Here is a 230,686-nt window from a genome sequence, read left to right as displayed (position 1 = left end):
CCTATTTCTGGCCGCATTTTATGCCGATGAGGTTTACCACTGACGAAAGCGGGCACGCCGCCGTTCAGGCCGCCAGCCATACGCTAGGCCCCGCCTTGTTTTCGAAACAGGTGAACCTTGAACTGCTGTTGGGAGCTGGGACTAGGGTCGGATCCAGCTCAGGCGAAAAACTTTTGAATGTTCTGTACCATGTCAGATGAATGCATAAACTTTAGCCTGCGGTTCACGCCCTCCCGGGGGCAGCAACGGAACCGCCAACCGGGATGTCCTGGATGAGAAAAGTCTCGACCGCGTTCAGGTTTCCCGATCACATCGGCGAAATTGTCGGGTGCATAGATGGGCTGGTAAATGCCCATATACAAAACTCACCGATCGTCATCGCAATTGACGGCAAAAGCGGGTCCGGCAAGTCGACCATCGCCAAAACCCTTGGCCCAGAAGTTGATGCGGTGATTGTTGAAGGGGACGACTTTTTTGCCGGCGGTATTGGAATCAGAAGCGACCCGCCTCAGATCCTTGCAGACAAGTGTATCGACTGGCGCTTCCAATCCCGAGTGATCAAGGCGCTCAAAGAACAAGGTGCCTGTGATTTTACACGGTTTGATTGGGAGAAATTCGATGGCTCGCGCATTCCCCACAGAATTTCTCTGCAAAACAAATCGGTTGTCATTCTGGAGGGCGTATACTCGGCGCGTCCCGTATTGGGTGATCTTATAGATTTGTCGGTGCTCGTGCGGCTTAGCAGAACCGAAAGACTGAGGCGGCTGACAGTGCGCGAAAGCAAGCTGGGTTCATGGGAAAAGCAGTGGCACGAGGCCGAGGATTGGTATTTTGCCAATCGGGTTGCCGCCGACGACTTTGATTTGATCATCGAGAATTAGGTTTATTGCAGATCGTATGATTGCCCGCCGCCATGAGTTTTCGTTGAACTCACTTCTTCCAATGGAACGAGCGGGCAAAAAACGCGATGATCCAGGGACCTTCGGCTGTCATTTCGCGCGGTCGATTTCACCGGCGGTCAACCACTATACCGTTATGAAGGTTTGACTAACCTACCTCCTTCTGCCCTTCGGTGGTTTGCGAGGCCACCATCAACCAAAATGCGTGCGATGGCTTACAGAAATCAGACAAACCTGTTCACATAATTCTCCAGAATTTCCTGGCGCCCCGATTGCGGAGCCGGGTTGATGTTCTGCGACAGGACGCGCGCGGTGATGTCTTCCAGGCCCGAGGACAGCATGGACTGTGCTTCCGCTGAGGTCCAACCCGCGTACCGGTTTGTCAACGCAGCATCCAGTCCACCGTCTTCGATCATTGCCGCTGCGGCTTTCAGACCTCTGGCACAGACATCCATGCCGCCGACATGCGCGGCAACCAGATCCTCGGCATCAATCGACTGGCGGCGTATTTTGGCGTCGAAATTCGTTCCGCCAGTGGTAAACCCGCCCGATTTGAGGATGTGGTAATACGCCAGCGCAACCTCGGGCGTGTTGTTCGGGAACTGATCTGTATCCCACCCTGACTGATAGTCGTTGCGGTTCATGTCAATCGAACCCAGCATTCCTTCGGACGTCGCCACGGCAATTTCATGCTCGAAACTATGGCCGGCAAGGATGGCGTGACCCTGTTCTAGGTTCAGCTTCACCTCATCTTCCAGTCCATATTTTCTGAGGAACCCGATGCAGGTGGCGGCATCGTAATCATACTGGTGTTTCGAAGGTTCCTGCGGCTTGGGTTCGACCAAAATGGTGCCCCTGAACCCGATCTTGTGCTTGTACTCGACCACCATGTTCAAAAAGCGACCCATGTGATCAAGTTCGGATTTCATGTCCGTGTTGAGCAGGGTTTCGTACCCTTCGCGGCCACCCCACAGCACATAGTTCTCGCCGCCCAGTTTGTGGGTCGCGTCGATGCAGGATTTCACGGTCGCGGCCGCAAAGGCGAAAACCTCGGGATCGGGGTTTGTGCTGGCACCGGACATCCAGCGGCGGTGGCTGAACAAATTGGCCGTACCCCACAGAAGCTTTGTTCCTGCCGCCTGCATCTTTTCACCGATATAGTCGGTGATTTCCTCCAGCGTTCTCAGATTGTCGGCGAAATTGCCCTGCTCGGGCCTGATATCTGCGTCATGCCAGCAAAAATAGGGTTGGCCGAGAAGTTCAAACATCTCAAAGGCGATGTCGGCCTTCAGCCGGGCACGGCCCATGTCGTCCTGCGGATGCCAGGGGCGTTCGAACGTGGGCCCGCCGAAGGGGTCGCCGCCTTCCCAGGCAAACGAATGCCACCAGGCAACGGCAAACCGAAGGTGGTCTTCCATCCGTTTGCCCATGACGACCTCGTCCGGGTTGTAATGGCGAAAGGCCATCGGGTTGCTGCTGTCCACGCCTTCATACCGGACCTTTTCGATCCCTTCGAAGAAACCGCTTGTCATTCCTGCCCCCTACTCTGCTTTCTGACCCGGTTGTTTGCCGAGAATGATCATCGACAACAGGTCGTCGTCTGTTACGTCGGCGATATCGACCGTTCCCACCTGTTTGCCGTTCTTCATCACTGATGCGCGGTCGCACAGTTCCATGACCGCGTGAACGTCATGGTCGATCAGGAAGATCCCGATACCCTGCGCCTTGAGCTGGTGGATCAGGTCGGCCACCATTTGCGTTTCATGCGGTCCCAGGGCCGCGGTGGGCTCATCCATGATCAGGATGCGCGCGTTGAAATAAACAGCCCGGGCGATGGCGACGGATTGCCTCTGCCCGCCGGACAGGGCCGAGACGGGGTCGTTGAACTTTTGAAAATTCGGGTTCAGCTGCGCCATGATCTTGCGGCATTCGGCCTCCATCGCGGCGTCGTTGACCAGGCCGAAGGGTGTCGTCATCTCGCGCCCCAGGAACAGGTTTGACGTCGCATCCAGATTGTCGGCCAAAGCCAGCGTCTGGTAGATCGTCTCGATATTGTTGGCCCGCGCGTCGCGGGGATTGCCGATCTCAACCGGTTTGCCGTCGATCAGAATCTCGCCGTGGTCCATCTGATAGGCACCGGACAGAACCTTGATCAGGGTGGATTTCCCCGCCCCGTTATGCCCCAGAAGGCCAACAACCTCACCGGGGTAGAGATCGACAGAGACATGATCGACCGCCTTGATACCGCCGAATGAGATCGAAATGTCGCGCATTTCGACCAGGGGTGCGGCACCTGAACCGCGACCCGTGTTCGAAGGCGTTTTTTGCGTGTCCTGAACCTGCATCACTTAGCCCCCAGTCGCTTGCGGTAGACGATGTCGATAAAGACGGCCAGCACCAGAACGCTGCCGACGACGATGTTCTGGAACGGTGCATCGACCCCCACCATGGCCATCCCGGATTGCAGCGCCTGCATGATCAGTGCACCGAGGATCGCGCCATAGATGGTGCCGATGCCACCTGACAATGCCGTTCCGCCGATAACCGCAGCGGCAATCACCCTCAACTCGTCCAGCGTGCCGATATCATTGGAGTGGTTGGCCAGCCGGGCCGAGGCGACAACGGCTGAAACGGCGCAGAGAAACCCCATGAGGGCGAAGATTTTGACCGTCAAAAGGCGGGTATTGATACCTGAAAGCTCGGCCGCATCCGGGTTGCCGCCGGTGGCAAAGATATATCGGCCAAACCGGGTTTTCCGGGCCACAACTGTCAGGGTCACCGCGACAATGATCAGGATCAGGACCGAGATTGGAATGCCGTATCCAACGACCAACCCCTCCGGCATCGTTTCGCCGCGGGCTTCGAACATGCGTTGCAACCTGCGGGTCGGGATAGAGTAACTATTGACGATAAAGACATATCCCAGGATCGCGATCGCGATAACGCCCGCCAATGTGGATTCCGCCCAGACGGGTTTGACGGGGAAGCCATGCGCGGCTTTCGCACGCCGGCCGCTCCACAAGGCCCAAATGGCGACGGCCGTGGCGAACAATCCGAACAGCCAGCTTGTCGTTGCACCCAATGTTCCGTTGGTGCCGCCGAACATCAGAAATGTGCTGTCCAACGGCCCGATCGTTTGCCCGCTGGTCAGGTACCAGGCGACGTTCCGCCAGACCAGAAACCCGCCAAGCGTCACGATGAAGGCGGGGATCGTCAGGTAACCTACCATCCAGCCGTGAAACGCGCCGATCAGGGTGCCGACAAACAATCCGACGACTATGGTGATCGCCCATGTCGCCGGGTTGTTCAGCCCCAGCCCCAACATATGCGGCAGCAGTTCGGTTTGCGTCATTGCCATCACCGCCGAAGTCGTCGCCAGCAGCGCGCCGACCGACAGGTCGATATGGCGGGTGACGATGATAAACACCATTCCGCAGGCCATGATGGCCACAGATACCGTCTGGATCGACAGGTTGAACAGGTTGCGGGGCGTCAGGAACCGCCCGTCCGTGACGATGTTGAACCCGATGCATAGGATGACAAACGCGCCGATCATGCCCAAAAGCCGCATATCCAGTTCCAATTGCTGGAACAGGCTGGGTTTGGCTTTCTGAGGTACCGGCTGAGACGAAGTTTCGGTCATTTCCGATCTTTCAAATTCAGCAAATATCCCCGGCCCGTCGTTGCGGGCCAGGGATGATGGGTTCAGTTACAGGGGGCGGGTCCGTTTTCAACGCCCTGACACAGGTCCTCCAGCGGAATCCATCCTGCATCCACAACAACCGACAGGTTGTCCTTGGTGATCGGGACCGGCGCCAGGAAGACCGAGTTCATCTCGGTCCCGCCGGGCGATGTCCAGCTTACCGCACCATCAACGTCGGACGGGCTGGTGCCGCTGCTCAGGGCGACGGCGATTTCACCCGCTGCCTTGCCAAGCTCGCGGGCATCCTTCCAGACCGACACGGTTTGCGTGCCAAGCGCAACCCGGTTCAGCGCCGCGTGGTCGCCATCCTGACCCGAGACCGGAATACCTTCCATACCCTGCGCCGTCAGCGCAGCAACGACGCCGCCGGCTGTCCCGTCATTCGAGGCAACAACCGCATCGACGTTGTTTTCGTTCGCGGTCAGGATCTGTTCCATGTTCCGCTGGGCGTTGGCCGGAAGCCAGCCATCGGTATAGGCCTCTCCCACGATCACGATATCACCGCTGTCGACCGCGCCCCCGATGATCTCTTGCTGACCACCGCGCAGGAAATCAGCGTTGGGGTCAGTGGGCGATCCCTTGATCATCACGTAATTGCCCTTGGGCATCGCCTCGAACACAGCGCGAGCCTGCATCCGCCCAACTTCGACATTGTCAAAGGTCAGATAGAACGCGCGATCATCTTCGATAAGGCGGTCATAAGCGATAACCGGAATCCCCTCGTCCGCAGCGGCCTGAACAGCCGGTCCGATCGCCTGCGCATCCTGCGCCAGAATGATCAGGGCGTCCACGCCCTGCGCGATCAGGCTTTCGATGTCCGACAACTGTTTTGCGGATGACGACTGTGCGTCCGCCGAAATGTACTCGGCGCCACCGGCTTCCAGTGCGGATTTTATCGCGGCTTCATCCGTTTTCCAGCGTTCCTCCTGGAAATTTGACCAGCTGACGCCGACGACCGGCTCTGCGAACGCTGTCGAGCCCAACAATGCAACCACAGCCGAAAAGCTGAGAATTCTTTTCATGACTTCCTCCCGTTTGCCGAGCCATCGTATCTCGATTCGTGACTCTCAGAATTTTGAATATCATATTTATTTTAGCTAGTAAAATATTTACTCTATCAGAACCTGCGGAAACCCAATAAATTGGGGCGAATACCAGAATCAGGGGAACAAGATGCTGAAAAGCAAAGATTCTCAAAACTCCATGGACCAGCGAAACGTGACCCGGCTGAGGGTTCTGGAACACATCCGGACCAGGGGTTCGACATCGCGGATCGACATCGCCAGCGCGTTGCAGACAAGTCCGGCGACGGTCACGGCAGCCACGGCTGATCTTATCTCGGCCGGCCTGATCAAAGAGATCGAAGGTGAACAGCAATCGAAAACCGCGAAAAGGGGACGACCCCGCGTCCTGCTTCAACTGGACGGCGGAACCCACCTAGTCGCGGGTCTGAAGGTTGCGCGTCACGTCTTGTCTGTGATCCTGGTGGATTTTGAAGGCACCTCTGTTACCTCGTACAAACATCAGCTGCCCGACGCCCAGATGACACCGGAAGTATTCGTAAAGACCATTCGAACTGTGCTGGAAGAAGCCTGCGCCCAAATCGACGGGACGCTTGAAAACCTGTCAGGCGTCTCAATCGGCGTCGCCGGCCTTGTCGACGCCAACCGGAATTTTGTGCACTGGTCGTCATCCCTGACGGAAAGAAATGTTGATTTCAGCCAGCTGCTGTCCACCGCCCTGCCCTGCCCGGCCTTTATCGAGAATGACGCCAACCTCGTGGCCAAGGCAGAACAGCATTTCGGCTTTGGTAAGGGTCTCAGAAACTTTCTGGTGGTTACGATCGAACATGGTGTCGGCCTTGGCATCGTGCTGGACGGCAAGCTGTTTCGGGGGGAACGGGGCTGCGGAGCCGAATTCGGGCACGCCAAAGTTCAGCTGGACGGTGCGCTGTGCCAATGCGGCCAGCGTGGATGTCTGGAAGCGTATGTCGGAGACTATGCGCTGATCCGGGAAATGACGGTCGGTGATCAGAGCAAGAACACCAGCACGGTCGCCGATATCCACGACCGGGCCGGCGCCGGAGACGAAATGGCAATCTCTGTCCTTGCACGAGCGGGCCAGATGTTTGGTCTGGGAATCTCGAACCTGATCAACCTGTTTGACCCCGAGTGCATTATTCTTTCCGGGGCGCAGATGGGGTTGGAACACCTGTATTCCGAAGACGTGATGAACCGTATCCGCAGCGGCGTGGTGAATGTTGATACCCCGCTGCCGGAAATAAAGGTTCATCACTGGGGCGACCTGATGTGGGCCAAGGGCGCAGCGGCTTACGGCATCGAACAGGTCTCGATCCTCAAGGTGAAAGAACTGGCCAAAAATGCGTCCTGAGCTTTTTATCCTCATTGCCTTTGCCTCAGCATCCAGCGCCGAGGTCCGGACCCCCCAATTCACGCTGGTTGACATAGAGGAACATGTCTATGACGGCGGCTGGGAGCATTTTGTGGGCGGCGGCGTGGCCGTTTTCGATTGCGACGGGGATGGCCTGCCCGAGCTTTTTGCGGCAGGCGGTGCCAATCCATCCAAACTGTTCCGGAACATATCGGGCGACAGCGTCGCATTTCGCGCGGACACCCCGGATCAATTGGCCCTGACCGGTGTCACCGGTGTCTACCCGCTGGATATCGACGGGGATGGCCTGATGGATCTGGCCGTTCTGCGCGTCGGTGCCGATCTGCTTTTGAAGGGCGCACCGGATTGCGCATTCAGCCCCTTTGACGCTCTCGGCTTTCAGTCAGGCGATTATTGGACAACCGGGTTCTCAGCAACCTGGGAGGCGGATCAGACCCTGCCCACGCTGGCCTTCGGTACATATGTGGACCGCAGCAACCCCGACGGACCGTTCGAAGCCTGCGGGCCAACGGTTTTGTATCGGCCGGATGGGGACAAATATCGCCAACCGGAACACCTTGAACCGGGCCATTGCTCTTTGTCTCTTCTGTTCTCCGACTGGTCGCGGACCGGCCGGGCGGACCTGCGTGTCAGCAATGACCGCCACTATTATGTGCGGAACGGACAGGAACAGCTTTGGGCGATGGAGCAGATTCCCGTACTTTACGCGCCCGCGGACGGATGGCTGCCCTATTCGATCTGGGGCATGGGAATTGCCTCTCGGGATCTGACCGGCGACGGCTTCCCCGAGGTCTATTTGACATCGATGGGCGACCAGAAACTGCAGGTGTTCGATCCTGAAGCCGGCGGCCCGACCTGGCGCGATGCGACTTATGACAAGGGCACCACGGCGCACCGGCCGCATGTCGGTGAAGATGGCCGCCCATCGACCGGCTGGCATGCACAGTTTGGCGACGTCAACAATGACGGGCTAGACGATATCTTCGTGGCCAAGGGAAATGTCGAGCAGATGCCGGACGCGGCGTTGAGCGACCCCAACAACCTGCTTTTGCAGAACACGGATGGGCGGTTCGTCGAAACCTCGGTTCAATCAGGTGTTGCGTCGATGGCAAAGTCGCGGGGCGCGGCTTTGGCCGATCTCAACAATGACGGATGGCTGGATCTGGTGGTCGTCAATCGCGGCGCGCCCTTTGAGGTTTCTCAGAACCAGCCCGGGGACGGACGTTGGCTGTTGGTGGATGTTGCGCAGCACCATCCGAACCGGTTCGCCGTCGGCGGCTTTATCGAGGTCAGAACCGCATCGGGCGTCCAGACCCGCGAAATCACAGTCGGCGGCGGGCATGCCAGTGGCATCGCGGGGTCTCATCATTTCGGGCTGGGGGACGCAGAAACAGCCCAGCTACGGATTATCTGGCCCGACGGCGAAGCCGGTGAATGGCAGGAATATAGCCTCAACCAGACCCTTCGGATTGAGCGATGATCAACGCTCGACCGGCAAACCGCTCGGAACGCTGTCCGGAACGCCCAGCCGCACTGCCGGGTCTTCCAGACTGCCCAGAAAGCTGAGGATCGCGTCAACTTCCCGATCCGTCAGGCTGATCTCGGTCAGGTCCCCGGTTCTGGCGATTGCTGCTACATGCTCGGCATCCAGCAGGGGCCGTTGATCATCCGAGCCCGGAAAATCCGGCAACAGCGCCATGTCCATAGAATAGCTGCGTAGCGTATCCGCGGGGTTCAGATGATGACGCACAATGTCTTCAAGCCGCGCATATGCACCGTTATGCCCGTAAGGCGCGGTAAGGGTCACATTTCGCAGGGAAGGTGTGCGGAAAGTAAAGGCGTCCTCTGTGTTGCCGGTCACCCGCAGGCGGCCGTCATCCCGGACATGGTTTTCAAATCTGGCCGCCTTCCCGGGGCCGATCTGTGGCAGCGCGATGGAATGAAAACTGTGATCCGTTTGAAACCAGCCCGAATGGCAGACGCTGCACCCGGCCTTACCATAGAATAGCTCCATCCCGATCCGGGCATCTTCCGGCAACGTCGCCTCGCCCCGCATCGCACGATCAAACGGGCTGTTGTCGGCGCGCCATTCGAAGGCGATGAAATCCGCGATTACATTGGCGATGGCTGTGAACGTGATCTTTTCCCCGGGGGACACCCGCGCAAAACGATCCCGATACTCGAGGACCGCCGCGACGCGCGCCGCTATCAGATCCCACGCACCCCCCTCCTGCGTGAACAGACCAAGCCTTACCGCCTTGCTCACGTCATTTTCAGAATAATGGCCCGCCATCTCATCAGGCGACAGAACCGGAAACATCGCCTGAGCGGCCAGAGCAGATTGAAAACCGGGTCTCATATGTTGGCCGAGCGGTGTGCGGATACCGTTGGGTTTTGTCGGGTCGGCCTCAAGCCGCCCGTCATGGAAAAAGGTTTTGAACTCGGTGGCACCCAGATTCCACAGTCCCGGGGAATTGCGCGGGATGCGCTGTTCCGGCGGATTGCCCGGGTCAAACCTGCGCTTTGCCCCTAGCCCGACCCCGCCCTCGCCGATGCCAAGCGAAAGGCCGTCTGACGTGCCCAAATTGGGGTGATGACAGGTTGCACAGCTGATGTTTCTGTTTCCCGACAAGATCGGGTCGTAGAAAAGCAACTGCCCCAACTCTACGGCCTCAAAGTCGGGCTCGGCAAATTCCGGGCGCGGTCCCAATTCCTGGGCAGCGACGCCGGAGCAAGTCGCAAGAATTAGACCCCAAACCATAACTCTTGCCGCGAACCGCATATCTCTCCCTCAGTGGACTTCGGACTCTGTGTTGGACTTTAGAGTAATTCCGGTGAGCACGTCATCGGCGGAAACGTTGGGAAAATTGGATTCAGTGCGGTTTGCGCGACATCCCCATCTGTCAGGGCTTGTCAAGCCTAGTGCGCAAAAATGATTCTTTTTGCGCACTAGTTAGCGAAGTCAATTTTCACGATGACCAAACCACTCTAAAGACGCGGGCGAAGGATTCGCGCAGACAGTGGCGGGATACCCTGTTTTCCTTTCGCTCTATCCCGCAACCAACCCGGTTTCGCCGCGAAACTACTCGATATGTTCGGCGATCTGTTCCAGAAGCGATTGAGCATCTTCGGCTGAAATCTCCCAGCCGCGAATGCGAATTCGCAATTCGCCTGCAGAAACTTCACCCGAGATTTTTCCTCCGCCCGGCAACGTTACCGGCGCCAGACGCTGCACCTGTTGCGGGCGGCCTCCGCGTGACGTGTCTTTTTCCGGCGCGGGCGCATCCTTCAATGCAGTCTCAAGCAAAGCCCATTCCGATTTCGGGTCAATTACCCCTGCCCCGGCCAGCGCTTGGCGAAGCTTGGATTGCGCGCCGTCGCGCAACGCCGCGGCCAGCTTCAATCCGGCCTTTTCGGACAGCGCTACGGGATGTTGTAGCAAGTCGCCAAGGGCCTCGTGCACGACCGCAAAGCTGCGAACCTTGGACCGTTTTGCCTTGGATGCGGCCGCAAACAGCACATCGACCGCCGCCTCGGTCGTGGCAAATACCCCCTGCCCCGCCGCCAGAACAGCTATCCTCCCTCGCTCATACGGGCTGAGATTGGCGCGCAGTTCATTCTCTTCAACCATGGAGACATAGGCACCCTGCCCCGACCCGGCATCGCGGATGAATGCCGGAATCTCGGAGAACCGTGCGTCCGTTTCCACCAGCCGCCGGAATGCATTCAATCGACGGAACCCCGAGATCAACCCAAAACCGTCCCCATCGCGTGTGACCTCGATCGGGGTGCGCAAGCCGTGAACCCGCAACGAGTCCAGAAGCTCAGCCATGGCCTCCTCATCCTCGACCATGCGATCCCGGCGAATGAAATCGGCGTCGATCCGATCAAGGGGCAGCATCTCGGCCACCAACCCGGCGTCCTGCGCATCACGCCAACGCGCGGCGTCACCCTGATCCTGCGCCAGCGCCAGTCGATCAGTCACGGCGGTCATGCCATTCAGGGCCGCCGCCTCTGCTGCAACCTGCGCTATGGGCGGGGTCGACGATTTCCCCTCGAACGGGCTGATCGAGGGTTTCGCGGCGAAACCGGCTTCAAGCTGTTCAAGCTCGGCTGTGTCCGGTGCGGTCAGTCTTCTGCGTTTAGCCATTTGCCTCTTCTCCCATCTGTGCGTCGCGCCACCAGCATCCGATCAGAACCTCTTTGAATTCCGCATAGGTCCGATCAAAGGTTTCACGGCCCCGCACATAAGTATCCCGGTTGAAGTCCCGGTAATCCGCTTCGTAAATTCCGTTGACCTGCTCACCCGCCTGACCGACCAGCGCGGTATAGTCCTGTCGGTAGGCATTCATGAAATCCCCGAAATAGGCCTGGATCACATTGGCCATGTCTGTTTGCTGACTGGCATCAAACCGGGTCACGATCGCCCTCACGACGTCCCACTCGAACTTCAGCTCCGGCAATCCGGCTGCCCTCTGGGCTGCATTCTCACCATCCTCAATGCTGGCAAAGGTGGTGTAGAGCATGTCGAAAAACCGCCCCGTCGAGTCGAACTCAAGGAAAGACGCCCCCAACGGCACCAGCAGGATATCGGCGGCGGCCAGCGCGTTGATCGTTAGGTACCCAAGTGCAGGAGGGGTATCGAGGAAGACGATGTCATAGTCATTCAACACAGCTTCATCGTTCAGAAAGTTGGTCAGCCCGTCCCATAACGGCCAGCTGCGCAATCCCATGCGCCAGACCGGTATCTGAAACTCGGCCCAATACAGGTTCAGCTGTGCGCCGATCAGATCGATATTCGGCCAGTGGGTTTTTTGAATCACGTCGAGGGGCAGGGTGTTCAACGCCTCCTGCAGGGTTTCATCCAGCGGAATTTCCGGCTGCGCCGCGGCGGCCCGCACCCGGTTTTCCTCTTGCACCGCACGGGCATAGTCCTTGGCGATCAGCGGAAATACCGTTTGCCACTCATCAGCGACATTGCCGCCGAGAATGGACGTCATCGAGCCCTGGCTGTCGAGATCGATGACCAGAACCTTGTACCCGTCCAGCGCGGCAGACATGGCCAGATGCGCGGCGGTCGAGGTTTTGCCGACACCGCCCTTGAAATTCGCAACAGCGACCACCTTTGCCGGAAGTCCCTCCGGCCGGTACGGCAGGTATTCCTTGGTGCTGACACCTTCGGCGGCAAAGTGCTTTCTGAGCGTCAGAACCTCTTCCAGCGTAAACCATTTGGAACCGGCCTCGCCTTCGCCCTGCGGCAGTTCGGGATGTGCTTTCAGAACTCGTCGGAGATGGGCAGGAGCAATGGGGATCAGGTACTTGGTAATTTCCCAGATCGAAAAGCGGCGCAGGCGCTTTTCACCATCGGGTGCATAACCGCGACGGGCCAGGTCTTCACGCCCCTTGGCGCAGAATGCCGCCGCTTTTGCGAATCGTGAGGTTCCGATAGGATCGGGCAACTTTGCCGCCGCGAGTTCGGGATCCAGATTCAGGTAAGGGGGCAGGGGAGGTTGGTTAGATTTATTCACTGTCGATGCCTCAGGTAATGTTCGCCTTACCGGCGTATATTGCTCAATATAGCGAACATCAGCATTCAAAGCTATCCTCTGTAAGTGGGTTTTCCACAGAATTCGCTACAGAAGCCCGGTTTCGCCACGAAACCCAAAGAAAGAAGCACACCAGGAAGAACAAAGAGTTTATTCTTTTTAGAGGGTTTGGATTCTTTACTCCCAAAAAAGCAATATATTTCAAACACTAAAATACAAATGGGTACCCGATTCCGGTGCGAAAGGCACCAGAATACAGGACTGAAGGTACCCGCTTACAGGAGAGATAGCGCCCGAATCCGGGAAGAAGGGCTCCGATTCGCAGGATGCTGATTTTCTGTGACATTTAGACCCTAATCCGCCATCGAACTGTACGCGATCCGAAGTGTTGGGACTCGGCATCCGGGATTGTCCCCGATGTGTCTGGGGATAACTCGACTGCACTCGCGTTCAGGTACCCAAACACGGGATTCATGTGCCCCCGTATTTGGGTACCCAAAGAAGATTGATCCACAGGTACTTTTCATGCCACAAATACCAAAACGAGCAGCCAGGCAGAATCATGCCGGATACAGACCTGAACATGGATCACCTGACCGGGGCATTGCGCCGGGAGACGGTGAAAAAAAATGTCGCCGCGATTCATATCAGCGGCAAGCTCACGCTATTGCAGCGCAAGCTGTCCAATGTGCTTTTGCTGAACGCCTATGACGCCCTGACATCCGCCGCAACGCACACAATCGACGCGCGCACTCTGGCGATGATGGTGGGGTACAATTCCAACGACTTCGACACGCTGCGTGCCAGCTTGCGGGCGCTGGCAGAAACCGTGGCCGAGTGGGACATGCTGGACGAGCAGGGGCGGCAGGAATGGGGGGTGTCATCGCTGCTGAGTTTTGCCAAGCTGAAGAACGGCGTGTGTGAGTATGCCTATTCCCCGGCATTGGCGCAGAAGCTGTACGACCCGAAAATCTATGCTTTGATCAATGTCCAGATCCAGAGGAATTTCAGCTCTGGTCATGGGCTGGCGCTTTATGAAAACTGCTATCGCTTTGTGCGGACCGGTTCGACCGGGTGGTGGGCGCTGGAGGTCTTTCGGAAGCTCATGGGCGTGGATGGCAGCGATTACTACAGCAGCTTCAAACATCTGAACGCTAAGATCATCAAGCCGGCCGTCGCCGAAGTGAACAAAAGCTCGGACATCCTGATCGAGCCCGAGTTTCAAAAAAAAGGACGCACCGTCACCGAGATTCGGTTTCTGATCAAGGGAAACCCGCAAAAGGCGATGTTCGAGATCGATGACAGCGATGGCGTCCGCAATTTGCAGGTATACAAAACGCTACGCAAGCAGGGGGTTTCGGACCGACTGGCCCGTCAATGGATTTCGGAACACGGTGAAGATTACGTTCAGCAGAAGCTGGACTATGTCACCGGGCAGGATGGGGTGAAGTCCACGGTCGGGTATCTGTCTGCAGCTTTGCGCGACAACTATCAGCAGCCGGAAAAGGAGGCGCCCCTGGAACCCAGCCCCGAAGCGGTTGAAGCTGCGCGGCAGAGAGACGCTGAAAAGGCGCTGGAGGACCAGGCCTATGCCGCGCGTGCGGCGGATCGGGCAGAGCGGTCCCGTAAATTCAAAGTCGTGGAAGAGCTGGTTTCGCGGCGAAACCCTACGCAGCGCGATGCGGATAAACGGCTGTTCCTTGCCGGTCTGGACAATGATCTGGACCGCGAACATTTCCGCGCGCATGGGTGGCGTTCGGGACTGAATGCCGCCGCCATCTTTGAATTCTGGCAGGAACTCGAACCCGACGCCTTTGAACCCATCCATTAACCATCGCACATGAGGCGCCTGAAGCAGCCCCTCATTCCGTCACCGGTTCTTCATCGCGGAACGCAGCGCATCGCCAATTGCGCTGTTCTGCTCATTTTGCCCGGATTTTGCGCGTTGCGATCCGTTGCGTTTTGAATGACCTGTGCTCTTCTTTGGGCCCTGACTGGCACGATCTTCACGGGCTGAGACCCCGCCATCCTTGCGCATGGTCAACCCGATCCGCTTGCGCGGCACATCCACATCGACCACGGTGACTTTGACAACCTGGCCGGTTTTGACCACCTCATGCGGGTCCTTGACAAAACGATCGGCCAGTTGACTGACATGCACGAGACCGTCCTGATGCACCCCGATATCCACAAACGCTCCGAAAGCGGCGACATTGGTAACAGTGCCTTCCAGCACCATTCCGGGTTTGAGATCGGTTATGTCCTCGACGCCATCGGTGAAGGTTGCGGTCACGAAACTGGGGCGGGGGTCGCGGCCGGGCTTTTCAAGTTCGGCAAAGATGTCCTGCACGGTAGGCAGGCCAAAGGTGCCGTCGGCGAATTGCTCGGCCCGCAAACCTCTGAGCGCACCCTCGTGGCCCATGATCTGGCGAATATCCCGGCCACAGGCGGCAACGACCCGCCGGGCGACCTCATAAGCTTCGGGGTGGACAGAAGAGGCGTCCAGCGGTTCCGAACCGTCCCGAATGCGCAGAAACCCGGCGCTTTGTTCGAAGGCCCGAGGTCCGAGGCGCGCAACCTTCAACAGATCGTGGCGCGACTGAAACGCGCCGTGCTGATCGCGGTGCAGGACGATGGCTTCGGCCAGACCGGGGCCCAGACCCGACACATGAGAGAGCAGGGGCGCAGATGCCGTGTTCAGGTCGACGCCTACCGCGTTGACCACATCCTCGATTACCGATTCCAACGATTGCGACAGACGATGCTGATCCACGTCATGCTGGTACTGACCGACGCCGATGGACTTCGGCTCGATCTTGACCAGTTCGGCCAGCGGGTCCTGCAGCCGGCGAGCAATCGAAACAGCCCCGCGCAGCGAGACGTCGAGGTCGGGAAACTCGCGGGCGGCCAGTTCAGAGGCGGAATAGACCGACGCGCCGGCCTCGGACACAACGACTTTGGTGGGCGTGGCGACAGATTTTGGCAGCAGTTTCAGGGTATCCGCAACCAACTTCTCGGTTTCCCGGCTGGCCGTACCGTTGCCGATGGCGATCAGTTCTATCTTGTGGCTGGCGATCAGGTTCAGAAGTGTGGCCTGCGCGCCGCGCAGGTCATTTTTAGGCTGAAATGGGTACAGGGTGTCCGTTGCAACCACTTTTCCTGTTGCGTCGACGACCGCAGCCTTGACGCCGGTGCGAATGCCAGGGTCCAGACCCAGGGTCGCCCATGCACCGGCAGGTGCTGCAAACAATAAGTCTTTGAGATTTCGCGAAAAAACCTGAATTGCGTCATCCTGCGCCCGGCTCCGCAGGTCAGCCATCAGTTCGACCATCATCGACAGCGACAGCTTTACCCGCCAGGTCCATCCCGCCACCTTGCGCAGCCAGACATCGCCGGGACCGTCGCCGCGTGTTTGCAGTTGGGCCGCCACAATGGCTTCGGCCCGGGCAGCGCCGGCCTCGGGTTCGGGCGCAATGTCAAGTGTGACAATGCCTTCCTTCGAAGCGCGCAGCATGGCCAGTGCCCGGTGCGACGGGGTTTTGGCCCACAGTTCGGTGTGATCGAAATAGTCGCTGAACTTCGCCCCTTCCTGTTCCTTTCCGTCGATCACCTTCGAATTCAGCAGGGCCTCGCGCTGCATGAAATTGCGCAGCTCGCCCAGCAGGGTGGCGTTCTCTGTCAGCCGTTCGGCGACAATATCGCGGGCCCCGTTCAGGGCGTCGCGGACCGAGGGCGCCGCTTCGGTGACGTAACCCTGCGCCGTAACCTCGGGATCGGTGGCGCGATCCGCCAGGATCGCATCGGCCAGCGGCTCCAAACCGTTTTCCCGCGCGATCATCGCCTTGGTGCGGCGCTTGGGTTTGTAGGGCAGGTAGATATCTTCCAGTTGCGCTTTGGTGTCCGCCCGCGCGATGGATTTGGCCAGATCGTCGGTCAGCTTGCCCTGTTCCCTGATCGAGTTCAGGATCGTGTCGCGCCGCGCTTCCAGCTCGCGCAGATAGGTCAGGCGGTCGGACAGCGTGCGCAGTTGCGTGTCGTCCAGCCCGCCGGTCACCTCTTTCCGATAGCGGGCGACGAATGGCACAGTCGCCCCTTCGTCCAGCAGCCTCACCGCGGCACCGACCTGTTCAGGCCGGGCATTGATCTCGGTGGCGATGGTGCGGGCAATTCGGTCCAAGGGGGCCTCCTGACTTTGGGTTGGAGGAACTTCTTAGCCAGCGCCGGGAACAAGGGGAAGGGGTCTTGGCGCTGCTAAGCCTGATCAGCCAAAGCCCGCAGATCATCGTGCAGGGTCTTCGCAATCTCGACATATCCGCGGGCGGTGTTTCGGGCGCGGGCGGCAAAGCGCCGTTGCGAGGGCAGGCGGGCCCCCTGATCTGTGATATCGGCAAACAGGCGCTCGGCCCGGGCATCGTTTTCGGCAACGCGGCCCCCGCTGAACTGTTCCGGGTCAAAGGCGAGGATGATCTCGCCGTGATAGGGCGCGCCACCTGCACCTTCCGCGAATGCCATGCTTTCCAGGCTGGTCAGGTCGTCGATCAGCGGCCCGGCCATCAGCTCAACCATGATCGACAGGGCCGAGCCCTTGTAACTGCCGAAGGTCAGCATCGCGCCGTCCATAGCGGCTTGCGGATCTGTGGTCGGGTTGCCTTGCTTGTCGATGGCGACGCCTTCGGGCAGGGGCTTTCCGGCGCGGCGATACAGTTCTATCTCGCCCCGGGCAAAGGCGCTGGTGGCGAAATCGAAGGTGAACGGGTCCTGACCCTGACGCGGCCAGCTGAAGGCCAGCGGGTTTGTACCCAGACTGCCGCGTGTGCCTCCGGCAGGCGCCACCCAGGCGTGGCTGGGCACCATCGCCATCGCCGCCAGACCGGCTGCGGACAGGCGCTCTGCCTCGGGCCAGAGCGCGGAAAAGTGGAAACAGCGGTTGATGGCCATGGCCGCGATTCCGTGTGTGCGGGTTTTCTCGATCAGCTCGGGCAATGCCTTCTCGAAGGCCAGTAATGACATTCCGCCCTGCGCATTCACCCGGACCAGGGCGTTGTCCGAAGGCGCAAGGACGGGTTCCGCGTGCCCGTCAATTTTTCCGGCCTTGATTGTGTCGACGCACATGAACAGGCGAAACAGGCCGTGCGACTGACAGTCGTCGATCTGGCAGGTGGTCAACGTGTTGGCGATCGCAGACGCATGATCCGGACCGAACCCGGATTTGGTCAGGATGGACAGGCTGAGATCCTGGATGTCATCCAATGTCAGTTTGACCGTATCGCCCATGCCCCGCTTCTCCCTTGTCTGAGGTGGGACAAGGGATAGCGTGGCAATGCAGGGATTGGAAAGCCCGGTTTCCGCCGGGACCCGGATCAGCTCTGTGTTTCGGCGCGCAGATAGGCGATGAGATTGGTGATGTCCTCGTTCTTCTTCAGGCCGGGGAACTGCATCTTGTTGCCGGGGACGGTGCCGCGCGGGTCGGACAGGAAGGCGGTCAGGGCTTCGGCCGTCCAGACGATGCCGGAGGATTGCAGCGGCTCTGAGAACCGGAACCCGTCGGCTTGCCCGGCCGTTGCTCCGATAATGCCATGCGACGAGGGGCCAACGGTATGGCGCTCCGGGTCCAGCTTGTGGCAGGCGCTGCATTTGCGGAATACTTTCTTGCCCGCTTTGACGTCGCCTGCGATATCAGCAACGGCAACCGGTGCAGCGGGTGCCGCTGCGGCCTGCGCGCCATCCAGGTTGAAGATCAACCGCGCGGTCACGGGCACGGTTCGGGTGATGCCGGGCAGGTCGGCCAGTTCCATCAGCTTATCGACACCTGCGTTCACACCTGCATCCCCGGTGCCGAGGAACGCCATATCGTTGGTTGATACCATCACCGAGGTCTCGGACAGGCGCGCCACGAACATCTCGGCATCGAATGCGATATCCGTCCCGGCCAGCGACAACACGGCCTCGGCATCGACCGTGGTGGTCTCGCCGGTGCCAAGGCCGGAAAGGTCAGCCATTTCAAAGGCGGCAGTCAGCAAGGCGGTGCCACTCCCGCGGAACACATGCTCGATCATCCGCTCATTTCGAATGTCGATATTGGTCTCGACCGAAGACAGGTCGATCCGGATCTCGGCCTTGCCGTCCGGCGTGACATGACCGCTGAGACCGGTGAAAGAATTGACCTCACCCACAGTGTTCTTCTTGATGGTGCCATAGGCCAGATGCGACCCCTCGGGCGACAGGGTCCAGCTGTCGGCAAGTATCGGGGTTGCAACAATTGACGACGCAATCGTGACCACCTTCAACAGAAGTTTCATTTCTTTCCTCCTCGGGTTATGTCAGTCCTGACCCCGCGGGCCCGGTCCGTGACAGACAAACACACACAGGTCGCGAATTATTCGATGGGTGGTGAGATAACTTCCGAACAGGCCGTGCGTGCCGCGATCCAGACGCATTCGAAACGCGTCTGGCGGTTCGGGCTTGCGCTGTCGGGGGCCTCGGACGTGGCGGATGACCTGCTGCAATCCACCTGCCTGCGTGCGCTTGAGCGTCACCATCAGGTAACCTCCTATGAACGGCTGGACAGTTGGCTGATGACGATCTGCCGGTCGATCTGGCTGAATGAGGTGCGGTCGCGCTCGGTGCGCAAGGCGCAGGCGCTGTCGGTTACTCCGGAAGCGGAATTAATTTCGTCCGGACCGGACCCGGAAACGAATATTTTCGCCGCCGAAGTGTTTACGAAAGTGATGCAGCTGCCGGAAGCGCAGCGGGAAACGGTGGTGCTTGTATTCGTCGAAGGCTACAGCTACCGCGAAGCCGCTGCGCTGCTGGAGGTGCCGATAGGAACCATCATGAGCCGGTTGTCCAATGCCCGGCAAAAACTGAAGAACCTGATGCAGCATGACGCGGCGGACGCCGTTCGACGGAGTGGCAAATGAAGTTTTCCGACGAAACGCTACTGGCGTATCTGGAAGGCAATCTGGATGAGGCCGAGGCCGGCGCGATCGAAGCCGCGGTCGAGGCCGATCCGGAACTTGAACGCCGCCTGATGGCGCTGGATCCGATTGCGCCGGTGGTCGGGGCCGTGTTCAGCCGCATACCCGCTGAAACACCCCAGCCCGATCTGCCCAAAACCGCACCTGCCAGCCCGGCGCAGCCTGCCGGAGGGCCGTTGCGGTTGCTGGCCGTTGCGGCCTCGGTCGCGGTTATCGCGGTCTCGGCGACCTATTGGGTGATGCGTCCCGAGCCGATGGGCTGGGCCGAACAAGCGGCCATTTACCAGTCGCTCTACGCGCCGCACACGATAGCCGAGCTGGACAGTTCGCCCAAAGCTCTGGACGCGCAGTTTGCGCAGGCCGAAGAACAGCTTGGCCGCTCGCTCAACCGCGCGGCGCTTGAGGCGCTGCCCGGCATGAAACTGAAGCGGGCGCAGACGCTTTCCTTCAGGGGCAAACCGCTGGTTCAGGTGGTATTTGCAGACGAACAGGGGCGACCCTTTGCCTTTTGCGTGATCCGTCAGGGAGAAGGCGCGCCGAGCCGGGATGTGAAACACGCGGTTCTCAGCGGGCTGGCTACCGCGACCTGGGCGCAGGACGGCTACGGCTTTATGCTGATCGGCAGCGATGATCAGACGGATCTGGGCGGAGAGTTGGACATGCTGTCCGCAACTTTCGCCGGCTGATGCCCGGGAAGTGCCGAAAACGCCTTGTGAACAGGTGGAAATGTCCGAAATATACCGGGTATGACGTCGAACCCTGTCTCGCCTGATCCTGATGAGGACGCCGAAGCGATCGGCCCTCCGAGCATTTATGATGCTGACCCGGCCGAAGAGGACGATCTCTGGTTTCTTCCATCCGACGAAGGCGAACCTTCCGAAGATTTCCTGCCTCCGGGGCCAAGGACCGACCAGCGCCTGCTGTTCGATCCCCGAGACTGGCGCGCGGCGCAGTCGGATCTGTCGTTCGAGCTTGCCGATCTGGCGGTGACCTTCGGCGCATTGGATGAACGCCTGCGCGCCGGTCCCAAAGGGTGGGCACATCGTCTGGCGTTGATGGACGTCTCGGACCTTGGCTGGTGGACCGGGGATCGGATCAGCGTGGATCGGCTGGCGTTGTGGACCGGCCTGCGGATCGGGGCAACCGGCGATGACGTTCAGGCGCTGTTTCGCGCCGGTTGGGCGGTGCGGCGACTGACATCGGGTCCGGGCCCGTCGGAAGGCGGTTGGGAATCCGGGCTGACCGCGTTTCTGGACCGGATGGCGCAGGGAATCGAGGAGATTCCCGATGCGGTCGCTGATCTGGCCGAGGTTATGCGCAATGCCGAAGGGTTGCATCCGGTCACCCAGGCCGCGATGGGGTTTCATGCGTGGCGGGCTTTATCTCCGGGGATCGGGCAGGACACCGAAGCGGCCATTATCGCCGCGCGCCACGCGGCGACGATGGGGCGGGGCGGGGCGATGTTCATGCCGCTGGCGCTGTCCGGTCCGGGCGCTCTGCGCGGTGTGGGAGAGCCGGCAGAGAAACTGTCTGCGTGGATCAGAGGGGTGGGGCAGGCCGCGCTGGCCGCGTTGCTGCATCTCGACCGGGTCAGCGCCTGGGAACGGCGCGCGCGCGAAGCCACGGCCGAACTCAGCGGACGAACGCCGCCCCTGCTTGTCGATGTTCTGACGGCATGGCCCATGGTTTCAGCCCCGCTTGCCCAGGAAAAGACGCAGGCATCGCGCGCGGCGGTCCAACGCAATATCGACCGGTTCACCCGGCGCGGCCTGATCCGCGAAGTGACGGGGCAGGGGCGTTACCGGGTTTGGACAGCGGCGCTGTAGTCCAGCAGCCAGTCGCGAAAGACGCGGGCGGAGGGGCGCAGCGCGGTGCGTGACGGGTAGATCAGGTGATAGGCTTCCTGCCCCGCGACCTCAATCCCGGGCAGGCAGGGGACAAGCCCCGACAGTGTCATGATCCGGTCCGAGGCAGGGGCGCGGGCCAGTGCAATTCCACCGCCACTTGCGGAAAGTTCCGCCGCCATCAGGGAATTGTCGGCAAAAAAGTATCGCGCCTGACCGGCCGGCAGTCGAAGGGACTCGAACAGATGTGGCCAACTGGCCCGGTGGGTCGAAACTTCGATCAGTGGAAACCCGAACAGGTCTTGCGGGTGCGTGATCTGCTCTGCGATTTCTTGCGGGGCGACGGGATACAGGCGTTCGCGCAACAACTCGTCGCCTTCAGTGCCGAACAGGGACGGGTTGCCGAACACGATTTGCAGATCGGTGAAGCGGTTGGCGAAGTCTGATATCAGATTTCCTGTCGAAAGGGACAGGTTGATCTGGGTATGGTCGGATTGGAAAGCCGGCAAACCACCAGCCAGAATCCCGTGCGCGTAGAGCAGAACGGATTGAACATATAGTCGCTGCGCACGCGTTTCGCCGAACAGACCGGCGGTGGCGGTTTCCAGCATCAGCAGGGATTGCTGGACCGATGGCAGGTAGGCGCGTCCGGCTTCCGTCAACGTCACCGCATGCGCATGACGATGGAACAGCGGGGTTCCCAGCCGGGTTTCCAGCGCCTTGACCTGCTGGCTGACCGCCGCGGCCGACATGTTCAGTTGCGCGGCGGCGCGCGCGAAGCTTTCGGTTCGGGCTGCGGCCTCGAACACACGCAGCCAGTTGAGCGAGGGGATACGCGACGACATAGAAGTAGGCTAAGCAAATCTTAGCCTGACCGGCAAGACAATACGTTCTGAGCTTTGACGCCGCACCCATACACTTGCCAGCAGCAAGCAAACACGATGAGCCCCGCCATGTCAGACCCGGCCCTGCCACCGCGCCCCAAACGCAAGATCTGGAATTATACTCCGCACCTGCCAATTCAGACATCGCCCTATTGGGACTGGCCGATGAAACCGCTGGCCGCGCTGAAGTACCTGCTGCAAAGCTGGAATCCGCTGGCCTTGCGCGCGTTTCTTCTGATTTTTGCGGCCATCACCTGGACGTTCCTGACGCCGTCACTGGCAAGGATCGAAACGTTCAGCTGGGATTGGGTGGCCGAGATTTGGTTCTGCAATTTCTGCATCCTGATGGTGGTCGCCGGCGGGTTGCATCTGGCGCTTTGGAAGTTCCGCACGCAGCAGGACGAGTACCGCTATGACATGCGCCCGATGATGAAAGGGGCCAAGGTCTTTACTTTCAAAAACCAGGTCTGGGACAACATGTTCTGGACGCTTGGCCCGGCGCTGACCTTCTGGACATTTTGGGAGTGTTTCATCCTGTACGCCTATGCCAATGGCTGGGTCACGATGATCACATTAGGGTCAAACCCGGTCTGGTTTGTTGTGATGGTGATCTTTGTGCCGATCTGGGCAGGGTTTCACTTCTACTGGCTGCACCGCCTGCTGCATGTCGGCCCGCTTTATACAAGGGTGCATGCCTGGCATCACCGGAACATCAACACCGGCCCGTGGTCCGGACTTGCCATGCACCCGGTCGAAAGCTTTTTCCTGATGTTCGACACGATGATCTTCTTCCTGCTGCCGTCGCACCCGGTCCATGCGATTTTCCTGCTGTTTCACCATGGCATCGGCGCGCCGACCTCACATGCCGGGTTCGAGCATGTGAAGCTTGGAAACAAGGCCAGGTTTCAGGTCGGGGATTTCTTTCATCAACTGCACCACAGGTTCTTCGATTGCAACTATGGCACGTGGGAAACCCCGTGGGACGAGTGGTTCAATACCTTCCACGACGGCACCGAAGACGGCAATGAACTGGTCAAGGAACGTCGCCGCAAAATCTGGCTGGCGGAATAATGGGGCAGGGCGGTCAGCGCCCGACCCCGACATAGGCGTCAAAGCCCGATTGCAGGGCTTTGCGTTTGGAATAGATGTTGCGCAGATCGACCATGCGGGGGCTTTGCATCGCCCCGGCCAGGTCCGTCAGGTTCAGCGCACGGAACTCGTTCCACTCGGTCAGCAGCACCACAGCGTCGGCACCTTTCGCGGCATCGTATGGATCGCTAAGCCATTCGACCCCCGGCAAAAGCGCCTCGCCCTCGGACTTGCCCTGCGGATCGACGACGCGCACCTTTGCCCCGCCGCCAATCAGTGCCGGAACGATCGTCAGCGACGGCGCATCACGCATGTCGTCCGTATTCGGTTTGAAAGTGACGCCGAGGATGGCAATTGTCTTGCCATTGAAACTGTCGCCGCAGGCTTCCCGGATCTTTTCGATCATCCGTTTCTTGACCTCGTCATTCACACGCATGACGGTTTCGGTGATCTGCATCGGATGGGCATGTTCCTGACCGATCCGGGCCAGCGCCGCAGTGTCCTTGGGAAAGCACGACCCGCCATAGCCGGGGCCGGCATGCAGAAACTTGTTGCCAATGCGGCCATCCAGACCGATCCCGCGGGCCACCTCCTTGACGTCACCGCCGACGCGTTCGCACAGGCCCGCGATTTCGTTGATGAAGGTAATCTTGGTCGCCAGAAACGCATTGGCGGCGTATTTGATCATCTCGGCGCTTTCCAGATCGGTGGTCAGGATCGGAAAGTCGCGCAGGTAGAGCGGCCGGTAGATCTCGGCCATGACATCAGCCGCGCGATCGCTTTCAACCCCGACAACCACCCGGTCCGGGCGCATGAAGTCGTCAATGGCCGCGCCCTCGCGCAGGAATTCGGGGTTCGAGGCCACGTCGAACTCGGCATCGGGGTTGGCGGCGGCGACAACCTTCTGAACCTGTCGGTTGGTCCCGACCGGGACGGTCGATTTGGTCACGATCACGGTATAGCCTGTCACCGCCTGCGCGATTTCTTCGGCCGCCGCCATTACGTAAGTGAGGTCGGCGTGGCCGTCGCCGCGCCGGGTGGGAGTGCCAACGGCGATGAACACCGCGTCGGCCCCGTCGACAGCTGAGGCTAGATCGGTGGTAAAACTCAGGCGGCCGGCGGCGACGTTTTTCGCCATCAGCACGTCCAGGCCGGGCTCATAGATCGGAACTTCGCCCGTCTGCAGCGTCTGGATTTTCTGTTCGGCTTTGTCGACACAGATCACGTCATGACCGAAATCGGAGAAACACACACCAGAGACAAGCCCAACATACCCGGTGCCGATCATCGCAATACGCATACCTGAAAACCCTTTTTCGCGATCGTTGCCTTAGAAATGCATTCATTCAGGAAAGTTCCGCCTGTTTCAATGGCCTCGCCGTGCCTTGGGTTGCAATTCGGAACTTCTTGCTGTTTTTGAGGCCACAAATAGGAACACAAGAATCCGTGGGAAAATACTATGACTAAAAAGGCATTGATTACCGGTATTACCGGGCAAGACGGATCATATCTGGCAGAATTTTTGCTGGAAAAAGGTTATGAAGTTCATGGGATTAAGCGCCGGGCATCGTCTTTTAACACCCAGCGGATCGACCATATCTATCAAGACCCGCACGTGCCCAACCCCAAGCTGCATCTGCACTATGGGGATCTGAGCGACACTTCGAATCTGACGCGAATCATTCAGGAAGTTCAGCCTGACGAGGTTTACAATCTGGGCGCGCAGTCCCATGTGGCGGTCAGTTTCGAGTCGCCGGAATACACTGCGGATGTGGATGCAATCGGTACTCTGCGTCTGCTCGAAGCGATCCGTTTCCTGGGGCTGGAAAAGAAGACCCGCTTTTATCAGGCTTCGACATCGGAACTTTATGGTCTGGTGCAGGAAATCCCGCAACGCGAGACGACCCCGTTCCACCCGCGTTCGCCTTACGCGGTGGCTAAGCTGTATTCCTACTGGATCACCGTGAATTACCGCGAAGCTTATGGCATGTATGCCTGCAACGGCATCCTCTTCAATCACGAAAGCCCGCGCCGCGGCGAAACCTTTGTGACGCGCAAGATCACGCGCGGTCTGGCAAACATCGCGCAGGGTCTGGAAGACTGCTTGTACATGGGCAATATCGACAGCCTGCGGGATTGGGGCCACGCGAAGGATTATGTGCGGATGCAGTGGCTGATGCTGCAACAGGACAATCCCGAGGATTTCGTGATCGCCACCGGCGTACAGTATTCGGTGCGCCAGTTCATCGAATGGTCTGCAGCGGAATTGGGCGTCTCGCTTGAATTTTCAGGCGAGGGCGTCGACGAGATCGCGACCGTCAAATCCGTCGAAGGCGACAACGCGCCGGCCCTGAAGCCCGGAGATGTGATCATGCGCATCGACCCGCAATATTTCCGCCCGGCCGAGGTGGAAACCCTGCTGGGCGATCCGTCCAACGCAAAGACCAAGCTGGGCTGGGAACCGGAACTGACCGTGCAGGAAATGTGCGCCGAGATGGTTGTCGAGGACCTCAGGACCGCGAAACGTCATGCCCTGTTGAAAGAGCATGGCTATGAACTGCCGGTAAGTCTGGAAAACGGCTGAGGAGAGCGACATGCGCAAGATCTACGTGGCAGGTCACCGCGGCATGGTGGGTGGTGCGATCCTGCGCCGCCTGCGGGATCGTCAGGGGGCCGGCGAGCCGCTTGAGCTGATCACCCGCACGCATTCCGAGCTGGACCTGACCGATCAGACCGCCGTGCGCGACTTCATGCAGGCCGAGCGCCCCGATGTGGTCATTCTGGCCGCTGCGAAAGTTGGCGGCATCCATGCGAACGATACCTACCCGGCAGAGTTCATTTACGAAAACCTGATGATCGAGTGCAACGTGATCCATCAGGCCTTTGCCGCCGGGGTCAAACACCTGCTGCAACTTGGCAGTTCCTGCATCTATCCGCGCGCCGTCCCGCAGCCGATGCGGGAAGACGCGTTGCTGACCGGCGTTCTGGAGCCCACTAACGAGCCTTACGCCGTGGCCAAGATTGCCGGGATCAAACTGTGCGAAAGCTACAACCGGCAGCACGGCGTCGATTACCGCTCGGTTATGCCGACCAACCTCTATGGTCCGGGCGACAATTTCCACCCGGAGAACAGCCATGTTCTGCCTGCCCTGATCCGCCGTTTCCACGAGGCGCGGCGCGACGGTTTGGACGAGGTGGTGATCTGGGGCACAGGTAAGCCGCGCCGCGAATTCCTGCATGTGGACGATATGGCCGAGGCATCGCTATTTGTGCTCGACCTGCCGCGCGACGTCTATGAGGCGAACACCCAACCGATGCTGAGCCATATCAATGTGGGTTGCGGTCAGGATGTCTCGATCGCAGAGCTTGCCGCTCTGGTGGCCGAAACAATCGGGTTCACCGGGCGCATCACGCAGGATACCAGCAAACCGGATGGCACCATGCGCAAGCTGATGGATGTTTCCCGTCTGGCGGATATGGGCTGGCGCGCACGGGTCGGTCTCGCAGATGGTATCCGCGAAACCTATGCCTGGTTTCTGGAACAGGCCGACGCGGACCTGCGCGCCAGTTAACCGCCCGAACGCAGAGCCGGACGGTAGCAAAGCTCAGAACCAGCGGCCGATTGCCGTGGCCGTTGGTTGCAAGGCCGTTGCATCCGACGCAGCCGCCAACACTTTGAAGGTCACCGCAGTTTCGGTCGGTGCATCGAAGCCGACGAACCGGGTTGCCGAGCCGCCGCTGCCACTGACGGCGACCTCGGTGCCGGAGGCAAAGGCAATCGGAAAATCCCAGGACGCCGCGTCGCTGGCGTACATCGCCCCCTCTGCGATCGTGCAGCCTATTGCCGGCAACGCGACCGTGCAGATCTGTGTTCCGTCGGCAAACCGGACATAAGAACCGTTTGCCGTACTCCCCCGTTCGATCACTGCGCCAGTTGGCGTGCCCGCGTTTTCAGTGACCGGTCCCAGCACGTTGCCTGGTCCGTATCCGTAATCCGCCCGCATCAGGCGACCGGTGGTTGTATCGCCGGCGCTTTCCTGAATCGCCGAACCACTCGCGGTTCCGGTAGCTGGATCAAAGCTCAGCGCCTCTGTCCAGCTACCGCCATCTGGCGAGACCTTGATGGAAAAGCCGGCGCCACCGGACAAACCCATTTCGGCATGTCCGGTCCAGTTGGACTGGAACAACAGCGAGGCCGTGTCGCCCACGCTGGCCTTGTTGATCTTCAGCTGGTGCCCGCCGCCATCATGGCTGAGCAAGGTTGCCGGGGACCGGACCGACAGGCGGTTTGTACTGTCATGGCCTGTGGCAATCCCCACGCCTTCCAGATTTTGTGTCGCCACCGGGGGGGCGATCCAGGTATTTCCATCCCAGATCTTCATTTGCCCGGCACCTTCGTCCCATACGCGCCAGCCCGTGTCCGGTGTGACAAAGTGCCAGGCATTGTCCAGCCACGCCGCAAGCATTCGTCCATGTCCCGCCCAGTCACCGGTTGGCGTGTCGCCAAGAGCATAAACCTCACCCTGATCCGGGACAGCGGGCGGGGTGGATGCGTTCGTCGCGGAAACGCTCATCTGAACGATCAGGTCCAGCTGGCGCAGCGCCTCGTTATGCGTGACGTGTTTCTGAGCTTGCGAGGGTTGCAGAAAGGGCAGGTTCAAACGGGGCGAGTTCTGTGACACGGGGCGTCCTCCTGTGGCTGTGGGTCCGACACTTGCATTGCGCGCCACATTGCCGTGATGCCTATGAATCCGGTCTGACCGGGCCGAACTCCCGTGAAACTATTTCCTAACGTGCTTTCCGCACGTCACAAATGGGCACTCGCCAGCGGGCTGCCCGGTTTGATGTGTCACAGGTTGGGATGTGAGGAAACCCGCTGCCTACTGGGCCGCCTGGCCTGTGGCGACGATGTCGTGCAGGTAGGTGTTCAGATCGTCGCGCAGGTCGGGCCGAGCAAGGGCAAACGCAACAGTGGCCTGCAGGAACCCGGACTTGGATCCGCAATCAAAGCGCTGACCGTCGAACTTGTAGCCGAATACCGGAACGCCGTTGCCGATATCTTCGGCGATGGCGTCGGTCAGCTGGATTTCACCGCCGCTGCCCTTCTTCAACTGATTGAGATTGTACAGCACCGAGGGACCCAGCACGTAACGGCCGATGACGGCCAGATTTGACGGCGCTTCATTGGGCTCGGGTTTTTCGACCATGCCGCGTGCGCGGACCACCGGGCCGATGTTCTCGCCCACATCCAAAACCCCGTACGAGCTGGTTTTGTCTGCGGGTACTTCCATCGCGGCAACCATGTTGCCGCCGGTGTCTTCATAGGCTTCGACCATCTGCTGAAGGCAGGGTTTATCCGCTGCAATGACATCGTCGGGCAGCATCACCGCAAAGGGTTCGTCACCGATCAGGCGGCGCGCGCACCAGACCGCGTGGCCCAGACCCAGCGCCTTGTGCTGACGGATATAGGCAATGGCACCGCTTTCCATATTGGTCGCGTTCAGCGTTTCCAGCAGCGCGTCTTTACCCTTGGCCTTCAGTTCCTGCTCAAGAACGAGGTTGTGGTCAAAATAGTCTTCCAGCGCGGATTTCCCGCGGGATGTCACGAAGATGAACTCGGTAATGCCGGCCGCGCGGGCTTCGTCGATGGCGTATTGAACCAACGGGCGGTCGACCAGGGTCATGATCTCTTTCGGGACCGATTTCGTTGCAGGCAGAAACCGGGTGCCCAGCCCCGCGACGGGGAAGATCGCCTTTGTGACCTTGCGTGCCATTTTACCTCTCATGTCTCAAACTACGCGGGGTGGTCCTCGTGTACACTGGACCATCTCATAAGCCCTGCGGACCAAACAATCAACGGCGACAGACATTCGGATGTCGAACCGCAGGGATGGTGCCACTGGGGGGCAAAGAAGTCAAAAGACCCGCTGTGCCGTGTTTTTTTATCCGGATTTTCGGAGTGCGTTTAGATGCCAATGAAGAACCCCGAAGCCGGGTGGCGGCTTCGGGGCGCGAGCCTCAGGTCCGGGCCATGATCGCCTCAAGCGGGTCATGTTCGGCCACGAAATGATCGGGCTTAACTTCGCTCAGTTGTGGCACATAGTCCGTTTCACCAACGGACAGACGGCTAGGCAGGAACCGCAGGGCTGCCTTGGGATCCAAAGGCGAAGGCAGCTCGCCCGGCAGCTTTAGCCTCTGGCGGGTGCGTTCGACATCCGGATCGGGGATCGGCACGGCCGAGATCAGCGATTTTGTGTAAGGGTGGATCGGTTCGGAACAGATCACCTCACCATCGCCCAGTTCGACGATCCGGCCCAGATACAGCACCATGATCCGGTTCGAAACCGCGCGCACAACCGACAGATCGTGGCTGATGAAAATCATCGACAGGCCAAACTCCTGTTGCAGTTCGCGCAACAATTCCACGATTTGCGCCTGAATGGACACGTCCAGCGCCGACACCGCTTCGTCGCAGATGATCAGCTTGGGTTTGTTGATCATCGCACGCGCGATGCCCACCCTCTGGTTCTGCCCGCCGGACAATTCGTGCGGATAACGGTTTATCATGTTGGCCTTCAGACCGACCCGCTCCATCATCTCGGCGACCAGTTTCTTGCGTTCCCGCTCGGTCAGGTCCGGGCGGTAGGTCTTGAGCGGTTCGGCAATCGAGGCCGAAATCGTCATCCGCGGGTCAAGGCTGGCCAGCGGATCCTGGAACACGATCTGCAGGTCCTTGCGGTACTTGTTCAGCTCGGCCCGTCTCAGGCCAACGATGGGATGGCCCAGCCAGCTGACATTGCCCGCGCTGGGTTCGATCAGCTGCAAAACGGCCCGCGCCAGTGTGGACTTGCCGCAGCCGGATTCGCCCACGACCCCCAGCGTTTCGCCCTTACGGATGTCAAAGCTGACACCGTCGACCGCCTTCAGGGGCACCTTGCGCCCGAACAATCCGCCCGAAACATGGATCGGGAAGTGCACCTTGACATCATCGACCCGCAGCAGCGGATCGTCGACCTTGTCCAGCGCTTTGGGCGCGTCGCCGGCGTCGATGCGCGGCATCGCTTCCAGCAGGGTGCGGGTGTATTCGTGCTTCGGCGTGCGGAAGATTTCGCGCGTGTCTCCGGCCTCGACGAACTGACCCAGACGCATGACCTGAATCCGGTCGCACATCCGCGCGACGACACCCATGTCATGAGTAATCAGCGCGATCGCCGTGCCTTCATCCTTTTGCAGGCGCACCATCAGGTCCAGAATGTCGGCCTGAACGGTCACGTCCAGCGCGGTGGTGGGTTCGTCCGCGATCAGCAGCTTGGGGTTACACAGCATCGACATGGCAATCATGACGCGTTGGCGCATCCCGCCGGACAGTTCGTGCGGGTACTGATCCAGACGCCGCTTGGCTTCGGGGATACGCACACGATCCAGCCACTCAAGGCAGCGCGCCCGCGCGGCGGACCCCTGCAGCCCTTCGTGAACCTGCAGAACTTCGCGCATCTGCTGCCCGATCCGCAGATGCGGGGTCAGAGCCGTCAGCGGGTCCTGAAAGATCATGCCGACATCGTCGCCGCGGATCTGGTTCAGCTTGTTGACCGGCAGGTTCAGAATTTCCTTGCCGTTCAGCATGGCCGAGCCCGCGGCCCGCCCGGCCGGCGGCAACAGTCCCATCGCGGCCATGAAGGTCTGGCTTTTGCCCGACCCGCTTTCGCCCACGATGCCCAGGCATTCACCCGGGTTGATGTCAAAGCTGATGCCTTTGACGGCATCGACGACACCATCGGGGGTATTGAACTGGACGCTCAGGTCCTTGACGGAAAACAGACTCATATCAGCGATCCTTCGGGTCCAGAGCGTCGCGCAGGCCATCGCCGATGAAGAACATCGTGATGATGATGGCGACGTAGAATGTCAGGGGGAACAGCAGTTGCCACAGGGTCCCGTAGCCCATCGTGCCGGCACCCTCGGCGATCAGCCGCCCCAACGAGGTATAGGGTTCGGAAATCCCGAGACCGAGGAACGAGATGAAGCTTTCGGTCAGGATCATCTCGGGCACCAGAAGCGAGGCGTAGACGATCACCACGCCCAGCAGGTTGGGCAGGATGTGGCGGTACATGATCGTAAACTCGCTGACACCGGCAGCGCGTGCGGCTTCGATGAATTCCCGGTTCTTCAGCGCCAGTGTCTGCCCTCTCACGATCCGGGACATTGTCAGCCAGCCAACGGCGCCCAGAGCAATGAAGAGCATAAAGAAGGACCGCCCCGCCACGACAAGAAGAAGGATGATGATCAGCGTCGCGGGGATCGCCAGCAGGATGTCGACAAAGCGCATCATCACGCTGTCGGTCCGGCCGCCGATATACCCGGCCGCGATTCCATAGCAGGTCCCGACGATCAGCGCCGTTGCGGCCCCGATCAGACCAACCAGCAGCGAGGTCGTGGTGGCCTGGATGACGCGGCTGTAAAGGTCGCGCCCAAGGTCATCGACACCGAAAAAGTGCCCGGATTCGACGGATGGCATCCCCATGCCGCGCACGTCGCCCATAACGTTCCAGTCGATCTCTTCGTTGGTCCAGACTGCGAAATACGGGCCAAAGATCGTGAACAGAACGATCAGACCCAGAACCAAGACGCTGGCCATTGCGGCCTTGTTGCGGACGAACCGCATCCGCGCGTCCTGCCAGAGTGAACGCCCCTGAACGGCCGTGAAGTCGGTGACGTCTTCGGCCAGTTGGGCGGCTTTTTGTGATTTACCAAGCATTGCCAGCCCCTCAGTAACGGATTTTCGGATCGAACCAGGCATAAGCCAGGTCGGTCAGCAGGTTCACGAGAACGGTCAGAACGCCGTAGAGGATCGTAACCCCCAGCAAAACGGCATAGTCACGCGACAGGGCAGAGCCCACATAGGCCTGACCCAGACCGCCGGTCGAGAAATAGATGTCCACGAAAACCGATCCGGTCAGGACGTAGACAAAGACCGGACCCAGATAAGATACGACGGGCAAAAGCGTCGGCTTTAGCGCGTGCCGCCAGATCACGGTTCTGGTCGGCAGCCCCTTGGCGCGCGCCGTGCGGATGAAGTTCGAGTTCAGAACCTCCAGCATCGACGAGCGCGTGATGCGCGCGATCGATCCCATATAGGACGTCGCCAGCGCAATCACCGGCATGATCAGATATTGCCACTGACCGCCGTTCCAGCCACCGCCGGGCAGCCATCCCAGCCACAGCGTGAAGGTCAGGATCAGGATCGGGCCCATGATGAAGTTCGGCAGCGCCTGCGCCGCGATCCCCAGACCCACGGCAAAATAGTCGATCCAGCTGTTGTGCTTGATCGCCGCGGCAATACCGAGCGCCACACCGACACCGGTTGCGACCAGGAAGGACAGCGAACCGTAAGTCAGCGAGATCGGGAAACCCTGCGCGATGATGTCATTTACATCCCGGTCCTTGAATTTGAAGGACGGGCCAAAGTCGAAATGCACGACGATGTTGTACAGGTAGTCCCAAAGCTGCTTCCAAAGCGGCTGGTCTAGCCCATAGCGCGCCTCGATATTGGCCAGAACCGCGGGCGGCAAGGGCCGTTCCGAGGTGAACGGGCCACCGGGTGCGAAGTGCATTAAAAAGAAACTTGCAACGATCAGCAAAAGGATCGTTGGGACGGCGATCAGCAGTCGCCGGATGATATAGGCAAGCATTCCATGCCCCCAATTATTGACTTTGCCCCGGAGAGAGCTCCGGGGCAAAGCGTGATCAAAGGAAGATTACTCGGCGATTTTGTAGAGGTTTTTGGAGTACCAGTTCTGCTCTACGTTATTGACCGGCCAGTTCCCGACATCGCTGTCCATCATGTAGACGCCAGCATAGTGGTAGATCGGGATAACGGGGGTCTCTTGCGCGATGATGCGCTCAACCTCTGTGTACAGAGGTGCGGCGTCATCCGCAGTCTTGGCCTGGGCCAGCAATTCATCAACCTTGGCATTGTTGTACTTGCCGTCGTTATAGCCGGAATCCGATTGCAGCAGGTCCAGGAAGGTCGAGGCTTCGTTATAGTCGCCACACCATGCGCCACGGGCCAGATCGAAGTTCTGATTGCCGCGCTCTTCCAGGAAGATCTTCCACTCCATGTTTGCCAGTTCGGCATTCACGCCCAGTTTCTGCTTCCACATCTGGCTCAGCGCCACGGCCACCTTCTTGTGCGCTTCCGAGGTGTTGTAGACCATCTCGAAGCTCAGCGGGTTGTCGGGGCCGTAACCGGCACCAGCCAGCAGTTCCTTGGCCAGTTCGTCGCGTTCCTGCTGCGACATCGAGGCCATTTCAACTTCGGGAACGGTGAACCCGGCCGTTGCTTCAGGCGCGAACGTGTAAGCCTGCGGCTGACCACCTGCCATGATGTTCTCGGTGATGATCTTGCGGTCTACAGCCAGCGACAGCGCCTGACGGACGTTCGGGTCCTTGAAGGCCTCGGGGCCGCTGTCGGACATGTTGAACGTATAGTAATAGTTGCACAGACGCGGGAAGCTGATGGCCTCTTCGGGGTGCTCGGCCTGAAGACGCGGGAACTGGCCTGCGGGTACTTCGGTACGGTCCAGCTCACCGGCCAGATAGCGGGTCAGGGCGACGTTTTCATCGTTGATGACCAGCGCCACGACCTTTTCAATGATGGTGTTGTCGTTGTCCCAGTACATCTCGTTGCGCTCGCGGACCGAGCGTTCCTGCGGCAGATGCTCGGTCAGAACATAAGCGCCGTTCGAGACGATGTTTTCAGGCTTGGTCCAGGCGTCGCCGAACTCTTCGATTACTTTTTGCGGGGCAGGGAAGGTGGTGGAGTGCGTGGTCATCTGCGCGAAATACGGCAGCGGCGCGCTAAGCTTGACCTCAAGCGTACGGTCGTCGATGGCGGTCACACCCAGATCGTCGGTCGGCTTGTCGCCCGCGATGATTTCCGAGGCGTTCTCGATCGACATCAGCTCCATGAACCACGCATAGGGCGAGGAAAGGGCGGGATCGACGGCACGTTTCCAGGCAAAGACGAAATCACCTGCGGTGACCGGATCACCATTCGACCACTTGGCATCTTCACGCAGAGTGAAGGTGTAGACGTCCTTGGTGTCGTTGGTGGTGAATCCGGTGGCGACGCCCGGAATCAGGTTGCCGTCCTCGTCCTGGTTCATCAGGCCTTCGAACAGGTCACGGACGATTTCTGCGCCGGATACGTCCTCAACAACCTGCGGGTCGACCGAGCTGTGTTCGTCCAGGATGCGGTAGGTAAAGGTCTGGTCATCCGCCAGCGCTTCGCCGGTTTCTGGATGGGTGCCAGCGGCAAAAGCGGCGCCGGTGATCATGGTCGAGGTCAACAGACCCGCCAGAGACGTCCGAATGTACTTGTTCATATCTTTCTACTCCCGTTTTTTGAAGCGGCACAACACGCGCATCCCTACAGGATGGCGCGTTGCCACCATGTTTGTCCGACCCTGTACAAGAACAGGACTGGTTCGAATTTTGCTTTGTCAGATCGCAATGAACACCGCGTCGCAGTCTTTCGGTTTGCAGTCGGAAACGTGTTTGCGAAAGTCGCCTTTCACTGACGCAGAAGGTGGCACTATTTCAAAAAAGGTTAAAGCCTTTGGCTGCAAATTGAGCAACCGGAGGTGGATTGCGAATGAAACGAGGTCTGCGACAGAAATATTATGATGAAACTCTGGGACTTCGTGACATTTTCGTGAAAGCGGAACACTGATTGTTGACCGCCTTTTTTCGAGACCGTGTGCAGATTGCCTTAACGTCAGGGCGAATCGCTAACGAATCAGTTCCGCTTTCATGCGGGCTTCGGGGAAACAGGTCGCGGCGCGGCCGGACGCCTGTTGCCAGCGTCCGATCGAGCGGCGGGTCTTGAACCCGGGCAACCCGTCGGCACCGCCGACATCATGCCCCTGCTGCTCCAGGGCGCGCTGCATCGCGGCCACATCCGAGCGGTACAGATTGCCGACCTTGCCCCAGCGTCCGTTAAAATTGCCGACACCATATTGTATCCGATCCCCGACATGGCCCACGAACAGGGCGTACAGGTCGCTTTTGTTGTAATCTTTGAGCACGTAGAAATTGGTCGTCACCACAAAGGCCGGGCCGTGTCGCCCGGCAGGCATCATCAGGTACCCTTCGCCCGTCAATTCGTGTGCCGGAAAAGGCCTGCCGGAAACCCGGGTGATCCCCATCGCCGCCCAGTCCTGAACGGGCCTGCCCTGATCCGGCCCCTCCAGGGCACAAGAGACACTGGCCGGGACGTTCACTTCAAACCCCCAGTCCCGCCCCGTGATCCAGCCATGTTGCGCAAGGAAATTCCCGATCGAGGCGATAGTGTCGTCGGCCGAGGTCCAGATATCCGCCCGCCCGTCGCCGTTTCCATCGGCGGCATAGGCCAAAAAGTTCGACGGCATGAATTGCGGCTGACCCAGCGCCCCGGCCCAGCTGCTTTTCAAAGCTCCGGGCGGGGCATGCCCGGCTTCGGCGATTTGCAGCGCGGCGATCAGCTCATCGGTGAAATACGCGGCGCGGGTGCTCATGAAACCTTTGGTCCCCAGCACCTGAAACGCATTATGGCGAATGGGAACTTGCCCATACCCGCTTTCGCGGCCCCAGATAGCCAGAATGATCCGGGCCGGAACCCCGGTTTCCGCTTCCACGCGGCTCAGCGTGCGCGCATGGCGGTCCGCCATCTGACGGCCAACAGACGCCGCCCCATGAACCGAACCTGCTTTGAAATAGCGCCCCGGCGCTCCGAACTCGGCCTGCTTCTGCTGCTTCGGGGTCTGTTTGGCCTGCCCCGGCGGGACCAGATCCGGCAACTTCCAGTTGAGGCTAACACCCTCAAAAGCCTGCTGAAACGTGCGGCGGGATACACCTCGTGTCTTGGCGCGCGGCCAGACAGTTTCCTGCAACCATGTCTGAAACTGCCGCTCGACAGCTACGCGGTTCTGCGCGGTTGCGCTTGTTGACAGCCACATCAGGCCAAAGGCGAGAATGATCCAACGCATTTGAAAAATGTCTCACCTGTCCCGGACCCCAAGTCAACCACAGGCCGTCTGCCTGATGCACAAAAGGTTGTTCGGATTCGGCACCGGACAATCACCGGTTTTGGAAAAACCCTTGAGAAATCTTATGACTCTGCCGATAGTTGGCCGAAAGCGATGGCATGAGAGGACGATCAGGCGTGGCCCCATACAGACGCTCAACTGTGTCACCGGTAATTCTGGTGGCCGCTGTGATCGTTGCCGCGTCAGCCCAGATGGCAGGGGCCAGCGACAGCTTCATGGAACCGCAGGGCCCGATAGCGGCGATCCAGAAGACCCATCTTTTGCGTGCCACGTTTCTGATCCTGATAGCCGTGGTTCCTGTCCTGGTTTTGGTGCCCCTGATCGCCCTGCGATACCGAAGACGCAAAGACGGACACGCCGCCTACGAACCCAAATGGGATTTCTCGGCGAAGCTGGAATTTGTCATGTGGGGCGTGCCGGTTCTGATCGTCGCCATCCTGTCGTTCTATCTGTGGAAGGCAACGCATCGGCTGGACCCGTACGCGGCCACATTCGGCGAAATGCCGGCACTTCAGGTTCAGGTCGTCGGGCTGGATTGGAAATGGCTGTTCATATATCCCGATCTGGGCATCGCAAGTGTGGGTGAACTGGGGATTCCGGTCAAACAGCAGGTGGCGCTGACTCTGACGACCGATACCGTCATGCAGTCTTTCATGATCCCGGCACTGGCCGGTCAGATTTACGCCATGCCGGGCATGACCACGCAATTGCATGTTGTCGCCGACCGGCCCGAGACGATGCAGGGCGAAAACACGCAATACAATGGCCGGGGTTTCACCAAGCAGAAGTTCGAAACGCTGGCAATGCAGACCGAGGATTTTGATGCCTGGGTGGCGACGGTTCGCGCCAATGGCATTCCCCTGGATTCCGAGACTTATCGCACATTGGCAATGCGAACGGATCGGGATGAGGTACAGGCGGCGTTGGGAACGGCGCAGATGCCGGAAAACGCGCTGTACTTTACCTTACAGGGCGGTGATCTGTTCCAATCTATCTTGCATCGGTATCACGGCGACCAACCTTTGCCGGCAGACCAACAGCCGGGTACCACCGAATTCGGGCAGGAGGGCGCACAATGACCACCGCCGATTCCGATTTTTTCGGGCGATTGAACTGGGATGCCTTCCCGATCGCCGGGCTGATCCAGACGCCAAACACCAATGAGATCGTTGCCAATGCCGCGGCGGCGGTTGTCATTATTGGCGTCATTGCCGTGGTGGGGGTGCTGACCTGGTTCCGGCTGTGGGGGCCGCTGTGGCGCGATTGGCTGACCAGCGCGGATCACAAGAAAATCGGCATCATGTATATCGTCTTTGCCATCGTCATGCTTGCACGCGGTGTGTTGGAAGGCGTCGTCATGCGCGCCCAACAGGCGGCCGGGCCCGGCGACGGTTTCCTTGAGGCCGAGCATTTTGCCGAGCTGTTCAGCACCCACGGTACGATCATGGTGTTCTTTGTCGCGGTGCCCTTTGTGTTCGGCGTGGCGAATTTCCTGATCCCGCTGATGATCGGCGCCCGCGATGTGGCGTTTCCGGTGATGAACCAGATCAGCCTCGGGCTGACAGTTTCGGCCGGGATGATGCTGATGGTGTCTTTGGTCGTCGGAGAGTTTTCGACCGGCGGCTGGACTGCCTACCCGCCATATACCGGTGCGGCGTTCAATCCCGGTGTGGGGCCGGACTACTGGATTTGGGCCATTGTCGTATCAGGTATCGGCACGACGCTGACGGGGATCAACTTTGCCGTCACGATCTACAAGCTGCGCGCGCCCGGCATGAAGTTCATGCGGCTGCCGATGTATTGCTGGACAATCATCTGCAGCTCGATCCTGATCGTCTTTGCAATGCCGCCGCTTGGGGTCGCGGCGCTGATGCTGGCGGCAGACCGGTACCTGGATTTCCACTTTTTCACCAATGACCTGGGCGGCAACATGATGAACTATGCCAACCTGTTCTGGCTGTTCGGCCACCCCGAGGTCTACCTGCTGGTTCTGCCCGCCTATGGCATCTATTCCGAAGTGTTCGCCACGTTCTCGGCCAAGCGGCTATACGGTTACAATTCGCTGGTCATTGCGACGATGTCGATCGCGGTCCTGTCCTTTACCGTCTGGCTGCACCATTTCTTCACCATGGGCCAAAGCGCCCTGATCAACGCGGTATTCGGCATTGCCACCATGCTGATCGCCATCCCCACCGGGGTAAAGGTCTATGACTGGATGGCAACGCTGTTTCGCGGGCGCATCCGGTTCTCGGTGCCGATGCTGTATGGCCTGGCCTTTCTGATGCTGTTTGTCATCGGCGGCCTGTCCGGCGTGATCCTTGCCAACCCGACGGTCGATTACCAGGTGCATAACACGCTGTTTCTGGTTGCCCATTTCCACAACGTATTGCTGCCCGGGGTGCTGTTTGGCCTGCTGGCCGGGTACAATTACTGGTTCCCCAAGGCTTTCGGCTTTCGCCTGAACGAGTTTTGGGGGCGGGTGACGGTCGTGTTGTGGACCGTCGGGTTCATGCTGACCTTCCTGCCGCTGTATTTCGTGGGGCTGATGGGGATGCCCCGCCGATCCTTCAGTTGGGAAGACCCAAGCTTCCACCCATATATGATCGTCGCGGTGTTGGGCGCACTGGTCATCCTTGCGGCGCTGTTGTCGGTCATTGTCCAACTGTGGGTCAGCATCCGTGAGCGTGACAAGACCCGCGTTCCGGTCGGCGATCCCTGGGACGCGCGCACGTTGGAATGGTCGATCCCCGCGCCGCCACCGCCCTACAACTTCGCGGTCATCCCAAACGTGACGGACCGGGACAACTTTGCCGCTGCCAAGGAACGCGGAGACGCCTATCCAAAGCCGGACGCCTATGAAGACATCGCAATGCCCCGCAATACGGGGATCGGGTTCATCCTCTGTGTACTCAGCGGTGTCTGGATGTTCGCGCTGGTCTGGTGGATCTGGTGGCTGGCGGCGCTGATGACTGTCGCGATGCTCCTGTCCTTCATACTCTGGACCTTCAAAACCGACACAGAAGAGGTCATTCCGGCCGAAGAAGTGCGCAGACAGCACGAGGCCTGGCTTGATCTGGTCCACACATCCACGCCCGTTGACCGCGATCACGAAACCGCGCCCGAAAACCGCGGGCTGGCCCGCCCGGATTTGGAGGCCGTGACATGAAACGCGCCCCCACGCACAGCTATCCGGGGCTGAACCTCGGGCGGCGTCACGCCAGCGCCCACAAGGCCACCGAGGTCGTCACCTTTGGGTTCTGGGTCTTTTTGATGAGCGATCTGGTCTATTTCGGCCTGATGTTCGCCATATACATCACCATGATCGACGCGCAGGCGGGCGGGCCCGGCCCGCACGAGTTGTTCGACCTGACAAGCATCTTCGCGCAGACAATGATCCTGCTGACCAGCAGCCTGACGGTCGGGCTGGCGATGCTGGCGTTGAAATATAACCTGCCGAGGGCCCGGATCGTGCTGTGGTTCTGTGTAACGCTGGTGCTGGGGCTCAGTTTTCTGTTTCTGGAAATCCGGGACTTCATGGCGATGGCGGAAAAAGGCGGTGTACCGCAGCGCAGCGGGTTCCTGTCCGCCTTTTACGGGCTGGTGCCTCTGCATGGCCTGCACGTGGCGGCGGGCTGTGTGTGGCTGATCGTGCTGGGCATTCAATTGCGCATGTTTGGTCTGACCGATCTGCTGATGTCGCGTGTGGTGCGGCTGGCTCTGTTCTGGCACTTCCTTGATCTGATCTGGATCGGCATCATAACCATCGTTTATTTCGGAGGGCTGACCTATGGATAAGCGCAGCGAAATGCACCGCCGCGAAAGGCGCCGCTATGTGATCGGCTATGGCGGATCGCTGCTGCTGACGCTGGCGGTGTTTGCCATCGCGCACAGGTTCGGGATCGAAACCAGAGGCGTCTACCTGTCCATCGGCCTCCTTGGACTGGCACAGCTGGTTGTTCAACTGGTCTATTTCCTGCATATCGACCGCCGTCGCAGCAGCCGCGAGGATCTGGACCTTGTTCTGTTTTCGACACTCGTCCTGCTGATCATCATACTGGGGACGGTTTGGATCATGGGCAACCTTGCGGTGCGGATGCATACCTACCCGATGTGAAGACGGACCCTACGAGCAGCGAAAAGCCCAGACATTGGAATCCGTGAAATCGGTCATCGTTGCAGCTAAGGCCCGGTGCCATCGCCTCAGCGCATCAGGGCAAGACCCAGCCACAGCGCTGCCCAACACAGGATCAGGCTTAACAGGATATTTCCGGCAGCCAGTGCAATCGTGCGTTCGCGCCTCAGTTCCAGCGATTGATAGGCAAAGCTGGAAAACGTGGTGAACCCGCCGCAAAACCCAAAAACCAGCCGCCTTTCTTCCTCGCCCATGTCCACCGGTCCGCCGAGGTAACCAATCCACAAACCCAGCAGCAGACTGCCCAAAACATTCACGATCAAGGTCGACAAGGGCAGGTCATGACGGACCCGCAGTGCCATCCAGTGACGCAACACGGCACCAAGGCCGCCGCCCAGCCCAAACATGGCGTGCAGGTAAAGCTCGTTCATTCCCGGGACTCCGGGGAATGAACCCGCCGCCCGATTGTTTCGCCCAGAATTGCGGCGGCGAGGCCAAAGGCGATTTCCAATGTGGCAGCAGAAACTGCGGCCCAAGGGCTGGACATGGCCATACGCTCAAGCTCGGCAACAAAGGACGAAAAGGTAGACAATCCGCCGCAGAACCCCACGGCCCCGAGGTGCAGAACATGGGCATTAACTCGGTGCCGGATGGAATACAGCCAGCCGAGGATAAAGCACGCGACGACGTTGATGCCGAATGTCGCTGTGAATATTGCGGTGCCGGGAATACCCGTCGAAAACACCTCGCGCAGCAGCGAACCGGCTGCACCGCCGACGAAAACGGCCAGGAACATAACGGCAGTGGTCCGGACTGCGGATCGGGTCTGTGTCACGGCCAATGGTCCTGCCCAAATTCACTTCTGACCGGGGATACCGATTGACGCCGCGGGGATCAACCGCCGCCAAAAGCTCTGCATGTTTCACAAAACCGCCCGAACGCGTGAGGCAAGGCACAAACGCTTGCAATCAAAAGTCAACTTGTACCACGGTTGGCCTTGGGCAACCCTGTCTGAACAAACCGGGCCGGGGCCACTTTGGGAGAGCACGAATGATTGTACGCAGACTCTATTACATCCTGAGTTACGTTTGCCTGCCGCTGACCCTGCTTTGGGGGTTCTTCTGGCCGCCCGCCCATTGGCTGCTGGTATTTCTGATCCCGTACGCCATAGTCGGCCTGTATGACATGTTGACGACCAAACATAACGTACTGAACAACTATCCGGTGCTGGGTCACTTCCGCTATATGCTGGAATTCGTCAGCCCGGAAATCCGGCAGTATTTCGTGGAAACCAATGAAAGCGGCCGCCCGTTCAACCGGATCATTCGCGGGCTGGTTTACTCCCGCGCCAAAGGGCAGGTGGACACGCAGGCCTTTGGAACACAATACGACATCATGACGGTTGGCTATCACCGCGCCAATCATTCGCTTGCGCCAAAGGATGTGCCGGAAAGCGAAGAGCGGGTCATGTTGGGCGGTCCGCAATGTTCCAAACCCTACAACGCCTCGCGCCTGAACGTGTCGGCGATGAGTTTCGGCGCGCTCAGCGCCAACGCGATCCGGGCGCTGAACGGCGGTGCCAAGGATGGGGGATTTGCGCATAACACCGGCGAAGGAGGTCTGTCGCCGCACCATCTGGCCGAAGGCGGCGACATCATCTGGCAGATCGGCACCGGCTATTTTGGCTGCCGCACGCCCGAGGGCGGGTTTGACACGGAAACGTTCGCCGAAAAGGCAAAAAAGGACGTGGTCAAAGCGATCGAGATCAAGCTGTCACAGGGTGCCAAACCCTCGCACGGAGGGGTGCTGCCCGCGGCCAAGGTGGACAAGGAAATCGCAGAGATCCGCGGCGTCCCGGAACATCAGGACGTGATTTCCCCGCCCATTCATTCGGCCTTTGAAGGTCCGACGGGATTGATGCATTTCGTGCAGCATCTGCGGGAGATGTCGGATGGTAAACCCGTCGGCTTCAAACTGTGCATCGGCAGACCGTCGGAATTCATGGCAATCTGCAAAGCAATGCTGGAGACGGAAATCCTGCCGGACTTCATCACCATCGATGGGTCCGAAGGGGGCACGGGCGCGGCCCCGGTGGAATTTACGAACCGGCTGGGGATGCCGCTGAACGAGGCTTTGATATTCGTCAATAATTGTCTGCGCGGCGTGGGTTTGCGGGACAAGATCCGGATCATCTGTTCGGGTAAGGTTGCCACCGGGTATGACATGGTTGAGAAATTCGCCCTTGGGGCCGATATGTGCAACGCAGCGCGGGCAATGATGTTTGCGGTGGGCTGCATTCAGGCGTTGCACTGCAACACCAACCGATGCCCGTCTGGCGTGGCTACACAGGATCCGATCCGGGGGCGGGCCGTTAACATTCCACAAAAACGTCAGCGGGTGCACCGTTTCCACGACGCCACGCTGGAAAGCTTTCGCGAGCTTCTGGGCGCCATGGGCAAAGAAAGGGTGGCAGACCTGCGCCCCGCCGATATCCGTCGCCGCACGGCGGACGAACGCGAAAGATCTTATGCCGAGCTCTACACTTTCATAGACGATGGCGCTCTGCTGTCCAAGGCGATCCCGGACGACTTTGCGGCAGACTGGAAAATGGCATCGGCCGCGCATTTCTGAATTTTTTTGTGCCGCCGCCAAGGATTGACCGTTTTGATCCGTCTTACCCATCGTGATGCGCATGACTACATCGGATGAGGATTTGGCAAAGGCCGCCGCGAAAGGGGACGCTGATGCGTTTGCCGCCCTGTTGGCACGGCATTATGACCGCGTCTTTCGCCTGTCTTTCCGTCTGACAGGACGGGCGGATCAGGCCGAGGACCTGACGCAGGACATTTGTGCCGCCCTGCCCGCGAAAATTGCCGGGTTTCGGGCACAGGCCCGGTTTACCACCTGGCTGTACCGTGTGGTCGTGAATGCCGCCGAAGACGCACGCCGTCGTCAGGCCAGTCACAGCCGCGCAGCGGCAGGGTGGGGCGACATCGAACAGATGCGCCGGGCCGAAGCAGCCGAAACCGCGGAAGCCGTCGATTGGCTGCAGCGCGCCATGCGGTCCCTTCCGCAAGAATTGCAGGACACGCTGGCGCTGACACTGGAAGACGAGATGACCCATGCCCAGGCCGCCGAGGTGTTGGGCGTGTCCGAGGGCACGGTGTCGTGGCGCATGTCGGACATCCGCAAGCGCCTGCGCGCCCTTCGGCAGGAGGAACTGGCAGAATGACAGACGATCTTGAACACCTCAAAAGGCTGATGGAGGATGCAACCCCACCTCCGAACGCGCAGCGCCGGGCCGAAAATCTGGAACGGGCGCAGAAAAATTTCTCGCGCAGCCAAGGATCGCCGCACGCCATGCGTCCGACTGTCAAGCGAGGCCCGTTGGCCCGCCTGACAGAAGGAGCGAAATCCATGTTGAATGCCCTCTCACACCGCGGTGCCCTGACCGCGACAACTGCAATCGCCGCCGTGGCGCTGGTGATGATCGTACCACAGACACGCGATTATGTGATGGACCCGACGCAGATAAGTGACAGTCAGCGGCAAACGCAGATCGCCGAACTGGACGATGAGGCTGCCTCAGAGAAACCATATGAAGGGAATCTGGAGGAGCCGGTCGTCAAAGCTCCGGTTGTCGTGGAAGAACAGGCGGTGCCCGAACTTAAACGCCGTCTCGGGTTTGCGGCACAAAGTCAAAGTTCCGACCTGTTTGGATTGACAGAAAGCGCGCCACTTGCCCCGTCCCCGGCAACCGAACCTGCGATCAGCAATCTTCTTACTCGGGAGTCCGGTGATCGCCAGGAAATTCAAACTGAGACCGAGGATTTCGCCAACGCGGACACCAATCCGCTAAAGGTCACAAGCGAAGACCCGGTTTCGACCTTCTCGATCGACGTCGACACGGCTTCGTATTCGATTGTCCGGTCGTCACTGATGCGCGGTCAACTGCCGCCGAAAGACGCGGTGCGAGTTGAAGAGATGGTGAACTATTTCCCCTATTCCTATCCCGCGCCCGACGGGGCCGCGCCCTTCCGCCCTTCGATCACCGTGACGCCCACTCCGTGGAACGAAGGCACGCAGCTTCTCCATATTGGGGTTCAGGGTTCGCTGCCGCAGATCGAAGACCGCCCGCCGCTGAACCTGGTCTTTCTGATTGACACGTCCGGGTCCATGCAGGATGCGAACAAATTGCCCCTGCTGAAGCAGTCCTTCCGCCTGCTGCTGTCGGAGTTGCGACCCGAAGATCAGGTCTCGATCGTGACCTATGCGGGCAGCGCCGGGCAGGTGCTGGAGCCGACGTCGGCTTCGGAGCGGAGCAAGATCCTGTCATCTCTGGACCAGTTGGAAGCAGGTGGCTCGACAGCGGGGCAGGCCGGGTTGCAGCAGGCTTATCAGGTTGCCGAAGGGATGGCCGGGGACGGAGAGGTGACGCGTGTGATCCTGGCCACGGATGGCGATTTCAACGTCGGATTGTCCGACCCCGAAGCGCTGAAAGACTTCATCGCAGGAAAGCGCGACAGTGGCACGTTTCTGAGCGTCCTGGGCTTTGGCCGGGGCAATCTGGACGACGCGACCATGCAGGCGCTGGCGCAGAACGGCAACGGGCAGGCCGCCTATATCGACACGCTGAGCGAGGCGCGCAAGGTGCTGGCCGATCAACTGACCGGGGCGCTGTTTCCGATTGCCAATGACGTCAAAATTCAGATCGAATTCAATCCGGCGCGGATCGCCGAATATCGCCTGATCGGGTATGAGACCCGGGCCCTTCGGCGAGAAGATTTTGCGAATGACAAGGTGGATGCCGGTGATATCGGGGCCGGCCACTCGGTGACGGCGATCTACGAAGTTTCCCCGGTGGGATCGGATGCGATCCGAAATGGTCCGCTGCGCTATGCCGAACAGGCGGTATCCGAGGGAACGGATGAGATTGGCTTCTTCAAGCTGCGCTACAAGATGCCCGGCGCGTCCGAAAGCCAGTTGATAGAACAGCCGATTTTACCCGGGCAGGGGCGCGTTACCGGAGACGTCCAATTTTCCTATGCCATTGCCGGGTTCGGTCAGTTGCTGCGCGGCGGTGATTACCTGGGTTCGTGGTCTTATGCAGACGCAATAGAACTCGCCAATTCTTCAAAGGGCGACGACCCGTTTGGATATCGGGCCGAAGCGGTCACGCTGATGAGGCTGGCCGAAACGCTGACCCGCTGACAGGTTCGCGGCTTCAGAATTGCCTGGGGTTGTTGGCAGCGTGGGCATTGATCCTGCGCACGCTCCATTCTACCGCGTCGCGCATGGTTTTGCCCAGGGCTTCATCAAATGCGGTGACCAGATCCGGGGTCTGGTCACTGGCGGCAACTACAAATTCCTGAAAGGAATCCGAGGCGATGATCTTGTCTTCGAACTCATCAATGATCTTGATGTTCATGCGCACCTCGACCCGAATGGTGGGCGAGTCTTCGGTTTGGCCGACCACGATCCCCTGAAACTCACGCAGGTCCGGCACGATGACGTAATCCGCCCGAAGGCCAACTGTGGATCGGCCGACAGCGGCCACCTTGCCGCTGTTTTCGTAGCTTTCGACAAGCAGCGCCTGGACGATAAGCGGGGCCCGATCAACCCAGCGCGCGCGCGGCAGGTACTGGACCTGCAACGGAGAGGGCTGAACCGCGATCTGATCTGTATTGACGGCCGCCGTCGCGGTTGGTTCCTGCACGACGATTTGCTTTTGGATGCGCGGCAGAGAAGAGGAAAACGTACTTTTCGGCGTCAACAAGTACAAATCGTTTGGCTTGGATGCCTGTCGCAAAGTGCCCAGCCCGGTGCACCCGCCAAGCGACACAAGCGCCAGAGCCACAAGAATATGCCTGATCATTGGCGAAACTCCGATGCTTGGGTCCCCAGCAGGAACCGCGCAGGATCACGTTCGACCTTATCCACCAAACGGTCCATGCTGATCACCAGACGCTGTGACTCTTCGATGAAACGTGTGAACTGCGGCAGGCCGACGCGCAGGAAATCGGACAGCTGACGGCGGTTGTCCTGCACGATACCGTCGATGGTGCCCAGCAGTTCCGAGGCTGATTTTGACGCGCTGAGGATATCGGCCGAGATGTCATCCAGCCGCTTGGTCACGTTTTGTACAGTGGCGGCCACTTCGTTTGCGGCATAGCGGACATCGTCCATTACCGACCCGATATCTTCATTGATTACCTTGTTGGCCGAGTCAAATGCGCGTTCAGCCGAGGTTAGCGTACCCTTGGCGCTGTCCATTGCAGCGGTGATGGACCCCAAGGTCTTGTTGGCATTCAGGAAAGTTTCGGTAACCGTCGCCAAGGCGACGCTGCCTTCATCCGACAAACCCGACAGACGTTCGGCGAGGGCCGATGCCTGTTCGATGAATGGTTTGAGGTCCTGCTGGATCACCCGGTCGGCCGTTTCGATTGTACCTTTGGCGCTGTTCAGCGCGGCGGTCGCGGATTCCGAGGCGGTTTTCACGCTTTTCAACGTGTCCGTGCCGGTGGTCAGCGTCGTTTCCGCGGTATCGGCCAGCTTGTCCAGCCGATCCGTAAAGTCGCCCAGCTTTTTCGCCGCACCACCCAGATCGGTGGACAGATTTTCGAAATCGGACAATGTCTTGTCCAGCCTGCCGGACGCGGATGCCAGGTTCTCCAAAATGTCGCTGACCGATTTACGGTTCTTGTCGTCGACCACCGCATTGAGGTTTTCCAGCAGGGTCACCGCCTCGTCCAGCACTTTCGGGGCCCCCTCAAACAGTGATTGAATGGTGCTGCGTTTGCTTTGGATCACACTGTTCTGCGGCAGCTTTTCACCGCCCGGGGACCCGCCGGACAATTCGACATAACTCACGCCGGTCACGCCAAGCGACTGCAATTGTGCAATCGTGTCTTTGGTCACCGGGATGTCTGCATCGACCTCAAGTTTCACCCGTACTTTCGACGGATCGTCGTCGTCCAGCTGCAGTGAAATGACCTGACCGACCGGCAGGCCGTTAAAGCTGACGCCGCCCGCAGCCGACAGGCCAGACACGTTGTCAAACAGAACATCGTAATAAGCGTATTGCCGCGAAACCTCGAATTTCGCGAGCCACAGGAAGAAGCCGAACGCGCCAAGAATACCCGCAAGGGTGAATGCTCCGATCAGGATATAGTTCGCTCGGGTTTCCATCGCCTTTACCTGTCCTGCCCCTTCTCTTGCGCTGCGCGCGCCCGGGGGCCGGTGAAGTATTCCTGCACCCAAGGATGGTCGACTTTGGTCATTTCTTCAATCGGCCCTTCAACCAGCACGCGTTTTTCTGCAAGAACTGCGACCCGATCGCAAATGGCGTACAGGCTGTCGAGGTCATGCGTGACCATAAACACCGTCAAGCCCAGAGCATGCTGCAACTCACCGATCAATTCGTCATAGGCGGCGGCCCCGATCGGATCCAGTCCGGCGGTCGGCTCGTCCAGGAACACGATCTCGGGGTCCAGCGACAGGGCGCGGGCCAGAGCCGCGCGTTTGCGCATGCCCCCGGACAGTTCCGACGGAAACTTGCCGCAACTCAGCTGTGGCAGTCCGACCAGGCTGATCTTCAGACTGCCAAGCGCCTGCATCAGGTGTTCACTGATGCCTGTGTGCTCGCGCAGCGGTGCCATTACATTCTGAAGGACGGTCAGCGATGAAAACAGCGCCCCGTCCTGGAACGCAACACCCCAGCGTTTTTCTATACGACGCCGTTCCTGTTCCGGGCCGTTCAGCACATCGACCCCCAGCACCTCGATGCTGCCGGCGGCGGGTTTGTTCAACCCCACGATAGTGCGCAGCAAGACCGACTTGCCCGTGCCAGAGCCGCCAACGATGCCCAGAACCTCGCCGCGCCAGACGTCAAGATTGAGGTCCTTGTGCACCACCTGCGGCCCGAACTGGTTGGTCAGATTGCGCACGCGGATCACAGCCTCGCGCTGCGCATCGGTCTTAGCGGTCTGTTCCAGCACGGTTCCGTCCATGTCAGACCCCAAGCACCGAGAAGAAAATCGAGAACAGGGCATCCAGCGCGATGACCATGAAAATGGATTGTACAACCGACGCCGTTGTTCTTTCACCGACGCTTTGAGCCGATCCCTTGACCTGCATCGCCTGCCAGCAGGCGATGACACCGATAACCAGCGCAAAGAACGGGGCTTTGATCATGCCGATCGCCAATTGCCAGACGCCGGTGTTTTCCTTCAGTCGCGTGGCGAACATGCCGGGGCTGACGCCAAGGTCGATCCAGCTCATCAGCCCGCCGCCGATCAGGGCTGCAATGTCGGCGATAAAACCAAGGATCGGCAGGGTGATCAAAAGGGCCACGACGCGCGGGATGACCAGTACTTCGATGGGGTCCAGACCCAATGTGCGCATGGCGTCAATCTCTTCCTGCACCTTCATCGAGCCGATGGACGCGGTGAAGGCCGACCCCGACCGGCCCGCAACGATGATGGCTGTCAGCAGAATGCCCAATTCCCGCAGAACCGAGATCGAGATCAGTTCGACGACAAAAATCTCGGCCCCGAACTGTTTCAACTGGGTGGCCCCCTGAAAGGCCAGCACAACGCCGATCAGAAACCCCATCAGGGCCACAATCGGTATCGCCTTGAACCCGGTCTGCTCCATTTGCGAAACCAGAGCCGCACGGCGCAGTCGCCACGGCATCACGATCGTTCGGCCAAGCCGATGCAACGTCAGGCCCAGAAACCCGATCATCGAAAGCGTGTCTTTCCACGCCCCCGCCGTACGGGCACCCACGCTGGCCACCCAATCGACAAAGCTGCGTTGACCGGCCTCGGTTCCGGGTTCGTCCGGTATGCTGTGCGATACGGTGTCGAGCAGCATGGAATGCGCCGGGTTCAGTCCCTTAAACGTGACCCGCGCGCCAACGGCCCGCGCGCGGCGCGCCAGATCGGCAACCAGCCATGCGCCGCCGGTATCCAGCGCCTCAACTTCCGAGAGATCAACGGTGACGTTGCCGCCTTCGGGCTGGAAGGACGCAAATGCTGTTTCAACCCTGTCCAGCGATTGCGTCAGCAACTCACCTGAAATGCGCAGGCAGACACCATTGGCATCGCGGTCCGATTGTATCGTTGGCTGCGTCATGGGCGTATGTGATGTGAAACCGCCTTGTGCTGCAACGCATTTCTGCCAAGGGCACGGGAATTGCTGCGATGCAATTGCGTGCAGGTGACAGTTTCAAAAGCTCGGGACAGACATCGCGTGCGGGTTGCGTGCCAGACTAACGAGTGTCCGCAGCTGACAGACGTTTTTCATTGGTCCCGGGCTGGTGCGGTGTTCTGTCCACCTTGCACGCCATGGGCTGACAATCCTGTTGCCGGAATTGCCGAACCACGACAGAGTTCGCGGAAAACCACGACTGTGGAATCAGGGGTAGCAATATGCGGCAAGCCGGAAATGTCCTGTTCATCATCATTGACCAACTGCGGGCCGACTGCCTGAACGGTGCACTGGCGGCGCATGTCGATTTGCCGAACCTGCGTGCGTTCATGAATGAGGCGGTTACGTTCGAGCGGCATTTCTCGGTAACCAACCCGTGTGGCCCGTCACGCGCTTCGATCCTGACCGGGCAATATGCGATGAACCATCGCTCGGTTCGCAATGGCACGCCTCTGCGGCACGACTCGCCCAATATCGCGACCGAGATGCGCAAGGCCGGTTACCTGCCGATGTTGTTCGGCTACACGGACACTTCGGCGGATCCGCGGGTCCACGACCCGAACGATCCCATTCTGAAGTCATACGAACAGCCCATGGCCGGATTCAACGAGGTCATCGAAATGCGGCTTGAGGAGTCGTTTCCGTGGCGGTCGCATCTAATGCAAAAGGGATATGTGTTCGATGACTACTGGGACGTGCACAAGCCGGTTTCACCGGATGGCGGCGCGCCGCGGTTGAACGACCCTGCGCTCTACCGCGCAGAAGACAGCGATACGGCCTTTCTGACCGATGCCTTTCTTGACGGAATTACTCCGCTTGCCGGTCAGAATTGGTTTGCGCATCTGACATATATCAGACCACACCCGCCCTTGGTCGCCCCGGCACCCTATAACGATATGTACGACCCGTCCGCGCTGCCCCAACCGGCTGGCTTTCCCACAGTTTCCGAGGAACTGGCCCTGCACCCGTTCTTTGGTCCGACAATCGAAAAGCAAAAACCCGTGGATTTTGTGATGGGTTTCGACACTGTCGAGCCGACGATCGAGAACATTCAGACCTTGCGTGCGATCTATCTGGGCCTTGCGACCGAGGTGGACCACCATATCGGCCGCGTCATCCGGCACCTCAAAGACAGCGGTCAATACGATGACACCTTGCTGGTGATCACCGCCGATCACGGAGAGATGCTGGGGGACCGGCACAGCTGGGGCAAAATGACGGTTTATGATGTGGCTTACCACACGCCGCTGATGATCCGGGTGCCGGGCAATCAGGCGCAGGCGGGCAGGATGGTGTCGGCGCCCACGGAATCCATCGACATCACACCGACAATACTCGACTGGGTCGGCCAGCCGATCCCGAACTCGATGGACGGGCGCTCCTTGATGCCGCTGCTGCAAGGTCAGACACCGGATGACTGGCGCGCCTATTCTTTCAGCGAGCTGGATTTCGCGGACCCGGAAAGCCCGACGCTGTGGCAGCGCAATCTGGGGACGGGCAACAGCGACTCGTGCCTTGGTATCCTGCGGGACGACAGGTTCACTTTGGCCGAATTTGCCGCCGACCTGCCGCCGATCCTGTTTGACCACGCGGGCCGGGGAGAGTTGGAGAATGTCGCCGCAAACCCGGACTACGCGGCGGATCTGGCCCGTCTGGGGCGTCAGATGTTGCGGCACCGGATGCGCAACATGGATCACACGTTGTCGCTGCACTCGATCACGGCCGAAGGACCAAAATCAAAGCTGCGATATTAACCATATGCCTTAGCGGGCTGGCCCAAAGTGTCGCGTCCAAGACCCCTACACCTGCGACAGATCGGATGTTACGCATATGTCGCAGGGGGATGACGTTGGACATAACCGAACGGCATATCAAGGAAATGACGACCGCGGGCCTGAATCTGATCGGTCAGGCCCTGTCGATCTATGACAGCCAGTTGCGGCTGGTGGTCAGCAACCGACCCTTTCAGGTCATGTTCGATCTGCCGGACGAACTGGTGCAGCCGGGGGCCCTGTTCCGCGACACAATCCGCTTTCTTGCCGCCATAGGCGAATATGGCGAGGATGCCGATGTCGAGGAAATGGTGGAATTGCGGGTCACGCAGGCGCTGGCCTTCGAACCCCATTATCTGGAACGTGTCCGCGCCAACGGACAGGTCATCTCGGTCGAGGGCGCGCCGCTGCCCAAAGGGGGTTGGGTTGCAGTCTATACCGATATCACCAACACCAAACAGGCCGAGGCCCTGCTGCGCGCCCGGTCCGAGGAACTGTCTGGGCAGCTGCTGGATCGGGCCGAGGAATTGTCGGCCGCAAACCGGAAACTTGCCGCCACAAACGCTGCACTGGTCGAAGCCAAACGGCAACTGACCGAGATCGAAGCCCGGACACGGATGACAACCGAAATGATGCCCGCCCATATCGCGCATCTCGACGAGGACGGGCGGTATGATTATTCGAACCGGCGCCTCAGTTCCGTGATGCCGGGGCGCCCGTCGGAAATCCTAAAGATGCATATCTCTGACGCCCTTGGTGCCACGGCGTTCGGGCGGGTCGAACCCTATCTGAATAAGGCGTATGCTGGCGAAACATCCGTTTTTGAATTTACCGAAGACCAGGATTCCCGTCGCATTCGCGTGTCGTTCACGCCGGACGGTGAAGGGGGCGTATATGTGATGTCCGTGGATATCACCGAAGAAACGCAGGCCCGTGTGGCGCTGCAACAGACACGACGCCGGGCGATGGCAGCACAGATGACCAGCGGGTTGGCGCATGATTTTTCAAACCTGCTGACCATCATTCTGGGGATGCAATCCCGGCTTGAAAAGATGGATCTGTCCGAAAACGCGCGCGAACTGGTGGCGGCGACGCAGCAGACCGCGCGCCGGGGCGGGCAGTTGCTGAACCGGATCGCGGATATGACCGGGAACAGGACACCCCAGCCGAAGGCGACCGATATGCACGGTCTGTTGGAGGATTTGCGCGTTCTGGCGTCGCCATCGCTGCCGCGCGGGGTTGGCCTGTCGGTCGTCAATACCCTGCCGGACGAAGCGCTGATGCTGGATCCGGGCATGGTTCAGGACGCCTTGCTGAACCTTGTGCTGAACGCGCGCGACGCCTGTGGCGGGTTCGGGCAGATCACCATCAGCGCGCACACGATCGGTGCGATCTGGGTTGAGATCACGGTGTCCGACACGGGCCCGGGGTTTTCTGAGGAGGCGTTGGAAAAAGCCCTGAACCCGTTTTTCACCACAAAGGGCAGCAAGGGTTCCGGGCTGGGTCTACCGATGGTTTACGACACGGTCAAGCTTGCCGGTGGGGACCTGAGCCTTCGCAACACGCCCTACGGCGCGTCCGTAATTCTGCGCTTGCCCTACCGACCCACGCCGCCGGTACAGGAAGGTCTGGTTCTTCTGGTTGAGGACAATGACGACCTGCGTGGTCAGTTCCGCGAAATGCTCGTGGATCTTGGATTCACGGTGATCGAAGCCACATCTTCTGATGAGGCGCTGGCTTTGACGGCGGATATCAGGGATATCGCGCTGGTCCTGTCCGACATTCGCCTGGAAGGGGCGGGAACCGGGCTTGATCTGCTGGCCCAGCTTCGGCCGGCATTGCCCTGCATCCTGATGACATCGCTTCCTTATTCCGACCCGTTGCACCGGCAGGCGCTGACACAGGCACCGGTCCTGCGCAAACCGTTCACCCGGGCACAGCTGTCCGCCCTGATCCGCACCGAGGCCGCCTGATGACGCAACCGCTGGTAACCATTGTCGATGACGAGCCTGAAATCCGGCGCATCCTGACCGAAGCGCTGGAGGATGCCGGTTTCCGGACGCACAGCTTTTCGCGCGCGCGGGAATTCGAGGCATCGCTAAAGCGCGTGACCCCGGATGTGTGCCTGGTAGATCTGTCTTTGCCGGATACAGATGGGTTGGCTCTGGTCCACAGGCTGGCATTGGAACAGGGGGCGGCGGTTATCATCATTTCGGGACGGGCGCAGGTACAGGATCGTGTGACCGGCTTGGAACTTGGGGCGGATGACTATATCACCAAACCCTTTGATCCTGCCGAGGTCGTGGCGCGGATACGCGCCAGATTGCGCTCTCCGCGAACGCAGATGACTCAGTCAGACATTGCGGAATTCAATGGCTGGACCGCGCATTTCGACCGCTACGTGCTTGAGGATGGAAGCGGCGCGGAAACGCCTTTCAGTCACGCGGAAGGCGAGGTACTGCGGCTGTTTCTCGAAAGCCCGAAACGCCTGATCAGCCGAGCCCAGATGCAAGAGGCGTTCGGTGGTGCCGCTGGCGACAGTTTCGACCGCGCCATGGACGTTCGTATTTCACGCCTGCGCACAAAACTGGGCGAAGATCCGAAAAATCCCCGATTAATCAAAACGATCTATGGGGCCGGATATATTTTTCTTGGGGATGTCGAGTGGCGGTAATACGCTGATCCAGATTGTGATCCGCACGATCTGTTATTGGTAATCTGGTGAATTAAGTGTGTGCAAACAATGTATTGAGCGAGGGTCGGGGTATTCACACCGGCGCATGGTTTGAAATGAATGACACCCGTATTCATTATCTGAGCGGTAACTATGGATTCTTGGACCGGTCGCGCATAACTAACAACATCCCGATCTTCCGGCAGTTTCCACGCATCTATGCCGCCGGATCAACAGTCTGACCATGTCGCGGCCAGGCATCGAAGCTACAAAAGGTTTTGGAGTTTAGAATGTTCAAAGAAGCCTGGGCTAAATGGCGAACGGGTCATATTGGCCGTCTTCTGGGCGAAAGCCTCCGAAGCCAGGGGTGGCTGTACGGGATTGCCATGATCGCAATGGTCATCGTGGCGGCAACAACGGCCGGTACGGCCTGGATGATGGAAAATATCGTCAACGCAATGACCGAGCCGGAAATGCGGTCGCAAGTGTATCTGGTGGCTGGCGCGGTCGTGGCGCTGTTTTTCGGCAAGGCTGCTGCCTCATACGTTCAGGCGGTGTTTCTGGCCCGCGCCGGGAACCGGATCATCGCTGTTCAGCAAGAGCGGCTTTATGGAAAGCTGATCAAGCGCGGTGTCGGTTTTTTTGCGAAAACGGAATCCTCCAGCCTTCTGATGCGCGTGACGCAGGGTGCACAGGCCGCCCGACGCCTGGTTGATGTAATCGTCACCAGTTTTGTTCGCGACGCGCTGACCTTGGTTGGGTTGGTTTTTGTCATGGTCTACCAGCAACCGCTGTTGTCGGTGTTGTTCTTCGTCGTTGGCCCGGTTGCGCTTTTTTGTGTGCGATACCTTCTGAAAAGCGTCCGTGCGATCATGCAATCCGAGATGCGGGCGCTGTCTGAGATCATCAAGGTTCTTCAGGAAACCTCCGGCGGCATTACAATCATCAAAGTCTTCGCACTTGAAGACCACATGACCCAGCGCATGAACGGTGCAATCAGATCAGTAGAAAACCGCGCCAATTCCATCTCAAAACTCCAGTCGGTCGCAAGCCCGCTGATGGAGTTTCTGGCCGGGCTCGCCGTCGCGGGTGTTTTGATTATCAGTACTATGGGCATCGCGGGAAGCGAGCCGACAACCGCAGGCCAGCTGATGTCCTTCATCACCGCGTTGCTGATGGCTTATGAACCCGCAAAACGCTTGTCGAAGATGCGAGTTGTCATTGAAACGACGCTGGTTCCGATCGGCATGATGTTCGACTTGCTGGATCAGGAAGAGCCGATGCGGGAAATTCCCGATGCCAAGGAGCTGAGCACCGGACCCGGCAAAATTAGGCTGAGAAACGTGACCTTTGGCTACAAGGGAAAGCCGAGGGTCATCAACAAGATGAACGTGACTTTCGAGGCGGGGAAAACGACCGCGCTTGTTGGGCAATCTGGCGGTGGTAAGTCGACGATCTTCGGTCTGATCATGCGGTTTTACGACCCTGACCGTGGTAAAGTCGAAATTGATGATCAGGACCTGCAGGATGTCACATTCGCGTCCCTGCGCCGGAAAATATCCTACGTGGGGCAGGACACATTCCTGTTCTCGGCAACTGTTATGGAGAACCTTCGCTTTGCCCGTCCCGACGCAACCGACGAAGAGGTGATGGAAGCCGCCCGTGCCGCCCACGCGCACGATTTCATTACCAAGTTGCGCAAGGGCTATGACACTCAGGTCGGGGAGAACGGGGCGTTTTTGTCCGGTGGTCAAAAACAGCGACTGGCGATTGCCCGTGCTATTCTTCGCAAGTCTGAGATCCTGCTGCTGGACGAAGCAACCAGTGCTCTGGATGCCGAGTCTGAAGCGCTGGTGAAAACGGCATTGGACAAGCTGACGAAAAACGTGACCACGATTGTCATCGCACATCGCTTGTCCACAGTACTAGAAGCAGACAAAATCATGGTCGTTCAGGACGGTGAAGTTATTGAGGAAGGCAATCTTGATACCTTGATCGAAAAGGACGGGACGTTCCGGCAATTGTTCGACCAGCAGTTCAAGCAACCGGTTTCAGATCACGGCTAGCGGGTCCGGCTTAAGGAGAGCGACCCCGATCCGGCAGGGTTTTCCGCGAAACAGGCATGATTCCGGCGTCGTGCCGATTTCTTCGGCTGCCCTGGGCAGCCGACCCGCAGCGAGAATCGACAGTTTACTCTCGCAACGCGCGGTCCTTTAATTTGACAACGGGCTGCAGCAAATAGTCCATAACTGTTTTCCTGCCGGACAGGATGTCCACTTCGGCAATCATTCCCGGGATGATTTCCACAGCGACGCCGCTGCCGTCCAGCATGGAGTTGCTGGTTTCGATTTCGACGACGAAGACTTCTTCATAATTACGATCGGATCGTGTGATCGTATCCGCGCCGATGCGTGTGATCCGGCCGCTGAGTGCACCGTATCGGGCAAAGTCGTATGCGGTGATTTTGACCTTAACCGCCTGACCTGCATGCAGAAAGGCGATATCTTCCGGCCGGACGTAAGCCTCAACGAGCAAGGTATCATTCAGCGGCACAATCTCGACCAGTTCTTCGCCGCTGCGCGCAAGCCCTCCGATCGTGCTGCGGTGAACCCGATTTACGATGCCCCGCACGGGCGATCGGACCAGAGCGCGATCCGCCCGATCCTGCAGCGCGGGTAATGCTGGTTGCAACGCTGCCAATTCGGTCGTGGCTAGCGCCAGGTCTGTCAACGCGGCAGTCCTGAACCGGCTGCGCGCAGCGCGAATCCGGTCATCCACCTCATCCAGCCCGGTTTTCAATCTGTTGGTCGCGGCCTTGGCGCGTGTCTTGTGGCCTTGCCATTCCGCCTCGCTCCGGCGCAATGTCAGGAGGGTCGTTGCCGGTTCCATTTTCTTTTCGACCAACGGTTCCATCATCTCGCGTTCTTCCGCCAGCAGGCGAAGTGTTTCGTCGGCGGTTACCTGGTCCACCAAACCTTCCTCATATTCCTTTTTTCGCTGTTCCCGCTGACGTTCGAGTATGGCAATTTCCGCTTGCAATTCTGACCGGCGCCCCTGGTATAGCGCCGACTCCGATCTGACGACGTCAGGCGCGCCTTTGATCAGTCTCTTCGGAAAGCTGAGGTCTGTGCCGTCGATTTCGGCCTGCAGCCTGTGGGCGCGGGCCATCAATCCGAAGGCTCGCTGTTGTTCCTGGCTGAGTTGGCTGTCGATCTGGGTGGTGTCGAATTCCATCAGCAACATCCCTTTTTCAACGACTTGTCCTTCGCGGATGTTCAGCGATCGCAGGACGCCGGGGTCTGTCGCCTCGATGACCTGGATATCCGCCGAGGGGACGATTCTGCCGTCAACGCGTGTGACATCGTCCAATTCTGTGAATCTTGCCCACAGGCCCAAGGCGATTAGGCAGGCGAAGATCGCCAGCAAAAGCAAGGACCCGCGTACTGGAGAACGGCCGCGCATTTCGCGCGCGAGGGCGGCGAGATCAGGATGCCGCGACATTCAAGTGGTTCCTTGTTTTCTGGGCATGCCGTGCTAGCAGGCTTTTTGGTCCATCGGTGCTGACGCGCCCACCCTCGATCACGATCACCCGGTCCACCAGGTCCAGCAGGCTTGTGCGGTGAGTGATGATCACCATCGTCATGTCCCGCGTCTCGTCTTTGAGACGGCGAATAACCTCGGCTTCGGTTTGGATGTCCATAGCGCTGGTCGGTTCATCCAAAAGCAGCACCGGAGGGCGACCTATCAAAGCCCGGGCCAGCGCAATGGACTGGCGCTGCCCGCCCGACAACCCTTCGCCGCGTTCCGCCAGTTTCAGGTCATAACCGTTGGGATGGTGGGCGATGAAGTCTTCGACACCCGCCACCTTGCCCGCGCGCACTAAATCGGCGTCACTCGGACGGATGGCTCCGCTGTTTATGTTGTCGCGGATAGTGCCTGAAAACAGCCAGACATCCTGCAACACGGACCCGACATTTCCGCGAAGATCGCCCGGATCAATCTGGCGAATATCCACACCGTCTAGCATGACCGACCCGGCCCGGGGCTCGTAGAGGCCCAGAATGAGACGCGCGACAGTGCTTTTCCCAGAACCGATCGGCCCCAGAATTGCGACTTTCTCACCGGGTTCAATTAAAAACGAAACGCCCTTCAATGTATCTTCGGACTGATCAGGATAGGCGAATTTGACATTGCGAAACGAGATGCGCCCGTTGTACCCGGGTCGACTGATCCAGTTGCGCCCGTCCGGGCGTTCGCTTTCGGCCTGCATCAGTGCATTCAGGTTTCGGTAGGCACTGCGCGCTTGGTTCACGCGGGTCAGTGTCTGCGCCAGTTGCCCCAGCGGTGCCAGCGCCCGGCCTGTCAGCATGACAGAGGCAACCAGCGCGCCCATGCTTGCCTGGCCGTCCGTGATCAGAAAAACGCCATAAAAAACGATCAATACCTGCGCCGCCTGCTGCGTGAACCCGGTCAGGTTCAGCGCAAACTGCGTGATTGCCCGGCTGCGGGCACCGTGCATCGACTGCCGTTCGATCGCGCTTTCCCAACGGTTGCGCATTTGTCTGGCCGCGCCGGTCGTTTTGATTGTCTCAAGGCCAGAGACGGCTTCGACCAAAACCGATTGTTTGGACTGACCATCGGAAAAACTGCGTTCAGCAAGGCGGGACAACAGCGGTTGCACGGCCAGCCCGGTCAGCAGAACGACGGGTACGGCGAGGGCGGGGATGATGGCCAGTGGACCACCGACCAGATGGATCACAAAGACAAACAGGGCAATGAACGGCAGATCGACCATCGCGACCAGTGTCGCAGACGTAAAAAACTCTCGCAGTGTTTCAAATTCGCGCACCGTGCTGGCCATGGCACCAGTGGATCCCGTGCGCGACTTCATCCGAATGTTCAGAACCTGATCGAATACGCGCCGCCCCATCTGCATGTCAGCCTTCTGGCCGGCACGATCAATGAATCCGGCGCGCAGTAACTTCAGGACAAAGTCAAAGCCGAGTGCCAGACCAACGCCCATGGTCAGCGCGATAAGAGATTCCGTGGCTTCGTTCGGCAATACCCGGTCGTAAACCACCATTATGAATATGGACGTGGACAGACCCAGCAGGTTTGCAAGTGCAGCAGCCAGCGCCACCTGCAAATAGGACCATCGATTTGCGGCCATCGCCGACCAGAACCAGTGGCTCATAGGCGAGGCGTCACCGGTTGAAACCTCTGCTTCGTGGTTTCGTCGAAACAAAATGGCATAGCCGGTGTAAACGTTGCGCAGCGTTTCTTCCGCAATTTCGCCAACTCCGTCACCCAGATCCGGATCGAATATCAACAGCGAATTGTTGCGGGCGCGTCCATGGAGAACGACCGCTCTGCCATCTTTCAGCAACAAAAGCGCGGGTGCCAGGCTTGCGTCAAACGCCGACAGCCTGCGTTTGCCGTAGCCGACCTGCAATCCTGCCCGCCGCGTCACTTCGATCGCGTCGCGCAAGGTCAACTCCCCCGAGGGCCCGGACTTAACCGCGTGCAGCGCGGCCGCTGTCAGTGGCCGGTCCAAATAAGCAGCGACGTGCAGAATGCAGGATTCCAAGGCGGACATGACGGTTTTCGCCGCAGCAGAATTTGGCTTTGTCATGGTCCCTCACTCTGTCTGATCATGGAAACCCCGAGCAGGTCCAGAATGTCGCCCGTCAGGCTCAGCACCGCATAGTTGGTCAGGAAATAGCTTTGTTCGGCCAGAATCAGCCTTTCCTGCGCGTTGACGTAATCGCGCTGCGCATCCAGAATTTCGATCAGACTGCGCCGCCCGATGGTGAATTGCGCCCGCGCGGCGGTAACACTTTCGGCATTGGCCTGAACGGCTATCCTAGCCGCCTGCAGACGTTCCGCGCCCGCCAATTGGTCTGAGCGGATGAATTCCAGTTCTCGCTTGATGTCCCGTATCACGGATTCCCGCGCGAATTTAGCCTCTTTCACCTGAGCTTCTGCCGCAGCTATAGCGGCGCGGCGCTGGCCAGTGCTGTCCAACTCGTAGTTAAAGGACAGATCGACGCCAAAATTGGCGTCATTGGCAGCATCCCGATCCGCGAAAGCTGCAATCTGTACGTTGGGTCGGCGCCGGGCAAGCGCGGCTGCCTGATCCGCTTTGGCCGCCAGCAGAGCAGCGTCAGCCCGCCTGACCAAAGGGCTGTCCATCACGATCTGAGTGTCAGCTCGGGACAGCGTCGGGGCGGGGACCGGGGACGGCAGGTTTCCCGGTGGAACCGCGAAAACGTCCCGAAATTGCGCGTCCGCCCGGTCCAGCCGCGCTCTGGCATCGGCAAGACGTGTGCGGGCATCCGCCATTCGCGAACGGGCAGCCAGGACATCCGCATTGGAGCCGACGCCCTGTGCAGATCGTTCAGTGATCTGAAGCACCAGCTCTTCGTGGACGGCGAGGTTCCGGGACGAAATGTCCATAATTTTTCGCCTGTCCACCACAACCACATAGGCTTCGATCGCGGCAAGCGCGGCTGCCGCGGCAGTCTGCAATTGATCGCCCCGGCTTTGCAGAACACGCGCCTTTGCTGCGGCTAGGTCACCCGAAACGGCGCCACCGTCATAGACCAGTTGCGAAACGCGCAGATAGGGTGTGACATCCGCTATGTCCGAGTCGATACGCTCGGTTCGGGCGTTCAATCCAACCGACATCTGCGGCAGAAACGCGCCCTTTGCGGCGTCTTCGTTGGCCGCAGCAACATCCAGCCGTGTGGCGCTTTGCGCCAGATCCGGACTTGTCTCGACAGCCGACCGGATACGTTGGCCAAACGCACTTTGTACCAACCGAGGTGACGGCGCGCTTGCACCTGCACCTACCGATCCGGGTGAAAACGACACCTCGGCGCCGGTCAGATCAGGTGCGGGGGCACAGGCGGAATTGGCTGCGGCGAGAAGAAGGAAAGCGAAACTCTTTAATGAGCGGTTGCGATTGAGCATAGGTGTTTCACACCCCACAGATTCCATGAATGGCGCCATTCTGAGCATTGGCTATGGCATCAAGAAAATCGGAAAAGTCTGAATTTTCAGTATATTTTTTGTGTATATCCTGCTGTCGCGACTGGTTTTGGATCTTACTCAGCCACTCAATATGCGACAGCGATATTTGGTGGGCGTGTATCAGCCAAAGGGTGTCCGATTCCGCCAATTGCAGTTTCTGATCCCGCGACAGGTCATTCAGGCGCGACGGCGCAACACCCAGAGAGCCGGGTGGAAGCAAGGTTTTTTTGTGCGAAGACAGGGGTTCAAACAGGCCCATCTGGCCTATCAATTGGCACAATTCGAGTGTCGCAGTCCTGGCCCTAATACAGGCCTGCAGAAACGCCGTGACTTTTAGCAACTCAGCCGACGGTTCGTCTTTGGTATCAAAAAACGGTACATCATCAGGGTTGGTCGACACCAACCCGGACAATTCGTCCACAAGCAGTTGAAAATTCGAACATCCGTGCGCATTTCGGCCTTCTGCCGCACTCGCCTGAAATGGGTGGCATCGCAGTGCGGACGGCACATAGGAGGCCAGCCATCTACCATCCTGCGATACAAACGGCGTGTCTGCTTCTTCCGTCAGGGACAAAAGGGCACGCGGTTCCATGCCCCGTTCGGCTTCACGGAAAACTATTGGAAAGGCCGCAGCGATCTGCGAAACCTCGTGCAGAACAATGGCACAATCCGTCCGGTGTGAAGCAAATTTGTAGGAGGTGAAGCGCCTCCAAAACTGCTGTCCGTGACGTGCAAAGCTCACTGGATACAGGCCATTCTGTGCCATCTATTTCCTCTTGCAAAGGGCGTGGCCGCCGATTGAAACCAGCGGCCATTGGAGGGATCAGGCGGTCGCCCCGGTTGGGTCGGTGTGGAGGATGTTGTCCGCACTCAGGGTGCTCAGATCGTCCAGACCCGTGAATTGCGCAACCGTTTCGACAGCCGCCGAGTTCGGAGCCGAATAGTCGACCTTGACCAGAACACTGTCTGAGCCGTCCGTTGCCATCACATAGATTTCGTCGCCGGCCTGAACTCCGGCAAAGCTTTCGACTGCGGCTTCGATCGTTCCTGCGGACAGGTCGCCCAATACCGTCGTCAGACCCACGACGCCGGTGTCCGCCCCAATGGTATCCCCGACGGACAGTGTTTCCACGTCCTGCCCATCCCCGCGCAGTGTCGCGAAGTCCAAACCGCTGAACATCAGCGCATCTGTCACTTCGGCTGCCGGGCCAACGGAGAAGCCGGTGATGGTATCCACGCCGTTCACCGTCGGATCTGCCTCGAACACAATCACGTCGCGTCCGGCATCAGAGACGTCGATCGCGTCGTCCCCTTCCTGGCCGCGCAGGATATTGTCGGTTTCGGTTGCAATCAAAGCGTCGTCGCCGCTGGTGCCAAGTTGCAGGACAGAAGGACCGCCATCAGGCGTCGTGATCGTCAGTTCGATGGGTTGGCTCGGGTCCTGAACGGTCATGGTGAAGGTCACCAAGGGCTGCGACAGGTCAGTAAACGTGGTCGCAATACCACCGAAATTTATGGCGGAGCCCCCGACCGGGTTCGGCAGGAAGAGGTCAAAGGCCCCATTTTCTATGCTGGACCCGGTATCGAAGGTGACAACAGAAGGATCAAACCCCAGTTCTGCGGTCATAGCCAGCCCGCTTGAGATATCGCGATCCGCATCGGCGTAGATCTCGAATGTCACGGTTGACCCGCTGATACCCGCTTGGGTGATGATGTAAGCCGCGGGCACATGCGCTGCGTTTTGGTCGGTTGCCGGCAATGGATCCGGCCCGCCCGAAACCGTTGCCTGCGCCGAGAAGATCAAGTCATCCCCTGCGGTTACCCCGGTGAAATCCGATGCCGGAACGTTCAGCGACCAACTGCCATCAGCGCCCACTGTGGCCGTGCCGATGGAAACGCTGTTCAGCGTCACATCCACGGCCTGCCCTGCGCCAAGCCCCACAGACGTCCCTGAAATCGTCACGCCCGAGGACTGGGCATCCGACAGCGAGACGGCGTTATTTGTGCCCACCGGGTTTAGGGTCAGAACAGGTCGAAGGTCGGTGGTCAGTGTGGTCGTCGCGGGCGTCGCCGCGTTGCCTGCCGCGTCTGCAACTGCAGCTGTTACCGAATAGCCCGTGCTGTCCGACAGCGCTGCCAGGTCGCTGGCGGGAACGGTGGCGGACCATATCCCTCCAGATGCTGAGCTCGTATAGGTCTGACCAATCAGAGTGACGGAAACGGTTTGACCATCCTCGGCGTTTGTCGTGCCGGAAATCGTCAGGTCGCTTCCCTGTTCGATCACGTCCAGTTCAGTTCCGGTCGGCAGTGGATCAAGCGTAATGGATGGTGCCGAGAAGTCCGTGCCGAACCCGGCCGATGCGCTGGCACCGTTACCCGCGGTATCCGAAATGGATGCGGTGACATCGTATGAAACGCCGTCCTGCAATGCTCCCAGATCTGCTGCCGGGGCCGTAAAACTCCAGTTTCCGCCGGTGACGGTCGCAGTGCCGCTGACATCGACCGTGCCGTCTGGCCTGGCAATTTCAACCGTTACCTGCGTGCCGTCTGCCGCGTCCGAGGTGCCCGTGACCGTCAGGTCCGTGGCCTGTTCGGCGGCATTCATGATCGCGCCATCGGACATTCCGGTGATCGCGACAGCCGGTGCGGTGAAATCCGTATCAAAGCTGTTGCTGGCCTGGACCGCAGGGTTTCCGGCGGCGTCGGTCACATCTGCTGTCACATTCACGGTTGAACCGTCCGGCAAAGATGAAAGGTCCGCCGCCGGCACAGTTACGGACCATGCGCCACCGGCTGCGGTGCCAGAATAGGTTTGACCGTTCACTGAAACGGACACGCTCTGCCCGTCTTCTGCGGTTGTCGTGCCGGAGATCATCAAATCCGTGCCCTGTTCGGCGGCGTTCATGACCGCGCCGTCCGAGAAGGTGTCGATACTCACCAGAGGTGCCGTGACATCCTTTGCCAGCGAAACGCTAGCTTGCGGGGCCGGGATCGCGTCGGAATCCGACACATCCGCTGTGACGGAAAAGGTCCCACCATCCGCCAATGTGGCCAGATCCACGGCGGGGACAGTCACACTCCAACTGCCGCCGGCGACCGTTCCGGTGTAGGTCTGCCCGTTCAGAGAAACGGTAACCTGCTGCCCATCCGGCACATTTCCCGTTATGCCCGTTATCGCCAGATCCGAGGCCACTTCGGCCGCATTAAGAACTGTGCCGACAGAAAGCGGCGCGATGCTGACCGACGGTCCTGTCAAATCCACCGGAACCGACGCCGAAGCGGGAACCGATGTGTTGCCGGAAGCGTCGCGGACCGTGACGCTGAACTCGGCCGGGACGCCAGTGGACAGCCCGGCCAGATCGGCGCTTGGAATGGTGATGCTCCAACCACCTGCCGAGGCGGTACCGGAATAGGTTTGCCCGTCGAACACCACCGAAACCGGACGACCGTCAGCGGCGGTGGTTGTCCCAGTCAGAATCAGATCACCACCAATATCGGCCAATCCGATCGACCCACCGGAAATCTGGTCCAGCGAGATTGTCGGAGCGGTGAAGTCCGTATCAAAACTGGCGCTGACCTGAGCCGCCGAATTGCCTGCCTGGTCGCTGACATTTGCGGTGACGGCAATTGTCGAGGCGTCTGGCAGCGAGTTTAGGTCCGTCGCGGGGACACTCACGCTCCACTTCCCGTCGGAAACGGTGCCGGAATAATCCTGCCCGTTGATCGTGACCGTTACGGTCTGGCCGTCTTCCGCATTCGTCGTTCCGGTCACCCTAAGATCGCTGTCCTGTTCCGACGCATTCAAGACCGCGCCGCCGGAAAACCCCGATATCGACAGGGTGGGGGGAACGGTGTCGACATCGAACCTGACGGTTTCGACCGAAAGTTCCTCTCCGTCGCTGTCCAGGTTGCGGATTGTGACCGTCCTGACCCCTTGCGGCAGGTTGGCGGCCTCGTCAGCCGTCAGCGATACGCTCCAAGTCCCGTCCGCTTTCGGAGTCACGGTTTTGGTCAGAGACCCGATCGAGATTTCCACGGTCTCCGTTCCGTCCGGGGCAAGTATCTTTGTGCTTGCACTGCTCAGGGCGTTTGCCTGTGATCCGGTAAGGTTGAGGCTGGGATAGCGGGGTTCGTGCGTGGGGGCGGTTTCTTCATCATCGCCACCCCCACCGCCGCCGCCAGCAGCAGCCGCGCCGGCAAGGCCAAGGCCGCCCAATACTGCGCCGGTGCCGCTGATGCCGCCGGCCGCCGCGGCGCCGCCAGCTTCGGCGGCAAGGCTGAACTGGGCGATTTCGGCCACGGCCTCTTCGGCGATCATGATCGCGCCACTTTCCAGCACCTGAACGTTTTCGGCGGCGACGATCATCGTACGCCCATCCGCAAGTTTCAGCAGAGCATCGCCATTTTTAAGCAGCTTGACCGAACGCACTCCGGGAATCGTTTCCGCAAACTGATAGGCATACAGTTCCTCGATGGTCGCCTGTGCCAGTGCCGGCAAGGCCAAAAACGTGGAACCAAGCCCGCCGGCAATTCCACGCCCGGCCCAGCGACGCATTTTTCCGTCGATCCACCGGCGGATGCCCTGCTTACGCTCTGCGTCCGGCAGAAGATCGGCTGGATTGAACTTGCGATCAGGTTCTTTGGTCATCTTGCCCTCACATGTGGTTTCCGCGCCCGCCCGACGGGTCCAGGTTTTGTTCATCTGTCTTCCCCATCGGTGACTCATGCGGCCGGACCAGAAAAATTGAGTTAAACTGAAGCCGAACTCCTCGTTTTCACCACAATCCCGCTCGGGTTTCGGACCTTGCATCGGATCATCCTGCATTTGGTGCCAGGTGTGGCGTGGGGTGATTTGGTATGATGCTTCAGTTCGAAGGCGTGGTTGCAACAGGAAGCGCAGCGCTCGATTCAGGTATCGGCGATACGGCTTTAAAAACGTTTAACGGGGAAACTTACCTGTACAGCGTGACGGGTCCCGGTGGCGGCGTTGCGGTCTGGAAGCTGGTCGAAGGCGCGGTACCTCAATTGCAGGACACCGAGTATTTCAGCGGAACTATCACGTTTCAGGTTGGCCGCAGCAGCACACCAGTTTCCCTCGCCGGAGAAGATCAGTTGGTGCTGGACGTGAATTCAGCAACGGGGCTGGTCGGGTACGCACTTAATCCCGATGGGACGGTAGGCACTCTTCAGGAGACCGGGACTCTGGTGGGCGGCGGCGACATCTCGGCGCTGGTTCAGATCGGCAATCTCCTGACTGTCGCGCATGACGCAACCAGTCAGATCGCGACTTATATTGTAAACGGTGACGGGACGCTGAGCCTTGCGGCATCTGTTTCAGGTGAGGCCGATTCGATGCAGGTGGTGCAAGTCAGCGGTGACTTTTTTGCGGTCGCGTCGGATGCGGCCACAAACACAGTCAGCACCTTCGGTATCGACGGGGCCACTGGCGCGCTGAGCATGATCGACAACAGTGATGCGCTGTCGACACTGGGCATTGCAACACCGACGGCGGTTGAGGTGGTGCTGGCGCAAGGGCAAACCTGGGTCATTGTGGCGGGGGCGGACAGCAACTCCCTCAGCGTGATGGAACTGGCGGGTGACGGTCGCCTGATCCCAACCGATCATGTACTGGATTCGCTGGATACGCGTTTCGAGTCGGTTCAGGACATGGCCGTCATCGAAGCGGACGGGCATGTGTTTGTTGTGGCCGGTGGCGGTGACGACGGGGTCAGCCTGTTCACACTCACTCCCGATGGTCAGTTGGTGCATCTGGACAGTTTTGCGGACACCCTTCAAAGCGGATTGCAGAATGTAGAAACGCTCAGCATTGCCCATGTGGGGGACGGGTTGCAGATCATCGCCGGATCACAGCAGGAGGCGGGGCTGACGCAGCTGAGCGTGTCGATTGCCGATCTGGGCATTGTGCGCGACGGATTTGGCGCGGTGGCCGGAACCGCGCAGGACGACATGCTGAGCGGCAGCATTTTGGAGTCGACCTTATATGGCGGGTCCGGCGCCGATATCCTGATCGCAGGTATGGGTGCCACGACGATAAATGGCGGGCCGGGTGCCGATATCTTTGTCATGCAATATGGCAGCGATCCGACCACCATCAACGACTTTCAGGCCGGCACGGATCGGCTGGATCTTTTCGACTATCCGATGCTGCGAGGCCCCGGGCAACTCACCTTTACGTCCACGGCGCAGGGGGCGCAGATCGAATACCTCAACGAATTGATCGAGATCATCTCGGCCTCGGGCGGCCCGTTGACCAGCGCCGACGTCTTCGGTGCGGGCTTTGGGGGCCCCGATCATATTCCCGTGGATTTCAGGGATTTCGGAGGGTTGGACCCCGACAGCTCAAGCGGGGTGCAGGGGAACATTCTGATCAGCTCCGATACGGCAAACGCCGGTCTGACGGACGCGGAAATCCGGTTCACACCCGAAGGTGGCGGAACCGTCAGTGTCCGAGCGGATGCAGAAGGCCGCTTTGATCTGGATTTGCCAGCGGGAACCTTTGCGGGCGAACTTGACATCATCAAGACCTATTCGACGGCCAGCATAGAGATTACCGCACTGGACGCCTTGCAGGTTCTGCGCATCTCGGTCGGGTTAGACCCGACCTGGGGCCCGGCGTCGCCCGAAAACCTGATCGCTGCCGATATTACCCAGGACGGAAATGTAAGCGCGCTTGATGCGCTGGCCATCTTGCAGGTCGCCGTTGGGCAACCGGCCGCGCATGACGCGGAATGGGTGTTTCTGGACAGCGCGGCGGACCTGTCGGCAATCACTAAGACCAATGTCACCTACCAGACGGGCGTCAATGTGGTTGCGGTGGACAACGTGATATCCACCGACATGACATCAATTCTGCTGGGCAATCTGGAACCGTTCTGACCGGCAGGCTAAGTTACTCCCGGAACGCCCGGTTGAAATAGTCGGCCATCGGTTTGACCAGATAAGACAGCGGCGTTCTTTCGTCGGTCTTGATCATGGTTTCAACCGGCATCCCCGGCAACAGCGCCTGCCCGTTCAGGCGTTCCAGCTGATCATCCTCGGGCACAACTTCGGCGCGATAGAACGTCTGGCCCGAGTTTTCATCGGTAAACGTATCGGCCGACACCGTGATGACGCGCCCGTCAATCTCTGGTGTCTCGCGCTGGTTGAACGCGGGAAAGCGCAGGGCCACCGGTTGCCCGATATGCAACTGATCAACATGGATCGCATCCACGCGGGCAGCCACCAGCAGGGGCGTGTCCTGCGGCACGACATACATCATCGGCTCGGCCGGCTGGATCACCGATTGCAGCGCAAAGACCTGGCTGCCGTAAACTGTTCCGGTGACGGGTGCGCGAATGTCCAGACGGGACAGCCGCACATCCAGCGAGAGGCGGCGTTCAGCCAGTTCAGAAATCTGAGTCTGAACATCGCGCAGCTCGGTGATCGCCTCTTCCCGCCGAGTGGCGGTCAGTTCGACGATTTCGATCTCTGTCGCGGCGATCTGACCTTTCAGACGCGCAACCGCGGATTCAAGCCGGCCAATTTCGCCGGTCAGGCTGGCTTCTTCCCGTTGCAGGGCAGATACCCGGCTGGCCTGTGTCAGACCGCGCACAAGCAGGTTTTGCTGGTCCTTCAGTTCCACCTGAATCAGCTCCACCTGACGGCGCAGGGACACAAGCTGCGCATCGGTGCCTTCAATCTCGCTTTCGATCTGAACCAGTTGCTTGCCCAGTTGTTCGGTCTGCTGCGTCAGCGTCTCCAAGCGCGCCTCGAACAGGCTTTTCTGGCCATCTACCAGTTCAGGATCGATGCCTTCCTGTTCCTGAATGGCCTGCATCTGTGTCGCCAGAGTTTCGGCGTCCACCCCATCGCGTTCCGCCTCCAGCCGGGTTCTGCGAGCCAGCAACTCGAACAGCTGAGATTCGACGATCGTTTTTTCCGACGTCAGAAAGGTATCGTCCAGACGCACCAGCAGGTCGCCTTCGGAAACCGCGTCACCGTCGCGCACGTAAATCTCGCCCACGACGCCACCATCCGGGTGTTCGACCACCTGCCGGTTGCTCTGAACCTCAATGGCGCCCTGAGAAATAATGGCACCGGCCAGGCGCGTCTTGACGGACCAGACGCCCAGACCGCCGACGAGAATGATCAGGGCCAGAAAGCCGACAAAAGCGGGGACCGTAATTTGCCAGACTGGGCGATTCCTATTTGCTGCCTTGTTCTTCATCATTCGCCCACCTGGCTGAGACCGCGTTTGATGGCGCCGGCGTTTTGCACCATGGCACCCAGCACTTCGTCGCGGCTGCCAAACTTCACAACCTGCCCGCGTTCGACAACGGCCAGATCGTCGCATTCTGATATCGCCTGCGGGCGATGGGTCATGATAATCGCTGATTTGCCCGCGGTTTTGAGCTCTCTGACAGCGGCATTCAGCGCCTCGGTGCCATCGGCGTCCAGTGCCGAGTTAGGCTCATCCAGGATCAGCAGGACCGGGTCGCCATAGAGCGCGCGGGCCAGAGCGATACGTTGCTTCTGACCGCCGGACAACTGACTGTCATTGCCTTCCAAGAACGTGTCATAGCCCTTTTCAAGGGACAGGATCAGCTCGTGCGCCTTGGCTTTCTTGGCGGCCGCGACGATTGCCTGCGGGTCCGGTTCTTCGGACATCCGGGCAATGTTTTCGGCCACGGTACCGTTGAACAAGGTGACCTCTTGCGGCAAGTAGCCGATATGCTGACCCAGATCATTCGGATCGTACTGATCCAGAGCGGCACCGCCCAAGCGGATTTCACCGGCGGCGGGCCGCCACAATCCCAGCAACGCTTTGGCCAGGGTCGACTTGCCCGACCCGCTTTTGCCAATGACGCCAAGGGCTTTACCCGGTTCCAGACGCAGTTTGACATTGCGAAGCGTTGGCGTATCCGCGCCGGGCGGAATTACAGTCAGCCCCTTGGCGATCAGCCGCGCCTCGGGGACCGGCAATTTGGTGCGCTTGGGTTCCGGTGGGGTCGCGTCCAGATACATGTTCAGCGATGTCCACGCCGTGCGCGCCCGTTCAATCAGCCCCCACTGACCCACGGCCTGTTCGACAGGTGCCAGCGCCCGTCCCAGCAGGATCGAACCGGCGATCATTGCGCCGGGCGTCAGTTCGTTGCGCAGAACCAGCCACGCGCCAAGCGCCAACATGGCGGATTGCAGAAACAGTCGCAGCGACTTGGTCAGTGACGTAAAGCTACCGGTCCAGTCGCTGGCTGCAATTGTTTGGCGCAGGGCGTTGGTCCGCTGCTTTTGCCACCGCATGGTGATGTCTTCCTGCATTCCCTGAGACCGCACCACTTCGGCAGCCTGTCTGGCATGTTCGGAAAAGGCGTTGGCCTGCGCCGAGGCGCGCTGTGCCTCGGCAACTTTGCTTTGGGTCAGAAACTGGTTCAGCAGGGCAATGACGACCAACAATGTCCCGCCGGCCACGGCCAGCCAGCCCAGAAGGGGATGGAACAGGAAGATTGCCGCCAAAAAGACAGGGGTCCACGGGATGTCCATCACCGCCAGCAGAACTGGCGAAGAACAGAGGTTTTGAATGGTTTCCAGATCCCGCAGGGCTGTGGCCGGGGCCGACCGCGCCTTGGGGAACAGCGACCGCCGCAAGGTTGCATCGAAAACACGCTCGTCCAGCTGCGATTGAAACCGTGCGCCGAAGCGCGCCACGATCCTGCCGCGGGCGTAATCCAGCATTGCCATCAGGCCGTAAAGCAGCGCCACCAGCAGAAACAGCGCGGTCAGGGTCTCGACGGCGCGCGATCCCAGAACGCGGTCATAGACCTGAAGCATAAACAATGGTCCGGTCAGCATCAGCAGGTTGACGAAAACGCTGAACAGAAACGCCAGCGCCAGAAATACAACGCCCTGATTGCGTACTTTGCGCAGCTCATAGCGGGGCGGTACGGACATGTGTCTTCCGATGTTCACGAAGCGGACCTTTGCAGCAGGTAATTGTGGCACAGGCAGGCCTGCGATGCGTGCCACCTTATTTTATTGTCGCAGGGCTGAAAACGAAGAAGTCGGTGTATCGGCGAAATGCCCCAGCCTGTCAACAACGGGACCCCGGCGCAGGCGGACCTGCGCCACATCACATGCCGCCAAGACTGGTTTCCATCGCTGTTTCGCAAAACGACCGCACCAGCCGAGACTCGGCGCGGTCGTTGAGATGCGCGAGATAATATCTGGTTTCCACACGTGCATCCTTGATGGGGATCGCGCGCAGATTGGGGTGGGGCACGAATTCAAAATCTGCAACAAATCCAATGCCGATCCCCTGTTCGACAGCTTTCCAGATCGCCTCGCGGCTGCCAAGTTCCAGTATCGGTTCCATTTCGATTCCGCGTTTTCCGGTTTCGGTCTCGATGGCTGCTCTGGTTGTTGACCCGGCTTCGCGGCGGACGACCTTTTGCCGGTGCAGGTCGGACATCAGGATACCGTCCTTTTGAAAGAACGGGTGGTCTGAATTGACAAAAGCGACCACCTCATGCGTGCTGTAGAGCCGAGTCGTGACGCGCGGGTCGGATTGCACCTCGGCCAGAATCGCAACGTCGGCTTCGTAGGAAAGAACCCGCTCAAAGCATCGCTGCGAGTTTCCGAACCAGACCTCAAGATCAATGGCCGGATATCTGGACTTGAAGGCAACAATCATGTCGGTCGCATGAAAGGGTCCGACGGCTGCAATGCTGAGACGACCGGCGTGGAACCCGCGAAATGAATCCAGCAAGGTTTCGGCATCGACCTCGGCCTGATGCAGCCGGGATGTGATCGCCAGCAATTCCTGCCCCGCGTGGGTCAGGCGAACGTCGCGCCCGACGCGGTTGAACAACTGAACGTCATAGCGCCTCTCCAGGTCGCGCACCTGAGTAGATAGAGTAGGCTGGCTGATATTCAGCTCATTGGCGGCGGCGGAAAACCCGCGAAACGTAGCCACGGCGTGAAAGGATCTGAGCTCGGATTTTAACATAGGCTCAGAATATGGAACGGGCGGATGAAATCAATTGGGTCGATGGGTTTGCCAGCGATATCAGAGCGGATTTGCCTGCACCGCGTGCCGCGAATGCACTCGGGTCTCACTGTTGTCCTGCTTGAGTTACTGCACGAACTTCACGTGGAAACCCGGGCAAACCTTGGGTGTTGGCCGCATGGCGAACCGTCCCTTCCGGGACGGAACAGGCACGAATGAAAAGAATCCGGCGGTCTTCGGCCACTTCGCAAGCGGATACCGCGCCCCGGTGACAGAAGCAGAGCGCCTCAGAAACGGGTGCGGTGAAATCCAGCGCCGAAACGCCAGGTTATTTCCCTTTCCAGACCGGATCACGTTTCTCTGCAAATGCCCGTGCGCCTTCCAACTGATCCTCGCTGGCGTAAAGAACGTCCACTGAACGCAGCTGGCGTTTGGTGATGCGGTTCATTGTATCCTGAAAGTTGCTGTCCTCGGCCTCGCGCACGATTTCCTTGATTGCCGCGTAAACAAGCGGCGGACCCGATGCCAACAGGCGGGCAAGCTCCCGCGCACGGTTCATCAGTTGATCTCCCGGAACAATTTCGTTCACCAGACCCCAGCGGTTGGCTTCTTCGGCATCGAACCAGCGGCCTGTCAGCAGCAGTTCCATCGCGATGTGATAGGGGATGCGTTTGGGCAGCTTGACGCTGGCGGCGTCTGCCACGGTGCCGGACCGGATTTCCGGCAACGCGAATGTGGCGTGGTCGGCGGCAAGGATCATGTCGGCGGACAGCGCCAGCTCCAGCCCACCGCCGCAGGCGATGCCGTTGACGGCGGCGACCACAGGTTTGTTCAGATCGCGCAGTTCCTGCAACCCGCCGAAACCGCCAACACCGTAATCGCCATCCACGGCATCTCCGTCGGCAGCGGCCTTCAGGTCCCAGCCGGGGCAAAAGAACTTCTCACCTGCACCTGTCAGGATGGCCACGCGCAGATCCGGATCGTCACGGAAATCGGCAAACACGTCGCCCATGATCCGGCTGGTGGCCAGATCGATGGCATTGGCCTTGGGCCGGTCCAGCGTCACCTCAAGGATTGCACCGTCGCGTCGGGTTCTGATCGGGTCCATGGCTCAGGCCTTTCTGATAAGAGCGTCCACCGCGACGGCCTTGTCCGGCGTGCAGAGGAGCGGGTTGATTTCGACCTCGCCAAGCGAGTCGGCGTTTCGAATGACATAGTCCTGAACGGCCTCGACCGCGGCAATAACCGCACCCATATCAGCTGCCGGCTGGCCACGATAGCCTGCCAGCAGCGGCGCGATACTAAGTTTCTGAAACGCGGCACGGATGTCCTGGGACGTGCTGGGCACAAGCAGAGAGACGGCATCGCGCAGCACTTCGGTCAGCACCCCGCCCGCGCCCAGAGTCAGAACGAAACCATGCGCCGGGTCGCGAACTACCCCGACCAACACTTCGGCCACAGCGCCGGTAATCATCTCTTCGATCAGAATGTCCTGGGTGCCAATCTCTGCCGCGACATCTGCCACCTCCGCGGTCTCGACACTCAATCGCACCGCTGCATGTTCGGTTTTATGCGCCAGACCCACGCCCTTCACAGCAAACGGGGCGTTCAGAGCCTGTGCCGCGGCGTGTGCCTGGGTTGGGCTGCGCACCGTGCGGTTCTGCGGAACTTGTATGCCGCAATCGGCCAGTGCTTGCTTGGAGTCAGCCTCGGACAGGGTACGCATTGCCCCGGCCGAGCCCGGCATGCACACCGGGTCCGCAGCCGGGGTCTTGATCTGACCGGCCGCGCGAATGGCGGACAGCGCTTCGCGCAGCCCCATGAACGGCACCACGTCGCCTGCGATCAGCTCGCGTGCGATCTCTTCCGGCAAAAGCTCTGGCAATGTCGCGGCAATGGCAAAACGCGCTCCGGTCTCGGCCCGCACATTCAGCGCAGCGCGGGTTGCATGGGCCCAGTCCGTCGGATCTGTGGTCGGGTAATCCACGATCGAGAGGGTCAGGTCGATATCCTCGCCGGTCATGCCGGACCACGCCTGCGTCATCGCGGCCTCGTCGCGCCAGATATAGGTGTGGTAGTCCAGCGGGTTGTTCAGGGCGACCATGGTCCCGAGGGCCGCACGCAATCGGGTCTTCTTGTCCTCTGTAAGACAAGGGAAAGTCAGACCGGTTCCAACAGCCATATCTGCGATCAGGCTTGCCTCGCCACCCGAACAGCTGATTGAGGCAATATTGCTGCCGGGCATCGGGCCATAGCAATGAAGCAGTTTCAGCGTTTCAAGAAAATCGGGCAGAGCCGTCAGGCGCGGGACACCCAGCCGTTCCAGCAGGGCCTGCGCGCCGGCATCGCTGCCGGCCAGGGACGCGGTGTGGGAAACCGTGGCGGCCTGCGCCTGTTCCGACGCCCCGACCTTGAGCGCGATCAGCGGGACGCCCTTGTCATGCGCCTTCGCCGCCAGCGCCTCCCATTCGCGGATATCCTTGAACCCTTCAACATGCAGGCCCACGGCCGTCACGCGCGGATCGTCGATCAGGCAGGCGGCGATTTCCGCCTGACTGGTTTGCGCCATATTCCCGCAGGCCACCATATAGGCAATCGGCAATCCGCGTTTCTGCATGGTCAGGTTGATCGAGATGTTCGAACTTTGCGTCAGGATCGCCACCCCCTTGTCAACCGGCGCAGCCCCATGCTGATCCGGCCACAACAAGGCCCCGTCCAGAGCATTGATAAAGCCATAGCAGTTCGGGCCCAGTATCGGCATCTGACCGGCGGCAGTAATCAGTTTTTCCTGCAAGCCGTCGCCGCTGTCATCCTCGGCTAAGGCTTCGGAAAAGCCCGAGGCGAAGCAGACCGCACCCCCGGCACCCATGTCGGACAAGGCCCTTACTGCTTCGATCGTGGCGTGCCGGTTTATGCCGATAAACACGGCATCCGGCGCAGCGGGCAGGTCTTCGAGCCGGGCGTAGGCCCGGCGCCCCGCAACCTCATCAGATTTGGGATGCACCGGCCAGATTTCACCGGAATATCCCATGCGTTCCGATTGCAGAATAACCTGCTTGCACCAGGCGCCGCCGCCAATGACGGCGATGGAGTTCGGGCGCAGCAGGCGGGTCAAATCTTTGGTCATGACCGGATTAAGCGCCCAAGGGGCGCAGCAAGTCGCGACTGATGATGTGGCGCTGAATTTCGCTGGTCCCGTCCCAGATGCGTTCAACGCGCGCATCGCGCCAGAACCGTTCGATCGGGAAGTCATCCATCAGACCCATGCCGCCAAAGATTTGCAGCGTGCTGTCGGTCACTCGCGCCAGCATCTCGGACGCATATAGCTTGGCCGAGGCGATTTCGCGGTTTGCGGGCAGGTTCTGATCCAGACGCCAGGCGGCGGACAGGGTCAGCCAGTCTGCCGCATCGATCTCGGTGATCATGTCGGCGATCTGAAAGCCGACACCCTGGAACTTGCCGATGGGCTGCCCGAATTGCTTGCGCTCGGCGGCGTAGTTCAGCGCATAGTCAAAGCAACGGCGCGCGCGGCCAACTGAAAAAGCGGCAACCGTCAGACGCGTCGCATAAAGCCATTCGTTCATCACGGCAAAACCGCCATCGACCTCGCCCAGAACCTGTGCGTCGGGCAGGCGGCAATTGTCGAAATAGAGGATGTAGTTCTTGTACCCTTTATGGCTGACCGAGTTATAGCCTTCGCGCACTTCAAAACCGGGCGTGCCGCGATCCACCAGAAACGTAGTGATGCGCTTTTTCGGTCCCTTCGGGGTTTCGTCCACGCCGGTGGCGATGAAAACGATGAAGAAATCCGCGTGCTCCGCGCCCGAGATAAAATGCTTCGAGCCGTTGACGACCCAATCGCCGCCGTCCCGCGCAGCCTGACATTTCATGCCGCGCACATCCGATCCCGCATCCGGTTCGGTCATTGCCAGCGCGTCCATCTTTTCGCCGCGCACCGCAGGCAGCAGGTAGCGCGTGCGCTGGTCGTCATTGCAGGCCATCAGAATATTCTGCGGCCGGCCAAAGAAATGGGTCAGCGCCATGGATCCTCGCCCAAGTTCACGCTCGACCAGTGTGAAATCCAGATGGGACAGTCCGGCACCGCCGACCTCTTCCGGGAAGTTGCAGGCATAAAACCCCAGATCGATGCATTTCTGCTTGATCTCAGCGCCCAGTTCCAGCGGTACAGAGCCGTTGCGTTCGACAGCCGCCTCATGGGGATAGATTTCGTTTTCGACGAAACTGCGAACCGTGGAAACGATCATTTCCTGTTCGTCTGACAGACCAAACTGCATGTCACGCCTTCCTTGGCTGGGTGATTGACGAATGAAACGGTACAAGACATGTTGACGGCATGCAGAGTTGGAACATGAACATGCAGAGTTGGTAAATTTTGGCCCAGCGTTTTAATATTCTGCTGTTCGATGGCTTTTCGAACCACTGCCTTGCCAACATGGTCGAACCGTTGCGTGCCGCCAATACGCTGGCGCGGCAGGCGCTCTATGCGTGGCAGTTCTGTTCTCTGGACGGACACCCCATCCGCAGTTCCAGCGGTCTTGTCGTCACACCCGATGCGGCGCTGAGCGATCAGACCGGTGATGTGCTGGTTGTCATGCCGTCCTATGGCTACCTGAAGCTTGACACGCACCCAACCATTCGCGCCCTTCTGGCGGCGGCCAGACAGCATTCGCAATTGGCCGGGCTGGATACCGGAAGCTGGCTGCTGGCCCGCGCGGGGTTGCTGGATGATCACCGCGCAACCATCCATTGGGATGAGCTGTCGCGGTTCGAAGAGAGCTTTCCTGCGGTTAACGCAGTTCGGGAGCGTTTCGTCATAGATGGCAATCGGATGACCTGTTCCGGAGCGATGGCGGCATTTGATCTTGCCTCAACCCTGATCCGGCGCGATCACGGCCCGTTTCTGTCGATGGAGGTGGCTCATCTGCTGATGAGCCGCGGCGCTGCCGATCACTACGCGCTGCCGCTGAAATCCGAAGACACTCTGGTCAATCGTGCGCTGTCGGTCATGCAGGCCAACCTGGAAACCCCGCTGACGATCAGCGATCTCGCCCGCAGGATCGGATGCTCGCAAAAGCGGATCGAAATGCGGGTTCAGGCCCAGCTCGGAACCACCCCACAGGCATTGTACCGGCGGCTGCGCCTAATTCTTGCGCGCCGACTGGCAGAAGAGACAGAACAATCCATCGCGGAAATCGCCGCTCGGTGCGGGTATGAAAACGCCAGTGCCATGACCCGGGCATTCAGGGCTGAATTCGGTCAAACCCCGACATCGTTTCGCGGCCAGTGACATCCGGCTAGACGGTTCAGACCGTAGCACCCTTGATGCGGATCAACGATCCCAGCGTGCCCGCGCAAAGGCCGATGATCACCGCGATCAGAAGTTCGAAGGTTTCGACAGAGGCGAATTTCCAATGTGCAAAGATCATCGTTTCGACAACACCCACCAAGCCGCCCATTGCGGCACCCAGCCAGAGGCGGCGCGTCATCATTCCCAGCGTCAGGCCAAGGATACCCGGCAGGCTGATGATGTTTGCGCCGATGGTTCCAAGCAGTTCCAGCATATCGCGCCCCTTTTCAGTCTGCCCGTGTGGTCAGATATGACCGGATTTCTTGACTGCTATCCGCCAGTTGTTGCGGGTCCGCCCCTGCGGCATTTCCGGCAAGTGTTTCCGTAACTTCCTGATAGCGCTCAAGATATCCCGGTGGCAGGTTGTGGGCGATGCCCTGGTGGCAGTCGATGCAGGTCATGTCATTGTCGATCGCGCGCTGGTGTTCTGACGCGGCGCGGGCTTCCTGAATGGTGAAGTCCATGTAATCGAAATTGTGACAGTTCCGGCATTCGCGGCTGTCCGAGGCTTTCATCTTTTTCCAGACGGCCGCAGCCATGCTCAGCCGGTGCTCCTCGTATTTCTCGGTGGTGCTGATGGTGCCGGCCACTTCATGATAGACGTCTTTGACGGCCATGATCTTGGCCTTGATCTTGTGGTTCCATTCATGCGGCACGTGACAATCGGAGCAGATCGCCCGCACGCCGGAATGGTTGTTGTAGTGTATTGTTTCGCGGTATTCGCCCAGATTGGTTTCCATCGTGTGGCAAGAGGTGCAGAACTCTTCGGTATTGGTCAGCTCCAGCGTCCAGTGGAAACCGCCCCAGAACAAGATCCCTGCCAGAAAGCCCGCCAGAATTAGAAAACCGGAACTGAACAGGGCGGTGGGTGTCCAGATCGCGTTCCACACCCGTCCAATCCAACCGCGTTTTTCAGGGGAGTCGGCCATTTCGGTGCTCCTTTCAGATCAGCGTCGGATCAGTCGACGGACGATGGTTGAAACACGTTTTCAACCAGCGGCGACGTATCGGCCTGCGGGACATGGCACTGGTTGCAGAAATACCGCGTGCCGGCGATGTAATCCAATTCGTTGCCGTCGCGATCCAGATAATGCGTCATCGACAGCGTCGGGGCGTTGCGCTCGCCCGCCTTGGTCCAGTCGTGGCAGGAAAGGCACTGGTTGGTCCGCAGGTCGATCTGGTACTGGGTCACAGAATGCGGGATCAGCGGCGGTTGCTGACGATAGTTCCGGACCATTCGCCCTTCGCGGGTGTCCCACTGAAGGTTCATGTTCACGACACTTGGGCTATTGGCCGGGGCGCCACGCAAATCCTGAAGTTCTTGTGCGACGGCAAAACCGCCTATTGCGGTCAGAAGGGCGGCTGCCAGTGCGATTAATTTTCTCATCTTGCATGTTCCTTCTTGTTTGGCCGGGCGGCAAATCTTTCGATCTGTGTCCCGGCGTCAGGCACGCTCGACCTTGCAGGCGCATTTCTTGAAATCGGTCTGTTTGGAAAGCGGACAGGTTGCATCGAGTGTCAGCTTGTTGGTCAGTTGCCCCTCGTCGAACCAGGGCATGAACACCAGCCCGCGCGGCATCTTGTTGCGGCCCTTGGTCATCACCCGGCTGGTAACCTCGCCGCGGCGGGTCGTGATTTTGATTTCCTGACCGTGCCGCAAACCGCGATCCTCAACATCGTCGGGATGCATGTACAGAACCGCAAGCGGGAAGGACCGGTGCAATTCGGGGACACGGCGGGTCATCGAGCCCGAATGCCAGTGTTCCAGCACCCGACCGGTGCAGAGCCACAGGTCAAATTCGTCATCCGGCGCTTCGGGTGGCGCTTCGTATGGTGCAAAGATGATCCGGGCCTTCTTGTCCGAGAACCCATAGAACTGAACTTCGGAACCCGCCTCGACATATGGGTCGTGACCTTCGCGATACCGCCACAGCGTTTCTTTTCCGTCCACCACGGGCCAGCGCAGGCCGCGTGTCTCGTGATAGCGTTCAAACGGCGCAAGGTCATGCCCGTGCCCGCGACCAAATTCGGCGTATTCCTCGAACAGACCCTTTTGAATGTAGAAGCCAAAGTGATTGGCATCATCGTTCGGGTGTCCGGGCTGGATCTCGCTGAGGGGGAACTTGTCGACGTTGCCGTTCTGGAAAAGCACCTCGAACAGGGTCTTGCCGGCCATCTCTGGTACTGTGGCCAGAAACTCTTCACCCCAGGCTTCTTCAACCGTGAACCGCTTGGAAAACTCCATGACTTGCCAAAGGTCGGATTTCGCCTCGCCCGGGGCATGTACCTGCTGGCGCCACATCTGGGTGCGGCGCTCGGCATTGCCGTAACAGCCTTCCTTTTCAACCCACATTGCCGTCGGCAGTATCAGGTCCGCGGACAGGGCCGTGACGGTCGGGTAGGGGTCGGAGACCGTGATGAAATTGTCGGGGTTACGGTAGCCCGGCCAGCCTTCCTCGTTCATGTTTGGCGCGGCCTGCATGTTGTTGTTGCACTGAACCCAATAGGCGTTCAGCATCCCGTCGTTGAGCATGCGGTGCTGCAGAACGGCATGAAAACCGACTTTGTCGGGGATCGTGCCGTCGGGCAGTTTCCAGATTTTCTCGGCCTTGGCGCGATGTTCCGGGTTGGTCACCACGTAATCGGCCGGAAGACGATGGGCAAAGGTGCCCACTTCGCGGGCCGTGCCGCAGGCCGATGGCTGGCCGGTCAGCGAGAAGGGCGAATTGCCCGGTTCAGAGATTTTGCCCGTCAGCAGATGCACGTTGTAGCACAGCGAATTCACCCAGGACCCGCGCGTGTGCTGATTGAAACCCATGGTCCAAAGGCTCATGACCTTGCGGTTCGGGTCGGCGTATTGCTGCGCCAGACGTTCCAGCTTTTCTGCGGGCACGCCCGAAAGTTCGGCGGTGTAGTCCAGCGTATAGGGTTTTACGGATTCTGCGTATTCGTCAAAGCTGATCGGTGTCAGCTCTCCGGAATTGGGGTTGCCGGCGGCTTGTTGCAACGGGATCTCATCCCTGAGACCAAAGCCGATATCCGTGGCTGTCCGTGTGATGTTCACGTGTTTGGACAGGAATTCCTCGTTGACCGACCCGGTTTCTATGATGTGATTGGCGATATAGTTGAGGATCGCTAGATCGGTCTGGGGATGGAATACAATTCCGTTGTCTGCCAGTTCGAATGAGCGGTGCTCGAACGTGGATAGAACGTGGACCTCACAGCCTTCTTTGGTCAGGCGCGTGTCGGTCAGCCGCGACCACAGGATGGGGTGCATCTCGGCCATGTTCGACCCCCAGAGGACAAACGTATCAGCAGCTTCAAAATCGTCATAGCATCCCATGGGCTCGTCAATGCCGAAGGTGCGCATGAATCCCACCACGGCCGAAGCCATGCAGTGACGCGCATTGGGGTCAATATTGTTGGACCGGAAGCCGGCCTTCATCAGCTTGGACGCGGCATATCCTTCCCACACGGTCCATTGCCCCGAACCAAACATGCCGACACCGTCGGGGCCTTTGTTCTTCAGGGTCTCCTTCCATTTTTCGGCCATGATGTCGAAGGCTTCGTCCCACGAGACAGGTTCGAACTCGCCGTCCTTGGCGAATTTGCCGTCCCGTTTACGCAGCATGGGCTGGGTCAGACGGTCTTCGCCATACATGATCTTGGACAGGAAATAGCCCTTGATGCAGTTGAGCCCCCGGTTCACCTCGGCATGCGGGTCACCCTGCGTGGCAACCACGCGGCCGTTCTTTGTGCCGACCAGAACCGTGCATCCCGTTCCGCAGAACCGGCAGGGTGCCTTGTCCCATCGGATATCCGGGATACCGATCTGAGCATCGGCTTCCCCTGTCGCAAAAGGCAGCCCGGCAGCAGAAGCGGTTGCCGCCGCAGCGGTCGATTTCAGAAAGGTCCGGCGCGATTCAGACATGGTCATTTCAAGCCTCCTGCTTGTCGGTTGGCGTGGGGCGTTGGGGCGCGGCCGGGGCCGCGAGATCTTCGAAATGGTGATAGGTCAGGCTCACCGAGATCACTCCTGGGATCTGGTGCAGATCCATGATGGTCTCAGAGGCCAGGCGTGTCGGGGTGTCTTCGATGACGACCACGAAACGGCCGTCTTCGGCGCGGGCGTGTATTTCGACGCCCGGTGTCTCTGTCATCGTTTTTGCAACGGCTTCTGCCTTTTCCGGCAGAACATGGGCGAGGCATCCGCAGATATTCATTGGATCGCCTCCGTCTGGGACAGGTTCATGCGTTCAAGCGCAATGGCGCTGGCCGGGCAAAGCGACGTGCAGGCGCCGCATCCGGTGCAGGCGTCGGGGTCCAGAACGGGTTCGGCGCGGCCGCCCAGTTGCAATTTGAACCCGATGGCGCGCTGGTCGCAATTGTCCTGACAAAGGCGGCAGCTAACGCCGCGCATCGACAGACAGGCGTCGCCCTTGATGGCGGCGCGCCAGGGCCAATCTGACAGGCGTTCGATATCCAGCGCTTCGGTCGGACAGGACAGGGCGCATACGCCGCAAAAGGTGCAGGGTCTCGTGCTGAGCTGCAAGACCGGGTAGCCATTCGCCCCGATGTCGATCACAGCCTCGGGGCAGGCCTCGACACAGTCGCCGCATTTGGTGCACTGATCGACAAACCCCGGCACAATCGATCCGGGGGGCCGGACAATGCTGCGGTCCTCCATCAGCGGTTTGGCGCTGAGAAAAGCGCGCCGGCTGGTCAGTTCGCTCATATCGCTGTGACCTGGCTAAGCTTGATTCCCTGTTCCAGCCTATCCCAAATCGCCTGAATTACCGACGCTTTTTCATTAATTTTGTGCCCCAAGCCTCGCGCGCTTCATGTTCTCGGGACTTGTCCGGGCGTTGGCGAGGCGCAGGTGATCCGGTGCACCAGAAGATGCAGCTGTTACATTTGACTGTTATGCGGCGGCGCGGCATAGAACGTGCTAAACCACAAGGCGGTAAACGCTACAGAACAGCGCGGGATCTTGCTGTTCGCAAACCAAATACCGGCTGTGGCCCAAAGGTTGCGACCAAATCACAGGCGTGCAAGGGGACCACGCTGAACAGGATCAGTTTGCTATGAAGATACATGAAAACCGCACGTTCTCGCAGCTTGAGGTCGGCGACGAAGCACAACTGACGCGGTTATGCACGGTGGATGATCTTTATGCCTTTGCGTCGGCGTCGGGCGATCACAACCCCTTGCATCTGGCTGGATATGACGGTGACGGCGACGGACGCCCCGAGGCCGTGGCACCTGCGCTATGGCCCGCGGGTCTGGTCGCGGCCGTTCTCGGCAACATTCTTCCGGGGGCCGGGACGCAGACGCGACAGGCAAGCCTGACCTTTCATGTTCCCGTATTGGCCGGGGATGAGTTGACGGCTGTTGTGTCAATTCTTGAGAAGCGAGACGATGGTGATCTGCTCTGCGCGGCCGAAGTGCGCCGGGTCGGTGACAATGCCTTGATCATGAGCGGTGAAGTGCAGGTCACGCCGCCGGCGCAACATCTGGAATTTGAATCCATCGAAGTACCGGGTCTGATCGTGCAGCGTCATCGCCATTTTGACGCCTTGCTGGAAAAAGCCAGACCGCTGGACCCGATGCCAACTGCAGTGGTTGCCCCGGAGGAACCGAATTCGCTGGGCGGGGCTTTGCTGGGCCAGTCCAACAGCATAATCACACCGATCCTGATCGGAAATCCCGACAAGATCGCGGCCGCGGCGGCCGAATTGAATGCGGATATTTCCGGCATCGAGATCATCGAGGCCCGCAGCCACGAACAAGCTGCTCATCGCGCCGTCGATCTTGTGGTTGAGGGCCGGGCACAGACGCTGATGAAGGGGCATCTGCATACAGATGTCCTGCTGCACGCGGTTTTGCGCCGCGACAAGGGCCTGCGGACCGGGCGACGGTTGTCACATGTGTTTGTGATGGATGTGCCGGGCATGTCCCGGCCGATCATGGTCACGGATGCCGCGGTCAACATCGCCCCTGATCTGGAGACCAAGGCCGATATCGTTCAGAACGCAATCCACCTCGCGCATTCCATCGGAATCGATACCCCCAAGGTCGGCGTGCTGTCGGCTGTTGAGACGATCAACCCGCATATGCCGTCTTCGGTCGATGCCGCGCTGTTGTCCAAGATGGCCGAACGCGGCCAGATCACCGGCGGCATCGTTGACGGGCCACTGGCCATGGACAACGCGGTGGACCTGAATGCAGCCCGCACCAAGGGCCTTACATCCGAGGTCGCCGGTGCCGCCGATATCCTGGTGGCGCCGAATATCGAGGCAGGCAACATGGTGGCGAAACAGCTGACCTACATCTCTCATGCCGAAGCCGCCGGGATTGTTGTTGGTGCTGCTGCGCCAATTATCCTGACATCGCGCGCGGATGATGACGCGTCGCGTCTGGCGTCCTGCGCGGTGGCGGCTTTGCATGCGATTGCGAGCAAGGGGAAATTCCATGGCTGATCATGTGGTGGCGCTGAACGCCGGGTCCTCGTCGCTGAAATTCGCACTGTATGAGCTGGTGGAAGCCAATCGGCCCAGCATGCGGTGGCGCGGACAGGTCGAACGTCTGGGCGATGCGCCCCGGCTGCTGGCAGAATCTGCCGGCGGCAGGTCGATCGACCGGCCACTGACCAACACAAATAGCCATGATGAGGCCATTCACGCCTTTCTGGAAATGGCCCGCGAAAACCTGCCGGATATTCACGTGCGCGCAATTGGTCATCGCGTCGTGCATGGCGGCACAGTTTATTCCGAGCCCGTGAAGATTGATGACAGCGTCATCGACACATTGCAGGGCTTCATCCCCTTTGCGCCATTGCACCAACCCTACAGCCTTGCCGGAATTCGCGCCGCCAGTGCTGCGTTTCCGGGAACGGCCCAGGTCGCGTGTTTCGACACTGCGTTTCACCGCAAGCACCCCTGGGTGAACGACACATTCGCTTTGCCACAGAGCTATTATGATAAGGGTGTGCGCCGGTACGGCTTTCACGGGCTGAGCTATGACTATGTCTCTCAGAAGCTGAAGGAAATTGCACCGGGGCTTTATGACGGCCGCGTGGTCATCGCGCATCTGGGCAACGGGGCTTCGATGTGTGCGGTGTCCGGCGGGCGGGCCGTTGCATCCACCATGGGGTTTTCTGCTCTGGACGGCTTGCCGATGGGGACACGCAGCGGTCAGCTGGACCCGGGCGTCGTGCTTTACATGATGCAGCAGGACGGGATGACCGCGGAAGAAATCGCCGAGGTCCTTTATCGCAAATCCGGGCTGCTGGGTCTGTCGGGGATCTCGTCTGACATGCGCACGCTGCTGGCGGCTGCCACGCCCGAGGCGCGCAAGGCCATCGACTATTACGTCTTCCGTATCCGGCGCGAACTTGGCGCGCTCTCCGCCGCGCTGGAAGGGATCGATGCATTGGTCTTTACCGGTGGTGTCGGGGAAAACTCGGCCCGGATCCGTCAGATGGTGTGTGACGGTATGCGTTGGATCGGAATTGAGATGGACCACAACCGCAATGCCGACGGAGGCACGGTTTTGTCGACAGATTTCAGCCGTGTCCGCATTCTGGCGATCCCCACAAACGAAGAAATGGTGATCGCGCGGGCCGCCGCGCAAATGATCTGAAACTCGTCAATTCGCCTAGTCTTTGCGTCTGCGCGCGTATTTGATCAGGGTGCTGAGGATCGCGCTGACGACATCAGGTGTCAGTGCGCCAATCGGGTCGCGCCGGATACCCTGAACCGTATTGCGGGCATCAGACAGGCTGTCCTTTATTTCCGTTTCGATATCTTGCAGAGCCATGTCGCGCAGTTCGACGGCCGCCGTGGTATCGGCCTGCGCGTTCTGAGTGTTTGCCACCAAGGCGAGCAAAAGTGCCAGCAGCAGGTTTCCGGCGGCCAGGATCAGGGCCGACAACGGCTTCGACAGTGTCGCAGACAGCCAGAAAAAACCCGCCACATTCAGCATGACAACGGCCAGCCCCACCGCCAGCCCTGCCGCGGCATAAAAGCCGGTGCGCTTCGCTGCGATGGTCAGATGCCGTTGCGCAATCAGCCGTTCGGCACGCAGAATGATTGAGATGTTGCGGGAAATGCGGCTCATGATTGGGCTCCTACCGGGAACGGCCTAGCAGATAGCCAAGCGTGAAGATGCCAAGGGCAAACAGGATCGGCTTTTTATGCGGCAGGTCTTCCAGTTCTGTCAGCGCCTCTTCCAACTGGACTGACCACGTCTCAAGGCTATCGGCAATGCGCTCTGTAACCGTTTCTTCCGGGTCGGCGGCGCCATGGTTCGCATCCGCCTGTGCAGGACCACTGCCGGATCGCTCGGCCAGCTGACGGCGGAGTTCCGCGACCTGCGCTTCCAGTTCAGCTTTTGTTACCATGACACCGGTCCTTGCATGATCGCCCGCAAACGGGTCTGCGGCATTCAACCTTGTTTCGACGTTCATGTTAATGCGCTTTTCCGGTTCAGGAAAAGGGACTTATCCAGAGCCGATGGAAATTGCGCGGCTAGCTGGGTAATTGCTGATGACCCGCACGTCGACCAGGCGCAGGCGTGACCCTACAGCGGAGAGCTGGTGGCGCAATGCAGCAAGATCGGCGTTTTGACGATCTCTTCCGGCCGGATTGTCGACGCCAAGGGAGTCGACAATGTTTGTTGTTGGAACGCGGAAGGGACGCGGCTTGCCGCGCGGGACGCACTAAGCGCCCGGGGTTTCACGCGAAATAATCTGCGACAAGCAAAAAGTCGGGCTCGGCATCTTCTTCGATAGTTGCGAAACGCGGAATCGGTTCTTCGAACACGTTGTCGGTGCGATCGTCATTGACGGTCGATACTTCTCCGATCAGGCAATCGCCTTTTTCCGCCCAGAAGGCATGCCAGATGCCGGGCATCAGGGTCACGCTCTGACCGGGTTTCAGGCGCAGCAGTTCACCGGGACGGATCGTCACGGGACAGCCATCGCTGGGCACGGTCACAGACGTATCCCGGTCAATGCCGCCCTGCCGGTCCGAGGCATAGATTTCCATCACCAGATCGCCGCCGCCGCGGTTGATGATGTCTTCGGCTTTGACAACATGACGGTGCATCGGGGACAGTTGCCGGTCGCGCGAAACCAGCAGCTTTTCCGCGTAAAGCATGCCGCGACCCTGGCTCAGATCGCCAACGTCCCCATTGCGTAGGGTGAACAGGAACAAGCCCAGTTCGTCAAAACGACCCTGCCCATAGTCGGTGATGTCCCAGCCCAGCCCCCGTTCGCGAATGCCTGCCGCCTCATCGCTGCGCATCCGGTCCGGGGACCAGTTGGCGAAAGGCGGCAAAACCGCCCCGAAGGATTGAATGAAAGCCTCGGCCTCGGTCTTGATGGCGTTGATGTCTGAGCGTTTCATGGGCGTTCCCTCATGGGTCAAAGCTCGTGGGCCCAGGGCGGGTTCGCCCCGGCGCGGGAAACGGTGACGGCGGCAACTTCCGCACCTTTGGCAAGGGCGGCGCGCAAAGTATCGGGTGTCAGCGCACGCACGCGGGCCTTGGTCAGATGGCCCGACCTGTCCAACTCTGCCAGTACGCCAGCGTTGAACGTGTCACCGGCACCTACCGTATCGACCACTTGGACCGGTTGAACCGGCACCGACGTTTCGGTGCCGTCGGCCAGAAATCCGGAGGCACCCTGACTGCCCCGGGTCACGATGACAACAGCAGGGCCAGCCTGCAGCAACAGCCGGACTTTGTCGGAAACGCTTTCCGGTCCGGGGATGATCCAGTCCAGATCCTCATCTGAAACCTTGATGATATCGGCCTGTCCGATCATCCGGTTCAGGCGTGTACGATATCGGGTCTGGTCAGAGATGAACCCGGGCCGGATATTGGGGTCAAGCATGACGGCCCGGTCCGACCCATGACGATCCAGCAACGCGGCATAAGCGTCGGCACAGGGTTCGCAGGCCAGGCTGATACCGCCAAAATAGAGCGCCGACACCGCAGGGAGCTGAGCGGGCATGTCTTCGGGCGTCAGCATGCGACCGGCCGAGTTTTCATCCATAAAGCTGTAGGATGCGTGCCCGTCCTTCAACTGCACGAAGGCCAGCGTCGTCGGGCGCTCCGAGCGAATGACATGGCTTGCATCGACATGGCTGGTTTGCAGGGCATCGCCCAGTTGCAGACCGAACATGTCAGAGGACAGGCCGGTCAGCATACCAACCGGCGCCCCCAACCTCCCTAACGCAATGGCCGTGTTGAAAACAGCGCCGCCAGAGTGAGGCACGAATCCTTCGCCTCCGGAAATGGTCGGGGCGGCGATCATGTCGATCAGGGCTTCACCGCAGCACAGGATCATGCCCGGTCCTTTCTGTTTGCGTCGTCAGGCGGTCAGTTTACCGCGCAAGCGCACTTTTGCAGAAGTTGTTAGCGCCAACAATGCCAAATTCATCCTGTTCCGACACATAAAGGTTCATGGAACGCCGCAACCCGCTGAACCGTCCGCCGGCATTGAAGGCGTCGCGGAAGGCATCCTTGAACAGCCATCGGTTTTTCTCGGCAACGCCGCCCACAAGGAACACGCCGCCTACGGGCATGAGGACCACAGAAAGGTCGCCCATAACGGCCCCCAGATGGGTGGTGAACATTTGAGCGGTTTTTTCGGCAATCGGATCAGACCCGGTGCGCGCATCCACCAGAATGTCGCGGGCGTTGCGCATCGGCGTATCCGCTTGCCCCGCGGCCATTCCCGCCGCCCGGTACAGAACCGGCAGCCCCGTCCCGCTGAGGAACATTTCGGCCTCAAGCGTCAGGCTGTCATCAAAGAAACTATCCGGCGCGATGTGGCGGGCAGCCCTGAAAATCTCAACCTCATCGGCGTGGCGCGGCGACAGCCCGACGTGACCACCTTCGCCCGAGGCGGTGTGATAGCGGCCGCTGGAATAGATTAACGCTCCGACGCCAAGCCCGGTGCCCGGGCCAACCACCAGCCGCGTTCCCTGCGGCGGGGTCGCGGTCCCCTGCAGAACCTCGACATCAGCAGCGGTGACTTCGGCCACGGACCAAGCCGCGGCGGTAAAGTCGTTGATCACGAACGTGTGCTGCGCCCCGGTTGCCTTGCCGATATCGCTTTCAGACAGGTCGAGATGCGCGTTGGTCAGACGGATCGTACCGTCCCGCACCGGACCGGCCCCGGCGGCGACAACGGCGCGCGGGTCAGTGCCGATCTCGTCGCGCAGGCTGTGAAACGCCTCCAGCAATTCGGGCAGGGTGCCGGTGGGGTATTTGCGCAGATCGGTCAGCGTACCGTTCGAGATCACGCCCAGTCGTGTGTTGGTGCCGCCGATATCGGCGACCAGATTCCAATGCTCGTGCATCGCTCCGGCAGGTTGGGCCAATGGAACGGATACCGTGCTGCCGGCCAGTGCGGTTTTCAGCGCGTGATATGAGGCTTTCGGCCTGCGCTTGAGCGTTTCAAAATCCACGTCGACAAGGCCAAAGCGTTTTTCATAGCCAAAAGCCCACTCATAATTGTCCAGTAGCGACCAGATGAAATAACCCTGCACCGGCACGCCCTGTTGCAGTGCATCCTGAACCGCTGTCAGGTGTTGGTTGAGATAGTCGATCCGGTCGTCATCCTGCACCCGCTCGGGGCTGGCCATACCGTTTTCGGTGACATAGATCGGCAGATCACCTGTGTAATCCTGCCGGGTGCGGGTCAAAAAGCGGGTGAGGGCGGTGGGTTCAATCTCCCACTCCATCTGCGTTTTTGGCAGCGGTCCGGGAACCTCTTTCAGGCCGGGCCATGCGGTGTCGGCAGGGGCGATGAGTTTGCGGGTATAGTAATTCAGCCCGCACCAGTCGACCGGAGCGCCAATCGTGTCGAAATCGTCCCGCCAGCCCTCGGGCAGGTGGGGTTCCAGGCCCTCAAGCACGTTTTCGGGATAGGTCTTGTTGAATACGCCGCCCAGGAAGAACCGATTGTAGATGCCGTCGTACAGGTCGGCAACGCGGCGGGCTTCGGGGGTGTCGTCGGCGGGCTCGGCCCATTCCAGATTGAACACCGCACCCAGATTGGTCATTCCTAAACCGCGCATCGCCTCGATGGCGCGGCCATGGGCCAGCAGAACGTGGTGCATAGCGCGGGCCGCTGCGCGAATGTCGCGCAGGCCCGGGGCGTGATGGCCCTCGAAATGGCTGAGCCAGCTGACACACCAGGGCTCGTTGATGGGGGCGACGCTGTACATGCGGTCACCGATGCGGCCCATGATAACCTCGGTGAAATCCGCGAACCAACCGGCAATGTCTCGGTTGCGCCAGCCCCCAAGATCCGCCAGCGGCGACGGTAGTTCCCAATGATAAAGCGTGGCGCAGGGGCGTATGCCGCGCTCTAACAGCGCATCGGCCAGCCGGTCATAATAATCCAGCCCTGCCTGATTCACCGTGCCGCGTCCTTCGGGCAGCACCCGTGCCCAGCTTGTGGAAAACCTGTAACAGTCGAATCCTGCGTCCCGAACAAGATCGAAATCCTGCTGAAAGCGGTTCAGATGGTCACAGGCCAGATCGCCGTTTTCGTTGCGCACCACATTGCCCGGAGACGCCGCAAACGTATCCCAATGGGTTTGCCCCGCGCCGCCCTGCGCATGGCCTTCGATCTGATAAGCTGATGTGGCAACGCCAAAAAGGAAATCCTTGGGGAAATCAGAACGGGTGTACTTCATGGTCAGAACCTGTTGGGGGTAGGGCCGGTCGAGCCACCAAGTAGCAGGTCGATCACCGGCAATCTAGTTTTAACCGGATCGGCCGGTGAATTGACCCGTCGCGTCGACGGTTCAGCCGACCGGTGGCAACGATATCTTTTGCTTCCTGGGCGCAGTTTCACGTCAAAATACCCGTCCACTCGCAGCGCTTGACAAGAGCTGTGCCGCTGCTTCAACTTAATTGAAACGTTTCAATTAACGGTGGAACCCCGGAGATGCGTGCATCGGCGCAGCCTAATACCGTCAGGCAGGAGGGAAATCAGGCGACCCAGCCTGATCAGGTTGCGACTTGTGGCTTTACCGATGGCGAGGCGGTCGGGGAACATTGGGACTGGCGCTGTTTTCTGCTGGATCAGGTGTCCGGAGGGGTCGGGTAATGGCCCGCGCGACCATCAAATCCATCGCTCGGGCAACCGGTTACTCGGTCGGAACCGTGTCAAATGCTCTGCGGGGTGTTGCCTCGGTCAAGGATGAGACACGACAGGAGGTTCAGGCGGCGGCCAAAAAGCTCGGGTATCGCGTGAACATGGACGGGCTAAAGCTGCGCACCAACAAATCCTATCGCATCGCCGTTCTGGTCAGCGTTTCTGCTGAGGCTGCGGAAGAATGGGAGGGGGTTGAATTCACCCGCATTCTCGGCGGGATTTCGAAGGCGTTGCAGAATTCAAAGTATGAGTTGAGCGTTTTCAACGTCGCCGACATTTCGGATGCAATGACCGTGTCGGCAAGGATCGTCCATGACGGTCTGGCCGATGGGGTGATATTCTCGGGCACGCGGCATGATGACCCGCGCATCGCCTTCCTGCAACAACATGGCTTCCCTTTTGTGACCATGGGGATGAGCGACAGCGCAACGCCCCATGCCTATGTTGATTTCGACAGTCAGGCCGCGGCCTTTGACGCGACCGCGCGCCTTGTACGGCTGGGTCACCGGCGGATTGCCCTGATCAATCCTCCGGCCGATCTGATTTATGCGACCCAGCGCCAGCGCGGATATTCCAGCGCCCTGAACGCTGCGGGCCTTGCGACGGATTCAGCGTTGATTTTCAACGGCCCGACCACCGCATCCATGGGCCGAAAGTCCTTTGAGGCACTGATGCAAATGACGGAGCGTCCCACGGCATGTATCTGCGCCAACGAAGCCATGACATTGGGTGTGCTGTCGGCTGCTCATGAGGCCGGAATTCGGGTTGGTCGCGATCTCGTTGTGATTTCGACCGATGATCTGCAACTGAGCCGTTATTTCGTGCCGCCACCCAGCACCTATTACGTCCCCATCGAAGACACCAGCCGCCTGCTGGGCGAATACATGCTGAAGGTGCTGGACGGCGCCGAGCCGACGGAAACCCAAAAAAAGATCAGGGCCACCCTTATCGAGCGGCAACCTGACACCCCTGCGCCGCAACGTGCGCATGCCAACTAAACCAACAGAGGAGTAACCGGAGATGTTCAAAAACCTGATTGCTGCAGCAGCGCTGACAGCGCTTGCTACACCGGCAGTATTTGCCGCAGATCTGGAAGGGCGGGTTCTGAAAATCGGAACCGACGCGACCTATCCGCCCATGGAAACCGTGGATGAGACCACTGGTGAGATCGTGGGGTTTGACGTCGATGTGATGAACGCAATCTGCGAAAAGGTGAATTGCGTCCCGAACTTCGTCAATACCGCGTGGGACGGCATCTTTGCAGCGCTACAGCAGGGCGAATTCGATCTGGTGATCTCGGGCGTGTCGATCACGCCGGAACGCGAAGAGACTATGGACTTCTCGGAACCCTATATCGTAGTCAGCCAGGCCATCCTGTTGCAGGTCGACAATGCCGACATGACGCTGGACGATTTCAAAGCTGGCGGCCAGAAGCTCGCGGCGCAGACCGGCACCACCAACGCCCAACTGGCCGAAGACCTGGTCGGGCGCGAGAATGTCAGCCTCTATGACAACTTTTCGGCTGCAATTCTGGCCCTGCAGAATGCCGACGTGCAGGGCGTCATCATCGACGGCACCTCGGCTGCGGCCTATGAGCAGGAGTTTGCGGGCGAGTTGACGGTCGGGATCACCGGGCTGCAATCCGATCCGCTGGGCATCGTGTTTCAGGAAGGTGACGCCACAGTCGACGCCATCAACGAAGGGCTTGAGGCAATCAAGGCCGACGGCACTTTGGACAAGCTGGTCACAAAGTACTGGGGCACCGAATAAGCCCAACCGGCACGTAACGGCCCGGCACCCTGAGGTGCCGGGCCGCATTTCAGCAGAGAGGTTTCATGTCGCGTCTAAGCTCGATCCGCCCGAGCAATCTTGTTCTGCTCGCCGCCGCCCCGTTCATCATCTACCTGTTCGCAACCTCTTCGAAATACCTGCGGTCGCTAACTGCCATCCTTGGGATCGGCAACAATGCCGGGCCGATTTTTGTCGGGTTTCTTCTGGTTCTTGTGGTGGCGGTTCTGGGATATCTCTGCGCCCGCTACACCCGGTTTCAGGCCGGGGCACCCGGTTGGCTGCGCCTGTCCGCGCTGGCGGCGTTGCCGGCTGCACTGGCACTGGCTGCCCTCAGCTATGCATCGCCGCAGGTGCTGATGCCTTTTGCCGAATCCGTGTTCTTTCACGCGCTCAGCGAAAACACCTCGCCACTGATCGACCGGTCATCACAGACCTGGGTGCTATTGCCCGAAGTTATTGGGCAGGTACGCGCCGGGCTTCAGGTGCTGCTTTTGTCCTACGCGGTGATGGTTGCGATCATCCTGCTGACTGTGCTTCTGCCCGAAACGGTGCGGGGGAAGGTTCGGCTCGGGTTGGAAATACTGACCGGAGCCGCGCTGTTTTACCTTATGTTTATGGCGCATTGGCAATTTGCAACCGGTGTGGCCATCACGTTCCGCGCGGCCATTTTCGCCTATATCTTCGCGGCGATCCTGGGTTTGATCTGGGTTGGGTTGCAATCGTTCAAACCCAGGGCGCGGACAACGGTTGTCTACGGGTCCGTCAGTCTGGCCCTGCTTGCGGTGTCTACGTTCTTCTTCATGCAGCCGAAGGTGGAATATCAACTTGTCGGCAGCCTTGATGCACGGGTCGCGATTGTGCGCGGCACGCCACAGGCGCAGGCGGACATCATCCGGTTTGGCGAGTTCGACGGCGGCGGGGATCAGCAATACCGCATCCGCAGCGCCCCGGACGCGGCCAGCGCGCTGGCGCAGATCGACACCGTCGACAGCGTGTCCGGCGCCTTTGTTCCGGTTGACATGGACACCAAAGGCCATCCGGTTATCTGGCGGACCAGCTTTCTGCCAGACACCATTCGCAACGCCGCGCTGGCCTTTGCGGTTTTTGGATTTCTGCTGCTGACCCTCACGGTTGGCGGAGCCCAGCACAAACTGCACCCTCTGGCTGTCGGATCCGAGTTCTTTGTCGATACCATTCGCGGAATTCCGATGCTGGTGATCATCCTCTATATCGGTCTGCCGCTGGCGGGCGCAGTCAAGGATGCGACCGGAGGCGGCATCGATATGACGAACATGACCCGTGGCATCATCGCCATTTCGGTTGGATACTCGGCCTACATGGCGGAAATCTTCCGGTCCGGGATCGAGGCGATTCCAAGGGGTCAGATCGAAGCCGGCGGCTCATTGGGATTGTCGCGCTGGCAGACGGCGCGGCTGATCATTCTGCCCCAGGCCCTGCGCATCGTCACGCCGCCTCTGGGCAATGAATTCATCGCCATGATCAAGGACACCTCGTTGCTGTCGATCCTGTCGGTGCGCGACATGACCCAGCGGATGCGAGAGTTTCAGGCCGCCAGCTTCCTGCCATTTGCGCCGTTCAATACGGCCGCCATTCTTTACGTCGTCATCACGCTGGGCTGCGCCAGCTTCCTGAAATGGATCGAAAGACGTACCGCCAGGGAAGACCGATGAGCAAGCTGGAGCTTGGGGTCTGCTATTACCCCGAACAATGGGACCGGTCGCTTTGGCCCGAAGATGCCCGGCGGATGGTCGAGATGGGGATCGACTGGGTCCGCATTGCGGAGTTCACCTGGTCTCTGGTCGAGCCGCAACGCGGGCAGTTTCGATGGGACTGGCTGGACGAAGCAATAGGAATACTGGGTGAGGCCGGGTTGCGCGTGATGATGTGCACGCCCACCGCCGCACCGCCGAAATGGTTGGTCGATGCGCATCCGGAAATTCTGCCTTTCGGGTCGGACGGGCGGGTCCGCGGGTTCGGCTCGCGCAGGCACTACTGTTTTTCAAGTGAGATCTATCTGGCCGAGGCGCGCCGGATCGCTGCCGAATACGCCCGCCGCTATGGTGCGAACCCTCATGTTCACGCGTGGCAGATCGACAATGAATATAACGATCATGACACGGTGCTCAGCTATTCAGACGCGGCACGGGATGGGTTCAGGCAGTGGCTGGCGGATCGCTACGGCTCGATCGACAAGCTGAACCAGACATGGGGCACTGTCTTTTGGGGCTCTGCCTATTCCGGTTTTGGCCAGATCGAATTGCCCAACGGGCTGGTTGCCAGCCCCAATCCGACCCACGCGCTGGACTTTGCACGCTATTCCTCGGATCGGGTGCGCCTGTTCAACCGGGCGCAGGTCGACATTCTGCGAGAGTATGCGCCGGGCCGCGACATCACCCATAATTTCATGGCGGGCAGTTTCGAATTCGACCACCACACCGTGGCGGCCGATCTGGATATCGTGGGCTTTGACAGCTATCCGCTGGGCAACCTGCTGGCATCCACCTTGTCGGTGGAGGAAAAGCAAAAGTACCTCAGGACCGGCGCGCCAGATTATCAGGGTTTTCACTGCGATCTCTACCGGTCGCAGGGCAAAGGCCGCATGTGGGTTCTGGAACAACAGCCCGGGCCGGTCGACTGGGCCGAGAAGAACCCTTCTCCTGCCGACGGAATGGTCAGGCTCTGGACCTGGGCTGCCTATGCGCACGGGGCGCAGGCGGTGATGTTCTTTCGCTGGCGTCAGGCCAAATTTGCGCAAGAGCAGTATCATACAGCCCTGCTGCGGTCCGATGGCACGCCGGATCAGGCAGCGCTGGAAGTGGCGCAGGTGGCGCGCGAACGTGAAACCCTGCCCGCGGCGCACCGCACGCCGGCAAAGGTGGCAATCCTGCTGGATTACCAGTCCGTCTGGGCCGCCGATATCCTGCCTCATGATGATGGGTTTCCGAATACTCAGATCATCCGGGAATGGTATGCTGGGCTGCGGTCTCTGGGGGTTGATCTGGACTTCATAGGGCCAGATGACGACCTGTCCGGCTATCACCTGATTGCTATCCCTCAATGCATGATCATCCCGCCGGAACTGGCGGTCAGATTGAAGGCCAGTCCGGGCAAGTTTCTGATCGGAGCGCGTGCGGGCAGCAAGACGCCCGACATGCACACTCCGCCTAACCTGTCGCCGGGAGAGTTGGCCGATATGACCGGCGTCCGTGTCCTGCGGGTCGAATCACTGCCGGAACTGGCAGGGGAATCGGTTCGGTTGTGGGACGGGACCGCCCATTCGTTCACCGGATGGCGCGAGATCGTCGAGACGGAGCAGGATGTATTGGGCTGGTTTTCAAGCGCTTACAGGGATGGAAGCCCGGCAGTCATACGGTCGGAACGGGCGATGTATCTGGCGATGGTTCCGCGTGGGACACTGTTGCAGGCTGTGTTGTCAGGGGCTTTGAGCTGGGCCGACATCCCTGTAAAGGACTGCGGCGCCGACCTGCGGATCACGCATCGCGGGCCTTTGGGGTTTGCTTTCAATTTCGGGCGCGAGGAACAGGTTTTGGCGCAGGACGACGGGCGCAAGTATGTTGTTGGTAGTTCCGCCATCCCACCCTATGGTGTCTCAGTCTGGCTGGAACCGGGATCTGATCGCGGTTTCACTCGGGCTGGTCGTAAACTGGACTTATGAAATCCGTCAACTGTCACTTTTGGACTGACAGCTCTGACGCAAAGGTCTAGCGTGCAATCACAAAACAAAAACAACACAGTCCAATATCGGGAGAAACAATTATGGCTGAACGGAAAAACCTTTCCAGACGTTCTGTTCTGAAAGGCGCAGGTGCGGCAGCTTTGGCTGCGCCACTATACAGCAAATCTGCACTGGCATCCTCGGGTGAGATCAACATTCTGATGTGGTCGGATTATTTGCCGCCCACTTTCCTGCAGGAGTTCGAAACGCTCACCGGCATCAAGGTGAACTACACCGGGATCGGGTCGAACGAAGAAATCATCAACAAGATGAAGGCCACCAAAGGCCAGGGTTTCGACATTGTCTCGCCCACCAACAACCGTTCGCTCCAGTGGGAACCGCTTGAGCTGTTGCAGCCCTTCGACATGAACAAGGTTCCGATTGATCTGGTGAACCCGGCGATGGCGCAGATCGGCACCGAGGCCTGGAACTTTGGCGACAGCGGCGCGCATTGGCTGCCGCATATCTGGGGAACGGAAGGCATTGCGTATCGCACGGACCTGTGGCTGCCGGAAGGCGACGCCCCGTCCTACGGCGATGTCTGGTCGGAAGAGAATGCCGGCAAAACCATGGGCCGGGCGCATTCGATGATGCTGGGTGCCGGTCTCTACATGGAACGCGCCGGTGAGATGGAGCCGGGCTCGGTCTGGGCTGCTTATGGCGACGAAGAAACCATGCGCAAGGTCTGGGGTCAGATCACCGACTGGTGCATCGCGCGCAAGAACCGGATCAAGCTGATCTGGAACGACGCCGATACCCAGAAGAACGGCCTGCTGAACGAAGGCGTCGTTGTCGGTCAAACCTGGGACGGTCCGCCGCTGGCGCTGAAATCGGCCGGCGAGCCGGTGCACTATCAGGCTCCGGTCGAAGGTGCGATGGCCTGGGTCGACGGCATGGCCATGCCGACAGGTGCCACCAATATCGATCAGGTCTACGCCTTCATCGACTTTGCCTATCAGGCCAAGCCGGCCGGCGTCGCGATTGACAGCCACGGCTACAACTCGCCTGTTCTGGGCGCCGATCAGTATTCCGGCGACACCTACAAGAAGAACTTTGCCGAAGCCTATCCGGGCGACTCGCTGGCCAACCTCAACCCATGGCCGGCCGAGGCACCGTGGTATGCGGAAACCCGGACCGAGTTCGTCAACAAGTTCAAAAGCGCCTGATCGCTTTGAATTTATGCCCCCCGCCGGCAAGCGGGGGGCCATTTGCCCGTGCGCCCATCCGGCGTGACGGACCCTATTTCGGTGCGGTCTGGAACCGCACCAGACGGAGATACCTAAAATGAGTGCAGGGGTCGGTGTAGATCTGGAAAACCTGTGGATCCGGTTCGGTGATTTTGTCGCCGTGCGTGATGCGAATGTTAACATCAACGGGGGCGACTTCTTTTCGTTCCTCGGCCCCTCGGGCTGTGGCAAGACGACGATCCTGCGCGCTGTATCGGGGTTTCTGGACCCATCCGAGGGCAAAGTCCTGATCGGCGGCAATGACATGCGCGGTATCGGTCCGAACAAACGCCCGACCGCGCTGATCTTTCAGAACCTCGCGTTGTTCCCGCTGATGAAAGTGTGGGAAAACATTACATTCTCAATGGAGATCAAGGGCGCCAGCAGTGCCGAGCGCCGCAAGCGGGCGGATGAACTTCTGGACATGATCGCGCTGCCGGGGCAGGGCGACAAGCTGCCCAGCGAATTGTCCGGTGGTCAGCGTCAGCGGGTTGCCATCGCACGCGCCCTGTGTGCAGAACCCGATGTGTTGCTGCTGGACGAACCATTGTCTGCGCTGGACCTGAAACTGCGCCAGCATATGCGGACCGAACTGCGCGAAATTCAGCAGCGGGTTGGCATCACCTTCATCTACATCACCCACGACCAGGGTGAGGCGCTGACCATGTCCGACAGCATCGCCGTGATGCGGGCCGGGGTGATCGACCAGATCGCGGATGGCAAGACAATCTACAATGATCCCTCGACGGCTTTCGCGGCCTCGTTCGTGGGTGAAAACAACGTGTTCCGCGGCAAGATCAAGCAGGTCATAGGGTCCGAGGCACTGATCTCCACAAACCGCTCGGGCGATCTGGTGGCGCGGGTCTCGACCGCCAATCAGGGCAGGGTGAAGGAAGGGGATGACGCCATGATGTTCATCCGTCCCGAAGCCTTTGCCGTTGCACCGGATGGCGCCACTGGCGACCATTTTGTCACCGCACGCGTGAACCACGAGGAATTCGAGGGCAACGTCTTCAACATCTTCACCGAAGGTGAGGGCGGCAAGGAAATCAAGGTATCGATCCCGAACCACGGTCAGTCGTTCAAGGACCATACCGGGCAGAACATCACGCTGGAATACGAACCCCACAACGCGGTTCTGGTTCCTGCGGGTGAACTGGCAGCGGAATAAGAGGGTCTGACACATGCCCGGATTTCTAAAAGACTTCTTCACCCGCAACGGCACCGGCATGGGGCTGGCGATCCTGGGTCTGGTCCTGTTCTGGACCATCGGCCTGATCATCCTGCCGCAGCTGTCGATGCTGGACTTTTCTTTCCGCCCGAACCTGCCGCCGCCGGAAATTGGCGGACCCAAAGACGTCTATACGCTGGAAAACTATAAATACCTGATCTACGGGCCGGAAGGCGGCAGCCAGGATTATAACGTCGTCGATCTGCGGGTGTTCTTCCGCACGCTGCTCGCAGCGGTCTGCGTGACGATCTTCAACCTGATCCTCTGCTATCCGATTGCCTATTATCTGGGTCAGTCCAAGGGCAGCCATATTCGCATCTTTGCGATCATGCTGATTATCCCTTACTGGATCAACGAGATCCTGCGCGCCTTTGCCCTGCGGATCATCTTTGGCGAAACCGGGGTTCTGAACACCCTGTTCATGGGGCTGGGCATCTGGGATACGCCCTTTGATTTTATCCGCAACGACATCGCGCTCTATGCGGGTCTGGGATATGCCTATATCCTGCTGATGATCTTCCCGATGTACAACGTGATCGAAAGTCTGGACAAAAACCAGATCGAGGCTGCGCGGGATCTTGGCGCGCCCTGGTGGCGGATTCACTGGCGGGTGGTCATTCCTTATGCCAAGCCGGGGATCAGCTCGGGCTGCACCATGGTGTTCATGCTGAGCGCCGGCGCACTGGCCGCACCGCAGATTCTGGGCGGACCGTCGTCGCTGTGGTTCACGCAGCTGATCTATCAGCAGTTCAATGACAATAACGACTGGCCGCAGGGGGCCGCCTACGCCATCGTGCTGCTGGTGACCTGTATCCTGTTCGTTCTGGCGGTGATGCGCCTGTTCAAGGTGAACATGGGGGATATCGGGAAATGAACAATTCCTTCCTTCGTGTAAGCATCTGGGTCTATCTGGTCATCTTCTTCCTGTACCTGCTGGGCCCGCTGGTGATCATGTCGGTCACTGCGTTCAACTCGTCGGCCTTCCCGCGGATGACGCCCTGGGAATGCCTGACCTTCCAGTGGTTCGGAGAACTGTTTCAGGATCAGCGCATTCTGAACGGCATCAAGAACTCGCTGATCATCGGGGCCGGGACGGTGGTCCTGTCGGTGGCGATGGGTCTGGCCGGCGCGCTGATGCTGACGCAGATCTGGCCCAAGCTGCGGGCGACCTACTACACCATCATCATCGCGCCGATCCTGATTCCGGGCGTGGTTCTGGGTATCTCAACCCTGGTGTTCTGGGACCGGATCAACCGGATGCTGGGGCTGGGCGCGGACAGCGTTCTGTCGAACGGGATTTTCCTGACGGTGATTGGCCAGTCCACCTTTATCGCCAGCTATTGCATGCTGGTGCTGGTAGCCCGGCTGCAGCGCTATGACGTCGCGTTGACCGAGGCCGCACTGGATCTGGGTGCCAGCCATGCGCAGGCGTTCCGCAAAATCCTGCTGCCGTTCATGCGACCGGCAATTGCAAGCGCCGCGGTGCTGGCGTTCCTCGCCTCTTTCGAGAACTACAACACCACCACCTTCACCTTTGGCGAATACCCGACGCTGACGATCGAACTGGCGCAGAAGGTGCGCTATGGCATCACGCCGTCGATCTCGGCGCTGGCATTCATCATCGTGGCGCTGACGGTGTTCTTCGCCCTGATGAACGAAGCCAAGCTCAGGCGCCAGGAACTGGTGGCCGCGGCGCGTAAGAATGCCACGGTCGAGGAACTGGCAGGCAAGATCAGGCTGCCCAGCTTCTTTGCCGGAAACACGGCGGCGGTTCTGCTGGTGGTGTTCGCAGTTGCGACGATCACCGTTGTCGGCACCGCGACCGCCTACAATCCGGGTCAGTGCATCGCCAACGTGAAAGAGCAGAAACGGCTTGAGGCGGAACAGCGCATTCAGGAGCTGCGCCAGCAGCGCGAGGAACGTCGCCAGCAGCGCTTTGAAGGCGTGTTCGACCCCGACGAACTGCAACCCGGTTCCGAGGACGAAGAATCTCAGTCCGGGACTGGTTCGAACAATTCGGGCTTTGGCAACGTGTTTGCGCCGAATTCGCTTGGCGGAGATTCTGACGGCGAGAGTTCCGACACAGAAGAAACGCCGCCCTCGAACAATGGTGGCTTCGGCGGGGCATTTGATCCCAACAGTCTGCAAAGCGACTGACGCCACCTGACACACGCACCGGATGCGCCCGAAAAGTTTATACCGTTTCGGGCGCATCCTTTCTCAGGACCGAGACATCACAGGCTCCGATTTCGTGGCCGTTCCAAGAAACCGGTGCGCCGTTGTAGTTGATCAGGAAATCATGGTCCGCAGTTTCTCTGCGCCGCAAACCCACTGGCATCGGATGCAGGTCCAGACCAGCATTCTGTGCAGCCAGTTCCATGACCCGATCCCACAGCGCCTCATCGGGAAAACCGGTCAGATACCAAAGACCTTTATCGCCCTTCAGCGCCGGTGTTCCGTCGTCAAAGGTCAGCAGGTCCGGAGCGGAGCCGGACAGCCGGTCGATCCAATGCTGTGCGGCACCCCCGCCGATCACCGTGCGATTGACCGTGGGGGGCAGGGTTTCCACCAGATCGACCGCGCAATCCAGCCCGGTCAGGCCGGGTCGTCCGGTTTCCGGTATCTGAAAGTCACGCGTGATGGCACCACTGCGGGGCCCGAGAATGACCAGATCACTACTGTCGGTCACCTGGCGCTCAAGACCTTGGGTCATCGTGGCCAGCCCGGGTGCCAGGATCATCTTGTAGTGACCCTTGGGGCCGTCCTCCGCCGAAACAAAATCCACCGACAACCCCGCCCGGCGCAGAGCCTGATAGGCGGCAAACACCAGACCGAAATAGTCGAAACCCGCGCCCTGTGGCTGGGTTGTCCAGGCCCAGTCCGAAGCGTAATCGAACAAAATGGCGACATCCGCCTGCATTTGTGTGACCGCGCCCAGTTGCATCAGTGTGTCCGCGGTCTGTCGCGCTTCGGTCAGTGCCGGGGCAGGGCAGTTGTTCGGGGTCAGCAGGCCAGCGTGCATCTGTTCCTGCGCGAACGGGGCCTGCCGCCAGCGGAAGTAACTGACGACTTCGGCCCCGTGGGCGACGGCCTCAAGCGACCACAGCCGGACCATGCCCGGCAGGGGTGCCGGGTTATAGGGTGCCCAGTTCACAGGGCCGGGCTGTTGTTCCATCACCCACCAGCGCCCGCGCCCGACGGCGCGATACAGGTCATGGTGAAAGGCCTGCATGTCGGGATCGCCCTGTTGCAGAAAGGCTGTCTTATGTTCCGGATCAGCCTCCAGCCGGTCGGACAGAAAGCCGATCGGATAGCTGTCCCATGTCGCGATATCCAGATCCGCGCCGACTTTGAAATGGTCGAAATCCAGCACCCGCCCCATGTAATTGTGCAGCAGAGGCGCATCGGTCAGCGGCCTTAAAACGTCGACCTGTGCCTTGTTGAACGCCACCACCTGATCCGAGCTGAAGCGGCGGAAGGCCAGAACATGCGCCGGGTTGGCCTCGGTCACGGTCAGGTTGGGCAGGTCAATCTGGCTGAAGTCGTCATATTCCATCGACCAGAAGATATTGCCCCAGGCCGCGTTCAGCGCTTTGATTGTCCCATATTGTCGTTTCAGCCAGACGCGAAATGCACGCAGGGCTGATGCGCTGTAACTGACAGTAGTGTCGTGACATCCATATTCATTGTCGACCTGCCACGCCGCGACCTGTGGATGACGCCCGTAGCGTTCGCCCATGATCCGGGCAATACGCGCGCTTTCCTCGACATAACCCTGATGGCTAAAGCAATAATGCCTGCGGGACCCGAATTTGCGCGGCTGCCCCTGCACGTCCACAGCCAGCATATCCGGGTGTTTATCCAGCATCCAGCGCGGGGGGGTCGCGGTGGGCGTCCCGAGAATGATCTTCAGGCCGGCATCCGCCAGTGTTTCGATAGCACGATCCAGCCAGCCGAATTGCAGATCACCGGGTTTAGGTTCCATCCGGCTCCAAGCGAACTCACCGATCCGGACCCAGGTCAGGCCGGTTTTGACCATATCGGCCGCGTCCTGTGCCCACATCTCTTCGGGCCAGTGTTCCGGGTAGTAGCAGACGCCTAGTTCGGGCTTCATAGAATGACTCTGTGTTCCGCCTGACCCTTGCCTGCGCCGATGGCGGCAAAGGTCATGCCATTGGTAGGTTGGGTTTCAAGTGTTTCTGCACTCAGACCTTCACGGGCCGTGGTGCAGAACAACGTTGTAAGATCGCTGCCGCCAAAGGCGGGGCAGGACGTGTGCGCGGCCTGAAAACTCTGCGCCCTGAGAAACTGCCCGGCGGGGTCATAGGCCGCAACGCGGCTGGCGCCCCATTGTGCAATCCAGATATTGCCTTCGGCGTCGACGACGGCCCCGTCGGGGTTCAGGCCGTCCACCCGGAAGTCCAGAAAAACCGTGCTATCACCCTCGGGCCAGCCGGTGTTGGCGTCCAGCGACCAGCGCATGACTTGTTTTGTCGCCGTGTCCGCGTAATAGGCACAGGCCCGGTCCGGCGCGAAACAGATGGCGTTCGAGATCGTGATATCTGGCACCAGTCGCCGGACCTCACCCCGCCAGAACCGATAGATCGACCCTGCGCCCGGTTCGGCATTCTTTCCCATCGTTCCGATCCAGAAACCACCCCACGGATCCGCGCGACCGTCATTGGAACGGGTGACGGGGTTGTCGGCCTCAAGCGGGGCGACCAATTCCTTCTTTTCGGTGTCCGGTTCGAATCGCCAAAGACCTGTTTCCGAGGCGATCAGCAGCGTTTCCCGGTCCACCCAGCCTGCGGCAGAGACATGTTCCGGGAACTGCCAGCCAAGCCGCATGTGGTCTTGCCGAGACATCAACCGGTTGCCCACGATGTCGAACCAGAACAGCTGTTGCCGTTCCGGGTGCCACAACGGCCCCTCGCCCAACTCGCACGGGCGATCGTCGAAGACGGTGCTCATCCGGCAGCCTCGTCATAGGCCGCGACGATCTGCCGGGCGCGGTCCGCGATTTCCTGGACGGTCAGGCCGGGCTTGAACAGCGCCGATCCGATCCCGAACCCATCAGCGCCAGCGGCGATCCAGTCGCCGAAATTCTCGGGACCAGCGCCGCCCACCGCATAGACCAGCGTTCCTTTGGGCAGGATCGGTCGCATTGCCGCCAGCCCGGTTGGGCCGGCCATCACGCCGGGAAACAGCTTTATTCCCGTGGCCCCCGCGTCAAGCGCGCCAAATGCCTCGGTTGGGGTGTAGACGCCCGGCCAGCTCTGCAGATCCAGAGCGACGGAACGGCGGATCACGTCACCGTTGAAATTTGGCGAAACGATCAGCTTGCCGCCTACACCGGCGACGGCATCGACTTCGTCAACTGTCAGAACGGTTCCCGCGCCAATCAGCGCCTGTGCGCCGAAACGATCAGCCAGAATGCCGATGCTTTCCAACGGGTCGGGTGAGTTCAGCGGGACTTCAATGCGGTCGATACCGGCATCAATCACGGCATGACCAACGTCGGCGGCCTCGGTCGGCTGCAGGCCGCGCAGGATGGCGATAATGGGACGGCTCATGCGGTTTGCCTCGTCAGTTTGCGGGCCTGCAACAGGCCTGCCAGTGTGGATTGCGTGCCGTTGACGGTTTCGACAAAGGCACCCTGTTGTCGCAGCGCAGCGGCATACACCTCGGAAACGCCTTCGGCGCCGACGATTGCCAGCTGCTGACCCAGCCAATAGGGGCGGGTTGCGGCCAATTCCGCGCCGATCAGGTACCCCGAAAGACGGGCCCGAGCAACGCCGCTGTCCTGTTCATGCAGCAGATCGGCGGCGCGCAGCCCAAACAGCCTTGCGGCCATCTGTTCGGGCTTCGTCAGGGCATCCGCCACGCCCTCGGCAAAGGCGTCTTCGTTCCAGCCGTCACCGACCGAGTGTTTCAGGACCGATTGCCGGCGCAGCAGTTCGAACATCTCTCCGGTCATGAAGGTGCGGAAACTGACGACTTCGCCGGCGCTGATCTGCGACCATTTCGTGTGGGTTCCCGGCAGGCAGATCACCCCGTCCCAGTTCTGGCGGTCGGCCAGAAACCCTGCGATCTGGGTTTCTTCGCCGCGCATGACGTCGGGTGGTGAATTCTGTTTCAGGCCCGGCACCACGAAGGCCCGGATGCGGGGGTCGGTATCGGGGACACGGATCGGGGCGACCGGTACCGGTACTGACGGAACCGCCGAATAGGGGGCTTCGACCCAGCCCTGCCGCGCGCCGACCATCCCGCAGGCCAGAACGTCAAGTGGCGCATCGCCCAACCAGCCTTCGATCAGGTCCAGCAATACGGTCTGAAACTCGCCCTTGACGACGCGCGCCATGCCGCGATCCGACTGGGCCTGATCCAGCACGGTGTCGCCCCGCATGGCCCAGACCCGAAGATGAGATGTTCCCCAGTCGACAGCGATCCATTCTGTGTTCATGGTTCTACCCCGTTACGACGACGCCGCCATCGACCGCCATGCACTGGCCGGTCATTGCCCGGCTGGCCTCAGACGCCAGAAACAGGGTCGGCGCGATCATGTCCTCGGGCGTCAAATGTTCCTTGAGGCACTGGCGATCCATATGCGCGGCCAGGTCTTCGGGCGTGGCCCACATATCCAGCTGCTTCTGCGTCAGAACCCAGCCCGGGGCCAGCGCGTTGACGCGTATGTTCTGCGGACCCAGTTCCCGCGCCAGCGACCGTGTCATGCCGGTGATCCCGGCATTTGATGTCGTGTAGATCGGATAGCCGGCATTGCCCATCATGTAGCTGATGGAGCTGAAATTCACGATTGATCCACCCCCGTCCTTCATCTGTCGGGCGGCTTCCTGACAAGCGAAGTAATAGGCTTTCAGGTTGACCTCGATCATCCAGTCCCAGAAATCCGAGGTTGTTTCTTCAAGCGAATGCCGCTTGTCGTTGGCGGCGTTGTTGATCAGCACCTTGATGGGGCCGTGGGCCTCTGCGGCCTTGGTCATGGTGGCATGCAGCAATTCGGTGTCGGTCATGTCGCCCTGCAGAAACAGCGGTGCACGCCCGTGCTTGTCCCGCATCTCTTCAACAAAGGCGCTGGCGTCCGAGCGGCCGATGAAGGCGACATTTGCGCCCTGGGCGAGGAACCCGTCCGTCAGTGCCGCGCCGACACCGGACCCTCCGCCGGTAATATAGACAGAGGCTCCGTTCAAATCGTGAAATGTGGCTGTCTGTTCCATCAGTGGCTCTCTCTCGTCACCAGGCGGGTGTCGTTGCCGACAAGGAAATCAAGGTCTGCGCCGCGATCGGCCTGCAGAACGTGGTCGATATACAATTTTGCGTATCCGCGCGTGTAATGCGGCGCGTCCGGTTGCCACGCAGCGCGGCGGTTGTCCAATTCCTGTTCGTCCACCAACAGTTCCAATGCGCCCTTGCTGGCCGAAACACGGATGCGGTCACCGGTCCGGACCAGCGCCAGCGGGCCGCCGGCCTGCGCCTCGGGGCTGACATGCAGGATCACGGTGCCAAACGCGGTGCCCGACATGCGCGCATCCGAGATGCGGATCATGTCACGCACGCCTTCTTTCACCAGCTTGGCCGGTATCGGCATATTGCCGACCTCGGGCATGCCGGGGTATCCCTTGGGGCCGCAGCCTTTGAGGACCAGGATCGTCTCGGGCGTAACCGGCAGATCGTCACGGTCGATATTGGCTTTCAGGTCTTCGATACTTTCAAAGACGAAAGCCTCGGCCTCGGTCTCCAGCAACGCATCGGTCGCGGCCGAGGGTTTGACGATTGCCCCATTCGGCGCAAGGTTGCCACGCAGCACCCGCAGCCCTGCCGCGGGTTTGACCGGATCATCGAAAGCGTGGATGACATCGCGTTTGAAACACTCCGCGCCTTCGTAATGGGCCGAGATATCCTTGTTCAGCACCGTTTTGGCCGGGCGCAGAAACGGTTTCAGTTCCGACAGGACAACCGGCATGCCACCGGCATAACAGAAATCCTCCATCAGATACTTGCCCGAGGGCATGCAGTTCACCAGCAGCGGAATTTCCGATCCGATCTCAAAATCCTTCAGCGTCAGATCAACCCCGACACGGCCCGCAAGCGCTAGCAGATGTACAACCGCGTTGGTCGATCCGCCCACGGCGGCATTGGCCAGAATGGCGTTCTCAAACGCCTGCTTGGTCAGAATGTCCGAAGGCTTCAGGTCTTCATCCACCATTTCAACGATCCGCTTGCCCGTCAGATGCGCCAGCGCCATACGGCGGGCGTCGACGGCCGGTAGGGCGGCATTGGTGGGCAGGCTCATCCCCAGGGCTTCGGTCAGCGAGGCCATGGTACTGGCCGTACCCATGGTCATGCAGACCCCGGCGCTGCGGGACATGCCGGATTCGGCATTCATGAAATCCTTCAGGGTCATCTCACCCGCGCGGACCGCTTCTGAGAACTTCCAGACGTCGGTGCCCGAGCCGATATCCTGACCGCGATATTTGCCGTTCAGCATCGGACCGGAGCTGACAACGATTGACGGCAGATCGACCGAAGCCGCGCCCATCAACTGGCCTGGCGTGGTTTTATCGCACCCGCCCAGCAGAACGACGCCATCAATGCCATAGGCGCGGATCGATTCCTCGACATCCATGGCCAGCAGGTTGCGGAACAACATGGCGGTGGGTTTCATCTGGGTTTCCCCCAGGCTCATCACCGGGAATTCAACCGGGAATCCGCCGGCCTCCCACACGCCGCGTTTGACGCCTTCGGCCAGATCGCGTAGGCCCGAATTGCAGGGGGTCAGTTCGGACCATGTGTTGCAGATGCCGATGATCGGACGCCCGTCGAAGGCGTGATCGGGAAAACCCTGGTTCTTCATCCACGAACGGTGGATGAATCCGTCCTTGTCCAGCTTGCCATACCAGTGCTGTGAACGACGTTTATTGGTCATAGTTTCTGGCCTTCAATTACCCACATCGACTGCGGGAAGCTCCACGGCAGAGACAAGCCGTGGCTCATCAGATACTGGCCGCTTACGGTTATCGGTCCTTGTTTGAGCGCCGGACTGCCGCGGGACAATGTCGCGGGCGCTTCGGCCGTATTGCGCAATGCAACGCGGTATTGCGCGTTTGCCTCAAGTCGGGTCAGTCGCAACGGTCGGGGTGCGATCTGTGGCGAGGTATCGACCTTGCCCGCGAATACCACAAAGCGCGAACCGTCGCTGGTTTGTTGCTGTTCGGCGACAACCGAGGGGTCCGGGCTGTCGAGCCGCAGGATGTCGGCATAATACAGCCAGTCACGGTTGTCTTTCCACCATTGCGTGACTTCCCGCAAAACGGCTTCTTCTTCCAGGTTCAGCTCACGGGGGTCCATCTCGAACCCCATGTGCCGCTGCGCCGCGACCCAGGCGCGGAAACGGATGTCCAGCACCCGGCCCGAAGTGTGGCAGATGCGCGGGCCGACATGGCTGCCGGTGACGGCCATGGGCAGGAAGATTGCGGCGTTGTGCTGAATCCGCAACCGTTCGAGCGCGTCGTTGCTGTCGCTCAGCCAGACCCGCTGGGTCCGTTTCAGGATACCGAAATCGATACGGCCGCCACCGCTGGCGCAGCTTTCGATCTCGACATGCGGAAAGTCCTGGCGCAGCCTGTCGATCAGCGCATATGAGCCGCGCGTCTGTGCCGCGTCAGGCATTGGCAGAACGCGGTTGTGATCCCACTTGATATAGTCGATGTCGTGTGCGGACAGGATCGCTGCCATACGCTCATAAAGAAACTCGCGAACCTCGGGCAGCGCCATATTCAGCGCCTTTTGCGCGCGGCCCAGGATCTGGTCCTCGCTGCCCAATGCCCATTCCGGGTGGGCCCGGTGGATGCTGCTGTCGGGATTGATCATCTCGGGTTCGAACCAGATACCGAACGTCATCCCCAGCGCGTGGACGTGCTTGATCAGCGGGTCCAGGCCATCGGGATATTTCCGTGTATCCACCTCCCAGTCGCTGAGAGACGAGGTATCGTCGTCCCGTTGACCGAACCAGCCGTCGTCCAGAACGAACCGCTCTGCCCCGAGGGATGCGGCGCGTTCCGCGATTTCCTTAAGCTCGGGCAGGTTGTGGTTGAAATAGACGGCTTCCCAGCAATTGTAGTGAACGGGGCGGGCGCGGTCGGGCTTGGGGAAGGCCACAATGCGGTCGCGCAAGTGGCGCTGGAACGCCACGGCGCAGCCATTGATGCCATCGGCGGAGAAAACGGCAAATAACGGCGCGGTTTCAAACCGCGTCGAGGCCTCTCGCTCCATCCGGGCAGCCTGACCGAACTGAATCTGGCGGCGCCCGTCGGGCAATTCCTCGGCCACCATTCTGTGCCCGCCGGACCAGCCGTAGTGGAACCCATAGGCCTGCCCCTGTGCATTTGTCGCGCCGCGCACAGGGACGATCAGACCGGGAAAATGCTCGTGCCCGGTGCGGCCGGTGCGGTTTTCCCGGTACCGGATTCCGGGCGACCAGGGGGTGGTGTTCATCTGGAATTCGCCACACCAGCGCCCGGCAAAGTCGATCAGTTCGTCCGACAGTTGCGGGGCCGGAAACACCGGTGCCGACAGCCAGTGCAACAGAACCGGGCGATCCGCTTCGAGCGTCGCGCGGGCTTCGATGATATGCGTCTTCGGGTCGATCGAAAACCACGCCTGATAGGTCAGCCGGTGTGTTTCGTCCCGAAAGGTCAGCTCCAGATGGTTGTCGCCGACTTCCTCGTGCTCGTAACAGAACTTGGGCAGGATCGGCGTCCCGTCACCGTCCCGTATGATCAAGCCGGGCTGGCCCGGAAAACTGCGGGTCGCCTCTGGGCAGATCGACAGTTCGGGGTTGGCGTCCAGCATGCCGCCGGTGACGTCAAGACCGTAAGCTGCAAGCAGGGTTTCCGTGTTTTCCTGATCGGGCAGGCGGGGTCCGAAATAGACCACCTCAGGCAAGTGCTCGCGGCGGGCCGCGAGCACTAAGGATTGTCGCTCATCATGAAGCGACCAGGTTCTTATCATTATTTTACCGCTCCGAGGGTCAGGCCCGCGATGAAGTGTTTCTGCATGAGGAAGAACATGGCCACCGGCGGCAGGGCCGCAACGATCGAGCCGGCACTCATTAAGTGATAGGCCGCCCTGTATTGCGCGTTAAAGCTGGTGATACCAGCGGTAACGGGCTGACTTTCGGCACCCTGAGTCAGAACCACGGCCCAGAAATAGTCGTTCCAGATGAAGGTGAACATCAGCACGCTGAGCGCAGCCAGAGCCGGCTTCATCAGGGGCAGCACAACGTACCAGAAGATGCGCCATTCACTGATCCCCTCGACCCGCGCAGCTTCGATCAAGGCAAACGGAAGTGCTTTGATAAAGTTGCGCATGAAGAGGGTACAGAATCCGGTCTGGAAGGCGATGTGGAAAAGGACAAGGCCCGTCTTTGTGTTGTATAGCCCCAGATCCAGCGTCAAATCGCGCACCGGAACCATCAGAATCTGGAACGGCACAAAGTTACCGGCCACAAACATGAAGAAGATCCAGAGGTTCGATTTGAACTTGTAAATCCCCAGCGCAAAACCGGTCATCGTGCTGAGGGCCACAGCCCCGATCACGGTTGGAACCGTGATCAGAACCGAGTTCAGCAGATACCGGGGCATGTCACTGTTGAAAAAGACCTGCCCGTAATTGTGCATGAACTCGAATGAGGACGGGAGCCCCCAGTAATTGGCGTTCACAAAATCCGCGTCCGGTTTGACCGAGAACAGAGCAACGGCCAGCAGTGGCCCGAGCCACAGCAGCAGAGCCACCGGCAGCAACGCCTGATAAGTAACTTGAACCGACTTGGATTGCTTTTCGATAGGTGTCGGGAACATAGTTAATGCCCTCTCTCTTCACGGTACATCGACCAGAGGAAATAGGTAATGAAGCACAGCATGATCAGGAACAGGATCACGGCGATAGCTGCGCCATAGCCCATACGGAAGCCGTATTCAGACAAGGCGACCTCGAACATGTAATAGGCCAGCACACGGGAGGATCCGAACGGTCCGCCCTGGGTCATGACCGAGATCAGGTCGAACGACCGCAACGCGCCGATGATCGTGACCACAAAGGCGATGAACGTCGCCGGGCGGAGCTGCGGCAGCACGACGTGCCACAGCATTCTGAAACCTTTCGCGCCGTCAAGCCGCCCGGCCTCGATCTGTTCCGGGTCCACGGCGTTCAGACCCGTGAGGTACAAAATCATGCAATATGCGGTTTGTGGCCACAGACCGGCGGCGATGATGCCGTAGGTGACAAGATGCTCGTTCCCAAGCACGTTGATGGGCCCTGCGCCGAACAGACCCAGGAATTGGTTCAGCAGCCCGAAGGTGGGGTCATAAAACCACGTGAAAACCAGGCCGACCACAACTTGGCTTATCACGAACGGGAAGAAAAACAACGACTTATAAAGCCGGATGCCAAACACGGTTTGGTTCAGCAACAACGCAATGAACAGCCCCGCAGGAATTGCCAGCAGATACAGGACAAGCCAGATTAGGTTGTTTTTCAGCGAAACGTAGAAGGCGTCCCTGTCGACCCATTCCCAGTACAAGTCTTCGTAGTTTCGGAACCCGACGTATTCTGCAGCACCCAAACCGTCCCATTCATAAAGTGACAGGTTAAAGGACTGGAACACCGGAATGATCACGTAGACCATGAAGAAAAGGATGCCTGGCGCAAGGAACAACCAGGGGGCAATACGTTGCTGATTTTTGTGGAACCAGCTTTCTTGTTCTGGGACGTCTAGGGCAACGGTCATGGCAAAACTCTGGTTTTAGGGGGCACGGCGGGCAGTGACCCGCCCTGCGAAACGTATGTTTCAGGCCGGAGTTCAACCCCGGCCTGAGACTGACTTTAGTTGTCGTAGATGCGTCCGCGTGCGCGCTCCAGCTTGGCCAGGATGTTATCTACGTTGTCAGGCTTGACCATGAATTCCTGGAAGCCTTCCATCGAGACCTTGGCCATTTCCGCAGGCGCGTCACGGTCCCAGAACTGAGCAACACCGCCGGGGCTGTTTGCCGACAGCATTTCAAAGCCCTGTTGCAGGAACTTGTCGTTATCCACAGAAGACTGCGCGTTAACCGGCAACTGGCCCAGGTTGGCGCCGTTGTTGATCTCGGTCTGCTGATCCGGCGACACTGCAAAGCGCAGGAACGCGCGTGCAGCTTCCTTGTTCGAGGCGTTGGCCGGAATGTGGAACGTGTCCGTCGGCGCGTCTTCGGCCAGTTCGACATCAGGGTTGATGGCAACAAACTGGTAGAAATCCAGCTGATCATCAGTCAGACCGGCATCACGCAGCGGCGCGACGGCAAAGTTGCCCATCAGATAGGCCGTCGCGTCGCCATTGACCATGAACGGCAGCGCTTCCTGCCAGCTATAGGTCTGGTGGTTGTCGATGAACGCGCCCATGTCGATCAGCTGTTTCCAGTTGGCGAAGGTCTGCTTGACCCGATCGTCTTCCCAGCTGACTTCGCCATTGGCCAGTTGCTGGTGGAAGTCGAACCCGTTGGTGCGCATGTTCAGATAGTCGAACCAGCCGCCGGCGGTCCAAAGGAACTTGGTGCCGATGGTATAGCAGGCCCGGCCCGAATCGACGATTTTCTGGCAGTTCGCCAGTTCCTCTTCCCAGGTGGTCGGCTCGCTCAGGCCCAGCTCGTCGAAGATGTCCTTACGATAGTAGACGCCCCACTGATAGTAGGTATAGGGCACGCCCCACTGCTTGCCGTCGATCGTCATCGCGCCTTTGGTCGAGGACAGGTTGTCGGCAATCTCGGGTTCGGCCCACAGGTCGGACACGTCTTCGAACAGGCCCGCCTCGACATAGGGTTTCATCCGGTTGGCCGCGTACCAAGTCGCGACGTCCGGCGTGTCGGCCGTCAGGAAGTTGCGGATCTGCGTCTTGTACGCTTCGCGGTCGATCACGGTGGTTTCAATTTCCAGCCCGGGGTGCTGTTGCGCGAACCGGTCGATCATCGCCTCCATCGTCGCACGGGGCGCCGGGTTCGATGTATCGAGGAAGATTCGCAACTCGCCGGTCAGCTCGGCCGCAGCCGGAGCGGCAAATGCAACGCTCATGGCCAGCGCGGCCGTTGTGCGCTTGAAGATGGAATGCATGGTTTCCTCCCTTAGCTTCCATTTCTGTTCCAAATAATGGAACCAAGTTTTATATATTGAAAACTACACATCAACTCGGTTAGTCTTGTCAAGACCCTCGTGCCATTGGTCGGGGGTAAGTGGAGGAGATAACGTGCCAGTGTCTGGTGACGGAACTATAGGAAAAGCATGTGATGTGCTGGATCAGGTGGCGTCCTTTGCGCGACCGGTCCGATTCGCGGAATTGCTGGACGGCAGCGACTTTCCCAAGGCGACGCTGTACCGGTTTCTGCAATCGCTGACCAATCAGGGCATGCTGTATTACGATCCGGACCGGCAGACTTATTCGCCGGGAATGCGTCTTGTTCGGCTGGCTCATGCAGCCTGGACACAAAGCTCGCTGGCACCGATCGCGCGCCCCTTTCTTGATGCGCTCAGCCGCGAAACCGGCGAAACCGTGCATCTGGCGCAGCTCGATTCCAGCCAGGTGCTGTATATCGACAAGCGCAACGCAGCCCAGCCGATCGAGATGTTCTCACAGGCGGGCAAGGTCGGCCCGGCCTATTGTACCGGCGTCGGCAAGGCAATGATGGCCTTTCTGGACGACAAGTCGCTGAACAAGGCCATTTCCCAGCAAAGCTATCACCGGTTCACCGACAAGACGCTGACATCGGAACAGGCGCTGCGCGCCGACCTCGATCTGGTGCGTCACCGGGGTTACGCCATAGATGATGAAGAGCATGAGCCGGGCATCATCTGTATTGCCTGTCCGATCCTGACATCGGGCGGGCGCGTGCTGGGGGCGATTTCGGTCACCGGATCGACCGAGCGCATGAATCTCGACCAACTGGAAACTTGGGTTCCCCGTGTTCGCCGCGTGGCCGGACAGATCGGAACCGAAGCACAGGCCTGGCGGTTCCCCGAGAGCCGCCCAAACGCACACAATGACAGGATGCAAGCAACATGACGGGTGTCACTCTGAATCACGCAATCAAGCGATACGGTCAGACTCAGGTCATTCACGGCATTGATCTGCAGATCGAGGATGGGGAATTCTGTGTGTTTGTCGGGCCTTCGGGCTGCGGCAAGTCCACTCTGCTCAGGATGATTGCCGGGCTGGAAGAAACCTCGGAAGGTCAAATCCACATCGGGGCGCGAGAGGTGACCCATATGGACCCGGCCAAGCGTGGCGTCGCAATGGTGTTTCAAACCTACGCTCTGTACCCGCATATGACGGTTGCCGAAAACATGGGCTTTGGTCTGCGTATGAACGGGGTCGCGAAGTCCGAGATCGAAGAGAAAGTGCAGGAAGCGTCGAACATCCTGAAACTGGATCAGTACCTCAAGCGCAAGCCAAAGGCCCTGTCGGGCGGTCAGCGCCAGCGCGTGGCCATCGGACGCGCCATCGTGCGCGGGCCCGAGGTGTTCTTGTTTGACGAACCTTTGTCCAACCTGGATGCCGAACTGCGTGTCGAGATGCGGGTCGAGATCGCGCGGCTGCACAATGAGATCGGCGCGACCATGATCTACGTGACCCACGATCAGGTCGAAGCGATGACCATGGCGGACAAGATCGTCGTGCTGCGCGATGGGCGTATCGAACAGGTCGGCGCCCCGATGGAGCTGTATCGCAATCCGGACAACCGGTTTGTGGCCGGATTTATCGGCTCACCTGCAATGAACTTTCTTGAATGCGATTTCGTGGATGGTCAGGTGACGCACCCGGCGCTCAGCGGCCCCCTTTCGATGACCGCAACCGTGCCTGCGGGAACGACCAGGGTGACCCTTGGCATCCGACCCGAACATATCGAGATCGACCGCGCGGCGGACACCTGTACCGTTGATCTGACCGAAGCGCTGGGGGGCGTAAGCTATTCCTATCTGCTGACCCCGAACGGCGAAAAGCTGATCGTCGAGGAACGCGACGATCAACGCAGCGCGCATGGTGACCGCATCGGCATCGTCGTTCGCCCGGAACGCGCCATGCTGTTTAATACTGAGACGGGTCAGCGGTTCAGGTAATCGTAACAACCTGATCAAATAAAAGGCGCGCCGATCCCCGGATCCGGCGCGCTTTTTTGCGTCGGGATTCCTATGGATTTTGTATCCAATATCCGTTATGGCGATTCTGAGGGCCAGGGGCAAACGGCTCTGACGCAATTTTCTGAAGGATAAAACCGATGTCGACCAATGTTTTCACCGGCACCATGCCTGCGCTGATGACGCCCTGCACACCGGACCGTGCACCGGATTTCGACGCGTTGGTACGCAAGGGGGAGCAGATGATCAGCGCCGGCATGTCCGCGGTGGTCTATTGCGGATCGATGGGCGACTGGCCGCTGCTGACTGACGCGCAGCGGATGGAGGGCGTGGAAAGACTGATAGGCGCGGGATTGCCCGTTGTGGTCGGCACCGGTGCCATCAACACCAGTTCCGCGGTGGCTCATGCGGCCCATGCGCAAAAGATGGGCGCCGTCGGGCTGATGGTCATCCCGCGGGTTCTGTCGCGGGGCAGTTCACCGGCTGCGCAGAAAAACCACTTCAAGGCGATTCTGTCCGCAGCACCGGATGTTCCCGCGATCATCTACAACAGCCCCTACTACGGGTTCGCGACCCGGGCCGAGCTGTTCTTTGCCTTGCGGGCCGAACATCCCAACCTCATCGGCTTCAAGGAATTCGGCGGCAAGGACGATCTGCGCTATGCCGCCGAAAATATCACCAGCCAGGACGATCAGGTCACCCTGATGGTTGGCGTCGATACCGAGGTGTACCACGGCTTTGTCAATTGCGGGGCCACCGGATCAATCACTGGAATCGGCACCGCTTTGCCGCGTGAGGCCCTGTTGCTGGCCGCGCTGTCTAAAAAGGCCGCGCAGGGCAATGCCGAGGCGCGCCGGCGGGCGCTTGAACTGACCGAGGCAATCCATGTGCTGTCCAGCTTTGACGAAGGTCCAGATCTGGTCCTGTACTACAAGCATCTTCTGGTGTTGAACGGAGAACAGGAATACCGCCTGCATTTCAATGAGACAGACGAACTGTCTGACGCGCAGCGCAACTTTTGCGAACAGCAATATGACCTGTTCCGCTCATGGTTCGCCGACTGGTCCAGACAGGGTGGAGTGATCGCTGAATGCATGTGATCGACAGCCATACCGGGGGTGAGCCTACGCGGGTCATCCTCGACGGCGCGCCGGATCTGGGTTCAGGTGGGCTGGACGAGCGTGCACACCGTCTGGCGACCGACTACAAGGCGTTCTACCGCTCGGTCATGCTGGAGCCGCGCGGGCAACCGGCCATGGTCGGGGCTCTGCTGGTCGAGCCGATAGACCCCACCTGCGTGACAGGCGTGATCTATTTTGATGCGGATGCTGTGTTGGGCATGTGCGGGCACGGAACCATCGGCCTGACCGTCACGCTGGCCCATCTGGGGCGGATCTCTGTCGGTCGTCACAAGATCGAAACGCCCGCCGGTGTTGTGACGGTTGAACTGCATGATGCCAACACGGTTACGGTGACAAATGTCGAAAGCCGCCGGGTCCACCGTGGCATAACGTTGGACGTTCCGGACTATGACCCGGTGTCCGGGGACGTAGCCTATGGCGGCAACTGGTTCTTTATCGTCGATCCCAGCCCGATCCCCGTTGATCCCGGCAATATCCGGCAGTTGACGGATATGACGATTGCGATCCGCAGGACGTCGATCGCGCAGGGTATTGGTGGCGAAAAAGGCGAGCCGATTGATCATGTGGTCTTTCAGGGCGACTCTGACGATCCGGACGTTCACAGCCGAAACTTTGTTCTGTGTCCGGATGACACTTATGACCGCTCGCCCTGTGGCACCGGAAGTTCCGCGCGGCTGGCCTGTCTGGCCGCCGACGGAACGCTGGCCCCCGGTGAGGAAATCGTCCAACAGAGCGTCATCGGCAGCACATATCGCTTGTCCTATCAGCCGGGTTCGAACGGCGGCATCATTCCGTCGATCACCGGACAGGCTCATATCATGGCCGAGTCCCGCCTGATATTTGCAGATGGCGACCCGTTCCGGAGCGGAATCGAGTTATGACCCGACAGGTTGTGGTGATCGGGGCCGGGGTGATCGGCATCACAACCGCACTGGAATTGCAGCGGCGCGGGCATTCGGTTCTGGTTCTGGATCGCGAAGGTGTCGCCGCGCAGACCTCGGCCGGAAATGCCGGGGCCTTTGCTTTCCCCGAGGTTGAACCTCTGGCGACCCCCGGAATAATGCACAAGGCACCGAAATGGCTGCTGGACCCGTTGGGTCCGCTTTCAATTCCACCAGCCTATGCGTTGAAAATCGCCCCCTGGATGTTCCGCTTCTGGCGCGCCAGCCGCCCGGCCCGTTACCGGGACCTGCTGACGGCGCAGGCCAGCCTGATGGATCTGTCCAGCTCCGCGCTGGACCGATTGATCGACCATGTTGACGGCGAACCCCTGATGCAGCGCGACGGGCAGTTGCAGCTTTATGAAGGCGAGGCCGAATTCCGCGCCAGCCTGCCCGCATGGGACCTGCGCCGCGCGCATGGGATCGCTTTCGATCTGTTGGAAAGTCGTGAGGCCATAGCAGAACGGCAACCCGGTCTGAGCCCCCGATTTACCCATGCAGGTTTTACGCCGAACTGGTTGAATACGATCGACCCGAAGACATGGGTCGAACATCTGGCACAGGTATTCCGAACGCGCGGCGGCCGGATCGAAACGCGGGAAATCCGAGCTCTGACGCCCGGGGAAAACGGGGTCGGGGTCGCCATTTCGGATGGTCTGATCGACGCATCGCGCGTTGTGGTCTGCGCCGGCGCATGGTCACACCATCTGGCCCGCACCTTGGGCGACCACATCCCGCTTGAAACGGAACGCGGCTATAACACGACCCTGCCGGAAGGCGCATTTGACCTGCGCGTGCATCTGACATTTTCGGCCCACGGCTTTGTCGCCAGCCGGATCAATGGCGGCGTCCGCGTCGGCGGCGCGGTCGAACTGGGTGGATTACACCTGCCGCCAAACTTCAAGCGCGCCGAAACCCTGCTGAAGAAGGCCGCACAATTCATGCCGGGTCTTCGAACCGAAGGCGGCACGCAATGGATGGGGTATCGCCCGTCCCTGCCGGACAGTATCCCTGTAATCGGACCCTCACCAAACGCACCCGCGGTCATATACGCCTTTGGTCATGGCCATTTGGGTCTGACCCAATCCGCCGGAACGGCCGAACTGGTCGGGGCGCTGATTGACAGCCAACCCTCCCCGGTGCCCCTGACCCCGTATTCTCCGACCCGGTTCTGAGGAGGAGCCATGCGCAGCACCAAAACCATCCACATCATCTCGGCCCATGCAGAAGGCGAAGTGGGGGATGTGATCGTTGGCGGCGTTCAGCCGCCCCCGGGGGCCACAATCTGGGATCAGCGTTCTTACGTGGCGCAGGACCAGACGTTGCGCAATTTCGTGTTGAATGAGCCGCGCGGCGGTGTGTTTCGCCATGTCAATCTGCTGGTCCCGCCCAAGCACCCCGAGGCCGACGCGGCGTTTATCATCATGGAGCCCGAGGACACGCCGCCCATGTCCGGGTCGAACGCGATTTGTGTCTCGACCGTTCTTCTGGACAGCGGGATCATCCCGATGCAGGAACCGGAAACCCGGATGACGCTGGAGGCGCCCGGGGGCCTCGTGCACGTGCGTGCCGACTGCCGGAACGGCAAAGCGGTGCGTATCCACGTGCAGAACCTGCCCAGCTTTGCCGATCAGATATCGGTACCGCTTGAGGTTCCCGGGATCGGCACTCTGACTGTCGACACAGCTTATGGCGGTGACAGTTTCGTGGTTGTCGACGCCACGGCGCTGGGGTTGAGCATCGACCGGGACGAGGCCCGCGATATCGCGGGCCTTGGGGTTACGATCACGAATGCGGCCAATGAACAACTGGGCTTTACGCACCCCGAAAACCCGGACTGGAACCACATCTCTTTCTGCGCTTTTTGCGGACCTCTCCAGAATACCGGGACTGGCCTGACAGGCAAATCTGCTGTCGCCATCCAGCCGGGCAAGGTTGATCGGTCGCCAACCGGAACGGCGGTTTCCGCGCGCATGGCGTTGATGGCTGCGAAGGGGCAGATGAATGTCGGGCAGACATTAGAAGCGGTCTCGATCATCGGGTCCCGTTTCACTGTTCGGATCGTTGAGGAAATCCATGTCGGAGACCGGGCCGCTATCATCCCCGAGATCAGCGGTCGCGGCTGGATCACCGGCACGCACCAACACTTGCTGGACCCGGATGATCCGTGGCCGGAAGGTTACAGGCTAAGCGACACCTGGGGCGTGTGAACCCGTACCGCGAATCTCATGTAGTATTTTTGCCTCACTATCAGATAGTTGCGGGTGCGGGTCCCTTGTGTACAGGCCGTGCGACACCACCTTAAGATGAGTGCCCCAAATCAGAAGGAGCCTTGATGCATATACGCCTTGCTGCCCTTTTTGTTGTAATTGCAGCGCTGCTGCTGTCGTTCAATTCCCCGTCGAAATCCGCGACGAATTACACCGAACTGGCCGAGGCATGTTTGGGCAACAAGGGAGGTGCCACCAAAGTTGTTGCCGCTTGCACGACGTTGTTGGAGGCTGAGGAGATCAGCACTGAGCAACGAAACGGGCTTCTGAGGGCGCGTGCCTGGGCCAACTATTGCGGCAAAAGATATGACGAAGCGATCTCAGACTATACCAGTGCGTTGGAATTGCATCCAAACGACCCAAATTCGATATTGAGGCGCGCGTTCGCTCAGGACGCAATCGGGAATACTGAGGCCGCGGAAGCTGACTATGCGAAGGTCCTGCTGATCGACCCTGACAGTACCTATGCGTTGTATAACAAGGCAAAATTTGACAGGCGCCAGGGCAACGTTCCTGCCGCCACTGCGGGCTTGGAACGGGTTCTGAAGATTGATCCGGGGTACGAAGATGCCGGTATGACACTGGTCAATACTATTCATGAACAGCGCGGCGATGATGAGGTTATAATTTTTCTGACGCAGGCCGAACAGCGCTGGCCCGAGCAAAGTTGGGTGTATTTTATGCGTCTGATCATCGATTTGAATAACACCGGAGACCACGAAAGCGCCCTTGAGGCGGGGTCAAACTATGCAAGGTTGCGACCTGGATCGAGTGCGGAGTTGTTTATCCCGGCTTTAATTCATCTGAAGATCGGCGACGAGAAAAAAGGTATCGAATATGTAAGAAAATACGCAGATTGGGTCGAGCAGCTATACTGGGCCCGAAAGAACTTTGTCGAAAGATGGAGCGAACAGTCGTGGAACTGGGTCACCTTGAGCCAGAATAACGAATGGATAAAACGTTCATATACATATGCGGTACTTGGAAGAACTGATCTCGCAAAAACGGAGATTGACGCATTTCTTCAGGACACGGGCCGACGCGGTCGTTCGGTTGTGTTGTGCATAATCCGGAAAGCTGATGTGCCGGTATCAGCCGAAGCTCAGGCTGGCTCCGCCGAACATTTGGACGCAGTGATTGTTCGCTACCTTGATCACCTTGAGGACACGAGCGCCTTCTCGGTATTGGGACCGCGCGGGAGAAACTCAGCACAATAGATCGTAGGTAACAGATGGGTACGGGTAGTTCTCAATTGGTTTGTCTCCACCAATAATCCGCAACCCGTGTCAATTTGCGCCCCCTTTAGACGATTGATCCCGGGCCGAACCTCATTTAAGGGAGGCCCTGTCAAAACAGAGTCACCGTCGGCGCGGTAGGATACTCGCGCCCCGCCCCCGCCACGCGAATGTGGCACACTCTTGGATCGCACGCCCCGAAAGGCTTAAAAAAGGTAAAAGAATATGGCAGATAAATCGAACTTCGACATATTGTATACCATTGTAGACGAAGCGCCCGAACTGGCCAGCGCCTCGTTCCTGCCCATCATTCGCAAATTCGCCTCGGCGGCGGGTGTCAGTGTTGGCACCAGGGATATTTCGCTTGCAGGTCGTATTCTGGCGACCTTTCCGGAGAACCTGACAGACGATCAGCGCATTACCGACGATCTGGCGGCGCTGGGTGAACTGGTAAAAACACCCGATGCCAATGTAATCAAACTTCCCAACATCTCGGCCTCGGTTCCGCAATTGGCGGCGGCCATCGAAGAGTTGCAGTCGCAGGGCTACGACATTCCGAACTACCCCGAGGAACCCTCGAATGACGCGGAAAAGGCGATCCGTTCCCGTTACGACGCCATCAAAGGTTCGGCAGTAAACCCGGTTCTGCGCGAAGGCAACAGCGACCGCCGGGCGGCGCGCGCGGTCAAGAACTATGCCCAGAAAAACCCGCATTCGATGGGGGAATGGGTTTCGGACAGCAAAACCAAAGTGTCGTCCATGCCCGGCAACGATTTCTACGCCAATGAGAAATCGGCCACCATCACGGCCGCGCAGGCCGGTGATGCCAGGATCGAGTTTGTAGGCAAAGACGGCAGCGTGACCGTTCTGAAAAACAGCTGGCCGCTGGCGGAAGGCACCGTGGCAGATGCGACGTTCATGTCGGTCAAGGCGCTGTCGTCCTTCCTGGCCGACGCTATAGAGGACACCAAACAAGACGGCACCATGTTCTCGCTGCACATGAAGGCGACGATGATGAAGGTCAGCGACCCGATCATCTTTGGCTATGCGGTCAAGGCATGGCTGGCCCCGGTGTTCGAGAAATTCGGCGCCGAGCTGGATGAGTTGGGCGTGAACCCGAACTCGGGTCTGGGCGATCTGCTGGAACGTGTTCAGGGCAATGCTGACATCATGGCCGCCATCGACGCGATCAAGGGCGACCGCCCGTCGATGTACATGGTCGACTCGGATCGCGGTATCACCAACCTGCATGTGCCGTCGGATGTGATCATCGACGCCTCAATGCCCGCCGTGATCCGTGCGGGTGGTAAAGGCTGGGATGAAACCGGGGCGAAGGGCGACACCAACTGCGTGATCCCCGACCGCTGCTATGCGCCGGTGTATGACGAGACCATCAAGTTCTTCAAAGCCAATGGCGCGCTGAACCCCGCCACCGCCGGTGCCGTGGCGAATGTTGGTCTGATGGCGCAGAAGGCCGAAGAATACGGCTCGCACCCGACCACGTTCCAGGCACCTGCCGACGGCACTATTCGCATCGTTCTGGCCAATGGCGAAACGCTGCACTCGCATGATGTTGAACAGGGTGATATCTGGCGATCCTGCACGGTCAAGAAAGCCCCGATCGAGAACTGGATTCAACTGGCGATGGACCGTCAGCGTCTGACCGGTTCCGAGGCGATCTTCTGGCTGGACGCAAACCGCGCCCATGACGAGGAACTGATCAAATACGTCAAACCGGCGCTTCAGGCCGCTGGCGTGGCCGACAAGTTCCTGATCATGGCCCCGCGTGAGGCAACCCGCCAGTCGCTGGAAACCATCACCGCGGGTAAGGACAGCATCGCCATCACCGGCAACGTGTTGCGCGACTACCTGACTGACCTGTTCCCGATCCTCGAACTGGGTACCTCGGCCAAGATGCTGTCAATCGTCAAGCTGATGAACGGCGGCGGGTTGTTCGAGACCGGGGCAGGGGGTTCGGCCCCGAAGCATGTCCAGCAGCTGGTTGAGGAAAACCACCTGCGCTGGGACTCGATGGGTGAGTTCTGCGCATTGGGGGAATCGCTGAATTTCCTGGCCGACAGCAAGGGCAACGACAAAGCTGGCGTTTTGGGTGCCGCGGCCGAAGCCGCAACGCAGGGCATTCTGGACAACAACAAGTCGCCCAGCCGCAAAGTCGGACAGCCGGACAACCGCGACAGCCACTACTGGTTCGCCCGGTATTGGGCCGATGCGCTGGCTGCGCAATCTGATGATGCGGACCTCGCGGCCGAGTTTGCTCCGGTTGCCGCTGAGCTGGCTGCCAAGGAAGAACAGATTCTGAGCGAACTGGCTGCAGCACAGGGCGCGGCGGCGGACCTGGGCGGTTATTATCACACTGATCCGGTCAAGACGGCCGCTGTCATGCGTCCAAGCGCGACCCTGAACGCGATCATCGGCTGATCCCCGTGAGCCACACCGCCATGTGTGGCTTATTCGGTTGAAAATCAGTGAGTTAAACAGAAAAAGGGCCGACCCCCAAAGTCGGCCCTTTTTGAGTGAGTGGCGAGGCAGACGCCTCACCGGTGCTGTTACCTTCACGTTAGCAAGTTTATCCGGTCATGGTATTAGGGGTTTCCCGTAGTGCGTGCGGAATATGCCGCGAAGAACGAAAAATCCGGGCCTGATCCGGTGCAAACCGCACGCAATCGGATGGCTTAGGCAGGATGGAATCGGAGTGTTTGCTTCCGGTATCAGGTCATTGGCCAAATGTGCAGCTGACCAAAAAAGGCCGGTCCTAAGACCGGCCCCAGAGCGCTTAATTGAACCGAGGGATCAGTTCGACGCTGCCATCAGTTTCTCGTTGTGCTCGCGCAGAGTGTCCGAAACGATCGCGTACCATTCGCCGGATTCCCGCATCTCGTTCAGGCCCTTGTTCAGCATCGCCAGATACTGCTTGCCGAACGGGTTGCTGCGGTGGCTGATGAAGCGCAGCGAGGACAGCGAGGTCACGAACGGGTTCTCGACCAGGTCGTTCTGGTTCAGACCCATTTCAACCATGGTGTCCGAGAATAGCTGAACTTCGAAGGTTGCAACATCGGCGGTACCGGTCAGAACCGCATCCAGGCATTCACGCGCGGTGATCGGCTGCATCAGGGTCATGGTGTCGCCGTTGTGCAGGCCTTCCTGCTCCAGATCGTGGATGAACCAGCCGTCCATACGGCAGATGGTGGCGCCTTTCAGCTGCTCAAACGTGGTGGCACCGGCATAGTCGCTTTCCGGGATGGTGTAGAAGCCGACCACGATGTCATAAACCGGAACGGAGGCGTCGAACTGGGTGCAGCGTACTTCGGTTTCCCACGACCATTCATAGGTACGGTTGGTGCAGTCCGGCATGTTCCACGCCATCGACACGTCAAACGCGCCCAGCGGCAGCAGAGTTTCAAGGTGCGAGTTCCAGTCGTCCACGAAGCTGACCGAATAGTCGCGAGCGTTACCGCCACGCTGCAGCGCGGTGGTGCCCAGACGGGTGATCGCGCCGCCGCCGTTCAGTGATTCATCGGCGAAGGGAGCCCAGCCGTTGCCGGTGACCAGCTTGATCGGCGGCTGATAGACGCTGGAGCGTTTGACGCTGGCGGCACGGGCCTCTTCCGCGGCGATGATTTCCTGAGCGGACTGGCCGTTCGGCAGGCTGCCATCCTCACAGGGCAGGGCCAGAACCAGACCCGGCTCCAGCGCGTTCGGGTTGGTGATGACGTTGCGGTTCGCGTTGAAGATCGGCTGATAGTTCGAGGTGCCATAGGCCGCGATGGCGATGGTCGCCATCGTGTCACCGTCTTCCACGGTATAGTTGGTACAGGCTTCCTGCGCGGCCGCGGCTCCGGCGCTCAGGGCGGTGACGGCGGTGGCCGACAGCACGACTTTCTTCAGGTTAGAATTCAACATGTCCACTTCCTCCAGACTTTTTTGTTGTCAGGCCTATCGGGGCCTTAGCCATTTTCCATTTGGTGACGCAGGGCGGTCGACACGATGTCACGCCATTCGCCGGATTGTTGCATGATCGCCAGACCCTGGTTGAGCGTCTCAAGGATCGCTTCCCCATCCGGATTATCTTTGTGGGTCATAACGTTAAGCGACTTGATCGCCGCCAGGTTGGGGTTTTCGATGATGCGGTGCTCGTAACCCAGCCGCGCGATTGCCTCGACAGCCAGATGCGCCTCGACCGCAACGATATCGGCCGTGCCATCCATCAGCGCGTGAAAGCAGTCATCCGGCGAAACCGGGCGCACAAGCGAGATCGCCGGTTCGTACAGACCTACGGCGTCCATGTGCGACAGCGACCAGCCTTCGGGGCGGCAGATGGTCGTTCCGGCAAAATCGGCATAGGTCAGCGTCTGTTCGTAACCGGACCCTTCGCGGGCAAAGAACGTATCCACAACTTCGTAGAACGGGTTCGAGAAGTTGTAGGTTTCACAGCGGGCGCGGTCCTTTTCCGACAGCGCGGCGGCCTCTTCGCAATTCGGGCGCGACCAGGGGAAGGTCGCGTCAAAGGCCAGCGTCGGCATCAACAGATCCAGATGCGAGGACCAGTCGTTGACGAACTGGATTTTATAGGCCTGCTCGGGTGCCGCGCGCAACATCGCGGTTTCGACCAGATTGGTGTAGAGGCCACGGTTGGGCAGGGCCTCGTCGGTGAACGGCGCGTAGTTGCCGCCGGTAATCAACAGCAGCTGACGGTCACGGATTTCCGGCCGCTCGCCAGCGTCTGCATTGCGGATCAGTGCCGCCGCTTCGGCGCGGGCCGCCTCGATCTCTTCCTTGGCCGCCGCTTTGGCGGCGATCACCGCGTCCTCGCTGGCCTTCTTGGCCTCGGCCTCAGCTTCGGCCACGCGCGCTTCGGCCTTGGCGATGGCTTTGGCTGCCCGATCCTCGGCAGCCTTGACCAGTTCCGAGGCCATTTCGGCCGCCATCGCTTCGGCTTCGGTCTGCGGAGCGGATGGCGCACGGCCGATATCTTCCAGACAGGGCAGGGTCAGTACGTCACCCACCCTTATGATGTTCGGGTTGTTGCCGATCACATCGCGGTTGGCATCGAAGATGATGCGAAAGTCTTCGGTCGAATACACTTCGATGGTCAGCTCACGAAGGCTGTCGCCGCGCTGAATTTCGTAGGTCGAGCACGCCTCTTGCGCAGAGGCGGCTCCGGCCGCGGCAGCAAGTGCCAGGCTGGATATGATCAGATGGGGTCTCATGGGTCCTGTAGCTTTGCCTTGGTTAGTTTCTTGTTAGTTTCACGACGCCGATCGAGGCATTATCCTGATCAGGGTCGTCCTTGGCCTGCAGCGCCTGTAACAACGCGTCGGCAATGTCCTGAGCCAGCGACTGGGAATTCGCCCGCAGGATCGACTCGATTTCCGCATCGCTGAGGTATTGCAGCCCGTCGCTGCCGATCAGCAGAATGTCCGAGGGCACCAGTTCCACCGGGTCTTCCGGGCAATCCACCTTGGGGATGGCGGCACCCATGATCACCGATGTCAGCTGGTTGCGGTCCGGATGCGCCAGCGCCTGAGCCTGCGTCAGGCTGCCTTGCGCCACCTGCGCGTCAATCACCGGAGCCATGGAATGGTCTTCGTTGATCTGACGCAATTCGCCGTTGCGAAACAGGTACAAAGGGCTGTCGCCGATCGAGATCCAGTAGAGGCGATGTCCCATGAGCAGGACACCCAACAGGGTCGAGCCCATATGGAAACCGGGTCCCTGTTCCTCGGTATGGTTGGCGATGAATGCGTTGGCCTGCATGGCGGCCAGCGGCAAAGCATCAATCAGTGTGGTCCGGGACGGGTCCTCTGCCTCAAGTTCAGCGTCCAGCGCGCTGCGCCAGGCCCTGATCACCAGATCGGATGCCACTTCGCCTGCGGCGTGGCCGCCCATGCCGTCAGCGATGACGACGTAGCCGGCATTCGCCGCGTCAAACATGCGCGCCGCAACCGCGTCTTCCTGCGTGTCGCGCTGGCCCTTTTCCAGGATCAGCGCAATGTCATATGCCGGAGTCGCCAGCATCAATCAGGAATCCCGCCAGTCAAAGCCGTCATCGCAGAATGCGGCAAAACGGATCGAGGTTTCGCTGATGCGGATAAGATCGCCGCTGGCCAGCGGTACGGTGCTGAGCACGGGCTTGCCGTTCAGGCGCACCAGGTTGGCCTTGCCGCCATGCCCCAGGTAGCACTTACGATCTTCGGGATCATAGGCGATGACAGCATGATTGCTGCGGGAAATGCCGGTGTCGCCAAAGTCCAGCTGAATGGCCTGATCGTCGTTGCGACCGATCTGCATCAGACCTTCGGTCAATGTGATGCAGGCGCCGCGTCCCGGCCCGCCGGTTACAACCAGCCATCCCACCGGGAAGGTCTCTTTCGCGGTTTCGGTATTGGCCACGGGCTCGGCCGTTTCGATCAGGTCCTGAACATGCGTGTCCGCCCGTTCAAAGCCAAGGAAAGTTGTTTTTACGCGGCTGCGCCGGTCGGTCGCGGGGGCAGGCGCGGGTTGGGCTTCAGGCTCGGTCCTGACTTCGGCCACCGGGACAGGTTGAGGGGCTTCGGGCGTTTCTACGACAACCTCGACAACCGGGTCTTCTTCCACGGTTTCGGCGGCGGCGGCTTCCTCCGGCTGCTCTTCCTCCTCGTCCGTTGCCACATGCAACGTCACGACCGCTTCGGGCTCGGCTTCTTCAGGTTCATCCGCGGAAGTGGTGGCTTCGGGTTCCGCGTCGGTGACTTCGGTGACAATCACCTCATCATCTGCCAAATTTTCTGCGGGCTGGTCCTCGGCCTCGGCGAATTCGGGCATATCCTGTTCCGGAAGCAGCTCGTCACTTTCTTCATAGCTTTCAGAAGACATGTTGCCGCCGGCAAGCGCCTGACGCAGTGCGTTGAAATCCGCGATCGGCTGGGCCGCATCCGTTTCGGGCGCGGCGGTTTCTTCGATTTCGGCTTCGGTCTCTTTGGCTTTGCCGGCACCTTCGAGAAGCCGGCTGAGAGGGCTTTTGTATTTGAACATGGTGTCGACACCTTTGTTTCTTTGCACAGAACGACGTCCCGTGGGGCTGCTACTCACCTCTGCGCGCTTGGGCGCAACGGTACTTATGATCTTGTAACCAAATCACTTTTACATTCCGCGACGGGCCGGTTCCCGTCAGAGCGGCGGGATTGCCCGCGACGCCCTCAGCAAACACACACTGGCGAATTACATTCCGAACCGGTCCAATTACTCCTGCGCTAGGGGCATGACTGCATCCGTCTCGGCGCCGTTGCGCCGAACGGTCAAACGGGCCTCAGGCAAGTTGTCGGACACAAGCTTATCCAACATTGCGTCCAGGCTTTCCGACCCGTCGATGGTCATGCCGGTCTGGGATTCCGACACCAGCACATCGCCCTTCTGAAGGCCGCCGGTCGCCGCGCCAGCGGGCAAATTGGTCACCACCGAGGTCCAGCCCTGACCGTCCGCATTGCGCACGGTGAACCCATACCCGTTTTGCAGGCCGACCATACGAATGGCCGGCAGGGCGAGCAGCCCGTTCTGGGCGCGGGTCTTGCCAAGGGGGCGATAGCGCGCGGTCACACGGGTATAGCCGTCCGGGTCTACTGCAAGATCGTCCAGCACCTGCGCAGCAAAACTTGCATCCTCGCGTACCGGCTTGCCGTTCAAGGTGTAGATCGCCGCGCCGCGCTGAATCCACTCGCCTATGACCGACATGTCCCGGGCCGGGTCAATACCTGTAACGGCGATGGTGCTGCCGGTCGATGCCCGGCGCTTGGACGTCTGGAACGGAATTTCGACATCCCAGTGCGAGAAGGCAACCTGCGTTTCCGCCAGATTAACCGGGGCGGCAGGGGCAGGTTCGCTGGGTGTGGTTTCGGCTGTCTGGGTTTCAACCTCTTTTTCGACAGCCGGCTGGGCCTGTGTCTGCTCGACAGGCTCTGGCGTAGGTTCTGCTGGCACCGGTATAGGGTCGGCTGCTTCGGGCGCGCTTGCAATTTCGGTGGTCTGAGTGACAGGTTCCTCGCGCGGCTCGGCCGCAACCGTTTCACTGGCCGCTTCCGGGGCGGTCAGGGTGGCGCTGTCCTGTTCGGGAATCGTATCGTCGCCGGACATCAGGAAAAACCCGCCAGCGGCCAGACCGGCCACAACGACCGCGACACCGGCAACCATCTTGCCGCTGCCGCCTGATCCGCTTTTGACCACGGTATCGACTGCGACAGGGGCGTCTTCCTTGGGTGTGAACTTGGCCAGTTCATCCTCGTTCTTGTCTTCATTGCCCAAAGCGAGATCTGCATTCCCGGCCAGCAGAGCGGTCACCACCGCTTCGGCATTTTCGCTTTCGGCCTTGATGCGGGCTTTTTCAGCCTCTTCATCCTTGCGGTCCATGGCGACGATCACCGAAACCGGGCGGTGTTCGAACGTGTCGAACATGACGCCGGGGCCGCGGAACATGCGCAGCCAGTCCAGCGCGGATTGCAGCCGGTCGGTGGCGTGCACCTCCATCGCCTTGTCGATCGCCTCAAGGAAACCCTTGGGATATCCTTGGAAACGCCCGGCCAGCGGGGCATAGGGATCGTTCTGACCGTTGTTGAAGGCGTTTAGGCGGGTTTGCCCGTCGATCGGACGTTCGCCGCTGATGGCGTGGTACAAGGTGGCCGCCAGCACATACAGATCGCTGCTTGGGCCCTGTTCCGAACCACGGACGTAGAATTCATGTGGCGAGTAGCCGTCCTTGATCACGCGCAGCGTCAACAGCGCTGCCGACTGGTTTGCCGCCTGTTCCCGCGCGGCGCCAAAGTCGATCAGTACCGGTTCGCCATTTTCGTCGATCAAGATGTTGTCGGGGGAAATGTCGCGATGCAACATGCCGCTCTGGTGGATGAACGACACCGCCGACAGCATCTTTTCCGTGACCTGAACGATAAAGTCAGGACCTGCGTCGGTATTGGAGTCCTCGACATAGTCCAGCAGGTCGCAGCCCTTGATGAAATCCATCGCAATATAGGCGGTGTCGTTGTCCTCGAACACCTGATGAACGTCGACGATGTTCGGATGCACCAGCCGGGCGTGGTTGCGGGCTTCCTGGATGAACAGATCGATGATGGCGCGCAAATCGGCCTTGTGGGCCGGATCGGCCGGTTCGACCATGTCGCCGTTGCGGTGGCACAACGCGCTTGGATAGCATTCCTTGATTACAACGTCACGCTCAAGGCTGTCGCGGGCCAGATAGGTAATCCCGAACCCGCCATTGCTGAGAAAGCGCAGGATTTCATACTGACCGCGCAGCAGCTTGGCGCCGGGTTGAAGTCCTTCAATTTTCGGTTCGTCGTGCGTTGCACCGACAGCCTGGTTGTGGCTCATTTCTTTCCGCCCGTTCTGATCGTTTTGCGGTTTTTCTAACTGGGCCGATCGCCCGCGAACTCACAACCAAACACAACCGCAGGACACTTGCAGACGGTTAGACGGTTCAAATTTGACTTTATTGGGGCCGCCTGATGGCTTCACTAAGGACCCTATTTGTCGAATATCTATATATAGGGGCGTGGTGTGCTTGAGTGACAACATATAGATTTTTCGGGTCTGAAATTTGCGCACTGAACGGCCAATTCCACCCGCTTGGTCAACGGATTCGAAACAATAGCGACTCGATTCTGGGCATATCGAATCGCGATCCGGGGACTCAATTTTAACGAGAAGTATTCAGGTTCCGGTTTTGGCCCGGATCGAATCCACCCGGCTACCGGCCCAGGCGAGGTTGTCGCTGAGCTGCGCAAGGATGCTGATTGCGTCCTTCAACGGGGCTTCGCCGCTTTCGAATTGCAAGAGCAACAGCAGGTCCGTGGCTTTTTCGAACTCACCGGGAATCCAGTCTGCCTGAGGATCGATTTCGTCGCCCTGTTCCAGCCGCTCGGCAAAGTCTTCGACGATCTCCTGACACGCATGCAGGAACGCCGCAGGCTCGATGTCGGAAGATTCGCGAAGGTCTTCGTAGATGCTTGCAATCGCGGCCAGCCAGTCTTCGAGAATTGGGTTTTCCAGCGGCGGCAGCGCGCCTTCCAGCGTCGCCTGCATCGACGGCAAATCTGTCTGAGACGGCTCGACCGGGGGCAAATCCAGCGTTTCCATGAAAGGCAGGAAATCCTGTTTCAGATCGGCCCGCGCAGCGTCGAGGTCGCTTTGACGGCGGTTCGACGCAATGTTCAGCACCTGTTCGGCCAGATCCTGACCACCGCAGGTCTCCCACAGTGCAAAATCCGGTTCTGGCTCCTGGGCCATGGCGCGGACGGCAACCGGTGTGCCAATCGGCACGACGGCGCGGAACAAATCGCCTTTTTCCTTGTTCAGCCGGCTCAGGACGCGGTCCAGCGCGTCACGGACCGGCGGCAGGTCCGTGTGGGTGACGGCCAGCAGGCTGTTGGCGCGCAATTCGGCCGGGACCTGCGTCCACAGATGACGCTCGGTCTCGCGCCATGCGTTGGTTCCGTTTGTGCACCAGATCGCGCAGTCGACAAATTTCAGCAGGTCCAGCGTGGGTTTGTAGGTATCGTCCAGCGCGCCCGAACCCGGCAGGTCGAACAGCGAGATTTCTTTCAGGGCAGGGGTGTTCAATCCGACCGAGATGAAGTCAGGATTGTCGCCTGCCGCCTTTTCCAGTGCAATGCCGGAATACACTTTGGGTTCCTTGCCCCACCAGCCCACCGTCGTTTCCGGTGTCTCGGCATAGGCGACGATGACCAGAGGCAGTTTGAGGTGCTGTGGCCCCGTGGGCAGAATGTCCGCGCCTGCCAGCATATTGGCAAGGCTTGACTTCCCGGCGCCGAATTCCCCGGCGAAACCGATATTGACCGCATTGGACAGCCGCTCGGCATGGGCCAGTGCGCGGTCGCGCATCTCGTCCAGCGCCGCGTCGGCGGGCAGGTTTTCGGTTGCGGTCAGGAAGCGCTCGAGTTGTCTCACTTCCTGTTCGGTTCCGGGAAATTCAATCATTCCGCAGCCTCTGTTAATCTCTTGTCCACATAATCCGCCGCATATACGGCACCCAGTTCGTCAGCAATCCGCTGCGCCTGGTCATAGGCCGATTGCGCTTCGGCTTTTGCGTTGGTTTCACCGCTTCCGCTCCGGTGTTCAAGATGTCCGGCCAACAAAGCCAGATAATGGTCCAGAACTGTGGTCAGACGTTCCATCAGATCTCCGCGTGCGGTGTCGACCAGATCGTCGCCAATCATCTCGAATTCCTGGACGATCATGCGTTCGGCACGGGCCACCACGCTTTTCCGCGAAATCAGACGCGACAACCAGTTGACCCGCAATTCCACGGTGATCCCGCGTGTCAGCGCCGTGGTGTCGGGGCGGAACCAACGCACGGCGCTGGTGTTCATCCGGTTGTCCGCAGGGTCCTGCCAGCCGGGCAGAGCGCGCAGGGCGGCGTTGCTTTGCATATCGATCGCATAAAGCTCGCTGAGCATTCTTTGGCGCACCACCTGCGTGGCCCCCTGCACAAGCTCGCGCATGCGGTCCCGCAGCGGGGTGAAGTTCAGCTCGGTCTCACCCCCCTTGGCCAACAGGGGCGAAGCGCCGTTCGGACCCCGAACCACGGCCGATACGGCCTCGGCCACCGTGTCGTCCATGACGCCGCGCAGATTGGCGAGGACCTCGTCCATGTCACCGACAATATCGGAGGTCTTTTGGGTGACGAGCGCGCGCAGCTCCGCTAGCGTCTTGTCGTTTTCGTCGGTATTCCCGGCTGCGGGGCTCGACTCGTCTTCGATCACCCGCAGATGGGCTCTGGACCGTTCCAGTTCGCCCTGCGCGAAACTGTTCAGATGCTGCCAGGCCATGCGCAGCTGCTCTTCGCGTGGACCATCGGTCAGGGCATTGGTGACGTGCCGGCGCAGGTCCGGCAGGCCCGAGGCGATCATTGCGGCAAACCGCAACACGCCTTCGCGGCTGATCGGACCGGGCCCCTGTTTGATCTCTTCCACGCCGTCCAGATATTGCTTCATCTGTTCCGGGTGTGCCCGCAACCATGCGAGGACGTGATCGTGGTTCACACCGGTTTCGTCACCGGTCAGGGCATAATGCGCCCATTGGGCGCTGCCCATCAGTACATCAATGTCCGAATTCCCCAGTGCCTTTTCCAGACCGTCCATCACATCGGCACGCACTTTGCCCGCGTCTTCGGCGCCGCCGCCCAGCTCATCAACACGGTTGATGAACACGACAATCTGGCCCAGCTCCAACGCCTGCATCAGGCGGAACAGTTTCAGATCGGCCCGTGACAACGCCTGATGGGCGGACAGAACCACCACAAAGAAATCGGATTCCTTGAGGTACTGGCGCGAGATTTCTTCGCGGATCAAAAGCGGGTCATTGACGCCCGGCGTGTCCGTGACGGTCAGGGGAAACGGGAAATGGCCGATGTCAAAATAGACCTCGGCCTTGCGGGTGATATCGCTGTAAAGACCGCGATCTGACCCCGGATCATGGCCGCCTTCTTCGGTCGGGTCGTCGCCGGCACAGACATAACGGGCCAGATCATCCGATGTCAGCTGATCCAGATCGTGATGCTGGCCCAGCAGGTGTTTATAGCTTTCGCCCAGACGCAGCTTGGCGCGGGTCTTCATCGCCTCGACCTGTTCCTCGATCATCTCGCGCTTATAGCTGTCCTCGTCATCCGGGAACATGTTGCGCAGTTCTTCGCCCTCGGCGATCAGCGCCTGCCACTGGCGGTTGTCGAAGAAATGGAACTCGGCACCTGCGGTCCGCCCCGAAGGGTGTCCGAAATGCATGTCGGTGATCACCGTCGTCCAGGGGTTCACATCCGACGGCAGGTATTCGGCCTGACCGGTGAACCCGTTGATCAAACGGGATTTGCCCGCCTTGATCTGTCCGACAAAGGCGATGGACGGCTTCAGGTTAGAAAGATCGCTGACGATGCGCGAAATGAACTGGCGGGTCTCGTCATTGCTGACCCCGTTCATGTCTTCAGCGATGCGAATTAACTCGCGACGATTGTTTTCACTCATAAACCTTACCCTGGTAACTTGTAATCACGGTTTGAATTAATCGAAAAATTGAACAGTAGGGGCGGTGTCATCCGTCCGGTCCCGTCAGAGCTTTCCACAGATTGACGACCGCACCCAGCTTGCGCGCTTCGTGGACGGCCATCGCAAATTGTTCGCCATCGCGCAGGATGGCCAAACCGGCGCCTTTCCCGCCGGACGGTCGCAACACGATCAGCTGCGGGTGGTCAAGAGCCGCGGCCGCGTCACCATCCCAGCCTGCCAGATCGCGTGCAAAACAGCCCAACAGACCCTGATCGGGATGCAGTGGCTTGCCTTCTGCGCAGGTGCCATCCAGCCGGAGCGCCACGCCATCGGTTCCTTCGGCCAGAACCCGACCCTGCGCAAACCGTTCAGACCCCTCGTAGAAGTTGGCGGCCAATCCTTCGGCCGGGGCATCCTGACCTTCATCCGCTTCCTCCGGGGCGGCGTCGGCGACGATTGAGATCACCGGCTCGGCAGGCATTTCGATCCCTTCGCAGGCGCTTTCGATCTCGCTGAAGGTTATGCCAACGTCGTCGGCTTCCAGCGCGGTGTCCGGTTGCAGCGAAATCAGCTCAAGCGGCGCCGGCGCGGCGGCGATGTCGGACACCAGCCTGGCAAGCTTGCCCGCCAGTTCCTCACGCGACTCGGTTTCGAAATCCGGGGCGACACCGGACTGAACCCGGAACACATCCGTCACGCGTGAACTGTTGACTTCAATCGCCAGGCAATCGCCGTTTGCTGCGGTGAATTCCAGACGCCGTGGCAGGATCGTGCCGCGAATGGTACGCAGAACTTTTTCACGCCGAATCAGTGCGGTCTCGCCCGACACGGTGACCGCCGGATTCAGGCGGGCAACGGAAGAACGCCCGATGTCATCGAGCATGTCGAGTATGTCTGTGTCCATCATGCCGTGACCCCCCTCTGGTCCCGCTAAACCGCGGCCGCAACCGGCCCCAGGCTGAGATGTGATTTTGTCAGCGCCAACCCGACATTGGCACTGTTGCGACAGATGTAGCAGACCACATGATCGGGATATTCCCGGGTCCGCAAAAAGATATTCAGCCGGTCCTTGGAAAACACGGCGATCTCCCCGAAACCCGGGTTGTCCGTATCTTCCGCACCAGCGTCGCGCAGCAATTCCTCGAACGCTTTGACCCCTTTTCCCTGAAAAAGGTTAGCCACGGCGACGGCCACGCTGTCCAGAACATCAGCGTTTTCGGGGTCAGAGGTGTTGGCCCCCAGCAACATACCCGTTTCCATGTCGACATACCCGGCTGCAACACAGTCGGGTATGGTCTGGATCGCGGTGCTGAGGGCGGCTTCGATAGTCATGTTTTAGACCCGGGTTGCATTTTAAGACACATGCCATTCCGCTCCGCCGTTATCCGTGGCTTTCGGCACCGGACGGACCGCCTCTTTGGATTGGCGGGCGAAATGCTCGGCGGCGATCTGGTCAAACTCTTCCAGGAACGCCTGGAAAACTTTTTTCAAACCCTCGGAATCGTCGGGCAGTTCCTCGTCCTCGACAATCCCCCGCCACATGGCTGCAGCGCTCAGAGGGGACCCGGCGGGGACGTTCAGCAAATCCTCCAGCGCGTCGCCGTTTTTGGCTGGTTGTTCTGCGGCTTCCGCGCCATTTCCGTTCTTCAGCGGCACGACCTGAATATCCACAAGGCCGCTGGTTTCGGGTTCCGGCTCGTATTCGTCCGCGGACCCTGCCGACTGCTCCGCCATCAGGGCTGTGATCGACGACACGGAATCGTCCACGCGCGACTCTTCGGGCAGATCCGATACCGGCTGATCCCGTTCCGGTTCATCCGCCAGCCTGTTTTCCAGCGAGGTCATGAAGGTGTGGGATTCCTCCGACTTCGGTTCGTCCTGCGCCTGATCCGCATCGGACAGCAGGTTGAGATCGTCGTCCAGATCGTCCTCGTCCAGTTCATCGTCATCCAGCAGGTCGAACTCGTCTTCGTCCTGCATCGATTCCACATGGTCGGCCAGGTTCAGCGGCTGGCTGGTGGAATCCCGGAAGAACGCGCGCAGATCATCTTCCTCCGGTTCCGCGATCGGTTCCGTGGTCTCGGCATTAGCCGCCATTTCAGCGCGCAGGCGCTCGGCCTCTTCCGCGTCGATACGTTCCGCGCGTTCGGTTTCTTCGCTGCGGCGTTCGACCCGCGCGGGGCGGACCGGAAAGCTTTTAACGACTTCGTTGTCCGCATCAGGTTCGGAGTCTTCAACCGGGTTGACCAGCTTCAGCGGCGCGGGCCCCTCGACCGTGTCGGCGTTCCGTTTTGGGCGCATCGGGTGCACGCGCGCACCCTCGGACAAGCTGTTGTCGATCTGATACCGGGCCAGCAGATCGGCGCGGTTGTCCATGATCTGTTCTGTGATCTCAAGAAAGCTGTCGACCATCTTGCCGCCACCACTGCGCGTCCAAAGCTCGGCATCGCCGCTTTTGTCACGCGCCGTAATCGCGTCCCGGGCGGAAAACAGGATCGATCTGTTGAACAGATGTCCCGCCTCGCGGTTGACCCTGCGCAGCACTTTCTGCCGATCCTTCGGCCCCAGCACATCGGCGCGGGTCACCAGCAGCAACGAATTGTGCTGCAACCGTTCCGGCAGCGACACCCAGGTCGCCCGCTCGGTTTCGCGCCAGGCTTGCGTCGCATGCGTGCACCAGAGCACGCCATTGGCCTGTCCGACGGCACGACGCCAGACATCGGTGGAAATCTTGGGATCGGAAATACCGGGCGTGTCAATCAGGTCAACCGCTTCCAGAATATCGGATTCCAGGAAGATGCGCACAAACTGGGCGTCGTTCACACCAACGGATTCAAGCTGCTCCAAACTGATATTTTCACGTGTGCCATCGGGGCGCTGGACATAGGCCGATTGCCGGCCCCAGCTGAACCACACAGGCGGCAGTTGCGTGGCGGTGACCTGAGTCGGCAGCGCATGCGAGCGCAGCAGAAAATTCATCAGCGTCGACTTACCGGCGCTGAACTCTCCCATAAGTGCAAAGACCGGCTTGCGGCGGGACCACTGCTCGATGCGCTCCCATGCCTTGGGTGAGACGAAGCGGGTTTGTGAATCTTTTGCCATATCGCTACTTATGCTGCCTCGTTACTAAGATCTTTCAGGATGTCGCCCAGAATGTCGTCGCGCGACTTCTTGGGCGCCATCCCCGCCATCAGGGCGGCCTGGTTCGGGTCCTGCTCGGCAGATGCCGAAATGCTCAGCAGGGTTTCTTTCTGCTCGCGCAGAAAATCGGCCAGCCCGGCCCGGACGTTTTCCAGCACAGCCGCAATTTGGTTTTCTTCGATATCCTTGGTGATTGAGTTCGCCTCGGACGCAATAAGGCGCGTGTAATCGGCGGCATAAGCCTCGAACCCTTTGCGGCGCTGCCACCAGCGGCGCCACCATGTGCTTTGCAGGTCCAATGCTATGGTGCGTCCGATGCCGAGCGGCGGCGGAACCCGCGGCACGATCGGAGCTTCGATACTGAACTCGCCCAGATGGTTGCCCAAAAGCTTCTGGTAAAGCGCCTCGATATCTGCGGCGGCGGCGTTGTAAAGCGCACCGGCCTCTTTGCGCATTGCGCGGGCAAAACTGAAATAGGCCGCCTTTTGCAGCGTGCGCAGCCCGGCGGGGTCGTATTGCCAGGTGCCCTGCTCGCCATTCTGTTCCAGATGGGCAATCAGCGAATCCGTCGCCCGTTTGACAAAGTTGGTCTCGGCTGAGTTCAACCGCTCCAGAACTTTTTCGCGCAGCGATTTGGTCAGCGCGACGGCCTTCTTCTCGTACTCCTCGGCGACCCTGGCGATGGCCTCTTCCGGAGAAATGCCATCCAGGTCGCGCACCACGCCCTCGCCGTCAGACAGGTTTTTCGCCACTGCCGTGGCGCGAATCTGGCTGGCGATATTGCGTGCCCGGTGGCGTACCCGGTCCAGCAGGCGGGTGCCCGCGCCCTCGGCGATGCGTTCGTTCATGGCAAGCAACAGATCCGGCAAACCAGACAGCGCCCAGATTTTGTCCAGCGACGGGGCCTGATCGCCGAAACCGGCGGCCAGATAGAAGGTGTTCAGCGCCTCGCGGGATTCCTCGGTCAGAATGTCAGGGTTCCCGGTCAGCGCAGCTTCGGCCCAGAGCGCGCTGCCGAAGACGACACTGGTATTGGTGTCGATGTTGTTCTGCTTCAGCGTATCCTGAATTCGGTCGCGGATTTCAGGCACCTGATTGACCGGATCCGACAACTCGTCGATCCGGTTCACAAACAGGATGATCTGCCGGTTCTCGAACTGTGCGATGATCCGCATCAGCGCCATGTCCATTGTGGTCAGGGCCTGGCTTGCGGCCAGAACAACAACGCAGACCTCGGACCCACGCAAGCTGCGCAGCGTGATCTGTTCGCGCACCATGAAGGTATCGTTCACGCCGGGCGTGTCACAGAGTCTCAGTGAGATCGGATATTGCGGAATGTCCATGTACAGTTCCGCGGATTTGGTGACATCGGCAAAGCGCCCGGTCTTGGGATTGATATCCGGGTCGTCATCATCACCCAGACAGACATAGCGCTGGATCAGCTCTTCGTCGAAATAGTCGTATTGATGGCTCTGGCCCAGGATCAGGTCGAAATGCTGACCAAGGCGGGCTTCGGATTTGGCCTTCATCTCACCGATCTGGCGGCGGATGTCTTCCATCTCGTCATCGGCACCGGCCCGGTTGGCCAATTCACCCAGACGGCCGCCCCCGACCATCAGATTATCCCATTCTTCCTGTTCGAAGAAAGTGAACCGGGCCCGCTTGTCGCCCTCGGTCCGTGTGTTGATGTTCAGCGTGGTCACGACCGAGGTCCACGGGTTCACATCCGACGGCAAAAGGGCGGGGCGCCCGGCCAGAATGTTCACGATCGAGGATTTGCCCGCCTTCACCTGACCAACCAGCGTCACGCTGGCAGTAAAGTTTTCCATGCGCGTCTTGAGGGTCGCCAGACGCGCCGAGGAGCGCGCATCCGCCACCTCTGTCAGTTGGTCTATCTGTGTCGACAGCGAAGTGATGGCCGAGGTCATCGGCGCCAGCGCTTCGTTGCCGACGGACAGCAGGTGGTCGTTGCGGGCCATGGTCAGCCTCCGGTTCCTGTGGCGGCGATGTGGGTTTGAACCTGACCGTCGGGGGTGCTGGTCAGGGTGTCGATACGGGCAATCAGGTTCAGTGCATTGCCCAGAATCGCGGCTTCGGCACCCGGCGAGATCGACTCATATGCACGGGAATCGGCAAGCACTTCGATCGAACGGAAACGCTCGCTGTTTTCCAGACAGGCAACGCGGCGTCCGGTCGGAAAACCGGCGGATTTGGTCTCGGGCAGCGGCATACGGGAATTCGCCAACAGGTAGTGGCCCCCGGAATGAGTGCGCAGCGAAACGCCGAATCCGGTGTTCGGGTGTTCACGGTTCAGGGATTTCAGTTCCCCAAGAAAACTTTCACGGGCAAGACCGATGGCGTCTTGCTCAGCAGCAGCGGAGTTCATCATATTGGTCACGGCTAAGACCCTTGTACTGGAGTTGAGCAACAAACTCGTACGGTGCCCAAAGGCAAAAAGACTCATTAACTCCCATCCCCCATCAACTACTGGCAAGGCGGTGTTATTTTGACGCGAATAAGATTTTTTGGCGTTTGAAATGTGGCGCAATTGTGATCCTCGATCTGTTAGGCACTTCAACCCTTGGGGGAAACGCTGCCTTCAGACTTCCGAGGTAAGGGCGAAAGAGAGCGGAGTGGAGAGTGACATCAACAACCGGATTTGCTTCGCCAGATGCAAGATTAGCCATTTGTAAAACAAAGGAAACATCTCCTTGTGCCGCAGGAGAACATAGAGAGGTCTGAAATTGTAGAACAGTGAGATTGGCCGTGAACCAACGCCATTCGATTGGGCGGTCAGCGCGCCAATCTCCTGTCACTCAACGTAAAGGGGTTGGGCTTCGGCGTGTTCGGAATCGGGAATTCTATCTAAAGCGCGAGCAACAATCTGCTGAAGTTCCACCGCCAAAAAGGGTTCGGATTGTTGCGAAGTTCCTTGTTAAAATGAATACGGGCATTTGGGGCAGAACGTACACAACCGTCTCCGGTACGTTCGGGAGCGCGACTCGACGCAACCCTTGCAACAGACCGGGCATACAGCCGCTTTTGCGGTGTTGCGACGGTCTGATCCATAATCTTGTGGGCAAGCGAATTTTCCCCCTCGCGCTTGTTCGCAAGCTTTGTTATTGAGCGCGTCAGTCCGGCGCGTTTGGCCGGAAACGCGGGTGTGGCGAAATTGGTAGACGCACCAGATTTAGGTTCTGGCGCCGCAAGGCGTGGGGGTTCAAGTCCCTCCACCCGCACCATCTTTTTCCAGTAGAAGCAAAAATGCGGCCCGGCGCCCTTGATCCGCGAGACGGGTTCAGCCGGTGTGAAAACAATGTGACGTTCCGTCAGGGTACAGGCCGTGACTTGGAACAAACCCCGGGCGACAGTAACAATTTCATATCCGAACCCGCAGTGTCGCTGCTGACGGTGCACGGTAGTTACGGCCACAGGGAGGAAACCGATGCAGTATGACTATGTGATTGTCGGCGGGGGATCGGCCGGATGTGTACTTGCCAACCGGCTGAGCGAGGACCCGGCAGTCACGGTATGCCTGCTGGAAGCGGGCGGGCAGGGGAACAGCCTGCTGGTGCGCATGCCTGCCGCCGTCGTTGCCATGCTGCCGGGCAAACCCGTCAAGTTGAACAATTGGGCTTTTGAGACCGTCGCCCAGCCGGGTCTGAACGGGCGCAAGGGGTATCAGCCGCGCGGTAAAGCCTTGGGTGGATCCAGTGCGATCAATGCGATGCTGTATGTCCGAGGCCAGCGTCAGGACTATGACGCATGGGCAGAGCTTGGGTGCGAGGGGTGGGACTGGGACAGTGTGCTGCCCTATTTCAGGAAATCCGAAAACAACGAGCGTGGCGGCGATGACCTGCACGGGGATTCCGGGCCGTTGCAGGTGTCGAACCAGAAAGAACCCCGCCCAATCACAAAAGACTTCGTCAAAGCGGCCAAACAACTGCAAATCCGCGAAACGCAGGATTTCAATCGCGGCGATAACGAGGGTGTGGGACTCTATCAGGTCACGCAATTCCACGACAAGGCCAAGAATGGCGAGCGTTGCTCGGCGGCTGCGGCATATCTGTTTCCGGTCATGGACCGCCCGAACCTGACGGTGATCACCCAGGCCCATGCCAGCGGGCTGAGGTTTGACGGAAAGCGCGCGACCGGCGTCATCTATAAAAAGGACGGCAAGGGAGAGGATATCGAGGTCACCGCGACCCGCGAGGTCCTGCTGTGCAGCGGCGCCCTGAAAACCCCGCAACTGCTGCAACTGTCGGGGGTCGGTGATCCGAAGGATCTGGAAAAACACGGTATTCAGGTACGGCACGCCCTTCCGGGTGTGGGCAAGAATCTTCAGGACCACATGGACTTTACGCTGGCCTACAAAACCAGCGACACGGACAATTTCGGTATCGGCCCGGTAGGCAGCGTCAAACTGCTGGGTCATCTGAATCGCTGGCGCAAGACCGGAGTGTCAATGGCGGCAACATGCTTTGCCGAAGGCGCGGCTTTCCTGAAAACATCGTCCGATCTGGACCGGCCGGACATCCAGCTTCATTTCACGATCGCGTTGGTGGACGACCATTCGCGCAAGCTGCATTATGGCTACGGCTTTAGCTGCCACATCTGCAAACTGCGCCCGGAAAGCCGCGGCACGGTATCGTTGAACAGTGCGGATCCCTTCGACACACCTGCCATTGATCCGGCCTTTCTTTCCGATCCGCGCGACCTGCAAACGATGATCGCGGGTGCCCGCATGACGCGCGATATTCTGGAAGCGCCGGCTCTGGCAATATACCGCAAGCGCGAGATGTTCGGAACGGAAACCGCCAGCACGGATGCGGATTGGGAACAGCATATCCGAGCCCGCGCCGACACAATCTATCACCCTGTCGGGACCTGCAAGATGGGGGTGGATGACATGGCCGTGGTCGACCCGCAACTGCGCGTGCGCGGCCTGGAAGGTCTGCGGGTGGTTGACGCGTCGATTATGCCAAACCTGATATCCGGCAACACCAACGCACCCACGATGATGATTGCCGAGAAAGCGGCGGATCTGATCAAGGCGGGGCAGTGAATCTTTCGCTGAGAACGACGCCCGTAATCTGAAAGTTGCGCGCGCCCTTCAAACAAAAAGGCGCCCAAGGGCGCCTTGTTTTATTGGTCGGAGTGAGAGGATTCGAACCTCCGACCCCTGCCTCCCGAAGGCAGTAAATACGCTCGCGATATCTACTATTTTTTTTATTTCAAATATATATCCTCGCTATCCGTCGCTCTGTGTCGCTCGTTTCGGCCGTAGAATGTCCCATAATTGTCCCGGTAAAGTGTGTCGGATTCACTATTTTGGCCCGTCGAATGTCGGCTGAGCGGGACAAGCCAAACCTAAATTGGTTCGATACTCTGCCCACTGTATTTGCGCTCACATTGAACAACGTTGCTCATACATCCAAGTCCACCACGCCCGCCATTGTAGTTGAAGTCGTCGTCTATCTCGACCTCGATCACGCTTTCTGAGCCGAGGTGGTCAGAAAGAAGACCAAAGAGCATCGGGCAATTGGCGGGAATTAGCACAGCGCGCTCCGACAATACTACCAAGTTGAGGCCTCGATTGTTCACTTCCGCCTGCGGAATTCCGATAACCTCTAGTCCGAGTAGAGCAGCAGCCGTCACTATATGTCCTTGATAAGAGCTTAAGTAGCGTTCGCTGACCAGGAAAAGAGTGGTCTCTTTGCATGGCACGAGAGCGACATCAAGATCGAGATGGGTTAGCGGATGAGGTTCAGGTTGGTGGCGTCTATAAAGGTCAGAACAGTAGGGATGGGGAAGTCTGATAGATTCTAGTTCATTAGGAATTCCGACTTTGTCATCCAAGGCGCTGGAGATTAGAACGCAGCCCTCCGAGCGGACAAACATACCACCTTCGCTGAGTGCATCGTCACAAATCGTGGGCTTGCCAAACGTAGCAACGTATGCCGCCAGACCTGGAGCATTTGCCACAGCAACGAATGTATCCCAATCACAAAAACCGTCCTTTGGCCACTGCATGTAATAGGCGTCTCGCGATGTGACCATCTCCACCCAATGGACGCAATCTGGGGCTTCCTCCCCAAGCAGCCCTGCCAACTCGGTGCTTCCTTTCAGGCCCGGTATTGGTGTTTTTGGTGCCAGCATCGCGGCTCTGCAACCTCTCGCCTCTACAGCTGAGAATAGGGTGCGCAGACGTTTAACTACGCGTTTGCCCGATATGCTGTCGCTTACACCTACCTGTGGTGCAATTATGAATGACGCGCGAGTCATTGCGCTTTCCGGATTGAGATGGGCCAGCCCCAACGCTCTTCGCCCTGAAATCGGCGGCGAATTGGGACGCTCGTCAAAAGAGAGAACCCGGCTTTCAGGCAAGCGGTGGTGGATCTAGGGTTTTCGTCTTCAATAAACCCCTTGATCTCCTCTAATCCCAACTCGTTCCAACCCCATAAAAGAGTTCCTGCAATTAGCTCAAACCCAAAACCCTGACTCTGAAATTGGCTCGCGACCACCGTACCTATCTCTGCGCGCGGATGTGGGTCACGAAATACGTCAAATAGCATTGTATCGCCAACAAAGCGACCATCGTCGCGTAAGAAAGCAGAGATCATATATCGCTGGTCTGAAGCCGCCCATTTCTCACGGTTAACAATCATCCTAGCAAAGGCGTCTGCTTTTAGTTGACTTAGTGTGAGCAGCTCCCCGTCACTTTGAAGATGTGGGAGCACCGAATTTCGCCGCGTAATAATGCACTCTGCTCGGTCATCCGGTCGTAGCGGGCGTACCACAAGCCGCTTCGTTTCGAAACCCTGCAACGTCAACGCAATTCAGGATACAGCCTGCCGTTAGCTAGCAACCCCGTTTCCTGAAGTTCCCTGTTACACGCGCGACATTGACCACAGGAGAAGGTTTGCGATACGTCTGCGAAATTCGCACAACCATGCACCATTGGAGAATTCCGTAGTTCTTTCAGAACGTCGGATTCCTCAAAAACGTGCCTAACTCCTTCGCTTACTACATTCCCACACTTCATATCGTGCAAATTCCGCATAAGATCGCAACCATAAGCATCGCCATTGGGCAGGATCGTGAGATTGTTCTTTCCAGCTTGGCATTGCGACAGCCCAGAGCCAAGTGGGCCGCCATGTAGACCCCAGGGGATTCCCCAAATTCGCTCGATTTCGTCGCCTAGACCTGCCTCAATCAACGGCTGATAGAGCTCTATTGGAACAGGGTCTTCGTGGGGAAAAAGCAAGTGCACATTCGGACCATCTACAACGTCTGCAAGGAACAGGGTTAGATCGACAATTGCCTTTTGCCATTCACCCCAAGCCGGAAATGCGCCGGGACAATTTCGCGCCGCGCCAGTGTACGCTGGCAAGATAAATCGCAACTCAAACATATTGTGTGAGGCTGCAAAACTCACGAGGTCAGTCAATTTGCCGACAACTTCGCCAGTTACGACGGTCATCATTGAGTGCTTCAGCCCAAGTTCGTTGCAAATCTCAAGAGAGCGAATAATTCTCTCGAAGTTTCCAACACAGCCACGCGAGCTCCAGTGCCGCTCAGCGTTTACACCGTCTACGCTGAACGCGAAGGAGTCGATAGATGGGAGTTTGAGTGCTAACTCGATGTGACGGCGGCTAACTGGCATGCCATTAGTCAATACAATCGTAGTGAAAGATCGATGCCCGGCCAACTGCAGGATTTCACCGATGTCTCGTCGGACAAAGGGTTCGCCCCCTACAATACGCACAAGTTTTACACCGATTTCCTCAAATTCATCAAACAGGCCAGAGACCTGGTCCAGGGTCAGCTCTGGGCTGGTATCAGATACGGAGGTGACGGGGACAGAACAGTAGGCGCATGACAAGTTACATCTGTCGGTTATATTTAGATCGATTTCCTCCAACTGATATTTCATAGTTCTTTCATTCCGGCGCAGGTCTCCAACAAATCCAATTGGGCGAGCACCTCAAGGCCGCGGCGGTGTTGAGGGCCACCCGCACACAGCCAACTAATTGGGTAATAGATAGTCCCGCTCAATCTAGCTTGACGTTGATGTGCCAACATCTGAGTGACAAATCCGGCCCGCTCCACGGCAGTTTCGGGAATTTGGTAATAGGTGAGTTCGATTACACGGCGATTGGATTGGGTCCCACACACTGCGTGCCAGACACGAAGGTCAAATAGGTTCAAGTCGCCTGGCCGCGAAACCAAGACTTCCGCAGGTAATTGTTCGGCTTTCATACCAAAACGTTCTTCCGCTGTTTGGTAGCGATCTGGCAAAAGCTTACTGAACAACGGATCATTATGTGATCCCACGATAACTCGCAATGCACCGCTATCCGCATCCACAGAATCTAGGTTCAGATAAAACTTCATTCCGTGGTAGCTCGCGCTTGTATTGTCCGAGTGCCATCTTGTATCCTCTGACCTTTGATAGGCGAAGGCATTCACACATACAGCTGGTCGTCCAAGCATTGCTTCAGCAAGGTACAAGGCATCCTCACTCGTCGCAAAATCGATCACTGTCGGCGACACTTCACTCATACAAGAGGCCACAAATGCCGGTGCCTGGCCAAGTTCATTGAACGGTAGTCGCAAGTCCTGCGAACTGATGGTACGGCGATAATCCTCAGCAAGCGCATCAAAGTGCTTCTTCAAAATCAACTGCTGCATGTGAACGAAACCGAAGAACTCGAAATGCTGTTTTAGCTCGTTCATAGCAACCGAAGGTACATGAAAAGCCCTCAAGACCAAACGACCTCGTTGGGCGCAACCTCGTCTTGGACATGTCGCGTTGACTTTACAGGTTGGTGTGGTGGATGGTTTAGACACCAAACCATTGAATACCTGTGTGCCCGAGGATCATCCAGTGCCCGGACATAGTGCCAAGTTGGTTCAAGGCCCCAACGGTTTGAGTATATGCCCGGAAGAACTAATCCAAATTGCCCTGGCGCCGGTACAAATTTTTTCAAATCGTCTACGCGTTGCCGGACCAATTTTATCGGAGCCCCGTTGGCTTCCAAGCCAACCGTCAACAACTCCTCTTCTGGATTGACCGTCGCCAATACTACTGAGATCGCTGTTAGATCATAGTGGGGTGGGGTAGCCCAGGGCAGATCGTTTTTTATGTATTTCCAAACGCGCACACCTGAAGGCATGCAACTTATGCCTGACAGGCTGGAAAGCTCCGCCCGCAGCACAGGCTCCACGCTTCCGATTGCCGATTCGAGCGCGTTCCACAATTCCTCAAGTGGTAAAGGTACAGCAACATATTCACGGACGGCTTGCAAAGTTCCTGGAAAGTATGTGTGTCCATACCCTACTAGTCCGCGTACTGAGTAGTACAACCGCTCCACAGGAGAGGTCGACAAAAATGGAGTGTCGCCGCCTCTCTTTTTCAGCATCTCATCGACCTGTCGATATGGTGCTAAACCCCTGTCGCCGAATGCATCACTCTGCAGTGCATCGAAACAGGCAAATACGTCGGATGGGCTTACTTCGTCCCAAGGGGTTTTGGATGTAGCAAACCCCTTTTCACGTAACTCTCCACCCACTCCAACACTTTGGGGATACCTTGGGTGTTTTGTGCCCTTAGCCGCCAAACTCATTCGCCAACGGACAGTTCGATCACTCCAGTAGCTGCCACATGCTGATGTGCCCCTTCCTCTGGCAGTCGAACTAACCAGCCAGCGCGAACATAGACCGTTTTGAAGCTAGGGTCGTCCAGTTCGCGCCAGCCATTTGGCGACCCATAAACGCCGTCTGATTTCCAAGGGTATTCTGCTTCCCAGACCTCATCCGGTTCTTTCGGGTCGGGAGCAAGCTGAATTGAGGGAGAAATCAAAATGGAACCAGTAGAGCCCGTACGTTCGCCCCAACCTCTTGCAAAGCGGTAGTCGGCCAAAAGGCTCCAGGCTGTTGCAGGAATAAACACAGGCTCTTTTTTGGCGGCAACCAGATTGGTCCACTGTAGCTGAACCTCGATAGACTTCTTAATAACTAAGTGCCCCTGTCTCTCCCACGACATGCTTAATCTCCTTATGTCTCAATTTCTCGTTTGGTCTCTGTCCAATGACCATGCGGTCATTTGCGGCAGCGATCAAGCCTTCGAACAATCTGGCACCACTTCCGTTGGCCGACGGCAAGCCCGCGCTGTTTTGACTTGGCGCTCCAACGCACCTTTCGACCCATCGGGCACGCGCTAATAGTACCATTTCGGTCGCGAGGTCGTCGCACGAAGATTTAGCTGCAGCGAAACCGATTACGCGGACACTGTCTGTACAGGCGGTGATCCAGAAAGCGAGTGGTGTAATTTGAGGTATGCATTAGCTTCTTGTATCGACTAGGCCCGAGAAAACAATCTCAGTTGCGATGCAGTGCGTAATTCATAACATCCGAAATAAACACGCGCGTTCATCGCTCGCGATCTCTGTTTCGATCTCTGTTTCGGCGGCGATTGCTGCGAGAGCGGAGTTTCGATTTCTGCGTGTATTCGAAGGCTTCTGTCATTTCGCGTTCTCTATCACCTTTGATCTTCTGCCCTATAGCAATCCGGGCTGCGGTCTTCTCGTGAAGCACGATGGCAGGCATCCGGTCCGAGCCGCCCCTATCGCCGACGCGCTGCTCGGCGAGAAGCTTTTCTTCGAGGGATTTCAGTTCGCGCAGATCGATCTTGCTAAGTGACCGCTCTTTTCGTTGTTGTTCCTGTGACTGCAGATCGTGACGACGGTCTAGTTTTTGCATTTCAAGGCTTTGCTCTTGCTTGAGTGCCTCCCGTGCTTTCAGGTGTGTTTTGAGCCGTCGCCGGTCTTGATAGCGCTGCACAGCGAGCCGCGCCCTATCGACCAAATTGATGCGCCCCAGGAAGGTAGTGAGCACCGAGGAGAAAGACTGGCTGCGCTCCACCTTGATTTTCCCCTTCCTGGCAAAGTACGCGGCGCGCTGTGCATCACGGGCGGTGCGCTGCGAATTTCTCAGACGAGCTTTGTCCCGCTTCTGCCGGTAATCCAGCACGTGCCGTTGCTCATCCAGCTTCTGGCGCCGCTGTGCTTGGGTCTTCTTGAGGTGCGCGATGGCATCTTCGCGCTGTTCATGCGCCTTGTGCCCTTCAAGCACTTTCAGATGCGTGGATGCTAGCTGCTTGGCCTCATCCACGGATGGCAGGCTTTCGGGCGGAAAGTCGCGTTCCAGGAAAGCACGGACATCCTTGGTTCGCACTGTCTTGTCATCGATCATCTTCGGGAGCGCATTGGTGTGTCCGTAGATATCGACAAGCACATGAGGCCGCTTGCCGGTGGCAAGGATATAGCCGTGGCGCGCCAGCGCCTGCACGAAGGCTTTGGCGTTATCGGAAGCGCGCCACAGATCGGTGATCTGTTCCTTGCGCTGTTCCTGCGTGATGCCGGTGACGCGCTGCTGGTGCTGATCGTAGAGCGAGAGTTGTTTGCCGTGCTGATCGTTGTCGTAGCCTTTGGGAAGCTGCAGTCCGTGATCGCGGGCAAACTCCCGGGTGACAATCATCAGCTTGTCGAAGTCAAAACTTATCGGGATCGCCTTTTCGCGCTCAAGGTCGATCCGCGACCAGACGACATGGCAGTGCTCCCGCCCCTCTTTTTCGTGAAAAACGATGGCGCGGGGCTGGCCTTCGAGCCCGAGCTGCTTTTCAGCACGGGCGATGTAGTCGGCATACTGATCGCGGGTTAGCTCGCCCTGTTCCGGATCGGGATTGATCGACAGGCTGTACAGATAGTTTTGGCATTTGGTCAGCGTGTGGGCCTGAAGTTCCCATTCGGCGAAAGCGCCGTGCAAATCCTGGGCGATGGCACCGCGGATGTGCGCCACCTCCATGCGCTCGTTGTCGAATTCATTCTGGAGGTGGGTGGCAAGGTCCTGACCAAGACCGCGTTGCGAGGCAAACGGGATCATGTCTGCCTCCCGAGCGCTTTCAGAAGGGCCGAGCGGATTTCAGCGATCTCGGCGTGAGAGGCCTCGATCAGCGCGCGGATTTCAGGATCATCGGCAGGGCGTGTCTCGTGCGCGTTGAGGGCGTCTGTGAGACTGGCCACGCGCGCCTGCAGCCGGACCAGTTCCTTGGCGCCGGCTACCGGATGGCGTGGTGTTCGTGGCGCATCCTGCCCGAGGATGGCCCGCGTGATAAAGACGGATTTGGGGAGACCGGAGCGTTCCATACGCGCGAGCACCTGCTCCCGCACATCTTTGGCGGGGCGGTAGGAGATCGGCGCTTCGCGCCTATGTCCGTTTTTCCGCTCGGTCATGGCTCCTATCTACGGCGCGTGTTCAGGCTCCGTCCTCGCACGGTCCTCGTCACACACAGCAGCGGCCATCGCGGGCACATGGGGTGCAGGGGCTCATAGCGCCCCGCCGGGTTCCAGCCTCCGCAGGCTGGTCAGGTTTCCAAAGGGCACGAAGGCTCTTTGGTCCATGGGGCTCCAAGGGGAGAGGCGAAGTCTCCCTTTGGTGCGGGTTAAGGGCTGCACAAGTCCCTTACGGCATCCAACCGGCGCACGGTTGGTTGAGGGTATCTAGGGGAGCAAAATCCCCTAGAGCGATGGGTTCCATGGGAGAGCGCAGTCTCCCTGGTCGCCGGTGCCAACCGGTGAAAGGCAATGCCTGTTCGACAGAGCCATGCGGCGTCGGAAGCATTGCCCTCAGCCGTGCTCACCCTCGATGGGGAGGACGGCTGACACAGCCCTTTGGAAAATCCGTGCCGCAAGGCGCAGATTTTGCTTAGGGCTGCCCTGGGGGGCCGCGGGGGATGGGAAATCCCCCCGCAAGGTAGGCGTGAAGGAGGACCAATTGGTACTACCACGCATACCTTGTACTCATCCCTATTCGCAATTTCCCTCTACCCGTCCATTTTCGCACGGCGGGTGGTAATATTTCGTTAACAAATTGTGCCGTGCAGCAAAGCTGGCTAGTGCTCGAAAGCCTCACTCACAGCCGGTGACAGACTACGACAGACCTCCAATATTGTCATGCTGTGGCGCAACAATTCGGCGCTTCGCTGGGGCTCGAACCACCTTCCATTGAACTTTCCACCGTGGAAGAGATTGTTCCGAACGCGGCGAACATAGATCAGTATGCGGTCGGCTTCGCTCGCTCCTTGGGCAGGACTCTCCTCCCAATCTAGGGCGCCATCCACGATCACTTGTTTCTTGGGCGGATGCTCACGAAAATATGCGAGCGCTTCGGCAAAGGCCTCATCATCAACGGCGTCAAAATCATCGCAAATTGATGCTGCAAATGCCGTCCAATTGGGCTTCGCTGCGCCGTCCCCATGATGGAAGTCCGCGGCCTTGAGTGCATACTCAAAGCGAGCAAAAGTCTCGAAGAGCCGGGCGGCTTCTAGGTTCGGATCAAGTGGCATCGTTCTCCCCTAAGGCAATTGTAGGAGAACTGGTTGTCACTGTCATGACCGCCCTGATTCATGATCCACAAGAAAACCCGCGGACCTGACGGCCTGCGGGTCTTGCGCTTTGGCGGTGCCTTGCGGCGGAGGGTTATGCCTCCGCCGCGGCCTCTGCCGGTAGTTCATAGAGGGCGAACTGGCTGACGATCTGCGTGCCCGAGAGCTTGATGTAGAGCGCGCCGGTCTCTGTCTTCCAGGCGACCCCGATCTGCTCGTAGGTGGCCTTCTTGCCGTGGCCGTGGCGGACTTTGGCGACATGGGTCGGACGGCTGCCTTTGGTGGTTTCGTTTGCCTGCTGCGCGTTTTGTGTTTGCGTTGTCATCTTCATTTTCCTTTTCGGTTTAAGGGCTGGCCTATTCCAGCCTTGCCCGCCGGAGAGCAAACGAGCGGCTTCGTGTCATGGCCCACACGGGAGCCCCGAAGGGGCGAATGGAGCGGGCAGGCCATTGACAAGCCGAAGGGAAAAGCCGCCTCGTTTGATAAACGGGCATTCGGGTATGAACTGGAATAAAGACAAGCCCGCCTTGAGGACGGAAAGGCAAAGATGATCACTGCTAATGCCGAACCGCCAGAAATGTAGTTCTAAAACGCGCCGCGTTTGTGCGCTGCTAATCTGTGTATGGTCCTGGCAAGATGGCCACCCGCCGCGAGGATTGCGCGAGGACCCCGGACGATAGAGGCAGCTACATCTGTCTCACCAGGGCCGAAAACGCCCACACTGGTAACCACGATGAAACCGGCCCCTAAGGCCGCTGGCTAAGAGCCACAACAGGTGCCGCAGGCAAGCTTCGCGCTTCGCCCTGCGGCACAAGGCCTGCCAGAGCCGCGTACAAAGGCTTGGATGAAGAGATGACGCCTAGTGCCAAGGACTGGATCAACGCTTACACCGCGGACATTCCCCGCGGCGTGCCGTCGCGTCACTTAGAAGACCAGCGCGTGCCACAAGCCCGCTGGCAGGATGTGAGTACCATCCTCTCTAGCCCCTTGCTTGACTATGATCCCGCTCAGCCAGGCAGGAAAATCCTGATTGGCGCGCTCGGTCCCCGGCTGATTGGGATCGAAGATGACCGGCACATCCTAACGGTCGCCGGATCGCGTTCCGGCAAGTCGGTCACGCTGATCAGCAACCTGCTCTTCTATCGCGGCAGTGTGCTCGCCACAGACCCCAAGGGCGAACTGGCCAGCATTACGGCGCGGCGCCGAAAGGCCCTGGGACAGCGCGTGTTCGTGCTTGATCCCTTCGGACAAGCCTCGGATGCACTCGCGGATATGCGCGGCGCGTTCAATCCGATGGCGATCCTGAATGTGAATAGTTCGAGCATCATCGAAGATGCCGCCCTGATCGCCGATGCGTTGGTGGTTGCAGCAGGAAAAGACCCTCATTGGGATGAAAGCGCCCGTAATTTCATCGAAGGGATCATTCTGCACGTTGCGAGCGCCCCCACCTATGAGGGCCAGCGCCATTTGATCACGGTCCGCAGGCTGATCAATCAGGCACTCAAGGTCATCCCGGACAGTGAAGATGAGCTGTTCGCGCTCGAAGAAGAAATGCTGGAACACGCTGAAGCCCTGAAGGCCGATCCGGTCACCGAAGATTTGGGGATGGCGATTGATGGGGCCTCCCGAGATTTCTTCGAAAAAGCGGATAGGGAGCGCGACAGTGTGCTCTCGACGGTGCGCCGTCACACCAAGTTCCTGGACTACAAGGCCATGAAGGCGGTTTTGACCGGACATGATTTCGATCTCTCGGCGTTCAAGACCGAAGAGAACGGGATCAGCGTCTATCTGTGTCTTCCCGCTTCGATGCTTGGCCTTTGCAGCCGGTGGCTGCGCATCTTCATCAACCAGCTTCTTACGGCGATGGAGCGCGAAAAGACAAAGCCCACGGCACCGCTGCTGGTCTGCCTCGATGAGTTTCCGGTGCTTGGCCATATGCGTCAGATCGAAGATGCCGCCGGGCAGATTGCCTCGTTCGGCGTGAAGCTTTGGGTCGTGTTGCAGGACTGGAACCAGGGCAAAGCGCTTTACAAAGAGCGCTGGGAAACCTTCTCCGGGAATGCTGGGATCAAACAGTTTTTCGGCAACACAGATGTTGCCACCACGGAGTATGTCTCAAAGCTGCTCGGCAAGACCTTCATCCCGGTCGAGCGCGCGAGCGAGGTCAGCGCCGAGCAGCGCGCCGCTGGACTAACCGGCACGACGGAATCGATTGAGCTGTTCGATCTGATGCGCCCGGAAGAAATAGCGCGGCACTTTGCCCGCGATGATCGGTTCAAGCGTCAGGTTGTGATGCTCTCAGGCTACTATCCCATGATCTTACAGCGGGTGGAGTATTTTGATCGGCGCAGCCCGCTTTATCCAGTCTTTGGGGGTCGCTTCGCCGCGTCTTAGCCGCACTCTTTGCGGGACATTGCGCATCAGGACACTAACGTGGGCGCCGCGTCCAGCTCTGACCCTGGGCCTGGGCCTGCGCGCGTTCTTTCTCGCGCATTTCACGAGCAAGTGCGGGATCATCGGCGATAACGCCCGCAAGCTCTGAGGGTAATCGTCCGCGCGCGTCCCGCACCAGGTAATCCGCCCGCCCCGATGCGGTCAGGACTTCGATGCATGCACGCGCGCCTCCTGCGGCAGCGATGTGAAGAGCGGTTTGACCGCTGCCCGGTTCCGCGACATCCAAAGGAAAGAACGCCTCAACATAGGCCTGAAGGGTGGACGCATCGCCATCGTCCGCAGCGCTCAGGAATTCCGCGGCCAAAGCGGCAAGTAGCCGCTCACGCGCGGCGCCTTCCGCCTGCTGCGCTGCGCGCAGTTGCCTGTAGATCAGCGTGCGCGCCGAGACGTCTTCTGCCGCGACAGGTGTGTTGGTTAGCCATCGTTTCAGAGAGTCAAGCTTATCGCCCAGAGATTGGCGGGGTGCGCTGGCGAACCGGCGAAGAATGCGATCATCCATACTATGGCTCTCCTATCCGGCCACGCGGTGAAACACGCGTAGCTTTGTCTCCTGCGCACCGCGTACCTCGGAGAGCAAATCATCATCGGACGTATCCGTCGACACCGGTCCTTCCGGATAATCGTGTTCCAGCAACGCAAGACGTGCGACTTGGTCCGCCGCTCGAAAACTGTCATCCAGGCCCAGGAGCAAATAGTACTGATTGCTGCCGTTGCGGTCCCGCTTCAAAAACATGAGGAGCGTGTCCTCAGGAGACACGAGTCCCCAGCCGATATAACGTCTCCGCGTTTGCGGCTTCTCGAGAGCACGGCGGCGGATCGGACGACTGTTTTTCATCATCTCGGAATCGTAGGCCAAAACGGCGCTATTGAGGCTGACCGGCAACGCGCCGCTGCTGACGGGCTTGTCGATCTCAAGGCGCAAGTACCAACTGCGCTCATCCTGGCGCTGATCCGGCAATATGCACTCGTAGCGCCCTGGCAATCCCGCGGGCGGCGGTACGCGATCCTCACCGGGAGCATCCAGCAAAGTCAGTAACCGTGTGATGGCTTGCGCCGATGGTCCAGCACCGTCGGCGAGTTCCTCAGGTCGCATCGCATCGATCTCCGGCAACGCCAGGAAGTCAGCAACTGCCTTGAGCCTATCCTTGCCAAGTGTGCGCTTCTTCCCCGATTTCTTAGTAACCCCTTCCACGAATTGCCGAAGCGTTTCACTGGGGATGTCAATACCGGTCGCCACTTCAATTCGGGCGGCAAGCCGCACCCATTCCAGATAAGGTTGGTCTTCACCGGGCGTGGTTTCACGGTGCGCGGCAAGCGCATCGCGCAGAGCGTTGATCTGAAATTCTGAGAAGGCCACGACCCCACTCCTTTGAATATGCTTGCCGGTCTCAATCAGTTTGGGCTCATCGGCGCGAGGATTCCAGTCCGACGGCGCGAGGTTTGCGCGAGGACGAATATCACTAGGCATGCCCAGTTTGGTTCCGAAAGGAGTCCGATTCATGAGCGCACCTTTACAATACTCGCAAGGCGGCAACGTCAAAACGCTCATCCAATGTGATGAGAAGGACCGCCCCGTCTTCCATTTGCAGGCCCGCGCTTTAACGCCCGTGCGCGTCAAAATCGCGGATGGGCTTGCGGCCTGCAGTACGCTCGGCACCGGCGCGCTCAGCGCTCTGGGCATGGATGCGGCCCTGAGCGGCGCGAGTTTTGAGCCTTACGTTGCCGCGCTGGCAGCGCTGTTCACAGGCCCCTTGCAGCGCAAGGCTGCCCGGCACTTGCTGCGCGCCCGCCGCGAGATAGAAATCGCGCCTGAGTACTTCGCATTCAAGACAATGAGCGGCTGGAAGCACTACCCCCGCAATCAAGTTGGCGGGTTCTCGATGCCCACGCATCGCCGCGCCAAGCACGAAGCTCGGCAGATCGAATACAAACAGAGGCAGGCTCAACTGCACGGCCAGGTCCATAAGCCCAGCTACGTTTACATCGACAGCTACGAACTGAGCTTCGATCTACTGCAAAGCCGAGTGAGAATTATGGATGTCTACGGCGAAGATGTCGCCCAGGACATCCTCGGTGAGATCAGATCGCGCCGGGCCATCGCCGAGGGCGCGCGCGGCTTCGGGCGCGGCAAGACCTTATGCCCGGAAGACGATCACACCGGAGAGTCGGGCACGCTGCCCTTACCAGGGCCCGTGTCCGGGGATCGCCGCGCCCTGCCCGGACCAGAAGCGGGCGCTCTGCCGCAGATCGAGCACCGCATCATCACCGAATTGATCGAAGAGCAAGGAGAGGAAGAATGATCTATATTGATTCCAACAAGATGCCCGGCGACTGGATGGAGAGCTTCCTCCAGGAAGAAAAGCGGCAAGCCGATGAGCTCGTAGCACGCACCAAGATCGCGCCCACTCCGCAGTCTGAAACCAAGCAGCGCGCCGCCCATCAGCTGGCCTGTGTCCCTGCCGCGCCGGTCAGGAAAGCCGCCGCCTACACTCCCGCAAAACGCAAGCGCGCAGCTCCGGCAAAGTGGAACCGACGTTTGGTAGTGATCTTGCAGGTCATTGTGACCGGCACAATTTGGACCATGACAATTGGCGTATGGATAGCCCTTATCGTCAACTTGCTCCTTTGACCGAAAAGAGAGACAGCGCGCCCGGCTCCCGCCGGGCGCGCGATGTTCTCAGCTACTGCTGCTCAAGCTAACCGCGTTTCCAGATTTCGTACTTCTGCATGAACGCCCCGGCGTTATGCGTGTCGCCGTGGGCGAGATAGAAGAGTGCGTCCTGCAAGATGGCTTCCCCTTCATCTTTGCAGGATGGAGCGATTCCTTCGCCTGTCTTATCCAGATGATGGATGTTCTGAATTGTATCGCAGAGTAAGCGCACCGCATCGAGTGAGCTCACATTATGGGGGCGGTCTTCATCCTGCATGACACGGGTCTCCTGTTCTTGAAAGCAATCCTAGCCGCATGCCGCCTTCACTTCATCTGCGAATGATGCGGCACACTGCAGCCCGTGGATGAAATCAGCCGCCCTTTGGGCGTGCGCCGCCGCAGTGAAGATTGCACGCTTATCGCTCTTCATTGCTTTGAGCCATCCCTCAATATAGGGGGCGTGATCGTCCCTGATCTGCGGGGTCAGTTCCAGATCGGCACAGAGAAACGCCGCGCCGAGTTCGGCGACCAGTTCTTCCATCGCGTAGGCTTCATCGCCCCATTTTTTCCCACCAAAGTCGCGGGCAAGACGTTTGTCATGCTTCGTCCAGTGGGTCAGCTCGTGCGCGAGCGTAGCATAATACGCCCCTGCATCTCTGAAGGACTCAAAGTCCGGCATCTGCACGTAGTCCGGTGATGGCGCGTAGTATGCCCGATCTCCGCCGCTGCGAATGTCCGCCGCAGTGCTTGCGAAAAACTCTTCGGCGTGGGCGATCCGCTCATCGGGATTGAGACGCCGGGACTTCGTGGCTGTGTAGTGCGGCGGGAGTCCGTCGATCTGCTCAACATTGAAAACCGTGTATCCCTTCATGAACGGGATCGCGCGTTCTTCTCCCTCGCCGGTCTGGGTGTTTTCCTCTAGGCGGGTGATGGTATTCGCATAGACCACAAGCGTGCCTTTTTCGCCCTTGCGGACATGAGCGCGGAGCTCTCTTGCCTGCCGGAATGTCATCCAGATCGGGGCGCTATAGCCCTTTTCCATGCAGGCCGCCCACAGCATTAAAATGTTGATACCGTTATAGGGCTGACCGTTATGCCGGAGCGGTTTGCTCACCGGCCCTGCCGCGTGCGCGGCATCCCAAGGTTTCATCCAAGGGCGCACGCCCTTCTCCAGCTCGGCCACAATGGCATTCGTCACTTTATCGTAAACATCGCATTTCATGGGTCTTCTCCTCTCTCGCGTTTGCGCGCAGCGCCTCTCGCTGCTGCAAACGGACTAGGCCCGCGCCAATGAGCCGGGGGTGGCACCGTCAAGACCGCGGCGGGGATGAGGGGGATCACCCGTCCTGCACGAACGCAGAGAGGAAGGGCGGGGAAACGCCCCGCCGTGCTCGGACACGTCTTGACGGTCCAGGGGACGCAGTCCCCCATCGATACGAAACCAAAGTCAGCCGCAGGCTGTCATGTCAGGACTTGCGCGAGGGATTGATGCCGGATGGCCAAGACACGCAAGGGGCTTGGTTCACGAAAGCCCGCTCCGACGACCCTTCGCTCTGTCGGACGCGCCAAACATGCTCTTGACAGTAAATAGCACTATTTGCTATTCAACGGAAATCACGAGAAAAGGACACCTGCCATGAACCGCACGATCCCTGTATCCACCGATGTCTTCGCCGCCATCTGGGCACAGCGCCAGGACGGCGAGGAATCCGAAGATGCCATCTTGCGCCGCCTGCTCGGCTGCGCGCCCGCCACACAGGCTCCGGCAAACGGCAATGCCGCCAGAACCGAGACCGGCTTTACGGACACGCGCAACGGCGTCACCTTCCCGCGCGGCTTCACGATCTTCCGCACCTACAAGCGCAAGGAATACAGCGCCGTCGCCGATAACGGCGTCTGGCGGCGCACGGATACCGGCAAGACCTTCGACTCGCTGAACCAGCTCAACGCCTCGATTGCCGCAGGCAACGAGAATGTCTGGAATGGCAACTGGAAGTTCAAGGACAGTGACGGCACGATCAAATCCATCGCCGCACTGCGGTCATAGGCGCACCCCAGATGAATTACAGGCATCAAGCCCGCGGGTCGCTTAAACGCGCCAAGTCAGAACTGGAAACAGGAGATGACGAGCGACTCAAATTCGCAGCGCTAGAACTGCGCATGGCGATGGAAGCGCTGACCTATGACCGCGCGCTTGCCTACAAGGACGAGTTTCCTCCCGAAGAGTATGAAACCTGGCAGCCCCGCAAGGTTCTCGCTGTCCTGCTGGAGATCGACGCCACGGCGGACAAGGACAGCACTATCGCTGTCGGTATCGAAGAAGAGGTCGGCAAACCTGCAAAGACGATGCAGTCGCTCGGCACCGATAAGGTGCTGAACATGCAGACCCTGAAGAAGCACTATGATGCCCTTGGCAGCTATCTCCACATGCCCAGCATCAAACAATCGAAGTCCGGCAAGCCCGTTGACTTCAAAAAGTTTCGGGCACGCTGCGAGAAGATCGCTGAATTCATCGAAGCCGTTCTTGCATCACCCGTTTTCAACGTAACTCTTGGCAACTTCGCGACCATCGAATGCATGGAATGCAGCGCCAAGCTCCGCAAACGCATGCCGCACGGCGTGGACAGCTTCGAGGCGGAATGTTTTGAGTGCAGGGCCAGCTACACGGTCACCGACCAAGCGGACGGACAGGTGCATTGGGAGCCGCATGTCCGTGACATTGCCTGCAGCAACCCGGACTGCGGACACAAAATCCACCTATGGAGACACGAGGTTCAGGCGGGGGCGCAATGGACATGCCCAGAGTGCGGGGGCGTAAATACGCTTACCTACGCGGTGCGCCATACCCCTGCCTCCGAAACCGGAGAAGGACTTGCAGGGGAAACACAGCAAGATGAACCGGCTCGTCGTGAAAGCGCTGGCCACAGATTTCGCAAAGCAAGCAGCAAAATGCTATCTTGGTGGGCTTTCAGAAAGCTGCAGGCAATAGTCGCCGGACGAACCAAGGGCTAGTTGAGACAATTTTTGGAACAAGTTTAATATGAGCTCGACGCGAGCAAAAAGAATTCAAAGAAGTCGGCTGAGCGGCGCGATATTGCGCCTGCTCGGCAAGACCTATTGGGGCGTCGAGCAAACGGACTCCGGTGTCACGGTTTATGGCATGCCGCAAAAGCACATAGCCTTCGGCGAAATGGCGGCACCGGCACAGATTACAAAGTCTCTGGGCTTTTCCGGAGTCGCTTTGCCGCTCAAGGACGAAACCGAGATCAAGATTGTCGGGATCAAAGCCGTGGATGCCGCCAGCTTCACCGCCGACGCCAAAGCCGCGCTAGGCCACCACATCGAAGAGCAGTTCGATGTGGTGCAGAACGAACTGCAAGCCCTCAAGGATGTTGTGCAGCGCCTGAAGAGCCCGCGCCGCTATCCGGCAGCTTGCTTGCTCCAGCCCTTCCTTGATCGCGCCGCGACGGTGTCAGGGAAGCTGCCCACATCGATTCCGGACGGACTGCTCTCTGCGGAAAGAAAAGAGCTGTTCGAAACAGTTATGAATTTCGAAGCCGCGCCCGCCGAAACGCGCGATGCAGCAATTAAAAAATTTGTGGAAACCGAACTGAACGACATGAAGGCGTTCTTCGATACCATTGAGTCAAACCCGCTGACGTCCGAACAGCGCCTGGCCGTCGTATCGGATGAAGACGCGACCCTCGTCCTCGCGGGTGCGGGCTCCGGCAAGACCAGCGTGATCGTCGCAAAGGCTGCTTACCTGATCGAGCGCGGCATCCGCAAACCCGATGAAATCCTGCTGATGGCCTTTGGAAAGGATGCCGCAACCGAGATGGCGGAACGGATCGAAGAACGATCCGGCGCTGCCGTCGATGCACTGACCTTTCACGCGCTCGGATACGATATCATCAAGCAGGTCGAAGGCGGCGCGCCCGCACTTGCCGCCCATGCCAGCGATGACAAGCAGTTCCGCGTCCTGCTGCGCGACATACTGATCAATGATGTCGGCAAACAACCAGGGCTCGGCAAACTGATCCTAAGCTGGTTCTCTGAATTCTACTGGCCGTACAAAAGCGAGTGGGATTTCAAGACCAGGGACGAATACTACCAGTATGTCGAAGAGCATGAGCTGCGCACCTTGAAGGGTGATCTCGTCAAGAGCTTCGAAGAATGGGAGATCGCAAACTGGCTGCACCTCAACGGTATCGACTACGAGTACGAGCCGACATACGAGCATGATCTTCCCGCGAACGACCGCCGCGCCTATACGCCTGATTTCCGGCTGACCGAAAGCGGCATCTATATTGAGCATTTCGGTGTCCGCAAATCACGCGGCCCGGACGGATCGACCCGCCTCACGACAGCGCCATATGTGGATCGCAAGCGCTACCTCGAAGACATGGAGTGGAAGCGTAAGGTCCACCGTGAACACGAGACAATTCTCATCGAGACCTTCAGCTACGAACGCGTCGAAGGCAAACTACTCGACGGCCTGAGAGAAAAGCTCGCACCGCATGTCGAGCTTAAACCGGTCCCATCAGATCAGGTTTTCGACACGCTGTCCGAGATGGGCCAGGTTGATGCGTTCACACAAACGCTCGGCACATTCTTACGGCACTTCAAAAGCTCGGGGACCTCGATCCAGAAATGTCAGAGCAAGGGTGATCGGTCTGATGACAAACCACGCAGCCAAGCTTTCCTGAAAATCTTCGAGCCCGTGTTCGAGGCCTACCAGAAACGGCTCGATGACCGGATCGATTTTGAAGACATGATTGTCCGTGCGGCTGAGCATGTTGAAGCCGGACGCTACGAAAGCCCCTACCGTCACCTGCTCGTCGATGAGTTCCAGGACATCTCGGAAGGCCGCGCCCGCCTGCTGCGCGCACTCAAGGCACAGCATGCTGACGCGCGCATATTTGCGGTCGGCGATGACTGGCAATCGATCTACCGATTCACCGGATCAGACATCCACCTGATGCGACATTTCGGCGAAGAGTTCGGCGGAAAATTCGCTGGCAAAGACGATGTCCACCGCACGGTCGATCTCGGGCGAACCTTCCGGAGCGTTGACAAGATCGCGCTACCGGCCCGCCGATTCGTCCTTCAAAACCCCTCGCAGATCGATAAGACGGTCATCACCGCGGCGACAACCGACACGCCTTCGATCAAGGTCGCGTATTACGAGCGGGGCCACGATGAAGGCGCGCTGCGCGAAGCCCTGACTCAAAACTCAAGCGGAAACCCAGGCAAAGCGACCGTACTCCTGCTAGGGCGCTACCATCATTTGAAGCCGAAGACTCTGAACAAGATCGCAGCAGACTTCGGTCATCTATCCATACGCTTTATGACAGTGCATGCCTCCAAAGGACTGGAAGCAGACCATGTCGTGATCCTGCGTGCCGCAGCCGACCGGATGGGTTTTCCGTCCGGCATTGTGGATGATCCGCTGCTCGATCTGGTCTTACCCGAGCCAGAGAATTTCTCGCACGCGGAAGAGCGCCGCCTTTTCTACGTGGCCCTGACGCGCGCAAAAAAATCCGTCACCGTACTTACGGATCGCCAGAAGCCCTCAAGCTTCGTGCGTGAACTGCTGGATGATCGAACATACGAAACCATCGAACTCGGCGAGCCGGGCATCGCCGAACATCGCTGCGGTAACTGCGGCGGACGCATGCTTGCACAGCGATCAAAGAAGGGGCGGCGATACTTCTCCTGCGAGCACCGCTACCTCTGCGGCGAGATGCTTCGCCCCTGTAGTGCCTGCGGAAAAGACCTGCCGGTGAACGACCCAAAGAAACCAGACTCGATGACTTGTAGCTGCGGTGCCAGCTTCCCGACATGCCCCGACTGCGATGATGGCTGGCTAATCGAGCGCCGGGGACGCCACGGCAAATTCCTCGGATGCATCAAATATCCTGACTGCAAGGGAACGCAGCGCCTCGCCAAGCCCAGAAGGGCCTAGGAAACTGGTTATCGGCGCGATAGTGAACGATACCAACGACGGACTGACGGGGAGACAGATGTGTCGTCGTACTTAAAACAATCAGACATGCTATCGATTGCGTTTATTACGCCATTGAGAACCGGCGCAGAGAAACTACTACTACCGCCCGTCGCATAGTGACTGACCCAATTGCTAATGATTCCAGGGACGTGGGAATTGAGGACGTCCCGAACTTGCTGCGCTTCTAGAACTAGTGTGTTTGCCTTCTGGTGTAGGTCGATCGCCTCTTTGATCGCATCAAGGCAATTACTGACCATTTTGTTTGTGTCTTTGATCGCGAAGTCGAGCGGGACGGGAATATTCACTTTGCGGATGATCTGCTGGAGCTTGAATTCGAGATACTGGCGGACAATCGGCTCGGCTTCGCTGATTTGCCCAGCGGAAAGAAGGGTTGTGACGCGCGTCCTAAGTCGATCCGCTCCTTGCGCTTGCTGAAGAATGTCACCCATTGGCGGTGAACCTTGAAGCTTGTTGTGGTGCCAATCCGCTGTTCCACCTTTGGTGTCAAAATACTTCTCAAGCAATACATCGTGACTCAGGATGATGAACTGCAAACCGTCGGAATTATGTGGATGCTGTAGCTTTGTGCGTATCAGCTCCATTAGGTTAAACTGATGACCAGCATCAAAACTTGATGTCACGTCATCAAGAATAACAAAGCGCGGCGCGCCGGAGTGTTTCATGGCCGCCGCAAGAAAGACCGAGATCGATAGAGCATTTCGGTAACTCTCCGATAGCAAAGCGCGCGCTGACAATTTGCGCAGACCATGAAAATCGCTGAGTTCGACATTTAGGTCTTCTTTGTCATCGGCTCGCTGCAGATCGGGCACAACGTCGCCAACCTGCATGATGTCTTTGTACATGGATTTGTACTCGGCATCGATGTCATTGATCTTGGCCTTGGACAGCGCGGCTTCTGCGGAAGAAAATCTGGAAGACGCCTTTGAGACAAAAGTTTTCCAGCGCTCGCGAATATCCAGGCGAGCTTGCTGTTCAGCCTCCTCCACTTGGCCTCGCTGATAGCTGGCCAAGGCGTCTTTGAACTGACGACCATACTCGACTTGCTCGGTAAGCTGAACCAGCGACGCCGGAAGCTCGGCTTCGAGGTCCGTTTTCTTTTTCTGCGCCTTTTCTAGCAAACCCGGAACAAGAGCCACGAGTTCGCTTGTGCGTGTGACCGCAGCGGCGGTTTCAGCTTCGGTGACTTCGCCAGATTTCATCCGGCTATCGAGTCGCGCGAGGATACGATCCGCCGTATCCACACCAAGCACGTTTGCAACTTCGTGGTCGGACAGGCAGTCCCGCCATGCCGAACTTTCCCAAAGCTCGCCAAGCTCCTTCGCCTTGGCCGCCGTATCGGCGTACTGCGTGAGTTGGTGCTTGATGTGCGCACTTATGGAGTTCTTTAGATCGCTCTCGCAGAGAGGGCACTGGGCATCATGGGGCCAGACATCGCTCTCGACCACGTCTCGCGCCGCCGAATAGAGCTTCTCGAACAGATCGCCACGGGTCCCGGCCAGCAGTGCATCTCGCTCGGCAATGAGCGTCTTGATCTTCTTCTGCTCTTCGCCACACGCCGCCACATCGTGGGCTCCCAGAGCCTCCAGAGCAGTGATGTCCGCAATTGCCGCTTCAAGTTCCTTACGCTTTTCGCCACCTTCCGCTGTCTTGATGGCTTCCTTGATGGCATCAAAGTCTATTTCATCCAGCGCCTTACCATCGAAGTGTTCCTTGAGAAGTTCGACATTGCCGAGAGCCTGCGAGACCTCGGTGGCGTACTGGTCGAGCTTATCCACATCTTCCAGAGGCTTTCCTGTGACCTTTTCGAAGTTGGATCGGAGTGCGGCCAGAGATTGTTGGAGGGAGCGCTGTGTTCCGGCTATCTGTGTTGCCAGAACCTTCATATCGAGATCGGTGTTCGTCGTGCGCGTATCAGAAACAACCTGCAGCGCCTGACGGCAATCGGAATATTCCGAGAGCCCTAGAAGGGCGGAGAAGGTCCGGCCACGCTCTAGTGGCGACTCTTCGATGAAGCGCGAAAAGGTGCGGTAATCAAGGAGTGCAAAGGCCTCATTCAGCGTTCCGAGAAATCCTTCGGGATCGGTGTGACCGCTGGGACTGGTGACAGTCCGGTTTCCGGTAGCATCGCGCTCGACCTTTATGGACACGACCGCCCCACCGTCATCCGGCTCCAGTTCGACCTCTACCATGGCCTTGTTACCGGAGTGAAAGCGGTTGCAGTAATAGTCCTGCGGACGCTCGTGAGCCTTGAGATCATCGAGTTTTGGGATCGTCCCGTGAATTGTGTAGTACAGCGATTCAAATATTGAGCTTTTCCCAATGCCGTTAACGGCAAACACTGAGTTTACAGCATCGGGTTTGAAACTGATGTCGAGAGGGTTGCCCTGATTATTGACGCCCCGAAAGCCTTCGACCTTTAGTCTTCGGAGAAAATAGCGGGGCATCATTCAACCTTCGCTTCTGCGTCCTGCGTGAGAAGAGCATCCAACGCGGCTGCAATCGCTTCGTTGAAGGTGGTGCGGGACTTGGTGTCTCTTTCTCCGTCGCAAACAACAGCGAGAAGCTTGTCCCAATTCGCTTCTAGTATTGCCGCCATTTCAGGATCAATGTCCTTCACGTTATCAAGAAACGCCGTGCAGTTTTCGGAAAATCTCTTGCTGTCGTCGAATGAAAATTCAGCCATATTAAGCCTCAACGATGTTTCTCGCTAACTCCTATAAGCACGTATTGCGTCTTTATCGATATCGGATGCAGGCACGAGCCTGTAGTGCCGCTCTTCGACAAGCTTGATCTCTTCGCCCTGCAAGGTGAGCTCGAACAGCGCGACGACTTGGTCGGTCATGAACTGTGCCGAGATCGCCCGACACTGAATCCCCGGAAACTTCTCTTCGACAAAGCGAATATCCTGCGTCGTCTGCACAACGCCGATCTGGTCTTTGCCACCCTTCGCCTGAACGGGGATCACGTAATGGCACCCGCGCTTGTCGAGCCCGATGTAGAGTTCGTCTATTTCGATCTGCCCGATACCTTTCACTGTCGTGCGCAGATGGTTTTGCAAGCTATAAGTCGTCAGTCCCAGGAAGGTGTCGATCAGACGGTTGTAGCGCACGATAGCCAAGAGTGCCTGCTCATCATCCAGGGCATAACCCCGGATCAGCTCCGGCGTGGCGTCGGGGATGTCGATGGCTACCATGGCGGGGTTGGGCTCGATCCGCGTGGCGGTCACAAGTTTGAACCGATAGCGCGCACGTCCCGCGCCTTCGATAATCCACTCCTGCCCCTTGGGTTGCGTATCGAGGATTTCCTGCGGCAGCGGCCTACGATACCGATAGCTGTAGGGCACGTCTCCCGGGTTGAGATCGAGGTCCGGCGCAAGTTCGTCCTTGGCAGCGATGATCTCACGACGAATGAATTCAAACTCGGTGACGCCTGAATTGAAATATTCGAAAAAAATCCTCGAGATAATCAGATCGTAAGCCGCGGTATTTTTCTTCTTAGCCATGAGCGGCCTGTTCTGCTAGGCGCTCGCGCTCGATCTCTTCCTGTTTGCGCTTAGTCGCGCCGCTCTTCTGATCGCGCCTGCTGGGCGGTGCCTTCACACCAAAATATTCTGCAGCAGTGGACAGATCGAAAGACAACAAGGCGTCATCGCCGAGCGCCCATGCCTGCTCTGGTCGCGTCGGAACAGCGCCGAGCGCGGCCATAACTTCCGATGCTACTGCGCGCGCCAGTGGCGGCGGAACAGCATTTCCGATCTGACGTGCGCCGTGCCATTTCGTTACATTGAAGCGGAACCAATCGGGAAAGCCATGAAGCCGCGCCATCTCGCGCACAGTAACGCAACGTGCGTAGCGATAATGGATCGGGCGTGGGCTGGTGAAAGCTCCGCGTGCGCCGTCTGTACCGGCACGTAGCGTGTTCGATACACCGTCTTCGTCTAGTTTAAAAAAGCGGCTGATCGGCTCCACCGATCCCGGCGGTGTCTCCCGAAACCGCCGCCGAGAAATATCCGTGTGGCCGGTACGCGCGCTGGAAGTCAGAATGCCGGGCTTCCAGTCGCGCACGTAGCCGAAATGCCAGGCCTCGTTGGTCATGCAGCGCATTTCAGCGGCGTAGGGTGAAGGCTCTCCGAAAGCGATCGTTGCTACAGCATCCGTTCCGAGAAGCGATTGGAATTTGTCGGCATCGGGTAAGTCACCCAAGGCATCGACGCAACTGGGCCCAAACCCAAGCTCGCGATGCTGCAGCTTCTTCCCTGCGATGTTCGATTGAACAACTGGATAGTCCGGAAGCTTCTCGCCTTTCCGGCAACCGAAAAGAATCAATCGTTCACGGCTTTGCGGGGTTCCGAAGTGCCCGGCATTGAGTACTTTCCATGGGACACGTACTTCGTAGCCGACCCTGTCAAACGCCGCGACTAGCTCTTCAAGAAACTTCTTGTGCCTGCCAACGGTGAGACCTTTGACGTTTTCGAAGACAAACGTGCGGGCCCTTAGCTCGGCAACGATGCGTACAAATTCGAGCACAAGCTTGTTGCGCGGATCGTCCAGAACACGGTGACCGATGAGTGAGAAACCCTGACAGGGCGCGCCTCCGAAAACGCAATCCACGGTCCGATTGCCGATGCCAGCGGCCTCTCTGATCTGTGCGGCACTTAAGCCCTCGACCGAATGCGGAATGATGGCGGTGTGCGGAAAATTGAACTTGTGGATGGCGCAATGCACCGGATCGATCTCAGCTGCCGCAACCACGTCGAACCCGGCCTGCTCGAATCCGAGACTCAAGCCGCCTGCTCCTGCAAAAAGATCGATGCCTACCGGCCTCATGCTCTGCCCCGCTTCAACTGATTCACTTGCTATCTTAGCGCGCAACATACAGGATGTCGATCGCTTTTCAGGCGTTTTCCACAAAACCTTGTAGGCGCACCGCCAGTTGCTCGTGGTCTTTGACTTCGCATTGCCATACGACCAGCACAGACCAGCCCAGCGCCTCCAGTTGTTCTATTTTTGTTCTATCTCTTTTAACATTTTCCTGAAGCTTGGGAAGCCAGTATTCCTGCCTGGACTTGGGCGGCTGTCCTTTCGAGCAGCCGTGGGAATGCCAAAAGCAGCCGTGAACGAGGATGACCTTACGAAACCGCGGCAGCACGATGTCCGGTTTGCCCGGTAGGTCTCTCCGGTGTAGTCGAAACCGATACCCGAGCCTGTGCAGCAAACGTCGGACAACAAGCTCGGGGCCGGTATCCTTGCTCCCAACCGATTGCATGATCCGTCTGCGCTGCTCGGGTGTCCTTGTGTCCATAGCTACACCTTAGACAGGATTCCTGGCGTAAGCACTTGCCACAAACTTGCCACAAGGAATTTCGGGGCGATTCAGACAATGGCGGAAACCTGCGGGTTACAGCGGGCTAGCAACTTGTGGCAAGAATCAACATTTTGGCGGTATTTTGGAAAGCAACTGGCGTTAAGTTATTGATTTTATTATGGCGCGCCCTAGAGGATTCGAACCTCTGGCCTTTGGCTCCGGAAGCGGGGCCTAAACACTTACTCAGAGCGAGTTACAGGACATCCGCCACAGAATTGCCACAAGTATTTTGGGATAAGATACCTAGTAAATTGAATTTGGATTCATCACGTCTTTCTTTCTCTTCGATCAAGTGACCGTAAACGTTAAGCGTAGTGGTGATATCCTCATGTCCCATCAAGTTCTGAATACGTTTCAATGAGACATTTTGCTCAATAAGCATTGAAGCATAAAAGTGTCGAAGGTCATAGGGTTTGTATTTTGGCTTTTGAATTATCTTTCCCTCAACGTCTTCCTCCACAACCAGACCAGCCTCCATGCACGCAGCGTAAAACGCGCGCTTTCGCCAATGGTCCGGTGTTAGCCAGCGCCCCGATTTAGTTGGAAAAACCAGATCATGTTTGCTGGGAGCTGCAATATTATCAGCGTAGTGACGGATCATCTCATAGGTGTCCGGCGTTAAGTCGATGAACCGTCGCCCGGCTGGTGTCTTTGTAACCGATATGCGCACCTCTCCACGCTCCAGAGCGCGATCAACAAGTACGCCGCCATCTCTCAAGTTTTTCCGCGCTAGTGCAACGTACTCCTGCGGTCGCATGCCACTATCCGCGGCGAGGTATAAGATAGGCCGGTAGCGTGCCCACGTGTTAGCAGTCTGCTGGTTCTTAGAATTTGCTAGCCTGTCTGCGGCACGGAGGAGTTCGGCAATATCGGTGGGCGAAGGTATCTCGATCCGACGATCATAACGGGACTCTGAGCGTATGCTAACACCAGCCGCCACATTGCTTGCTATGTGCCCCCGCAGCGACATTTCCTTCATCACCGAATGGAAAGAAGACAGAACCTTCTTTGCCTGGTCTCTCGTGTAGTACTGCAGCAGCCAAGACCTGAAATTGACAACATCCGGCGTCTGTAAGTTTTGAAGCGATTTCTCCCAAGGATATTCATTCATAATGTCGGCGCGATAGCTGTAGATTTTGTGCGTGTAGGGCGTCACGGGGTCCCGGCCATCACGGCCTTCCTTTATGCAGACTTCGAGCCACTTCTCCACGGCGCCGCTGATCGTCCGGATGGAAGGGTCGACCACACCGGACGCATGACGCGCTCGACCGCTCTCAACCCAGGCGCGCGCTTCTTTCAGCGTATCGAATGTCTTATACGCGTAGCCGGATTTCGTAGATGTGCTCGGGTATCTTACTTGGTACGTCGTGCCTTTCTTGCCTACCCTTTTTCGAATGTCACTCATGCGAAAGAGGATCGTGAATAACTGAACCTACAATTACAATCTATTTCTAGAACTTACTCACAGGCGGTAATTGCGCTCAGCTTCAACCTGCCTGTGTCGATAGATATTAATCAACGTCTGCTTCTCGATTTTGAGCTTGCCCTCAATTGGATCGATAAAGAATGGTAGTCTACGCTGACCGGCGGCATTCATCTCCGCAGCGCGTCTAATCTGCCGCTCATTGAGTTCAATTCCCATTTCCGCCAGAAGCAAACGGGCCTCGTCCAAATCGAGATAGATCGGTGTATTCACAACTATCTGGTCACCTCCTTCTCGTATGTCATATGTCGAAGCTATCCGCCGCGCTGCGATACGGCCCTGAACTATAGAGCTTGTCGACCTTACGCCCGTGTTTACGGGGCTCAACGTCGTCTCCGAATCCATTTGTCGGATTCAAATACAAAGTCGCGCCGCGCGAGTAGCGAACGCCCAGTTCTTCCGCTTCACGGATTTTCTCGACAAGGGCCTGAAGCATCTCGGGTATAGAGTGCTCGCCCTTGACCTTGATGATCATGGGTAATCTCCAAACAAATGAATTAACAATACGTCTTTAGAATAGCCCATATTCGTTAACATCATCTTAACCTTCTTCTAAAACCCGCGCTCAAAGCCGATTCCCGGCAGACCTCCATCGTCCCTTGCGTGCGCCGCATCGCGGAAGCGGGCGGCTGTTACGCACGTCCGCAAGCTCATCGTTCGCACCGCATCGCACCTGTTCTGTGCCTACGACCGTCCCTACCCCTGCCTGACCTTTCCCTAATCAAGCGTGTGGGGGGCAAGGAAAGGTCCTGATGGGCAGGGCCTTCAAGACAACAGACACAGGAGGAAACGATGAGCCCGATCATACCCCCGGACGCGCTGCACTACCGCTCGCTGACCGAGCTGCAAGCGCTCTATCGCAAGACGCAGATAGAACTAGCGTCCAGTGCGCCTGGTTCCGAAGCACGGCGTCAGGCCCGCGTCAGCCTTGAGAATATTGGCTATGCCATCTTACGGCTGCGTCACCCGGCCCCACGCTTGTAGCGTTGGCCTGAACCGACCTCCGGTTGGAGGTCGGTTTTTCTGTTTGCCGCCAGCGAGGACGACGCGAGGACGGGGCGGGTCTAGGGCTGTCATTTAGAGACCCATGAACAAGCAGCTCACAGATCACGACAAGCGGGTTGAACAGACGCTCAAGCTGCTGCTGGACTATCCAGCGGCGGCGAACGCCCTGTCGATGTCACCCGGTGCCCTGCGCGATCTCGTCTATAAGGGCCGCGGACCGGTGGTGACGAAGATCGGCAATCGCACCTTCTTCGCGATCAAAGACCTGGAGCGGTTTGTCGAAGCTCATCGCGAGTGCCCCGAGAGGTAGGCAGTACTCTCTCTGAATTCTCCTTGCCAAACGCTGGCTGAGCTTCTGAGGGTGTGCGTGACGTGCTATGCTCGCAACGAATTTGAGGAAGTCACAGAAGAGGATGAAATGATTATCGTTAAGGGAACAGATTATCTCACTATCGCGGGATCACCGGCTGCATCATACGATTTCGGCGGGGAGATTGGTGAAGTCCCGCTCATGATGAAACCGGTCGGGCCCGGTAACACCAACACTATTCGCAGAAGACTTCGGAACGCCCATCTCCCAACGCCCGGCAGTTCCGAAAGCATCGATTTCGAAGTGGTACTAATTTCCACGATCAATGAAGAACCGTTCACTATCAACGGTGAGCCGCACAATCTGTTTCTGCGCGTGACGCCCGGTGAACCGTCCATAGGTTCGATGGTCATAACACGCAGTGAGAACCCGGACGAACTCGGCGGCACCTTCACGTCGAGCGTACTCTGCTTCTTCACCGCAGACTTCACGCCTGTCGATGAATCGCGGCCTGGTTTCTCCGTCAGATCGAACATTGTCCTAGAAACCCAGACGCCGGGAGTCTGGCAAACGACGCCTCCAGATGGCGCCGTTCTCGTGCGTGGAGAAGTTGGCGACAGCCTTGCGAACCTTCATACAAAATTGCCGATGGGCGCTTACGACTTTTTCATGGTGGGAAGCGTTTTCGACGGACTTCAATCAAGGGGTGGTCATGTCATGGCAGCGGGTGCTGTTGCCGCTGGCGAGCCAAGAACATACGATTCCAAGACTCTATCCCCCCTAGACGATCAATAGTCGTTTGACTGCTAGCGCTTCCTCGTCGACTCGCTTTCGAGCTTAGCCAGTTCATCAGCCAGATGGTCGGGGCGTAGATTGGCGTAGCGCTTCAGGCTCTTGGGGTCCTTGTGGCCCGACACCGCCATAACAGCCATGTCGGACCAGCCCGCTTCAAAGAGCGAGGACACGCGCTCGTGCCGCGTATCATGGAACCGAAAGTGCGGGAGGCCCGCCCGATCACGCGCGCGGCGAAAGGCAAGCTTGAACGCGTTCTCGCTCATCTCAAAGACGCGGCCATCATCGCCGCGCGGTAGTGCCTCCAGGATGGCTATTGCACGTGGTGAGAGTGGCACAACATGGTCGATCACTTTGTCGGGCGTGCGGCTGTTCTTTACACCCTTGAATGTCAAGGCGCGCCGTTCGAGATCAACGTCTGCCCAACGCAGGCTTAGCAAGCTTCCGCGTCGCCCGCCAGTTTCAAAGCCGAGTTCGACGAAGTGCCGTAGCCATGGATTGCGCGCGGCGCTGCAGGCGTCAAGAAGTCGGTCTTTCTCTTCTCGCGAGAGCCTCACATCGCGCTCATCATTGACGGCAGGGCGCTTCACATCTTCGGAATTCACGGGATTAACGATCAATCCAAGCCGCCGCTTGCGATGATCTAAAACGCGCTTGAGGGTGGAGAGCTCGCGCTTCACTGTGCCCGGGGCGATTGGCTTGCCGCCTGGTCCCTTTGTGGCGAGGCGGCGGTCGCGGTAATCTTCAAAATGCTCGGGCCGCAGGTTGGCGGCGGCATGAGCGCAAAGTTCTTTCTCCTCGCGCATGAAGCGTTCCAATCGCTTGCGCTCCGAGTATCGCGAGGACTCGCCAGGCCGCTTGTCGGTCACTTCACGAAGATAGATTTCGATCAACTCGCCAAGGGTCGTACGCTGGCTGGGAGTCCGGTCCACGAAGTGACCTGCCGCCATTTCGCTCTCGATGCGATGCGCCCAACCTTCAGCAAGCTTCTTGGTCTTGAAGGTGGCTGATTGCGCAGGCCAACCCTTGCGGCGAATCTTCGCCTGCCATTGTCCGTCACCGCGTTTGGTGAAGGTCGCCATGAGCAAGGTCCACCCGGATGTCCCAATATTGTCCCGGGCAGTATAGCCAGAAAAGAAGAAAGCCCCAAGCGGGGCTCTAAATATCTGTATTTATTGGTCGGAGTGGCGAGATTCGAACTCACGACCCCTGCCTCCCGAAGACAGTGCTCTACCAGGCTGAGCTACACTCCGACCGTGGCGGGTGATCTATACCCGGGGATTTGGATGTGCAAGGGGGATTTTGTGTCGTTTTTCGGAATTGGTGCTGCACGCTGAAACAACTGTTTGGGATCACTCATTCCTTGTCAGGAAAGGCGATCTGTTCTGTACAGCCGTATCTTTGTGCCGCCATGATCCACCACCGGCCCGGCGGGCAACAGGGGCAGGCGCGTCGCACGGGCAAGCGACGGGTTACTGGTGACGATTCCAGCCCGCCAGCCGGAAAACTTGTTCATCAAGACCTTGCCGAGACTTCCGTAGAGGGAGCGCAGGCGCTTTTCATCCCCGATTCTCGCGCCGTAAGGGGGGTTGACGATGACGAGCCCGGCCGGTCCGGGCGGCGGTTTTATGTCACTCACCGACCGGCACTGAAAGCTTGTGGCCGGGGCAACACCTGCGCGCTCTGCATTTGTGGCGGCGGCCTCGACCGCGCCGGCGTTTCGGTCAGAGCCGTAGAATTGCATACTTGATTCTGACAGGGGGTGGCCTTTTTTCAGGGCTTCCCAAGCCAGGGGATCGAAACCCTGCAAGTCTTCAAACGCAAACTCGCGGGTGCGTCCGGGATTCAGCCCAAGGGCGATCTCGGCGGCTTCGATGACAAAGGTGCCGGAACCGCACATCGGGTCCAATACGGGCTCCGATCCGTCAAATCCGCATTCGCGCAGGAACATCGCCGCCATCGTCTCGCGCATGGGGGCTTTGGCGATGGCCGGTTTGTGGCCGCGCTTGTGCAGGGGCTCTCCGGATGTATCGACGGAAAAGGTGCAGATGTCCTTTTCGATACGCAGCAGGACCCGCAGACGTGCCTCGGACGAAATCGGCGCGCCCAGAGTTTCGGAAATTGCCCGCTCGACCCGCTGACGTGCAGCGCCGGCGTGATAGATCCGGGATTTGCGGCTGGTGGCTTCGACTTTGACCGGGACGTCGGGTCGCAGAACGTCAGCCCAGGGGAACTTGCGGGCCCTTTTGTCCAGTTGCGCAAGATGAACCGCCGGGAAACTGCCGATGCGGACCAGAACCTTGTTGGCACCGCGCAGGCACAGATTGGCGCGCCAGACTTCGGACCAGCCGCCACGACAACTGACGCCGCCGGGCAGAATCTTTGCGCCGGCGAATCCCTGTTCGGCGGCTTCGGCAAGCAGGGGGGACTCCAGCCCCGGTGTTGCCACCAGGAAAATTTCAAGATCGTTAGTCGGTTCCATCCGCGCTGCTTATACCGGAAGCGTTCCGGGTGCGACATGCAATTTCGGTTGCCCAAAAATCTGAAAACTTCAAAGGAAAGTGACATAGAAAGGCCAATTTAGGCGGTAACGGGTTTGCGTTTGGCACCATCCCCGCGTAAAGGGTCCCCAATCAGAGGGACGCCCGCGGATTTCGAACGTAATTCGACGCTTTTGCGACGACTGTTTGAAAAACCCGCGCTATTGTCTGACCCTGAAAGGGTGTCGGCATAGCTGGCGCAGGTAAAGAGGCTTGGAAGACCGTAGCGACATGCAAACTTTCAAACTGAAAAAAGGGTTGGAGTTGCCGGTGCAGGGTGCGCCGGAGCAAACCATCCATCCGGGGCCTGAATTCAAGTCTGTCGGCGTTTTGGGGGGCGACTACCTCGGCCTGAAGCCGCGCATGCTGGTTCAGGAAGGGGACGAGGTTCAGCGTGGTACGCCGCTGTTCTGCCACAAGGACGCGCCCGAGGCGATGATGGTCGCACCGCTCAGCGGCAAGGTCGTGGCAATCAATCGCGGCGCGCGCCGCGTTTTGCAAAGCGTCGTGATCGAGGTTTCGGATGCCAATGACACCGGGCTGGACTTCTCGGCCACAGGCGATGCCGACAGTGCCGAAGGCGTGACTGCCAAATTATGTGCGGCCGGATTGTGGACAGCGTTCCGCACGCGCCCCTATTCCAAGATGCCTGAACCGGGCACCCAGCCGGCTGCGATTTTCGTGACCGCGATGGACAGCGAGCCTCTGGCAGGGGATGCCAGCGTCATCATAAATGATGCGGGTGAGGCTTTTGCTGCGGGTCTGGCCGCGATTTCCAAACTGACCGAAGGCAAGACTTACCTGTGCCACCAGGACGGCACCACCGTCCCCGGGTCTGATCTGCCGGGTATTGAGGCGGCGGCGTTTTCCGGCCCGCACCCGGCCGGCTTGGCCGGAACCCATATCCATTTCCTCGAACCTCTGGCGGGTGACAAGCGGGTCTGGACCATTGGCTATCAGGACATCATCGCGATTGGCCGCCTGATGCAGACCGGTCATCTGGACCCCAATATCGTAATCGCACTGACCGGACCCGGCGCCCGGCAGCCGCGGTTGATCCGTACCGTCATGGGGGCCTCGACCGAGGATCTGACACGGGACGAGGTCGACCTCGACGGCACCCCACGGATTATCTCGGGTTCGGTTCTGTCGGGCCAGCAGGCTGATGGCCCGACCGCCTATCTGGGGCGTTTTGCCCGCCAGATCACTATCATCCGCGAGGATCCCGATCAGATCCCCATGGGTTGGATTCGGCCGATGACGTCGAAATTCGCGGTGCAACCGGTGCTGGGCTCGGCCTTTGCTAAAAAGCTTTACGCCTTCACCAGCAACCTCAACGGCGGTCGCCGCGCCATGGTGCCGACCGGCACGTTCGAGGAACTGATGCCGCAGGATTACCTGCCGACGCAGCTGCTGCGCGCGCTTTTGGTTATGGATACCGACACCGCGCAGGCGTTGGGTGCGCTGGAGCTGGACGAAGAGGATCTGGGCCTTGTGGGCTTTGCCTGTCCGGCCAAATATGAATACGGGCTGGCGCTGCGCGACTGCCTGACTAAGATTGAAAAGGAGGGCTGAGCCACATGGGTTTGCGCAGCTTCTTTGACCGGATCGAGCCGAACTTTACCAAGGGCGGCAAGTACGAAAAGCTTTTCCCCATCTACGAGATGGTGGAAAGCTTCATCTACACTCCGAAAACCGTCACCTCCGTCGCCCCTCATGCGCGGTCCTATGTGGATATGAAGCGGATCATGACCTATGTCGTGATCGCCACGATCCCCTGCATCCTGTGGGGGATGTGGAACACCGGCTATCAGGCAAACACTGCCATTGCCGCGCTGGGTCCGGACTCGGCCACGGGCTGGCGCATTGCCCTGTTGCAGATGTTCGGCATTTCGCTGGACCCGTCCAGCATCTTTGCCAACGTGATGCACGGGTTGTTGTACTTCCTGCCGATCTACATCGTCACACTGGTCGCAGGTGGTATTTTCGAGGTCATCTTCGCCACCGTTCGCGGGCATGAAGTGAACGAAGGTTTCCTTGTTACCTCAATGCTCTACACGCTGATCATGCCCGCAACCACGCCCCTGTGGCAGGTGGCTTTGGGCATCATCTTCGGCGTTGTGATCGGCAAAGAGGTGTTCGGCGGCACCGGCAAGAACTTCCTCAACCCGGCCCTTGTGGGTCGCGCCTTCCTGTATTTCGCCTATCCCGCGCAGATGTCGGGGGACGCGGTCTGGACCCCGGTTGACGGGTTTTCCGGCGCAACGGCTCTGGCGGTATCGGCCGCCGACGGAATGCAGGCGCTGGCCGCCGAGGGCATCACCTGGTGGAGCGCCTTCTACGGTACCATTCAAGGCAGCTTTGGCGAGACCTCGACACTGGCTTGTATCATTGGTCTGGCCTTCCTTCTGGTGACCAAGATCGCCAATTACCGCCTGATTCTGGGCTGTCTGGCCGGAACGATCGTATTTACCTGGCTGCTGAACCTGATCGGGTCGGACACCAACCCGATGTTTGCGATGCCCTGGTACTGGCACGTTGTTCTGGGCGGGTACGCCTTTGGTCTGGCCTTCATGGTCACAGAACCGGTCTCGGCCAGCCATACCAATCTAGGGCGCTATATCTATGGTGCGCTGATCGGTGTCATGGTTGTGTTGATCCGCGTGGTGAACCCGGCCTTCCCCGAAGGCATGATGCTGGCCATTCTGTTCGGCAACGTCTTTGCACCGCTGATCGACTATTTTGTTGTTCAGGCAAACATCAAACGGAGGGCGCGTCGCCATGTCTGATCCGCAATCCCCAGATAACAACGACGCCCCGAAAGGCGCGATTGGCAGGTTTCTGGCCGCCTCGCCGGATTCCGTCGGCAAGACAATCATTGTTGCCGTCGCTGTCTGCCTTGTTGCCTCGATGGTCGTATCGGCCGCCGCGGTCAGCCTGCGCCCTGTACAGGAAGCCAACGCGCTGAAAGACAAGCAGGTCAACGTTTTGCAGGTGGCCGGTGTCTATGAACCCGGCATCAACGTGACCGAAGCCTTCGCCGCGTTCGAGCCGCATGTTCTGGAACTGGCCACTGGCGAGTTTGTCGATGATCAGTTCGACCCGGCCACTTTCGATGATCTGGCCGCGGCCAGCGATCCCGAGCTGAGCGTCGCGCTAGCGGACGATCCGGCAGGGATCGGCCGTCAGGCCAGGTACCGGGTGATCTATCTGCTGCGCGACGATGCGGGTGATCTGGACAAGGTGATCCTGCCGCTGCACGGCTATGGTCTGTGGTCCACGCTCTACGGCTTTATCGCGCTGGAAAACAACGGCAACGATATTTTCGGCCTGCAGTTCTATCAGCACGGTGAAACACCCGGTCTTGGCGCCGAGGTGGATAACCCGCGCTGGAAAGCGCTGTGGAGTGGCAAGAAACTGCGCGACGAGGCCGGCGATCTGCAGATTACTGTCGCCAAGACGCAACCCGCCGCAGGCCCCGATTTTTACGTCGACGCGTTGGCCGGTGCCACGCTCACCTCGGTCGGGGTCGATAATCTGGTGAAATTCTGGATGGGTGATGCGGGCTATGGCCCCTTCCTGGCCAAACTGCAAGCAGGAGAGTTCTGATGTCCCAGACAAGGAAAGAGCTGCTGGTCGATCCGCTGGTCGACAACAACCCGATCACCTTGCAGGTGCTGGGCATCTGCTCGGCGCTGGCGGTGACCTCGTCGCTGCAGGTGGCCTTCGTGATGGCGCTGGCGGTGACCTTCGTGACCGGTTTTGCCTCGATGTTCATCTCGATGCTGCGCAATCAGATCCCGGGTTCGATCCGGATCATCGTGCAGATGGTGATCATCGCCTCGCTGGTGATCCTGGTGGACCAGATCCTCAAGGCCTATGCCTTCCAGATTTCCAAGACACTCTCGGTTTTCGTCGGCCTGATCATCACCAACTGCATCGTGATGGGCCGCGCCGAGGCATTCGCCATGAAGAACCCGCCAATGGCTTCGTTCATCGACGGCGTCGGCAACGGTCTGGGCTACGGCCTGATCCTGATGCTGGTGGGTTTCATCCGTGAGCTGTTCGGTTCGGGCAGCCTGTTCGGTGTCACCATCCTGCAGACCGTCAACAATGGCGGCTGGTATGTGCCCAACGGTCTGTTGCTGCTGCCACCGTCGGCCTTCTTTGTGATCGGCCTGCTGATCTGGGCTTTCCGTACCTGGAAACCGAACCAGGTCGAAGAACGTGAATACAAAATCCAGCAGGTAGAGGCGCACTGATGGAAGGGCTTATCTCTCTGGCCGTAAAGGCCATTTTTGTCGAAAACCTTGCGCTCAGCTTCTTTCTTGGCATGTGTACCTTCATCGCCGTGTCCAAGAAGATTTCGACCGCGCTGGGTCTGGGGATTTCGGTGATGCTGGTGCAGGCCATCACCGTGCCGACGAATAACCTGCTGCTGAACTACCTGCTCAAGCCGGGCGCGCTGGCCTGGGCCGGGTTTCCGGATGTGGACCTGACATTCCTCGGCCTGATCTCGTATATCGGTGTGATCGCGGCGATGGTTCAGATCCTGGAAATGATCCTCGATAAGTATTTCCCGCCTCTTTACAACGCGCTGGGGATTTTCCTGCCGCTGATCACTGTCAACTGCGCCATTCTGGGTGGTTCGCTGTTCATGGTGGAGCGCGATTACAACTTTGCCGAGGCTGCGACGTACGGCCTGTCTTCCGGCTTTGGCTGGGCGCTGGCGATCACTGCGATGGCGGGCGTGCGCGAAAAGCTTAAATATTCGGACATTCCCGACGGCCTGCAGGGTCTGGGTATCACCTTCATCACCGCTGGGCTGATGGCGATGGCCTTCATGTCCTTCTCGGGCGTGAAACTGTAAGGAGGGGTCAATGGAAACGTTTAGCCTTGGCGTAATCCTTTTCACGCTGATCGTTCTGGCGCTGGTCGGCATCATCATGGCGGCACGCTCGCGCCTTGTTTCGACCGGAAATGTCAACATCACCATCAATGGCGAAAAGACCATTTCGGTCCCGGCCGGTGGCAAGCTGCTGCAAACGCTGGCGGCCGAGAAACTGTTCGTCCCGTCGGCCTGTGGCGGTGGCGGCACCTGTGCTCAATGTCGGGTGCGGGTGCATTCTGGCGGCGGGTCGATCCTGCCGACCGAGGAGAGCCATATCACCAAGCGCGAAGCCTCCTGTGGTGACCGCCTGTCCTGTCAGGTGGCGGTCAAGCAGGACATGGACATCGAGGTTCCCGAAGAGGTCTTCGGCGTCAAGAAATGGGAATGCACGGTTCGTTCGAACGACAATGTTGCAACCTTCATCAAGGCGCTGACACTGGACCTTCCGGAAGGCGAGGACGTGAACTTCCGCGCCGGTGGCTACATCCAGATCGAAGCGCCCGCACACCAGTTGAAATACACCGATTTCGACGTGCAGGAGGAATACCGCGAGGACTGGGACCGCTTCAATCTGTGGCAGTACGAGTCGGTTGTTGCCGAGCCGATCGAACGCGCCTATTCGATGGCCAACTACCCGGACGAGAAGGGCATGATCATGCTGAATGTCCGCGTGGCCTCGCCGCCTCCGGGCTCTGACGGAATTCCGCCGGGTCAGATGTCATCCTACATCTTCAACCTGAAACCGGGTGACAAGGTGACGATCTCGGGCCCGTTCGGCGAATTCTTCGCCCGCGAGACCGAGAAAGAGATGGTGTTTATCGGCGGTGGCGCCGGTATGGCACCGATGCGCAGCCACATCTTCGATCAGCTCAAGCGTCTTGAGAACCGCAACCGCAAGATCAGCTTCTGGTACGGCGCGCGGTCCAAGAAAGAGATGTTCTTTGTCGAAGATTTCGACACGCTGGCCAAGGAATTTGACAATTTCGAATGGCATGTCGCCCTGTCGGACGCGCAGCCCGAGGATGACTGGAAAGGCTATACCGGCTTTATCCATAACGTTCTGTTCGAGGAATACCTCAAGAACCATCCTGCGCCCGAGGATTGCGAATTCTACATGTGTGGCCCGCCGATCATGAACCAGTCGGTCATCAACATGCTGCTGGATCTGGGTGTGGACCGCGAAGACATCATGCTCGACGATTTCGGCGGGTAAGAGACCAAAAACCGGCGCTGTTGCGCCGGTTTTTTTTATTCGGGCTTTTGGTAGTATTCCCGATACCAAGCGACAAATTCCTTCATGCCCGTCGCGATATCCGTTTCGGGGTTATAGCCGGTCAGGCTTTGCAGCAAACTGGTATCTGCCCATGTGGCGGGCACATCCCCTTTTTGCATCGGCAAATAGTTTCGCACGGCCTGCTTGCCGAGCGCCTGTTCGATCGCTTCGATAAAGTCCAGCAAGAGGACTTTGTCGGAATTGCCGATATTGACGATGCGGAACGGCGCAACCGGTGACAGGCTGTCGCCCTCGGCGATGTCATCCCTGCTTTCGGGGCGCACCGGAACCGCGTCGATCAGCAGGCGGATCCCGCGTACTAGATCTTCGACATAGGTGAAGTCACGATACATATCGCCGTTGTTGTAGATGTCGATGGGCCGGTCGTTCAGGATGGCGTCGGTGAATTTGAAATAGGCCAGATCGGGGCGCCCCCAGGTGCCGTAGACGGTGAAGAACCGGAACATGGTCGTCGGCAGGTTCCACAAATGGGCGTAGGAATGGGCCATCGCCTCATTGGCTTTTTTCGTGGCCGCATAGATCGTCAGTTGAATGTCGGCCTTGTCCGTTTCGGCAAAGGGCATGTCCTCATTCGCGCCGTAGATCGAGGATGTGGACGCCATCAGCAGATGCTCGACCTCGTGCTGTCGCGCCACCTCCATCACGTTGAAGGTGCCGACGACATTCGACTCGACATAGCTGCGCGGGTTTTCCAGGCTGTAGCGCACCCCGGCCTGCGCGGCGAGGTGCACGATCACCTCGGGCTGGAACTCATCCGCGACCTGCAACAGGCGGTCGTTGTTTTCCAGCAGGTCCTCGCTGGCCGTGAAACCGGGCGTTTGCAGCAGCATCTGGTGACGGCGACGTTTGAGCGTGACGTCGTAGTAATCCGTCATCCCGTCATAGCCATGCACGCGAAACCCTTCGGACAGCAGGCGCTTTGCAAGGTGAAACCCGATAAATCCGGCGGTGCCGGTAACCAGAACCCGTTTCATTCAACCCTCGACCTTTATCCGGAACAGTTTCAACATCAGGGATACCGTCGCCGGGGCAAGGTCAAGGGGATTTTCCGAAGACGCAATTAGCCCACGATCATCTGCTTCATCCGAAGGGCTTCGTATTCCAGTTCTTTCAGACGGAAATGCACAACATCGCCGATAGTAATGACGCCGCGCAGATTGCCGTCGCTCATCACCGGCATGTGCCGGAAACGTCCTTCGGTCATGGTTTTCAAAACGTCGTTCAGGTAATCATCGGGCGCGCAGGTTTTGACGTCGCGTGTCATCAGGTCTTCGACCGACTGGGGCAGGGTCTGACCGGGCGTATCCGCCATGCGCCGCACGATATCGCGCTCGGACAGAATACCCAGCAGCGTCCCGTTCTGGTCGGTCACGACCACGGCACCGATCCGCTTTTCCTTCAGCGTGTTTACGACGGAATGAATCGTTTCGTTCGGACGCACCGCAAAAACCGCATCTCCCTTGCCCGCGAGCAATTTTTCCACGGTCGTTTGCGAATGCGACAGGTTGGAATCAATCGACTGGCTTCGTGTCGCAGTGTCGGCCTTGTCGCCGCGCGTAGGGGGCTGGTAAGAGCTTGGGGCCATTGGCAATCTCCTCTTATACCTGAGATGGCTTTGTTTTTACCTTACCGCAGCCAATCGACCTGTATAGGGTGCAAATGCCCCAACCGGGGAAAACTGCCGCAAACCAAGGATATTCGGCCTTTTGTCTGAACTCTATCTGACCCCGCCCGTTGCCGCCCTGATCTTTTTTGCGGTCGTTGTCTGCGGCCATAATTTCCGCAAGGCCTGGAAGCAGCAGGCGCAGGGCTGGCAGAAAAGGGCCTGGTTGTTCGGCGTGCCGGCGGGCATCGGCCTGCTGGTACTTGGATTCCTGCCCCTGAAACTCTGAAGCCGGTTTGACTCTGATTGGGGGCGCTGGCATACGCCGGGCACGGTTTTCCTTCGGAGGTTCCTCAATGCGCCTTTTGCCTGTTCTGGCTCTTGTGACACTTGTTTCCGGGTGTCTGTTCGACAAGGAACCCGAAGTGGTGCGACTGTCCGGTGAGACGATGGGCACCACCTTCAACATCACCGCGATCGGCACCGATCTGGACACCGACGCGCTGGCCAAGTCAGTTGAAGGAACGCTGGCCGAGGTCAACGCCAAGATGTCCAACTGGGACCCGAATTCCGAGGTTTCGACATTTTCCGCGTCGCCCAGTACCGAGCCTGCGTCGGTATCGGATGAATTCGCCCTTGTGATCGCAGCCGCCAATGAAGTGCATGAGAAATCCGGGGGTCTCTTTGACGTAACCCTCGGGCCGCTGATCGAACTTTGGGGCTTTGGTCCGCGCAAGCCCGAAGACCCGGTTCCCTCGGATGCCGAGATTCAGGCGGCGCTGGACAGTGTCGGACAGGCGCGTCTGCTCAAGCTGGACCGGGATCAGGGCACATTGGCCAAGTCTGATGCAGGCGTCGGGATCAACCTGTCGGCCATTGCCAAAGGATACGGCATCGACGCGGTGGCGGAAACGCTGCGCGATGCGGGGATCGAGGATTACATGGTCGAGATCGGTGGCGATCTGGTGACCATGGGCGACAATGACAAAGGTGAAACCTGGCGGATCGGTATCGAAAAGCCCGAAGCCGGGACCCAGAACCTGCAGTTGATCGTTGAACTGGATGATCTGGGGATGGCGACCTCGGGCGACTACAAAAACTATTTCGAACAGGATGGCGTGCGCTATTCGCATATCATAGACCCGACAACCGGGCGTCCGATCACGCACCGGACAACGTCAGTCACCGTTCTGGCCGAAAACGCGATGATGGCAGACGCCTGGGCGACCGCCATGCTGGCGCTGGGTCAGGAAAAAGGTCTGGAACTGGCGGAAGAGCATAAACTTGCCGTGTATTTCATCTCGCGGGATGTGACAGGCGGCGAAGATGCCTATATCACTGTGCATAGCACGGCGTTCAAGGACGCATTGGGCACCAACTGACAGGTAGGAAGCAAGATGAGCACGTTTATTCTGGCCTTCGTTCTGCTGCTGATCATCATGGTCGGCATGTCACTGGGTGTCATGCTGATGGGCAAGACCATCAAAGGCAGCTGCGGCGGCCTGAACGCGATATCGGGTGCCGATAAATGCGTGGTCTGCCAGAAAGACGTCGATCCCGACAGCCCGCTGCGGGATCAGTTGCAATGCAAGCGCGCCAGAAAGATGCTCGAACAGATGGAGCAGAAGGCCTGAGCGCAGTTTGCGCTTCGCTCTGATGGCGGGAATGGCTAAGTAGATCCCTGACCAGAGGGGGGGGCGCTGACTTGGCCAAAGCCAAAAATATCCTGTTCATCATGTTCGACCAGCTGCGCTGGGATTACCTGAGCTGTTACGGCCATCCCCATCTGCATACCCCGAACATCGACCGCCTTGCCGCGCGCGGGGTGCGCTTTGACCGCGCCTATATCCAGTCGCCGATCTGTGGCAGTTCCCGAATGTCGACCTATACCGGACGCTATGTGCAGTCGCATGGGGCGTCGTGGAACGGCATCCCGCTGAAGGTCGGTGAGCTGACCATGGGCGACCACCTGCGTAAGGCGGGGATGGATTGCTGGCTGGTCGGCAAGACCCATATGCGGGCCGATGCCGAGGGGATGGCCCGGCTGGGTCTGGAACCCGACAGCCTGATCGGCGCCCGGGTGGCGGAATGCGGCTTTGACGTGTTTGAACGCGATGACGGCATGCTGCCGGAAGGACCGGACGGGTATTACGACCCGGACGGCGCCAGGGAATACAACAAGGATCTGGCCGCCAAGGGTTACGAAAGCGATAATCCGTGGCACGATTTCGCCAATTCCGGATTGGATGCGGATGGTAACGTGTTGTCCGGGTGGTTTCTCAAAAACTCTGCCGAGGCTGCCAACATCGCCGAAGAAGACAGCGAAACCCCGTACCTGACCGGACGTGGCATTGAGTTCATGGAAAGCCACTCTGGTCCGTGGTGTTGTCACCTGAGCTTTATCAAGCCCCACTGGCCCTATATCGTCCCTGAACCCTACGCGTCGATGTATGGGCCTGAACACCTGCTGCCTGTGGTCCGGTCCGAGGCTGAGCGGCAAAATGCGCACCCGGTTCTCAAAGCCTTCATGGATACCAGGATTGGTCAGGCGTTTTCGCGCCAGGATGTGCGCGAGGCGGTGATTCCGGCCTATATGGGCCTGATCAAGCAGGCAGACGACCAGATGGGACGCCTGTTCGACTGGATGGAGGAAACCGGCCGGATGCAGGACACGGTGATCGTCCTGACATCGGATCACGGCGACTTTCTGGGTGATCACTGGATGGGTGAAAAGACCTTTTTTCAGGATGCATCGACGCGCGTGCCACTGATCATCTGCGACCCGGCTCCCGAGGCGGACGGAACCCGGGGTACGGTCTGCGACGCGTTGGTCGAATCCATCGATCTGGCACCGACATTTGTCGATATCGCCGGAGGTGACGTGGCCGGGCATATTCTTGAGGGGCAGTCCTTGCTGCCAATTCTGCACGGCAAGTCAGACGAGACACCGAGGGAATTCGTGATTTGCGAATATGACTATTCCGCCTCACCCATTGCGGAACTGCTGAACGCCTCGGTCCGCGATGCGGTGATGTTCATGGTGGCGACCAGGAAATGGAAGCTGATCCACTGCGAAGGCGGGCACAGGCCGATCCTGTTCGATCTGGAGAATGATCCGAATGAACTGACCGATCTGGGTACAAGTGCCGATCATGCAGACGTCATCGCCCGGATGTATGAACACCTGTTCGACTGGGCCCGCCGTCCGTCTCAGCGGACGACACGGTCGGAACAGCAATTGATCGAAATGAGAACCAAAAGCCGCAACAAGGGCATTGTCCTTGGTGTTTATGACGAAAATGATGCGCCGCCGGAGCTGACGGTCAAATACCGGGGCCGCAAGGCGCGGCCCTACAAGGATCGGAATGTCAAGGAATGACCTCGGCACATTAAATCTGGGCACAGCGGCAGAAAAGGCGGTTCAACTGCCCGGGGTCAGGCGGTACAAGACAAACCAGCAGCAGAAATCCGGAGAGCCGCAATGACCGTCCCCAAACCCGTTGTCCTGTGCATCCTCGATGGTTGGGGCCTGTCCGGGGACACCAAGGCCAATGCGCCATTTCTGGCTGACACGCCGACCTTCGATGCCATCATGGCCAAGGGTCCGCACGCATCCCTGATCACACACGGACCGGATGTCGGGTTACCCAGCGGTCAGATGGGCAATTCCGAGGTCGGCCATACCAATATCGGTGCCGGCCGGGTCGTTGCTATGGATCTGGGACAGATCGATCTGGCGATCGAGGACGGTTCCTTCTTTGAAAACGACGCTCTGAAGGATTTCATCGACCGGGTCAAAGCTGCGGGTGGAACTGCGCATCTCATGGGGATCGTGTCTGATGGCGGGGTGCATGGTCATTTGAACCATATCGTGGCTGCGGCGAAGGCGATTGCGGGTGCGGGCGTGTCCGTGGCGCTTCACGCAATTACGGACGGGCGCGATGTGGCTCCGAAATCGGCTTTCACCTATATCACTGAATTGGAAGATCGTTTGCCCGAAGGCGCCCGCATCGTTTCGGTCAGCGGGCGCTATTTTGCCATGGACCGGGACAATCGGTGGGAGCGTGTCAGCGAGGCATATGCCGCGATCATCAAGGGCCGGGGCCGGACGGCGGCAACCGCGCATGGTGCGGTCGATCACGCCTATAACCAGTCGGAAACCGACGAGTTCATCGTGCCTACGGTTCTGGATGGGTACGGCGGCGTCAGGGACGGGGACGGGTTTTTCTGCCTCAATTTCCGAGCCGATCGCGCGCGCGAGATTCTGCGGGCGATTGGCGAACCCGGTTTTGCCGAATTCGACACCGGTCCGCGCCCGAAACTGTCGGCCCTGCTGGGAATGGTCGAATATTCGGACGGGCACAACGCCTATATGACGACCGTTTTTCCAAAGCGGGAAATCGTGAATACGTTGGGCGAATGGGTGGCCAAAAAGGGTCTGCGCCAGTTCCGGCTGGCCGAGACCGAGAAATACCCGCATGTCACGTTCTTCCTGAACGGCGGCAAGGAAACACCCGAGATCGGCGAAGACCGCTTTATGCCGAAATCGCCCAAAGTCGCGACCTATGATCTGCAACCCGAGATGTCCGCACCCGAGGTCACCGCCAAGTTCGTCGAGGCGATTGAGGCGGGGTATGATCTGATCGTCACCAACTATGCCAACCCGGACATGGTCGGGCATACCGGTGATCTTCAGGCGGCGATCAAGGCTTGCGAAGCCGTGGATCAGGGCCTGGCCAAGGTGGTAGCGGCGCTGAAAAGGGCGGGCGGCGCGATGATCGTTACGGCCGATCACGGCAATTGCGAGGTGATGGTCGATCCCGAAACCGGCGGACCGCATACAGCCCATACGCTGAACCCGGTTCCCGTGGCACTGGTCGGCGGGCCTGAAGGCGCAACGCTGCGCGACGGTCGGCTGTCGGATCTGGCGCCAACCCTGCTGGACCTGATGGGGCTTGAACAGCCCCCGGAAATGACGGGAAAGAGCTTGCTGTCATGACCTTTCGCGCCTTTATTCTGGCGGCGCTGCTTGGAACGTCTGCCGGGGCTCAGACCGATCCGTCGACAGCTGCCTTGCAGGCGGCGCAGATGCTGGAACAGGCTTCCGTTTCACTGACCGAGGCCGACGGGGCACGGGATCGAGTACGGGCGCTGACCGAGACCATTCAGGCCTATGAGGCCGGTCTGACCGCGATGCGCGACGGTCTGCGCCGGGCGGCCACGCGCGAGGCGCAACTGACAGCGGAATTGCGGACCCGCGAAAAAGACATTGCGCAGTTGCTTGGCGTTTTGCAGACCATCGAGACGACCGCTCCGCCGGTTCTGATGTTGCATCCGTCCGGCCCTCTGGGCTCGGCCCGGGCGGGGATGATGCTGTCCGAGGTCACGCCGGGCCTGAACGCGCGCGCGCAGGCGCTGGCCCATGACCTGCACGAGGTTCGGACCCTGCGGCAATTGCAGCAAAACGCGTCCGAAACCCTGACTGAGGGCCTGACCGGGGTTCAGACCGCACGCACGCGGCTCAGCGTCGCCATCGCCGACCGGACGGACCTGCCAAGCCGTTTCGTCGAAGACCCGGTCCGCACCGCGATCCTGATTTCTTCCACCGAAACGTTGGAGGGGTTTGCCAGCGGCTTGTCCGAGATATCGGAAGGTGAGATCGCCGGAACAAACGCGGACATTTCCGCCCGGAAAGGCCGGATCGAACTGCCCGCACAGGGGGTTCTTTTGCACCGCGCCGGTGAAACGGATGCGGCGGGCGTCAAGCGGCCCGGTGTGGTTTTGGGCACCCGCCCACGCGCGATTGTGACCTCTCCGACCGCGGCCACAATTCGCTATCGCGGCCCTTTGCTGGACCTCGGCAATCTGGTGATCCTGGAACCACAACCCGGGTTGTTGTTCGTATTTTCGGGATTGCAGGAAGTCTATGGAAATACCGGGCAAGTGGTGCCCGAAGGAACACCGGTGGGATTGATGCCGGGCAAAACGCCGGAAATCGGCGCTATTTTGTCAACAAGCAGTGATGGCACTGGAACTGACCGGTCAGAAACGCTCTATATAGAGGTAAGACAGGATAACAGCCCCGTGGACCCGGAATCGTGGTTTCGGACCGACAAGGATGGATAAACGAGTATGAAGAAATTTGTGATGGCCGGATTGGCCGGAACCGTGGCAGGTATAATTGCGACAACCCAGATTGCCGGCCCCCTGCTGGCGCAGGAGGCGGAAAGCAAGGCCAGCGTCTATGAGCAACTGGACCTGTTCGGTGACATATTCGAACGCATCCGCGCGCAATATGTCGAAGAGGTCGAGCCCGAAGAACTGATCGAAGCCGCCATCGACGGCATGCTGACCTCGCTGGACCCGCATTCCAGCTATCTGTCGCCCGACGACGCAGAGCAGATGCGCGTTCAGACCCGCGGCGAGTTTGGCGGGCTGGGCATTGAAGTCACGCAGGAAGAAGGCTTTGTCAAAGTTGTCTCTCCGATCGATGATACTCCGGCGGATGAGGCCGGGATCGAGGCCGGCGATTTCATCACTCATGTTGATGGCGAAAGCATTCTAGGTCTGACGCTGGACAAGGCGGTCGATCTGATGCGCGGTCCGGTCGGGTCTGAAATTGTGATCACCGTTGTGCGAGAGGGCGAGCAGGAACCCTTTGACGTCACCATCATCCGCGACACCATCAAACTCACAGCCGTGCGTGCCCGCACCGAAGGCACCAGCGTCGTGCTGCGCGTGACGACATTCAACGATCAGACATTCCCCAACCTTCAGGAAGGGTTGAATGAGCAAATCACGGAAGCCGGAGGTATCGGGAAGATTAATGGCGTCGTGCTGGACCTGCGCAACAACCCGGGCGGGCTGCTGACCCAGGCGATCAAAGTCTCGGACGCTTTCCTGAACGAAGGTGAGATTGTGTCGACCCGCGGTCGCGACCCCAGCGAAGGCGAACGGTTCAACGCGACACCCGGCGATCTGGCCGAAGGCAAGCCGATTGTCGTTCTGATCAACGGCGGCTCGGCCTCGGCGTCCGAGATCGTGGCCGGTGCGCTGCAGGATCACCGCCGGGCAATCGTTGTCGGCACCAAGAGCTTTGGCAAAGGGTCGGTTCAGACGGTCATGCCGCTGCGGGGCGACGGGGCGATGCGTCTGACGACCTCGCGCTACTACACGCCTTCGGGGCGTTCGATCCAGGCCCTGGGTGTCAGCCCGGACATCATCGTCGAACAACCGCGCCCCACGCCGGAGACCGAGGAGGAGGCCGACGCGCGTACCCGGTCCGAGGCTGATCTGCGTGGTAGCCTGAACAATGACAGCCTGAGCGAGGACGAAATCCGGCAGATCGAGGAAGACCGGGCCAAGGCCGAAGCCACTGCCGAGCTTCGGGAAGAGGATTATCAGCTGGCCTATGCCATCGACATCCTCAAGGGGCTGTCGGCCTTTAATCCGAACGGTCCTTCCCAGTGACGAAAAATGGGGCCGCCTGATCCGGCGGCCCCTTTTTCGTGGATGGCGTCAGCTTTCCACTTTGTGCAGCTTTTCTTCATCCAGCATCACCGCCAGAATAATTCCGACCGACACCGACAGGGCGGCAAAGACAAATGCCCAGTTCATACCGGTGTCGAAGGCTGTGGCGATGGCTGATTTGACCGTGTCTGATTCAGCCGGGGACAGCTTTTCCATGACCGCCTGCGCTGATGGCGTGGTCAAGGTGCCGCCATTGATGGCCCGCTGATCCGCATCCGACAATTTGATGCCTGCGGATGTCAGATGCTCGGCCAGGCTGCGCATGCTGATGGCATACATAATCGCCGTCGCACAGGCGACCGAGATCGCACCATAGACCAGGTGCGTCATAAAGCTGAGCCCACCCACCAGCCCGGCCCGTTCGGGTTTGACCGCACAGACGGCAGCCGTGCCGGACGGCCCGACGGTCAGCGTGGCCCCAAGCCCGATCATGGCCATGCCAGGCAGGATCTGAAAATACCCAAGCCCGGCGGGCATCACGACAACGCTGACGGCGCCGACCGTGGCGCAAACATAACCCCAGAACAAAAGCCGTTTGGGTCCGAAATCATTATAAAGTTTTCCCGACACGATAGATCCGACCGCCAGCAGGATCGTCAGCGGGGCCAGACCAACCGCTGACCCCAAAGTCGACCAGCCCAGTACCTTTTGCATGTATTGCGGAAAGTAGAGCAACCCGACGAATGCGGCGGATACGTTGAACATGTTCAGCCCCAGCGTGATCCTGAACTCTCGGTTCTGCATCATTTGCGGCAACAACAGCGGCTCTTTCACGCGCTTTTCCACCTTTGGAAACATGAAGAACAACGCTGCGCTGAGGAAAAACAAAAGCAGCAGCGGAACCGAGGTCCAGCCCCAATCCGCGCCCACATCCAGCCCGTAGAGCAGCAGCAGAACGGCAAAGGACAGAATCCCTATACCTGCAAAGTCGATTTGCTCGCCCTGTTTGTGCTGCGTTTCCCGCTCCATCAGCACCAATGCCGTGACCATCGAGATACTGGAGAAGATCACATTGGCCAGAAAGAACAGCCGCCAGTCTCCGAAATTCACCGCTGTGCCACTGATCAGCGGGCCAAAGACATTGCCGGTGGTGACGCCCGCCAGAATCATACCCATGATCATCGCGCGGTGTTCCGGTCGTGAAACCTTGGTTGCGCCAAAGGCAAGCGTGCAGGGCCAGACACACCCGGCCCCGATCCCCTGCAAGGCGCGCGCACCGATCAGAAAGTCGAGGCTGGGTGATACAAAGCACATGACGGACGAGAACAGGAAAATCGACAACCCGATCAGCATCATCCTGCGATGCCCGAACATGTCGCCCATCCGGCCCCCGGCGACCATGGTCATGGCAAAGAACAGCGCATAAATGTTCAGAACCCATTGGGTGCTGGTGATGTCGGCGTCGAAACTGTTTTCGATCGCCGGAACCAGCATCAGCGCTCCGGTGAAGTCGATGCCGATGCCAAAGCCGGTTACCATCAGGGCAAAGACTTTGATCATGCTGCTGCGGTCCATGGGCCTGTCCCCGTTGCTGCGGATAGCCCAATCATGCCTTAAATTCGTTCAAAAGATAAGGATTGCCCAACCGGGAGGGCAGGCCGGTTCAACTGTCCGGGCTTTGCGCCCGCCGGAACGCCCGCTTCAGCATGTCGAGTTCGGCGCGCAACAGTTCGACTTCGGCGCGCAGGTCATCTGCCACCGGTGTGCCTGCAATGATCGTGAAATCGCCCAGCTTCTGCGTTGTCCCGACATCGACAATCATGAAGGAATGCACCCCGTCCGACAGCGCGGCGACAGGCACAGGGATGCTCAGGTCCCAGCCCTTGTCCGACGCGGTCACGCGAACATCGTCAAGAGCGCGGCCAAGGTAACGGACCTCGACCTTCGGTTCGGTTTCGGCCTGGAGATGCCCAAGCCAAATGCCGTCTTCGAACCGGATGGGGGTCAGGGTAGGGTGCGTCATGGCCCGGGTTCTCACAAATCGGCTCGGTGGTGGCGGCAGAAGGTCAGATCGCGCAGCATGATACGGTTCATCTGCGGCTGTTCAAAGATCAGGTCCAGCCAGATCTTTTCTATTCGCCGCTCATTCAGGGGCAGGTGCGCAAGGTCGAAGTCGACCGAACTGTCGGGTGCAGATAAGTCCAGTTCGCGAAGGACCTGTTCCGTGTTTGGCCCGTGCTGAATATTCAAACGGGCAAACACGCCAAGCGCACGTTCGGGCTCGATCAGGGCGTCGACACGCATCAGGTGCTGCCGGGTGAGGTCCTCTGCCGCCTCGGATGGCAGTTCCACCGACAGCGACAGGAAGGATCCGGCAAAGCCGAATACTTCGACCGTCAATCCGAATGCAGCCAAATCTTTGTCGCGCGTGTTGCGCGTCTGGCGCATCCCGATTTCGGCCAGCGGGCAATCGTGGAACAGCGTCACCTGCCGATCCATCACGGCCTTGCGCGGGGCCGAGGCCAGACCCGGACGGGACAGGGGGCCGCGCCACAGGTCCGGACGCCAGCACCAGTCAGTCCCCAGAGGTTTCGGAAACTGTGTCGTCCCGATCCGCGGGCGGGTCAGACGGCCGTTGGCCTTGTGAAGCAGCAGATCCAGATGCGCGCGCAACCTGCGCGCCTCATCCCTTTGCAGGCGCAATTGCGGCGTTGGGACATCTTCTGCGCCGTGCGCGGCCTTTTGCCAGCGCTCCAGAACCTTGCGGTGAATATAGCGATCCAGAAGTCTGCCCATGGTCCTATCGTTCGAACATGACCCTCTTTAGTCAAAGACGGTCCGGGGGATAAGGGTGAATTGTCACAATAGGACCCAAAAATCAGCGAATTGTGAATGCGCAATTGTCTGGGCAGTGCCGCATGGGTCTGATAGACGATCCGCTATTCTTGCAATCGACCCGGCCAGTGCGTACCGTCTGGCACCTGATTGCAGTGGATCATCCGTATAAAACGCATCCATAATTCTTGAGGCAAGGCCGGGGCATGGAACCCACTCTGTTCGCATTCATCTGGAAACATTCGAAGAAACAGCAGCTTGTGCTTCTGTTTCTGACGGTTCTGTCTTTTCCGTTTCTCTACGCGTCGCTTGAGCTGCCCAAGCAGATCATCAACGACGCGATCGGCGCCCCGGCGGACTCGGTCACCGTGCTGGGCTTCACCTTTACGCAGGTTCAGTATCTGATGATCCTGTGCGTCGCCTTTCTGGCCACTGTCATCGCCAGCGGCCTGATGAAGATGCGCATCAACACGATGAAGGGCATCTTGGCCGAACGCATGCTGCGCCGGTTGCGATTCACGCTGATCCACCGCACCATGCGGTTTCCGAAATCCTATTTTGCCACGACCAGCCAGGGCGAGCTGGTGTCGATGATCACGTCCGAGGCCGAGCCGATGGGCGGTCTGATGGGTGACGCAATCGCGCAGCCTGTGTTCCAGTTCGGCCAGATGATGACCATCGTCACTTTCCTGTTCATGCAGAGCGTCTGGTTCGGGTTGGCCAGCATTGCCCTGATCCCGTTGCAGGCCTGGCTGATCCCGAAACTGCAGCGTCAGATCAACCTGCTGAACAAAGAGCGTATTCAGGAAGTGCGCCATCTCAGCTCGGAAATCGGGGAAAGCGCAGCCGGTATCAGTGACCTGCGCACCAATGGCGGCTGGCGCTATCGGCTGGCGCAGTTCAGTCATCGTCTGGGGAACCTGTTCGAGATCCGGTTCAAGATCTACAACAAGAAATTCTTCATGAAGTTCCTCAACAATCTGATCACTCAGATGACGCCGTTCCTGTTCTATTCGGTCGGCGGCTATCTTGCGATCAAGGGTGAGGTCACGGTCGGCGCGCTTGTCGCGGCCCTCGGGGCCTACAAAGACCTGAGCGGCCCGTGGAAGGATCTTCTGACCTATTACAATCAGGTGCAGGATATGTCCCTGCGCTGGGAAGTGGTGACCGAGCGCTTCGCGCCGGATGACATGATCCCCGAGAAATTGTTCGTCGGCGAACCCGAAACCATCCCGCATCTGACAGGCGACATCGAACTGCGCAACGTCACGGTGCGCGACGATGACAGTAAGACCATCCTGGAAGATATCGATCTGACCATTCCACAGGGCGCCCGCGTTGCCATCAAGTCCTCCAGCGCCGCCGAACGCAGTGCGCTTGCGCAATTGCTGACACGCGAACTGTTGCCGGTACAGGGAGAGGTCGTCATAGCCGGTTACGACCTGCAGACACTGCACCAATCGGTCATCGCTGCACGGATCGGATACGCCTATTCGCGGCCCTATCTGTTCGATGGAACTCTGGGCGACAACCTTTTGATGCCGTTGCGAACGCATCCCCAGCATGCGGTTGAGGCGAAAAAAGCACCGACCCGGCGGCAGATCGAGGCGGCGCGCGCGGGCAACCCGGTGGATTCGTTGTCGGATGAATGGGTTGATCCGGGGCTGGCGGGGTTGGATGATATTGAAGATATCCGCAACTGGTGGTTCCAGCTGGTCGAGGCGATGGGCATTGACGAGTTCATGTTCCGCCGCACCCTGCGCAGCCAGTTCGACCCGGACCAGCATCCGGCGCTGGCCCGCGACATTGTTCTGCTGCGTGAAACCGTGGCGGAACGGCTGCGGGAAAAGGGTCTGGACCGGTACGTCTATCGCTTTGATCCCGAACGATTCAATCCGGCTGTCCCGCTGGGTGGAAACTTGCTCTATGCGGCACCGTCGCGCGATATTTCTCCGGATATTCTGGCCGGTGATGAACGGTTTACGTCGATGCTACGGCATCACGACCTGGATGGTGATGCGATGTCCATCTCAGCCGCGGTTCTTGAAACGCTGCACCAGACTTTTGGGCGGGATGGCACCGATCACCCGCTGTTCCTGCGGCTTGGCATGACCAAGGACATGTATCACCGGCTGCTCGATATCGAAGACCGCCGCAAGGCCAAGGGCGAGGACGCAATCACTGAAGGCGAACGCGCCTTGCTGCTGACGGTTCCGTTCCTGTTGACGGCCGAACAAATCGGGCCGGATTTTCCGAGCGAATACAAGGACAAGATTTTGGCTATTCGCAGCGGTCAGGCGGAAAAGCTGCGGGCGTATATGAACGGTATGTTCATCCCAGTCACGCCCGAGACCTATATCGCCCGCATGACCGCGATGGAGAATGCGCTGTTCGGGCGAATTTCCCTTATGGCCGGCGCGCATAAGGACGAGATCGAAGACGTCGTGGCCGAGGCGATGAACGAGGCCGGGCTGCGCCGTCGTGCGGCGGCGATCATTTATGATCTGCCCTCCGGTCTGGGCGGAAACAATCTGCCGACCGTGTTTCAGGAAAGGGCTGCGTTTTCCCGCGCGGGGATCAAACGCCCTGACGTTCTGATTCTGGACAAGGCGCTGGCCAGTCATGATTCGGAAAGCAGGCTGCGCACACGCCTAAAACTGCGGGAGTTGCTGCCGGATTCGATCATGATTTTCATGGAGGATCACTTTGCCCATCCCGAGGCTTATGATCTGTTTGTCGAGGTCAAGCAGGGCCGCATAGACGGCGTCTCGAAGACCCATGCCGAAGAAGACGCGGGCGCGACCGCGGACCTGAGCCGCAAGCTCAAGATCATCTCCTCAACCGAGTTGTTCGCCGGCATCGACGGGCGCAACCAACGCTTGCTGGCGTTTTCTGCGCAATGGTACGACGCTGCGGCCGGGCAGGTCATCTTTTCCAAAGGTCAGGCCCCGGACGCGGCTTATTTGTGCATAACCGGGCAGGCGCGGCTGGACTGGACGGAAGACGCAGGCAGGAAACGGACCGTGTCCGTCGTGGAACCCGGGCGCCTTATTGGTGATCTTTCGGTAATTACAGGCGAATCCCGGCAATTGGATCTGGTTGCAAACAGTGATTGTTCGTTCCTGCGTATCGGCGCGGAAGAACTGCGCGCGGTATTGGAAAGCGACGCTTCGGTCGCCGCGCAATTGTTGAAATCTGTGGCGCAGAATTTCACTAATCTGGCGAGCAGGATCAACGACGCCGAAAACCCAAGCGCTTTTTTCCCGGATATTCCACAGTTTGTTGAGGTAGAGGAAGCAGGCGGCAATGCGTAACGCCGCCTATTCCGCCCATGAACAGCTTGTGCGGGATGCGCGCGCGTGGCCCGAACTTTGGCGGCTGCTTGTAGGACTGGCCCTTGTCGCTGTGGTCGTGACCGGCCTGAACCTTGTCCTGTTCGTGACTGTTGCGGGGCTCGGGTCACAGGAATGGGCCGAAGAATTTCTGAATGGCTCTACCCCCATGGCAATGGTGGTTCTGCTTGCCAGTTTCGGCTTTACGACTATTGGGGTCGCCCTGGCGGCACGAAAGCTGCAACATCGGACGCTGCAATCCGTTCTGGGCCCCTACGGCGAGGCGATTTTCCAATTCTGGCGTGTTTTCAGGGCCTTGGTCATCCTCGTTGTCGTCGTTGCCGTCCTGCCGCCATATGATATGGGCGCGCCGCTTGACCGGAACATGGACGTCTCGCGGTGGTTTCTGTTTCTGCCATTGTCTCTGGTCGCGGTATTGATTCAGACCAGCGCAGAAGAATTGCTGTTTCGCGGATATATCCAGCAAAGCCTGGCGGCACGGTTTCGGTCTCCGATCATTTGGATGGGATTGCCGTCGCTGTTGTTTGCCGCCGGCCACTATGCGCCCGGCGCCGCAGGTGAAAACGCGTTTCTGATCGCCCTCTGGTCGGGTGTATTTGGCCTGTTTGCGGCGGATCTAACCGCGCGGTCAGGGACGCTCGGCCCGGCTATCGCCTTGCACTTCTTCAACAATATCATCGCGCTGTTGTTTATCTCTCTGCCTGACAGCCTAAGCGGTCTGGCGCTGTTCCTGTTGCCGTATGATATGATGGATACTGGCATCCTGCGGCTGTGGCTGTATGTGGATTTCGCAGTGATTATCGTCAGCTGGCTGGTGGCGCGCCTTGCGCTCAGGCGTTGATTGCATTTCTTTCCGTTGCGTCTTATTTGACGTCAAAGCCGCACTAGCAAGGTTCCGATATGAACTGGATCACAAACTACGTCCGCCCCCGGATCAACTCGATCTTCTCACGCCGGGAAGTGCCCGAAAACCTTTGGCACAAATGCGACGAATGCGGCACGATGCTGTTTCACCGCGAGCTGGCGGAAAACCAGAATGTCTGCACCCAGTGCGATCACCATATGGCGATCACCCCGCGGGACCGGTTCAGCTACCTGTTTGACGGCGGCATCTTCACCGAGGTTGAGGTGCCGGCCCCCAAGGATGACCCGCTGCAGTTCCGCGATCAGAAGAAATACCCTGACCGCATGAAGGCCGCCCAGAAAAAGACCGGCGAGAAAGAGGCGATGCTGGTCGCCAAGGGCGAGATCGGGCGTACCCCGATTGTCGCCGCCGCGCAGGATTTTTCCTTCATGGGCGGTTCGATGGGCATGTTTGTCGGCAATGCCATCATTGCCGCCGCGCAAGAAGCGGTGAAGCTCCAGCGCCCGCTGATCCTGTTCTCGGCCGCCGGTGGCGCACGAATGCAAGAGGGTATCCTCAGCCTGATGCAGATGCCACGCACAACCGTGGCCGTCGAAATGCTGAAAGAGGCGAAGCTGCCTTACATCGTCGTGCTAACGCATCCCACTACCGGGGGCGTCACCGCGTCTTATGCGATGCTGGGTGATGTGCATATTTCCGAACCCAATGCGCTGATCTGCTTTGCCGGACCGCGCGTGATCGAACAGACCATCCGGGAAAAACTGCCCGAAGGGTTCCAGCGCGCCGAATATCTTCTGGATCACGGTATGCTGGACCGGGTGACCAAGCGCACCGAGATGCGCGATGAACTGATCACGATCACCCGCATGCTGATGAACCAGCCTCCGGCGGTCAAAGGGGATCTGCCCGCACCCAAGCCCGAGGAAGCCGCGGCCGAAACGCCGGCCGAGGACGACAGCGAGAAATGACCGCCCGGTCATCCGACCTCATCCTTGAACGGATGATGGCGCTGCATCCCAAGATCATCGACCTGACCCTGGATCGCGTCTGGCGGTTGCTGGACGCGCTGGACAACCCGCAGGCAAAGCTGCCGCCGGTGATCCACATCGCCGGAACCAACGGCAAAGGTTCGACACAAGCGATGATCCGCGCCGGACTGGAAGGCGCGGGCCTGTCTGCCCATGCCTATACCTCGCCACATCTGGCCCGATTCCATGAGCGCATCCGCCTGGCCGGAGACTTGATCTCGGAGCCCGGCCTGACCGCGGTGCTGGATGAGTGCTATGCCGCCAATGGCGGCGAGAACATCACCTATTTTGAAATCACGACCTGCGCCGCATTGCTGGCTTTCTCTCGCGCGCACGCCGATTACACGCTGCTGGAGGTGGGCTTGGGCGGGCGTCTGGATGCCACAAATGTCATCCATGAACCGGCTGTCACCGTCATCACGCCGGTCTCCATCGACCACGAACAGTTTCTCGGCAACACGCTGGGCAAGATTGCGGCTGAAAAGGCAGGCATCATCAAGCCGGGCGTGCCCTGCATTGTCGGTCCGCAACTGGATGAGGCGATGGAAGTTATCGAATACACCGCCGCCCGTCTGGGTGCGCCGCTGCTGGTTCACGGGCAGCACTGGCACGTCACCGAAGAAAACGGCCGGCTGATCTATCAGGACGAAACCGGATTGCGCGATTTGCCCCTGCCGAACCTGCTGGGCGCACACCAGATCCAGAACGCAGGGGCCGCGCTGGCGGTTCTGCGCCACCTGAACCTTGGGGACGACGCTTATGAGGCGGCAGTGACCCGGGCCGAATGGCCGGCGCGTATGCAGCGGTTGAAGACCGGGCCTCTGATCGACCAGGCGCCCCAGGCTGAACTTTGGCTCGATGGCGGCCATAACGCCGCCGCTGGTATCGCGCTGGCTGATGTGCTCGGCAGGCTGCCAGCGCGCCCGACGTATATGATCTGCGGCATGCTGAACACCAAGGATGTCACCGGCTATCTGACGCCGCTGGCCGCGCAGGTCCAAAGTCTGACAGCCGTCTCGATCCCGGGCGAAGCCGCCACACTCAGCGCCGAGGACACCGCTGCGGCCGCCGCACAAGTGAATCTGCCTGCCACAACCGCCGACAGCGTCGCTGATGCGTTGCACGCAATCGTGGCAAATGACCCGCAGGCGCGTGTTCTGATTTGCGGCTCGCTTTATCTGGCCGGCAACATCCTGCGCGAAAACGGCTGAAACGACCGCCCGCAGGGCTTCATCTGGCCAAAAATACCTCGGGGGAGGCGCGCAAGGCGCGGCGGGGGCAGAGCCCCCTATTGCCCCCAGTCCCGATCCTGCATCTCCCGCAGGCGCGAGGCCGTACGTTCGAATTCAAACGTGCCTTCACCCTCGACATACAGCATCTCGGGTTCGGCGGCGGCGGAACAGATCAGACGGACCTTTGCCTCATACAGCGCGTCAATCAGAGTGACGAAACGCCTGGCTTCGTTGAAGTTGTTGCGTGACAGCCGCGGGATATCCTCAAGAACCAGAACCTTCACCTCTGCGGCGATGGCCAGGTAGTCCGCAGGTCCCAGCATCCGTCCGCACAGATCATAAAAGCTGGCCCGGGCCACGCCGTTGCGAAAGGCGGGCAATTCCACCGCACGCCCGTTGACCTGCAGGATCAGCGGCTCAGCCGCCCCCCCGGACAGATCATTCCAGACACTTCGGATGTTCTGCCGCGCTTCCGGCCCGATCGGCGCAAAGTAGACCGGAGCCCCCTCAAGCCGGTTCTGGCGGTAATCGGTGGGCGAGATCAACTCCCATACTTCAAGCTGTTCCTTGATATGTGCGATGAACGGCAGGAACAGCTGACGGTTCAGCCCATCCTTGTAGAGCTCGTCCGGGTGACGGTTCGACGTTGTGACAATGACGACGCCACCATCATAAAGCAGGTCGAACAGGCGACCCACGATCATCGCGTCCGTGATGTCGGTGATCTGCATCTCGTCAAACGCCAGTACCCGGACTGATTTGACGACGGCGGCGGCGACCGGGGCCAGCGCGTCCTCGACGCCGTCCTTGCGGGCCTTGTGCATGCCAGCGTGAATTTCCTGCATGAAGGCGTGAAAATGCACCCGTCGCGCCGGAATGTCCGTGAGTGAATCGACAAACATGTCCATCAGCATGGATTTGCCGCGCCCGACGCCGCCCCACAGGTACAATCCTTTCGGCGGAGGCGGGGCCTTGCGGAAAAATCCGCGCTTTACCGGTTCGGCCAGAGCCGCCCGGATGCGCTCGAATTGGGGAAGTACGGCCTCTTGCGCGTCGTCTCTGGTCAGGGTGCCGTTGGCGACCTCAGTGTCGTAAAGCGAAATCAAACCCGTCATGATCCGAGGCATAGCGCCCGGTTTGCCCGTTGAAAAGCAGCCATTTTCCCGTTGCATCAATTTTACTGATCCGTGACCGCAAAACTCGTGAATTGACCCGTAGACATTTTCAGATAACGTCCCGGTTCCGTCACCCCGAGGTTGCAATGCCCCAATCCGCTCGTCTGCTGAACCCGATCCTGATCGTCGGCTGCATCATCATCACGGTCAGCTTTGCTGTGCGCGCCTCGTTCGGCGTGTTTCAGATTCCCATCGCGGATGAGTTCGGATGGCTGCGCACTGATTTCTCAATGGCTATTGCGATCCAGAACCTTGCCTGGGGTATTGGACAACCGATCTTTGGGGCTATAGCCGAAAAAGTCGGCGATCGTCGTGCGATCATTTTGGGAGCGCTGACTTACGCCGCAGGCATGGTGCTGTCGGCGTGGTCCGTTACTCCGTTCGAGCACCAAATGTATGCCTGGCTGGTGGGCTTTGGCATTGCAGGCACCGGGTTCGGTGTGGTGTTGGCCGTAGTCGGGCGTGCCTCTTCGGACGAAAACAGGTCAATGTCTCTGGCCATCGTCACCGCGGCGGGCAGCTTTGGTCAGGTGCTGGGTGCCCCAACGGCCGAGTGGTTGCTGACCTTCCTGCCATGGCAGCAGGTTTTTATCGTCTTCGCCATTGCGATTCTCGCGTTGGTCCTGACACTGCCATTCATGCGGGCACCGCAACCGGTCAGCAAGGTTGAGCTGGAAGAAAGCATGGGCCAGATCCTGGGCAAGGCGTTCCGCGACCCATCTTACGCTCTGATCTTTCTGGGGTTCTTCAGCTGCGGGTATCAACTGGGGTTCGTGACAGCCCATTTCCCTGCATTTGTGACCGAGATGTGTGGCCCGATCCAGCCGGGCGGTGTTTTGCATTCCATCGGTATTACGTCAACGTCTGCGCTTGGGGCGGTGTCTATCTCTCTGATCGGGCTGGCCAACATCGGGGGCACCTTGCTTGCGGGCTGGGCTGGTAACCACTTCCCCAAGAAATACCTGCTTGCGGCGGTCTACACAGGTCGCACGCTTGCCGCGGCCTTGTTCATCGTTTTTCCGATCACCCCGCTTTCCGTCATCGCCTTTTCGCTGGTGATGGGGTCTCTCTGGCTGGCCACCGTGCCATTGACCTCGGGTCTGGTCGCGCATCTTTACGGTCTGCGCTATATGGGAACGCTTTACGGTATTATCTTTTTCAGCCATCAGGTTGGAAGTTTCCTTGGCGTCTGGCTGGGTGGACGCATGTATGACCAATACGGAGACTACAATATGGTCTGGTGGATTGGTGTCGCCATCGGCGCCTTCAGCGCAATCGTTCACTTGCCGATCCGCGAAAACCGCCAGATGACGGTTGCGGCCTGACGGCCGCAATACATCCATGCAGACGTCAACGGGACCGTTCAGGGAATAGCGCAGCCAAGCCCTCTGCGGATGCATCGCAAACGCCGCGCTCGGTAATCAGCCCGCTAACCAGCCGGTTTGGGGTGACATCAAATGCGGGGTTGCCGCCTTCTGTGCCATCGGGCGTCACGCGAACGTCGGCAATGGCCCCCTGATCATCCACGCCCATGACGTGCGAAACCTCGTTATGATCGCGTTCTTCGATCGGAATTTCCGCTACCCCGTCCCGCACCGTCCAGTCGATGGTCGGAGAGGGCAGGGCAACATAAAACGGAACGCCGTTGTCATGGGCGGCCAGTGCCTTCAGATATGTGCCGATCTTGTTGCATACATCCCCTTGCGCGGTTGTCCTGTCGGTGCCGGTGATCACCGCATCCACCAACCCGTGCTGCATCAGGTGCCCGCCCGCATTGTCCACGATATAGCGATGGGGAATTCCGTGTTCGCCAAGCTCCCATGATGTCAACGCGCCCTGATTGCGGGGCCGTGTTTCGTCGACCCAGACGTGAACCGGAATGCCGGCTTCATGCGCGTGATACATCGGGCTTGTTGCGGTACCCCAGTCGACGGTTGCAAGCCAACCGGCGTTACAATGGGTCAGCAGGCGCACGGGTTCGCCCTTGGGTTTGCGCGCCGCAATGCTTTTGATCAGTTCAAGCCCGTGCAGACCGATGGACGCGTTGATCTCGACATCTTCGTCAGCGATTTCTTGTGCCAGATTCCAGGCAAAATCCGCGCGGTCACTGATCGCCAGCGGCATCAACGCGTCGCGGCACTTGTCCAGCGCCCAACGGAGGTTGATCGCCGTGGGCCGCGTTGCATTCAGAACGTCATAGGCCGTTTCGAACGATGCATCGGTACTGTCGCGGGACATCTGCTCGGCAATTCCGAATGCAGCCGTGGCTCCGATCAGCGGTGCGCCACGGACCCACATATCGCGGATTGCCGCGGTAAAATCGTCCAGAGTTTTGAGCGTCACGATCCGAAATTCATGCGGCAGCCACCGCTGATCAATGATCTGGACCTCTCCGGCAGATTTGTCCCACCAGATCGACCGGTAGTGATCGCCCTTCACCTTCATAATGTGATCTCCGCTTTCGAACGCGCCATCAGAATTCCGACACAAGGTGCGATTTCACCGGCAGGTTGTAAACAGGCTGTTCAATTTTTGACGTATCGGCTAGATCGACACATTCCAGAGTGGGTCATGCCCGTTTCGCAGCGCGCAATTCACGTTCCAAGGCATCCAGAAACCGGGATCGATCCGCTTTGCTGAAAGGCTTGTCACCGCCGCCAGCACCCAACGGGTTGGCCGCCCGCAGATCAGCCATCAGATCGCGCATCGCCAGCTGCTGGCCGATATTGGCCGCGGTGAACGCTTCGCCGTTGGGGCGCAGAACCCGCGCCCCGGCTTCCACACATTTCGCCGCCAGCGGAATGTCGGAGGTCACCACCACGTCCCCCGCGTCGCAGCGGTCGGCGATCCACTTGTCCGCCTCATCCGCGCCTTGCGCCACGATGACAACCTGCACCAGCGGGTTCGCCGATGGCCGCAACCCTCCGTTCGAGACCAGGGCCATCGGCACCTTGTGTCGCGTGGCGACACGTTCGGCTTCGGCCTTTACCGGGCAGGCATCCGCGTCGACATAGAGCGTCGTCACGCCTTTTTCGCCTGCTTTTCCGCAGGTTTCTTGCGCACCTTGAACTCGTCGGGGATCGGCATCCGGTTGAACGCGTCAAGCCCGGCGATCTTGTAAGCCTCGGCCAGTGTCGGATAGTTGAACGTGTTTTGCACGAAGTAATCCACGGTGCCTTTCAGATTCAGAACCGCCTGTGCGATGTGGATCAACTCGGTCGCGCCTTCGCCCACGATCTGAACACCCAGCACACGGCGGGTCTTCAGTGAAAACAGCATCTTCAGCATGCCATGTTCCAACCCCATGATATGCCCGCGCGAGGTTTCCCGAAACCGCGCCACACCCACCTCATAGGGAATGCCGCGCTCCTGCAACTCTTCCTCGGACATGCCGCAGGTGGAAATCTCGGGCACGGAATAGATGCCATAGGGGTACCACGGGCTTTCCGGCAGCGTCGGTGTTTCCAGGGCATGGCACGCCGCCACGCGCCCCTGCTGCAACGAGGTTGACGCCAGCGACGGGTGGCCGATCACATCGCCGGTGGCATAGATATGCGGCACGGCGGTCTGATAAGTCTTGCGGTCGACTTCGATCCGGTTGCGGTGGTCGGTTGTCAGACCGACCGCATCCAGGTTCAGGGCCGAAGTCGCCCCCATCCGCCCGGCTGCGAACAACAGCATCTCGGCCCGCACATGGCGGCCGTTTTCCAAGGTCACTTCCACATGGCCGCCCGCGTCCTCGATCTTTTCAACCGCAGAGCCCAGACGCAGATCGACGCCGTTTTCGCGTATCTGGTGGGTGAAATCATGGATCAACCTTTTGTCGATGAAGTCCAGAAACGTCTCGCGCGGTTCGATCAGCGTGACGCGCACGTCGAGGGCTGAGAACATGGTGGCGTATTCCACGCCGATCACCCCGGCCCCGATCACCACCAGCGAGCGCGGGATCTCCGCCATTTCAAGAAAATCATCGCCATCCACGACGGTCTTGCCATTGAATGGCACATAATCCGGGCGATAGGTTTTGGTTCCGGTGGCGATCAGGAATTTCGCCGCCGTCAGCCGTGTGGTTTCACCTGCATCAGTCGCGACCTCAACCTCATGCGGGCCGACGAATTTTGCCAGCCCGTTCAGGGTTTCGACGTGGTTGCGGTTGAACTGATGTTCCAGCACGTCGACTTCATGGTCGAGCGTCATGTGCAGGCGTGCCTTCAGGTCCTCGGCCCGGATCTGATCCTTTACCCGGTAGGACCGGCCGTAAAAGCTGCGCTCGCGCCAGCCGGACAGGTTCAGCACCGTTTCCCGCAGGGTCTTGGACGGGATCGTGCCGGTATGAACCGAAACGCCCCCCAGCCTGTCCTTGCGATCAATCACCAGCACACGGCGTTTCAGTTTGCCCGCCTGAATCGCCGCCGAGCGACCCGAAGGACCCGAGCCGATGATGATCAGGTCGTAGTCGTACTTGCTCATGCCTCAGTCTCCGTACAATGCCTCGGCGTGGAAGGTGACGTGATCTTCCATGAATGTGGACACAAAGAAATACGAATGGTCGTACCCCGGTTGCAGCCGGAAAGTCGCCTGTTGACGGCGTTCGGCGATTGCCTGCGCCAGAGTCTCGGGGCGCAGCAGATCGATGAACTGGTCGTTCGCGCCGGTGTCGATCAGGATCGGGCCGTCAAAGCCCTTTTCCTTCATCAGTACCGAGGCGTCATTTCTGGCCCAAGTTTCCGGATCGTCGCCCAGATAGGCGCTCAGCTGTTTGCGACCCCAATCCGCGCCGGTCGGGTTCGAGATCGGCGCGAAGGCCGAGACTGACCGGAACCGCCCCGGCAGGTTCATCGCCAGCGTCAGCGCACCGTGGCCCCCCATCGAGTGGCCAGTGATCGCCTGACGGTCGCCGTCGATGGCGAAGTTTTCGGTCAGCAGCGCGGGCAGTTCCTCGGCCACATAATCCCACATCTGAAAATGCGGCGCCCAGGGGGCCTGTGTGGCATTCACATAGAACCCGGCCCCCTGACCCAGATCGTAATCGTCATGGTCGGCGACGCCTTCGCCGCGTGGCGAGGTATCCGGAAACACCACGGCTATGCCTTGCTCAGCCGCCCAGGCCTGCGCCCCGGCTTTGGTCATGGCGTTTTCATGGGTGCAGGTCAGGCCAGAAAGGTACCACAGAACAGGAACGGGGCCGTCTTTGGCTTCGGCCGGAAGGAACAGACCAAAAGTCATGTCGCATTGGCACGCGGCCGAGGTGTGGCGGTAGACGCCCTGCACGCCACCGAAGCAGGCATTTTCCGAAAGGGTTTCCATCTGGTTTTGTCCTTACGTTAGGGTTGCGACATGGCTAACGATCCCGGGCTCGGACGTAAAGTCTGACCGCCGCAGGCAAAGTCATTTTTCGCGCGGGTGACGATCAGGGGGTTCCGACCCAGGCGATGACGAAGGGAACCGTCAGAATACTGGCCACAGTGGACAGCAGGATTGCCGCCGATGCGCGGTGCGGGGCCACGCCATAATGCGCGGCAAGGATGTAGACATTGCCCGCAACCGGCAGTGCCGCCGCGGCAATGGCGACGGCTGCCGGAAAGGCGGCGACGGGAATCAGCCAGATCAGCACGACGGCGACGCAGGCCGGGTGGATGACCAGCTTGCAAAAGCTCAGCCATGCAGCGACCTGAACGCGTTCGGCCGATTTGCTGGCCAGCGAGGCCCCGATCGCAAACAATGCCCCCGGCGTGGCCGCCCCACCCAGTATCGTCAGGAAGTCATTCAGCGGCGCGGGCACCGGAAATTTCATGCCGGACCAGAGCATCCCGGCCGAAATCGAAACGATCATCGGGTTCTTCAGCAACCCCAATCCGATCAGTCGAAGTGTCGCCGGTGTCAGTCGCCCGTCACGTCCCCCGTTGATCAAAATCACAATCAGAGAGGAAAACACCACCAGATCAACGGTCAGCACCAACATCACCGGACCGATTGCCGCCTCAGAAAACAAAAGGGCCAGCATAGGCAGACCAAGAAAGCCGACATTCCCGATCGCGGCACATTGCGCCTCGACCGCGGTTGTGGGGATGTCGAGGCCGCGTATCCAGGCGACCAAACTGGCAACGGCGTAGACTGCGACAGTCCCCAGCAGATAACCCATGACCAGCCTGCCGTTGAAAATCTCGGCAAAGGGCAGGGTGGCGGCAAAGCGGAACAGCATCGCCGACAGGGCAAAGTAGAACACGAACTTTGTCAGATAGGCCGTCGCTTCTTCCGAGAAGAACCGGCTGCGGCCGGCCCAATACCCCAGGCCGATGATCGCAAAAAACGGGAGCGTGCGCAGAAAGATATCGACCATGGCCGAAGTGTTAGCACGGTTTTTTCGCGCCGCAAGCCCTGCGCGCGGCCCGGATTTCGTAGCTCTTGCGGGCAAACTGAGCACGCGCGCTGACAATAAAATGATGGGACGTCACGACGCAAAACACCGGCTTGGTCATGAGAATCGTTGTATCTGAACTGAACGGTTTATAGATTCGAAGAATCTGCGATCAAAGGAGACCTCATGACCCAAGCTGCCGCTATCCTCAGAACGGGCCGCAAATTCGATCAGGTACTGCGCGGGGCCCGAGAGGTGTTCATGGCGGACGGCTTTGAAGGGGCCAGTGTGGATGACATCGCCCGCGCTGCCGGTGTGTCTAAGGCCACGCTCTACAGCTACTTCCCGGACAAACGCCTGTTGTTCATGGAAGTCGCCCAGAACGAATGCAAGCTTATGGCCGAAAACATCATTGCAATGATCGACGACACCAAGCCCGCGCGCGAGGTTCTGACCATCACGGCGACGCAGTTGACCAGCTTTCTGGTTTCCGAATTCGCCCAGCAGGTCTTTCGGATCTGCGTGGCGGAACGGGACAGGTTTCCTGAACTGGGCAAGGCATTTTACGAATCCGGACCGCAGAACGGTCAGCGACAGATGGCAGAGTATCTGGAGAAAGCCGTCAAGGCGGGTGAACTGGCGATAGAAGATGTTCACATCGCGGCCGAACAATTCTCGGAATTGTGCAAGGTCAGAATCTGGACCCGCGCCGCCTTTGGGATCCAGACCAGTTTCGCGCAATCGGAAATCGACGAAATCGCGCTTCAGGCGGTTGATATGTTCATGGCCCGCTACGGCGTCTGATCATAAACCGTCATACCGCAGGCTCGAATTTTGGCAGCCTTCTGTGACTGAAACCACTGATTAGTGCGGGTATTTTCGGATCTCCCACCCGTTGGAACCGGGCCCTTCTTTGCCTGAAACCGTCCTTTGGGACGGCCGGATTGCTTATGCCGGGAATGCCAGCTGCTGCGCAGGTCAGCCACCGCCATGATGCGGGCGGGCGCTGCGGAAATGACCCAGAAACAACGAACGTCACAGATCATCCAACCCGCCCAAAAACCAGACCTGCGACAGCCCCGCCAAGCCAGTTGACAATGGATTTTGTATTTTGGATACATTGGGCAGAGATTTCGCGGCGATGAGAGTCGCCTGGGATTGCTCTGGTCAAAACGAGCAACGCGAAGGTCTGGAAAATATTTCTGGGAGAAACTCATGAAACTCAAATTAATGGCCGCAACTGCTGCGATCGCCTTGTCGGGCGCTGCGGCACAAGCAAATACGCTGGTCTATTGTTCCGAAGGCTCGCCCGAAGGGTTTGACCCGGCGCTGTTCACGGCGGGGACAACGTTTGATGCCTCGTCGCATCCGATCTACAACCGCCTGCTGGAATTTGAAACCGGCACGACCAATGTCATCCCCGGTCTGGCGGAAAGCGTCGAGGCCAGCGATGACGGCCTGGAATACACATTCAAACTGCGTCAAGGCGTCAAGTTCCATTCCAACGACGAATTCACGCCGTCCCGCGATTTCAATGCGGATGACGTGATCTTCTCGTTCATGCGTCAAAAGGATGACAGCCATCCCTACAACCAGGTGTCCGGCGGAACCTGGGAATATTTCAAGGGTATGGGCATGCCGGATCTGGTCGAGTCGATTGAAAAGATCGACGACTACACCGTGAAATTCACACTGACTAAGCCCGAAGCACCATTTGTCGCCAATATGGCGATGGATTTCGCCTCGATCCTGTCTGCGGAATATGCCGATGCGATGATGGCAGCGGGCACGCCTGAAAAGCTGAACACAGCGCCCATCGGAACCGGCCCGTTCTCGTTCGTGGCCTATCAGAAGGACGCCGTGATCCGTTACGGGCAGAATGCCGATTACTGGAAAGCACCTGCTGATGTTGAAAACCTGATCTTTGCGATCACGCCGGACGCGTCGGTTCGCTATCAGAAGCTAAAGGCGGGCGAATGCCACATCATGCCCTATCCGAACCCCGCCGACATTCAAGCGATGAAGGATGACGGCGACATCAACATGATGGAGCAAGAGGGCCTGAACGTCGGTTATCTGGCCTACAACACCACGATGGAGCCGTTCGACAATCCGAACGTCCGCAAGGCGCTGAACATGGCGATCGACAAGAACGCGATCATCGACGTGGTGTTCCAGGGTTCGGGTCAGGTTGCCAAGAACCCGATCCCGCCGACCATGTGGGGTTATAACGACGCCATCACCGATGACGCCTATGACCCCGAAGCGGCCAAGGCGATGCTGGAAGCCGAGGGCGTCAGCAATCTGTCGATGAAGGTTTGGGCGATGCCGGTGCAGCGTCCCTACAACCCGAACGCGCGTCGTATGGCCGAACTGATCCAGGCGGATTTCGCCAAGGTCGGTGTGGATGTTGAGATCGTGTCCTATGAATGGGGCGAGTACCTGTCGCGCTCGAAGGAACTGAACCGCGACGGTGCGGTTCTGTTGGGCTGGACCGGTGACAACGGCGATCCGGACAACTTCCTGGCGGTTCTGCTGGGCTGTGACGGCCGCGAAGCGTCAAACCGCGCACAATGGTGCCACCAGCCGTTCGAAGACCTGATCCTGCAGGCCAAGCAGTCCACCGATCAGGCGGAACGCACCAAGCTGTACGAAGACGCTCAGGTGATCTTCAAAGATCAGGCGCCGTGGGCAACCATCGCACACTCGGTTGTTTACATGCCGATGAGCAACAAGGTGCAGGGCTACAAGGTGCACCCGCTGGGCGGCCACATCTTCTATGGTGTGAGCGTCGAATAACCAAATGTCTTTGATCGGAGCCGCCAGTAAGGCGGCTCCGGTTTTCTATTTCTGGAGGTCGGCACATATGCCGGATTTGTCCGAGTACCGCCAACTGGCAAAGGACATGTCAGTGGACGCCGTGGCGCTGGTGCCCGGCCCGAATTTCACCCGCGCATTGGGAAAACCCTTCATGAGCCACGAGCGGCCCTTTGTGGTCGTGATCCCGGCGGAAGGTGTCCCGGCGGCGATTGTGCCAAATCTGGAATTGGGGTCATGGGCGTTGGTTGGGTTCGAGGGCGCTGTCTTCGACTGGATGGACCAAACGGGCTATGACGATGCGTTCGCTGCACTGGCCAAGCATTTGCCATTGCGTTCCTTGGCCGTTGAGGGGCAGGTCATGCGCGTGTTTGTGTCCAAAGCCCTGACCCGCGCGATGCCGGACCTGCACATTGTTGATGGCGAGCGTGAGATTTCCGGCCTACGTATCGTGAAAACCGATGAGGATATCGCCGCGCTTCAGGCGGCAATAGATATCTCGGAACGCGCGCTGGAGCGTGTTATCGAAGATGTTCGGGTTGGGCACAGTGAAAAACAAATCGAACAGGCCTTGATCCAGGCGCTGTTTGCCGAAGGGGCGGCTTCGCTGGCCTTTTCGCCCATCGTTGCCGCCGGGGGCAATTCGGCGCAACCGCATGGCAAGGCCCGCGCCGATTACCGGATCAGACCGGGCGATGCGCTGCTGGTCGACTTCGGGGCGCGCAAAAACGGCTTCGCGGCGGACATCACCCGTACATTCTTTGTCGAAGAGGTCTCGGACGAGGGCAGGGCGGTCTACGACACCGTCCTGCGCGCCAATCAGATGGGGTTCGAGGTCTGCCGCCCGGGCGTGACCGCCCACGATATCGACGATGCGGTGATCAACGTGCTTGAAGCGTCGCCCTATGCCGACCGTATCCGCACTAAGACGGGTCACGGGCTGGGCCGGGACGTGCACGAGGCGCCGTATGTCATGCGCGGAAATGACCAGAAAATCCTGCCCGGTATGGTCTGGACCAACGAACCGGGCCTTTATGATCTGGACAATTTCGGCGTGCGGATAGAAGATGACGTGCTTGTCACCGAGGATGGCTGCCGGTCGCTGACCCGCTTTCCCAAAGATCTCACAATCATAGGTCGCTGATGTTTGGCTACTTACTCACACGCCTCGGCATGTTCGTTCCGACATTTCTGGGTGTGACGCTGATTTCCTTCATGTTCATCCGGGTGCTGCCGGGCGATCCCATCATCGTCATGGCCGGTGAACGCGGTATGACCGAAGAACGCTATCAGGAGATGGTTGAAAAGCTGGGCTTCGACAAACCGGTCCTGCAACAATACTGGGACTATCTGGTCGGTGTACTGCACGGTGATCTCGGTGAAAGTTTTGTCACCAAGAAACCGGTGTGGGACGAATTCTTCGCTCTGTTTCCCGCCACGCTGGAGCTGTCGCTCTGCGCGATGATCTTTGCGGTGGCTCTGGGCTTGCCGGCGGGTGTGATCGCGGCGGTGAACCGGGGCAAGTTCTTTGACCGGGCACTGATGTCGTCGGCGCTAGTGGGCTATTCGATGCCGATTTTCTGGTGGGCGCTGCTTCTGATCATCGTGTTCTCGGGCAACCTGGGCTGGACGCCCGTCTCGGGCCGGATCGACCTGCTGTACTACTTCCCCAGCGTTACCGGTTTCATGCTGATCGACAGCCTGCTGTCGGGGCAGGAGGGGGCGTTCGGGTCCGCTGTGCGGCATCTGATCCTGCCAACAATCGTGCTGGGCACCATTCCTTTGGCGGTGATCGCGCGCCAGACCCGGTCGGCGATGCTTGAGGTGCTGGGCGAGGATTACATCCGCACTGCGCGGGCCAAAGGGCTTGCGCCCGCGCGGATCAACGGGCTGCACGCGCTGCGCAACGCGCTGATCCCTGTGGTCACGGTGATCGGCCTGTCGGTCGGTACCCTGCTTGCAGGTGCGATCCTGACCGAAACGATCTTTAGCTGGCCGGGCATCGGCAAGTGGATGGTCGACAGCATTTTCCGCCGCGACTACCCGGTGGTGCAGGGTGGCCTGCTGATGATCGCCGTGATCGTGATGCTGGTAAACCTGCTGGTCGATGTCCTTTACGGCGTCATCAACCCCAAAATCCGGAGGCGGTGATGGCAGAGCTTTCCGCAACCCAACCCAAGACGGAAGCGCGCCCAAGCGCCTTGCGTGAATTCTGGTTTTATTTCAGCGAAAACCGCGGCGCGGTGATCGGCCTGTGGGTCTTTTCGGCGTTTGTTCTGTGCGCAGCCTTTGCGCCCTTGCTGGCCCCCTATGACCCGACCGAACAGTTTCGCGATCACATCCTCCAGCCGCCGGCCTGGCAGGAAGGGGGCAGTTGGGCCTTTCCATTGGGTACCGATCCGCTGGGCCGGGATATGCTGTCACGGCTGATCATGGGATCCCGTTATTCCTTCTTTGTCGGCATCGTTGTGGTCTGTGTCGCGGTAACGGGCGGTGTGATTATCGGCTTGCTGTCCGGCTTTGCGCCGAAATGGGTCGATACGCTGATCATGCGGGTGATGGATATCATCCTGTCCTTCCCCTCGCTGTTACTGGCCCTGGTTCTGGTCGCCATCCTCGGCCCGTCGCTGACCAACGCGATGATCGCCATCGCGATTGTGTTCCAGCCGCATTACGTGCGTCTGACCCGTGCCTCGGTTTTGTCGGAACGGCAAAAGGACTACGTGACATCAGCCCGCGTCGCAGGCGCAAGCAAGGCCCGGCTGATGTTCAAGACCGTATTGCCCAATTGTCTGGCCCCGATCATCGTGCAGGCGGCATTGTCGTTTTCGACCGCGATTCTGGACGCCGCGGCCCTTGGCTTTCTGGGCATGGGCGCGCAGCCGCCCACGCCGGAATGGGGCACCATGCTGGCCGAAGCGCGCGAGTTCATTCTGCGCGCCTGGTGGGTGGTGACCTTCCCCGGCCTGGCCATCCTGGTCACCGTGCTGGCCATCAACCTGATGGGCGACGGTCTGCGCGACGCGCTGGATCCGAAGCTGAAGCGGAGCTGACGATATGAGCCTGTTGGACATCCGAAACCTCACCGTCGAATTCGCTACCGCTTCGGGAAAGTTCCGTGCCGTGGATGGCGTCGATCTGTCCGTCAACAAGGGTGAGCTTATGGCCATCGTCGGCGAGAGCGGCTCAGGCAAATCGGTGTCGATGCTGGCGCTGATGGGTCTGTTGCCCTGGACCGCCACGATCACCGCCGATCAACTGAGTTTCGAAGGCATCGACCTGACTAAAATCTCGGCCCGCGACCGGCGTAAGATCATCGGCAAGGACATCGCCATGATCTTTCAGGAGCCGATGTCGTCGCTCAACCCCTGTTTCACGGTCGGTTTTCAGATCAAGGAAGCCTTGCGCATCCATCTGGGGCTGAACCGCAAGGACCGCCACCAGCGCGCTATCGAGCTGTTCGATCAGGTGGGAATCCCGGCCCCTGAAAGCCGGCTGAACACCTTCCCGCACCAGATGTCGGGCGGTATGAACCAGCGCGTGATGATTGCCATGGCCATCGCCTGCAACCCCAAGCTGTTGATTGCGGATGAGCCGACAACGGCGCTGGATGTCACCATTCAGGCGCAGATTCTCGACCTGCTGGTCCGCCTGCGCGACGAACAGGGGATGGGGCTGGTGCTGATCACTCACGATATGGGCGTGGTCGCCGAAACAGCCGAGCGGGTTCAGGTGCAATACGCCGGGCAAAAGGTCGAAGAACAGCCGGTCGCCGATCTGTTCCGCACCCCGCGCCATCCTTATACTGCGGCGCTGCTCAGTGCGTTGCCCGAACGGGCGACCTCCAGGATGTTGCCCACCATTCCCGGTGTTGTCCCCGGTCAGTTTGACAGGCCAAAGGGATGTTTGTTCAGCCCGCGGTGCCAATTCGCAGATGATCTTTGCCGCAGCCTTCCACCAACTCCGCACAGCGCGGAATTTGGCAAGGCCCGGTGCCACTATGTTGAAAAGATAACCGCCGGAGAACTGGCATGAGTGCCCCCATCGTTCAGGCCAGTGCATTGGCCAGATTCTACACAGTCAAGGGTGGTCTGCTGTCCAAACCGGCGACGGTCAGGGCATTGTCCGGTGTGGATTTCGATCTGCAACCCGGCAAAACGCTGGCCATTGTTGGCGAATCCGGCTGCGGAAAGTCGACGCTTGCGCGCGTGGTGACGATGATCGAGGAACCGACCTCGGGCACCCTGACCATCGACGGGGTAGATATTACCCCGTCGAAATGGGCTCAGATGCGCGAAACCGTGCAGATCGTGTTTCAGGACCCCTATGGCTCGCTCAATCCGCGCCAGCGGATCGGTCAGATCCTGCAGGAACCGCTGATCATCAACCGCCCCGACATGTCCGCCGCTGATCGCGAAGCCCGCGCGCGCGAGATGATCGACCTTGTGGGCCTGCGTCCCGAACATTACGACCGCTATCCGCATATGTTCTCGGGCGGACAGCGCCAGCGGATCGCCATTGCCCGCGCATTGATGCTGAACCCCAAGGTTCTGGTGCTGGATGAACCGGTTTCGGCGCTGGACGTGTCGATCCAGTCGCAGATTCTGAACCTGCTGGTCGAATTGCAGGAGCGTCTGAACCTCGCCTATCTGTTCATTTCGCACGACCTGTCGGTGGTGAAGCATTTCGCCGATGACGTGATCGTCATGTATCTGGGCCGCGCGGTCGAAAAAGCCCCCAAGGAGCAGCTTTTCGCAGCCCCCCGGCATCCCTATTCCAAGGCACTGCTCTCCACTACGCCACGGGCCGACCCCGAAGCCCGGAAAGAGCGGATCAAGCTTGAAGGTGAGTTGCCATCACCGATGAATATTCCAAAGGGCTGTGCATTTGCGCAACGGTGCTGGCTTGCAACGGATGAATGCCGCGCGGCACCGCCAGAGTTGAGCGGCTCAACCCATCAGGTCGCCTGCCTGCATCCTCTGGATTGAAACAGCCGTCAGTCGGCGGCTCGTGTGGAAATGACCATGTCCAGCAGTTGTTCCTTGGTGCGGCGGATATGTTTTTTCAGCAGGTCACAGGCATCGTCCACCCGCCCCGCGCGGGCCAGCGACAACAGTTTGCGGTGATCCTTTTTCGCCGGTTCACGCTGTTCCATGACGCTGAGGTGCATGCGGACATACCGGTCGGATTGCAGATTGACCCGTTGCAGAATGTCATTGGTCAGCCCGCGCCCGGCGGCCGCGTATAGCGCAAGGTGATATTCAGTATTCAGACTGCCCCACCGGCCGACGTCATAGGCGTCATAGGATTTCTCCATCTCGTCCAGAATGCGTTCGCACTCGGCAAAATTGACGTTGGTCATCTTTGGGATGGCCTGTCGGAACAGATCCAGTTCCAGCAGGACGCGCAGGTCAAAGATCTCTCCGATTTCCGAAAGGGAATGGGTCGTGACCGAGGCCCCGCGATTGTTTGTCAGTTGGACAAGCCCTTCGGCGTCTAGCCGTTTCAGCGCCTCGCGGATCGGCATGCGCGAAACGTCGTAATCCTCGGCCAAAGCCTCCTGACGGATGGTTTCGCCCTCGGCCATTTCACCACTCAATATGCGCTCGCGCAGGTCGTTTGTGATAACATCGGGCAGGCTTTGTCGTGGGATCGCGCGGGTTCTGGGCATTCGGGTAGTCTCTGGGTGCTGTCAACTTGTATCCAAAATACAAAATGAGGGCGCGATTTCCAAGGGGCTTGCATGCGGCGTTAACTATCTGGTGTTGATTGGTTTCAGGTGGTGGCCAAAGCGGGTCGTGCAGGGAGAACGGATTTGGCCCCGATGAAAGCGGAGGATGATATGGACAGCCAGCGTTTCCTGCCCAAAGGCGCAATATCCGTGGACGTTCCCTATGACGGGCCGCCCAAAACCTTCTACTTCCTGCTTTTGCCTAAAACGACGATGCTGGCCTTCAGCGCCGCGATAGAACCTTTGCGGATTTCGAACCAGTTGGCCCGAAAGCAACTATTCGAATGGTATGTGCTGTCGCCGGATGGTGAACCGGTGACCTGTTCCAACGGCATTCGCATTCAGGTGGACCAGGCGATGCACGATCTGGACAAGGGGGCCTATACGTTTGTCTGTTCGGGGACCGAGCCGATGAACTCGTTCGACGCGCCGGTGCTGAACTGGATCCGCCGCCAGAAGGCACATGGTTGCGACTTTGGCGGCATCTGCACCGGGGCGTTCGCCCTGGCCAGGGCCGGGGTGATCGGTGACAAGAGATTCACGGTGCATTGGGAAAACCGCCCCGGTTTCTGCGAAAACTTCTCGGCAATCGTCCCTACGCAGAACCTGTATGAGATAGATGGCAAGTTGCGCACCTGCGGCGGCGGGCACGCCAGCACGGACATGATGCTGGAGGTCATCGAAGAGATGTTCGGAAACGCGCTTGCGGTCAGCGTGTCCGAGATGTGCCTGCATCGCCGGTCCGGTGAAAGCAGCAGCAAACAGGTCTCTCCGGTGTCGGCCCTGCTGGGCACCCGGAACGCAAAGCTGATCGAGGCGGTTCAGATCATGCGCGACAATCTTGAATCGCCTCTCAGCCTCGAAGCGGTGGCCGAACAGGCCGTCTTGTCCCGGCGCCATATGGAACGTCTGTTCCGTCAGCACACCAACATGTCGCCGGGCCGGTTTTACAACAATCTCAGGCTGGATCGTGCCTTTGCGTTGCTGAGCGAAACCGATCTGAGCGTATCTGAGATTGCCTTTGCGTCCGGGTTCTCCAGCACCGACCGGCTGTCGGTTCATTTCCGGGCGCGATACAAGGTCTCTCCGTATAATTTCCGGCGATCCTGGGCGCACGAAGGGCAGGGCTGAGCGAGCGATTTTACTATAGAGCTGACCAATAGGTTTTATCCAAACAATCTATTGGACCGATGGAAAGAATTCCACCAGATTGCGACCCAACCCGGCGATTCAGCAACTTTCGTGAGGCCCGCAATGTGGACATATTCCAATCCGGTCAAAACCGTATTCGGGGCCGGGTCTGTCAGTGAGTTGCCGCAGCTGATCGGTGGCCGCCGATACGTTCTGGTGACCTATCCGGATACCCGTTCCAAGGATCTGACGCGCCGACTGGCGGATTCGGCGGGGCCTGCCGCGTTGATCATCGACGATGTCGCCCCGAACCCGGACTACCGGTTGTTGCGCGATCAGTCTGCGCGGTTTGGCCATCCGGACTGTGACGTCGACGTCATCGTCGCGCTTGGTGGCGGGTCGGTCATAGATTCGGCCAAGGTCTTTGCCGCCGCCGGGGGCGATTTTGGCAAGGTCGCGCATTTTCTGGAGACAAGGTCAGGAGCAGAGGCTTTGTCCTCCCTGCCCGTCATCGCCGTGCCAACAACCGCGGGAACCGGTAGCGAGGTCACATGCTGGGCGACAGTTTGGAACGAGGAAAGCGGCAAGAAATACTCTTTGGCCAGACATGATCTGTATCCTGAATCGGCACTGATCGACCCCGAGCTGATGGTCAACAAGCCCTATGGGCTGACGCTGGCCACCGGGCTGGACACGCTCTCGCACGCGTTGGAGAGTATCTGGAACATCAATGCCAATCCGGTCTCGGCCCGGCACGCCGTGGCAGCCGCCAAAATGGTTCTGGACACGTTACCGGCCCTGCTTGGCGATCTGGGCAATCTGGACTTGCGCACGCGCCTGGCCGAAGCGGCGCTGAGCGCCGGGCTAGCCTTTTCCAACACCAAGACCGCCATCGCGCACAACCTGTCCTATCCCATCACGTTGGGGTGGGGGGTACAGCATGGGATCGCCTGTTCCTTCACGCTGCCGGTGATTTTACGGTCCGTGGACGGAATCGGCGGGTTCCGGCAAGCCGCGTTGTACGCGGTTTTTGGCCCCGATCTTGTGGTGGGCTCGAACGACCTGGCTGCGTTCCTGACACAGCTTGGGGTCGCCACCCGGTTCGCCGATTACGGTATTTCGGACAGCCAGCGCATGGACATCATCGACGAAGCTTTTGCAGGTGAGCGGGGCCGAAATTTCGCCGGTACCAAAGAGGCCTTTCTGACCGCCGCTGACGCGATGCAGACCACCAATTCCAGGGTGGCCTGACGCAATTCAAATCAATCCTGACCGAAAAAACGTGAACTCTGGTGCCAACACCTGATGGCCCGCTAATCCGAGGATCAAAAGATGACACTCCAAACCCCGATCACCGCCAATGAGCGTGTGTATCCAACGCCAAAGGTTCCGGCGATTGCGATCTGCCTGGACGGGTGCGAGCCAGAATATCTGGACAAGGCCATTGCCAAGGGTCTCATGCCCACGCTGAAGCGGATGCGCGAGACCGGCACGGATCGGCTGGCGCATTCGGTGATCCCATCCTTCACCAATCCCAACAACCTGTCGATTGCTACGGGGCGGCCCCCGATCGTGCATGGGATTTGCGGCAATTACCTGATCGACCCCGAGACCGGAGAAGAGGTGATGATGAATGACGTGCGGTTTCTGCGCGCGCCCACCATCTTTTCGCAATTCTACGATGCCGGCTATCGCGTCGCCATGGTCACCGCCAAAGACAAATTGCGGGCCTTGCTGGGCGCGGGTCTGAAATTCGACGAGGACCGCGCCGTCGCGTTTTCGTCCGAGCGGTCGGGTGAAACCACCAGGGCCGAACATGGAATCGACAATGCCAGCGACTGGCTGGGTATGCCGGTTCCCGAGGTCTATTCAGCCGACCTGTCCGAATTTGTTTTCGCCGCTGGTGTCAAGCTGCTGAAGGAATTCAAGCCGGACATCATGTATCTGTCGACCACCGACTACATCCAGCACAAATTCTCCCCCGATCAGCAGGGCGCGCTGGATTTCTACGCGATGTTCGACCGGTATCTGGCGCAGCTGGACGAGATGGGCGCTGCCATCGTCATCACCGCGGATCACGGTATGAAGCCCAAGCACGGCACGGATGGAACACCAAATGTCATCTATGCGCAGGACCTGATGGATGAGTGGCTGGGCAAGGATCAGGCCCGCGTGATCCTGCCAATCACCGACCCGTATGTGGTGCATCACGGCGCATTGGGCTCGTTCGCCACCGCCTATTTGCAGGAAAGTGCGGACAAGGCGGATATCATGGCCCGGCTGGACGCCATCGAAGACATGATCCTTGTGGTCGATAAGGAAGAGGCGATCCGCCGCTTTGAACTGCCCGCTGACCGGATCGGCGACATCGTGATGATCTCGGGCGAGAACATGACCATCGGCACCTCGGCCGGCCGTCATGATCTGGCGGCGCTGAAGGAACCTCTGCGCAGCCACGGCGGTCTGACCGAACAAGAGGTGCCCTTCATCGTCAACCGCGTCATTGCTCTGGGGAACGCGCCCGAGCTACGCAACTTTGACGCTTTTTTCTACGCTACCACAGCGGCGGCCCTGTAAAAATGGACGGTATCATGAACACATCCGACATCCGCAACGAAGGCATGCGCATCGGTGGTGAGGTCGTCTTCACCGAAGCAACGGTTCCTGTGCTCTACCCCTATACCAACGAGGTCGTGGGCACGGTACCTGCAGGCACTGCGGAACACGCGCGCAAGGCGTTCGAGATCGCGGCGAATTACACCCCCAGGCTGACCCGTTATGAACGCAGCCAGATTCTGCAACGCGCGGGCGAACTGATCGGCGAAAAGCGCGATTATCTGGCGAAATGGCTGACGCTGGAACTGGGCATCTGCCACCAGCACGCAATCTATGAAACCAAGCGTGCGCAGGACGTCTATCAGTTTGCCGCCGCCGAGGCGCTGAAGGATGATGGTGAAATCTTCTCTTGTGATCTGACCCACAATGGCAAAGAGCGGAAGATATTCACCAAACGCGAACCCGTCAAAGCCATCAGCGCGATTACACCGTTCAACCACCCGCTGAACATGGTCAGCCACAAAATCGCACCGTCGATTGCGACCAACAACTGCATGGTTTGCAAACCAACCGAACTGACCCCTCTGACGGCGCTGACGCTGGCCGATATCCTGTACGAAGCCGGACTGCCGCCCGAGATGTTCCAGGTGGTCACCGGCTGGCCGCAGGACATTGGTGACGAGATGATCACCAATGAAAACATCGACATCATCACCTTCACCGGCGGCGTTCCGGTGGGCAAGATGATCGCCGCGAAAGCGGGTTACAAACGCCAGGCGCTGGAGCTGGGCGGAAACGATCCCCTGATCGTTCTGAACGACCTGAGTGATGCCGATCTGGACAAGGCTGCCACCATCGCCGTAGCAGGGGCAACCGGCAATTCCGGTCAGCGCTGCACTGCGATCAAACGCATTCTGGTGCAGGAAAGCGTGGCGTATAGGTTCGTGCCTCTGGTTCTGGAGAAGGCCAAGGCAATCCGGTTCGGCGACCCGCAGGACCCCGAGACACAGCTGGGATGCGTCATCCACGCCGAGGCCGCCGAACTGTTCGAGAAACGCGTTTACATGGCCGAGGAAGAGGGTGCGGAAATCCTCTATCACCCCGGTCGTCAGGGCGCGCTGCTGCCGCCGATCGTCGTCGATAAGGTGCCGCATGACAGCGAGCTGGTGATGGAAGAAACCTTTGGTCCCATTGTGCCCATCGTGCGCGTGCCCGATGATGACGCCAAGGTCATGGAAATCTCGAACGGTACCGAGTTCGGTCTTTCGTCGGGCGTGTGCACCAATGATCTGAATCGCGCCATTGCCTATATCAACGGTCTGGACGTTGGCACCTGCAACATCTGGGAACAGCCCGGATACCGGATCGAGATGTCGCCGTTCGGCGGCATCAAGGACAGTGGCAACGGCGTCAAGGAAGGCGTCATCGAGGCGATGAAATTCTTCACCAACGTCAAAACCTACTCGTTGCCCTGGCCGGGATGATCACTGTCAATATGGCTCTAAACATCACCCCGGGTTCCTTCGACAATCCGGGGTGATGTATTGAAGTCTTCGTCAGGGCTTACCCCTGCGCGACATCCTGCCGCTGTATGCCCAGCCCGTCGATGCCAAGTTCGATCTTGTCCCCCGGCTTCAGATAGGTCGGCGGGTTTTGTCCCATGCCAACCCCCGGCGGCGTCCCGGTCGAGATCACGTCACCCGGCTGCAAAGACATGAAGTGCGACAGGTGAGATACGATTGTAGCCACCCCGAAATGCATGGTGTCGGTCGAACCGTTCTGAAACCGGTGCCCGTTCACTGCAAGATACATCGGCAGGTTTTGCGGATCGGTGACCTCATCCCGGGTCACCAGCCATGGCCCGATCGGGCCGAAAGTATCTGCAGACTTACCCTTGACCCACTGGCCCGAGCGATGCAGCTGAAAGTCACGCTCGGACAGGTCGTTGACCACGCAATACCCGGCAACATGGTTCAGGGCGTCGGCTTCTGACACGTATTTTGCGGCCTTTCCGATCACGACACCCAATTCAACCTCCCAGTCGGTCTTGACCGATCCGCGTGGAATTTCGACGGTGTCATTCGGACCCATAATGGCAGAGGTCGCCTTGAAAAAGATCACCGGCTCTTCCGGCAGTTCCATGCCGCTTTCCGCCGCGTGGTCGGCATAATTCAGGCCGATACAGATGAATTTCCCCACCTGCCCAACGCAGGGGCCAATTCGCGGATCGCCGTCGACCACCGGCAGGTCAGCAAGGTCCAGCCCGCGCAGCTGCGCAAGGTTTTCGTCGTCCAGAACCGCGCCTGAGATATCGTCAACAACCCCCGACAGGTCTCGGATCTTACCGTCCCTATCCAATACGCCGGGCTTTTCCTGTCCCGACGGTCCATAGCGCAAGAGCTTCATGTGATATTCCCTTTCACCTCAGATGGTCCAGCCGCCGTCAATCGCAATGGGCTGTCCCGTTGTGTACCGGCTTGCATCGCTTGCCAGATACAACGCCAATTCGGCAATTTCGTCCGGGGTTCCGATACGGCCCATAGGCTGGCGGGCGATGAAATCCGTCATCGCCTGCGTGTAATCGCCTGTGGCGCGCAACCGGTCGTGCAGGCTGGGGCTGTCGACCGTTCCGGGGCAGATTGCGTTGCAGCGAATGCCCTGTGTAACAAAATCGGCGGCGACGGATTTCGTCAGCCCGATCACCGCGGCCTTGGACGTGCAATAGGCAAAGCGGTTCGGAACACCTTTCAACGACGACGCCACCGAAGACATGTTGATGATCGAACCGCCCCCGTTTTTCAGCATTTTCGGAAGGCACAGACGGATTAGGCGATACATCGCCTTGACGTTCAGTTCAAAGCTGAAATCCCAATCCGTTTCCTCGCAATCCAGAATGGACCCGCCGGCAACGTATCCGGCGCAGTTGAACAGCACATCCAACGGCGGCAAGTCCGCCGCGGCGGCGTGAACCGCCGCGGCATCTGTGACATCCAGCGTGATTGTCTCGATGCCCGGAAGGGCGGACAAGTCCTCTAGTGCCGCGGCGTTGATGTCACAGGCGATAACCCGCGCGCCTTCGGTTGCAAACAACTCGGCGGTGGCCCGGCCGATTCCCTGACCAGCAGCGGTGATCAGCGCGGTTTTGCCGGCAAGGCGGCCAAAAGGGGACTGTGTCGCCATCCTGATCCTCATGTGTTTTCCGGCAGCAGATCGGCCGGGATATCCTGGTAACAGACCGGACGCAGAAAGCGGCGGATCGACAGGGTGCCAACCGAGGTCGCTCCGAAATTGGTCGACGCGGGGTAGGGGCCGCCATGCACCATGCTGTCGCACACCTCGACACCGGTTGGGAAGCCATTGGCCAGCAGGCGACCGGCCTTGCGCTCCAGCAGCGGCAGCAGTGCCCGCGCCTCGGGTGTGTCGCTGTCGTCAAAATGCAGCGTGCAGGTCAATTGACCTTCGATTGCGCGGGCAATCAGACGCATCTGTTCCGCGTCACGGGCACGGACGATAATTCCGAGCGGTCCAAAGACCTCTTCCTGCAACTTGTAATCTGCCAGCCAGTCGTCACCGGACACCGTAAACAGATAAGGCGCGGCGCCTCGGGTTTCGCAGCTGGTGCCGATGATCTGGGTAACACCTGTCCCGGCCGTCACACGCGCCGCGCCATCGCGATATGCATCTGCGATGCCGTCCGTCAGCATGGTCTGAGTGGGTACGGCCGACAGGCCCGCCTCTGCGGCGGACTGAAACGTGTCCGCTTCAGGGCCGGTGATCACCACGGCGATGCCCGGGTTCGTACAGAATTGCCCTGCGCCCATCGTCAATGACCCGGCCCAGCCCGCCCCGATCTCCGCGCCGCGCGCAGCGGCGGCGCCGGGCAGAATGAACATCGGGTTGACCGACCCCAGTTCGCCAAAGAACGGAATGGGCTCATCCCGTGCAGCGCAGAGATCGAACAGGGCGCGCCCGCCGCGCAGGCTGCCTGTGAAGCCAACAGCCCGGATCAGCGGGTGCTGCACCAGCCGCGCGCCAATATCCTGTGTATTGCCCTGAACCAGAGAAAAAACGCCGGGATGCACACCGCTTGCACGGATCGCGGCGTCGATAGCCTGCGCGACGATCTCGCCGGTGCCGGGATGGGCCGGATGCCCCTTGACCACCACCGGACAGCCTGCTGCGAGCGCCGCTGCCGTGTCGCCACCCGCGGTCGAGAAGGCCAGCGGAAAATTCGACGCGCCAAACACCGCGACGGGGCCCAGCGGCCGCTGCATCATCCGCAGGTCCGGCCGGGGCAGGGGTGTCCGGTCGGGCAACGCGGTATCGTGGCGTTGGTCCAGGTATTCGCCTTTCTCGATGTGGTCGGCAAACAGGCGCATCTGGCCAACGGTGCGGCCACGTTCACCCTGCAGACGCAGATCCGGCAGGCCGGTTTCCTGCGTTCCGATCTCGGTGATGGCGTCACCGCGAGCGTCGATCTCATCCGCGATCCGCCGCAGCAACCCCGCGCGCTCACTGCGAGACGACCAGCCAAACGAGGCAAACGCCTGTTCGGCAGCCTCAACCGCCGCGTCCACATCGGACGGTGACCCCACAGCAAAGCTGTGGCTGGGCCCATGCGCAGGGTCCGAGCTGAACGTGGCCTCGGCACCGAGCCATTCGCCGGCGATCAGGTGTTTTCCGGTCAACATCTACTTTTCTTTCTCAAATCAGGCCGCGACCGGCCAGGTTTCGCATCAGGTGAGACGCCCCGAACCGCCACTCGGGGCATTCTGTGGACAGGCGGACGGTGTTGGTCAGCGTGCCCAGTTTATCATTTGATATCGTGACGATATCGCCAAGCTTGTGGGTAAACCCCCCACCCGGAGTATCGCGATCCTGCGTCGGCGCAAAGAGGGTTCCGAGAAACAGCATCAGCCCGTCCGGATACTGGTGGTGCCGTCCGATGGTCTGCCGCACCAGATCCGCCGGATCGCGGCTGATCTGCGCCATAGATGAGTGGCCGTTCAGCACGAACCCATCCGGCCCGGTCACTTTCAGGCTTAGTTCAGCCTGACGGACGTCATCCAGTGAAAAGCCTTCGTCGAACAACCGGATCATCGGTCCGATCGCGCAAGAGGCGTTGTTGTCCTTGGCCTTGCTGAGCAGCAGGGCCGAGCGGCCCTCGACATCGCGCAGGTTGACGTCGTTGCCCAACGTCGCGCCCCTGATGTGCCCTTGCGATGAAACGGCCAGAACAACCTCGGGCTCGGGGTTGTTCCAGGTCGAAACCGGATGCAGACCAACATCCGCGCCGAAGCCCACCGAAGACAGAACCTGCGCCTTGGAAAACACCTCGGCATCCGGGCCGATGCCAACCTCAAGGTACTGGCTCCATAGCCCTTCGGCGATCAGCGCCTCTTTGACCCGGGCCGCTGCATCGGATCCCGGCACGATGTCGGACAGGCTGTCGCCGATCCGTTCTCCGATCCGGCCGCGGATTGCCTGGGCCCGGGCCGGGTCCCCGGCGGCCTGTTCCTCGATCACCCGTTCGACCATCGAACCGGCAAAGGTGACACCGCAGGCCTTGATGGCCTGTAGGTCGCAGGGGGCCAGCCAGTGATGTGCCGCGTCGACCGATCCGATATCTTCGCCCGTCGCGCTGCGAACGTATTGCGCCGCATCCTGACGCTCCAGAATATCCCGCACGGTCGGTGCGGATTTCGAGGTGATGTCCAGAAGCTGCCCATCGCGCAGGGTCACCACGGACGGGCCGATCCCCGGCCGTTCGATGCGCCCGAGCCACAGCCCGGCGGGGTCCAGTTGCACAGATGTCATCCTAGTCTCTGAGTTGATAGGCCCGGGCGGCGTTGCCCCCCAGAACCGCTTTGCGTTCGCTGGCGGTCAACGCGCCGATCAGCATGTCTGTGGTTTCCAGCCAGCGTTCATAACTGCTGGTCAGGGTGCACACGGGCCAGTCGCTGCCCCAGATCAAACGGGACGGGCCGAACGTGTTCAGCAAATGATCCACATATGGGCGCAGGTCATCGGCCTGCCAGTCCGGTCCGGCCTCGGTCACCAGCCCGGACAGCTTGCACCAGGCTTCTGTTTCCCGTGCCAGAGCGCTCATGCCCTCGGCCCATTCCGTGATCGCACCGTTGCGGATCGTGGGCTTGGAGCCATGGTCGATCACGACACGCAGCCGGGGATGCCGGGCCAGAAGTTGCCGCAATGGGCCAAGATGATGCGGCAGGGTCAGGGCATCGAATGTCAGGTTGTGCTTTTGCATCGCCTTGATTGCCGGGGTCAGAATATCGTCAACCATCCAGAGCGTATCGGCGATATCCTGGATCATCGGGCGCAACCCGACCAGCGCCGGGTGAACTGCCAGCTCAGCGATCTGAGACGGGGCTTCTGCGGCCTCGAAATCGACCCAGCCGACCACGCCCTTGATGAAATCGTTCCGATCGGCCAAGGCGAGCAGGAATTCCGTTTCCTCCACGGTCGAGGCGGCCTGAACCAGAACCGTGCCCTCAATCCCGGCCGACTCCAGCAAGGGGGTCAGGTCTGCGGGGGTGAAATCCTTGTAGATCCCGCTCAGATCCGGGGTCAGCCAGCCGTAATCCCCGCGCGCCAGAGACCAGAAATGCTGGTGCGCGTCGATCTTCATGCAATGACACCCTTTTTGAGGATGATATTTCCGTAAAGCCTGCGCTCCCCTGTCTGCACGATCGCAAAGGCACCCGCAGCGCGGTCGTAAAACGCGAACCGCTCCAACCCCTGAATTTGGGCCGGGTTGTCCGCCGTATCGTCAATGATGCGCTGAAAATCGGCGACGGCTTCGGGCACGGTCTCGGCGTCACCGACCACCTGCATGGTCAGGGCCGGGCCCGGGACGAACGTGTCCAGCGGCATCAGGGTCAGAACAGCCCTGAGAACCTCGCTTGCGGTTGAGCCGTCGGCCCGGATGCAGTCAGGCCCGATGCTGGAGCCCGGGAAATTTGCATCTGCGATCACGATCTCATCGCCGTGGCCCATAGCCCGCAGCGCATGCAACAGTTCGGGTGACAGGATCGAGTCTATGTTACGCAACATCGGCGGCCTCCATCGGTAAGGGCGCATCGGGACGGATCAGTCCTTCGCTTTGCAGATCTGACCAAAGGCCGGGTGGAACGGTTCGGTTCAACAGGGTCACGTTGGCCCGGACCTCGGCGGCGCTGACCGCACCGGGGATTACGGTCTTGACGCAGGGATGGCCCAGCACGAATTGCAAGGCGGCGGCGATCAAGGGCGTATCATGTGCGGCACAAACAGCCTGGATCTTTCGGACACGATCCAGAACCTCTGGCGGCGCATCGGCGTAATTGTACTTTGCGCCGGCTACGGCACCGGTGGCAAGTATGCCTGAATTATAGGGCCCGCCCAGAATGATGCCGACATCGCGCTTTTCGCACAGGGGCAGAAAGCTGTCCAAAGCCTCCTGTTCCAACAAAGTGTACCGCCCGGCCAGAAGGAAGCCGTCAAAATCCCCCAGTCCCAGCAGCTTTTCGCACACCTGCCATTCGTTCACGCCTGCGCCGATTGCGGCGATCTCATCAGCGTCGCGCAGTTCGATCAGGGCCTTGTACCCGCCGCCGTCAAACAATTCGCGCACTTTGGCATCCGAGACTTCCTGACTGCCCTGGCTGAACACGCAGACGTCATGAACCAGGAGGATATCGGCGTTCGCAACGCCGATCCTGTCCCGGCTGGCCTCGTAGGATCGCATCACACCGTCATAGGTATAGTCGAACACGATCCGCTTTTGCGGAACATCAACAAAGGCTTCGGGCGTCACCTCATGCGGGGCGCAGTCCAGCAGCAGACGTCCGATCTTGGTGGAAAGTTGGATGTTCCCGCGCCCGAACCGGGCGATGGCTTTCGAGAACCGGTGTTCGGACCGGCCAAGCCCATATTGGGGCGCGGTGTCGAAATACCGGATTCCCGCGTCAAAGGCTGCGTGCAGGGCGGCCTGCGCGTCTGCGTCCGACACTTTGCGATACAGGTTGCCCAAGGGCGCGCCGCCAAACCCCATGCGGGTCAGCGGAACGGGCCGGGCCGTACGATTGTTCAGAACTCTGGTTTGCGAAACGGTCATCCTGCCTCTCGTACGGGTTGCGCGGTGACGTTGAACAGCGCGGGCCGTTCGCTCATCAGGGTTTCGATCCGGGGCATCAACTGCCCAAGGTGATGACGCATGGCCTGCTGCGCGGCCCCTTCATCGCGGTCCTGAATGGCGGCAAGGATCGCGCGATGCTCTGCCAATGTCGCGGCCACACGGCCGGGCGTGGGCAACAGCAACATTCGCGCGCGGCTGACCTGAAGGGATACGGTCTGCGCAACATCCCTGAGGCGGGTAAATCCGGTAAACTCCATCAGAAGTGCGTGAAATTCCTCATCCGCCTGAAAAAAGCCGGGAATGTCATCGTCTTCGACCAGCAATTCCTGCAGGCGCATATTGCGGCCCAGTTTCCGGCGTTGATCTTCGGTCAGGTCGCGAGCGACCTTTGCCACCGTTGCCAGTTCCAGCGCCTCGCGCAGAAACGCACCTTCACGGATTTCGGGCATCGAGAAATAGGACACCCGCGTACCGGATTGCGGAACGACATCGACCAGCCCTTCGGCTGCAAGACGGGTGATCGCCTCGGTCACCGGCGCGCGCGACACGCCCAGACGCTCGCAGATCAAAGCCTTTCGCAGATTGGCACCCGGCGGGAAATCCAGCGACAGGATCGCCAGCCGGATGACCTGATAGACCCGCTGCGCCAGCGTGCCTTCGGTTGCGGTGATCCCGCCCAACAACCGCGCGTCGATGTCCTGGGGTTTGGTCATGGCGCTTGGCCTAGCATACTAACATGTTAGTTGACAAGGCGGTGCCGCATGCCTAGCAATCCGGTCAGAATTGCGGGGAAACGATGCATTCAAATCCCAGAACTGTGCCCACGTCGGCGACACTTGGCGACACGGTCAGACTGAACCCGGACGACAATGTTGTGATTGCGCTGCGGGACCTGACGGCCGGAGAGCAACCCGCTGGCGTACCTGTACCGCTGACGCGCCCGGTGACACGTGGCCACAAGATCGCGACCGCGGCGATTGCTGCAGGAAAGAATGTGATCCGCTATGGCCAGATTATCGGGCAGGCGAAATTGGACATTGCGCCGGGCGAGCATGTGCATGTTCATAACTTAGGCATGGGTGCGCATCAGCAGGACTATGCACATGCCAGCGCAAACGCCCCATTGCCCGCGATCAGTCCCGCGCGCAGTTTCCAGGGGTTTCACCGCGCAGACGGCAAAGTCGGTACGCGCAATTACATCGGAATTCTGACGACCGTGAACTGCTCAGGCTCGGTGGCGCGGTTCATTGCGGTGGCTGCCGAAAAATCCGGGCTTCTGGACAAATTTCCCAATGTCGACGGTGTGGTTCCCATTGTTCACGGGACAGGGTGCGGCATGTCGGCCAAAGACGAAGGGTATGCAACCTTGTTCCGGACCCTTTCAGGATATGCGCAACACCCGAATTTTGCCGGCATCCTGCTGATCGGGCTGGGGTGCGAGGTCATGCAGGTGGCGGATCTGGTGGGTGGGCGGCCAATCCGTCAGGACGGGGTCCTGCGCTATATGACCATCCAGAACGAGGGTGGCACGCGCCGAACCATCGAACGCGGTCTGGAAGAATTACGCGGGATTGCAACACTGGCCAATCAGTCCACGCGCGCAGACGCTCCGGTCAGTGAAATAACGGTTGGGATGCAATGTGGCGGGTCGGACGGGTACTCGGGGATCACTGCGAACCCGGCCCTTGGATATGCCTCGGATCTTCTGGTGCGCCATGGCGGTACGACGATCCTGTCCGAAACTTCCGAGGTCTATGGGGCGGAACACCTTCTGACCTGCCGTGCCGAGACGCCCGAGGTCGGTCAAAAGCTGATCGACCGCATTCACTGGTGGGAGGACTACACAGCACGGAACGGCGGTGAAATGGACAACAACCCCAGCCCCGGCAACAAGCGCGGCGGGCTGACAACAATACTTGAAAAGTCGTTGGGCGCGGTTGCCAAGGGCGGAACCGCGCCCCTGCGCGACGTCTACAGATTTGGTGAAAAGATCGACAAAAAGGGGTTTGTATTCATGGACAGCCCCGGATTCGACCCATGCTCGGTCACCGGGCAGGTGGCCGCGGGCGCGAACCTGATCGTGTTCACGACCGGGCGCGGCTCGGTCTCGGGCTATCAGCCGACACCCTGCATCAAACTGGCGACAAACGCGGAAATGTACGCGCGCATGGCCGAAGACATGGACCTGAACTGCGGCGACATCGTCACCGAAGGGGTCAGTATCGAGGCAAAGGGCAGGGAACTTTTCGAAATCCTGATCCGCGTAGCCTCGGGTGAAAAAACCAAAAGCGAAGAACTTGGCTTTGGCGGGGTTGAGTTCGTGCCCTGGCAGATCGGCGCGGTGATGTGATCCGCGCCCACTGAATACGATCGGAGCAAAGGGTGAGGGCGAGCTGGCTGATGAAAAATTCGTTCAGGAGTTTCAACGCAAAGTCAGGTTCCCAATATTGGATACACCTCCCGCGCGAACGGACATCGGTCGTTTTCCGCCGTTTGAACCGGATTTTCTCGTTTCCTGTTTGCGACATTTTTGTGCTACTGTCCCGCAAGCGATTTATTTCTGACATTATTTAAAGGTTTTTTCTCTTGCCCGACACTCCTCACAGCGTTTTCAGGCTGCGCCCCATGGAAAAGGCGGATCTGGAAACTGTCACACCCTGGTTTCAGGACATCGAAGACCTCGCCCGCTTTGACCGCACTTCTCGCGTTCCTTTCAATCTGGCGCAAACCGAAGAAATCTGGAGCGATGTATTCAAGGCGGCGGACAGCTATAGCAAGTGTTGGTTCGTCGTCGAATCCGACAGCGGGCAGGCGCTGGGACTGACCGGGCTCGAAGCGATCTCTCCGATCAACCGCGATGCCATCGTGGCCGTATTTATTGACAAGTCGGTGCGGCGTCTGGGGGTTGGGATCAGGGCAACCGCGCTGGTCGTGGATTTTGCGTTCCGACAGCTGGGGCTGAACCGTCTGACCTCATACTATCGGACAGATAACGAAAACAGCCGCGACCTTGTCGCAAAACTGGGCTGCAAGGTTGAGGGCACCATGCGTCAGGCCTGGTATGCGGACGGACAATTCCGTGACATGGTTGTGGTGGGGCTTCTCAAACAGGACTGGGACGAACAGCGACTTGTGCTGATGAAAGAACTCAGCGCTGGCCCGACCGTCAGTTTCGGGGCGAGCGCGACTGCGGCCTGGACATGGCCGCCGCAGGTTGATGGATGCAAATAGAAGGCATTTATTTGCAGCCGGATTGCAAAAGCATTTTTTGCTATAGATTAGAGACCGGGCTCATGTGCAGCCCCTTAAACGAGTATCGCCTGTGACCACCACCAGTCCAAATCCTCAAATTACGCAGAAACTGGGCGCAGTATTGTTCGCGGACGTCGTCGGCTATTCCCGACTGATGAGCGAGAACGAGCTGGACACATACAACTCTTTGAAATCATTGATTTCTCAGCTTGAGCAAACCTGCGCGCGTTTTCATGGTCGCGTGGTCGAAGTGCGGGGTGACGGTATTCTGGCGCTGTTTGAAACGGCCACCAGCGCGGTTGAGTTCGGCGTTGAGTTGCACCGTATAGCGAGCGAACAGAACGAAACACGCGAGGACAGTCAGCGAATCAAATTTCGCGCCGGTGTCCATCTTGGAGAAATCCTGATCGACGAGCGTGGCATTCACGGTGACAATGTCAACATCGCCGCCAGGCTTCAGGAGATTGCCGAACCCGAAAGAGTCTATGTCAGCGCCGCCGTATACGATCAGGTCTGCAACCGCTTGCGGTACGGGTACGAATTCCTGGGTCCGAAACAACTGAAGAACATCCTTTCGCCGGTCTCGACATATTGTGTCCGCAGCGAGGTCGCCGGCGCGACCATGGCGGGAACGATGCGCCCGGACCTGCCCGGAGATTTGCTGGAACGGCCGGACACGCCCTCGGTCGCGATCCTACCCTTCAGCAGCAATGGCGGCGACGAATCCGACAACTGGATCGCCGAGGGCCTGACAGATGACATCATCATGAATCTGTCCAAGTTCCGGAACCTGTTCATTATCGCCAGAAATTCATCCTTTTTCTTCAAAACCCAATCCATGCCGCCCAAAGAGGCGGCGCAGAAACTGAACGTCCGGTACGTTGCCCGCGGCAGCGTGCGCCGGTCCGCCAGCCGTATCCGCATTACCGCCGAACTGGTTGACGCCAGCACCGAACGCACGATCTGGGGCGAGAGGTTTGACCGGAAGATCGACGACATTTTCGACATTCTCGACGAGGTAACCGAATGCATTGTGGCCGCCACGGCGGTGATGATCGAATCTCATGAGAAGCAACGCATGATTCAGGCCATTCCGTCAGATCTTGAGGCGTATGGGTCGGTTCTGCAGGGCCAGCATCACATCTTCAAATACACGCGCAACGATAACAGGAAGGCGCAGCATTTCTATCAGTCCGCGCTCGCGCGTGATGAGGGGTATGCCCGCGCAGCGGCGGCGTTGTCGCGTACGCTCAACATCGACTGGCGATACTCCTGGACAGAAGACCCGACGGACGCTTTGGACAAGGCGTTGTCCTTTGCGCAGCGAGCGATCGAATTGGACCCGACCGATGCCAGAGGGTTTGGCGAGCTGGGCTATGTACACCTGTATCGCAAGGAGCATGACGCCGCGATCCAGTCCTATCAGCGCGCGCTGGCTTTGAACCCCAATGACGCGGATATGCATTCAGACTATGCCGATGCGCTGGCTCATTATGGCGACAATGAAACCGCCATCACGCATATTCAGCAGGCCATGCGGTTGAACCCGTACTTCCCGGACCAGTACCTGTGGCATCTGGGTGGCGCGTATTACAACCTCAAGCGCTATGACGAAGTCATCGAAACCGTCAACAAAATGAACAATCCCACCGAGGGGCAGCGTATGCTTGCGGCCAGCTACGCACAGCTGGGTCAAACCGATCTGGCCCGTCAGATCACTGACAAACACCGCGCGGCGCATCCCAACTTTTCACTGGATCGCTGGGCAACCATTCAACCGGACCGGTTGGAAGAAGACACGCAGCATTTTGTGGAAGGTCTGAAAAAGGCCGGATTCTGATCCGCAACGAAAAAGGGCGCGTCCGCGGCGCGCCCTAAAGTCCTTAAGCCGGCAGAAGTTTAATCGCCGCCACGCGCCTTTGCGCCGCTGACTTTCGCCCCGCTGACCTTGGCACCGCTCACTTTGGCACCACTGACCTTGGCGCCACTGACTTTGGCGCCCGAGACTTTGGCACCGCTGATCGCCGGGCTGTCAAAGCCGAAATAGATGTCGAGCAGGACTTGTTCGATCATACCGGTCATTACGTCCATCCGAATGGTGAAGT

At 59.2% G+C, this 230,686-nt stretch carries 197 protein-coding genes, 2 tRNA genes and 2 pseudogenes (1 of these 201 cut by a window edge); 86 read left to right on the top strand and 115 right to left on the bottom strand.

Annotation, left to right across the window (positions count from 1 at the left end; all coding sequences use genetic code 11):
• Together ACR0D8_RS12105 and ACR0D8_RS12100 are read left to right on the top strand one after the other, a co-directional pair.
• Nucleotides 1-200 carry the end of a glutathione S-transferase family protein gene (locus ACR0D8_RS12105; RefSeq protein ID WP_480646732.1) on the top strand. Its footprint begins 307 nt before the window's first position, so the window shows 200 of its 507 coding nt (coding positions 308-507); the start codon falls outside the window, past its left edge; it ends in the stop codon at nt 198-200.
• Between the two features lie 72 nt (nt 201-272).
• Nucleotides 273-881 (top strand): uridine kinase family protein, encoded by a 609-nt coding sequence (locus ACR0D8_RS12100; protein ID WP_480646730.1) that lies wholly within the window; start codon nt 273-275, stop codon nt 879-881.
• Between the two features lie 242 nt (nt 882-1,123).
• Here the strand turns inward: ACR0D8_RS12100 and xylA are convergent, their stop codons facing one another.
• The 4 genes from xylA to xylF all read right to left on the bottom strand — a co-directional run bounded on the left by xylA (nt 1,124) and on the right by xylF (nt 5,624).
• Nucleotides 1,124-2,431 carry a xylose isomerase gene (xylA, locus tag ACR0D8_RS12095; RefSeq protein ID WP_480646728.1) on the bottom strand — a complete coding sequence of 436 codons (1,308 nt, stop codon included), beginning with the start codon at nt 2,429-2,431 and terminating at the stop codon, nt 1,124-1,126.
• 9 nt (nt 2,432-2,440) lie between these two features.
• Nucleotides 2,441-3,244: an ATP-binding cassette domain-containing protein gene (locus ACR0D8_RS12090; RefSeq protein ID WP_480646726.1), complete on the bottom strand. Its 804-nt coding sequence runs from the start codon at nt 3,242-3,244 to the stop codon at nt 2,441-2,443.
• Entirely contained in the window at nt 3,244-4,542 is a 1,299-nt protein-coding gene (locus ACR0D8_RS12085) for a sugar ABC transporter permease (protein WP_480646724.1), read from the bottom strand. The genes ACR0D8_RS12090 and ACR0D8_RS12085 overlap by 1 nt, the downstream gene beginning before the upstream one ends.
• Before the next feature lie 62 nt (nt 4,543-4,604).
• Nucleotides 4,605-5,624, bottom strand: coding sequence for a D-xylose ABC transporter substrate-binding protein (gene xylF / locus ACR0D8_RS12080; protein WP_475164613.1), 1,020 nt, complete (start codon nt 5,622-5,624; stop codon nt 4,605-4,607).
• Between the two features lie 151 nt (nt 5,625-5,775).
• Here xylF and ACR0D8_RS12075 point away from each other — a divergent pair, with 151 nt between their 5' ends.
• Both ACR0D8_RS12075 and ACR0D8_RS12070 read left to right on the top strand, forming a co-directional pair.
• Nucleotides 5,776-6,993: an ROK family transcriptional regulator gene (locus ACR0D8_RS12075; protein WP_475164614.1), complete on the top strand. Its 1,218-nt coding sequence runs from the start codon at nt 5,776-5,778 to the stop codon at nt 6,991-6,993.
• The gene (locus tag ACR0D8_RS12070; RefSeq protein ID WP_480646722.1) at nt 6,983-8,494 is read left to right on the top strand and encodes a CRTAC1 family protein; all 1,512 of its coding nucleotides are present in this window, start codon (nt 6,983-6,985) and stop codon (nt 8,492-8,494) included. The genes ACR0D8_RS12075 and ACR0D8_RS12070 overlap by 11 nt, the downstream gene beginning before the upstream one ends.
• Here ACR0D8_RS12070 and ACR0D8_RS12065 read toward each other — a convergent pair whose 3' ends face one another.
• The 3 genes from ACR0D8_RS12065 to ACR0D8_RS12055 all read right to left on the bottom strand — a co-directional run bounded on the left by ACR0D8_RS12065 (nt 8,495) and on the right by ACR0D8_RS12055 (nt 12,542).
• Nucleotides 8,495-9,775, bottom strand: a complete 1,281-nt coding sequence (locus tag ACR0D8_RS12065) for a cytochrome-c peroxidase (RefSeq protein WP_480646720.1) — start codon at nt 9,773-9,775, stop codon at nt 8,495-8,497. It lies immediately after the preceding gene.
• A gap of 321 nt (nt 9,776-10,096) precedes the next feature.
• Complete coding sequence (locus tag ACR0D8_RS12060; protein WP_480646718.1) at nt 10,097-11,164, bottom strand: ParB/RepB/Spo0J family partition protein; 1,068 nt, start codon at nt 11,162-11,164, stop codon at nt 10,097-10,099.
• Nucleotides 11,157-12,542 carry an AAA family ATPase gene (locus tag ACR0D8_RS12055; RefSeq protein ID WP_480646716.1) on the bottom strand — a complete coding sequence of 462 codons (1,386 nt, stop codon included), beginning with the start codon at nt 12,540-12,542 and terminating at the stop codon, nt 11,157-11,159. The genes ACR0D8_RS12060 and ACR0D8_RS12055 overlap by 8 nt, the downstream gene beginning before the upstream one ends.
• A 580-nt stretch (nt 12,543-13,122) precedes the next feature.
• Here ACR0D8_RS12055 and ACR0D8_RS12050 point away from each other — a divergent pair.
• Nucleotides 13,123-14,391, top strand: coding sequence for a replication initiation protein (locus ACR0D8_RS12050; RefSeq protein ID WP_480646714.1), 1,269 nt, complete (start codon nt 13,123-13,125; stop codon nt 14,389-14,391).
• 39 nt (nt 14,392-14,430) lie between these two features.
• Here ACR0D8_RS12050 and ACR0D8_RS12045 read toward each other — a convergent pair whose 3' ends face one another.
• From ACR0D8_RS12045 to ACR0D8_RS12035, 3 genes are all read right to left on the bottom strand, one after another.
• A complete protein-coding gene (locus ACR0D8_RS12045) occupies nt 14,431-16,737 on the bottom strand; it encodes a Tex family protein (RefSeq protein ID WP_480646712.1) in 2,307 nt (768 codons plus the stop codon).
• Between the two features lie 74 nt (nt 16,738-16,811).
• The gene (locus tag ACR0D8_RS12040) at nt 16,812-17,834 is read right to left on the bottom strand and encodes an Ldh family oxidoreductase (protein WP_480646710.1); all 1,023 of its coding nucleotides are present in this window, start codon (nt 17,832-17,834) and stop codon (nt 16,812-16,814) included.
• An 86-nt stretch (nt 17,835-17,920) separates the two neighbouring features.
• Nucleotides 17,921-18,859: a c-type cytochrome gene (locus tag ACR0D8_RS12035; protein ID WP_480646708.1), complete on the bottom strand. Its 939-nt coding sequence runs from the start codon at nt 18,857-18,859 to the stop codon at nt 17,921-17,923.
• 48 nt (nt 18,860-18,907) lie between these two features.
• On the opposite strand from ACR0D8_RS12035, the gene ACR0D8_RS12030 reads away from it, so the two are divergent.
• From ACR0D8_RS12030 to ACR0D8_RS12020, 3 genes are read left to right on the top strand one after another with little or no spacing between them, the layout of a single operon-like run.
• Nucleotides 18,908-19,480, top strand: coding sequence for an RNA polymerase sigma factor (locus tag ACR0D8_RS12030; protein ID WP_475164632.1), 573 nt, complete (start codon nt 18,908-18,910; stop codon nt 19,478-19,480).
• Nucleotides 19,477-20,223, top strand: coding sequence for a hypothetical protein (locus tag ACR0D8_RS12025; RefSeq protein WP_480646706.1), 747 nt, complete (start codon nt 19,477-19,479; stop codon nt 20,221-20,223). The genes ACR0D8_RS12030 and ACR0D8_RS12025 overlap by 4 nt, the downstream gene beginning before the upstream one ends.
• 60 nt (nt 20,224-20,283) lie before the next feature.
• Entirely contained in the window at nt 20,284-21,363 is a 1,080-nt protein-coding gene (locus tag ACR0D8_RS12020; RefSeq protein WP_475164637.1) for a helix-turn-helix domain-containing protein, read from the top strand.
• Here ACR0D8_RS12020 and ACR0D8_RS12015 read toward each other — a convergent pair.
• Nucleotides 21,336-22,226: a LysR family transcriptional regulator gene (locus ACR0D8_RS12015; RefSeq protein WP_480646704.1), complete on the bottom strand. Its 891-nt coding sequence runs from the start codon at nt 22,224-22,226 to the stop codon at nt 21,336-21,338. The two genes, ACR0D8_RS12020 and ACR0D8_RS12015, sit on opposite strands and share 28 nt — an antisense overlap.
• A 108-nt stretch (nt 22,227-22,334) precedes the next feature.
• On the opposite strand from ACR0D8_RS12015, the gene ACR0D8_RS12010 reads away from it, so the two are divergent.
• Nucleotides 22,335-23,336, top strand: coding sequence for a sterol desaturase family protein (locus ACR0D8_RS12010; RefSeq protein WP_480646703.1), 1,002 nt, complete (start codon nt 22,335-22,337; stop codon nt 23,334-23,336).
• A gap of 13 nt (nt 23,337-23,349) precedes the next feature.
• Here the strand turns inward: ACR0D8_RS12010 and ACR0D8_RS12005 are convergent, their stop codons facing one another.
• Nucleotides 23,350-24,654 carry a UDP-glucose dehydrogenase family protein gene (locus tag ACR0D8_RS12005; protein WP_480646701.1) on the bottom strand — a complete coding sequence of 435 codons (1,305 nt, stop codon included), beginning with the start codon at nt 24,652-24,654 and terminating at the stop codon, nt 23,350-23,352.
• Between the two features lie 159 nt (nt 24,655-24,813).
• Between ACR0D8_RS12005 and gmd the strand changes: the two genes are divergently transcribed.
• Together gmd and fcl are read left to right on the top strand one after the other, a co-directional pair.
• Nucleotides 24,814-25,938 (top strand): GDP-mannose 4,6-dehydratase, encoded by a 1,125-nt coding sequence (gene gmd / locus ACR0D8_RS12000; protein WP_475164646.1) that lies wholly within the window; start codon nt 24,814-24,816, stop codon nt 25,936-25,938.
• Between the two features lie 10 nt (nt 25,939-25,948).
• Nucleotides 25,949-26,926 carry a GDP-L-fucose synthase gene (fcl, locus tag ACR0D8_RS11995; RefSeq protein WP_480646698.1) on the top strand — a complete coding sequence of 326 codons (978 nt, stop codon included), beginning with the start codon at nt 25,949-25,951 and terminating at the stop codon, nt 26,924-26,926.
• Nucleotides 26,927-26,959: 33 nt separating this feature from the next.
• Here fcl and ACR0D8_RS11990 read toward each other — a convergent pair whose 3' ends face one another.
• The 7 genes from ACR0D8_RS11990 to ACR0D8_RS11960 form a co-directional block, all read right to left on the bottom strand.
• A complete protein-coding gene (locus ACR0D8_RS11990) occupies nt 26,960-28,036 on the bottom strand; it encodes a DUF2793 domain-containing protein (RefSeq protein WP_480646697.1) in 1,077 nt (358 codons plus the stop codon).
• 198 nt (nt 28,037-28,234) lie between these two features.
• The gene (locus ACR0D8_RS11985; RefSeq protein ID WP_475164654.1) at nt 28,235-29,128 is read right to left on the bottom strand and encodes a UTP--glucose-1-phosphate uridylyltransferase; all 894 of its coding nucleotides are present in this window, start codon (nt 29,126-29,128) and stop codon (nt 28,235-28,237) included.
• 244 nt (nt 29,129-29,372) lie between these two features.
• The gene (locus ACR0D8_RS11980) at nt 29,373-31,178 is read right to left on the bottom strand and encodes an ABC transporter ATP-binding protein (protein ID WP_480646695.1); all 1,806 of its coding nucleotides are present in this window, start codon (nt 31,176-31,178) and stop codon (nt 29,373-29,375) included.
• A gap of 1 nt (nt 31,179) precedes the next feature.
• Nucleotides 31,180-32,109: an ABC transporter permease subunit gene (locus ACR0D8_RS11975; RefSeq protein WP_475164659.1), complete on the bottom strand. Its 930-nt coding sequence runs from the start codon at nt 32,107-32,109 to the stop codon at nt 31,180-31,182.
• A gap of 10 nt (nt 32,110-32,119) precedes the next feature.
• Nucleotides 32,120-33,043 (bottom strand): oligopeptide ABC transporter permease OppB, encoded by a 924-nt coding sequence (gene oppB, locus ACR0D8_RS11970; protein ID WP_475164661.1) that lies wholly within the window; start codon nt 33,041-33,043, stop codon nt 32,120-32,122.
• A 66-nt stretch (nt 33,044-33,109) separates the two neighbouring features.
• A complete protein-coding gene (locus ACR0D8_RS11965) occupies nt 33,110-34,738 on the bottom strand; it encodes a peptide ABC transporter substrate-binding protein (RefSeq protein ID WP_480646692.1) in 1,629 nt (542 codons plus the stop codon).
• A 405-nt stretch (nt 34,739-35,143) separates the two neighbouring features.
• A complete protein-coding gene (locus ACR0D8_RS11960; RefSeq protein WP_480646690.1) occupies nt 35,144-36,379 on the bottom strand; it encodes a lytic murein transglycosylase in 1,236 nt (411 codons plus the stop codon).
• A gap of 176 nt (nt 36,380-36,555) precedes the next feature.
• Between ACR0D8_RS11960 and ACR0D8_RS11955 the strand changes: the two genes are divergently transcribed.
• Genes ACR0D8_RS11955 through ACR0D8_RS11940 form a run of 4 tightly spaced genes read left to right on the top strand, consistent with a single transcriptional unit; the run spans nt 36,556 to nt 40,553 of the window.
• Nucleotides 36,556-37,518, top strand: coding sequence for a cytochrome ubiquinol oxidase subunit II family protein (locus ACR0D8_RS11955; RefSeq protein WP_480646688.1), 963 nt, complete (start codon nt 36,556-36,558; stop codon nt 37,516-37,518).
• Complete coding sequence (locus tag ACR0D8_RS11950; protein ID WP_480646686.1) at nt 37,515-39,605, top strand: cbb3-type cytochrome c oxidase subunit I; 2,091 nt, start codon at nt 37,515-37,517, stop codon at nt 39,603-39,605. Before ACR0D8_RS11955 ends, ACR0D8_RS11950 begins: the two co-directional genes overlap by 4 nt.
• Entirely contained in the window at nt 39,602-40,234 is a 633-nt protein-coding gene (locus ACR0D8_RS11945) for a cytochrome c oxidase subunit 3 (RefSeq protein WP_480646685.1), read from the top strand. The genes ACR0D8_RS11950 and ACR0D8_RS11945 overlap by 4 nt, the downstream gene beginning before the upstream one ends.
• Entirely contained in the window at nt 40,227-40,553 is a 327-nt protein-coding gene (locus ACR0D8_RS11940; protein WP_475164671.1) for a cytochrome o ubiquinol oxidase subunit IV, read from the top strand. The genes ACR0D8_RS11945 and ACR0D8_RS11940 overlap by 8 nt, the downstream gene beginning before the upstream one ends.
• An 86-nt stretch (nt 40,554-40,639) precedes the next feature.
• Here the strand turns inward: ACR0D8_RS11940 and ACR0D8_RS11935 are convergent, their stop codons facing one another.
• The gene (locus ACR0D8_RS11935) at nt 40,640-41,002 is read right to left on the bottom strand and encodes a fluoride efflux transporter FluC (RefSeq protein ID WP_480646682.1); all 363 of its coding nucleotides are present in this window, start codon (nt 41,000-41,002) and stop codon (nt 40,640-40,642) included.
• Nucleotides 40,999-41,406, bottom strand: a complete 408-nt coding sequence (locus ACR0D8_RS11930; RefSeq protein WP_480646681.1) for a fluoride efflux transporter FluC — start codon at nt 41,404-41,406, stop codon at nt 40,999-41,001. The genes ACR0D8_RS11935 and ACR0D8_RS11930 overlap by 4 nt, the downstream gene beginning before the upstream one ends.
• Nucleotides 41,407-41,621: 215 nt before the next feature.
• On the opposite strand from ACR0D8_RS11930, the gene ACR0D8_RS11925 reads away from it, so the two are divergent.
• From ACR0D8_RS11925 to ACR0D8_RS11915, 3 genes are all read left to right on the top strand, one after another.
• Nucleotides 41,622-43,202 (top strand): FMN-binding glutamate synthase family protein, encoded by a 1,581-nt coding sequence (locus ACR0D8_RS11925; protein WP_480646679.1) that lies wholly within the window; start codon nt 41,622-41,624, stop codon nt 43,200-43,202.
• Between the two features lie 61 nt (nt 43,203-43,263).
• Nucleotides 43,264-43,803, top strand: a complete 540-nt coding sequence (locus tag ACR0D8_RS11920) for an RNA polymerase sigma factor (protein ID WP_475164678.1) — start codon at nt 43,264-43,266, stop codon at nt 43,801-43,803.
• Nucleotides 43,800-45,782, top strand: a complete 1,983-nt coding sequence (locus ACR0D8_RS11915; RefSeq protein ID WP_480646677.1) for a vWA domain-containing protein — start codon at nt 43,800-43,802, stop codon at nt 45,780-45,782. The genes ACR0D8_RS11920 and ACR0D8_RS11915 overlap by 4 nt, the downstream gene beginning before the upstream one ends.
• A gap of 13 nt (nt 45,783-45,795) precedes the next feature.
• Here ACR0D8_RS11915 and ACR0D8_RS11910 read toward each other — a convergent pair whose 3' ends face one another.
• Genes ACR0D8_RS11910 through ACR0D8_RS11895 form a run of 4 tightly spaced genes read right to left on the bottom strand, consistent with a single transcriptional unit; the run spans nt 45,796 to nt 49,706 of the window.
• Nucleotides 45,796-46,446: an ABC-type transport auxiliary lipoprotein family protein gene (locus ACR0D8_RS11910; RefSeq protein ID WP_480646675.1), complete on the bottom strand. Its 651-nt coding sequence runs from the start codon at nt 46,444-46,446 to the stop codon at nt 45,796-45,798.
• Nucleotides 46,443-47,759, bottom strand: a complete 1,317-nt coding sequence (locus ACR0D8_RS11905) for an MlaD family protein (protein ID WP_480646673.1) — start codon at nt 47,757-47,759, stop codon at nt 46,443-46,445. The genes ACR0D8_RS11910 and ACR0D8_RS11905 overlap by 4 nt, the downstream gene beginning before the upstream one ends.
• 5 nt (nt 47,760-47,764) lie before the next feature.
• Nucleotides 47,765-48,580: an ABC transporter ATP-binding protein gene (locus ACR0D8_RS11900; protein ID WP_475164686.1), complete on the bottom strand. Its 816-nt coding sequence runs from the start codon at nt 48,578-48,580 to the stop codon at nt 47,765-47,767.
• A gap of 1 nt (nt 48,581) precedes the next feature.
• Nucleotides 48,582-49,706 (bottom strand): ABC transporter permease, encoded by a 1,125-nt coding sequence (locus ACR0D8_RS11895; RefSeq protein WP_480646671.1) that lies wholly within the window; start codon nt 49,704-49,706, stop codon nt 48,582-48,584.
• A gap of 296 nt (nt 49,707-50,002) precedes the next feature.
• On the opposite strand from ACR0D8_RS11895, the gene ACR0D8_RS11890 reads away from it, so the two are divergent.
• The 4 genes from ACR0D8_RS11890 (at nt 50,003) to ACR0D8_RS11875 (ending at nt 56,293) form a co-directional block, all read left to right on the top strand.
• On the top strand, nt 50,003-51,535 hold the full coding sequence (locus ACR0D8_RS11890; RefSeq protein WP_480646669.1) for a sulfatase-like hydrolase/transferase: 1,533 nt from the start codon (nt 50,003-50,005) through the stop codon (nt 51,533-51,535).
• 89 nt (nt 51,536-51,624) lie between these two features.
• Entirely contained in the window at nt 51,625-53,526 is a 1,902-nt protein-coding gene (locus ACR0D8_RS11885) for a hybrid sensor histidine kinase/response regulator (protein WP_480646667.1), read from the top strand.
• Entirely contained in the window at nt 53,526-54,227 is a 702-nt protein-coding gene (locus ACR0D8_RS11880) for a response regulator transcription factor (RefSeq protein WP_480646665.1), read from the top strand. The genes ACR0D8_RS11885 and ACR0D8_RS11880 overlap by 1 nt, the downstream gene beginning before the upstream one ends.
• A 290-nt stretch (nt 54,228-54,517) precedes the next feature.
• Nucleotides 54,518-56,293: an ABC transporter ATP-binding protein gene (locus ACR0D8_RS11875; protein ID WP_480646664.1), complete on the top strand. Its 1,776-nt coding sequence runs from the start codon at nt 54,518-54,520 to the stop codon at nt 56,291-56,293.
• A 124-nt stretch (nt 56,294-56,417) separates the two neighbouring features.
• Here ACR0D8_RS11875 and ACR0D8_RS11870 read toward each other — a convergent pair whose 3' ends face one another.
• The 5 genes from ACR0D8_RS11870 to ACR0D8_RS11850 are packed head-to-tail and all read right to left on the bottom strand — an operon-like array spanning nt 56,418 to nt 65,907.
• On the bottom strand, nt 56,418-57,728 hold the full coding sequence (locus tag ACR0D8_RS11870) for an HlyD family type I secretion periplasmic adaptor subunit (RefSeq protein ID WP_480646662.1): 1,311 nt from the start codon (nt 57,726-57,728) through the stop codon (nt 56,418-56,420).
• Nucleotides 57,712-59,859: a type I secretion system permease/ATPase gene (locus tag ACR0D8_RS11865; RefSeq protein WP_480646660.1), complete on the bottom strand. Its 2,148-nt coding sequence runs from the start codon at nt 59,857-59,859 to the stop codon at nt 57,712-57,714. Before ACR0D8_RS11865 ends, ACR0D8_RS11870 begins: the two co-directional genes overlap by 17 nt.
• Nucleotides 59,856-61,199 carry a TolC family protein gene (locus ACR0D8_RS11860; RefSeq protein ID WP_480646658.1) on the bottom strand — a complete coding sequence of 448 codons (1,344 nt, stop codon included), beginning with the start codon at nt 61,197-61,199 and terminating at the stop codon, nt 59,856-59,858. Before ACR0D8_RS11860 ends, ACR0D8_RS11865 begins: the two co-directional genes overlap by 4 nt.
• 7 nt (nt 61,200-61,206) lie before the next feature.
• Nucleotides 61,207-62,025 (bottom strand): SapC family protein, encoded by an 819-nt coding sequence (locus ACR0D8_RS11855; RefSeq protein WP_480646657.1) that lies wholly within the window; start codon nt 62,023-62,025, stop codon nt 61,207-61,209.
• 57 nt (nt 62,026-62,082) lie between these two features.
• Nucleotides 62,083-65,907, bottom strand: coding sequence for an Ig-like domain-containing protein (locus ACR0D8_RS11850; RefSeq protein ID WP_480646655.1), 3,825 nt, complete (start codon nt 65,905-65,907; stop codon nt 62,083-62,085).
• Nucleotides 65,908-66,116: 209 nt separating this feature from the next.
• Between ACR0D8_RS11850 and ACR0D8_RS11845 the strand changes: the two genes are divergently transcribed.
• Nucleotides 66,117-68,156, top strand: coding sequence for a M10 family metallopeptidase C-terminal domain-containing protein (locus tag ACR0D8_RS11845; protein WP_480646654.1), 2,040 nt, complete (start codon nt 66,117-66,119; stop codon nt 68,154-68,156).
• Nucleotides 68,157-68,169: 13 nt separating this feature from the next.
• Here the strand turns inward: ACR0D8_RS11845 and ACR0D8_RS11840 are convergent, their stop codons facing one another.
• From ACR0D8_RS11840 to ACR0D8_RS11815, 6 genes are all read right to left on the bottom strand, one after another.
• Nucleotides 68,170-69,489: an HlyD family type I secretion periplasmic adaptor subunit gene (locus ACR0D8_RS11840; RefSeq protein WP_480646652.1), complete on the bottom strand. Its 1,320-nt coding sequence runs from the start codon at nt 69,487-69,489 to the stop codon at nt 68,170-68,172.
• On the bottom strand, nt 69,486-71,207 hold the full coding sequence (locus ACR0D8_RS11835) for a type I secretion system permease/ATPase (RefSeq protein WP_480646650.1): 1,722 nt from the start codon (nt 71,205-71,207) through the stop codon (nt 69,486-69,488). Before ACR0D8_RS11835 ends, ACR0D8_RS11840 begins: the two co-directional genes overlap by 4 nt.
• Nucleotides 71,208-71,385: 178 nt before the next feature.
• A complete protein-coding gene (locus tag ACR0D8_RS11830; protein ID WP_480646649.1) occupies nt 71,386-72,261 on the bottom strand; it encodes a LysR substrate-binding domain-containing protein in 876 nt (291 codons plus the stop codon).
• A gap of 328 nt (nt 72,262-72,589) precedes the next feature.
• Nucleotides 72,590-73,369 (bottom strand): carnitinyl-CoA dehydratase, encoded by a 780-nt coding sequence (locus tag ACR0D8_RS11825; protein ID WP_480646648.1) that lies wholly within the window; start codon nt 73,367-73,369, stop codon nt 72,590-72,592.
• Between the two features lie 3 nt (nt 73,370-73,372).
• On the bottom strand, nt 73,373-75,388 hold the full coding sequence (locus tag ACR0D8_RS11820; RefSeq protein WP_480646646.1) for an acetate--CoA ligase family protein: 2,016 nt from the start codon (nt 75,386-75,388) through the stop codon (nt 73,373-73,375).
• A 7-nt stretch (nt 75,389-75,395) separates the two neighbouring features.
• Complete coding sequence (locus ACR0D8_RS11815; protein WP_480646644.1) at nt 75,396-76,556, bottom strand: acyl-CoA dehydrogenase family protein; 1,161 nt, start codon at nt 76,554-76,556, stop codon at nt 75,396-75,398.
• Nucleotides 76,557-76,654: 98 nt separating this feature from the next.
• Between ACR0D8_RS11815 and ACR0D8_RS11810 the strand changes: the two genes are divergently transcribed.
• Nucleotides 76,655-77,569, top strand: a complete 915-nt coding sequence (locus ACR0D8_RS11810; protein WP_480646642.1) for a GlxA family transcriptional regulator — start codon at nt 76,655-76,657, stop codon at nt 77,567-77,569.
• Between the two features lie 16 nt (nt 77,570-77,585).
• On the opposite strand, the gene ACR0D8_RS11805 is transcribed toward ACR0D8_RS11810, so the two are convergent.
• From ACR0D8_RS11805 to napF, 6 genes are read right to left on the bottom strand one after another with little or no spacing between them, the layout of a single operon-like run.
• A complete protein-coding gene (locus ACR0D8_RS11805) occupies nt 77,586-77,843 on the bottom strand; it encodes a hypothetical protein (RefSeq protein ID WP_480646640.1) in 258 nt (85 codons plus the stop codon).
• A 13-nt stretch (nt 77,844-77,856) separates the two neighbouring features.
• Complete coding sequence (locus ACR0D8_RS11800; protein ID WP_480646638.1) at nt 77,857-78,558, bottom strand: NapC/NirT family cytochrome c; 702 nt, start codon at nt 78,556-78,558, stop codon at nt 77,857-77,859.
• Between the two features lie 29 nt (nt 78,559-78,587).
• The gene (locus tag ACR0D8_RS11795; protein WP_480646636.1) at nt 78,588-79,016 is read right to left on the bottom strand and encodes a nitrate reductase cytochrome c-type subunit; all 429 of its coding nucleotides are present in this window, start codon (nt 79,014-79,016) and stop codon (nt 78,588-78,590) included.
• Nucleotides 79,017-79,073: 57 nt separating this feature from the next.
• A complete protein-coding gene (napA, locus tag ACR0D8_RS11790) occupies nt 79,074-81,560 on the bottom strand; it encodes a nitrate reductase catalytic subunit NapA (protein WP_480647114.1) in 2,487 nt (828 codons plus the stop codon).
• 7 nt (nt 81,561-81,567) lie between these two features.
• Nucleotides 81,568-81,852: a chaperone NapD gene (locus tag ACR0D8_RS11785; protein WP_480646634.1), complete on the bottom strand. Its 285-nt coding sequence runs from the start codon at nt 81,850-81,852 to the stop codon at nt 81,568-81,570.
• On the bottom strand, nt 81,849-82,364 hold the full coding sequence (gene napF, locus ACR0D8_RS11780) for a ferredoxin-type protein NapF (RefSeq protein ID WP_480646632.1): 516 nt from the start codon (nt 82,362-82,364) through the stop codon (nt 81,849-81,851). Before napF ends, ACR0D8_RS11785 begins: the two co-directional genes overlap by 4 nt.
• 349 nt (nt 82,365-82,713) lie before the next feature.
• On the opposite strand from napF, the gene ACR0D8_RS11775 reads away from it, so the two are divergent.
• Entirely contained in the window at nt 82,714-84,108 is a 1,395-nt protein-coding gene (locus ACR0D8_RS11775) for a bifunctional enoyl-CoA hydratase/phosphate acetyltransferase (protein ID WP_480646630.1), read from the top strand.
• The gene (locus ACR0D8_RS11770) at nt 84,101-85,270 is read left to right on the top strand and encodes an acetate/propionate family kinase (protein WP_480646627.1); all 1,170 of its coding nucleotides are present in this window, start codon (nt 84,101-84,103) and stop codon (nt 85,268-85,270) included. The genes ACR0D8_RS11775 and ACR0D8_RS11770 overlap by 8 nt, the downstream gene beginning before the upstream one ends.
• 15 nt (nt 85,271-85,285) lie before the next feature.
• On the opposite strand, the gene ACR0D8_RS11765 is transcribed toward ACR0D8_RS11770, so the two are convergent.
• From ACR0D8_RS11765 to ACR0D8_RS11740, 6 genes and pseudogenes are all read right to left on the bottom strand, one after another.
• Nucleotides 85,286-85,747: a hypothetical protein gene (locus tag ACR0D8_RS11765; protein ID WP_480646625.1), complete on the bottom strand. Its 462-nt coding sequence runs from the start codon at nt 85,745-85,747 to the stop codon at nt 85,286-85,288.
• Nucleotides 85,748-85,757: 10 nt separating this feature from the next.
• Nucleotides 85,758-86,030 (bottom strand): hypothetical protein, encoded by a 273-nt coding sequence (locus tag ACR0D8_RS11760; RefSeq protein WP_480646623.1) that lies wholly within the window; start codon nt 86,028-86,030, stop codon nt 85,758-85,760.
• A gap of 334 nt (nt 86,031-86,364) precedes the next feature.
• Nucleotides 86,365-87,036 (bottom strand): D-lyxose/D-mannose family sugar isomerase, encoded by a 672-nt coding sequence (locus tag ACR0D8_RS11755; protein ID WP_480646621.1) that lies wholly within the window; start codon nt 87,034-87,036, stop codon nt 86,365-86,367.
• Between the two features lie 17 nt (nt 87,037-87,053).
• Nucleotides 87,054-87,980, bottom strand: a complete 927-nt coding sequence (locus tag ACR0D8_RS11750; protein WP_480646619.1) for a carbohydrate kinase family protein — start codon at nt 87,978-87,980, stop codon at nt 87,054-87,056.
• A 37-nt stretch (nt 87,981-88,017) separates the two neighbouring features.
• Entirely contained in the window at nt 88,018-88,998 is a 981-nt protein-coding gene (locus ACR0D8_RS11745; RefSeq protein WP_480647112.1) for a glucokinase, read from the bottom strand.
• A gap of 39 nt (nt 88,999-89,037) precedes the next feature.
• Nucleotides 89,038-90,342: pseudogene (locus ACR0D8_RS11740) on the bottom strand (GH1 family beta-glucosidase); the annotation flags it as partial.
• A 254-nt stretch (nt 90,343-90,596) separates the two neighbouring features.
• On the opposite strand from ACR0D8_RS11740, the gene ACR0D8_RS11735 reads away from it, so the two are divergent.
• From ACR0D8_RS11735 to ACR0D8_RS11695, 9 genes are all read left to right on the top strand, one after another.
• Nucleotides 90,597-90,758 carry a hypothetical protein gene (locus ACR0D8_RS11735; protein WP_480646617.1) on the top strand — a complete coding sequence of 54 codons (162 nt, stop codon included), beginning with the start codon at nt 90,597-90,599 and terminating at the stop codon, nt 90,756-90,758.
• Entirely contained in the window at nt 90,758-91,804 is a 1,047-nt protein-coding gene (locus ACR0D8_RS11730) for a LacI family DNA-binding transcriptional regulator (protein WP_480646616.1), read from the top strand. Before ACR0D8_RS11735 ends, ACR0D8_RS11730 begins: the two co-directional genes overlap by 1 nt.
• Nucleotides 91,805-91,826: 22 nt before the next feature.
• Nucleotides 91,827-92,576, top strand: coding sequence for a basic amino acid ABC transporter substrate-binding protein (locus ACR0D8_RS11725; protein WP_475164744.1), 750 nt, complete (start codon nt 91,827-91,829; stop codon nt 92,574-92,576).
• 65 nt (nt 92,577-92,641) lie between these two features.
• Nucleotides 92,642-94,288, top strand: coding sequence for an amino acid ABC transporter permease (locus tag ACR0D8_RS11720; RefSeq protein ID WP_480646614.1), 1,647 nt, complete (start codon nt 92,642-92,644; stop codon nt 94,286-94,288).
• Nucleotides 94,285-96,294, top strand: coding sequence for a beta-galactosidase (locus ACR0D8_RS11715; protein WP_480646612.1), 2,010 nt, complete (start codon nt 94,285-94,287; stop codon nt 96,292-96,294). Before ACR0D8_RS11720 ends, ACR0D8_RS11715 begins: the two co-directional genes overlap by 4 nt.
• Nucleotides 96,295-96,395: 101 nt before the next feature.
• Nucleotides 96,396-97,520 (top strand): extracellular solute-binding protein, encoded by a 1,125-nt coding sequence (locus ACR0D8_RS11710; RefSeq protein ID WP_475164748.1) that lies wholly within the window; start codon nt 96,396-96,398, stop codon nt 97,518-97,520.
• 118 nt (nt 97,521-97,638) lie between these two features.
• Nucleotides 97,639-98,751: an ABC transporter ATP-binding protein gene (locus ACR0D8_RS11705; RefSeq protein WP_480646610.1), complete on the top strand. Its 1,113-nt coding sequence runs from the start codon at nt 97,639-97,641 to the stop codon at nt 98,749-98,751.
• A gap of 13 nt (nt 98,752-98,764) precedes the next feature.
• A complete protein-coding gene (locus tag ACR0D8_RS11700) occupies nt 98,765-99,685 on the top strand; it encodes an ABC transporter permease (protein ID WP_475164752.1) in 921 nt (306 codons plus the stop codon).
• Nucleotides 99,682-100,968, top strand: a complete 1,287-nt coding sequence (locus ACR0D8_RS11695) for an ABC transporter permease (protein ID WP_480646608.1) — start codon at nt 99,682-99,684, stop codon at nt 100,966-100,968. Before ACR0D8_RS11700 ends, ACR0D8_RS11695 begins: the two co-directional genes overlap by 4 nt.
• Before the next feature lie 37 nt (nt 100,969-101,005).
• On the opposite strand, the gene ACR0D8_RS11690 is transcribed toward ACR0D8_RS11695, so the two are convergent.
• The 10 genes from ACR0D8_RS11690 to ACR0D8_RS11645 form a co-directional block, all read right to left on the bottom strand.
• Nucleotides 101,006-102,925, bottom strand: coding sequence for a beta-galactosidase (locus ACR0D8_RS11690; protein WP_480646606.1), 1,920 nt, complete (start codon nt 102,923-102,925; stop codon nt 101,006-101,008).
• Nucleotides 102,922-103,782, bottom strand: coding sequence for an SMP-30/gluconolactonase/LRE family protein (locus ACR0D8_RS11685; RefSeq protein WP_480646604.1), 861 nt, complete (start codon nt 103,780-103,782; stop codon nt 102,922-102,924). Before ACR0D8_RS11685 ends, ACR0D8_RS11690 begins: the two co-directional genes overlap by 4 nt.
• Nucleotides 103,779-104,384 (bottom strand): 2-dehydro-3-deoxy-6-phosphogalactonate aldolase, encoded by a 606-nt coding sequence (locus ACR0D8_RS11680; protein WP_480646602.1) that lies wholly within the window; start codon nt 104,382-104,384, stop codon nt 103,779-103,781. The genes ACR0D8_RS11685 and ACR0D8_RS11680 overlap by 4 nt, the downstream gene beginning before the upstream one ends.
• Nucleotides 104,381-105,274 (bottom strand): 2-dehydro-3-deoxygalactonokinase, encoded by an 894-nt coding sequence (locus tag ACR0D8_RS11675; RefSeq protein WP_480646600.1) that lies wholly within the window; start codon nt 105,272-105,274, stop codon nt 104,381-104,383. Before ACR0D8_RS11675 ends, ACR0D8_RS11680 begins: the two co-directional genes overlap by 4 nt.
• A gap of 4 nt (nt 105,275-105,278) precedes the next feature.
• Nucleotides 105,279-106,046 carry an SDR family NAD(P)-dependent oxidoreductase gene (locus ACR0D8_RS11670; RefSeq protein ID WP_480646598.1) on the bottom strand — a complete coding sequence of 256 codons (768 nt, stop codon included), beginning with the start codon at nt 106,044-106,046 and terminating at the stop codon, nt 105,279-105,281.
• A complete protein-coding gene (locus ACR0D8_RS11665) occupies nt 106,046-107,755 on the bottom strand; it encodes an IlvD/Edd family dehydratase (protein WP_480646597.1) in 1,710 nt (569 codons plus the stop codon). The genes ACR0D8_RS11670 and ACR0D8_RS11665 overlap by 1 nt, the downstream gene beginning before the upstream one ends.
• The gene (locus tag ACR0D8_RS11660; protein ID WP_480646595.1) at nt 107,752-109,839 is read right to left on the bottom strand and encodes an alpha-galactosidase; all 2,088 of its coding nucleotides are present in this window, start codon (nt 109,837-109,839) and stop codon (nt 107,752-107,754) included. Before ACR0D8_RS11660 ends, ACR0D8_RS11665 begins: the two co-directional genes overlap by 4 nt.
• Nucleotides 109,839-110,687, bottom strand: coding sequence for a carbohydrate ABC transporter permease (locus ACR0D8_RS11655; RefSeq protein ID WP_475164765.1), 849 nt, complete (start codon nt 110,685-110,687; stop codon nt 109,839-109,841). The genes ACR0D8_RS11660 and ACR0D8_RS11655 overlap by 1 nt, the downstream gene beginning before the upstream one ends.
• A 2-nt stretch (nt 110,688-110,689) precedes the next feature.
• A complete protein-coding gene (locus ACR0D8_RS11650) occupies nt 110,690-111,616 on the bottom strand; it encodes a carbohydrate ABC transporter permease (RefSeq protein ID WP_480646593.1) in 927 nt (308 codons plus the stop codon).
• 95 nt (nt 111,617-111,711) lie between these two features.
• Nucleotides 111,712-112,971, bottom strand: a complete 1,260-nt coding sequence (locus tag ACR0D8_RS11645; RefSeq protein ID WP_475164769.1) for an ABC transporter substrate-binding protein — start codon at nt 112,969-112,971, stop codon at nt 111,712-111,714.
• A 139-nt stretch (nt 112,972-113,110) separates the two neighbouring features.
• Between ACR0D8_RS11645 and ACR0D8_RS11640 the strand changes: the two genes are divergently transcribed.
• From ACR0D8_RS11640 to ACR0D8_RS11605, 8 genes are all read left to right on the top strand, one after another.
• Nucleotides 113,111-113,917: an IclR family transcriptional regulator gene (locus ACR0D8_RS11640; RefSeq protein ID WP_475164813.1), complete on the top strand. Its 807-nt coding sequence runs from the start codon at nt 113,111-113,113 to the stop codon at nt 113,915-113,917.
• A complete protein-coding gene (locus ACR0D8_RS11635; RefSeq protein ID WP_480646591.1) occupies nt 113,914-114,972 on the top strand; it encodes an ABC transporter ATP-binding protein in 1,059 nt (352 codons plus the stop codon). The genes ACR0D8_RS11640 and ACR0D8_RS11635 overlap by 4 nt, the downstream gene beginning before the upstream one ends.
• Nucleotides 114,973-115,130: 158 nt before the next feature.
• Nucleotides 115,131-116,090 (top strand): dihydrodipicolinate synthase family protein, encoded by a 960-nt coding sequence (locus tag ACR0D8_RS11630; RefSeq protein WP_480646589.1) that lies wholly within the window; start codon nt 115,131-115,133, stop codon nt 116,088-116,090.
• Complete coding sequence (locus tag ACR0D8_RS11625; RefSeq protein WP_480646588.1) at nt 116,081-117,013, top strand: 4-hydroxyproline epimerase; 933 nt, start codon at nt 116,081-116,083, stop codon at nt 117,011-117,013. The genes ACR0D8_RS11630 and ACR0D8_RS11625 overlap by 10 nt, the downstream gene beginning before the upstream one ends.
• Nucleotides 117,010-118,248 carry an NAD(P)/FAD-dependent oxidoreductase gene (locus ACR0D8_RS11620; protein ID WP_480646586.1) on the top strand — a complete coding sequence of 413 codons (1,239 nt, stop codon included), beginning with the start codon at nt 117,010-117,012 and terminating at the stop codon, nt 118,246-118,248. Before ACR0D8_RS11625 ends, ACR0D8_RS11620 begins: the two co-directional genes overlap by 4 nt.
• Before the next feature lie 9 nt (nt 118,249-118,257).
• Nucleotides 118,258-119,283 (top strand): trans-3-hydroxy-L-proline dehydratase, encoded by a 1,026-nt coding sequence (locus ACR0D8_RS11615; protein ID WP_480646584.1) that lies wholly within the window; start codon nt 118,258-118,260, stop codon nt 119,281-119,283.
• A 125-nt stretch (nt 119,284-119,408) separates the two neighbouring features.
• A complete protein-coding gene (locus tag ACR0D8_RS11610) occupies nt 119,409-120,560 on the top strand; it encodes a tetratricopeptide repeat protein (protein ID WP_480646582.1) in 1,152 nt (383 codons plus the stop codon).
• A 243-nt stretch (nt 120,561-120,803) separates the two neighbouring features.
• Nucleotides 120,804-123,017 (top strand): NADP-dependent isocitrate dehydrogenase, encoded by a 2,214-nt coding sequence (locus tag ACR0D8_RS11605; RefSeq protein WP_480646580.1) that lies wholly within the window; start codon nt 120,804-120,806, stop codon nt 123,015-123,017.
• A gap of 372 nt (nt 123,018-123,389) precedes the next feature.
• On the opposite strand, the gene ACR0D8_RS11600 is transcribed toward ACR0D8_RS11605, so the two are convergent.
• The 12 genes from ACR0D8_RS11600 to ACR0D8_RS11545 all read right to left on the bottom strand — a co-directional run bounded on the left by ACR0D8_RS11600 (nt 123,390) and on the right by ACR0D8_RS11545 (nt 139,169).
• Nucleotides 123,390-124,499 carry a peptidoglycan-binding protein LysM gene (locus ACR0D8_RS11600; protein ID WP_480646578.1) on the bottom strand — a complete coding sequence of 370 codons (1,110 nt, stop codon included), beginning with the start codon at nt 124,497-124,499 and terminating at the stop codon, nt 123,390-123,392.
• 44 nt (nt 124,500-124,543) lie between these two features.
• Complete coding sequence (locus ACR0D8_RS11595; protein WP_475164786.1) at nt 124,544-125,806, bottom strand: type 2 periplasmic-binding domain-containing protein; 1,263 nt, start codon at nt 125,804-125,806, stop codon at nt 124,544-124,546.
• A 22-nt stretch (nt 125,807-125,828) separates the two neighbouring features.
• Entirely contained in the window at nt 125,829-126,614 is a 786-nt protein-coding gene (locus ACR0D8_RS11590; protein WP_480646575.1) for a PP2C family protein-serine/threonine phosphatase, read from the bottom strand.
• A 3-nt stretch (nt 126,615-126,617) separates the two neighbouring features.
• On the bottom strand, nt 126,618-127,610 hold the full coding sequence (locus ACR0D8_RS11585) for an FHA domain-containing protein (protein WP_480646574.1): 993 nt from the start codon (nt 127,608-127,610) through the stop codon (nt 126,618-126,620).
• 207 nt (nt 127,611-127,817) lie between these two features.
• Nucleotides 127,818-129,953 carry a serine/threonine protein kinase gene (locus ACR0D8_RS11580; RefSeq protein WP_480646572.1) on the bottom strand — a complete coding sequence of 712 codons (2,136 nt, stop codon included), beginning with the start codon at nt 129,951-129,953 and terminating at the stop codon, nt 127,818-127,820.
• Between the two features lie 339 nt (nt 129,954-130,292).
• A complete protein-coding gene (locus ACR0D8_RS11575; protein ID WP_480646570.1) occupies nt 130,293-131,579 on the bottom strand; it encodes a dynamin family protein in 1,287 nt (428 codons plus the stop codon).
• Complete coding sequence (locus ACR0D8_RS11570) at nt 131,576-133,618, bottom strand: dynamin family protein (RefSeq protein ID WP_480646569.1); 2,043 nt, start codon at nt 133,616-133,618, stop codon at nt 131,576-131,578. Before ACR0D8_RS11570 ends, ACR0D8_RS11575 begins: the two co-directional genes overlap by 4 nt.
• 67 nt (nt 133,619-133,685) lie before the next feature.
• Entirely contained in the window at nt 133,686-134,546 is an 861-nt protein-coding gene (locus tag ACR0D8_RS11565) for a hypothetical protein (protein ID WP_480646567.1), read from the bottom strand.
• Between the two features lie 23 nt (nt 134,547-134,569).
• Nucleotides 134,570-134,971: a hypothetical protein gene (locus ACR0D8_RS11560; RefSeq protein ID WP_480646565.1), complete on the bottom strand. Its 402-nt coding sequence runs from the start codon at nt 134,969-134,971 to the stop codon at nt 134,570-134,572.
• A gap of 21 nt (nt 134,972-134,992) precedes the next feature.
• Nucleotides 134,993-136,741, bottom strand: coding sequence for a dynamin family protein (locus ACR0D8_RS11555; protein WP_480646563.1), 1,749 nt, complete (start codon nt 136,739-136,741; stop codon nt 134,993-134,995).
• A gap of 8 nt (nt 136,742-136,749) precedes the next feature.
• On the bottom strand, nt 136,750-138,759 hold the full coding sequence (locus tag ACR0D8_RS11550; protein WP_480646562.1) for a dynamin family protein: 2,010 nt from the start codon (nt 138,757-138,759) through the stop codon (nt 136,750-136,752).
• 2 nt (nt 138,760-138,761) lie between these two features.
• Nucleotides 138,762-139,169 (bottom strand): hypothetical protein, encoded by a 408-nt coding sequence (locus tag ACR0D8_RS11545; RefSeq protein ID WP_475164798.1) that lies wholly within the window; start codon nt 139,167-139,169, stop codon nt 138,762-138,764.
• A gap of 768 nt (nt 139,170-139,937) precedes the next feature.
• On the opposite strand from ACR0D8_RS11545, the gene ACR0D8_RS11540 reads away from it, so the two are divergent.
• A tRNA-Leu gene (locus ACR0D8_RS11540) sits at nt 139,938-140,022 on the top strand.
• 203 nt (nt 140,023-140,225) lie between these two features.
• Nucleotides 140,226-141,845, top strand: coding sequence for a GMC family oxidoreductase (locus ACR0D8_RS11535; RefSeq protein ID WP_480646560.1), 1,620 nt, complete (start codon nt 140,226-140,228; stop codon nt 141,843-141,845).
• Nucleotides 141,846-142,150: 305 nt separating this feature from the next.
• On the opposite strand, the gene ACR0D8_RS11530 is transcribed toward ACR0D8_RS11535, so the two are convergent.
• From ACR0D8_RS11530 to ACR0D8_RS11490, 9 genes are all read right to left on the bottom strand, one after another.
• Complete coding sequence (locus ACR0D8_RS11530) at nt 142,151-142,939, bottom strand: hypothetical protein (RefSeq protein ID WP_480646558.1); 789 nt, start codon at nt 142,937-142,939, stop codon at nt 142,151-142,153.
• Between the two features lie 122 nt (nt 142,940-143,061).
• On the bottom strand, nt 143,062-143,580 hold the full coding sequence (locus tag ACR0D8_RS11525) for a GNAT family N-acetyltransferase (RefSeq protein WP_480646557.1): 519 nt from the start codon (nt 143,578-143,580) through the stop codon (nt 143,062-143,064).
• A gap of 29 nt (nt 143,581-143,609) precedes the next feature.
• Nucleotides 143,610-144,716, bottom strand: coding sequence for a radical SAM protein (locus tag ACR0D8_RS11520; protein ID WP_480646556.1), 1,107 nt, complete (start codon nt 144,714-144,716; stop codon nt 143,610-143,612).
• Nucleotides 144,713-145,519, bottom strand: coding sequence for a phytanoyl-CoA dioxygenase family protein (locus tag ACR0D8_RS11515; RefSeq protein WP_480646554.1), 807 nt, complete (start codon nt 145,517-145,519; stop codon nt 144,713-144,715). Before ACR0D8_RS11515 ends, ACR0D8_RS11520 begins: the two co-directional genes overlap by 4 nt.
• Before the next feature lie 886 nt (nt 145,520-146,405).
• Nucleotides 146,406-146,828 carry a hypothetical protein gene (locus tag ACR0D8_RS11510; RefSeq protein WP_480646552.1) on the bottom strand — a complete coding sequence of 141 codons (423 nt, stop codon included), beginning with the start codon at nt 146,826-146,828 and terminating at the stop codon, nt 146,406-146,408.
• Between the two features lie 386 nt (nt 146,829-147,214).
• A complete protein-coding gene (locus ACR0D8_RS11505; RefSeq protein ID WP_480646551.1) occupies nt 147,215-148,726 on the bottom strand; it encodes a relaxase/mobilization nuclease domain-containing protein in 1,512 nt (503 codons plus the stop codon).
• Nucleotides 148,723-149,076 carry a hypothetical protein gene (locus ACR0D8_RS11500; protein ID WP_480646549.1) on the bottom strand — a complete coding sequence of 118 codons (354 nt, stop codon included), beginning with the start codon at nt 149,074-149,076 and terminating at the stop codon, nt 148,723-148,725. The genes ACR0D8_RS11505 and ACR0D8_RS11500 overlap by 4 nt, the downstream gene beginning before the upstream one ends.
• A gap of 659 nt (nt 149,077-149,735) precedes the next feature.
• Nucleotides 149,736-150,188, bottom strand: a complete 453-nt coding sequence (locus ACR0D8_RS11495) for a hypothetical protein (RefSeq protein WP_480646547.1) — start codon at nt 150,186-150,188, stop codon at nt 149,736-149,738.
• A 133-nt stretch (nt 150,189-150,321) separates the two neighbouring features.
• A complete protein-coding gene (locus tag ACR0D8_RS11490; protein ID WP_480646545.1) occupies nt 150,322-150,552 on the bottom strand; it encodes a hypothetical protein in 231 nt (76 codons plus the stop codon).
• 527 nt (nt 150,553-151,079) lie between these two features.
• On the opposite strand from ACR0D8_RS11490, the gene ACR0D8_RS11485 reads away from it, so the two are divergent.
• Nucleotides 151,080-152,621, top strand: coding sequence for a type IV secretory system conjugative DNA transfer family protein (locus ACR0D8_RS11485; RefSeq protein WP_480646543.1), 1,542 nt, complete (start codon nt 151,080-151,082; stop codon nt 152,619-152,621).
• Nucleotides 152,622-152,655: 34 nt separating this feature from the next.
• Here the strand turns inward: ACR0D8_RS11485 and ACR0D8_RS11480 are convergent, their stop codons facing one another.
• Nucleotides 152,656-153,180, bottom strand: coding sequence for an ankyrin repeat domain-containing protein (locus ACR0D8_RS11480; protein ID WP_480646541.1), 525 nt, complete (start codon nt 153,178-153,180; stop codon nt 152,656-152,658).
• A 12-nt stretch (nt 153,181-153,192) separates the two neighbouring features.
• Nucleotides 153,193-154,182: a hypothetical protein gene (locus tag ACR0D8_RS11475; RefSeq protein WP_480646540.1), complete on the bottom strand. Its 990-nt coding sequence runs from the start codon at nt 154,180-154,182 to the stop codon at nt 153,193-153,195.
• On the opposite strand from ACR0D8_RS11475, the gene ACR0D8_RS11470 reads away from it, so the two are divergent.
• Together ACR0D8_RS11470 and ACR0D8_RS11465 are read left to right on the top strand one after the other, a co-directional pair.
• Nucleotides 154,181-154,981 (top strand): hypothetical protein, encoded by an 801-nt coding sequence (locus ACR0D8_RS11470; protein ID WP_480646538.1) that lies wholly within the window; start codon nt 154,181-154,183, stop codon nt 154,979-154,981. The genes ACR0D8_RS11475 and ACR0D8_RS11470 overlap by 2 nt on opposite strands.
• Entirely contained in the window at nt 154,978-155,310 is a 333-nt protein-coding gene (locus ACR0D8_RS11465; protein ID WP_480646536.1) for a hypothetical protein, read from the top strand. The genes ACR0D8_RS11470 and ACR0D8_RS11465 overlap by 4 nt, the downstream gene beginning before the upstream one ends.
• Nucleotides 155,311-155,377: 67 nt before the next feature.
• Here ACR0D8_RS11465 and ACR0D8_RS11460 read toward each other — a convergent pair whose 3' ends face one another.
• Both ACR0D8_RS11460 and ACR0D8_RS11455 read right to left on the bottom strand, forming a co-directional pair.
• Nucleotides 155,378-155,608: a hypothetical protein gene (locus ACR0D8_RS11460; protein ID WP_480646534.1), complete on the bottom strand. Its 231-nt coding sequence runs from the start codon at nt 155,606-155,608 to the stop codon at nt 155,378-155,380.
• Between the two features lie 30 nt (nt 155,609-155,638).
• Nucleotides 155,639-156,553, bottom strand: coding sequence for an ArdC family protein (locus tag ACR0D8_RS11455; RefSeq protein ID WP_480646532.1), 915 nt, complete (start codon nt 156,551-156,553; stop codon nt 155,639-155,641).
• A 414-nt stretch (nt 156,554-156,967) separates the two neighbouring features.
• Here ACR0D8_RS11455 and ACR0D8_RS11450 point away from each other — a divergent pair, with 414 nt between their 5' ends.
• Genes ACR0D8_RS11450 through ACR0D8_RS11440 form a run of 3 tightly spaced genes read left to right on the top strand, consistent with a single transcriptional unit; the run spans nt 156,968 to nt 161,296 of the window.
• The gene (locus tag ACR0D8_RS11450; protein ID WP_480646530.1) at nt 156,968-157,378 is read left to right on the top strand and encodes a hypothetical protein; all 411 of its coding nucleotides are present in this window, start codon (nt 156,968-156,970) and stop codon (nt 157,376-157,378) included.
• Between the two features lie 11 nt (nt 157,379-157,389).
• Nucleotides 157,390-158,343 carry a hypothetical protein gene (locus ACR0D8_RS11445; RefSeq protein ID WP_480646528.1) on the top strand — a complete coding sequence of 318 codons (954 nt, stop codon included), beginning with the start codon at nt 157,390-157,392 and terminating at the stop codon, nt 158,341-158,343.
• Nucleotides 158,344-158,371: 28 nt separating this feature from the next.
• Nucleotides 158,372-161,296, top strand: coding sequence for a UvrD-helicase domain-containing protein (locus tag ACR0D8_RS11440; protein ID WP_480646527.1), 2,925 nt, complete (start codon nt 158,372-158,374; stop codon nt 161,294-161,296).
• Nucleotides 161,297-161,304: 8 nt separating this feature from the next.
• Here the strand turns inward: ACR0D8_RS11440 and ACR0D8_RS11435 are convergent, their stop codons facing one another.
• The 8 genes from ACR0D8_RS11435 to ACR0D8_RS11400 all read right to left on the bottom strand — a co-directional run bounded on the left by ACR0D8_RS11435 (nt 161,305) and on the right by ACR0D8_RS11400 (nt 168,681).
• Nucleotides 161,305-163,806, bottom strand: a complete 2,502-nt coding sequence (locus ACR0D8_RS11435) for an AAA family ATPase (RefSeq protein WP_480646525.1) — start codon at nt 163,804-163,806, stop codon at nt 161,305-161,307.
• Nucleotides 163,803-164,042 (bottom strand): hypothetical protein, encoded by a 240-nt coding sequence (locus tag ACR0D8_RS11430; protein WP_480646523.1) that lies wholly within the window; start codon nt 164,040-164,042, stop codon nt 163,803-163,805. Before ACR0D8_RS11430 ends, ACR0D8_RS11435 begins: the two co-directional genes overlap by 4 nt.
• A 24-nt stretch (nt 164,043-164,066) precedes the next feature.
• A complete protein-coding gene (locus ACR0D8_RS11425; protein WP_480646521.1) occupies nt 164,067-164,861 on the bottom strand; it encodes an endonuclease in 795 nt (264 codons plus the stop codon).
• Nucleotides 164,854-166,185, bottom strand: a complete 1,332-nt coding sequence (locus ACR0D8_RS11420; RefSeq protein WP_480646519.1) for a DNA cytosine methyltransferase — start codon at nt 166,183-166,185, stop codon at nt 164,854-164,856. The genes ACR0D8_RS11425 and ACR0D8_RS11420 overlap by 8 nt, the downstream gene beginning before the upstream one ends.
• 67 nt (nt 166,186-166,252) lie before the next feature.
• Nucleotides 166,253-166,660, bottom strand: coding sequence for a very short patch repair endonuclease (locus tag ACR0D8_RS11415; RefSeq protein WP_480646517.1), 408 nt, complete (start codon nt 166,658-166,660; stop codon nt 166,253-166,255).
• Between the two features lie 256 nt (nt 166,661-166,916).
• On the bottom strand, nt 166,917-168,128 hold the full coding sequence (locus ACR0D8_RS11410; RefSeq protein WP_480646516.1) for a tyrosine-type recombinase/integrase: 1,212 nt from the start codon (nt 168,126-168,128) through the stop codon (nt 166,917-166,919).
• A 57-nt stretch (nt 168,129-168,185) separates the two neighbouring features.
• The gene (locus ACR0D8_RS11405; RefSeq protein WP_480646514.1) at nt 168,186-168,419 is read right to left on the bottom strand and encodes a hypothetical protein; all 234 of its coding nucleotides are present in this window, start codon (nt 168,417-168,419) and stop codon (nt 168,186-168,188) included.
• A 28-nt stretch (nt 168,420-168,447) separates the two neighbouring features.
• Nucleotides 168,448-168,681: a hypothetical protein gene (locus ACR0D8_RS11400; protein ID WP_480646512.1), complete on the bottom strand. Its 234-nt coding sequence runs from the start codon at nt 168,679-168,681 to the stop codon at nt 168,448-168,450.
• 317 nt (nt 168,682-168,998) lie between these two features.
• Here ACR0D8_RS11400 and ACR0D8_RS11395 point away from each other — a divergent pair, with 317 nt between their 5' ends.
• The 3 genes from ACR0D8_RS11395 to ACR0D8_RS11385 all read left to right on the top strand — a co-directional run bounded on the left by ACR0D8_RS11395 (nt 168,999) and on the right by ACR0D8_RS11385 (nt 170,316).
• On the top strand, nt 168,999-169,190 hold the full coding sequence (locus ACR0D8_RS11395) for a hypothetical protein (protein WP_480646510.1): 192 nt from the start codon (nt 168,999-169,001) through the stop codon (nt 169,188-169,190).
• 103 nt (nt 169,191-169,293) lie between these two features.
• Nucleotides 169,294-169,521 carry a helix-turn-helix domain-containing protein gene (locus ACR0D8_RS11390; RefSeq protein ID WP_480646509.1) on the top strand — a complete coding sequence of 76 codons (228 nt, stop codon included), beginning with the start codon at nt 169,294-169,296 and terminating at the stop codon, nt 169,519-169,521.
• Nucleotides 169,522-169,629: 108 nt separating this feature from the next.
• Complete coding sequence (locus tag ACR0D8_RS11385; protein WP_480646507.1) at nt 169,630-170,316, top strand: hypothetical protein; 687 nt, start codon at nt 169,630-169,632, stop codon at nt 170,314-170,316.
• An 11-nt stretch (nt 170,317-170,327) separates the two neighbouring features.
• On the opposite strand, the gene ACR0D8_RS11380 is transcribed toward ACR0D8_RS11385, so the two are convergent.
• The 3 genes from ACR0D8_RS11380 to ACR0D8_RS11370 all read right to left on the bottom strand — a co-directional run bounded on the left by ACR0D8_RS11380 (nt 170,328) and on the right by ACR0D8_RS11370 (nt 172,795).
• A complete protein-coding gene (locus ACR0D8_RS11380; RefSeq protein ID WP_480646505.1) occupies nt 170,328-171,395 on the bottom strand; it encodes a tyrosine-type recombinase/integrase in 1,068 nt (355 codons plus the stop codon).
• 94 nt (nt 171,396-171,489) lie between these two features.
• Nucleotides 171,490-171,566: transfer RNA gene (locus ACR0D8_RS11375), tRNA-Pro, on the bottom strand.
• 113 nt (nt 171,567-171,679) lie between these two features.
• Nucleotides 171,680-172,795, bottom strand: coding sequence for a THUMP domain-containing class I SAM-dependent RNA methyltransferase (locus ACR0D8_RS11370; RefSeq protein WP_480646503.1), 1,116 nt, complete (start codon nt 172,793-172,795; stop codon nt 171,680-171,682).
• A gap of 289 nt (nt 172,796-173,084) precedes the next feature.
• Here ACR0D8_RS11370 and ACR0D8_RS11365 point away from each other — a divergent pair, with 289 nt between their 5' ends.
• The 6 genes from ACR0D8_RS11365 to nqrF are packed head-to-tail and all read left to right on the top strand — an operon-like array spanning nt 173,085 to nt 178,957.
• The gene (locus ACR0D8_RS11365) at nt 173,085-174,428 is read left to right on the top strand and encodes a Na(+)-translocating NADH-quinone reductase subunit A (protein WP_480646501.1); all 1,344 of its coding nucleotides are present in this window, start codon (nt 173,085-173,087) and stop codon (nt 174,426-174,428) included.
• Nucleotides 174,429-174,433: 5 nt separating this feature from the next.
• Nucleotides 174,434-175,642, top strand: a complete 1,209-nt coding sequence (locus ACR0D8_RS11360) for an NADH:ubiquinone reductase (Na(+)-transporting) subunit B (protein WP_480646499.1) — start codon at nt 174,434-174,436, stop codon at nt 175,640-175,642.
• Nucleotides 175,635-176,462: a Na(+)-translocating NADH-quinone reductase subunit C gene (locus tag ACR0D8_RS11355; protein WP_480646497.1), complete on the top strand. Its 828-nt coding sequence runs from the start codon at nt 175,635-175,637 to the stop codon at nt 176,460-176,462. The genes ACR0D8_RS11360 and ACR0D8_RS11355 overlap by 8 nt, the downstream gene beginning before the upstream one ends.
• Nucleotides 176,462-177,115, top strand: a complete 654-nt coding sequence (locus ACR0D8_RS11350) for an NADH:ubiquinone reductase (Na(+)-transporting) subunit D (protein WP_475164010.1) — start codon at nt 176,462-176,464, stop codon at nt 177,113-177,115. The genes ACR0D8_RS11355 and ACR0D8_RS11350 overlap by 1 nt, the downstream gene beginning before the upstream one ends.
• Nucleotides 177,115-177,723, top strand: a complete 609-nt coding sequence (nqrE, locus tag ACR0D8_RS11345) for an NADH:ubiquinone reductase (Na(+)-transporting) subunit E (RefSeq protein ID WP_170480069.1) — start codon at nt 177,115-177,117, stop codon at nt 177,721-177,723. Before ACR0D8_RS11350 ends, nqrE begins: the two co-directional genes overlap by 1 nt.
• Before the next feature lie 10 nt (nt 177,724-177,733).
• Entirely contained in the window at nt 177,734-178,957 is a 1,224-nt protein-coding gene (gene nqrF, locus ACR0D8_RS11340) for an NADH:ubiquinone reductase (Na(+)-transporting) subunit F (RefSeq protein ID WP_475164012.1), read from the top strand.
• A 35-nt stretch (nt 178,958-178,992) separates the two neighbouring features.
• On the opposite strand, the gene ACR0D8_RS11335 is transcribed toward nqrF, so the two are convergent.
• Nucleotides 178,993-180,012, bottom strand: coding sequence for an NAD-dependent epimerase/dehydratase family protein (locus tag ACR0D8_RS11335; RefSeq protein WP_480646494.1), 1,020 nt, complete (start codon nt 180,010-180,012; stop codon nt 178,993-178,995).
• Between the two features lie 86 nt (nt 180,013-180,098).
• Nucleotides 180,099-180,623 (bottom strand): CBS domain-containing protein, encoded by a 525-nt coding sequence (locus tag ACR0D8_RS11330; protein ID WP_480646492.1) that lies wholly within the window; start codon nt 180,621-180,623, stop codon nt 180,099-180,101.
• 121 nt (nt 180,624-180,744) lie between these two features.
• Here ACR0D8_RS11330 and ACR0D8_RS11325 point away from each other — a divergent pair, with 121 nt between their 5' ends.
• From ACR0D8_RS11325 to ACR0D8_RS11295, 7 genes are all read left to right on the top strand, one after another.
• Complete coding sequence (locus ACR0D8_RS11325) at nt 180,745-180,930, top strand: hypothetical protein (RefSeq protein ID WP_475164015.1); 186 nt, start codon at nt 180,745-180,747, stop codon at nt 180,928-180,930.
• A 67-nt stretch (nt 180,931-180,997) separates the two neighbouring features.
• Entirely contained in the window at nt 180,998-182,023 is a 1,026-nt protein-coding gene (locus ACR0D8_RS11320) for an FAD:protein FMN transferase (RefSeq protein WP_480646490.1), read from the top strand.
• A gap of 15 nt (nt 182,024-182,038) precedes the next feature.
• Nucleotides 182,039-182,275 carry a (Na+)-NQR maturation NqrM gene (gene nqrM / locus ACR0D8_RS11315; protein WP_475164019.1) on the top strand — a complete coding sequence of 79 codons (237 nt, stop codon included), beginning with the start codon at nt 182,039-182,041 and terminating at the stop codon, nt 182,273-182,275.
• 101 nt (nt 182,276-182,376) lie between these two features.
• Nucleotides 182,377-184,020 carry a sulfatase-like hydrolase/transferase gene (locus ACR0D8_RS11310; protein WP_480647110.1) on the top strand — a complete coding sequence of 548 codons (1,644 nt, stop codon included), beginning with the start codon at nt 182,377-182,379 and terminating at the stop codon, nt 184,018-184,020.
• A 102-nt stretch (nt 184,021-184,122) separates the two neighbouring features.
• The gene (gene gpmI, locus ACR0D8_RS11305) at nt 184,123-185,640 is read left to right on the top strand and encodes a 2,3-bisphosphoglycerate-independent phosphoglycerate mutase (protein WP_480646488.1); all 1,518 of its coding nucleotides are present in this window, start codon (nt 184,123-184,125) and stop codon (nt 185,638-185,640) included.
• A complete protein-coding gene (locus ACR0D8_RS11300) occupies nt 185,637-186,767 on the top strand; it encodes a murein hydrolase activator EnvC family protein (RefSeq protein ID WP_480646486.1) in 1,131 nt (376 codons plus the stop codon). The genes gpmI and ACR0D8_RS11300 overlap by 4 nt, the downstream gene beginning before the upstream one ends.
• Before the next feature lie 6 nt (nt 186,768-186,773).
• Nucleotides 186,774-188,111 (top strand): S41 family peptidase, encoded by a 1,338-nt coding sequence (locus ACR0D8_RS11295; RefSeq protein WP_480646484.1) that lies wholly within the window; start codon nt 186,774-186,776, stop codon nt 188,109-188,111.
• 48 nt (nt 188,112-188,159) lie between these two features.
• Here ACR0D8_RS11295 and ACR0D8_RS11290 read toward each other — a convergent pair whose 3' ends face one another.
• From ACR0D8_RS11290 to ACR0D8_RS11280, 3 genes are all read right to left on the bottom strand, one after another.
• Nucleotides 188,160-189,686, bottom strand: a complete 1,527-nt coding sequence (locus ACR0D8_RS11290; protein ID WP_480646482.1) for an MFS transporter — start codon at nt 189,684-189,686, stop codon at nt 188,160-188,162.
• 88 nt (nt 189,687-189,774) lie between these two features.
• Nucleotides 189,775-190,134 carry a hypothetical protein gene (locus tag ACR0D8_RS11285; RefSeq protein WP_480646480.1) on the bottom strand — a complete coding sequence of 120 codons (360 nt, stop codon included), beginning with the start codon at nt 190,132-190,134 and terminating at the stop codon, nt 189,775-189,777.
• 11 nt (nt 190,135-190,145) lie between these two features.
• Nucleotides 190,146-190,907, bottom strand: a complete 762-nt coding sequence (locus ACR0D8_RS11280) for a DUF6478 family protein (RefSeq protein ID WP_480646478.1) — start codon at nt 190,905-190,907, stop codon at nt 190,146-190,148.
• 245 nt (nt 190,908-191,152) lie between these two features.
• Between ACR0D8_RS11280 and ACR0D8_RS11275 the strand changes: the two genes are divergently transcribed.
• Genes ACR0D8_RS11275 through ACR0D8_RS11260 form a run of 4 tightly spaced genes read left to right on the top strand, consistent with a single transcriptional unit; the run spans nt 191,153 to nt 197,403 of the window.
• Complete coding sequence (locus tag ACR0D8_RS11275; RefSeq protein WP_480646476.1) at nt 191,153-194,260, top strand: ABC transporter transmembrane domain-containing protein; 3,108 nt, start codon at nt 191,153-191,155, stop codon at nt 194,258-194,260.
• Nucleotides 194,253-195,140, top strand: coding sequence for a CPBP family intramembrane glutamic endopeptidase (locus tag ACR0D8_RS11270; protein ID WP_480646474.1), 888 nt, complete (start codon nt 194,253-194,255; stop codon nt 195,138-195,140). The genes ACR0D8_RS11275 and ACR0D8_RS11270 overlap by 8 nt, the downstream gene beginning before the upstream one ends.
• A gap of 59 nt (nt 195,141-195,199) precedes the next feature.
• The gene (gene accD / locus ACR0D8_RS11265; RefSeq protein WP_480646472.1) at nt 195,200-196,132 is read left to right on the top strand and encodes an acetyl-CoA carboxylase, carboxyltransferase subunit beta; all 933 of its coding nucleotides are present in this window, start codon (nt 195,200-195,202) and stop codon (nt 196,130-196,132) included.
• Nucleotides 196,129-197,403: a bifunctional folylpolyglutamate synthase/dihydrofolate synthase gene (locus tag ACR0D8_RS11260; protein ID WP_480646470.1), complete on the top strand. Its 1,275-nt coding sequence runs from the start codon at nt 196,129-196,131 to the stop codon at nt 197,401-197,403. The genes accD and ACR0D8_RS11260 overlap by 4 nt, the downstream gene beginning before the upstream one ends.
• A gap of 77 nt (nt 197,404-197,480) precedes the next feature.
• Here ACR0D8_RS11260 and zapE read toward each other — a convergent pair whose 3' ends face one another.
• The gene (zapE, locus tag ACR0D8_RS11255; protein WP_480646468.1) at nt 197,481-198,539 is read right to left on the bottom strand and encodes a cell division protein ZapE; all 1,059 of its coding nucleotides are present in this window, start codon (nt 198,537-198,539) and stop codon (nt 197,481-197,483) included.
• A 146-nt stretch (nt 198,540-198,685) separates the two neighbouring features.
• Between zapE and ACR0D8_RS11250 the strand changes: the two genes are divergently transcribed.
• Nucleotides 198,686-199,924: an MFS transporter gene (locus ACR0D8_RS11250; protein WP_480646466.1), complete on the top strand. Its 1,239-nt coding sequence runs from the start codon at nt 198,686-198,688 to the stop codon at nt 199,922-199,924.
• Between the two features lie 25 nt (nt 199,925-199,949).
• On the opposite strand, the gene mtnA is transcribed toward ACR0D8_RS11250, so the two are convergent.
• The 5 genes from mtnA to ACR0D8_RS11225 all read right to left on the bottom strand — a co-directional run bounded on the left by mtnA (nt 199,950) and on the right by ACR0D8_RS11225 (nt 204,939).
• Complete coding sequence (gene mtnA, locus ACR0D8_RS11245) at nt 199,950-201,044, bottom strand: S-methyl-5-thioribose-1-phosphate isomerase (RefSeq protein ID WP_480646465.1); 1,095 nt, start codon at nt 201,042-201,044, stop codon at nt 199,950-199,952.
• Nucleotides 201,045-201,168: 124 nt separating this feature from the next.
• A complete protein-coding gene (locus ACR0D8_RS11240) occupies nt 201,169-201,624 on the bottom strand; it encodes a YaiI/YqxD family protein (RefSeq protein ID WP_480646463.1) in 456 nt (151 codons plus the stop codon).
• Complete coding sequence (sthA, locus tag ACR0D8_RS11235) at nt 201,621-203,069, bottom strand: Si-specific NAD(P)(+) transhydrogenase (protein WP_480646462.1); 1,449 nt, start codon at nt 203,067-203,069, stop codon at nt 201,621-201,623. The genes ACR0D8_RS11240 and sthA overlap by 4 nt, the downstream gene beginning before the upstream one ends.
• Before the next feature lie 3 nt (nt 203,070-203,072).
• A complete protein-coding gene (gene fghA / locus ACR0D8_RS11230; protein ID WP_480646460.1) occupies nt 203,073-203,906 on the bottom strand; it encodes an S-formylglutathione hydrolase in 834 nt (277 codons plus the stop codon).
• Between the two features lie 103 nt (nt 203,907-204,009).
• Nucleotides 204,010-204,939, bottom strand: coding sequence for an AEC family transporter (locus tag ACR0D8_RS11225; RefSeq protein WP_480646458.1), 930 nt, complete (start codon nt 204,937-204,939; stop codon nt 204,010-204,012).
• A gap of 204 nt (nt 204,940-205,143) precedes the next feature.
• Between ACR0D8_RS11225 and ACR0D8_RS11220 the strand changes: the two genes are divergently transcribed.
• The 7 genes from ACR0D8_RS11220 (at nt 205,144) to ACR0D8_RS11190 (ending at nt 212,762) form a co-directional block, all read left to right on the top strand.
• Nucleotides 205,144-205,761 carry a TetR/AcrR family transcriptional regulator gene (locus ACR0D8_RS11220; RefSeq protein WP_480646456.1) on the top strand — a complete coding sequence of 206 codons (618 nt, stop codon included), beginning with the start codon at nt 205,144-205,146 and terminating at the stop codon, nt 205,759-205,761.
• Nucleotides 205,762-206,172: 411 nt separating this feature from the next.
• Entirely contained in the window at nt 206,173-207,756 is a 1,584-nt protein-coding gene (locus ACR0D8_RS11215) for an ABC transporter substrate-binding protein (RefSeq protein WP_480646454.1), read from the top strand.
• A gap of 67 nt (nt 207,757-207,823) precedes the next feature.
• Complete coding sequence (locus tag ACR0D8_RS11210; RefSeq protein ID WP_480647108.1) at nt 207,824-208,918, top strand: M24 family metallopeptidase; 1,095 nt, start codon at nt 207,824-207,826, stop codon at nt 208,916-208,918.
• Entirely contained in the window at nt 208,918-209,925 is a 1,008-nt protein-coding gene (locus ACR0D8_RS11205; protein WP_475164065.1) for an ABC transporter permease subunit, read from the top strand. The genes ACR0D8_RS11210 and ACR0D8_RS11205 overlap by 1 nt, the downstream gene beginning before the upstream one ends.
• Nucleotides 209,925-210,827 (top strand): ABC transporter permease subunit, encoded by a 903-nt coding sequence (locus tag ACR0D8_RS11200; protein WP_480646452.1) that lies wholly within the window; start codon nt 209,925-209,927, stop codon nt 210,825-210,827. The genes ACR0D8_RS11205 and ACR0D8_RS11200 overlap by 1 nt, the downstream gene beginning before the upstream one ends.
• Before the next feature lie 4 nt (nt 210,828-210,831).
• Nucleotides 210,832-211,809 carry an ABC transporter ATP-binding protein gene (locus ACR0D8_RS11195; RefSeq protein WP_480646451.1) on the top strand — a complete coding sequence of 326 codons (978 nt, stop codon included), beginning with the start codon at nt 210,832-210,834 and terminating at the stop codon, nt 211,807-211,809.
• A complete protein-coding gene (locus tag ACR0D8_RS11190; protein WP_480646449.1) occupies nt 211,806-212,762 on the top strand; it encodes an ABC transporter ATP-binding protein in 957 nt (318 codons plus the stop codon). Before ACR0D8_RS11195 ends, ACR0D8_RS11190 begins: the two co-directional genes overlap by 4 nt.
• 8 nt (nt 212,763-212,770) lie before the next feature.
• Here ACR0D8_RS11190 and ACR0D8_RS11185 read toward each other — a convergent pair whose 3' ends face one another.
• Nucleotides 212,771-213,445 carry a GntR family transcriptional regulator gene (locus ACR0D8_RS11185; protein ID WP_480646447.1) on the bottom strand — a complete coding sequence of 225 codons (675 nt, stop codon included), beginning with the start codon at nt 213,443-213,445 and terminating at the stop codon, nt 212,771-212,773.
• Between the two features lie 171 nt (nt 213,446-213,616).
• Here ACR0D8_RS11185 and ACR0D8_RS11180 point away from each other — a divergent pair, with 171 nt between their 5' ends.
• The 4 genes from ACR0D8_RS11180 to phnY all read left to right on the top strand — a co-directional run bounded on the left by ACR0D8_RS11180 (nt 213,617) and on the right by phnY (nt 218,676).
• Complete coding sequence (locus ACR0D8_RS11180) at nt 213,617-214,636, top strand: GlxA family transcriptional regulator (protein WP_480646445.1); 1,020 nt, start codon at nt 213,617-213,619, stop codon at nt 214,634-214,636.
• Between the two features lie 123 nt (nt 214,637-214,759).
• Nucleotides 214,760-215,887 carry an iron-containing alcohol dehydrogenase PsrA gene (gene psrA / locus ACR0D8_RS11175; RefSeq protein ID WP_480646443.1) on the top strand — a complete coding sequence of 376 codons (1,128 nt, stop codon included), beginning with the start codon at nt 214,760-214,762 and terminating at the stop codon, nt 215,885-215,887.
• Between the two features lie 81 nt (nt 215,888-215,968).
• Nucleotides 215,969-217,213 carry a phosphonoacetate hydrolase gene (gene phnA, locus ACR0D8_RS11170; RefSeq protein ID WP_480646442.1) on the top strand — a complete coding sequence of 415 codons (1,245 nt, stop codon included), beginning with the start codon at nt 215,969-215,971 and terminating at the stop codon, nt 217,211-217,213.
• Between the two features lie 14 nt (nt 217,214-217,227).
• Nucleotides 217,228-218,676: a phosphonoacetaldehyde dehydrogenase gene (gene phnY, locus ACR0D8_RS11165; protein WP_480646440.1), complete on the top strand. Its 1,449-nt coding sequence runs from the start codon at nt 217,228-217,230 to the stop codon at nt 218,674-218,676.
• A gap of 79 nt (nt 218,677-218,755) precedes the next feature.
• On the opposite strand, the gene ACR0D8_RS11160 is transcribed toward phnY, so the two are convergent.
• The 8 genes from ACR0D8_RS11160 to ACR0D8_RS11125 are packed head-to-tail and all read right to left on the bottom strand — an operon-like array spanning nt 218,756 to nt 226,042.
• On the bottom strand, nt 218,756-219,598 hold the full coding sequence (locus ACR0D8_RS11160; RefSeq protein ID WP_480646438.1) for a fumarylacetoacetate hydrolase family protein: 843 nt from the start codon (nt 219,596-219,598) through the stop codon (nt 218,756-218,758).
• A gap of 18 nt (nt 219,599-219,616) precedes the next feature.
• Nucleotides 219,617-220,372: an SDR family oxidoreductase gene (locus ACR0D8_RS11155; RefSeq protein WP_480646436.1), complete on the bottom strand. Its 756-nt coding sequence runs from the start codon at nt 220,370-220,372 to the stop codon at nt 219,617-219,619.
• 8 nt (nt 220,373-220,380) lie between these two features.
• A complete protein-coding gene (locus tag ACR0D8_RS11150; protein ID WP_480646435.1) occupies nt 220,381-221,883 on the bottom strand; it encodes an aldehyde dehydrogenase (NADP(+)) in 1,503 nt (500 codons plus the stop codon).
• 13 nt (nt 221,884-221,896) lie between these two features.
• A complete protein-coding gene (locus tag ACR0D8_RS11145; RefSeq protein WP_480646433.1) occupies nt 221,897-223,009 on the bottom strand; it encodes a fumarylacetoacetate hydrolase family protein in 1,113 nt (370 codons plus the stop codon).
• Nucleotide 223,010: 1 nt separating this feature from the next.
• Nucleotides 223,011-223,841, bottom strand: coding sequence for an amidohydrolase family protein (locus tag ACR0D8_RS11140; protein WP_480646431.1), 831 nt, complete (start codon nt 223,839-223,841; stop codon nt 223,011-223,013).
• The gene (locus ACR0D8_RS11135) at nt 223,838-224,266 is read right to left on the bottom strand and encodes an RbsD/FucU family protein (RefSeq protein WP_480646429.1); all 429 of its coding nucleotides are present in this window, start codon (nt 224,264-224,266) and stop codon (nt 223,838-223,840) included. The genes ACR0D8_RS11140 and ACR0D8_RS11135 overlap by 4 nt, the downstream gene beginning before the upstream one ends.
• Nucleotides 224,256-225,308, bottom strand: coding sequence for an aldo/keto reductase (locus tag ACR0D8_RS11130; RefSeq protein ID WP_480646428.1), 1,053 nt, complete (start codon nt 225,306-225,308; stop codon nt 224,256-224,258). Before ACR0D8_RS11130 ends, ACR0D8_RS11135 begins: the two co-directional genes overlap by 11 nt.
• Complete coding sequence (locus ACR0D8_RS11125; protein ID WP_480646426.1) at nt 225,305-226,042, bottom strand: GntR family transcriptional regulator; 738 nt, start codon at nt 226,040-226,042, stop codon at nt 225,305-225,307. Before ACR0D8_RS11125 ends, ACR0D8_RS11130 begins: the two co-directional genes overlap by 4 nt.
• A gap of 83 nt (nt 226,043-226,125) precedes the next feature.
• On the opposite strand from ACR0D8_RS11125, the gene ACR0D8_RS11120 reads away from it, so the two are divergent.
• The 3 genes from ACR0D8_RS11120 to ACR0D8_RS11110 all read left to right on the top strand — a co-directional run bounded on the left by ACR0D8_RS11120 (nt 226,126) and on the right by ACR0D8_RS11110 (nt 230,421).
• A complete protein-coding gene (locus tag ACR0D8_RS11120) occupies nt 226,126-227,679 on the top strand; it encodes a UxaA family hydrolase (protein ID WP_480646424.1) in 1,554 nt (517 codons plus the stop codon).
• Nucleotides 227,680-227,954: 275 nt separating this feature from the next.
• The gene (locus tag ACR0D8_RS11115) at nt 227,955-228,560 is read left to right on the top strand and encodes a GNAT family N-acetyltransferase (RefSeq protein ID WP_480646422.1); all 606 of its coding nucleotides are present in this window, start codon (nt 227,955-227,957) and stop codon (nt 228,558-228,560) included.
• A gap of 64 nt (nt 228,561-228,624) precedes the next feature.
• Entirely contained in the window at nt 228,625-230,421 is a 1,797-nt protein-coding gene (locus ACR0D8_RS11110) for an adenylate/guanylate cyclase domain-containing protein (RefSeq protein WP_480646420.1), read from the top strand.
• Between the two features lie 59 nt (nt 230,422-230,480).
• Here the strand turns inward: ACR0D8_RS11110 and ACR0D8_RS11105 are convergent.
• Nucleotides 230,481-230,686 (bottom strand): annotated as a pseudogene (locus ACR0D8_RS11105) (hypothetical protein); the annotation flags it as partial.

This window comes from Ruegeria sp. BG10 (genome assembly GCF_056538575.1).
Note: the sequence above shows the minus strand (reverse complement) of the source record. Positions and strands in the feature narration are given on the sequence as shown.

Bases quoted from the DNA above. Each gene is read 5' to 3' on its own strand.
- ACR0D8_RS11425 (WP_480646521.1), bottom strand. From the start codon at position 164,861: ATGGCTAAGAAGAAAAATACCGCGGCTTACGATCTGATTATCTCGAGG.
- ACR0D8_RS11140 (WP_480646431.1), bottom strand. From the start codon at position 223,841: ATGAAGATCGACGCGCACCAGCATTTCTGGTCTCTGGCGCGCGGGGAT.
- ACR0D8_RS11685 (WP_480646604.1), bottom strand. From the start codon at position 103,782: ATGAGCACCGTCTTCGACGATCGCCCGTGCGAGTTGGGCGAGGGGCCG.
- ACR0D8_RS11880 (WP_480646665.1), top strand. From the start codon at position 53,526: ATGACGCAACCGCTGGTAACCATTGTCGATGACGAGCCTGAAATCCGG.
- ACR0D8_RS11270 (WP_480646474.1), top strand. From the start codon at position 194,253: ATGCGTAACGCCGCCTATTCCGCCCATGAACAGCTTGTGCGGGATGCG.
- ACR0D8_RS11225 (WP_480646458.1), bottom strand. From the start codon at position 204,939: ATGGTCGATATCTTTCTGCGCACGCTCCCGTTTTTTGCGATCATCGGC.
- ACR0D8_RS11280 (WP_480646478.1), bottom strand. From the start codon at position 190,907: ATGGGCAGACTTCTGGATCGCTATATTCACCGCAAGGTTCTGGAGCGC.
- oppB (WP_475164661.1), bottom strand. From the start codon at position 33,043: ATGCTTGCCTATATCATCCGGCGACTGCTGATCGCCGTCCCAACGATC.
- ACR0D8_RS11390 (WP_480646509.1), top strand. From the start codon at position 169,294: ATGAACAAGCAGCTCACAGATCACGACAAGCGGGTTGAACAGACGCTC.
- ACR0D8_RS11715 (WP_480646612.1), top strand. From the start codon at position 94,285: ATGAGCAAGCTGGAGCTTGGGGTCTGCTATTACCCCGAACAATGGGAC.
- ACR0D8_RS12065 (WP_480646720.1), bottom strand. From the start codon at position 9,775: ATGGTTTGGGGTCTAATTCTTGCGACTTGCTCCGGCGTCGCTGCCCAG.
- ACR0D8_RS11895 (WP_480646671.1), bottom strand. From the start codon at position 49,706: ATGACGCAGCCAACGATACAATCGGACCGCGATGCCAATGGTGTCTGC.
- ACR0D8_RS11450 (WP_480646530.1), top strand. From the start codon at position 156,968: ATGAACCGCACGATCCCTGTATCCACCGATGTCTTCGCCGCCATCTGG.
- ACR0D8_RS11210 (WP_480647108.1), top strand. From the start codon at position 207,824: ATGCCGGATTTGTCCGAGTACCGCCAACTGGCAAAGGACATGTCAGTG.
- ACR0D8_RS11940 (WP_475164671.1), top strand. From the start codon at position 40,227: ATGGATAAGCGCAGCGAAATGCACCGCCGCGAAAGGCGCCGCTATGTG.
- ACR0D8_RS12005 (WP_480646701.1), bottom strand. From the start codon at position 24,654: ATGCGTATTGCGATGATCGGCACCGGGTATGTTGGGCTTGTCTCTGGT.
- psrA (WP_480646443.1), top strand. From the start codon at position 214,760: ATGTGGACATATTCCAATCCGGTCAAAACCGTATTCGGGGCCGGGTCT.
- ACR0D8_RS11520 (WP_480646556.1), bottom strand. From the start codon at position 144,716: ATGAAATATCAGTTGGAGGAAATCGATCTAAATATAACCGACAGATGT.
- ACR0D8_RS11380 (WP_480646505.1), bottom strand. From the start codon at position 171,395: ATGGCGACCTTCACCAAACGCGGTGACGGACAATGGCAGGCGAAGATT.
- ACR0D8_RS12010 (WP_480646703.1), top strand. From the start codon at position 22,335: ATGTCAGACCCGGCCCTGCCACCGCGCCCCAAACGCAAGATCTGGAAT.
- ACR0D8_RS11160 (WP_480646438.1), bottom strand. From the start codon at position 219,598: ATGAAGCTCTTGCGCTATGGACCGTCGGGACAGGAAAAGCCCGGCGTA.
- ACR0D8_RS11575 (WP_480646570.1), bottom strand. From the start codon at position 131,579: ATGATTGAATTTCCCGGAACCGAACAGGAAGTGAGACAACTCGAGCGC.
- ACR0D8_RS12040 (WP_480646710.1), bottom strand. From the start codon at position 17,834: ATGGGCGATACGGTCAAACTGACATTGGATGACATCCAGGATCTCAGC.
- ACR0D8_RS11410 (WP_480646516.1), bottom strand. From the start codon at position 168,128: ATGAGTGACATTCGAAAAAGGGTAGGCAAGAAAGGCACGACGTACCAA.
- ACR0D8_RS11775 (WP_480646630.1), top strand. From the start codon at position 82,714: ATGAAGATACATGAAAACCGCACGTTCTCGCAGCTTGAGGTCGGCGAC.
- ACR0D8_RS11290 (WP_480646482.1), bottom strand. From the start codon at position 189,686: ATGGACCGCAGCAGCATGATCAAAGTCTTTGCCCTGATGGTAACCGGC.
- ACR0D8_RS11820 (WP_480646646.1), bottom strand. From the start codon at position 75,388: ATGACCAAAGATTTGACCCGCCTGCTGCGCCCGAACTCCATCGCCGTC.
- ACR0D8_RS12070 (WP_480646722.1), top strand. From the start codon at position 6,983: ATGCGTCCTGAGCTTTTTATCCTCATTGCCTTTGCCTCAGCATCCAGC.
- ACR0D8_RS11845 (WP_480646654.1), top strand. From the start codon at position 66,117: ATGATGCTTCAGTTCGAAGGCGTGGTTGCAACAGGAAGCGCAGCGCTC.
- ACR0D8_RS11355 (WP_480646497.1), top strand. From the start codon at position 175,635: ATGTCTGATCCGCAATCCCCAGATAACAACGACGCCCCGAAAGGCGCG.
- ACR0D8_RS11680 (WP_480646602.1), bottom strand. From the start codon at position 104,384: ATGAGCCGTCCCATTATCGCCATCCTGCGCGGCCTGCAGCCGACCGAG.
- ACR0D8_RS11395 (WP_480646510.1), top strand. From the start codon at position 168,999: ATGAGCCCGATCATACCCCCGGACGCGCTGCACTACCGCTCGCTGACC.
- ACR0D8_RS11250 (WP_480646466.1), top strand. From the start codon at position 198,686: ATGCCCCAATCCGCTCGTCTGCTGAACCCGATCCTGATCGTCGGCTGC.
- ACR0D8_RS11555 (WP_480646563.1), bottom strand. From the start codon at position 136,741: ATGGCAAAAGATTCACAAACCCGCTTCGTCTCACCCAAGGCATGGGAG.
- ACR0D8_RS11445 (WP_480646528.1), top strand. From the start codon at position 157,390: ATGAATTACAGGCATCAAGCCCGCGGGTCGCTTAAACGCGCCAAGTCA.
- ACR0D8_RS11125 (WP_480646426.1), bottom strand. From the start codon at position 226,042: ATGACCAAACCCCAGGACATCGACGCGCGGTTGTTGGGCGGGATCACC.
- ACR0D8_RS11615 (WP_480646584.1), top strand. From the start codon at position 118,258: ATGCGCAGCACCAAAACCATCCACATCATCTCGGCCCATGCAGAAGGC.
- ACR0D8_RS11875 (WP_480646664.1), top strand. From the start codon at position 54,518: ATGTTCAAAGAAGCCTGGGCTAAATGGCGAACGGGTCATATTGGCCGT.
- ACR0D8_RS11860 (WP_480646658.1), bottom strand. From the start codon at position 61,199: ATGCTCAATCGCAACCGCTCATTAAAGAGTTTCGCTTTCCTTCTTCTC.
- ACR0D8_RS11350 (WP_475164010.1), top strand. From the start codon at position 176,462: ATGTCCCAGACAAGGAAAGAGCTGCTGGTCGATCCGCTGGTCGACAAC.
- ACR0D8_RS11720 (WP_480646614.1), top strand. From the start codon at position 92,642: ATGTCGCGTCTAAGCTCGATCCGCCCGAGCAATCTTGTTCTGCTCGCC.
- napA (WP_480647114.1), bottom strand. From the start codon at position 81,560: ATGTCTGAATCGCGCCGGACCTTTCTGAAATCGACCGCTGCGGCGGCA.
- zapE (WP_480646468.1), bottom strand. From the start codon at position 198,539: ATGACGGGTTTGATTTCGCTTTACGACACTGAGGTCGCCAACGGCACC.
- ACR0D8_RS11215 (WP_480646454.1), top strand. From the start codon at position 206,173: ATGAAACTCAAATTAATGGCCGCAACTGCTGCGATCGCCTTGTCGGGC.
- nqrF (WP_475164012.1), top strand. From the start codon at position 177,734: ATGGAAACGTTTAGCCTTGGCGTAATCCTTTTCACGCTGATCGTTCTG.
- ACR0D8_RS11985 (WP_475164654.1), bottom strand. From the start codon at position 29,128: ATGGCACGCAAGGTCACAAAGGCGATCTTCCCCGTCGCGGGGCTGGGC.
- ACR0D8_RS11855 (WP_480646657.1), bottom strand. From the start codon at position 62,025: ATGGCACAGAATGGCCTGTATCCAGTGAGCTTTGCACGTCACGGACAG.
- ACR0D8_RS11130 (WP_480646428.1), bottom strand. From the start codon at position 225,308: ATGACCGTTTCGCAAACCAGAGTTCTGAACAATCGTACGGCCCGGCCC.
- ACR0D8_RS11470 (WP_480646538.1), top strand. From the start codon at position 154,181: ATGAGCGCACCTTTACAATACTCGCAAGGCGGCAACGTCAAAACGCTC.
- ACR0D8_RS11890 (WP_480646669.1), top strand. From the start codon at position 50,003: ATGCGGCAAGCCGGAAATGTCCTGTTCATCATCATTGACCAACTGCGG.
- ACR0D8_RS11510 (WP_480646552.1), bottom strand. From the start codon at position 146,828: ATGTCGTGGGAGAGACAGGGGCACTTAGTTATTAAGAAGTCTATCGAG.
- ACR0D8_RS11285 (WP_480646480.1), bottom strand. From the start codon at position 190,134: ATGACGCACCCTACCCTGACCCCCATCCGGTTCGAAGACGGCATTTGG.
- ACR0D8_RS11505 (WP_480646551.1), bottom strand. From the start codon at position 148,726: ATGATCCCGTTTGCCTCGCAACGCGGTCTTGGTCAGGACCTTGCCACC.
- ACR0D8_RS11910 (WP_480646675.1), bottom strand. From the start codon at position 46,446: ATGATCAGGCATATTCTTGTGGCTCTGGCGCTTGTGTCGCTTGGCGGG.
- ACR0D8_RS11465 (WP_480646536.1), top strand. From the start codon at position 154,978: ATGATCTATATTGATTCCAACAAGATGCCCGGCGACTGGATGGAGAGC.
- xylF (WP_475164613.1), bottom strand. From the start codon at position 5,624: ATGAAAAGAATTCTCAGCTTTTCGGCTGTGGTTGCATTGTTGGGCTCG.
- ACR0D8_RS11905 (WP_480646673.1), bottom strand. From the start codon at position 47,759: ATGGAAACCCGAGCGAACTATATCCTGATCGGAGCATTCACCCTTGCG.
- ACR0D8_RS11745 (WP_480647112.1), bottom strand. From the start codon at position 88,998: ATGCACGAGCATTGGAATCTGGTCGCCGATATCGGCGGCACCAACACA.
- gmd (WP_475164646.1), top strand. From the start codon at position 24,814: ATGACTAAAAAGGCATTGATTACCGGTATTACCGGGCAAGACGGATCA.
- ACR0D8_RS11800 (WP_480646638.1), bottom strand. From the start codon at position 78,558: ATGGCCGACTCCCCTGAAAAACGCGGTTGGATTGGACGGGTGTGGAAC.
- accD (WP_480646472.1), top strand. From the start codon at position 195,200: ATGAACTGGATCACAAACTACGTCCGCCCCCGGATCAACTCGATCTTC.
- ACR0D8_RS11755 (WP_480646621.1), bottom strand. From the start codon at position 87,036: ATGAAACGCTCAGACATCAACGCCATCAAGACCGAGGCCGAGGCTTTC.
- ACR0D8_RS11965 (WP_480646692.1), bottom strand. From the start codon at position 34,738: ATGAACAAGTACATTCGGACGTCTCTGGCGGGTCTGTTGACCTCGACC.
- mtnA (WP_480646465.1), bottom strand. From the start codon at position 201,044: ATGAAGGTGAAGGGCGATCACTACCGGTCGATCTGGTGGGACAAATCT.
- ACR0D8_RS11495 (WP_480646547.1), bottom strand. From the start codon at position 150,188: ATGCCACTTGATCCGAACCTAGAAGCCGCCCGGCTCTTCGAGACTTTT.
- ACR0D8_RS11460 (WP_480646534.1), bottom strand. From the start codon at position 155,608: ATGCAGGATGAAGACCGCCCCCATAATGTGAGCTCACTCGATGCGGTG.
- ACR0D8_RS12035 (WP_480646708.1), bottom strand. From the start codon at position 18,859: ATGAAACTTCTGTTGAAGGTGGTCACGATTGCGTCGTCAATTGTTGCA.
- ACR0D8_RS11825 (WP_480646648.1), bottom strand. From the start codon at position 73,369: ATGGACCCGATCAGAACCCGACGCGACGGTGCAATCCTTGAGGTGACG.
- ACR0D8_RS11480 (WP_480646541.1), bottom strand. From the start codon at position 153,180: ATGGATGATCGCATTCTTCGCCGGTTCGCCAGCGCACCCCGCCAATCT.
- ACR0D8_RS11300 (WP_480646486.1), top strand. From the start codon at position 185,637: ATGACCTTTCGCGCCTTTATTCTGGCGGCGCTGCTTGGAACGTCTGCC.
- ACR0D8_RS11795 (WP_480646636.1), bottom strand. From the start codon at position 79,016: ATGAGAAAATTAATCGCACTGGCAGCCGCCCTTCTGACCGCAATAGGC.
- ACR0D8_RS11935 (WP_480646682.1), bottom strand. From the start codon at position 41,002: ATGAACGAGCTTTACCTGCACGCCATGTTTGGGCTGGGCGGCGGCCTT.
- ACR0D8_RS11980 (WP_480646695.1), bottom strand. From the start codon at position 31,178: ATGAGTCTGTTTTCCGTCAAGGACCTGAGCGTCCAGTTCAATACCCCC.
- ACR0D8_RS11620 (WP_480646586.1), top strand. From the start codon at position 117,010: ATGACCCGACAGGTTGTGGTGATCGGGGCCGGGGTGATCGGCATCACA.
- ACR0D8_RS11485 (WP_480646543.1), top strand. From the start codon at position 151,080: ATGACGCCTAGTGCCAAGGACTGGATCAACGCTTACACCGCGGACATT.
- ACR0D8_RS11545 (WP_475164798.1), bottom strand. From the start codon at position 139,169: ATGATGAACTCCGCTGCTGCTGAGCAAGACGCCATCGGTCTTGCCCGT.
- ACR0D8_RS11440 (WP_480646527.1), top strand. From the start codon at position 158,372: ATGAGCTCGACGCGAGCAAAAAGAATTCAAAGAAGTCGGCTGAGCGGC.
- ACR0D8_RS11155 (WP_480646436.1), bottom strand. From the start codon at position 220,372: ATGGCGACACAGTCCCCTTTTGGCCGCCTTGCCGGCAAAACCGCGCTG.
- fghA (WP_480646460.1), bottom strand. From the start codon at position 203,906: ATGGAAACCCTTTCGGAAAATGCCTGCTTCGGTGGCGTGCAGGGCGTC.
- ACR0D8_RS12015 (WP_480646704.1), bottom strand. From the start codon at position 22,226: ATGTCGTCGCGTATCCCCTCGCTCAACTGGCTGCGTGTGTTCGAGGCC.
- ACR0D8_RS11360 (WP_480646499.1), top strand. From the start codon at position 174,434: ATGGGTTTGCGCAGCTTCTTTGACCGGATCGAGCCGAACTTTACCAAG.
- ACR0D8_RS11535 (WP_480646560.1), top strand. From the start codon at position 140,226: ATGCAGTATGACTATGTGATTGTCGGCGGGGGATCGGCCGGATGTGTA.
- ACR0D8_RS11420 (WP_480646519.1), bottom strand. From the start codon at position 166,185: ATGAGGCCGGTAGGCATCGATCTTTTTGCAGGAGCAGGCGGCTTGAGT.
- xylA (WP_480646728.1), bottom strand. From the start codon at position 2,431: ATGACAAGCGGTTTCTTCGAAGGGATCGAAAAGGTCCGGTATGAAGGC.
- ACR0D8_RS11435 (WP_480646525.1), bottom strand. From the start codon at position 163,806: ATGATGCCCCGCTATTTTCTCCGAAGACTAAAGGTCGAAGGCTTTCGG.
- ACR0D8_RS11730 (WP_480646616.1), top strand. From the start codon at position 90,758: ATGGCCCGCGCGACCATCAAATCCATCGCTCGGGCAACCGGTTACTCG.
- ACR0D8_RS12100 (WP_480646730.1), top strand. From the start codon at position 273: ATGAGAAAAGTCTCGACCGCGTTCAGGTTTCCCGATCACATCGGCGAA.
- phnY (WP_480646440.1), top strand. From the start codon at position 217,228: ATGAACACATCCGACATCCGCAACGAAGGCATGCGCATCGGTGGTGAG.
- ACR0D8_RS11735 (WP_480646617.1), top strand. From the start codon at position 90,597: ATGCGTGCATCGGCGCAGCCTAATACCGTCAGGCAGGAGGGAAATCAG.
- ACR0D8_RS11760 (WP_480646623.1), bottom strand. From the start codon at position 86,030: ATGGTAACAAAAGCTGAACTGGAAGCGCAGGTCGCGGAACTCCGCCGT.
- ACR0D8_RS11320 (WP_480646490.1), top strand. From the start codon at position 180,998: ATGCGCCTTTTGCCTGTTCTGGCTCTTGTGACACTTGTTTCCGGGTGT.
- ACR0D8_RS12090 (WP_480646726.1), bottom strand. From the start codon at position 3,244: ATGCAGGTTCAGGACACGCAAAAAACGCCTTCGAACACGGGTCGCGGT.
- ACR0D8_RS11625 (WP_480646588.1), top strand. From the start codon at position 116,081: ATGCATGTGATCGACAGCCATACCGGGGGTGAGCCTACGCGGGTCATC.
- ACR0D8_RS11665 (WP_480646597.1), bottom strand. From the start codon at position 107,755: ATGACCAATAAACGTCGTTCACAGCACTGGTATGGCAAGCTGGACAAG.
- ACR0D8_RS11605 (WP_480646580.1), top strand. From the start codon at position 120,804: ATGGCAGATAAATCGAACTTCGACATATTGTATACCATTGTAGACGAA.
- ACR0D8_RS11805 (WP_480646640.1), bottom strand. From the start codon at position 77,843: ATGCTGGAACTGCTTGGAACCATCGGCGCAAACATCATCAGCCTGCCG.
- ACR0D8_RS11830 (WP_480646649.1), bottom strand. From the start codon at position 72,261: ATGTTAAAATCCGAGCTCAGATCCTTTCACGCCGTGGCTACGTTTCGC.
- ACR0D8_RS11585 (WP_480646574.1), bottom strand. From the start codon at position 127,610: ATGTTCAAATACAAAAGCCCTCTCAGCCGGCTTCTCGAAGGTGCCGGC.
- ACR0D8_RS11220 (WP_480646456.1), top strand. From the start codon at position 205,144: ATGACCCAAGCTGCCGCTATCCTCAGAACGGGCCGCAAATTCGATCAG.
- ACR0D8_RS11710 (WP_475164748.1), top strand. From the start codon at position 96,396: ATGGCTGAACGGAAAAACCTTTCCAGACGTTCTGTTCTGAAAGGCGCA.
- gpmI (WP_480646488.1), top strand. From the start codon at position 184,123: ATGACCGTCCCCAAACCCGTTGTCCTGTGCATCCTCGATGGTTGGGGC.
- ACR0D8_RS11920 (WP_475164678.1), top strand. From the start codon at position 43,264: ATGACTACATCGGATGAGGATTTGGCAAAGGCCGCCGCGAAAGGGGAC.
- ACR0D8_RS11690 (WP_480646606.1), bottom strand. From the start codon at position 102,925: ATGAAGCCCGAACTAGGCGTCTGCTACTACCCGGAACACTGGCCCGAA.
- ACR0D8_RS11960 (WP_480646690.1), bottom strand. From the start codon at position 36,379: ATGCGTTGGATCATTCTCGCCTTTGGCCTGATGTGGCTGTCAACAAGC.
- ACR0D8_RS11120 (WP_480646424.1), top strand. From the start codon at position 226,126: ATGCATTCAAATCCCAGAACTGTGCCCACGTCGGCGACACTTGGCGAC.
- ACR0D8_RS11660 (WP_480646595.1), bottom strand. From the start codon at position 109,839: ATGATAAGAACCTGGTCGCTTCATGATGAGCGACAATCCTTAGTGCTC.
- ACR0D8_RS11750 (WP_480646619.1), bottom strand. From the start codon at position 87,980: ATGATCCTGTGCTGCGGTGAAGCCCTGATCGACATGATCGCCGCCCCG.
- ACR0D8_RS11835 (WP_480646650.1), bottom strand. From the start codon at position 71,207: ATGTCCGTACCGCCCCGCTATGAGCTGCGCAAAGTACGCAATCAGGGC.
- ACR0D8_RS11455 (WP_480646532.1), bottom strand. From the start codon at position 156,553: ATGAAATGCGATGTTTACGATAAAGTGACGAATGCCATTGTGGCCGAG.
- ACR0D8_RS11975 (WP_475164659.1), bottom strand. From the start codon at position 32,109: ATGCTTGGTAAATCACAAAAAGCCGCCCAACTGGCCGAAGACGTCACC.
- ACR0D8_RS11675 (WP_480646600.1), bottom strand. From the start codon at position 105,274: ATGAACACAGAATGGATCGCTGTCGACTGGGGAACATCTCATCTTCGG.
- ACR0D8_RS11190 (WP_480646449.1), top strand. From the start codon at position 211,806: ATGAGTGCCCCCATCGTTCAGGCCAGTGCATTGGCCAGATTCTACACA.
- ACR0D8_RS11815 (WP_480646644.1), bottom strand. From the start codon at position 76,556: ATGCAGTTTGGTCTGTCAGACGAACAGGAAATGATCGTTTCCACGGTT.
- ACR0D8_RS11365 (WP_480646501.1), top strand. From the start codon at position 173,085: ATGCAAACTTTCAAACTGAAAAAAGGGTTGGAGTTGCCGGTGCAGGGT.
- ACR0D8_RS11135 (WP_480646429.1), bottom strand. From the start codon at position 224,266: ATGTTGCGTAACATAGACTCGATCCTGTCACCCGAACTGTTGCATGCG.
- ACR0D8_RS11900 (WP_475164686.1), bottom strand. From the start codon at position 48,580: ATGGACGGAACCGTGCTGGAACAGACCGCTAAGACCGATGCGCAGCGC.
- ACR0D8_RS11310 (WP_480647110.1), top strand. From the start codon at position 182,377: ATGTTCGACCAGCTGCGCTGGGATTACCTGAGCTGTTACGGCCATCCC.
- ACR0D8_RS11180 (WP_480646445.1), top strand. From the start codon at position 213,617: ATGGACAGCCAGCGTTTCCTGCCCAAAGGCGCAATATCCGTGGACGTT.
- ACR0D8_RS11595 (WP_475164786.1), bottom strand. From the start codon at position 125,806: ATGAGACCCCATCTGATCATATCCAGCCTGGCACTTGCTGCCGCGGCC.
- nqrM (WP_475164019.1), top strand. From the start codon at position 182,039: ATGAGCACGTTTATTCTGGCCTTCGTTCTGCTGCTGATCATCATGGTC.
- ACR0D8_RS11580 (WP_480646572.1), bottom strand. From the start codon at position 129,953: ATGAGCCACAACCAGGCTGTCGGTGCAACGCACGACGAACCGAAAATT.
- ACR0D8_RS11115 (WP_480646422.1), top strand. From the start codon at position 227,955: ATGGAAAAGGCGGATCTGGAAACTGTCACACCCTGGTTTCAGGACATC.
- ACR0D8_RS11650 (WP_480646593.1), bottom strand. From the start codon at position 111,616: ATGACCGTTGCCCTAGACGTCCCAGAACAAGAAAGCTGGTTCCACAAA.
- ACR0D8_RS11925 (WP_480646679.1), top strand. From the start codon at position 41,622: ATGATTGTACGCAGACTCTATTACATCCTGAGTTACGTTTGCCTGCCG.
- ACR0D8_RS11205 (WP_475164065.1), top strand. From the start codon at position 208,918: ATGTTTGGCTACTTACTCACACGCCTCGGCATGTTCGTTCCGACATTT.
- ACR0D8_RS11915 (WP_480646677.1), top strand. From the start codon at position 43,800: ATGACAGACGATCTTGAACACCTCAAAAGGCTGATGGAGGATGCAACC.
- ACR0D8_RS11295 (WP_480646484.1), top strand. From the start codon at position 186,774: ATGAAGAAATTTGTGATGGCCGGATTGGCCGGAACCGTGGCAGGTATA.
- ACR0D8_RS11430 (WP_480646523.1), bottom strand. From the start codon at position 164,042: ATGGCTGAATTTTCATTCGACGACAGCAAGAGATTTTCCGAAAACTGC.
- ACR0D8_RS11570 (WP_480646569.1), bottom strand. From the start codon at position 133,618: ATGAGTGAAAACAATCGTCGCGAGTTAATTCGCATCGCTGAAGACATG.
- ACR0D8_RS11725 (WP_475164744.1), top strand. From the start codon at position 91,827: ATGTTCAAAAACCTGATTGCTGCAGCAGCGCTGACAGCGCTTGCTACA.
- nqrE (WP_170480069.1), top strand. From the start codon at position 177,115: ATGGAAGGGCTTATCTCTCTGGCCGTAAAGGCCATTTTTGTCGAAAAC.
- ACR0D8_RS11530 (WP_480646558.1), bottom strand. From the start codon at position 142,939: ATGCTGGCACCAAAAACACCAATACCGGGCCTGAAAGGAAGCACCGAG.
- ACR0D8_RS11415 (WP_480646517.1), bottom strand. From the start codon at position 166,660: ATGGACACAAGGACACCCGAGCAGCGCAGACGGATCATGCAATCGGTT.
- sthA (WP_480646462.1), bottom strand. From the start codon at position 203,069: ATGAGCAAGTACGACTACGACCTGATCATCATCGGCTCGGGTCCTTCG.
- ACR0D8_RS11600 (WP_480646578.1), bottom strand. From the start codon at position 124,499: ATGTTGAATTCTAACCTGAAGAAAGTCGTGCTGTCGGCCACCGCCGTC.
- ACR0D8_RS11635 (WP_480646591.1), top strand. From the start codon at position 113,914: ATGACGGGTGTCACTCTGAATCACGCAATCAAGCGATACGGTCAGACT.
- ACR0D8_RS11200 (WP_480646452.1), top strand. From the start codon at position 209,925: ATGGCAGAGCTTTCCGCAACCCAACCCAAGACGGAAGCGCGCCCAAGC.
- ACR0D8_RS11145 (WP_480646433.1), bottom strand. From the start codon at position 223,009: ATGACATCTGTGCAACTGGACCCCGCCGGGCTGTGGCTCGGGCGCATC.
- ACR0D8_RS11885 (WP_480646667.1), top strand. From the start codon at position 51,625: ATGACGTTGGACATAACCGAACGGCATATCAAGGAAATGACGACCGCG.
- ACR0D8_RS11700 (WP_475164752.1), top strand. From the start codon at position 98,765: ATGCCCGGATTTCTAAAAGACTTCTTCACCCGCAACGGCACCGGCATG.
- ACR0D8_RS11590 (WP_480646575.1), bottom strand. From the start codon at position 126,614: ATGCTGGCGACTCCGGCATATGACATTGCGCTGATCCTGGAAAAGGGC.
- ACR0D8_RS11870 (WP_480646662.1), bottom strand. From the start codon at position 57,728: ATGTCGCGGCATCCTGATCTCGCCGCCCTCGCGCGCGAAATGCGCGGC.
- ACR0D8_RS11500 (WP_480646549.1), bottom strand. From the start codon at position 149,076: ATGACCGAGCGGAAAAACGGACATAGGCGCGAAGCGCCGATCTCCTAC.
- ACR0D8_RS11695 (WP_480646608.1), top strand. From the start codon at position 99,682: ATGAACAATTCCTTCCTTCGTGTAAGCATCTGGGTCTATCTGGTCATC.
- ACR0D8_RS11840 (WP_480646652.1), bottom strand. From the start codon at position 69,489: ATGATGAAGAACAAGGCAGCAAATAGGAATCGCCCAGTCTGGCAAATT.
- ACR0D8_RS11560 (WP_480646565.1), bottom strand. From the start codon at position 134,971: ATGACTATCGAAGCCGCCCTCAGCACCGCGATCCAGACCATACCCGAC.
- ACR0D8_RS11945 (WP_480646685.1), top strand. From the start codon at position 39,602: ATGAAACGCGCCCCCACGCACAGCTATCCGGGGCTGAACCTCGGGCGG.
- ACR0D8_RS11770 (WP_480646627.1), top strand. From the start codon at position 84,101: ATGGCTGATCATGTGGTGGCGCTGAACGCCGGGTCCTCGTCGCTGAAA.
- ACR0D8_RS12025 (WP_480646706.1), top strand. From the start codon at position 19,477: ATGAAGTTTTCCGACGAAACGCTACTGGCGTATCTGGAAGGCAATCTG.
- ACR0D8_RS11515 (WP_480646554.1), bottom strand. From the start codon at position 145,519: ATGAACGAGCTAAAACAGCATTTCGAGTTCTTCGGTTTCGTTCACATG.
- ACR0D8_RS11400 (WP_480646512.1), bottom strand. From the start codon at position 168,681: ATGATCATCAAGGTCAAGGGCGAGCACTCTATACCCGAGATGCTTCAG.
- ACR0D8_RS11645 (WP_475164769.1), bottom strand. From the start codon at position 112,971: ATGCATTCCATCTTCAAGCGCACAACGGCCGCGCTGGCCATGAGCGTT.
- ACR0D8_RS11330 (WP_480646492.1), bottom strand. From the start codon at position 180,623: ATGGCCCCAAGCTCTTACCAGCCCCCTACGCGCGGCGACAAGGCCGAC.
- ACR0D8_RS12060 (WP_480646718.1), bottom strand. From the start codon at position 11,164: ATGGCTAAACGCAGAAGACTGACCGCACCGGACACAGCCGAGCTTGAA.
- ACR0D8_RS11185 (WP_480646447.1), bottom strand. From the start codon at position 213,445: ATGCCCAGAACCCGCGCGATCCCACGACAAAGCCTGCCCGATGTTATC.
- phnA (WP_480646442.1), top strand. From the start codon at position 215,969: ATGACACTCCAAACCCCGATCACCGCCAATGAGCGTGTGTATCCAACG.
- ACR0D8_RS11655 (WP_475164765.1), bottom strand. From the start codon at position 110,687: ATGTTCCCGACACCTATCGAAAAGCAATCCAAGTCGGTTCAAGTTACT.
- fcl (WP_480646698.1), top strand. From the start codon at position 25,949: ATGCGCAAGATCTACGTGGCAGGTCACCGCGGCATGGTGGGTGGTGCG.
- ACR0D8_RS11950 (WP_480646686.1), top strand. From the start codon at position 37,515: ATGACCACCGCCGATTCCGATTTTTTCGGGCGATTGAACTGGGATGCC.
- ACR0D8_RS11385 (WP_480646507.1), top strand. From the start codon at position 169,630: ATGATTATCGTTAAGGGAACAGATTATCTCACTATCGCGGGATCACCG.
- ACR0D8_RS11630 (WP_480646589.1), top strand. From the start codon at position 115,131: ATGTCGACCAATGTTTTCACCGGCACCATGCCTGCGCTGATGACGCCC.
- ACR0D8_RS11865 (WP_480646660.1), bottom strand. From the start codon at position 59,859: ATGACAAAGCCAAATTCTGCTGCGGCGAAAACCGTCATGTCCGCCTTG.
- ACR0D8_RS11765 (WP_480646625.1), bottom strand. From the start codon at position 85,747: ATGAGCCGCATTTCCCGCAACATCTCAATCATTCTGCGTGCCGAACGG.
- ACR0D8_RS11670 (WP_480646598.1), bottom strand. From the start codon at position 106,046: ATGGAACAGACAGCCACATTTCACGATTTGAACGGAGCCTCTGTCTAT.
- napF (WP_480646632.1), bottom strand. From the start codon at position 82,364: ATGAGCGAACTGACCAGCCGGCGCGCTTTTCTCAGCGCCAAACCGCTG.
- ACR0D8_RS11195 (WP_480646451.1), top strand. From the start codon at position 210,832: ATGAGCCTGTTGGACATCCGAAACCTCACCGTCGAATTCGCTACCGCT.
- ACR0D8_RS11850 (WP_480646655.1), bottom strand. From the start codon at position 65,907: ATGACCAAAGAACCTGATCGCAAGTTCAATCCAGCCGATCTTCTGCCG.
- ACR0D8_RS12075 (WP_475164614.1), top strand. From the start codon at position 5,776: ATGCTGAAAAGCAAAGATTCTCAAAACTCCATGGACCAGCGAAACGTG.
- ACR0D8_RS11475 (WP_480646540.1), bottom strand. From the start codon at position 154,182: ATGAATCGGACTCCTTTCGGAACCAAACTGGGCATGCCTAGTGATATT.
- ACR0D8_RS11785 (WP_480646634.1), bottom strand. From the start codon at position 81,852: ATGAATATCTGCGGATGCCTCGCCCATGTTCTGCCGGAAAAGGCAGAA.
- ACR0D8_RS11370 (WP_480646503.1), bottom strand. From the start codon at position 172,795: ATGGAACCGACTAACGATCTTGAAATTTTCCTGGTGGCAACACCGGGG.
- ACR0D8_RS11705 (WP_480646610.1), top strand. From the start codon at position 97,639: ATGAGTGCAGGGGTCGGTGTAGATCTGGAAAACCTGTGGATCCGGTTC.
- ACR0D8_RS11275 (WP_480646476.1), top strand. From the start codon at position 191,153: ATGGAACCCACTCTGTTCGCATTCATCTGGAAACATTCGAAGAAACAG.
- ACR0D8_RS12085 (WP_480646724.1), bottom strand. From the start codon at position 4,542: ATGACCGAAACTTCGTCTCAGCCGGTACCTCAGAAAGCCAAACCCAGC.
- ACR0D8_RS11335 (WP_480646494.1), bottom strand. From the start codon at position 180,012: ATGAAACGGGTTCTGGTTACCGGCACCGCCGGATTTATCGGGTTTCAC.
- ACR0D8_RS11565 (WP_480646567.1), bottom strand. From the start codon at position 134,546: ATGATGGACACAGACATACTCGACATGCTCGATGACATCGGGCGTTCT.
- ACR0D8_RS11610 (WP_480646582.1), top strand. From the start codon at position 119,409: ATGCATATACGCCTTGCTGCCCTTTTTGTTGTAATTGCAGCGCTGCTG.
- ACR0D8_RS11550 (WP_480646562.1), bottom strand. From the start codon at position 138,759: ATGGCCCGCAACGACCACCTGCTGTCCGTCGGCAACGAAGCGCTGGCG.
- ACR0D8_RS11260 (WP_480646470.1), top strand. From the start codon at position 196,129: ATGACCGCCCGGTCATCCGACCTCATCCTTGAACGGATGATGGCGCTG.
- ACR0D8_RS12050 (WP_480646714.1), top strand. From the start codon at position 13,123: ATGCCGGATACAGACCTGAACATGGATCACCTGACCGGGGCATTGCGC.
- ACR0D8_RS12020 (WP_475164637.1), top strand. From the start codon at position 20,284: ATGACGTCGAACCCTGTCTCGCCTGATCCTGATGAGGACGCCGAAGCG.
- ACR0D8_RS11490 (WP_480646545.1), bottom strand. From the start codon at position 150,552: ATGACAACGCAAACACAAAACGCGCAGCAGGCAAACGAAACCACCAAA.
- ACR0D8_RS11150 (WP_480646435.1), bottom strand. From the start codon at position 221,883: ATGTTGACCGGAAAACACCTGATCGCCGGCGAATGGCTCGGTGCCGAG.